Origin of the sequence: Nocardioides cynanchi (assembly GCF_008761635.1) — a bacterium.
In the GTDB taxonomy this organism is placed as follows: domain Bacteria; phylum Actinomycetota; class Actinomycetes; order Propionibacteriales; family Nocardioidaceae; genus Nocardioides; species Nocardioides cynanchi.
The window spans coordinates 2313897-2537462 of sequence record NZ_CP044344.1; the positions used below are offsets into that span (position 1 = coordinate 2313897).

Consider the following 223566-nt stretch of genomic DNA (forward strand, 5'->3'; position numbering starts at 1 on the left):
GCCCGACTCGCTGTCGGCGGCCGCCGTAAGGGCGGCGGGCTTCGACGTGCCTCGCGCCGCCGTGCAGGCGCTGCGCGTCGGGGAGGACATGGCGCTGTTCAACGCCGCGCCCGACGACGTGGCCGGCACCACTCGCCGGGTCGTGCAGGCCGTGGTCGACGCCGTGGGGTCCGGACAGCTGTCGAGGTCTCGGCTCACCACCGCGGTCCGGCACGTGCTCCACGTGAAGCGGCTCGACCTGTGCAGCCTCCAGCAGGTCGGCAGCGGCGCTACTCGGTGACCCGGTTGCCCTCGGCGTCCCAGTGCGCGGCGACCTTCTTGCTCGGCTGCACGCGCGGGGGCTCGCCGGGCATCTTGGGGTAGTCCGGCGGGTAGTTGAGCTCCACCGCCCCCTGCTCCTCGAACAGCGCGAGCAGCGGCTCGATCGAGTAGTGCTCGTCGTCGATGCCGGCCCACGGGTCGCCGTCGGCGATCCGCTCCGGCACCGTGAACAGGTTGAACTCCCCGGGGTCGGTGACGCCGGCCAGCTCCTCCCACGACATCGGGGTCGACACCGGCGCGCCGGGGATCGGGCGCAGGGAGTACGCCGAGGCGATGGTGCGGTCGCGGCAGTTCTGGTTGAAGTCGACGAAGATCCGCTGCCCCCGCTCCTCCTTCCACCAGGCCGTGGTCACCCCGTCGTCGCGCTGCTCCAGCTCGCGGCCGAACCCGATCGCCGCGTGCCGGACGTCGACGAACTCCCAGCGCGGCTCGATCCGGACGAAGACGTGGACGCCGCGGTTGCCGCTGGTCTTGGCGAAGCCACGCAGGCCGAGCTCCTCGAGCAGCTCGCGCGCGACGCCGGCGACGCGGACGGCGTCGGTGAACGTCGTACCGGGCTGGGGGTCGAGGTCGATCCGCAGCTCGTCGGGCCGGTCGACGTCGTCGCGGCGGACCGGCCAGGGGTGGAAGGTCAGGGCACCCATGTGGGCGCACCAGACCGGCACGGCGATCTCGGTCGGGCAGATCTCCTCGGCCTTCCGGCCGCTCGGGAACGTGATCTCGACCGCTTCGAGGTAGTCGGGGGCTCCTTGGGGCACACGCTTCTGGTAGAACGCGTCGGCGTTCTTGTCCTGCGGACCGGTGGCCAGCTTCATGCCCGGCCGGACGCCGGAGGTCCACCGCTCCAGGGCCGTCGGCCGGTCGCGCAGCGCACGCATCAGGCCGTCGCCGACGCTCGCGACGTACTCCGCGACCATCAGCTTGGTCACCTCGGGCGTGCGCTCGGTCGCCTCGTAGATCACCCGGTCCGGGCTGCTCACCCGCACCGCCCGGTCTCCGTCCGGACCGGGGACCACGACCTCCGCGGCGGGTGTCTTGGGCATGACCTCAGGCTAACAACGCCGAGTCGGCGCAAAGGCACACCCGTATGACGCCGAGTCGGCGCAAACAGGCACACCCGTATGACGCTGAGTCGGCGCAAACAGGCACCCGCAGGGCGCCGACTCGGCACAAAGGTGCACGCGACCCGTACTGACACCGGGAAGTGCACTGTCTCTTGCGCCGAGTGAGCGCTGTTGTGCTGTCTCTTTGCGCCGAGTCAGCGTTCTCGTGCTGCCTCTTTGCGCCGAGTCGGCGTCGTTGTGCTGCCTCTTTGCGCCGAGTCAGCGTCGTTGTGCTACCTCTCTGCGCCGAGCCAGCGCTGTTGTGCTGCCTCTTTGCGCCGACTCAGCGTGGTCAGTGGGGGGTGAAGACCGGGCGACGGTCGAGGTCGGCGGCGGTGGGCCGGACGAACTCGAAGCCGGAGGAGGTGACCACCACCGGGTCGGCCACCGACTCCTGCCCGGGCAGGGGTACGCCGTGCTCCCGGACCAGGGCGACCAGCACCTCCGCACAGCCGGTGTGCAGCGGCGGCAGGTGGAAGGCGTTGCGCCCCTGCTCCACCGCCGTGCCGACGAACGCCACCGGCCGGTCGAGCCCGGCACCGCAGACGCCGCAGATCCGGCTCAGGGCGCACTGGGTGACCCGCGCCTTGTTGAGCAGCGAGAGCGAGGCCCGCCCGTCGTCGTACGCACAGACGAAGGGCACCGAGGCCCCGAGCTCGGGGTCGAGCGGAGGTGACGACCACGACGACGCGTTGGCGCCGTCGACCCGCGGCCGACGCGGGGCGAGCAGCTGCCCCAGGCTCGACAGCCTCATGCCGAGGCCCGGGTCCACGCGCCGGTCTCGAGCCGGCGGCTGGGCCGCTGGTCGTCGCGGAGCCGCCCGCGGGACACCGGCGGGGTCGGCGGCTCGGGCTGGTCGCTGGAGGTCATGCCGTTGGGCAGCGAGAGCTTCAGGATCGTGCGCAGCGCCTGTCCGTACTGCTTCCACAGCGGCCCGGTCGTGTACGGGAGGTCGTACTTCTCGCACAGCGCCCGCACCTCGACCGCGATCTCGGGATAGCGGTTGCTCGGCAGGTCCGGGAACAGGTGGTGCTCGATCTGGAAGCCGAGGCTGCCCGAGAGGATGTGCAGCAGTCGGCTGCCGGTGAAGTTGGCCGACCCGAGGAGCTGACGGAGGTACCACTCGGCGCGGGTCTCGTCCTCGAGCTCCTCCTCGGTGAAGTGCAGGGCACCGTCGGGGAAGTGGCCGCAGAAGATGATCGCGTAGGACCACACGTTGCGCATCAGGTTGGCCGTCGCGTTCGCGGTGACCGTCGCCTGCCAGCCGGGCCCGCTCAGGGCCGGGTAGACGACATAGTCCTTGGCCAGCTGGCGCCGCACCTTCTGCCCGATCTGGCGCAGCTGCCGCTTCATCACCTTCGGGTCCTTCTCGCGCTTGCGGATCGCTTCGAGGTCGAGGTCGTGCAGCGCGACGCCCCACTGGAAGAGCAGTGCCAGCGCGGCGTTGTAGACGGGCTGGCCGAGGTTGGCCGGGTGCCACCGCTGCTCGCGCGCCATCCGCAGGATGCCGTAGCCGATGTCGTTGTCGTGGCCCAGGACGTTGGTGAACTGGTGGTGCACGTAGTTGTGGCTGTGCTTCCACTGCTCGGCCGGCTGGGCGGTGTCCCACTCCCAGGTCGAGGAGTGGATCTCCGGGTCGTTCATCCAGTCCCACTGGCCGTGCATGACGTTGTGGCCGATCTCCATGTTCTCCAGGATCTTGGCGACGCCGAGCATCGTCGTACCGGCCACCCATGCCGGCTTCCACCGGCCGGCCATCAGGGTGACCCGGGCCGCGGCGGCCAGCCGCCGCTGCACGGTGATCATCCGGTTGATGTACGCCGCGTCGGCATCGCCGCGGGACTCCTCGATCCCGGCGCGGATCGCGTCGAGCTCGCGCCCGAGCTGCTCCACCTCCTCGGTGGTCAGATGGGTGTACTCCTGGACGTCGCTGATCGCCATGGTTCGTTCCTCCTTCGGCCCGTTGCTCGAGCCTGTCGAGATCAGATGTCGAACGTGCAGTCCCCGACGGGGACGGTGACGCAGGTCTGGACGCGCTCGTTCTTCTGGTCGAACTCGGCCCCGCTGCGCAGGTCGCGGACCGTGCCGTCGACCATGGTCAGCGTGCAGGTGTGGCAGATGCCCATCCGGCAGCCGTAGGGCATGCCGACGCCGGCGGACTCCCCGGCCTCGAGACAGGTCGTGGCCCCGTCGACCTCCACGGTCTTGCCCGAGTTGCGGAACGTGATCGTCCCGCCCTCGCCGCCGTCGCCCCCGAGCTCGACCGAGAAGCGCTCGAGGTGCAGGTCGTCCTCGAGCCCGGCCTGCTCCCAGTGCTCCTCAGCGGCGTCGAGCATCGGGGCCGGCCCGCACGCCCAGGTCTCACGCGCCCGCCAGTCCGGTACGACGCGGTCGAGGTCGCGCAGCGCGAGCATCCCGTCGAGGTCGGTGTGACGCTCGATCAGGGTCAGGCTCTCGTGCCGCTCGGCGAGCTCCCGGAGCTCGGTCCGGAAGATCATCCGCTTCGGTGTCGTCGAGGAGTAGTGGAGGACCACGTCGGGCATGGTGCCGCGCCGGTCGAGGGTGCGCAGCATGGCCATCACCGGGGTGATCCCGCTGCCGCCGACCAGGAACAGGATCCTCGCCGGCGGCGGGTCCGGGAGCACGAAGTCGCCCTCCGGAGCCGCCAGCCGCACGATCGTGCCCGGCTCGCAGCCGTTGACGAGGTGGTCGGACAGAAAGCCCTCGGGCATCGCCCGCACGGTGATCGACAGGGTCCGCCCGGCATGCACCGGCGGCGAGCTGATCGAGTAGCTGCGCCAGTGGAACTTGCCTCCCACCTGGAGCCCGATCCCGACGTACTGACCGGGACGGTGGTCCCAACGCCAGCCCCACCCGGGCCGGATCACCACGGTGGCGGCGTCGTCGGTCTCGCGGTCGACCCGCTCGATCCGGCCCCGCAGCTCGCGGGCGGTCCACAGCGGGTTGATCAGCGACAGGTAGTCGTCGGGGTGCAACGGCGTGGTCAGCCGGGTGCCGGCCTGCCGGATCCGGGTCCACGGGACGCGTGAGGTGACCTGCTCCCCGAGCGGCATGGTGCTCCCCTCCTGCTCCGTCGGCCAGGTGGTCCCGACCGTTCCGACCCAAAATGTAACATTCGTTTACACTTAGGTTGTCAAGTGTGCTCCCGGTCTCACGGGTCCCTCCGAGGAGGACTCGTCACCGCTCCGTAAGCGTCGTACCCACCGCTCGGGTTGTCCCCTCGATTACCGTGGGAGCCATGGGTTACCAGGTGGAGAAGACCGACGAGGAGTGGCGCCAGGAGCTCACTCCCGAGGAGTACGCCGTGCTGCGCAAGGCGGGCACGGAGCGGCCGTTCGTCGGGGAGTACACCGACACCGAGACCAAGGGCGTCTACCGCTGCAAGGCCTGCCAGGCCGAGCTGTTCGAGTCCGGCACGAAGTTCCACTCCGGCTGCGGCTGGCCGAGCTTCTACCAGCCGATCACCGACACCGTGGAGTACATCGAGGACACCACCCTCGGCATGAAGCGGGTCGAGGTGCGCTGTGCGAACTGCGGCTCCCACCTCGGGCACGTGTTCCCCGACGGCTACGGCACGCCGACCGGCGACCGCTTCTGCATCAACTCGATCTCGCTGACGCTCGAGCCCGCCGACAAGCCCGCGACGACCGCCTGACCCTGCCGGACGTCATCCGACACAGTCGCCCGGGCGACCAGGACGCAGGACGTCCCTCGGGATGGCCGACAGGCTCGGGACGGAGGATGGCCGGGGCTACGGGAGGCGGGCGAGGAGGTCGGCGACCGGAGTCCGGGCGCCGGTGTAGAACGGGATCTCCTCGCGCACGTGGCGCCGGGTCTCCGAGCCGCGCAGGTGCCGCATCAGGTCGACGATCCGACCGAGGTCGTCGGCCTCGAACGCCAGGATCCACTCGTAGTCACCCAGCGCGAAGCTGTTGACGGTGTTGGCCCGTACGTCGGGATAGCCGCGGGCGAGCTGGCCGTGCTCGGCGAGGAGCCGGCGACGCTCGGTCTCCTCGAGGAGGTACCACTCGTAGGAGCGCACGAACGGGTAGACGCACAGGTGGGCCTTGGCGTCCTCGTCGGCCAGGAACGCCGGCACGTGGCTCTTGTTGAACTCCGCGGGCCGGTGCAAGGCCATCTGCGACCAGACCGGGGCGAGGCGGCGACCGAACGCCGTCCGGCGGAAGCGGTGGTAGGCGTCCTGGAGCTGCTCGCTGGTCGGAGCGTGCCACCAGACCATGAGGTCGGCGTCGGCGCGTAGGCCGGCCACGTCGTAGGTGCCCCGCACCACCACGTCGTCCGCGGCGAGCTTGCCGAAGAGGTCGTCGACCTCGACCGCCTCGGCGACCCGGTCGGACTCCCCCTCGCCACCCAGGGGCCGGTCGAGGCGGAAGACCGACCACATGGTGTAGCGGGTCATCTCGTTGATCTCGCGGGTCCGGGCCGCGTTGCTCGTGGCCGGAGTCGATCCGTCGGGCGTGCTGGTCATGGCCTCATTCTCCCCCGACACCTCGGCGGCGGCCCGGCGGGCAGAGGCGATCACCGCGGGGATGCCGACACCGTCGTACGCCGCACCGCAGACAGCGAGGCCGGGCACGGTCGCGACCGAGGCGCGGATCCGGGCGACCCGGTCGAGGTGGCCCACGGCGTACTGCGGCAGGGCGCCGCCCCAGCGGTGGACCAGCGCGTCGACCGGCCGGACCGGCCGGCCGATGGCGGTGGAGAGGTCCTCCACGACGTGGGCGACCAGCTCCTCGTCGGAGGCCTGGAGCGAGGCCTCCTCGCGGTGCCGCCCGATCGAGGCACGCAGGATCCTCACGTCGGCCGCGGCGCCGACCCAGCTCCACTTGTTGAAGGAGTACGTCGACGCCTTGATCCGCCGGCCGTCGACCGCGGGGACCAGGAAGCCGGACGAGTCGCCCACCTCGAGCTCGGGCACGGCGATGGTGATCACCGCCATCGACGCGTAGTCGACGGCGCCCAGGTCGGCCGACGCCTCCGGCGCGACGCCGGACAGGAGCCGGGCGCCGGGGGGTCCGGGGACCGCGAGCACCACGGCGGCGGTCTCGATCACCTCCGGCTCCCGCGTGGAGCCGACGAGCAGCCGGAAGCCCGAGGCCGTGCGCTCGAGCAGCCGCACCGGCGCCGACGCACGGATCTCGAACCCGCCTGTGTCGGCGAGGGCACGGGGCAGCAGGCCGAGGCCGCCCTCGAGCCCGGCGAACATCGGCGCCGGCGGGCCGGGCGGCGGTGGCGGCAGGGCCGCGGCGGCGGCCAGCAAGGAGCCGTGCTCGCGCAGCATCGAGACCACCTGAGGTGCGGTCGCCGTGGCCGACAGGTTGGCCGCGTGGCCGGCGTACACGCCCCCGAGCATCGGCTCTGCGAGCCGGTCGACCACCTCCTGGCCGAGCCGCGAGCCGAGCAGCTCCGCGACCGACACGTCGTCCGGGCCGAGCGGCAGGATCGTCTCCTCGCGGGCCCGGGCCAGGCCGTCGTCGGAGAGCACGCCGGTCTCGGCCAGGGCGTCCAGGTCGAGGGGTACGCCGAGCATCGTGCGCGGCAGCGGGCGCAGCGCGCCCCGGGTCCAGAGCTGGGTGGAGCCGGTGGCCGGATGCACCACGCCGAGCCCGAGCTCGGCCGCCAGCCCGACGGCCTCGGGCCGGCGCGCGAGCATCGACTCGGCACCGACGTCGACCTCGACCCCGGCGACGGTGCCGAGGCGCAGCTTGCCTCCGAGCTCGGCAGTGCTCTCCAGCAGCAGCACGGAGCGGCCGGCGCGGCTCAGCTCGCGGGCCGCGGTCAATCCGGCCATGCCCCCACCGACGACGACGACATCGGGTCTGACCTGCGGCACACCGACACTCTGTCACCCGGGCAGTAGCGCCACCGAGGGCCGATGGTCACACCTATGCTGACGGAGTGCCCAGCGCGCCCCTCGTCGTACCTCCGCTCCTGCTGATCGTGATCCTGGTGGTCAGCGCGGTGGCCAAGCTCCGCGACCCGGGCGACACCGGCGCGGTGTTCGTGATGCTCGAGCTGCCGAGGGTGCTGCTGCGGCTCAAGGCGCACCGGCTCCTGCCGTACGGCGAGCTGGTCGCGGCCGGGCTGCTGCTCCTGCTCCCCGGCACCTGGTACCTCGCCGCGGCCACCCTCGTCCTGCTGCTCTTCCTGGCCTACCTCGTCGTCGTGGCCCGCGCCCTGACCTTCCCCTACCCGCTGATCTGTGGCTGCTTCGGCGAGCTCGGGCTGGGCTGGATCACCCGCCGGACGCTGGTCCGCAACTCGCTGCTGGTGGGGATCGCACTCGTCACCTGGGTGGACGCCCTGCAGCACCACGGTCCGGACGACGGGCTGCTCCGACGTCTGGAGCACCTCGGCCAGGGCTGGTGGTGGCTGGGCGGGGTCGCCCTGGCCGTGCTGACGACCGGGATGGTGCTGCTGGAGGGCGACCCGCCGGCCGCGCTCCCGACGGACGACGACGAGTACGTGCCGGTGCCGGTGCCGTACGGCGTCGTCGACGGCCCCGACGGCCCCGGCGCCCTGTGGGGGCTCACCGCCACGGCCGCCCGGCTCCTCGTCTTCTACAACCCCGGCGACGAGCACGCCGACGACCTGATCGCCCGGGTGCCGTCCTGGCAGGAACAGCTGGGGCCGGTGGTCGTCCACCTGGTCGGGGCGACGCAGTGGTCGGTCCTGAGCCGACACCGACCCGACCTGGGCCCGCTGCTGCTCGGTGACCCCGATGGCGAGACCCGCCGCCGGCTGGGCGTCACCGAGCTGCCGGGGGCGGTGCTGCTCGGCACCGACCGCTACCTCGCGGGCGGTCCGGTGTCCGGGCTCGAGGACATCGACGACCTCGTCGCGGCTGCGGCCGAGCAGATCCAGGCCGCGGCCTCCCCCGCCCCCTAGCCCCCTCCTTGGGGGAACCCAGTCGCGTCCGGCGGCGTCGGACCCCCATGAACCCCACTCGTCCCCGCCTCGCCGTCGCCGGCGTGCTCACCCTCGTCGCGCTCACCGGCTGCAGCGGGGGCGGCGGGAGCGGGTCCGCGGCCGGCGGGGACACCGCCGGCGGGGCTGCCGCCGACAGCGTGGCTGCCTCCACGCCCCGCCTCGCCGACGGCAGCGTCACCGGGCAGGCCCTGAAGGCCGTCCAGGCCTACGGAACGACCTCGGACGTGCAGCAGAAGGCGGTGATCGAGAACGGCACCGTCTCGATCAGCACGCCCGACCCGCAGCACGCGCGCGACCGCGTCGACCTGCTGCTGAAGCGGCTGCACGGCACCATCGACGCCGAGCAGACCGTCTACGACAAGGCCGGACACATCCACGACTCGCACCTGGTGCTCCGGGTGCCGGTGGCGCGCTTCCGCGCGGCGATGCGCGACGTCGAGGGTCTCGGCACGGTCGGTCACTCCAGCAGCACCGGTAGGGACGTCACCACCGAGGTGATCGACGTCCAGCAGCGGCTCAAGACGCTGCGGATCAGCCTGCACGACCTCAACGCCTTCCAGCGCCAGGCCACCGGCATCGACCAGCTCCTGCGCTTCGAGAACGCGATCACCGCCCGCCGCGGCCAGTTCCAGTCGCTCAAGGCCCAACGCGACCACCTGCTCAGCGAGACCAGCATGTCCACCATCGACCTCGACATCTCGGTACCGGTGACGCACCCGGTGGCGGTCGCCTCGCACCACCGGCCCGCCGGATTCCTGACCGGCCTGCATCGCGGCTGGTCGGCCCTGACCGGGACGGTCCTGGTCGGGCTGACCGGGCTCGGCACCGTGCTGCCGTTCGCCCTGGTGCTGACCGTGATCGGCCTGCCGCTGTGGCTGTGGACCCGTCGTACGGCGCGCCACCGGCCGGCCACACCTGCACCGGCCGACGGGCCGGCCGCCGACTGAGCGGTCTCAGTAGCCCTGGACGAACTCGGTGAGCCGGGCGAGCTGGTCGGGGTCGGTGGACGGGATGACCCCGTGGCCGAGGTTGAAGATGTGGCCCTTGGCCGCCCGGCCGGCCTCGATGATCTCCGCGGCGCGGGCGGTCATCACCTCGGTGGGGGCGAAGACCAGGGTGGGGTCGAGGTTGCCCTGCACCACGCGGTCTCCCACCAGCGGGATCGCGTCGGCCAGCGGCATCCGCCAGTCGACGCCGACCACGTCGGCGCCCGCCTCGCCCATCAGCCCGAGCAGGCTCCCGGTGCCGACGCCGAAGTGGATCCGCGGCACGCCGAGCTCGCCGGCCGCGGCCAGGACCCGCGCGGAGTGCGGCATCACCGAGGCGCGGTAGTCCTGCGGGGTGAGCGCGCCGGCCCACGAGTCGAAGAGCTGGACCGCAGACGCCCCGGCCCGGACCTGCACCTCGAGGTAGGCCGCCGCGATCCCGGCGATCTTGCGCATCAGCGCGTCCCAGACGTCGGGGGCGCCGAACATCATGGCCTTGGTCTTCGCGTGCTCCTTCGACGGACCGCCCTCGACGAGGTACGACGCGACGGTGAACGGTGCCCCGGCGAAGCCGATCAGGGGCGTCGCACCCAGCTCGCCGACCAGGTTGGTGATCGCGGTGGTGATGAAGGGGACGTGCTCCGGCGTCAGGTCGGGGATCGCCGCGACGTCGGCGAGGGTCCGCACCGGCGCGGCCACCACCGGCCCGACGCCCGGCTTGATGTCCAGGTCGACCCCGACCGCCTTGAGCGGCAGCACGATGTCGGAGAAGAAGATGGCCGCGTCGACGCCGTACCGGCGGACGGGCTGGAGGGTGATCTCGGTGACCAGGTCGGGGTTCATGCAGGACTCGAGCATCCCGACGCCCTTGCGGAGCTCGAGGTACTCCGGCAGCGACCGGCCCGCCTGGCGCATGAACCACACCGGGGTGTGGGGCACGGACTCCCCGCGCGCGGCACGGAGGAAGACACTGTCGGCCGGGGAGGTCATGGGCGAATCGTCGCAGGTGGCCCGGCGTGTTCGCACATCCCGGATTGGGCCCCGACCTACTGTGAGGTCATGGTCGTCGGTCCTGAGACGCGCCCCGGTGAGGGCGCGGCCGCGAGCCCCCTGGAGTTCCAGGAGGCCGTGCGCGAGATGGGCGAGGCCAGGATGCGGCCCGAGGTCCTCTGCGAGCCGATGCCGGCGCCGCAGCGGATCGCGCCGTACGCCGCCGCGCTGAGCGCCGACGTGACCGTCGACGGCGTCGACGTCAGCACCGGCCGGATCATCCTGCTCCACGACCCCGCCGGCAACGACTCGTGGGACGGCACTTTCCGCTGCGTGGCCTACAGCCGCGCCGAGATCGACCTCGACATGATCACCGACCCGGCTCTGGCCGAGGTCGGGTGGTCCTGGCTGACCGAGGCGCTGGCCGCGCACGGCGCGGCGTACGCCTCGGCCTCGGGCACCGTGACCCGGGTCGCGACCGACAGCTTCGGCGCGATGGCCGAGGACTCCGGCACCGCCCAGATCGAGATCCGCGCCTCCTGGACACCCCAGCTGGTCGACGGCGATCTGGACATCGGGCGCCACGTCGAGGCCTGGGGCGAACTACTGTGTACGGCGGCGGGTCTGCCGCCGGTTCCGGAGGGCGTGACCGCCATGCCCAGTCGTCGTGGCCGGCGCGGGTCCAGCCACTGACATGACCTCTGAGACCGACACCGCACCTCCCAACCCCGCCGACGACGGTGAGCAGCCCGCCGTCGACGACGTCGCGCCCCCGGAGCCCCAGGCTCCGCTGCTCGAGCTGCGCGACGGCCTGCCCCCGCTCACCGACACCCCGCCCGCCCTGGCCGATGCCTGCGCCGCACTGCGGGCGGCGACCGGCCCGGTGGCCATCGACGCCGAGCGCGCCTCCGGCTACCGCTACTCCTCCCGGGCCTACCTGATCCAGCTGCGCCGCGAGGGCGCGGGCACGTTCCTGGTCGACCCGATCGGCTTCGACTCCCTGGACCCGCTGCAGGAGGCGCTGGCCGGCACGGAGTGGATCCTGCACGCCGCCACCCAGGACCTCGCCTGCCTGACCGAGGTCGGGCTGGTCCCCTCGGCACTGTTCGACACCGAGCTGGCCGGCCGTCTGCTGGGCTACCCGCGGGTCGGCCTGGCCACCCTCGTCGAGACGCTGCTGGGCTACCGGATGAAGAAGGAGCACTCGGCCGCCGACTGGTCCACCCGCCCGTTCCCGTCGTCGTGGCTGGAGTACGCCGCCCTCGATGTCGAGGTATTGGTCGAGCTGCGCGACGTGCTCGCCGCCGAGCTGGTCGAGGCCGGCAAGGACGAGTGGGCACGGCAGGAGTTCGACGCGCTACGCAGCTTCACCCCCGCGGTCCGGGCCGAGCCCTGGCGCCGGACCTCCGGTCTGCACAAGGTCCGCGGCCGCCGGCTGCTCGGCGCCGTACGCGAGCTGTGGCTGGCCCGGGACGAGCTGGCCCGGCAGCGCGACGTCTCACCCGGCCGGCTGATCGGCGACACCGCCCTGATCGCGGCCGCGATGGCGAGCCCGCAGGACAGGACCGCGTTGCTGGCCACCAAGGGGTTCCACGGTCGGGGCGCCCAGAGGTACGCCGACCGCTGGGTGGAGGCGCTGCGCGTCGCCCGCGAGATGCCCGAGGACGACCTGCCCGCACGGTCGCCGCGCGTCGACGGGCCGCCCACGCCGCGGGCCTGGGCCGAGCGCGACCCCGTGGCCGCGGCCCGCCTGGTGGCCGCCCGGGAGTCGATCGCCCGGCTGTCCGAGGAGCACCACCTGCCCGCCGAGAACCTGATCTCGCCCGACTCGGTGCGCCGTCTGATGTGGACCCCGCCCGAGCCCGCCGACCCCGAGGCCGTGGCGACCCGGCTACGTGAGTACGGCGCGCGGGAGTGGCAGATCGGGCTGACCGCGACGGTGCTCACCGAGGCGATCACGCAGGCAAGCGCGGCGGCGGCGGCGACCCGAGGCGCCGACCCGACGGATCAGCCGGTCGACTGACTCGACGTCGGGCTGGGGCTGCCGGTGACCGGTGGCGCCAGGATCGGCTGGGAGATCCGGTCGATGTGCCGGGACAGCCGCGGGACCCGGGTCGGGTCGGCGGTGAAGAGCCGGGCGATCAGCGGGTCGACCTGCTGGCTGAGCGCGTCCGGCTCGTCGACCACCGGCGGGAAGATCATGCTCTTGATCCCGAAGGTGAACACCGAGGCGTGGGCCGGGAGTCGCCCCGGCTGCTGGAAGGCGTCGCTGAGGGCCACGGTCTGGTTGGCCGGCTGGAGGTAGCCGGCCGCGGCGACCGTGCTCAGCGCTTCCGGGGAGCTGGCGTAGACGACGAACTCCGCCGCGGTGGCGGCGTCGCGGGCGTGCTGCGAGACGCACAGACCGGTCAGCGAGCCCACGGTGGCGGCCGAGCCGAGCGTCGGCATCGGCATCACGTCGAAGTCGAGTCCCGACGTGCCCCGCAGCTCGGGTACGAGGTCACGCGAGCCGGCGAGCATCGCCAGCCGGCCGCTCTCGAACAGCTCCAGGGGCGTCTGCTGCTGGAGCTCGGCCGGCGACGGCGTCAGGGACGGCTTGCCCAGGACGGGCAGCGCCTGCGCCAGGGCGCCCTGGCTGCCGCTGCTCGACAACGCCAGTGACGTCGGCGTGGTGGCGTTGTCGTAGAGCTGGCCCCCACCGGAGTACAGGAACGGGGCGATGCCGATCAGCGACGGCTCGACGTACAGCCCGCTGACGCCGGGGTGGTGGCGGACCGCCCACCGCGCGGTGGCAGCGAACTGGGCCAGCGACCAGCCCTGGCCCGGCGTGGGCGGGTCGACCCGCATCTGGCCGAACCTGACCAGGCGCTTGTTGTAGTAGATGACCGACGGCTCGATGGCGTAGGGCAGGCACTGGAGCCGGTTGTCGCTGGCGAGCGCCGTCAGCGAGTCGCGGGGGTAGTCGTCGCCGAAGTCGACGCCGCGGTCGTCGAGCAGGTGGTCCACCGGCTGGATGTCCTGGTGCGCCGTGAGCCACGGCAGGTCGCGCCGGGCCGCCAGGAACACGTCAGGCGGTTGGGCACCGCCACGGAGGGCGGCCATCATCGCGCCCTCGTCGGGCCACGACTCCACCTGCACCGTCACGTGGCGGCTCAGCGGTGCGAACTGCGACGTCATCTGCCGGTAGGCAGCCACCTCGCCCGGGTCGCCGACCACGCCGAACGTCAGCGTCTGGTCGGGCAGCCGGGTCGGACTGGAGGTCGGGGACGAGGTCGGGGGGCTGGTCGGGCCGCTCGACGCAGCCGATCCGGAGCCGCATGCGGCCAAGAGACCGCTGCCACCGAGCAGGCCGGCGGCCAGGAGCCCGGCCAGTGCGCGCGAGCGTCGCGCAGGTCCCGGAATCACGGCCGAAACCCTAGCCGGTGGCTGTGGAGAAGAGTGCGCCGGACCGGGAGCGCCTCACGGCGCGTGGCCGCTCGAAGCGGCTGATTTTGGGACCCGGGGCTGCCACGGCCCGGCGCACGTCGACAGTCTACAAGCCGACGGGTGTGGACGGGCCAACTCCGCGGTCCTGGCCCCGGTCCCGGTGCGGTTCCGGGCGCGGTCCCGGTCACCGGCCGGCGCTCAGGAGAGATGTCCTGCGAGCTCGAGGCGAGCCGCCCGGTCGAGCTGGTCGGCCACGGCCTGCATCCGCGCCGCCGCCACCGTGTCGGTCTCGGGGAGCTCGGCACGGCCGGTCGCCACCACGCGGGCGAACGCCGCGGCCCGCAGGAGCACGTCGGCGAACTCGCCGCCGGCGATCCCGCGCAGCACCTGGTCGACCATGGCCCGCAGCTCCTCGGGACCCGGCGGGTCGGCCACGCCGGCGACGACATCGGCCACGGCGGCCCGGGCCCGCCCGGCCTCGAACTGGCGGGCCACACCGACCGGGTCGGCGTACACCCACGAGCGGAGCAGGAAGAGCCGCCACAGGCAGCCCGCCACCGAGTCGGCCGGCGAGTGGGCCCAGGCCTCGGCGATCGTCTCGATCCCCTCGGTGTCGGCCAGGTGCAGGATCCGCTCGGCGACCTCACCGTCGTCGGAGGCGCGGGCCCCGCGCACCAGCAGCACCGCCGCCCGGTCGGCGGCCTCGGCGAGCCTCACGGGGTCGCCGGTCGTGTCCGGGAGCGCACCGAAGTACCGGTCGCCCGGGGCGAGCGGTCGGTGGTGCGGTCGCTGGGTCACCGCTCCACAGTACCCAGCAGGGAGGTCGTCAGGTGGCGAGAAGCCGACGGATCCGCTGGTCGCTGACCGGAGCGTCGGTGCCGAGCTGCTGGGCCCACAGCGAGACGCGGTACTCCTCCAGCATCCAGCGCACCTGCCGCAGCCGCTCGCCCGGAGGCCGACCCTCGGGCAGCGCGGCGACGTGGTGCAGCCACGCCTCCTGGAGCCCCAGCACCTGGACCATGAGCTGCCGGTCGCGGGCGACCTGTTCGTCGAGCCGCTCGCGTCGGCGCCGGATCGCTGCGAGGTAGGTCGGGTAGCGCCGCAGCCGGTCGGCTCCGGCGTCGCCGAGGAAGCCGCGCCGGACCAGTCGGCCCAGCTGCGCGCCCATGTCCTGCATCGCGGCGAGGGTGGCCAGCTCGGCGCGTCCGCTGAGCAGCTTGTCGGTCTCCCGCCAGTCGGCAAGCACGCGCAGCAGGTCGGTGAGCAGGGGGCCGGTGCGCTCGGCCAGCGCGTCCGCGCCCGCCGCCACCAGCTCGTCGTACGCACGGCGGCTGCGGACCGGCGGTGCGGCATCCACGACGTCGGCCAGGATCGCGGCACGCAGGTCCTCGAGGAGCTCGGCGACCGTGGGGTACGGCGAGCCCGCGAGGCCGAGCTTGTCGGCAGTGTTCAGCCCGGCGGTGAGGTCGGCCTGCCCCGACGGCACCGTGAGCTGCAGCAGCCGGCGTACGCCGAGCCGGTGCCGCGCGTCGGCCTCGTCGCTCGAGCCGAAGATCCCCAGCCCGGCCGAGTGTCCCTCGTCGGTCACGGCCGGGTGCGCGAGCACCTCGTGGCCGGCGCGGCGCTGCACGATCTCGGGCTCCAAGGTGCCGAAGGTCCAGGTGGTCTGGCCGGTGGCCGAGAAGCCACTGTCGCCGGCGACAGCGGCCAGGGCATCGGCGAACCGGCCCTGGAGCGGCGCCTTCAGGGCGTCGAGGTCCTTGCCCCGCGCCTGCTCCGCGCCGTCCTCGCCCACCACCCGGTAGGTCGGCTGGAGGTGCGCCGGCACCCGGGCCCAGTCCCACGCGTCGCGCGGCACCACCACGCCCGTGGTCGAGCGCGCCCAGCGTTCGAGGGCGTCGAGCAGCGGCTCCTCGCCGGGCGGCGTGGCGGCCAGGAACTCGCGGGCCTTGTCGGGGGCCGGCACGAAGCTGACCCGGAGCTGCTTGGGCAGGCTGCGGATCAGGGCCGTGACCAGCTCGCGCCGCACCCCGGGCACGTTCCAGGAGAAGTCGCCGGCGTCGACCCGGTTGAGGGTGGTCACCGGCACCTCGATGGTGAGGCCGTCGTCGGGGGCGCCGGGCTCGAAGTGGTAGCTGATCGGGAAGGTCAGCCCCGCCCCGCTCTGCCACTGCTCCGGGAAGTCGCTCTCGGTGACCTCCTCGACGGTGTCGTGGGTGAGCATGGCGAGGTCGAAGGTGAGCAGCTCGGGATCGGCCCGCCGCGCCTGCTTCCACCACTGGTCGAAGTGGGCGCCCGACACGACCTCGCGGCCGACACGTGCGTCGTAGAAGTCGAAGAGCGTGTGCTCGTCCACCACGATGTCGCGGCGGCGGGCGCGGTGCTCGAGCTCCTCGGCCTCCCCCAGCAGCTCGAGGTTCTTGGCGTAGAAGGCATGGCGCGTCGACCACTCGCCGTACACCAGGGCGTGCCGGATGAAGAGCTCCCGGCTGAGCTCGGGGTCGATCTTGCCGAAGGAGATCCGCCGGTCGGTGGCCAGCGGCACGCCGTACAACGTGACCCGCTCGTAGGCCAGCACCGCGGCCCGCTTCTTCGACCAGTGCGGCTCGCTGTAGCTGCGCTTGACCAGGTGGGCGCCGAGGCGCTCGGCCCACTCGGGCTTGATCGCGGCGTTCTGCCGGGCCCAGAGCCGGCCGGTCTCCACGAGCTCACCGGCCATGACGTACGACGGGTTGCGGCGGCGCAGGACGCTGCCGGGGAAGATCACGAACCGGGCACCACGCGCACCGAGGTACTCCCGTGGTCCGCGCTGCCTGGGACCCGCCGCCTTGCCACCGGACTGGCTCCTCGGCTCCCGCTCCTCCAGCACCCCCACGTGCGAGAGCAGCCCGGACAGCAGGGCCTGGTGGATGCCGTCCGCGTCGTACGCCGCGCTCGTGGTCTCGGTCACCTCGGTGGTCGACCGGCCTTCCTCGGTGCTCGACCGGGTCCCCTCGGTGGTCGAGCGGGTCCCCTCGGTGGTCGAGCGAAGTCGAGACCACTCCGGCTGCTTGCCGAGGTCGATCTTCAGCTCCTTGCAGACCTGCCGCAGCTGCGACTCGAAGTCCTGCCACTCCCGGACCCGCAGGTAGTTGAGGTACTCGCGCTTGCACATCCGCCGGAACGCGCTGCTCGACAGCTCGCGCTGCTGGGCCCGCAGGTGCCGCCACAGGTTGAGCCAGGTCAGGAAGTCCGAGCCCGGATCGGTGAAGCGGGCATGGAGCTGGTCGGCCCTGGCCTGCTCCTCGAGCGGCCGCTCGCGGGGGTCCTGGAGCGACAGGGCGGCCGCGATCACCAGGATCTCGCGCACGCAGCCGAGCCGCTCGGCCTCGAGGATCATCCGGCCCAGGCGGGGGTCGATCGGCAGCCGGGCCAGTCGCCGGCCCAGCCCGGTCAGCTTCGAACCCGACGCCGAGAGCGCGCCGAGCTCCTCCAGCAGCTGGACGCCGGCCGCGACGTTGCGCCGGTCCGGCGGCTCCACGAAGGGGAAGCGGGCGACGTCGCCCAACCCCAGCGATGCCATCTGGAGGATCACCGAGGCGAGGTTGGTGCGCAGGATCTCCGGGTCGGTGAACTCCGGGCGCGCCAGGAAGTCCTCCTCGGAGTAGAGGCGGATCGCGATGCCTGCCTCCACCCGGCCGCACCGCCCGGAGCGCTGGGCCGCCGAGGCCTGGCTGATCGCCTCGATCGGCAGCCGCTGCACCTTGGTCTTCAGCGAGTAGCGCGAGATCCGCGCCACGCCGGTGTCGACGACGTACCGGATGCCGGGCACGGTCAGCGAGGTCTCCGCGACGTTGGTGGCCAGGACGATCCGGCGCACCGTCGCGGAGTGCGAGGAGAACACCCGGTGCTGCTCGGCCGCCGAGAGCCGCGAGAACAGCGGCACCACCTCGAGCCGCTGACCCAGCGACGCACGGGGTCCGGCCTTCTCGAGGTCGCCCAGCGCGTCGGCGGTGTCGCGGATCTCGCGCTCGCCGGGCAGGAAGACCAGGACGTCGCCGGGGCCCTCGGCGGAGAGCTCGCGGACGGCGTCGACGATCGCCTCGGTCTGGTCGCGCACCACGATCTCGCCGTCGTCGTCGACTCCGCTCCCGTCGGTCGGACTGGTCGGGAGCATCAGCGGGCGGTAGCGGACCTCCACCGGGTAGGTCCGGCCCGAGACCTCGATGATCGGCGCCGGCTTCCCGGCCGCGTCGGAGAAGTGCTCGGCGAAGCGTTGGGGGTCGATCGTCGCGGAGGTGATCACCAGCTTCAGGTCGGGCCGGCGCGGCAGCAGTCGCCGGAGGTAGCCGAGCAGGAAGTCGATGTTGAGGCTCCGCTCGTGGGCCTCGTCGATGATGATCGTGTCGTAGCGGCGCAGGTCACGGTCGCGCTGGAGCTCGGCGAGCAGGATGCCGTCGGTCATCACCTTGATCCGGGTCGCCGGCGAGGTGCGGTCGGTGAACCGGACCTGGTAGCCGACCTCGTCGCCCAGCGTCGTCCCGGTCTCGGCGGCCAGCCGCTCGGCGACCGACCGGGCCGCGATCCGCCGCGGCTGGGTGTGCCCGAGCAGCGCACCCCGGCCGCCTGCTCCGCGCCCGAGCTCGAGGCAGATCTTGGGGAGCTGGGTGGTCTTGCCCGAGCCGGTCTCGCCGGCGACGACGACGACCTGGTGGTCGCGGATGGCCGCCGCGATGTCGTCGTGCCGCTGACTGATCGGCAGCTCGGGCGGGAAGGAGATGTCCACAACGCGGGTGATTCTCCCCCAGCGTGGCCCCCCGACCGCAATCAGATTGCCCGTGCCCACCCGGCAGGCTGGCAGGGAACCGACACGAGACGGCCAGCACCCTCACAGGGAACCCACAGACCGGCGGCCCACAGTGAAGGCATGACCCACATGAAGCGCAGCCGGCGCCTGCAAGTCGGCCTGGCCGGACTCAGCATCGTCAGTGCCCTCGGCGCGGCGGTAGGTCTCGGTCTGAGCACCCAGACCAGCTCCTCCGCGGCGGGCCAGGCCGCCACCGGCCAGGCCAGCACGCAGACCACCACGTCGCACCGGAGCGGCGAGGGCGACGACGGGAACCGTTCGCGCACCACCACCACGACCAGCCGGCAGAACAGCAGCCCGGTCACCCAGCCCACCACCACGACGCCCCAGGCCACCACGAGCGGGTCCTGACCATGACCACCGAGCGGAGCATCGAGCCCGGCCCCCGGATGGTCGAGCCGGGTGCCACGACGTACCGCTTCGACCTGTGGAGCACCACGGGGTCGGTCGTCGTGACCGACCCGGCCGCGCTGCCCGCGGCCGTCGAGGTGGTGCGAGCCGGGCTCGACGAGGTCGAGCTCGCGTGCTCCCGCTTCCGGCCCGACTCGGAGATCTCGGGTCTGAGCACCGGCCGCAACCGGCTTTCGCCGATGCTGGCCGACCTGGTCGGTACGGCGCTCGACGCGGCCGAGGCCAGCGGCGGGCTGGTCGACCCGACGGTCGGCTCGGTGGTCCGCGAGCTCGGCTACGACCGCAGCATCGAGCTGCTCCCGGCCGACGGCGCAGCCGTGAGGGTCGAGCAGCAGGTCCCCGGCTGGCGCCGGGTGCAGCTGTACGGCGACCGGCTGGAGCTGCCCGGCGGGCTCCTGCTCGACCTCGGCGCCACCGCCAAGGCGCGTGCCGCCGACCTCACCGCCCGCCGCGTGGCGGACCTGATCGGCGTCGGCGTGCTGGTCGAGCTGGGCGGCGACATCGCCACGGCCGGACCCGGGCCCGACGCGGGCTGGCAGGTCCTGGTCGCGGACTCACCCGACGACCCCGCCTGCCAGGTGACCCTCCAGCCGGGCTGGGCCCTGGCCACCTCGTCGACGGTACGACGGGCCTGGCGCCGCGGCGGCGTCCGCCTGCACCACATCGTCGACCCCCGAACTGCGGCCCCGGCGGCGCCAGTGTGGCGCAGCGCCTCCGTGGCCGCACCTACGTGTGTCGAGGCCAACACGGCCTCGACCGCCGCGGTCGTGCTCGGCCACGAGGCGACTCGCTGGCTCGGCGACCGCGGCTTCACCGCTCGACTCGTCGACCAGCGGCACCGCGTGTGCCGGGTCGGCGGCTGGCCCCAGGAGGTGGCGGCATGACCTCACCCCACGAGCCTGCTCGCGGCGCTCGCACGCCCGCCGGGACCTCGACATGAGCGCGGCCTTCTGGGCGCTCGGCCGCGGCACCGGTGTGGTCGCCCTCGTGCTCTTCACGGTCTCGCTGGTGCTGGGCATCGTCGCCCGCTCGGGCCGCCCGGTGCCGTGGCTGGGCCGCTTCGGCACCAGCGACCTGCACCGAACCGCTGCCCTGACCGGGACCGGCCTCGTGCTGGCCCACGTCGGCACCCTCTACTTCGACCCCTACGCCCAGCTCCGGCTGGTCGACGTGGTCTTCCCGTTCCTGGGTGCCTACAAGCCGCTGTGGCTCGGCCTGGGCACGCTCGCCCTCGACCTCCTCGGCGTGATCACGGTCGTGTCGCTGCTGCGGCACCGGGTCGGGCCGCGGGTGTTCAAGGCCGTCCACTGGGGCACCTACGCCCTGTGGCCGGTGGCCCTGATGCACGCGCTGGGCAACGGAACCAACGCCGGCTCCGGCTGGTTCCGGGCCCTGGCCGTGGTCTGCATCAGCGCGGTCGTCACCGCCGTCGGCTGGCGGCTCACCCCGTCGTACGGCGATCGCGGCTGGGAGCGCAACCCGAGGAGGACTGCGGTATGACCACCACGTCCACGGGCGTCTCCGCGAGCTCCACACGGCGGCTGCTCGGCGGCGTCCAGAGCGACGCCGCCCGGCACGAGGCCGTGCACGGTCCACTTCCCCATCTCGGCCTCGACGAGCTCCTCCGGCTCGTGGAGGCCAGCGGGCTCACCGGGCGCGGCGGTGCGGGTTTCCCCACCGCGATCAAGGTGCGCGCCGTCGCGTCCGGTGCCCGCCGGCCCGTCGTGGTCGGCAATGCCATGGAGGGCGAGCCCCTCAGCCACAAGGACGCCGTCCTACTGGACCGCAGCCCGCACCTGGTGCTGGACGGCCTCCAGGTGCTGGCCCGCGCCCTGCGTGCCAAGCGCGCCGTCCTCGCCGTCGGCCCCGAGATCGACGCCGGTCCGGTGCAGGCGGCCGCCCGCGGGCGCCGCGGGATCGAGGTGGCGCATCTCGACGGCGGGTTCGTGGCCGGGCAGGAGACGGCCCTGGTCAACCAGCTCAACGGCCGGTCGGCCCTGCCCCGCGACCCCTTCACCCGGGTCACCGAGAGTGGGGTGGACGGACGCCCCACGCTGGTCCTGAACGCCGAGACCCTGGCCCAGGTCGCGCTGATCGCCCGGCACGGAGCCGACTGGTTCCGCTCGGCCGGGACGGCCGACGACTCCGGCACCTCGCTGTTCACCGTCTCCGGCGCGGTCGGCCGCCCCGGTGTGGTCGAGGCCGCACGTGCGTCCCGGCTCCGCGACGTCCTGGAGGCGACCGAGCCGCGCCGGCCGGCCGCGGTGCTGGTCGGTGGCTACCACGGCGCGTGGGTGCCGGCGACCCACCTCGACGTCCGGCTGACCCGGTCGGAGCTCGCACCGTGGAACGCCGCCGTCGGTGCCGGTGTCCTGTACGTGCTCGACGACCGGACCTGCCCGCTGCGGTACGCCGCCGAGGTGGCGGACTACCTCGCCGGCGAGTCCGCCGCCCAGTGCGGCCCCTGCATCAACGGCCTGCCCCAGATGGCCGCCGACCTGCACCGGCTGGCCGCCTGCGTCCGGGACCAACGGCTGCCCGTCGCCGTGGCCCGGATGGCCGGGCTGGTCAAGGGCCGCGGCGCCTGTGCGCACCCCGACGGCACCGCCCGCTTCGTCGGCTCGACCCTCGAGGTCTTCCGCGACCACACGGCGGCCCACCTGCAGGGCTGGTGCCCGAGCACGATGCGGCCGACCACGAGGGGGATGTGATGGCGACGCGCCTGCACATCGACTGGACCCGTTGCGACGGGCACGGCAGCTGCGCCGAGCTCCTGCCCGAGCTGCTCACCGTCGACGACTTCGGCTTCCCCGCGGTACGGACCGGCGATCGCGACCCCCTCGTGCCCGACCGGCTCGAGGAGGCGGCGCTGCACGCCGTACGCAACTGTCCGCTGATGGCCCTGCGTCTGTACGACGCGAGCTGAGGCCGGAGCGCCCGGTCAGGAGCCGGACGGCATCATCAGTCGCGGATCCGCGGCAGCGGCGAGCAGCTGGTCCTGGGTCAGGCCCAGCTCGGCGGTGGACGTGCCGTTGTTGCCGAAACCGGTGCTGGCGATCAGGGTGACCACGGTGCCGTCGTCGTGGCGGACCGAGACCACGAGGTCGTCGCCGGTCGAGCTGACCCGCGCCGGCTGCCCGCGATAGGTCGTCGGCGTCATGCCGGCCGTGTCGAGGTCGTAGAAGCTCCCCGCCGCCGCCCAGTCGTGACCGAGCACGATCTCCAGCATGCCGCCGCCGTTCCAGTCCAGCTTGGTGCCGATCACACCGGTGCCGCCCTGCTGGTTCTCGGCGTACCTCAGCCGGTTGCCGCCGGGGTCGAGGTGCTCGGCCAGGACGTTGCGGTAGCCGACCAGCAGCTCCTGGGTGGAGCGTGAGTCGAGGCGACGCTGGAGCCGGCGCAGCCGATCGGCCGCCGTGACGCGGTGATGCGTGTCCCATCCCGAGAGGGTCCGTGGTGCCGCGGCCCGGTGCGGCCCGGCGGCAGGCCCGGACGCGCCACCGACCGGTCCGGCGAACCCCGGCTGCGCGTGGTCGGCCGTCGACCCCTGGAACGCGGCCACCGCAGACACGATCGCGGCCACGGCGACGGCCGCGCCGGCGACCTGGACGCCGTGCCGGCGGCGCAGGGCCCGCTCACCACGCTCCACGTCGGCGCGGACGTCCGGGGCCGGCACCTCGATCCGCTCCAGCACGTCGTCGATCTCGTTCATCGTCCCTGCTCCTCGCCTCGTTGCGGTGCCAGGAGGGCACGGAGCCGGCGTACGCCGTCCGCGCTCTGGCTCTTCACGGTGCCCGGCGTGACGCCGAGCGTGGCAGCGGTCTCCTCGACGGAGAGCCCCCAGAGGTGGCGCAGCACGATCACCCGCCGCTGACCCGGGGCCAGACCCGCCACGGCTGCCCGGAGGTCCAGGACACCGTCGCTGTCGACCTCGCGCTCCGCCCGGTCGAAGCCCTCCAGCCCGGTGTGCTCACGCCGCCGACGCAGCCGGTCGACGTTGGCGTTGACCAGCATCGCCCGTGCATAGCCGTCCACCGAGTCCATCCGCGAGACCCGTGGCCAGGCGACGTAGAGACGCGTGAGCACGTGCTGCACGAGGTCCTCGGCCTGGTGATGGTCGCCGCACAGCACCCAGGCCGTGCGGTACATCAGCGGCCGTCGGGCGACGACGTACTCGGCGAACCCCGTCCGACTCCCGGACATCGACCCTCCCCGTTCGAGAAACCCTGCCGTCAAGTGGGACGTCGGCGGGGCCCGGGAGGTTGGGCCCGAGGTGCAGATGGTTGCGGAAGCGGGTCAGCCGCCCGGCGGCGGCTGGCCCGGCTGACCCTGCGGGAGCTGCCCCTGGGGGAGCCGGCCCGGCTGCCCCGGCTGGCCCGGCCAGGGACCGCCCGGGAAGGCGCCCGGGCCGCCGTGCCCGCCGAAGCCGTCGTCGCCGCCGTCGGTGGTGGCGCCCAGGACGGTGCCGCCGACTCCGCCCAGCACGACGCAGGCCAGGGCGACCGCGATCACCGCTCGCATCCCCAGCACGCGGTCCCAGGAGCTCAGACGCGGCTCGACGGCAGGCGGCTGGGCGGAGGCGGCGTACGCCGGCACGGGCGGTGGCGCGTGGGGCGGGGCGGTGGGGGCCTCGGGTCCGAGGCTGCTGGTCTGGTCGCGGTCGCTCATGGACCGCAGCGTCGGCGCCGGCGCTGTGCTGGCGCTGTGAGGACGTCGTGAGGAGGTCGTGACCGTCGGACAGCGGGGTCACAGGAAACCCACAGACAAGAGGGTCACACTGCGACCATGGAGCTGACGCGTCCCGACGGGACCCCTTTGCGCGTCCTCGTCGTCGACGACGAGGTCAACATCGCCGAGCTGGTCTCGATGGCTCTGCGCTACGAGGGGTTCGACGTCACCGCCGCGCACACCGGCGCGAAGGCCGTGGCCGCCGCGAAGTCGAGCGCACCCGACGCGGTCGTGCTCGACCTGATGCTCCCGGACTTCGACGGCCTCGAGGTCCTCCGCCGGATGCGGGCCGGCGACCCCGACCTCCCGGTCCTGTTCCTGACCGCCCGCGACTCGGTCGAGGACCGCGTCGCCGGCCTCACCGCCGGGGGCGACGACTACGTCACCAAGCCCTTCTCCCTCGAGGAGCTGGTCGCCCGGCTCCGCGGCCTGATGCGCCGCGCCGGCGCGCGCCGTGCCGACTCGGGGTCCGTGCTCGTCGTCGGCGACCTCGAGCTCGACGAGGACAGCCACGAGGTACGCCGCGCCGGCGAGGAGATCAACCTGACCGCGACCGAGTTCGAGCTGCTGCGCTTCCTGATGCGCAATCCCAAGCGGGTGCTGTCGAAGGCCCAGATCCTCGACCGGGTGTGGAACTACGACTTCGGCGGCCAGGCCAACGTCGTCGAGCTCTACATCTCCTACCTGCGCAAGAAGGTCGATGCCGGCCACGAGCCGATGATCCACACCATGCGCGGCGCGGGGTACGTGCTCAAGCCGGCCTCGTGAGGCCGTTCATGGACCGCTTCGCCTCGCTCACCTCCCGGCTCGTGCTCACCGCCGTACTGCTGGTGGCGGTCGTGGCGTTCCTGATCGCCGGAGCCGCGACCCTCGGCCTGCACTCCTACCTCTCCAGTCGTCTCGACAACGAGCTGATGGCCTCCCTGCACCAGTCGGTGCAGGCCGCGGACCAGCACGCCCAGAACCACGGCAGCTCACCACCCGGCCCGCCCGGTGACGGCGACAGCGACAACCGGCCCTTCGACGGGCCCCGCCTCGAGATCCTCAACGGCGCCGTCTTCCCCGGCCTGTCGTTCGCCACGGTGCACACCGAGGAAGGCACCAACCAGGGCCTCCCCCAGTCGACGGTCACGGCGCTGGGCGCGGTGCCTCCCGACGGGCACGGGCACGACCTCCCCATTCCCGGCTTCGGGGAGTACCGCGTGGCCACCGGCCACTCCTCGCAGGGCCTGATCATCGTCGGCCTGCCCACCTCCGCGGTGGACGGTCCGGTCTCGCAGCTCGTCGTGTGGGAGGCGCTGTTCGGTGCGCTGGGCATCGCCGCGGCCGCGGGCGCCGGCCGGCTCGTCGTACGCCGTCAGCTGCGGCCCCTGCGCGAGGTGGCGGCCACCGCGCACACGGTCGCCGAGCTGCCACTGGCCGAGGGCGACATCGAGCTCGCCGAGCGGGTGCCGGACCGGCTCACCGACGAGCGCACCGAGGTCGGCCAGGTCGGCGCCGCCCTCAACACCCTGCTCGCCCACGTCGAGTCGTCACTGAACGCCCGGCACGAGAGCGAGCAGCAGGTGCGGCAGTTCGTCGCGGACGCCTCGCACGAGCTGCGCACGCCGCTGACCACGATCGCGGGCTACACCGAGCTGGCCCGGCGCCGGCCCGACGACGCCGAGATCGTCAAGACCGCCCTCGGCAAGGTCGAGGAGGAGTCGGCCCGGATGACCTCGATGGTCGAGGACCTGCTGCTCCTGGCCAGGCTCGACTCCGGCCGACCCCTCGAGCGCGAGCCGGTCGACCTGTCGCGCCTGCTGGTCGAGGCGGTCTCCGACGCCCGCGTGATCGCGCCGAACCACCGCTGGCGGCTCGAGGTGCCGGAGGACTCCGTCGAGGTGACCGGCGACGCCGAGCGGCTCCGGCAGGTGGTCACCAACCTGCTCACCAACGCCCGGAAGTACACGCCGGCCGGCACCACCGTGACCGTCAGCGCCCAGCCGAACGGGTTCGCCGTACACGACGACGGGCCGGGCTTCGCGCCGGAGGTCGCCGAGCACGCCTTCGAGCGGTTCGCCCGCGGCGACGCCTCGCGCTACCGCGGCGACGAGGGCGGTGCCGGCCTCGGCCTGGCGCTGGTCCAGGCGATCGTCACGGCCCACGGGGGCAGGGTCACGCTCGCGAGCGTGCCGGGATCGACCCGGGTCTCGGTCTTCCTGCCAACCACCTGACTGCCTTCACAGAGCGGCCACAGGCGGACGACGGGGGTCTGCCAGTCGGAGGGCCGACAGTCGGGTCATGACCTCCTCGGCTCTCTCACGCGACCTGCCCGCCACCGACGTGCACACCGACCGGGCCACCCGGACCACGCCGCTGGTGCGTGCGGATCGGGCGGCGCTCGCCGCCCTGCTCGTCGGCACCGCCCTGCTCTACCTGTGGGGGCTCGGCGCCTCGGGCTGGGCGAACACCTTCTACTCCGCGGCGGCCCAGGCGGGCTCGGAGTCGTGGAAGGCCTTCTTCTTCGGCTCCTCGGACGCCGCGAGCTCGATCACCGTCGACAAGACCCCGCTGGCCCTGTGGCCGATGGGGCTGTCCGTGCGGATCTTCGGGCTCTCCTCGTGGAGCATCCTGGTGCCGCAGGCGCTCGAGGGGGTCGGCGCGGTGGCGCTGCTCCACGCCTCGGTACGCCGTACCACGGGATCGGCGGGCGCCGGTCTGCTCGCCGGTGCGGTGCTGGCGCTGACCCCGGTCGCGGTGCTGATGTTTCGCTTCGACAACCCCGACGCGATGCTCGTGCTCCTGCTGGTCGCGTCGGCGTACGCCACCCTCCGCGCGGTGGAGGCGTCGGTCTCGACCGGTTCGACCGGTTCGACCGGCTCGGCCAGGGGCAGCGGGCGTGCGGTGCGCTGGCTGGTGCTCGCCGGTGCCCTGGTGGGGCTGGCCTTCCTGGCCAAGATGCTCCAGGCCTTCTTGGTGCTGCCCGCCCTGATCGCGGTGTACGCCGTGTGCGCCGCGGTGCCCTGGCGACGCAAGATCCTGCACCTGCTGGCCGCGTTCGGCGGGATGGTGCTGGCGGCCGGCTGGTGGATCGCGATCGTCGAGCTGTGGCCCGCGGCCTCGCGCCCCTACATCGGTGGCTCGCAGGACAACTCGATCCTCGAGCTCGCGCTGGGCTACAACGGCTTCGGCCGGCTCGACGGCTCGGAGACCGGCTCGGTCGGGGGCGGCAGCACGACCGGTGGGCAGTGGGGCGCGACCGGGCTGTGGCGGATGTTCTCCAGCGAGGTCGGGACGCAGGTCGCCTGGCTGGTCCCGGCCGCGCTGATCCTCGGCGTCGCGGGCTGGTGGTTCGCACGCGGTCCGGCCGGCCGGCCGCTCCGCGCCGCGCTGGTGCTCTGGCTGGGCTGGCTCCTGGTCACCGGACTGACGTTCAGCTTCATGGCCGGCATCTTCCACGCCTACTACACGGTCGCACTGGCGCCGGCGATCGGCGCCTGCGTCGGCATCGGGTCGCTCGCGCTCTGGAGGCAGCGGGAGTCGCTGGTCGCGTCGGCGTCGCTCGGCCTGGCCACCGCGTTCACCACCGGCCTGGCCGTGGAGCTCCTGGCCCGGGACTCCTCCTGGCACCCGGAGCTGCGCTACGCGGTCGCGGTCGTCGGGTTCGGCTCGGCTCTGGCAATCGTCGGGGTGCGGCACCTCCCGCGCCGCGTAAGCCTCGCGGTCGCCTCGGCGGCGGTCGTCGCCTCCCTGGCCGGCCCGGCGTCGTACTCCCTCGCGACCGCCGCCACCCCCCACACCGGCTCGATACCGACGGCCGGACCCGCCTCGAGCGGCTTCGGCGGTCCGGGGGGTGGCGGGTTCGGCGGCGGTCCCGGCGGTGCCCCGCCCACCGGACTGGCCGGCGGGCCCCTCGGCGGGGCCGGTGGGGCGACCGGCGGGACCGGCGGAACCGGCGGAACCGGCGGAACCGGCGCGACCGGCGGGACCGGCGGGACCGGCGGGACGGCCGGCGGCACCGGGGGCGCCAGCACGGGTGGGCTGCTCGACGGCAGCACCTCCAGTGCGGCCCTGACCGCCCTGCTCGAGGCCGACTCCACGTCGTACACCTGGGTGGCCGCGGCCGTCGGCTCCAACAGCGCGGCCGGCTACCAGCTGGCGACCCAGGAGCCGGTGATGGCGATCGGCGGCTTCAACGGCAGCGACCCGAGCCCGACGCTGGCTCAGTTCCAGGCCTACGTGGCGGCGGGGAGGATCCACTACTTCATCGGCGGTGGCAGCGGCTTCGGTGCCGGTGGGTTCGGCGGTGGGTTCGGCGGTGGAGGCGGGCTCACCGCGACCGGCTCCACCTCCTCGCAGATCGCCGCCTGGGTCGAGGCGACGTACACCGCGACGACCGTCGACGGGGTGACCGTCTACGACCTCACCACCCCCACCACCTGACCCCTAAGGGGATAGTCCGTGACGAAAAGCATGCGATGTGAGCTGAACGACATGCGTTTCGTCACGGACTATCCCGGCTCGGCGGCTACGGGAGGGTGGTGACCAGGGCGGGGAGGGAGCCGGCGACGAGGCGGAGCAGCTCGTCGCGGGACACCTCACCGGGCTCGGCGATCCAGGTCAGCACCAGCTCCTCAGCCAGGGCGGCCCACCCACGGACGAGGAGCCGGGCGGCCGGGGTGTCCGGCACGACCTCGCCGCGGGCGTCAGTGGTGAAGATCCGGTCGGTCAGCGCGGCCCGCGCGTCGTCGTACACCTGACGGAGCGCCGCGTTGCCGCCCGCGGCGCCGCGGACCAGCGAGACGTAGCCCTGGCGGTTGCCGATCACGTAGTCGAGGTACGCCGCGACCGACGCGAGCAGGCGGTCGGCGGGCTCGCCGTCGGCGGGCGGGGCGGTCCGCGCCACCAGCTCGTCGGCGGCCCGGCGACAGACCGCCTCGCGGAACTCCTGCTTGCCGCCGAAGTAGTGGTAGAGCAGCCCCCGCGAGACCCCCGCCTCCTCGGCCAGGTGGTCGATCGAGAGCTCGTCGAGCGACCGGGTCGCCAGCAGCCGCACACCCATCTCCAGCAGCTGCTCGCGGCGCAGCGCCGGGCTCAGCCTGCTCCGCGTCGTCGACGAGGACCCCGAGGTCGCGCGGGGCGGGTCAATGTGCCGGGTCACCTCGCCCACCTTATTGACACTCGTTCAATAGCGCCAGTACGGTCGACCGCATGTCGCTCCCCGGACACGTCAGCCACCTCGTCGTCGGCGCCGGCTTCGCCGGGGTGTGTACGGCGATCAAGCTCGCCGAGGACGGCGAGACGGACTTCGCCGTGATCGAGCAGGCCTCCGACGTCGGCGGCACCTGGCGCGACAACACCTACCCCGGCGCCTGCTGCGACGTTCCCAGCCAGCTCTACTCGCTCTCGTTCGCGCCCAACCCCGAGTGGTCGTCGTCGTACTCCCCGCAACCGGAGATCCAGGCCTACCTCCAGAAGGTCGCGCGCGAGGCGGGCATCCTCGACCGCTTCCACTTCGACACCCCGATGACCGACGCCCGCTGGGACGACGCCGCACAGGTCTGGCGCGTGAGTACGCCGTCCGGTGAGGTCACGGCGACGACCCTGACCAACTGCAGCGGTGGCCTGTCCGCACCCAGACTGCCCGACATCGAGGGCCTCGACGGGTTCGCCGGCGAGATCTTCCACTCGGCCCGCTGGGACCACGACGCCGACCTGACCGGGAAGCGGGTCGCGGTGATCGGCACCGGCGCCTCCGCGATCCAGATCGTGCCCGAGGTGCAGAAGGTCGCGGGTCACCTCGACGTCTACCAGCGCTCGGCGCCCTGGGTGATCCCGCGCAACGACCGCACCTACTCGCGGCTCGAGCGCGTGGCGCTGCGCCACCTGCCGGCGCTGCGCCGGCTCTACCGCGCCGGCATCTACTGGTCGCACGAGGGCTACGTCCCGGCGTTCACCTGGCAGCCCCGACTGGCCGCGCCCGCCGAGAAGGCCGCGCTCGCGAACCTCCGCAAGGGGATCAAGGACCCCGCGCTGCGCGCGAAGGCGACACCGCACTTCCGGCTGGGGTGCAAGCGGGTGCTGCGGTCGAACACCTACTACCCCGCCCTCGCCGCCGACAACACCGACCTGGTCACCGACCCGATCGCGGGGGTCACCACCGACGCGATCGTGACCGCGGACGGCGTCGAGCACCCGGTCGACGTGATCGTGGTGGCCACCGGCTTCCACACCACCGACCTCCCGATCGCCGAGCACATCGTCGGCCGGGAGGGCCGGTCGCTGGCGCAGGTCTGGGCCGACGGCGGGATGGCGGCGTACAAGGGCACCACCGTGCACGGCTTCCCCAACCTGTTCCTGGTGGTCGGCCCCAACACCGGCCAGGGCCACACCAGCATGGTCTTCATCATCGAGTCGCAGGTCGCCTACCTGAGGGACGCGATCCGGGCGATGCGCGCGCACGGCCTGGCCCAGGTCGAGCCTCGCGCCGACGCGCAGGCCCGGTGGAACGCCGACGTGCAGAAGCGGATGCGGCGCACCGTCTGGAACACCGGCGGCTGCTCGTCGTGGTACCTCGACGAGCACGGACGCAACACCGTCCTCTGGCCGAAGTCCACGGTCACCTTCCGCCGGCAGCTCGCCTCCTTCGACCCCGAGGCGTACGACGTACGCCCGGCGGCGGCCGGCCGCCGCGGCGCCGAGGTGTCGGCATGAGGACCCTGGACGGCAAGGTCGTCGTGATCACGGGTGCGGCCTCGGGCATCGGCCGGGCGCTGGCGCTCGACGTGGCCCGCCGCGGAGCGCTGCTGGCGATCTCCGACGTCGACGAGCCCGGGCTCGCCGAGACCGTCGACCTCGTCGAGGCGGCCGGTGCCCGCGAGGTGCGCGGCGACCGCCTCGACGTCTCCGACCGGGCCGCGTTCGCGGCGTACGCCGTTGCCGTCGCCGAGCAGTTCGGCCGGGTCAACGTGGTCGTCAACAACGCCGGGGTGGCGCTGGCCGGCGACGTCGAGGACCTCGCCTACGACGACATGGAGTGGATCATCGGGATCAACTTCTGGGGCGTCGTCAACGGCACCAAGGAGTTCCTGCCGCACCTGGTCGCCTCCGGCGACGGGCACGTGGTCAACCTGTCGTCGCTGTTCGGGCTCGTGTCGATCCCCGGCCAGTCGATGTACAACGCCTCGAAGTACGCCGTCCGTGGCTTCACCGAGGCGCTGCGCGAGGAGATGCTCGTGCTCGGCCATCCGGTGGGGGTCACGTCGGTGCACCCGGGCGGGATCAAGACCGCGATCGCGCGCAACGGCCGGTTCTCCGACCGCGAGGACGCGGCGCGGTCGGTGGCGATCTTCGACGAGAAGATGGCGAAGATGCCGCCCGAGCGCGCCGCCGAGATCATCGTCACCAAGGGGATCCTGGCCAACCGGGCGCGGGTCCTGGTCGGGCTGGACGCGCACGCCCTGCACCACTTCGCCCGGCTCACCGGCTCGCGCTACCAGGACGTCGTGGCGCGGGTGGCGAAGCGGGCCCGACCCCCGAAGCTCTGACCCGGGCTCGATGGCAGGATCGGGTCATGGCCTTCTCCCCCGGTGAACCGGTCCGGATCGAGATGACCAAGTGGGGCGACCGCCCGCACTGGCACATTCCCGGTCACTGGCTGGGCAGCGACGACCAGGGCGACTGGATCGGCATCCGGGCCGGCAGCCGGATGGTGCGACCCGGTCGCGACGTGCGCTCGGAGTACGACCAGGTCGGGCTGGTGCCCGGTGACGGCGACGAGGTCCAGCGCGGCTTCCTGGCCACCTTCCACCGGGCGCCCTCGCACGTGTGGGTCTACGTCGACATGACCACCCCGCCGGTCTGGGACGGAGCCACCCTCCGCGCGGTCGACCTCGACCTCGACGTGGTCTGTGGTCGCGAGGGCGACGTGGTCGTCGACGACGAGGACGAGTTCGCCGAGCACCAGGTGGCCTACGGCTACCCGGCCGAGATCATCGCCCTGGCCGAGGCGAGCCGGGACCGCGTGCGCGACGCCATCCTCGCCGAGCACGCGCCGTACGACGGTCGCCACGAGGCCTGGTTCGCCCACCTCGCCGACCTCCCCCACCCGGGATAGTCCCTCGGTCGTCCACAGGGTGGGTCAGTAGCCGCCCTCGGGCTCGACCATCTCCAGCCGGACGCCGAGGAGCCGGACCGGGCGCTCCTGCTCGACCCGGTCGAGGAGGGACACGGCGGCGTCGGCGAGCACGGCCGGGTCGTTGGTCGGCGCCGGCAGGGTGAGCGACCGGCTGACGGTGATGAACGGCCGGTAGCGCACCTTGATGCCGACCCGGGCGGCCGGCCGGCCCTCGCGGTCGATGTCCTCGACGACCCGGGCGGTCAGCGTCCGCAGCTCAGCCGGTACGACGTCCCACGTGAGGTCGGCCTGGTAGGTCTCCTCGCGCCCGTGCGCCCGCGGCACCCACGGCGAGGCGTCGACCGGACTGGTGTCGGCGCCACGACCGAGGCGGTGGTACCACGGACCCATGGTCGGACCGATTGCCTCGGCCAGCATCCGCGCGTCGGACTCGGCCAGCTCACGGACGGTGTGGATGCCCAGTGCCGCCAGGCGCCTCCCGATCTTCGAGCCGATGCCCCACAGCGCGGTGGTCGGGCGGTCGCCCATCACGTCGTACCACTCGGCCTCGGTGAGATAGCCGATCCCCGACCCGTCGCCCTCTCCGGTCTTGCCGAAGGCAGTGGCGATCTTGGCGCGCAGCTTGTTGTCGCCGATGCCGACCCCGCAGTGCAGGTCGGTCGCCGCCAGCACCGCGTCGCGGACGTGCTGCGCGAACAGGCGAGGATCGCCCAGCGTGCCGTGCCCCTCGCCCGGCCCCAGGAACGCCTCGTCCCACCCGAGCACCTCGACCACGACCGGCACCCCGCCCCAGGCGAGGGACCGCAGGGTCGCCATCACCCGCCCGGACGCCTCGTCGTACGCCGCCCGGTCGACCGGCAGGAAGACCGCATCGGGGATCTTCCGGGCGGCGGTCCGCAGGGGCATGCCCGAGCCGACGCCGAACTCGCGGGCGGCGTACGACGCCGTCGCGACCACCCCGCGCTCGGTGGGGTCGCCCCGACCCCCGACCACCACCGGCAACCCGACCAGCTCCGGCCGCCGCAGCATCTCCACGGCCGCGATGAACTGGTCGAGGTCGACGTGCAGCACCCACGTCCGCTCCGGGGTGGTCGGCATCAGTCGCGCCTCGCCGGGGGCAGGGCGTCGGTGGCCTCGAGCGGGTCCATCCCGGTCAGCATCAGCAGGTCGACGACCACCGACCGGATCTGGGCCAGGATCACCTCGGCCGACAGGTCGTCGCTGCGCTCCACCTCGCCCGAGGCATGGCCCACGCCGAGCAGCGCCGGCTGGCCCGCGCTCGCGACCCGGTCCGCGTCGAGCTCGGTCGCGACCACCTCCACGGCCGCGGCCAGCTCGGCGGTCAGGACGGCGTAGGAATGCGGCACGGGGTGCCGCAGGTAGGCAGCCACCGCGGTACGACGGACCAGGACGCGGGTGCTGCGCAGGGCCCGGTCCAGGGGCTCGACCAGGTCGGCCATCTTGCGCAGACCGGGCCCGTGCCGGATCCGGAACGGCGACGAGGCCACGACGTCGAGCCCCTCGTCCGCCGCATCCTGGAGCTCGCGGATCAGGTGGTCGGTCGCCCGGGCCTCGGCGAGGAGCTCAAGCGCGGGGTCCACGTCGCCGGTCACCATCACCTCGCTGGCGGCCTGGAGCAGGTCGCGGGTCTTCCGCAGCACCTTGGCCGCCTGCTCCCGCGGCCGCCGGAGCGGCGCCGCGGGGACGACGGTCGCGGCGACGAGGGCCACGCCACCACCGACCAGCGCGTCGGTCCAGCGAGTCCAGCCGGCGTTCGGGTCGGGGAGCAGCGTGGTCACGATGATCGACTGCACAGCGGCCTGGATCGCGAACACCTGACCGCTGTCGAGCAGGATCGCGATCGTCATCGCGAGGCCGACGACCAGCGCGACCTGCCACGCGCCCGTGTGGATCACCCGCACCAGCAGGTCGCCGCCGAAGACACCGAGCGCCACCCCGACGGTGACCTCGGCGACCCGCCGCAGCCGCTGGCCGTACGACGTACCCAGCGACACCACGGCCGCCACCGGCGCGAAGAACGGCGTCGGGTGACCCACGACGTGCTGGGCGAACCCCCAGGCGACCCCCGCGGCGACGGCGCACTGCGCGATCGCCCAGCGCTTGCCGCGCCACCGGTCGAGCCGCGACTCCAGCGACGTGCGGCCCCGGTCCAGAGCGCCCTCGAACGGAGTCGCCACCATGCCGCCGATCCTGCCACCACCGAGGACCCGGTGGTCGAGCGGACGACGCCCGGTGGTCGAGCGGAGTCGAGACCACGTCGTCTCGACTCCGCTCGACGACCGAGGGATATCCGCTCGGCCACCGAGGGTCACCGCCCGGCCCTTGTCGGTGCTTGACGCACCGGCAAGGATCGACGCATGGTGCACCCTCTCGACCCGACCGCGGCCGGATTCCTCCTCGCCGAGAAACGCCGGATGCCGATGCACGTCGGGGGGCTCCAGCTGTTCTCCAAGCCCGAGGGGGCCGGACGCAACTTCGTCCGTGAGCTCTACACGCAGCTGATCGAGAGCGAGGACATCGCCCCGCTCTTCCTCAAGCACCCCTACCGCTCGGTCAGGACCGCCGGCCAGTGGGTGTGGGTCGACGACGACGACTTCGACATCGAGTACCACGTCCGCCACAGCGCCCTGCCCAAGCCGGGTCGGGTCCGCGAGCTGCTCGAGCTGTGCTCCCGGCTCCACTCCACCCGGCTGGCGACCGAACGCCCGCTGTGGGAGTGGCACCTGATCGAGGGCCTGCGCGACGGCCGGGTGGCGATGTACTGCAAGCTCCACCACTCGCTGGTCGACGGCGTCGCCGCGATGCGCCTGCTCCAGAGCATCCTCAGCAGCGACCCCGACCGGATGGGCATGCCGGCCCCGTGGGAGAACCGCCCGAGCAAGGCGCGGGAGAGGTCCGAGACCAACCTGTCCGACATCCCGCAGCAGGCGATGCAGTCCGCCCTGGCGATGGCGTCCGAGGCGGCCGGCCTCCCCGGTGCCCTGGTGAAGACCCTGAACCGCTCGGTCCGCAACGAGACGTCGGCACTGGCGCTCTACGCACCGCGCACCATCCTCAACCAGCCGATCACCGCCGCCCGCCGGTTCGCCGCCCAGGACTGGCCGCTCGAGCGCCTCCAGCGGATCGGCAAGGCCACCGGCACCACCCTGAACGACGTGGTGCTGGCGATGTGCAGCGGCGCGATGCGCACCTACCTGCTCGAGCTCGACGCCCTGCCCGACACCACCCTGGTCTCGATGGTTCCGGTCGGCCTGAAGGCCAAGGAGTCACACGTCGCCTCGTCGTCGGGTGGCAACGCGGTGGGTGCGGTGATGGTGAAGCTGGGCACCGACCTCCCCGACGCCGGCGACCGGCTCCAGGCGGTGCACGTCTCGATGGCCGACGGCAAGCGGGCCCTCGCCCAGATGACGCCCGTGCAGATCCTGGCGATGAGCGCCCTCGGGCAGGCCCCGGCCATCCTCGGGCCGATGCTCAAGATGAGCGGCCTGGTCAAGCCGCCGTACAACCTGATCATCAGCAACGTCCCCGGCCCGCGGACCACGCAGTACTTCAACGGCATGCGGCTCGAGGGCACCTACCCGCTGTCCATCCCGATCGACGGGATGGCCCTCAACATCACCTGCAACTCCTACGCCGACCAGATGGCGTTCGGCCTGACCGGCTGCCGGCGTACCGTCCCCCACCTCCAGCGCCTGCTCACCCACCTCGACTCGGAGCTCGACGCCCTGGAGCTCGCCGCGGGGATCTGACCCGGTCAGCCGACCGGTTCCACCGGGTGGCGCAGGATGGTCCGCAGCTTCTCCGGCGCGCTCCGCCGCGGGTCGCCCAGGTAGATCTCGTGGTGACGTCCGCGCGGCCGGTAGCCGAGGGCGGTGATGCCCTCGTGCAGGGCGACGATGGACGGCGTCTCCTCGGCGTACGAGCCGACGTGCAGCAGCTGCGCGCTCAGGCCTTCGCACCAGCGCGAGACCTCGACGGCCGGCGGCGGCTCGCCGGCCTTGGCAGCGGCGGCGACCACGGCCTCGGCGAGCAGGTCCTCGTCCAGCGGGGCCGGTTGCACGATGAACGCACGCCAGCGCCACAGGGCACGGTCGACGTCGTCGACGGCGGCCTCACCGACGGCCACCCGCGTGAACGTGTCCCACGCGGCATGGTCGTCCACCCACCACAGCCCCTCCAGCGGCAGCACCCGGGGCGCCTCACCGGCCAGTTTCTTCAGCAGGAAGTGGGCGGTGTAGCTGACGCCGTACAGGGCGCGGATCGCGTCGGCGAAGGCCGGCCCGTTCGGATCGCCCGCTCCGTCGACGGAGGCGAGGAGCAGGTCGGGCACGTCGACCAGCGCGACCTGGCCGCGGCGGGCGCGGTAGCGCTCGGGCAGGGCTGCCGTCATGCGACCACGGTCCCGCGGCAGCGCGGAATCCGGCAGAGGCCATGGTCCCGGCGAGGCCGGAGGGCCGGCTCAGAGGTACATCCGCTTGATCACCGCGTCGAAGGTGCGGTCACCGAGGAGCCGGCGGGAGCGCACGACGGTGCCGGCGCCCTTGCCCACGGGGTAGCGCGGCCGGGGACGGGCGGTGGTGGCGGCCCGGACGATCTTCTTGGCGACCGTGTCGGGGCTGCTGGCCACCGCGGGGCCGTCGCCACGCTCCATCGTGGCCCGCACCTTCTCGGCCATCGCCTCGTAGCCACCACCCTGGCTGACCTCGGTCAGGCTCTCGCGGGAGATGGTGTTCCACTCGGTGAGGATCGGGCCCGGCTCGATGATCACGACCTTGATGCCGAACGGCGCGAGCTCCAGTCGCAGGCTGTCGCTGAGACCTTCGACGGCGAACTTGGTGGCGTGGTACCACGCACCGAGCGGCTCGTAGAACTTCCCGCCGATGCTGCTGATGTTGATCACCCGCCCGCTCCCCTGCGCCCGCATGTGCGGTGTCGCCAGCTGGGTCAGCCGGGCCAGGCCGAACACGTTCACCTCGAACTGCCGCCGCGCCTCGTCGATCGGGACGTCCTCGACGGCCCCGTAGGACCCGTAGCCGGCGTTGTTGACCAGCACGTCGATGCCGCCCTGCTCGTCGATCACCCGGGCCATGCCGTAGACCATCGAGGCGTCGTCGGTGACGTCCATCGCGAACGTCGTCACCCCGGCCCGCGCCAGCGGCTCCATCCGCTCCACCCGCCTCGCCACGGCGTACGTCGTGAAGCCGGCCGCCTGGAGGCGCAGCGCCGCCTTCTCCCCGATCCCGCTCGAGCCGCCGGTCACCAGGGCCACCTTGTTCGTCATGGACCCATCATGGCGCGTGGGGCAGGCCGACGACCACGACGGCGGCGCGGGCTACGGGGCCGACTGGAACCAGACCGGGTCCGTGGCCAGCTTCTGCACCTCGGCCATGGTCAGCACGGGCGTATCCCGGGTCGGGTCGCTGGCGTGGACGTAGTTGGCGGCGAGCACGTCCACGATGGTGCCGTCCTCGAAGGTCACGTTCGCGATGTGCTCGACCGCCCGTGCCGAGGCTTGCGTACCGTCGGGGCGCGTCGTGACGGTGAACATCCAGCCGTCGGCGAGGCGCGTGCACGACTCGGCGGATCCCGCCCTTCCGGCGACCAGGCTGCACTTCTGTGAGGAGTGCAGGATGTCCGCCGGCGAGAGAGGCTTCCCTGTGACGAGCTCGACCAGGACCGTGCCGGTCCCCGACCCATCGGGGTCCAGGGAGCGCTGGACCCTCACGAAGGGCTCCGCGGCGCTCCCTCCGGAGGTGGCCGAGAGGGGATCGCCGGGCACAGGCAGCAGCGCCGAGAGCCGTGCATCGGCGACCTCGGGCGACGGCAGGCCGGTTCCCTGGTCGGTCGCTCCCGGGTCAGCCACCGCGCCGCCGTCCGGCTGGTGCGAGCCACCCCCGTGCAGGCCGGCACCCACCGACACCGCCACGACCGCGACGGCGCCGACGCCGACGCCGAGGCGACGGCGCCGCTCGTGCCGCCGCCCGTCGCGCACGGCTCGCGCGATCAGCGCCTCGCTGTCGAGGTCGACCGGACCGAGCACGGCTCCCAGGTCCTCGTAGGTCTCCATCAGCCGGCGTCCTCTCTCGTGGTGGTGGTCGGAACGTGGGCGTCGGTGCCGAGGGCGACGCGGACCCGGGCCAAGGCCCTCGGGGCCCGGCTCCGGACCGCCTGCGGCGTCAGCCGCAGCTCGGCCGCGACCGTGGCGACGTCGCTGTCCAGCAGGTAGCGGTGAACCACGACGGCACGGTCCAGTGGCTCCAGCTCGCGCAGCGCGGTCAGCAGTGCCTGGCGCAGCACCACGTCGTCCTCGGGCGTCCGCGCGGCGGGACGCTCGGGGACCTGGCCGACCGGGACCTCCCGGCTGCTGCGCCGGCGTACGCCGTCCAGGAACAGCCGGGTCTGTATGGTCCGGACATAGGCGACCGGGTTACCGGCTGCCTGGATCGGCCCCACTTCAGGTAGGCCCGGGTCAGCGTCGACTGCACGAGGTCCTCGGCCGCGGTGGCCTCGCCGGTGAGCAGGACCGCGGCCCGCATCAGGTCCTGGCTGCGCGCTCGCGCGAAGTCCTCGAACTCCGCCTCGTCGCGACGCCTCACCTGCTACCCCCTCGAGTGGTCCTTCACCCTCCTAGACGGGACGGGGAGGCACTCCGTGTCACGGTAGCTCCGCGAAACCGCCGCCGACCCTCTCCGCGACCGCCCGCAACCGGATGCGGGTGACGTCGCTGACCCTCGCCAGTCCGGCCAGATCGGCGTTGGAGCCCTCCCGGGTCGGCTCGGGCGAGTTGATCGACAGGCAGGTACGACGGCCACCGTCCGCGGCGTTCTGGAGCGCGACCGCATGACCCGTCGTACCGCTGCCGGCGAAGGGGTCGAGCACCTGCGCGTCGGCGGGCATGGTCTCCAGGATCCGGCGGAGCAGGCCGGTCGGCTTGGGCGACTCGAAGAGGTGCCCCACCAGCGCCTTGAGCTCGGCGACCGCGGTGTCGGTGGAGCCGATCTCGGAGGCCAGCCAGATCGTGCGCAGCTTCTTGCGGCGGCCCTCGTGCAGCCAGTCCAGCTGGAAGACGTCGGGCCGCCGGCCGAGCGCGCCGTTCACCCAGCGGCAGACCAGGTCGTCGGGGCGCTCGGCGATCAGCGCCGCCGACCAGCGCCACACGGCAGGAGCACCGTCGCCGAAGACCGGCTTGATCTCGCTGCCGCCGTCGAACGGGTCGACCGAGACCCGGCCGGTCTCGGGTGAGCCCCAGATCGCGAAGTGCATGGTGGGGGCGGTGACCGGGTTGAACTTCTTGTTGGTGTTGCGCAGGGGCAGCCGTCGGTGCCGGCGGCCGTCGGCTGCGGTCAGCGGGAAGTCGGCGGGGTCGACCGTCGACGGGCTGGACGGATCGAGGGCGCAGGCGGACGGCGTACGCGCGTAGACCAGGAGGTACTCGTGCGAGGTCGCGAAGCCGCCCCCCAGCTGGCGGCCCTTGGCGTTGAGGTTGACCACGATCTGCGCGAGGAAGGCGTCCTCGCCGAAGACGTCGTCCATCAGCAGGCGCAGCCGGGCGACCTCGTGGTCGTCGATGCTGACGAACACCGCGCCGCGCTCGCTGGTCACCTCGCGGACGGCGTGCAGCCGCGGCCGCATCGTCGCGGCCCACACCTCGTGCCGGTCGGCGTGGCGCCCGGCCACCTTGTCGCGGTAGGCGAAGGGGTTGCCGGTGTTGTACGGCGGGTCGAGATAGACCACGTCGAAGCGCCGGCCCTCGGCGGCGAGCCGCGGCAGCACGTCGAGGTTGTCCCCCTCGACGAACGTGTTCCACGGCTCCACGTGTCCACGCTAGGGCCACCCGGGCGGCGTACCGGCTCGACACGGCGCGCAGCCTCCGCCCTGCGGCCGGACCGGACCCTACGGTGGACGCCATGCCCACCGCCTCACGCCGTCGAGCCTCGCGGGTGCTGGCCTCGGCCCTGCTCGTCCTGGTCGTCGGCACGACGCCGGGCAGCGTCGGCCGGACGACCGGCGAGATCACCTGGACGGTGGCGCCGGGCGTCGAGTACCGGGACTGGCGGTTCCACACCGCCGCCGGTCCGCAGCACCTCCACGTGCTCGACATCGACCCGAGCGTGGCCGGCCTGGGCCTGGACTACGTCGCGCACCATCGCCTGCGCACCCGCGGCACGGCCACCAGGCTCCTGGTGCGGGACCCTGCAGCGGTCGCGGGTGTGAACGGGAGCTTCTTCGACATCGGCGACACCGGCGCCCCGCTCGGGACCGGTCAGAGCCGCACCCGGGGTCTGCTGCACGCGGCGGCCGCCGGCTGGAACCAGGCGTTCTACCAGGCCGGAGACGGCACCTACCACGTCGGCCCGCTGACCTCCTCGGCCCACATCACCGGTCATCCGGACTGGCGGGTGAGCGGCTTCAACGTCCCGCACGCCAGACCCGACTCGATCACCGTCTACACCGCGGCCTGGGGCCGGGCAGCCGGCCGGCGCGTGGTCGACGACCCGACCGCGAAGGTGCGCGAGGTCCACGTGCGCAAGGGCATCGTGCGCCGGAACAGCCGTCGGCCGCTCGGCGACCGTCGGTTCCGGGGGTTCCTGCTGCTCGGCGTGGGAGCCGGGGCGCATGCCCTGAGGTCCCTGGCGATCGGGACCCGGCTGCGCGCCCACTGGTCGCTCGACCAGCCCACCGAGATGGCGATCACCGGGAGCCAGGTGCTCGTGCAGGGCGGCGCGGTGGTGGCCACCGACGACCACGTGCGCGCGCCCCGCACCGCGGTCGGCATCGACCAGGACACCGGTCACATCCTCCTGCTGGCGCTGGACGGCCGGCAGACCGGAGCGACCGGCCTGACCACGCGGGCCTGGGGCCGGGTGCTGGCAGGTCTGGGCATCGACGACGCGCTGAACCTCGACGGCGGCGGCTCGACCACGATGGTCGCCCGCAACGCGTCGGGCACCTCGACCGGCGTGGTCAACGTTCCGTCGCTCGGTCACCAGCGTGACCTGCCCGACGTCCTCGCGGTCGAGTCCACGGCGCCGCCCGGCTGACGCCGCTCGGGGTCGGTCGTGCGGTCGGCTCAGTCGGCCCCGGGGACGCTGGCCAGGGCCACCGTGGTCACCGGCGCCAGGCACTCCTGGAGCGGGCTGGCCACCTCTTCCCCGGTGATCTGCACGTCGCCGTTCGCGTCGAGGGAGACCACCGCACCCGGCGGGCGGTCGCAGCCCACCGCCACCACCGCGCCGTACACCGGCTTGCCGGCTCCCGCGGCCTGCTTCACCGCGGCGGTGACCCGGGCCGCCATGGTCGGCTGCCGGAACTGTCCGGTGAAGGCCCGGATGTGCGCCTTGGTGTCGAGCAGGGTCGCGCTGGTCGAGACCGTGCCGCCACCGCCGGTCACCGAGATCAGGGGCAGGACCGTGGCGCCGGTGATCGGCCCGGCGGTCGGCCCGGCCGGCCCGTCGACGGTGGACGACGAGGAGCCGCAGCCGGCCACCGCCAGCAGGGACGCGGTCGCGAGCAGGGTTCCGAGAGTGCGCTTCATGGGGATCAGACGGGCCGGGGTGGCCACGGGTTCCTTCCGTCGACGGATCAGGCTTCGGGGAACGGCTGGCCCTTGCCGAGCACGGTCAGGCCGTCCTCGATCATGAACCCGTTCGCCCGGTCGGCCTCCTGGTCCACGCCGATCTCGGCTCCGGGCGGGACCCGGACCTCTTTGTCGAGGATCGCGTTGCGGACCACCGCACCGGCACCGACGTAGACGCTGTTCATCAGCACGGAGTCCTCGACGACGGCACCCTGCTCGACCCGGACCCGTGGCGAGAGCACCGAGCGTCGTACCTGCCCTCCCGAGATCACGACCCCGGGCGAGAGCAGCGCCTCCTCGGCGACCGGGACGCTGCCGTCCGCGCCCTTCGCCAGCTTGGCCGGCGGCTGCGGGCCGTAGTCGGTGAAGATCGGCCACTCGCTGTTGTAGAGGTTGAAGACCGGCAGCGGCCGGACGACGTCCATGTGCGCGTCGTAGTAGGACCGCATCGTCCCGACGTCGCGCCAGTAGCCGCGGTCGCGCTCGGTGGCGCCCGGCACCTCGTTGTCCTTGAAGTCGTAGACGCCGGCCTCGGCCCGTCGTACGAACGCCGGGACGATGTCGCCGCCCATGTCGTGCTTGGAGCCGACCATGTCCGAGTCGCGGGTCACCGCCTCGAGCAGCGCCTGAGCGTCGAAGACGTAGTTGCCCATGCTCGCCAGCACCTCGTCGGGACTGTCCGGGAGCCCGATCGGGTCGGTCGGCTTCTCCAGGAACTCGCGGATGGCCTGCGGGTTCTTCGGCTGTACGTCGATCACGCCGAACTGGTCGGCCAGCGAGATCGGCTGACGGATCGCCGCCACCGTGCAGGGTGAGCCGCTCTGCACGTGCTGGTCGACCATCTGGGAGAAGTCCATGCGGTAGACGTGGTCGGCACCGACCACGACCACGATGTCCGGCTGGTCGTCGTGGATCAGGTTGAGGGACTGGTAGATCGCGTCGGCGCTCCCGAGGTACCAGTGCTTGCCGACCCGCTGCTGGGCCGGGACGCTGGCAACGTAGTTGCCCAGTAACGTCGACATCCGCCAGGTCGTGGTGACGTGGCGGTCCAGCGAGTGCGACTTGTACTGCGTGAGCACCACGACCCGCAGGTAGCCGCTGTTCACGACGTTGGAGAGCGCGAAGTCGATCAGCCGGTAGATCCCGGCGAACGGAACCGCGGGCTTGGCCCGGTCCGCCGTCAGCGGCATCAGCCGCTTGCCCTCCCCGCCGGCGAGGACGATGGCCAGGACTCTCTTGCGGCTGGCGGGGCTCATGCCGATCACGTTAGTCAGGTGTGCGCCGCGCTGATAGGGGCAGTTCGTCCCCGGTCGTGGTCGAGCGGAGTCGAGACCAGCGGAGTAGCGTCCGGCCATGCGCGTCGACATCCTGACCAAGGAGTACCCCCCGGCCATCTACGGCGGTGCCGGGGTCCACGTCGCCGAGCTGGTCCGCGCCCTGCGCGGCCGGTCCGACCTCGACGTCCGGGTGCAGGCGTTCGGTGCGCCCCGCGACGAGCCCGGCACGGCGTCGTACGCCGACCTGGCGGAGCTGGCCGGAGCCAACGGCGCGCTGACGACGCTGGGGGTGGACCTCGCCATCGCCGAGGGCTGCGCCGGCACCGACCTCGTGCACTCCCACACCTGGTACGCCAACTTCGGGGGCCACGTCGCGTCGTTGCTGTACGGCGTCCCGCACGTGGTCTCGGCCCACTCGCTCGAGCCGTTGCGACCCTGGAAGGCCGAGCAGCTGGGTGGCGGCTACCGCCTGTCGAGCTGGGTCGAGCAGACGTCGTACGAAGCGGCCGCGGCGGTGATCGCGGTGTCGCACGCGATGCGCGCCGACATCCTGCGCTGCTACCCCGCGATCGACCCGGAGCGCGTGCACACCGTCCACAACGGGATCGACACCACGGCCTGGGCCCCGGTGACCGACCCCGACCGGGTGCGCACCCACGGCGTCGACCCCGACCGCCCCTCGGTGGTGTTCGTCGGCCGGATCACCCGTCAGAAGGGCTTGCCACTGTTCCTCCGCGCCTGCCGCGAGCTGCCGCCCGACGTCCAGCTCGTGCTCTGCGCCGGCGCCCCGGACACCCCCGAGATCCTGGCCGAGGTCGAAGCCCTCGTCGACGAGCTGGCGACGACCAGGGAGGGTGTGGTCTGGATCCGCGAGATGCTGCCGCGCGCCGACGTGGTCGCGCTGCTCTCGGCCGCGACCGCCTTCGTGTGCCCGTCGATCTACGAGCCGCTCGGCATCGTCAACCTCGAGGCGATGGCCTGCGAGACCGCCGTGGTCGCGACCGTCACCGGCGGCATCCCCGAGGTCGTCGTGGACGGGGAGACCGGGCTGCTGGTCCCGATCGAGCAGGCCACCGACGGCACCGGGACCCCGCTGGACCCCGACCGCTACGTCGCCGACTTCGCCGAGGCGCTCATCTCCGTCGTCAGCGAACCCGACCGTGCTGCGGCGATGGGCCGGGCCGGCCGGCAGCGCGCGATCGAGTCCTTCTCGTGGGACGCGATCGCGGGGCAGACCGCGGCGCTCTACTCAGATCTGGTGTGAGGGTCCGTCGGAGTAGTAGCTGCCGCCGTTCCCCGGGAACTTCCCGTCGACGCGGGTACCCGACTCACCGGGGTCCTTGCTGTGCCCGAGGTGTGCCCGGAACAGCGGCGTCCGCACGCGGCCCACGTATTGCGCACTCTTGCCCGTCGTAACGAACAGGGCATACCTTGACCGGCATGGAGCTGCTCCCGTCGGCCCACGTCGACTCGTTCTGCCGCGACCATCTCCCGCCGGCCGACCAGTGGCCCGAGCTGGTCTTCGAGCTGCCCGGCCTGCAGTTCCCGGACCGGCTCAACGCCGGCACCGCGCTTCTGGACGACGTCATCGCGAGGTACGGCGGCGACCGTCCGTGCCTGCACCAGCCCGGCCGTCCCACCTGGTCGTACGACGAGCTGGTGGCGGCCGCGAACCGGGTCGCGCACGTGCTCGTCGAGGACCTCGGGATCGTGCCGGGCAACCGGGTGCTGCTTCGCGGTCCCAACAACCAGTGGCTCTCTGCCGCATGGTTCGGCGTGCTCAAGGCCGGCGCCGTGCTGGTCACCACCATGCCGCTGCTGCGCACCGGCGAGCTGCAGACGATCCACGAGATCGCGCACCTCGACGCGGCCCTGGTCGACCACCGGTTCCTCGAGGCGGTCGAGCCTCTCGGCGTTCCCACGCTGGGGTTCGGCGACGACGCCTGGGCCGAGCTGGTTGCCGCCAAGCCGGCGACCTTCGACGACGTCGCGACCTCGTCCGACGACGTCTGCATGCTGGCTTTCACCTCCGGCACCACCGGCCGGCCCAAGGCGACCATGCACTTCCACCGCGACGTGCTCTCGATCTGCGAGACCTTCTCCCGCCACGTGCTGCGGCCGACCCCCGACGACGTCTTCACCGGCACGCCGCCGTACGCCTTCACCTTCGGTCTCGGCGGCGTGCTGCTCTTCCCGCTCCACGCGGGCGCCTCGACCCTGCTCGTCGAGAAGGCGACACCGGTCGAGCTCGCGGATCTGATCGACGAGCACCGAGTGACGATCTGCTTCACCGCGCCGACGGCGTACAAGGCGATGCTCGCGGCGGGAAAGTCGGTGCCGACGCTGGCGAAGGCGGTCTCGGCGGGCGAGCACCTGCCGAAGGCGGTGTGGGAGGCCTTCCGCGCCGCCACCGGCGTCGAGATCATCGACGGCATCGGGGCGACCGAGATGCTGCACATCTTCATCTCCGCCGCGGGCGCCGACATCCGGCCGGGCTCGACCGGTCGGGCCGTGCCGGGTTACACGGCGACCGTGCTGGACGAGGACGGCCGCGAGGTCCCGCCCGGCGAGCCGGGGCTGCTCGCGGTGCGCGGGCCGACCGGCTGCCGCTACCTCGACGACCCGCGGCAGGCGGCCTACGTCCGCTTCGGCTGGAACCTCACCGGCGACACCTTCCTGCGCGACGAGGACGGCTACTTCTGGTACCAGGCGCGCAGCGACGACATGATCGTCAGCTCCGGCTACAACATCGCCGCGCCCGAGGTCGAGGAGGCGCTGCTCAAGCACCCGGCGGTCGCCGAGTGCGCGGTCGTCGGCGTGCCCGACGAGGCGCGCGGCATGCTGGTCAAGGCGTACGTCGTGCCGGTTCCGGGGGCGGGCGCCGACGGCGGCGACGTCACCGCCCGCGAGCTGCAGGACTTCGTCAAGGCCGAGATCGCGCCGTACAAGTACCCCCGCGCCCTCGAGTTCGTCGCCGAGCTGCCGCGCACCGCGACCGGCAAGCTCCAGCGCTTCCGGCTCCGCCAACCCTCATGACCGAGCACTCCCCCCGCCACCTGATCCTCACCGTGTTCGGTCTCTACGCCCGCGAGACGAACTGGCTCTCGGTGCGCGCGCTGATCGCGCTGATGGCCGAGCTCGAGGTCGACGCGGCCGCGACCCGGTCGTCGGTGTCGCGGCTGAAGAAGCGCGGCGTGCTCGAGGCGGCCCGGGTCGGCGGGCAGGCGGGCTACGCCCTCTCGGAGTCGGCCCGCGAGGTGCTGGTCGAGGGCGATGCCCGGATCTGGTCGCGGCCGCGGGCATCGGTCGCGGACGGCTGGCTGGTCGTGGTCTTCTCGGTGCCCGAGTCCGAGCGCGAGAAGCGGCACGAGCTGCGCTCCCTGCTGACCAGGCTGGGCTTCGGCACCGCAGCCCCCGGGGTCTGGGTCGCGCCCGGCACGGCGTACGACGAGACCCTGGCCGCCCTCGACCGGCAGGGCCTGGCGTCGTACACCGAGTTCTTCCGCGGCTCCTACCTCGGTGTCGGCTCGGTCGACGCACGGGTCGGGCAGTGGTGGGACCTGGCCGCGGTAGCCGCGCTGTACGACGAGTTCCTGGCCGAGCACCGGCCGCTGGCACGGCTGCGCGGCACCGACCCGGCGCGGGCCTTCGCGGCGTACCTCCCGATGCTGACCGACTGGCGCCGCTTCCCCTACCTCGACCCGGGCATCCCGCTCGAGCTGCTGCCGGCCGGCTGGCCCGGCGTCGCGGCGGGAGACCTGTTCGAGACCCTCGACCTCCGGCTGCGCGGGCCGGCCGCGCAGCACGCCCACCGACTGATCACCGCCGGCTGACGGGCCGCGATCTGCGACGCTAGAGGACCGCGAGCCCCTGGAGCTCGACGAGGGCCTCGGCGTCCCAGAGGCGGCTGACCCCGATGCCGGCCGAGGCGGGGTAGTCGGTGCCGACCAGGCGCTTCCAGACCTCACCGAGCTCGCGCGCGTGGGCGCGGTAGTCGTCCATGTCGACGATGTAGATCGTCAGCGACGCCAGCCGGTCGGGCGTGCCGCCCGCCTCGGCGAGGGCGGTCAGCAGGTTGGCCAGCGCCTGCTCGAACTGCGCCACCACCCCGCCGCCCACGATCGCGCCGGAGGCGTCCATGCCGGTCTGCCCGGCCAGGAAGACCGAGGTCCCGCGCCCGACGACGGCGTGGGAGAAGCCCGACGGCTTCGCGAGTGACTCGGGGTTGACCCTGTTCAGCTCTGCCATCAGGACTGCACCGCTCCTCCGTCGACGTTGAGACCCTGCCCGCTGATCGCGCCGTTGTCGACGCACAGCATGACCGCGGCCGCCACCTCGTCCACGGTGACGAGCCGCCCGATCGGCTGCATGTTCGCGAGGATCTCGCGGGCCTCGGCCTCCGGCCGGCCGGTGCCGGTCGAGATGTGGGCGACGGACTCGTCGGTCATCGGCGTGTCGACGTAGCCCGGGCAGACGGCGTTCACGGTCACCCCGGAGCGCGCCACCTCGGCGGCGGCCGTGCGCACGAGGCCGATCACGCCGTGCTTGCTGGCGGTGTACGCCGCGATCCGGGCGCCGCCGACCTTGCCGGCCACCGACGCGATCACCACCACCCGGCCGAAGCCGGCCTTCGTCATGGCCGGCAGGGCCCGCCGGAGGCAGCGGAACGGTGCGGTCAGGTTGAGGTCGAGCATCCGCTGCCAGTCCTCGTCGGTGGTCCTCACCAGCGGCGCCGACATCGCGGCGCCGGCGTTGACCACGAGGATCTCGACCGGCCCCCACTCCTGCTCGACCCGCGCGAACGCCGCCTCGAGCGCCGCGGGGTCGAGCACGTCGGTGGGCAGCACGAGCGACTCCCCCGCCAGGCTCGCCGCGACGTCGTTCAACGCGGACTCGTTGCGGGCCACCAGCGCGACCCGGTGACCGGCGGCCGAGAGCGCCTGCGCACAGGCAGCGCCGATCCCCTGGGAGGCGCCGGTGACCAGCGCGATCACCGTCGTACCCCGCGCGTCACCGGAACGCCGGGATGCCGGTCAGGTCGGCACCCACCGAGAGCAGGTGCATCTCCTCGGTGCCCTCGTAGGTCATCACGGTCTCGAGGTTGTTCATGTGCCGCATCACCGTGTGGTCGAGGGTGATCCCGGCCCCACCGAGGGTGGTCCGGGCCTCCCGGGCGACGTCGAGCGCGGCCCGTACGTTGGCGTACTTGCCGTAGGAGACCTGGGTCGGGGTCAGCGTCCCGGCGTCCTTGAGCGCACCGAGCCGCCAGGCGACCAGCGACGCGTTGTTGACCGCGACCGCCATCAGCGCGAGCTTGCGCTGGGTCAGCTGGAACGACGACAGCGGGCGGCCGAACTGCTCTCGCTCGCCGGTGTAGGCCAGGGCCTCCTCCAGGCAGGCGCGGGCCGCGCCGACCACGCCCCAGACGATCCCGAACCGCGCCTCGTTGAGGCACGACAGCGGGCCCTTGAGCCCACGCACCTCGGGGAACGCCGCGTCCGCGGGCAGCCGCAGGTCGTCGAAGGAGAGCTCGGCGGTCACCGAGGCCCGCAGGGAGAGCTTGCGCTTGATCTTGTGGGCCTCGAAGCCCTTCGTGTCGGTGGGGACGACGAACCCGCGGATGCCGTCGTCGGTCTGGGCCCAGACCACCGCGACGTCGGCGAAGGTGCCGTTGGTGATCCACATCTTGGAGCCGTTGAGCACCCAGTCGGTGCCGTCCTGGCGGGCGTGGGTCTTCATCGAGCCGGGGTCGCTGCCGGCGTCGGACTCGGTCAGCCCGAAGCAGCCGATCGCGTCGCCGGCCGCCATCCGGGGCAGCCACTGGTCCTTGTGCGCGTCGCTGCCCCACCGGTGAATGCCGAACATCGCCAGCGAGCCCTGCACGCTGACGAAGCTGCGCAGCCCGGAGTCGACGGCCTCCAGCTCGCGGCAGGCCACGCCGTACGCCGTCGCGCTGGTGCCGGCGCAGTCGTAGCCCTCGAGGTGCATCCCGAGCAGCCCGAGCTTGCCGAACATCGGGCCGAGCCCGTCGGGCAGCGTGCCCTCGTCGTACCACTCGGCGACGTGGGGGGCGAGCTCGGTCTGGGCGAAGTCGCGGACCGTGTCGCGGATCGCGCGGTCCTCGTCGGTGAGCAGGTCGTCCACCTGGAGGTAGTCGTGGGTCATCTAGCGCCCCTTCCATTCGGGCTTGCGCTTGGCGTTGAACGCGGCATGGAACTCCGCGTGGTCCGCGGTGGTCATCAGCAGCGCCTGGGTCATCGCGTCGAGCTCCATCGCCGGCCCGATCGGCATGTCGAGCTCGCGGGTGATCAGGCTCTTGGTCTGCGAGTAGCCGAGAGTCGGGCCGTCCGCGAGCCGCCGGGCGAGCCGGTCGACCGCGTCGTCGAGCTCGTCGGGCTGCACCAGCTGGGTGACCAGGCCGAAGCGGTCGGCGGTCTCAGCGTCGATGGTGTCGCCCAGCATCAGCAGCTCGGTGGCGCGGCCGTAGCCGACCAGCCGGGGCAGGAGGTACGCCGCCCCCATGTCGCCGCCGGAGAGCCCGACCTTGGTGAAGAGGAAGGCGAACCTGGCGTCCGTCGTACAGACCCGGAAGTCGCTGGCGATCGCGACGACCGAGCCCGCGCCGGCCGCGATGCCCTGGATGCCGGCGATGATCGGGACGGGGCACTCGCGCATCGCCCGGATCACGTCGCCGGTCATCTTGGTGAAGCCCATCAGGTCGCGGGCGTCCATCTGGATCAGCTCGCCGATGATCTCGTTGACGTCGCCGCCGCCGCAGAATCCCTTGCCCTGGCCGCGGATCACCAGCACGCGGGTGTCGCCGCGGTGCGGGAGCTCGGCGAGCAGGTCGCGCAGGTCGGCGTAGCTCTCGAAGGTCAGGGGGTTCAGCTTCTCGGGCCGGTTGAGGGTCACCGTGGCGACCCCGTCGGCGACGGAGAAGTCGAAGTGCTGCCAGTCGTCGGTGATCTTGGCGCTGGCCCGGTAACGCGTCGTCATGCGCCGTCCTTCAGCAGTCCTCGAGCGATGATGGTGCGCTGCACCTCGGAGGCGCCCTCGTAGATCCGGGGCGCCCGCACCTCACGATAGAGCCGCTCGAGCAGATGGCCGCGCTGGAGTCCGCGGGCGCCGTGCAGCTGGACCGCCTGGTCGACCACCCACTGCGCCATCTCGGTGGCGAACAGCTTGGCCATCGCCGCGCTCGTGGTGACGTCGCCCATCGGTGGTCGAGCGGAGCCCATCGGTGGTCGAGCGGAGCCCATCGGTGGTCGAGCGGAGCCCATCGGTGGTCGAGCGGAGTCGAGACCACTCGCGCCCATCGGTGGTCGAGCGGAGCCCATCGGTGGTCGAGCGGAGTCGAGACCACGCGCGTCGTACGCCGCCGCGGCCGCGCGCACGAGCAGCCGGCCGGCCTCGATCCTGGTCGCCATCTCGGCCAGCGTGTGCTGGGTGGCCTGGAGGTCGGCGAGCCGGCCACCGAAGAGCTCGCGCTCGCGGGCCCAGGCCAGGCTGGCGTCGAGGGCAGCCTGTGCCATCCCGACCGCGAACGCGCCGACGCTGGGCCGGAACAGGTCGAGGGTCCGCATCGCCACCCCGAACCCCTGGTCGACCTCGCCCAGGACGTCGTCGGGGCCGACGCGCACGCCGTCGAAGGTCAGGGTGCCGAGGGCGTGCGGGCTGAGCATGTCGAGCGGCTCGCCGGTCAGCCCCGGGCTGTCGCCGGCCACCGCGAACGCCGTGACGCCGCGGGCCCGGCTGTCGGGCGTCGTACGCGCGAACACGCTGTAGACGTCGGCGCCGGGGGCGTGCGAGATCCAGGTCTTCTGACCGTGCAGGGTCCAGCCGTCCCCGTCCCGCCGGGCCTCGAGGGAGAGCGCGGCGGCGTCGGACCCGGCATCGGGTTCCGACAGGGCAAAGGCCGCCACCACGTCGCCGGCGACCACCCCGGGCAGCCAGCGTTCGCGGGTGGTGTCGTTGCCGGCCTGGAGGATCGGGTAGGAGCCGAGGCCCTGGAGCGCGAGGGCGGTCTCGGCCTCGGTGTCGATCGTGGCGAGGGCCTCCCGGAGCAGGCAGAGCTGCATCGCCGCCGCGTCGCGCGGTGCCTCGTCGGACTCACCGCCGAAGAGCCCGCGCAGCAGCCCCGCGTCACCGAGCGCCTTGACCAGCGGGCGGTTGATCGCCCCGTGCACCGGCGCGATCCCGGCCAGCGCCTCGACCGCCCGGTCGCGCGCCCACATGGCGTACTCCTGCTGACCGGGCGTGAGCCCGAACGCCGTCCCGCTGCTCACGCGTCCGACCATACCGGGAACGCTATTGCGCCTTGACAACGCCCGTCAAGAAGCCGCTATGTTGAGATAGTCCGTGACGTTCGTGTCCCCTTTCAGGCTCAGATGGGGCGCTTTCGTCACGGACTATCCCGGCGAGGCGGAGGCGGACGAGTGCGGATCGCGGTGGTCGGCGGGGGCCCGGGCGGGCTGTACTTCAGCGCGCTGGCACAGCAGCTGGCGGCCACCACCGGGCAGACACACGAGATCACCGTGTGGGAGCGCAACGCCGCGGACGACACGTTCGGCTTCGGGGTGGTCTTCAGCGACGAGACCCTGGGCGGGATCGAGCACGCCGACCCGGTGGTCTTCGAGCAGATGCAACGCGAGTTCGCGATCTGGGACGACATCGACGTCCACTTCAAGGGCGAGGTGATCACCAGCGGCGGGCACGGCTTCGCCGCCATGAGTCGGCGCCGGCTCCTGGAGATCCTCCAGGCGCGCTGCCGCGAGCTCGACGTGACCATCCACTTCCGGACCGAGGCGCCCGACGTCGACGAGCTCGTCGCCTCCCACGACCTGGTGCTGGCCGCCGACGGCCTCAACTCCGCGATCCGCACGCGGTACGCCGACACCTTCCGCCCGACCCGCGACGTCCGCGACTGCCGTTACATCTGGCTCGGCACCGACAAGGTCTTCGACGCCTTCAAGTTCCACATCGTCCAGACGCCGTACGGCGTGATGCAGATCCACGGCTATCCCTACGACGCCACCGGGTCGACCTTCATCGTCGAGATGACGAGCGAGGTCTGGCGGAACGCCGGCTTCGCCGACCTCGCTGACCGTCCGTGGGCTCTGGGTGAGTCCGACGAGAAGTCGATCGAGCGGATCCGTGAGCTCTTCGACGACATCCTGGGCGGCCACGAGGTGATGGCCAACAACTCGCGCTGGATCAGCTTCACCACGATCCGCAACGAGCACTGGGTCCACGCCGAGCCCGACCGGGCACCGGTGGTGATCCTCGGCGACGCTGCCCACACCGCGCACTTCTCGATCGGGTCGGGCACGAAGCTCGCGATGGAGGACGCCCTGGCGCTCGCGGCCTGCCTGCACGAGTCCCCCGACGTGGCCACCGCGCTCGAGGTCTACGAGGAGGAGCGCAAGGCGGTCGTGCTCTCGACGCAGCGCGCGGCCCAGGCCAGCCTCGAGTGGTTCGAGAACCTCGCCCAGTACGTCCATCAGGAGCCCGTGCAGTTCGGCTTCAACATCATGACCCGGTCCCGCCGGGTCACCTACGACAACCTCCGGCTCCGCGACCCGGAGTACGTCGCGCACTGCCAGGCCTGGTACGCCGAGCACGAGGCCCCGGTGGTCGAGCGGAGTCGAGACCACACGCCGCCGATGTTCCAGCCGGTCACCCTGCGGGCGGCCGAGGGTCGTGGCCTGGCTCTGAACAACCGGGTGATCGTCTCGCCCATGGACCAGTACGTCGCGACCGACGGCGTGCCGTCGGACTTCCATCTCGTGCACCTCGGCGGCAAGGCGCTCGGCGGTGCGAGCCTCGTGATGACCGAGATGATCTGCACCTCACCGGAGGCGCGGATCACCCCGGGATGCGGCGGCCTCTGGACCGACGAGCAGCGCGACGCCTGGGCTCGCGTCGTCGACTTCGTGCACCGCGAGTCGGCCGCCGCGATCGGCTGCCAGCTCGGCCACTCCGGCGCGAAGGGCTCCACCAAGCTGATGTGGGAGGGGATGGACGAGCCGCTCCCCGCGGGCAACTGGGAGGTCGTCGCGGCCTCGCCGGTCGCCTACTCGCAGGCCAACCAGACCCCGCACGAGCTCGACCGGGCCGGGCTAGACGCGATCCGGGACGAGTTCGTCGCCTCCGCGCGACGAGCGGCCGACGCGGGCTTCGACGTGCTCGAGCTGCACTGCGCACACGGCTACCTGCTGTCCGGGTTCCTCTCCCCGGTCACCAATCGTCGTACTGACGATTACGGCGGAGACGTGGCCGGTCGGCTGCGCTTCCCGCTCGAGGTGTGGCACGCGGTCCGTGAGGTCTGGCCGGCCGAGAAGCCGATGACGGTCCGGATCTCCGCCACCGACTGGGTCGAGGACGGCCAGACGCTCGAGGACGCCCTCGCCGTGGCCGCCGCCTTCGCCGAGGCCGGGGCTGCCGCGATCGACGTGTCGACGGGGCAGGTCACCAAGGACGAGCGGCCCGAGTTCGGTCGCAGCTACCAGACGCCGTACGCCGACGCGATCCGCAACCGCCTGGGCGTGCCGACCATCGCGGTCGGCGTGATCTCGTCGTACGACGACGTGAACTCGATCCTGATGGCGGGCCGGGCCGACCTGTGCGCGCTGGGACGGGTGCACCTCTACGACCCGATGTGGACCCTGCACGCGGCGGTCGAGCAGGACTACGACGGACCGGGCGCGGTCTGGCCGGACCCGTGGCGGGCCGGCCGCCGCAAGCCGCAGACGGGTCGCAGCGACGGGCCGAAACCGCGCCTGGAGCTGATCCGCTCCGGCGGCGAGGTCACGTCGCACCGACGTTGGCGGCCGGGCCTCTAGGAGATCGCGCGCGAGACCGCGCGACGCCTCGCTGCCAGGTCGACGACGTTGCTCCGCTCGGCAGCCGCCGGTCTCTTCCTCAGCACCCGAGTGGTCACCCGCCCGCGGACAGCCGTGACCGCGACCATCGCGCCGGTCTCGGTGTCGTAGGCCGCGACCATGCCGCGGAAGCGGCCCGGCCGGTCCATGGTCGCGATCAGGTGGCGCAAGCCGGCGACGCAGGCCGCGACGTCGGCGCCCCTGCGCGGACGCAGGCCGGTGCCGTCGCGGTTCGGGGCCCAGGCCAGCGCCGCTTCTCGCGAGCCCGCGAGTCGTCGTACGTAGGCGATCTCGTCGGCGGTGAGGGCGGGCTCGAGGTCGATGGCTCCGGCGAACTCGGTCGTCACGGGTTGCTCCTTCGTTGCGGTGGTCCTGCCTCCTTCCCGCTCGGTGGCCGGACGGCACCCGACGTCCTCGGGGCTGTGGAGGACCGTTCGCACCGGTGGCCGGATCGGGGCATCGTCGGGGGCATGACCGACGAGCCCTTCCGCCCCGCCCTCCGCACCCAGGCCGACCTCGAACGCATGTGGCGAGCGCTGATGTCGCCACTCGGCTTCCGCGGTCACTCGCTGTGGATGGTGGTGATCCAGGACGACCAGCCCGTGCCCCAGCTGATGGAGATCGTCGAGGCGAGCGCGCCGCCGGATCCCGAGGAGGTCGAGTCGTTCGCGCGGCTGCTGGAGCATCTGGCGATGCCCGGGCTGCGGTTCGCCTTCCTCCGCTCGCGACCGGGTCGCGGTCGGCCCGACGCGACCGACCGGGCCTGGGCGCGGGCCCTCCGTGACGCCGGGCGGCGGGCGGGAGCCGGCGTCGACGTGGTCCACCTCGCGCACGACGACGACGTGCTCCCGATCGCGCTGGATGACGTCCTCGCCGAGCCGGCCTGACATCCACAGGCGGCCGAGATCCTGGGTGCCGGCGAGGCGAAACCGTCGTACGGTGGTCACCACATCGATGCCGGTATTCGTCTCGGGAGGACTGCCGCGATGCGTGTACGTCGTTACCTCGCCGCCCTGCTCGTCGCGCCCGTGGTCTCCTCGTGCGGCGGCGGGAGCTCGTCGGTCGCCGATCCGCCGATCTCGAGCCCGCCCTCGTCCTCCCCGCCCAGCACCCAGCCGCCCGCGCACGAGAGCCCCGAGCACTTCATCCGACGGTGGGCGGCGGAGGAGAAGCGCATGGAAAACACCGGCAAAACCAGCGCTTACTCGAGCATGACTGATCACTGCAAGGCCTGCGACTCGCTCATGGCAGACGTCAGGAAGTTCTACTCCCACGGCGGGTACATCAGATGGGGTGGGCTGACCGTGCTGTCCGTAACAGTGAATGGTCGTGCGCAGCACGGCGGGGTGACCTACGACGTGAAGGTTGACTCGCGACCAACCCACTACCAGGAAACGGCAGATGGCGAGCTCAGACAGATCGAAGGCGGCATCACCAACGAGCTGGTGACTCTTAAGCGCACAGGGCAGACGTTTCAAGTGACCGGGCGCGCAAGGCTTGCCACATGAAGCTTGTAGTTGGACTCCTTCTCTCCATAGCCGGACTCATTCTCTGGGTTCCCGCACCCGCCGTAGCCACACCTGAAGACTGTGTTGCCGGTGGAAACCTCGGCGAGATCGATAGTGCCTGCATCAGGTCCGGCTCCGAGACCAACGCGTACATCACGGCCCACACGGACCACACGTACTCGATCCGCCCGGCCTGCGAGGTGGGCGGCCTGGCGCTGTGCGACCAGCCCGGCACCTGCAACATCGAGGGGCACGACGGCAACCTGTTCAACGTCTACCAGGACGACAGCCCCGAGCCGCTGGACTGGCAGGCCTGCCTGACCGACCAGGAGGCCCAGCACCTCGGCGGGCTGACCCCGGGCGCGGTGCAGCACGCGTTCGAGCGGCTCGCCTGGCCGGCGTCACCCCTGGTCGTCCAGCCGCCCGACGGGAGGACGCTGGTCAACTTCGACACGAACTTCTACACGACCAACACCGCGCCCTCGACCCGGACGGTGACCCTGATCGGGCAGCAGGTCACGATCGAGGCGACACCGACGCAGTACCTCTGGCACTTCGCCTCGGGCAGCGACGGAGCCGACCTGACCACCACCGACCCGGGAGCGGCGTACCCCGACCTGCGGGTGACCTACCGCTACCTCCACGTCGGTGACGTGAGCCCGAGCGTGGACACGACCTACTCCGGCCGCTACCGCGTCGGCAACGGCCCGTGGCGACAGATCCCGGCGACCCTCACCGTGCCCGGCGCACCGGTCGCCCTGCGGGTGGTCAGCGCGACTCCGCACCTCGTCGGCTACTGACCCATCACCTACGGCGCACGTAGCGGACGTCGCCGTCGGGCAGGCGGGACGGGTCCCACGTCGGGTCATGGGCGCGGTGATGGTGGAACGAGCACAACAGGACGCCGTCGGCGACATCGGTCCGGCCGCCCCTGCTCCACGGCCTGGCTGCATGGTGGGCCTCGCACCAGGCAGCCGGGATGTCGCAGCCCTCGGCACGACACCGGCGGTCGCGCAGGGCGAGTGCCTTGCGCTAGCCACGCGAGAACAGACGACGGGAGCGCCCGAGGTCAGCACCTCGCCCGCGCCGCCGAGCACGGCCGGCAGGATCTCGGCGGTGCAGGCCAGGCGACGCGCTTCGGTGGCCGTGATCCGGCCACCCGTCGACAGCTCGGCCGCACCGATCCCGTCGCGCAGCGCGTCCAGGTCGAGCGTCACGACGACCGATGTCGGCGTCCCGCCGTGGACCGGAAGACCGTCGGAGGGCAGGTGCTCGAGCAGCGCACAGAGTGCTTCGCCACGACGTCGCGGCAGCGACAGCGCGTCGAGGTCGCCGGGGACCGGACCGGTCGCGTCGGAGTCGAGGTGCCGTCGTCGCGGAGCGGTGAAGGAGTCGAGGTAGGCCCGGAGCTGGTCGGGAAGCCGCGCACACAGGTCGGTGACACCGTCGCCACGGGGTCGGAACGAGACCCGCAGCTCCGCCCGAGCCCGTCGCTCCTCGGCAGCCAGCAACGCCGCCTCCTGGGCCTCGGCCACCTCGGGCGCCACCGCATCGAGCACCCGCCGGCCGAGCACCCGCAGCTCGCGCGGACCGAAGTGCCCCGCATCGGCGACCAGCTGTGCGCACGCCTTGCCGGTCAGCTCCGCCCCGAGATCGGCGGGCAGCGCGTCCAGGGCTCGTGCGATCACCACCGCCTGCGCCGGATTGAGCACGCCGTCCCGAAGCGAGGTGAGGACGACGGGCCAGCGACCCAACGACTCGGCCGCCCGCTGGTCACGCACCCCGACCGACACCTCCGAGCGTGACTGCGCCGCGAGCCACACCCCCGCCGACCGGGCACCCACATCGGTGGCCAGGTCGGCGGACGACGCGATCAGCTCGAGCCTCAGCCCCTCCAGCCGGGCCAGCGCGCGATCGACCGCGCGCAGCGCCCGAGCCTTGTCACCGGTCGGCAGGAACGCCGGATCGAGGTCGGCCACGTCGTCGAGCGCCTCGTCGACCGACGCCAGACAGCGCAGGAGGGGGTGCTCCTCGAGCGGCTGCCTCATCGTGGTCATGGATCCACTCAAGCACCGACCACCGACAGTCAGACCGCGAGAATCCCCTTGTCTACCAGGGCAAACCTCGTGACCGTGATCGCCCGGAAAGGCGCTTCGGGACGTCAGCCACCCATCGACATCGTCGGCATCTGGCCCGCGCCCGGCACCGTGAGCCCTGGCAGCGAGCCGGGGGCGAACAGCACAGCGAGACCCAGCGCCAGCAGCACGAGCGCCACGCCGTACGTCGCGACCCGCCGCCACGGCAACGTCTTCTCGACGGCGATCAGGGCGGCGACCAGAGCCATCCACGCGACGCTCATGACGCCGAGGGCGAAGAGCGAGGCCATCAGCGCCCAGCAGCAGCCCACGCACCACGCGCCGTTCTTCGCGCCCATCCGGATGGCGCCCGCGGGCCCGCCGCGCCAGGAGCCGAGCAGGGCGCCGAGCGGGCTCCGGCACTTGCCCAGGCACACGTCCTTGAGCGGGGTCAGCTCGTAGCCGGCCGCCACGAGCAGGGTGGCTCCGGCGAGCGCGCGTCCGGCATGTCCCCAGGCCAGAGCGTCACCGGTCAGCCGCGTCGCGACCACACTCAGCGCGAAGGCGGCCACGCCGGCGCCGGCCCAGGTCAGGAGGTAGCCGGCGGTGAACAGCAGCGGCAGCAACCGTGTGCCCTGGCTCATCCGTGCGTACAACGCGACGGTCGGGGAGACCGACGGGAACATCATCGCCGCCATCATCACCACCCAGACACCGATGAACCAGACGAACGACCCCAGCCCTGTCCAGGGCCCGGCGTCCATCCCGTCCATCACCCGCGCGGTCCACCACCAGCCGAGTCCCGCGAGCACGACGAGTACGGCGACCAGGCCCCCTTGGGTCCGTGCCGCCGCGTACAGCGGCCGCAGCCCCGCCTGACCGGGAGCCGTCACCGGCTCGAGGTGGCTCATGGGTTCAGGCGGTCCACGCGAAGCTGGACGTCGACAGTCCGGTCTTTCCTTCGAACTCGATGCCGAAGGCGCTGATCTGCGACCGCTTGGCCTCGGCCATGGTCAGGCCGGACCCGGCCGGGTGGAACATCCCGGAGAACCTCACCGGCTCCCCGGTCTCCACCCCGAACGGAACGATGTCCTGGATCTCGAAGTCGACCGCGTCCCCGATCCGGACCGTGTGCCGCAGGCCGTCGTCCACGACCTCGATCGGCGCACGCTCCACGCCGAGCATCTCGCCGATCAGCGGAGCGAGCCCCGCCATCGGACCGCCGACCTGACCGCTGAAGACCCGGACCAGCTGGTCCAGCTGGGCGTCGCTGGCGGCATCGTCGACGAACACGCCCACCCGCCAGTTGCCCTCGGTCATCACCTTGGGGGTGTCGGCGACGAGAGCCACCGTATGGCCGGAGACGTCCGTGCCGTCGACGGCTCCCTCCAGGATGTCGAAGACGAGCACGACCCGACAGAAGTCATAGGTAGCCCCGTGGTCGAACGACAGGTTGCACGGGCACATGAGCTCGCACGAGCAGGTCTCGACATAGCTACCGGACAAGTTCCAGGACATCGAACCCCCTTGGTCAACGGTGAAAACGAGTGTGCTCTTGCCCTGCCGCGGTGGTCAACGGCCGGGCGCGCGCTCGCGGCAGGCGACGTGGAAGACTCCGCCCCGTGAGCCTGACGAGTCGCCGCAACGCGTGGCCCATCGCTGTCGTGGCCGACCTCCTGGTCGTGATCGTGTTCGCCGCGGTCGGCCGGTCCAACCACCACGAGTCGACCGGCCTGCACGGCATCTGGCACACGGCCTGGCCGTTCGCGCTGGGCACGGTGCTCGCGCTGGCGCTCACGGCGTACACGAAGACCGACCCGCTCACCCTCCGCGCCGGGCTCCGGGTCTGGCTGTGGACCCTCGTGATCGGGATGGTCGTGCGGGCCGCCACCGGAGCGGGTACGGCGTTGTCGTTCATCGTCGTGGCCACCCTCGTGCTCGGTGCGCTCTTCCTGGGCTGGCGTTTCGCGCTCGGCTGGAAGCGCTGGCGCTCACGGACCTCCTGGCTACGCCGCCGCTGACCGCAACCGGTTGCGCGCCCGGGACGCCTTTGCCACCCATGCGGGTGAAGAGCCATGGCCCCCAGACGGCTTACGCTGGATGAGGGGGCGAGGTCGCCATGGGAGCGGCGTCCTCGGTGCCCGACCAGCGATGTCGTGCCAAGGGAGGTCCCGGTCATGCCGTGCGAGATGGTGTCGCTGCGCCGAGGCCAGGTCGGACCTCTGCCACGCCTGGCGGCCGAGCAGGCCGAGGTGGTGACCTCCGACCTCCAGCCCGACCTGGACCACGTCGCCAAGGTCGCCCACGACCTGGGTCAGTGGCTTCCGCTGCCGATGCAGGGCGACACCTTGAGCCTCTGGGAGTCGCTGGCCAGCCTCGGGGCCGTCGACCTGACCGTGGCTCGCGTGGTCGAGCCGCACGTCGACGCCCTCTCCATCCTCCGTGAGGCACGCCGCGAGGGCGCCGTGCCCGACGAGGAGTGGAGCCGGCACTGGCCCGGCTGGAGCGCCGCCCCGCTCTGGGGCGTCTACGCCGCGGAAGGTCGCGAACGGCTCCGGGCCGTGCGCGGCACGGACGGCAGCTGGTGCCTGGAGGGCGTGAAGCCCTGGTGCTCCCTGGCCGACCGGGCGAGCCACGCGCTGATCACCGCCTGGGTGGACGACGAGCAGCGCGGGCTGTTCGCGATCGACCTGTCCCACCCCGGCGTCCGGGTCGCCGTCGGCGACGACGAGGGCGCCGGCCAGTCGTCGAGGTGGGCCGCGCGCGGCCTCACGCAGGTCCGCAGCACCGCGATCCACCTCGACGCCGTCCCCAGCGTCGCGATCGGCCCCCCGCAGTGGTACCTCGCCCGTCCGGGCTTCGCCTGGGGCGGGGTCGGGGTCGCCGCGATCTGGTACGGCGGCGCGGTCGCCCTGGCCTGCCGGCTGCGGGCGGCCTTCGAGCAGCGCCCGCCCGACCAGGTGGCCCTGATGCACCTCGGTGCGGTGGACACCGCGCTGACCCGCGCCCGCGTCGTACTCCAGGAGGCCGCCCAGGTCGCCGACGACCCGGCGACCTCACGTGCCGAGGCGGAGCTGGTCTCCCAACGGGCCCGCCAGGTGGTGGCCGACACCGTGGACGAGGTGCTCAACCGCGTCGGGCACGCCCTCGGTCCGGCACCACTGACCGGCGAGGAGGAGCACGCCCGACGGGTCGCCGACCTCACCGTCTACGTCCGCCAGCACCACGCCGAGCGCGACCTGGCCCGGCTCGGACAGCTCTCCCTCGACGGCCCCGGAGGCTGGCAGTGGTGGTGACCACGCCGGCCCGCCCGTTCACCGCCTCCGGACCCGGCACACCCGCCACGGTCTGGAGCATGCACCTCGCCGAGGCCCACCACCAGCCCGCCGATCTCACCGGTGTACGACGTGTGGTCGTCGTCGGAGCGCATCCCGACGACGAGTCGCTCGGTGCCGGCGGACTGGTCGCGACCGCCCGCGCCCTCGACCTCCCGGTCGACCTCGTCTGCGCCACCGACGGTGAGGGCAGCCACCCCGCGTCGCCGACCCACACCCCCGACGACCTGGCCCGGCGCCGGACCGAGGAGTGGCTCGCCGCCGCCGACGCCCTGGGCGTCGACGGGGCACACACGCATCGGCTGGGGCTGCCCGACGGCGGCCTCGACACCCGCGTCGCCGAGCTGACCACCCGGCTGGTCGAGCTGGTCGGAGACGGACGCGACGCCGTGGTCGTGGCTCCATGGAGCGAGGACGGCCATCCCGACCACGAGGCCGTGGGCCGGGCGGCCGCCGCCACCGCGCGTCGTACCGGCGCCCAGCTCTGGGAGTTCCCGATCTGGCTGTGGCACTGGTCGACACCCTCCGACCCCCGCGCCCGCCGGCTGCGTCCCCTCGCGCTCGACGCACCCGCTGCCGAGCGCAAGCAGCGGGCCATCGCCGCACACGCCAGCCAGGTCTCCGCGCTCTCGTCCCTCGAAGGTGACGAGACACTGCTGACCCCGTCGCTGCTTGCGCACTTCGCCGGTGGGCACGAGTGGTTCGTGATCACGCCGGCCGAGGACTGCGCGGACGACGCCCTCGACCGCCTGCACCGCGACGACCCGGACCCGTGGGGGGTCGACTCGCGGTGGTACGAACGCCGCAAGCGCGCCCTCCTCCTGGCCGCCCTCCCCCGCGAGCGCTTCCGCCACGTCCTCGAGATCGGCTGCTCCACCGGAGCACTGACCGCGGCTCTCGCCGAGCGCGCCGACCGCGTCCTCGGCGTTGACCGCTCGGTCGCAGCGCTGGCCGCGGCGCGGCAACGGCTCGCCGATCTCCCCGGCGTCGCGGTCGCCGACCTCGACGTCCCACACGCCTGGCCCGACGAGGAACCGTTCGACCTCGTGGTGGTCTCCGAGGTCGGCTACTTCCTCAGTCCGCAGGCCCTCGACGCCCTGGTCGACCGGGTGTCGACCGGTCTGAGTCATGACGGCGTCGTCGTCCTCTGCCACTGGCGACACCCGGTCGAGGGCTGGGTCGCGGACGCCGACGACGTGCACCGCCGCTTCCACGAGGGAGCCCTGCCGCCGCTCCAGGCCGACTACCGCGACCGCGACGTCGAGATCCGCGTCCATGCCGAGCACTGGCCGGATCCCACCGGATGAGGCACGAGTTCGACCACGTCCTCGTCGTCGTACCCGCGCACGACGAGGCCGACCGCCTCGGCGCGCAGCTCACCGCGATCGCCTCGGCCGTCCGGTACGCCGCGTGGTCGCGGCCACGGACCGCGATGTCGACCACGGTCGTGCTCGACTCCTGCACCGACGGATCGGCCGACGTGGCCGCGGGGTTCGCCGGCGTCCACGTGGTCGAGGCCGAGCTCGGCTGCGTCGGCCGCGCTCGACGGCTCGGCATCGCCCGGGCACGGGCCCGCCACGACCTCGACCCGGCCCGCACCTGGGTGGCCTGCACCGACGCCGACAGCGTCGTCCCGCACGACTGGCTCAGCGGACAGCTCGACCTCGCCGAGTCCGGGTCGCGGCTCGTGCTCGGCACGGTCTGGCCCGACCCGGCCGACCTCGAGCCGGCCCGACTGCGCCGATGGCTGGCCCGCCATCACCTGCGAGACGGGCATCCCTTCGTGCACGGCGCCAACCTCGGCTTCGCCCTCGACGGCTACGACCGGGTCGGTGGCTTCCGGGCGCTGCCGGTCGGCGAGGACGTCGACCTGGTCACCCGGCTCCGCGCCCTCGGCCTCGCTGAGACCGCCACGTCACGGCTGCCGGTGCTGACCTCCGGCCGGCTCCGCGGCCGTGCGCCGGCCGGCTTCGCGTCGTACCTCATGTCGCTGGTGCCCTGACCGTTCCCGGCCCAGCCGGATCGGGTCGAGCAGGTCCGGGTCAGCGGACGGCAGCCGCCAGGACCCGAGACGAGAGGTTGGCCGGGTAGCGGATCGAGGTCGCGTCGTGGGCCGGCTCCGGGGTGAGCGGGCTGTGCAGCCGCACCCACTTGCGGTAGCCGATGCCGGTCATCGACAGGTAGTGGAACGCGCGCTCGCGCAGGCCACGCTCGACCTCGAGGCTCAGTCCGTCGGCGATCAGCAGGCCGTGCACCTTGCCCTGCCGCGCCTCGGCCCGCAGCCAGTCCACCGAGAGGGCGAGCTGGTCGAGGGCGCCGATGCCGACCGCGGTGGTCTTGTTCTCCACGACCAGCCAGTCACTGGCCGCGGCGATCTCGCAGTCCTGGGTGAAGCGCATCAGCAGGTCGGCCCGGCGGCCGTCGACGAACATGTGCTGCTGCCCGCGTACGCCGTCCATCTCCTCGTTGGCGAGGCGGACCGGGTAGCCGAGCTTGTGCAGGATGTCGAGGCGGGCCAGCAGCCAGCCCTCGAAGGCATCGCGGTTCGGCAGCGACCAGACCGGGTACGGCGACGGCTTGCCCTCGGCGTCGGAGCCGAAGGTGGCGAGCCACGCGTCGAGCATTGCGAGGTACTGCTCGGCGTCCTCGTCACGGATCATCAGGCGGTCCATGCAGCGGGCGAGCAGGCCCCAGCGGCCGATCAGTGGGTAGCGCGCGACGGTCTCGATGGGGAGCTTGAGGTGCTCCGCCAGCTCGGCCTCCGTGACGTCCACACTCTCCGGAAGCTGCCACTGCCCGTCTCCGAGCCGCAGCAGCAACCGGTCGAGCACCGGACAGCCGAGCCGACCGATCACCAGCGGCGGCGCCACGACCGAGATGTCGTCGGTGACGCACTCGTCGACGACCTCGTGAGCGACCGTGCAGAGCTTGGTCGCCTTCTCGTAGGACTCACCCGTCGCCTTCATGACGGCGTTGATGACCTTGTCGGACTCAGCCATTCGTCACACCCCCCCAGATGTTGGGGAAATGGTAGTGAACGAACGCAGGAAACCACCTGACCCAACCGGGCCAGGGGTATTCCTTTACCAGCCGGATCGCCTCACCGAGCGGCGCCCGACCCGGCGAGCTCCGCCCCCTGTTCTACGTGGCCCATCCGGGCCCTGTCCGGCTTTTGGCCAAACTGTGTCGGTCGGCCGCACGCCGGTGACGCCGCCGGTGGCGCCGGCCCGGATCGCTCACCCCACGTAGGTCCGGCAGGGCTGGGAGCGCAGCGAGCGGCAGGGCGGGGCCGTGGCCGGGATCTTGACGCCCGGCACCATCGAGAGCGCGAGCGACGAACGGTGCCGCCGGTCGGTCGCGATGGTGACCCGCTGACCGTGGTCGAGGGTGTCGAAGGCCCACAGCGGCCGCGCTCCCCCCGGCGGGTCGAGGGTGATCCGGAGCCGGTCACCCGGGCGGAACGGCTGGGCGAACGGCATGATCTCGATCCGGAGCAGGCGGTACTTGCCCCGGGGCATCGGCCGGGCGTCGGCCGCGAGGTCGGTGTGCACCGGCTTGAGCGCGGTGGACGGGCCGGGCTTGAGCTTGCGGTGGCTGGCCCGGAGCTCGCCGTTCTGGACGAAGACCTCACGGCCGCTGGGCCTCACGTCGGTGACCGTGGCCTCGAGGTCGACGTCCTTGCTGGCGGTCTTCACCCATACGTTCAGCGAGCCGCTGCCGATCACCACCAGCTTCTTCTTCAGCGGCGGGGTGATCCACCCCAGGCCCTTGCCCTTCGGGATCTGCTTCCAGCTGTACGACGGGTGCGGGCCCCAGATCGCGTTGCTGCTGCCGGTGTAGTCGGTCGCCGGCAGGGCGGTCGGGTCGGCGGAGAAGGAGCGCGCCGTCGCGTGCTTCGCGCCTTGATGCACGTGGTGCCCGGACAGCTTGCCGCCCGGGGTCAGGAACCAGCGCTTCACCTGGGCCCGCGGGATCGGCCAGGACGCGAAGCGGTGCTCGAAGCGCCCGACCGGCGCGCCCGACGGCTGGCCCTGGGCCGCGCCCTCCTCGAAGATCACCCGGATCGGCGGCGTCGAGTTGTAGAGCTTGCGCGACTGCTTGAGGTCCAGGCCCGCGTAGCTGTCGTCGGCCACGGCGTGGAGACCGGTCATGCCGGTCAGCGTCTGGGCGAGGTTCACCCCGACGACGCCCTTCAGGAAGGTGGTCGGTGGCGTTCGGGCGACGTAGAGCAGGAGGAAGTCGGCGTACCGGTTGAACTCGCCGAGGCTCAGCGACTCGGTGTGCGAGCCGTTGCTCATCGTGGCGTAGAGGTGCGGGGCCGACGTGAACTTGTCGAGGAAGTCGGGGAAGTGTCCGCCGGTCTGCTCGTCCTGCCACGCGCCGGCGAGGTAGACCGGCACCTTGATCCTGCCGACGAAGCGGCTCGGGTCGATCTGCTGGTAGTAGGTCTTGTTGTAGAACGGGTTGTCCTCGATCGTGCTGACCGGGTCGGGGTTCTGCAGGCGGACGTTCTGGTTGGTGGCGCACTCGGTCACCTGGTCCGGCGTCGCGCCCTGCGGGGAGTGCTCCCAGCCTTCGCCGAACGGCGCGGCGTCGTGCGCTCGCGCGGTCGCCCACGGGGTCGCGAAGCCGGTGTTGAGGATGCCTCCGGGCCACAGCGTGCCGCGGTAGGTGTCGTCGATCACCGACAGCGGCGAGATCGCGGACAGGTGCGGCGGCTGGGTGCGGCCGACGTACAGCTGCTCGATGCCCGGGTAGGAGATGCCGACCATGCCGACCTTGTGGAACTTCACCCACGGCTGGGCGGCGACCGCCTCGATGGCGTCGTACCCGTCGAGGCTCTGCACCGGCTCGAAGGGCAGGTAGGAGCCGCCCGAGCAGCCGGTGCCGCGGATGTTCACACCGACGTAGGCGAACCCGAGGGTGGTGAAGATCTGGGCGAACCCGGCGTTGGCCGGGTTGCTGGGGTCGTAGCCGCTGTACTCGACGACGGTCGGGTAGGGGCCCTGGTTCGCCGGACCCGGGAGCACCACGTTCGCCGACAGCGTGGTGCCGTCGCGGGTGGTGATGAAGTTGAACCCGTTGGTGAGCGTCTGCCCGTCGAAGAACGACTGCTGCGGCGGTGCCGAGCTCAGGTTGGTGACCTGCTGGGCGGGCGTGGCCGTGCCCGGGAGGCCGGCCTGCTGGACGCGGTAGACGCCCTTGTGCAGCTGGCGCCACTCGAAGCTGCCCATCGTGTCGACCGTGCCGGTGCCGACCACCGCGCCCTGGTGCACCAGCTCGAGCTGGGTGCCCGGGGTCCCGCCCAGCATCTCGAGCTGGTTGGTGCCCGGTCGCGGGGTGCCGATCGACGGCGGCGGTGCGGCCGAGGCGGACTGGACCACGGTCTGGGTGGCCAGCGCCAGCGCCAGGATCGACAGGAGGGCGACGAGGGCGCGCAACAGCGGCGTACGGCGGGGCATGCCCGGAGCGTAGACCCCGGAAGGTAGGTCGATCGTCGGTCCTCCGACGACCGCCTCGCCAGCCGCCCCCGGCCGCCGACAGGTCGGCGGTCGCGCCCGGGTGCAGCCGTTCGAGCCCTCCTTGCTTCCCCCGTGGAGCAAGAAGCGTTCCCAGACTAGGAATCGGCGGTTCCTGCGCGCATGCTCTTTACCGAATTGTTGTGATCCGGACGGGCCGCGGAATGGGTGGCCACCGGTCGGGGTTGGCCTTGGCATGAGCGAGAAGCGCGTCCTGGTCCCCGGTCCCGACCACCCCATCACGATCACTCCGGCCGAGAGCGCGGTGACCGTCCGGTACGCCGACCGCCTCGTCGCCTCGACCGAGCGGGCACTGGTGCTGCAGGAGGCGAACTACCCGCCGGTCTTCTACGTGCCGCTCGAGGACGTCGAGCCCTCCGTCCTCCAGGCCACCGCTCACGAGACCTACTGCCCGTACAAGGGCGACGCCTCCTACTACTCCCTGGCCGACGGCGACGCCCTGGCCGAGAACGCCGTCTGGACCTACCGCACGCCGTACGACGCCGTGTCGGCGATCGCCGGGCACGTGGCGTTCTACCCCCACCACGTGGAGATCACCGCCGCCTGACTCCGCCGGTCGCGGTCTCGGTGGTCGAGCGGAGCCTCTCGGTGGTCGAGCGGAACCTCCCGGTGGTCGAGCGGAACCTCTCGGTGGTCGAGCGGAGCCTCCCGGTGGTCGAGCGGAGCCTCTCGGTGGTCGAGCGGAGCCTCTCGGTGGTCGAGCGGTCTCGGTGGTCGAGCGGTCTCGGTGGTCGAGCGGAGTCGAGACCAGGTCCCCCTAGTCAAGCCCGGCCGCGGCTGACGACACTGTCCCCGTGGCCGATGCCGTCACCGCCGTCGTCCGGGTCATGCAGTCCCGGCTGGACGCGCTGACCCCCGAGCAGGGCCACCTGCGCGAGTTCCTCGGCACCTACCTGCGGACGACGCTCGCGGTCGGGAAGGCCGTCGACGACGGGGTGTTCGAGGACGCCGCGTGGGTCGAGCAGTGGGACGTCGCGTTCGCGGAGCTCTACCTGGCGGCGCTCGACACGCACCTGCGTGGCGGGGCCCCGCCCCGGCCCTGGCGGCTCGCCTTCGACGCCCCCGCCGACCTGCCGGCCCTGCGGCTGGTGCTGCTCGGCATCAACGCCCACGTCAACTACGACCTCCCGCAGGCGCTGCTGGCGGTGATCAGCGACGCCGACTTCGCCGACGCTGCCCTGATGGCACGGCGGCGCCGTGACCACGAGCGCATCGACGGGGTGCTCGCCGGGAGGGTGGCCGCCGAGGACGACGAGCTGGCCTCCCGCTCGACGAGGTCGCTGCTCGACCGCGCACTGCAGCCGCTGAACCGGGTCGCCTCGAAGCGCTTCCTGCGCGAGTCCCGGACGAAGGTCTGGCACAACACCGTCGAGCTCCAGGCCGCGCGGCTCACCGGCCCGACGGCGTACGACGTGCGGCTGGCCGAGCTGGAGGTGCTCAGCGCCGCCCGGATCGCCGACCTGCTGGCGCCCGGTCAGGTGCTGCTCCGGCTGGCGGTGGCGGGCTTCGGCGTGGTGCTGCCACCGCCCGGCTGACTCACCCCGCCGGGGAGTGGCGCTCGTAGCGGATCCACAGGTAGGCCGAGCCGACCAGCATCCCGAGCGCACCGAGCAGCAGCGGCCAGGTCAGGGCGCGGCCGTCGTCCATCTCGCCGCGGGCCCGGACCGCACCCAGCAGGATCAGCACGAGCATCACCACCTCCACCTGGAGCATCAGCCTCAGCGACGACCATCGCGGGTCGACCCAGGCGTTCACGCCGGCGCCGCCGAGGCAGAAGACAGCCGCGACGACCCGGCAGGTCAGCGGCGTCAGCGGCCACGGCCACAGGTCGATCACGGCGCTCGGCGCCACGAACATCACGACCCCCTGGACCAGCGCGGCCACCCCGACCACCGCGATCACGGCCCGCTCCCCGGGCCGCAGCACGAGGTCGCCCGCGGCCGGCGCGACGCCGTACCTCCGGTTGGCCAGCCACGCGCCGACCACCAGGAACGGCGTCGTGAAGTAGAGCCCCGCCCAGAGCCAGAAGGCGACGTGGTGGTGCAGGAACTTGTCCCAGTGCATCAGCGTCGCGACGCCGAGCAGGCTCGCGAACGTGGCCACCGCCGGGAAGCCGGCGCCGGTGTGGTGCCAGTGCCGCTCGCGGGCCACGCGGACGAAGAAGTAGGCGCCACCGAGGTAGGCCGACGCCAGCACCATCGAGGTCATCTGCACGGGGATCACCCAGGACCACAGCTGGGCCGTGCGGTCCGGGAACAGATACAGGATCGCCCACGCGACCACCAGGAACGGGACGATGAAGAGCGACAGCCCGCGGGTGAAGCGCAGCACCCGGTCGTCGCGGACCACTTCCCCCACGGCCATGCGTCGCCTCGCTGACTCGACGTGTCCCGAGGATCGCGAGACCGAGTCTCCACCCGGCAGGGCTCTGCCGACAACGGTGAGCAAGAACGCCGTGGGTGGGAGCCGCCTCAGCGGCGGCGGACGGTACGACGCGCGAGCTCGACCAGGCCGTCACCGGTCTGGTCGCGCCAGCCGTGGAGCATGGTGCGCCACGCGTCGGGTACGGCGCTCGCGCCCCAGCGCGCGCCGAGCAGGGCGCCGGCGATCGCAGCGACGGTGTCGGTGTCGTGACCGATCCCGATCGCGGTGCCGAGGGCGTCCTGCAGGTGGCGCGACGGGTCGTCGTCGGGGACCGGGGTGTGGGTGATCGCCGACCACGCGGCCTGCTGGGCGCCGATCACCCAGGCGTTCCGGCCGAACGCGTCGGGCTGCTGCTGCTCGGCCTCACGCAGCACCGACCGCCAGGAGGAGTAACCCTCCGGTGGTCGAGCGGAGTCGAGACCACGCACCTGCTGGAGCCGGTCCCCACCGTCCAGCTCCGGCCACTGCCCGTGCAGCACGGCGTGCCGGATGATCAGGCACCAGACGGCGCAGGCGCCGCCGGCCACCGGGTCGTGGTGGGTCAGCGCACTGACCTTCATGGCCGCCTCGACCAGCGCCTCCGGGTCGTCGAGATGGGCCAGCGCGACCGGTGCGGTGCGCATCAGGGAGCCGTTGCCGGCGCTCCTCCCGTTCCGCTCGTGCACCTCGCGAGCCGCCTCGGTCATCACGGCCGCGGTCGCGTCCCGGCCCGCCAGCGAGAGCACCGCCGACGTCTGGATCCCCACGTCCGGCGGCCTCCCGGCGTACCACTCGGCGAGGTTCGCTGCGATCGCGTCGAGCGCCGCCTCGGACCGCAGGTCGGCCCCGGTCGCGGCCACCTCGAGGATCGCGAAGCCCTGGGCGGTGTCGTCGGTCCACTCCCCCGGCGCGAACCCACCGAGCCCGCCGCCGATCATCTCCGGGCTTCCGTGGTACGCCGCCGTGCCGAACTCGTAGCCCGCGCCGAGCGCGTCCCCGGCGGCCGCTGCGAGCATCGCCCCCGCGGCGCGGTCCAGCTGTTCCGGGGTCAGGTCCACCTCGCCACGCTAACCGGAGCGGCCACGGCATGATGGGCCGCATGCCCCTTCCCACCTCCGAGCTCAACGTTCTCGGCGGCCCGCTCGAGCCGTGTGGCACCGAGCCGTTGACCGGCTTCTACCGCGACGGATCCTGCTCGTGCGGCGACGACGACCTCGGGCTGCACGCCGTCTGCGCGGTGGTGACCGAGGAGTTCCTGGCCCACCAGCGCGGCGTGGGCAACGACCTGACCGCACCGATGCCGGAGTACGGCTTCCCGGGACTCCACCCGGGTGACCGCTGGTGCGTGGTCGCGGCCCGGTGGCGCCAGGCCTACGACGACGGCGTCGGCACTCCGGTCGTCCTCGCCTCGACCAACCGGCGAGCCCTCGAGGTGGTGCCGCTCGACATGCTGCGTGAACATGCCGTCGACGTCCCGCCCGACCTGAGCAGCCTGGGCTGAGCACACGGGGCTGGGCGCCGGGTTCACCCCAGCAGTCGGCCGTAGACCTCCTGCGTCTCCGCCGCCGGGGAGATGCCCAGCTGGTCCCGCAACGCGACCCGCAGGTCCTCGTAGACCTGGAACGCCTCGGCGGGATTGCCACGCGCGGCCAGTGCGTCCATCAGCAACCGGTGCGCGCTCTCGCGCAGTGGTGCGATCCTGACCAGCTCGCGGGCGGCGTTCTCCGCGGTGGCGAGCTCGGCGTTGCCGAGACCCAGGGCGGCGCGGGCGTAGGTCTCGAGCGAGCGCTGATGGAGCAGCTCGAGCTCGCGCCGGGTGAGGGCCGCCCAGGCCCCCTCACCGCCGAGCACGAAGCCGCGCCGGGCCACGAACAGGGCGGTCTGGGCCGCGGACCACCCGCGCTCCCACTGGCGCTGGGCGACCGCCGACTCGGCGCGGTGGATCGCGTCCCGCGCCGCCTCGAGATCGACCCAGCTCTCGGCCGGGAGCTCGAGCTGGAGGCTCCCGCCGCTCGACCGGCACGGCGCCACGCGACGTACCCGCGAGACCAGCGCGTGCAGGGCCGCCTCATGGCCGCTCTCGTCCTGCGGCCACAGCTCCGCGCAGACCGCGTCCCGGGTCGTCGGCCGGCCACGGTGCGCCACCAGGAAGGCGAACACCAGGGCGCCCTGGGGCCCGGGCAGGGCCTGCTCGCGTCGTACGCCGTCCACCTCGACGGTCAGCCGCCCGCACATCTGGATCCGTGCTGCCGATGGGGTCATGATGCGCTCATGGTCCCGCACCGCTCGGGCGGTCGGACAGGTCGAGGGTCCACCGTGCCCAGCCCTTGCCAAGGATCCGCCAAGGTGCGCGGGCCATGGTTCGTCCCGACAACGAGAGAGGCCGGAGATGGACAGGTTGATCAGGTGCGAGTGCGGGTTCATCGCCCGCGGCGAGTCCGACGACGCCGTCGTCGCCGCGATCGAGACCCACATGAGCAGCGACCACCCCGACGTGCTGGCCCGCCTCGACCGGAGCGAGATCTACCACTGGATCGAGCAGACCTGAGGAGGACCGTGATGCCCGGAGAGTCCACGGCATTCGACGCCGCGGCGTACAAGACCACCACCCGCGCCCAGTGGCAGGCCGCCGCCGAGGCCTGGGACCGGTGGGAGCCGACCATCGAGGAGTGGCTCGGCCCGGCGACCGAGGCGATGCTCGACTGTGCCCGGATCACCACCGGCAGCCGGGTCCTCGACGTCGCCGCCGGTGCCGGCGGGCAGACCCTGGCCGCCGTACGACGCGTCGGGCCGACCGGACGGGTGCTCGCCACGGATCTCTCGCCGGCAATCCTGGAGTACGCCGAGGCGCGGGCCCGCACCGCCGGCTTCGACAACGTCGAGATCGCCGAGATGGACGGCGAGCACCTCGACGTCCCGCCCGGGTCGTTCGACGCGGTGTTGTCACGGGTCGGGCTGATCTACTTCCCCGACCGCCAGGCCGCGCTGACCTCGATGCTGCGGGCGCTGGCGCCGGGCGGACGGGTGGCGGCGGTGACCTACTCCACGCCCGAACGCAACGGCTTCTTCTCGGTGCCGATCTCGGTGATCCGCACCCACGCCCAGCTGCCGCCGCCGGTGCCGGGCCAGCCCGGCCCGTTCAGCCTCGGCACACAGGAGGTCGCCGAGCAGGCCCTGCGCGACGCCGGGTTCGTCGACGTCGAGTCCGCGCTGCTCCCGTCCCCGCTGCGACTGCCCTCGGCCGCCGACTGCCTGCTCTTCGAGCAGGACTCCTTCGGTGCCCTGCACGGGATGCTCGCAGGTCTCGACGAGGCCGGCCGGGCCGCGGCCTGGGCCGAGATCGCCGTACGGCTGCGGGAGTTCGAAGGACCCGACGGCTTCGTCGGGCCGTGCGAGATGCTGGTGGTCGCCGGCTCGAAGCCGGAGGACGCATGACCCGCGCGACGGTGGCAGCGGTCCAGGCCACGCCGGTCTTCCTCGACCGGGAGGCGACCGTCGAGAAGGCCTGCAGGCTGGTGAAGGAGGCCGCGGCGGCCGGCGCCGCGCTGGTCGTCTTCCCCGAGGCCTTCGTCCCGGCGTACCCCGACTGGGTCTGGCGGCTGCCCGCCTGGCAGGACGGGCGCTTCACGCACCGGCTGCTCGACCAGGCCGTCACCGTGCCCGGACCGACCGCCGATCGTCTCGCTGAGGCGGCTCGCGACGCCGGGGTCTACCTGGCGATCGGGGTCAACGAGCTCGACGGCGGCACGCTCTACAACACGCTGCTCTACTTCACACCGGCCGGCGAGCTGGCCGGTCGCCATCGCAAGCTGATGCCGACCGGCGGCGAGCGCACCGTCTGGGGGTACGGCGACGGGTCGACGCTGACGGTCGTCGCGACGCCGTTCGGGGAGGTCGGCGGCCTGATCTGCTGGGAGAACTACATGCCCCTGGCGCGCACCGCGATGTACGCGCTCGGGGTGGAGATCTACCTCGCGCCGACGTGGGACAACAGCCCGCAGTGGGTGGCGACGCTCCAGCACATCGCCAAGGAGGGCCGGGTCTACGTCGTGGGCGTCGCGCCGTTGCTGCGGGGCAGCGACGTGCCTGAGGAGCTGCGCGGCGACAGCTATCCGGCCGGCGACGCCGACTGGATGAGCCGGGGCCACACCACGATCGTGGAGCCGGGTGGGGAGATCCTGGCCGGCCCGGTCACCGAGCGCGAGGAGATCCTCTACGCCGAGATCGACACCGACCGGGTGCTCCGCGAGCGGCAGCTCTTCGACCCGGTCGGCCACTACGCCCGGCCCGACGTGTTCACCCTGCACGTCGACACCCGGCCGCACAACGCGGTGACCTTCGACTGAGCCGCCCGGCTCGTGATCTGGCACGATCGGCGCCGTGCCCGACGTCGACACCTACCGATCCCTGGCCGAGCGGTCCTGGTCCTGGGCGATGGCCCAGGTGCGCCGGGACGACGCGGGGCTCTGGATCCCCGAGCACACCGACCAGACCGGGCCGGGTGACTATCCCTACGGGATGCACTCCGGCGTCGGCGGGCTCGCGCACGTGCTCTCGGAGATCCGGCTGACCCGGCCGTGGACCGATGCCGAGTCGGAGCTCGCGTCCGGGATCACCGAGACGCTGGTCGGGCTGGTCCCCGAGGCGACGGAGTACGACTACTTCGACGGCCTGACCTCCACGATCGGCGTCCTCACCGCTCTCGAGGCACCAGGCCCCGACCAGGCGGTCGCCCGGCTGCTCGAGCTCGCGACTCCAGACGGCTGGCAGCCGTCGTTCCTCGAGCCACCGGTCGCGGTGCCGGAGGGGAGGTGCAACGACGTCACCCTCGGCACGGCCTCGGTGCTGGTCGGCGCGCTCTGGGCGCTGCGGTACGACGTGCCCGGCGCGGACACGTTGGCGTCGCGGGCCGTCGAGATCCTGGTCGCCGAGGGCATCGAGCAGGAGACCGGCGTCTACTGGCCGCACGTGCCCCTGCGCTTCCTTCTGCGCGAGGACGTGCAGATGCCGAACTGGTCGCACGGCCAGGCCGGCATCGCCGGCGCCGTGGCCGCCGCCGGGATCGCCCTCGACCGACCCGATCTGGTCGCCCTGGCCGTGCGCGGCGCCGAGCAGCTGGTGGCGACCGGCGACACCAGCGACGGCGGGTTCAGGCTGGGCCACCGGATCCCCAGCAGGGACGACCTCGACACCTACACCTACACCTGGTGCCACGGGCCGGCCGGCACCTCCCTGCTCTTCTCCGCCCTCGACCGCGCCGGCGTACCCGCTGTCAGCGACCGCACGCCGTACGACTGGGAGCGAGCCTGCCTGCACTCCCTCCTCGTCTCCGGGATCCCGGAGCGCCTGCACCCCGGCTTCTGGGACAACGACGGGCGCTGCTGCGGTACGGCGGGGGTCGGCGACGTGGTGCTCTCGATGTGGCAGCGGCACGGGCACGACGACGAGCTCGCCTTCGCGGTCACCCTGGCCGACGCGTTGGTCGAACGTTCGATCAACGAGGGTGACCACACCTACTGGCGCTTCCTCGAGCACCGCATCCCCGATCCGCTGCTGCCACCGCGGATCGGCTGGATGCAAGGCGCCGCCGGCATCGCGGCGTACCTCTTCCGGATCTCGCGGGTCCTCGAGCAGGGCCGCACCGCCCCCGCCGTGCCCCGCATGGACACCTGGTGGACCCTGCCGGCTGGCGATTGAGCCCGGGTCGACCGGGTACAGGACCGTCATGGCCGTGACCAGCTTCCAGGACCTGCCCCTCGCCGACCGCGACCGCGCCTGGGACGGCGACGCCGCCGAGAAGCGGGTGCGCGAGTGGGCGGACGCCCAGGACGAGCCGAACCAGAAGTACCGCGACGCCCACGTCTGGTACGACGCGGACAAGAAGGAGAACTTCACGGCGTACAAGCTGCTGATCGCCGATGTCATCGACGGCCGGCTGCGAGCGGTGCCCCGGGGTGTGATGGCAGCGGCCAACGTGATGGAGGGCGGCCGCGGCGGCGCCGACCTGCCCGAACGCGACGTCGACCGCGTCAAGAGCCACCTCGCGAAGTACTACGCCAAGATGGGCGACGATGCGCCCTGGGACCGCGACTGACAGCTCACCGGCCGGAGCGGAACGAGAGCACCACAGTCGGTGGTCGAGCCACCACACCCGGTGGTCGAGCCGAGTCGAGCCACCCACACCCGGTGGTCGAGCGGAGTCGAGACCACTCTTTTCGGGAATCATGGACGCCCTCGGACTGTTGAGCAGGTAGTTGAATCCGCAACGACCAAGGGGACACGACAGACATGCAGTTCGGCATCTTCACCGTGGGCGACGTGACGCCCGACCCGACGACGGGTCGGACGCCGACCGAGCACGAGCGGATCAAGGCGACCATCGAGATCGCCAAGAAGGCCGAGGAGGTCGGGCTCGACGTGGTCGCCCTCGGCGAGCACCACAACCCGCCGTTCATCGCCTCGGCGCCGACCACGACGCTGGCCTACATCGGCGCCCAGACCGAGCGGATCATCCTCTCGACGTCGACCACGCTGATCACCACCACGGACCCCGTCCTGATCGCGGAGAACTACGCCAAGCTCCAGCACCTCACCGACGGCCGCGTCGACCTGATGATGGGCCGCGGCAACACCGGCCCGGTCTACCCGTGGTTCGGCAAGGACATCCGCGACGGCATCAACCTCGCGATCGAGAACTACCACCTCCTGCACCGCCTCTGGCGCGAGGACGTCGTGGACTGGGAGGGCAAGTTCCGTACGCCGCTCCAGGGCTTCACCTCCACGCCGCGGCCGCTGGACGGCGTACCCCCGTTCGTCTGGCACGGCTCGATCCGCTCCCCCGAGATCGCCGAGCAGGCGGCGTACTACGGCGACGGGTTCTTCGCCAACCACATCTTCTGGCCCGCCTCGCACACCCAGCGGATGGTCGACCTCTACCGCCGCCGCTTCGAGCACTACGGCCACGGCACCGCCGACCAGGCGATCGTCGGTCTCGGCGGACAGGCCTTCATGCGCAAGAACAGCCAGGACGCCGTCAACGAGTTCCGCCCGTACTTCGACAACGCCCCGGTCTACGGCCACGGCCCGTCGCTGGAGGACTTCACCCGCGAGACGCCGCTGACCGTCGGCTCGCCGCAGCAGGTCATCGAGCGGACCCTCGGCTTCCGTGAGTACGCCGGCGACTACCAGCGGCAGCTGTTCCTGATGGACCACGCCGGTCTGCCGCTGAAGACCGTGCTCGAGCAGCTCGACCTGCTCGGCGAGGAGGTCGTTCCGGTGCTGCGCCGCGAGTTCGCCGCCCTCAAGCCGGACCACGTGCCCGACGCCCCGACCCACGCCTCGCTGCTCGCCGCCCGCGACGCTGCGCTGGCGGACTCGGTGGTCGATCAGTCCGCCTCGGTGGTCGAGCGGCCCAACTCGGTGGTCGAGCGGCCCACCTCGGTGGTCGAGCGAAGTCGAGACCACGCCTCCGAGGTGACCGCATGACCAAGATCGTCGTGATCTCGGCGGGCCTCAGCGTGCCGTCGAGCACCCGGATCCTGGCCGACTCGCTCGGTACGGCGACCCAGCGGGCCATCGCGGATCGCTGGTCGGGCGGATCCCCTCGGTGGTCGAACGAGTCCCCTCGGTGGTCGAGCGACGTCGAGACCACCACCCTCGACGTGATCGAGCTCCGCGACCTGGCGCACCTGATCACCGACAACCAGCTGACCGGCTTCCCGACCGGCGCCCTCGCCGACGCCGTACGACGCGTGGCGGAGGCCGACGCGGTGATCGCGGTGACGCCGGTCTTCAGCGCGAGCTACTCGGGACTCTTCAAGTCGTTCTTCGACGTGCTCGAGGACGGCACCCTCGAGGGCAAGCCGATGCTGATCGCGGCGACCGCCGGCACCGCACGCCACTCGCTGGTGCTCGACTTCGCGATGCGTCCGCTGTTCGCCTACCTGCGCGCGGACGTCGTACCCACCGGCGTCTTCGCCGCGAGCTCCGACTTCGGCTCGGGATCGACTGTGGCCGGAGGCTCGCTCTCGGCCCGGATCGACCGCGCCGCCGGCGAGCTCGCCGACAAGATCCTGCGCCGCGGGACGACCCTGCCGGCCGACCCGTTCGCCGACCCGACGCCGTTCGAGGACCTGCTCCGCGACGTCTGATGCTCAGCGCACCTCGCGGCACTTCTCCTCGGTGAGGTTGTCGCTGGCCCACTGCGCCAGCGCCTGCATGGCCGGCATCACGGCGAGGCCGGCCTGGGTGAGCTCGTAGCTGACCGCGATCGGTGGACCCTCGTCGACCGTGCGCTTGACCAGGCCGGCCCGGGTGAGCTCCGAGAGCCGGTCCGAGAGGGTCGAGTCGCCGACGCCGAGGACCCGCTTGAGCTCCGAGAAGGTGCTGGCGCCCTGACCGAGCATGCCGAGGATCAGGCCGTTCCAGCGCTTGCCGAGGAACTCGAAGGCGCGCGAGAGCGAGGCATCACAGGTACGCGTCTCGGCCTCCGCCACGTCTCTCGGCGTCATGTGACGAAGCATACCTTGCTTCGCCGTTTAGGGTTACTTCTATAATCGAAGTAACATCGCTCTTGCTAGTCACTCCCTCTCTGGAAGGCGCCACCGTGACCACCTACGCTCCCGAGGCTCTCGACGACACCGCCCGCTCCCTGCTCTTCACCGAGGCCCGCACCGCCAACTCGTTCTCCGACGAGCCGGTCAGCGACGAGACCCTGCGCAGCATCTGGGAGCTCACCAGCTTCGCGCCCACGATGGCCAACAGCCAGCCCCTGCGCGCACTCTTCGTCCGTACCCCCGACGCCAAGCAGCGCCTGGTCTCCCACCTGGCCGACGGCAACAAGGCCAAGACCCTGTCCGCCCCGGCCGTCGCTGTGCTCGCCTACGACAGCGACTTCCACGAGCACTTCGAGACCGTGTTCCCGGCCCGCGGCGCGGGGATGCGCGAGTCGTTCGCCGGCATGCCCGCCGAGGCCCGCGCCGACGTCGCGAAGTACAACGCCGCCCTCGCCACCGGCTCCTTCTTCCTCGCCGTCCGGGCCCACGGCCTCGCCGCCGGCCCGATGGGTGGCTTCGACGGCCCCGGCATCGACGCCGAGTTCTTCGCCGGTACGACGTGGCGCACCCACCTGGTCGTCAACATCGGCCGCCCAGGCGTCGACCCGTGGTTCCCCCGCAACCCGCGGGTCCCGGTCGAGCACGCCCTCGCCTGGGCCTGAGCTCGTCACCGTGCGGTCGTGACGTCGGGGGGCGTTCACGGCCGCGCGGGCGGCGTAATCCTGGTGGTCGAGCTCCCTCGGTGGTCGAGCGAAGTCGAGACCACGCTCACCTCTCGTCGGACGCTTCGAGCTCCCTCGGTGGTCGAGCGAAGTCGAGACCACGCTCACCTCTCGTCGGACGCTTCGAGCTCCCTCGGTGGTCGAGCGAAGTCGAGACCACGCTCACCTCTCGTCGGACGCTTCGAGCTCTCTCGGTGGTCGGCTCCCCTCGGTGGTCGGCTCCCCTCGGTGGTCGAGCGAAGTCGAGACCACGCTCAGCTCTCGTCGGACGCGTCGACCTGGCCGGTGGCACGGCCGGGCCCGTCAGACGGCGAACAGCCCGGCGACGCCCACGACGTACAGAAGGAGTACGACGAGCGAGTCGACGCCCATCCCGGCCACCCTGCGCCGTGGCCGGAACAGCAGCCCGGTGACGAACACCAGGGTGAGCAGGGCGGCAAGGGCGGTGAGGTAGATGTCGGTGGACTGGGCCTGCGGCAGCACCGCTTCGCCGGTCAGGAGGGTCGCGGGCAGGAACAGCACCGGTAGGAAGGCATTGCCGCCGAAGATGTCGCTGACGGCGAGCTTGTAGTCACCGTTGCGCACCGACGTCAGACCGGTCGACACCTCCGGCAGTGAGGTGGCCGCTGCGAGCACGGTCGCGCCGAAGAGCACCCCGGACAAACCGATCTGGCCGGCGATCGCGTCCCCGCTGCGCTCGAGCACGACGCCCGCCACCAGCGTGACGAGGGCGGCGGTGCCGAAGATCGTCGTTGACTTCGCGGTGCTGATCCCCCTGGTTGTGGCGTCCTGCTCCTTCCTCTTCCGGGAGTGGCCGCGCGGATGCTTCTGGCTGTCCGGCGCCTCCCCCGACTCGTGCCACGGCAGGGAGCGTCCGGCGCGCTGCAGAAGGAACAAGCCGGCCAACCAGATCACCGGGATCAGCGCGGCGACCGGCGTGAGCCGGAAGGCGATGAGGTCGCCAGAAAGCTGGGTGCCGGCGATCACGACTGCCAGGATCGCGACCACCAGGACGCCCTCCAGCAGCAGCACCAGCGACGCCGCCTGGTAGGTGAGCGGCCGGTCGCCCGTCGTACCGAACGCGTCGAGCACGCACAGCACGACGGTCTGAATGGCGATGCCGCCCAGGATGTTGCCCACCGCGACCTCGACGTGACCGGACACCGAGGCGCTGACGACGATCGCGATCTCGGGGAGGTTGGTCGCGAGAGCCAGGAGGATCAGCCCCCCGAGCGCGGAGCCGAGGTGTAGGCGCGTCGACAAGACGTCGGTCTGGTCGGAGAGGTGCACGCCGGCGACCCAGATCGCAGCAGCGGCCGCCGCGAAGATGGCAAGCAGTGCGACGACGGGCAGACTCGACAACTGACCTCCTCGAGGCGGAGTCCTGGGGTGCCCTCCCGCCGTACCCGGCGACACGCCCGTGAAACAGCCGCAGCCCGAGACCTTTGCCTAGCCGAGTGCGCGCAGCTTGGCGAGGAGCACGTCGCGTTCGCGCTCGCTGGCGCAGAGCCGGACGGCGGCCTCCAGCTCGGTCCGGGCCTCGTCGGTGCGGCCCAGGCGAGTGAGCAGCTCACCGCGGACACCGGGCAGCAGGTGCGAGTCCGACAGGCTGCCGGCCGCGATCAGGGCGTCGACGATCGGCAGCGCGGCAGCGGGGCCGCTGGCCATCGAGACGGCGACCGCGCGGTTGAGCTCGACGATCGGCGACGGCGCGAGCGAGCCGAGGGCGTCGTACAGCAGGACGATCCGGTCCCAGTCCGTGTCGGCGACCGAGGGCGCGATCGCGTGGCACTCGGCGATCGCGGCCTGGAGTCCGTAGGCGCCGAGGCCGCGCCCGACCCGGCCGGCCGCAGCCAGCGCCGCCCGGCCACGGCGGATGGCGGCACGGTCCCAGCGGCGGCGGTCCTGGTCCTCCAGAAGCACCGGGCTCCCGTCGTCGCGCACCCGCGCGGGGAAGCGGGCGGCGGTGAGCTCGAGGAGCGCGAGCAGGCCCAGCGTCTCGGGCTCCCCCGGCACCAGTCGGGCCAGGACGCGTGCCAGCCGGATCGCCTCCCGGGCCAGGTCGGTGCGGATCCACTCGCTGCCGGAGGTGGCGCTCGATCCTTCCGTGAAGATCAGGTAGACGACGCTGAGGACGGCGCTCAGCCGCTCCCGGCGCTCGTCGAGCGGCGGCACCTCGAACGGCACCTGCGCCGCGGCCAGGGTCCTCTTGGCCCGGGTGATCCGGGCCTGCACCGTCGCGGTCGGCGTCACGAACGCCCGCGCGATCTCGTCGCTGGTCAGGCCGCCGAGCACGCGCAGCGTCAGCGCCACGCTCGCCTCCCGCGACAGCACCGGGTGGCAGGAGATGAAGATCAGGGCGAGGACGTCGTCGTCGATCCGCTCAGGGTCGTACAGCACCTCGTCCTCCTCTCTCGCCGGCGCCGATCCCGAGGCGGCCTGGCCCTCGTCCAGGTCCGCCGCCAGCGCGGCGTACCTCTCGTCGAGCGCCGACCGCCGCCGGAACGCGTCGATCGCCCGCCGCCGCCCGACTGTGAGCAGCCATCCCGCGGGCTGACGGGGTACGCCGTCGCGCGGCCACGAGACCAGCGCCTCGGCCAGCGCCTCCTGAGCGAGGTCCTCCGCCATCGCGAAGTCGCCGGTGTAGCGGGCGAGCGCGCCGACGATGCGGGGCGACTCGATCCGCCACACGGCCTCGACCGCCTGGCGACTCGTCAGCGAGTCACCAGGCGGTCGGTCCGGCGTCGTCGGGTCGGGCCTCACAGCTGGCCGGTCGGCTCCCGCCACGCGCGCTCCTTCTTGACCCACTCGTTGTCCTGCGGGAACTCGGTGAGGCTCGGGACCCGCCGGATCTCGAGCTTGGTGCCGCCGCCGAGCGGGGCCCGCTTGGCCCACTCCACGGCCTCCTCCTTGGAGGCGACGTCGAGGATCCAGAAGCCGTTGAACAGCTCCTTGGTCTCGCCGTACGGCCCGTCGGTCGCCACCGGCGGCTGCGACGAGTAGTCGACGACGATGGACTCCTTCGCGTCGTCCAGGCCCTCGGCCGCGACCAGCACGCCGGCCTTGATCAGGTCGTCGTTGTAGCGGCCCATCGAGTCCAGGATCTCGTTGAAGTCGATCTCCTGGCCCGCCGCCATCGCCTCGTCGGTGGCCCGCATGATCAGCATGTACTTCATCTGTGTGGCTCCTCTGGTTGCCCGGGTCCTTCTGGACCCTCTCATCCGTAGGTCGAACGGCGGCACGCCGGATCGACAGGCCTGCTTTCTCGTTGGTCGAGCGGCGCTTCGGTGGTCGAGCGGTCCGACGGTGGTCGAGCGTTCCTTCGGTGGTCGAGCGAAGTCGAGACCACGCCATGCCGGCCTACAGGCGGTCGAGCGCTCCGACGGTGGTCGAGCGAAGTCGAGACCACGCGACGCCGGCCTACAGGCGGTCGAGCAGCTCCTTCGGCGGTCGAGCAGCTCCTTCGGTGGTCGAGCGAAGTCGAGACCACGCCATGCCGGCCTACAGGCGGTCGAGCAGCTCCTGCTTCTTGGCCGCGAACTCAGCCTCGGTGAGCACCCCGGTGTCGCGCAGGTGGGCAAGCTTCTCCATCGCCTCGAACGGATCGGTGCCCGACGCCCCCTCCGCCGCCTCCGGCTCGCCCGGCGCGGCCAGCACGGCCCGCCGGATCGCGTGCGCGAGCGGCTCGAGGTCGACCCGGGTGATCCGGGTGACCGCGACGACGTCCTTGCCGACGTCCATCGCCACCTCGCCGGTCGAGAAGCCCGACGACGTCGTCACCGACGAGATCGCGCCAAGGCGCAGGTCCAGCGTCGGCGTCATCACGCGGCGCAGGAAGAACAGCAGGCGGCGGTCGGTCAGCACCAGCACCCCGCCGCCTCGCTCGTGCGTGCCGAGCACGACATACCGCACGGTCTCGTCGTCGCTGAGGTACGCCGCCACCGGCGCCAGCTCGCCCGGGTCGCGCAGCCGCGTCCCCAGGCGCCCCGCCGCGGCAGCGAGGTCCGGGCGCAACCCGCTGAGGTCCGAGTCGTCCCGCTTCCGAGCCATGCCACGATCCTCCCAGCCCGGCCGCTGGATGAGGAGGTCGCGCCGTGACCGTCTCGAAACCGGATCGACGTACTTGTCGCCCGCCTGCCGTCTCCTGAGCCGTAGAATCCGGCACGCCCACACCGACACGGGCCGACACCACGGGGAGAACAGCATGCGTCTGAACGTCTTGATCGGGTCCGCGACCCTCGCCCTCACCGCCAGCGTGCTCACGGCGTGCGGTGGGGGTGGCAGCTCCAACTCGGCGAGCGGCTACTGCGACGAGCTGAAGAGCGACAAGGCGTACTTCGACGCCATCGGGGGCAGCAGCGCCGACGTCAGCAAGCTCGGTGACGCGTTCGCCCGCGTGCACACCCTGGCGTCGAAGGCGCCGGCCAACGTCGCCGGCGACTGGAAGACCCTCGACGGCGCGATCACCACGATCGAAAGCGCGCTCAGCGACGCGGGCCTCAAGCCCAGCGACCTGGCCGGCCTGCAGAGCGGCAAGGTCCCGCAGGGTGTCGACGTCGCGAAGCTCCAGGCCCTGATCCCCAAGCTCCAGTCCCTGGGCAGCAGCAATGTCAGCGACGCCGCCGACGCGATCGCAGCCGACGCCAAGAAGACCTGCGGCGTCGACCTGGGCTCCACCAACTAGGCCCTGCTGGCGGGCAAGCCTTCAGCCGGTGCGCGCCGAGACCGTCGCGCTGAAGGGCCCGACGTTGCCGGAGGCGTCGACGGCGCGAACCTGGAAGTAGTACGTCGTACGCCGCGCCAGCGAGCCGATGGTGTACGTCGTACCGGTGGGTGAGCCGACCTGCGTGAAGCCGGTCGTCGCGCTCTTGCTACGCCAGACCTGGTAGCCGCTGACGCCGGTGTCGTCGGTCGCGGCCGTCCAGGCGAGCGCCACCGAGGTCCTGGCCGGCGTCGCCTTCAGCCCGGTCGGCGCGGTGGGAGGAGTGGTGTCGGGCGGCGGCGTGGTGCCGGCGATGAGGGCAGCGACGTCGCTCCGGATCGCCGGCAGAGTCGGGTAGAAGGCGTCGCCCGGGCAGGCGGTGGCGTTGTAGTCGCGGTGGCCGGCGATGTTGGGCGTGGTGATGGTCGCTCCGCTGACCGGGTTGACGAACGTCTGCGTGGCCTGCGGGTCGATGCCGTTGCGGCTCGCCTCCCACGCCAGCAGCCGCTCGAGGGCGTCGCGCGCCGCGCGGGTGGCGTCGTGGGTGGTGAGTGTCCCGAGCAGAGCGACGCCGACGGTGCCGGAGTTCCAGCCCGAGGTGTGGGCGCCGGTGACGCCCTGGCCGAGTGCGTTGTCGCCGGAGGGGTCGGCGCCGGCGTAGTCGCGGGAGTAGCGACCCTCGTAGATGGTGCCGAACTTGTCGATCAGGAAGTTGTAGCCGATGTCGCCCCAGCCCTGCGTGACCGAGTGGTAGTAGTAGATCGACCTGATCTGGGCCTCGGCGCCGGCCGTGTCGGTGTAGCTGTCGCTGGTGTCGGTGTGGTGCACGATCAGCTTCTTGGTCGGGTAGAACTGCGGCGCCCAGGTCATCAACGCCGGGTCCGCTCCCCAGCCCGCGCGGGAGACGACCGGCGGCTCGGCGGTGGCCGTCGTCGTGGCGGTGGTCGCGCTCGTCGTGCTGGCCCGCCGTGCGGCGGGGGCGCTAGCGGCGGCGCCGTCGGTGAGGCCGAGGACGGTCAGATGCGCGATGGGCTGACTGGTCGTGACCCGCACCGCGACCGCGCCGCGCACGGTCTGCAGAGCGCCGTACGTCGTACCGTCCCGGCGCTCGAGCCCCATCTCGTCGCGCCCCGCGGCACGCGGCGCCCCGAAGTGCACGCCGTCCCGAGAGAACGCGAGGGTCACCCGCGCGGACGGGTTGCCCTTCCAGTACGCCGCGACGGTGGTCGCCGGGCGGGTGAGTGCGACCGTGGTGGTCCCTGACACCGACCTCACCACGTGCTCGGCGCGCATCGGCACCTGCCGAGCGGTGGCCGTGGCCTCCGCCGAGTGCGCCGCGATGCCGGACCCACTGAGGGCCACGGCGAGCGAGAGGACGCACATCAGACGACGCGGCACGGGGACTCCAGGAGCAGTGGGGTGGACCAGCCCATTAGCGCACGGATCGCGAGGGGATCTCCACATCCGAACGGGCGAGGGTGGCCCCACATCTCGGCCGTTATTGGCGGGGGTCGGCGGAGCGACCTGCCCGTGCACCGAGGTCCTCGAAAATCTTCTAGGTCGCCGTAAGGGGTGACCCAGGTCAAGTCGAGGCTCAGGTGCGGGAGCCCATCAGGTTGCTGCGGGCAGCAGGTCGTCGAGGAACGTGACGGTGGAGGCCGCGAGCTCGAGTCGTCGACTCAAAGATCGCTGGTAGGAGATCACGTGCAGCCGGGCCGATCCGGCCAGGTCGGAGAACATGTGGTCACCACTGGCCACGACCAGATCCGTGATGGAGTGGGCGACGTACTCCTCGGCGGCCTCGTGGAGCAGCACGTCCGCGGCGTCGGCCGCCATCGACGCGAACCGCACACCCCAACCGAGATCCGAGTATGCGGTCATGTAGCGAACGGCCAGCCTTCGCTGCATCGCAAATGTCACTGGGCAGGCCGTGACCGTGTCGGCGATCCTCGACAGGACCCGACAGACCTCCGACACGTGCAGCTCACCGCCCTTGGTGAGGTTGTCGCCGTCGATCACTGCCATGCTGATAGATCTTCCGTTGAGCTGTCACGACGCACAGCTTGCGCGCCTCGCGGTGGCACGGCATTGAAATGCAGAACCCAGCCGCGGTTGCCGGGTCGAGAGGTGTCCTTGTGGCAGTCGGTTGTGCATCAGCTTGCGTGGACGTCCAAAGATCTAATCGGAAGCGTGGTTGTTGGCTTCGCGATGCCCCATCACTACGAATGCGACATAATCATCTCGTCGTCTGTCAGAGCTTCATGAGGCTCTCAATGGGCGAGACCACGCTGAGTCGTGCCTGATGAGCCGGACCACGCGGCCTGTCTAGGCCCTTTCAAGGCTGGATCTGGGTCCGCACACTCGGGGGCGGCCAACCCTCGCAACAGCCGAAGGCCCCCACACAAGAGCCGAGTTGGTCCTCAATCCACGGAGATCACCTGCGCAACTAGTGTAGTCACGAGCACCCGTGTATCTGCGCCTTCGACCACCACGGCGTTAGAGTCCCCAGGGAGGGCGATCAGTGGAGAGGCTGAACCGATTCACGGCGATTGCTGCCGGGGTCCTCATTCTGGTTTCGCTTCTCTTTGGATACGTCGGCTTCCTCACCTTGGGCCCGGCTCCACATCCCAAGAGCGATGCGGCCTTCGCTGCCCTTCAGTTGTTCGCCCTGGACGCCCCGCCCCATATTGCGTCGAGATCGTCGATGCTGAATGTCGCGCGCTTCTCCGCGCCCTTGAGCTTGGTCCTGGCCACAGTGGCTACGATCGTCGCCTTACTCGGCCAGCGGTTCAGGCGATTCAGCCTGCGATGGCGCGGTCATCACCACGTGATTCTTATTGGCATCGACGCCACGTCATTCGAACTCGGGCAATGCCTCCTACGCCGACGAGGGACTGTGGTGGCAGTGGACACTGAGGAGCACCCTCAGCTCATCGCCCTCCAAAGCGGAGGGGCCACGACCCTGGTCGGGGACGCGCGCGAATCGCGCCTGCTCGGGCGCTGCCGAGTCAAGACAGCACGGCACGTCGTGGTCATCGGGAAGAGCGACACTCATACCCTGCAGCTATGCGAGGCATTGGCGGGCGTCTTGGGGCCTAGGAGCGCAGCAACTGTCCACGCGGCGATACATGACGAGTCGCTGTGGCGACAACTGGGAAGGGTCGAGATCAGACAATCCCGACCGGCGCCCCGTATGGAATTCTTCAACCCGGCTGACCGCAGGGCCAAGGCCTACTTGCAGTTGGTGACTCACGAACTGGACGGCGAACTCCCAGAGCAGTTCTGGGTCGCGGCCGACGGCCTTCTTGGCCGTCGCATGCTGGTGAACCTTTGTCAACAGCTCGCCTTGGGTGGCCGGCTGGTCCAGGTGCAGGTCGAGTCCGATACCCATGAGAAGTTGATCGAACCTCTGCTGCGGGACGAGCGATGGATCGGCTCCATGATGAGAGTTCGCGTCGCGGAAGCGGGTGAGGCCACGGGAATCGCATTGGTGTGCAGCGAACGCTCGGACGGGCGGCCGTTGGGCAGGGCACTCGAGCTCGCTCAAGACTCCACCACGGAACGAGTCTTTCTCTGCGCAGCCGGACACGAGGGGGACACGGTCCTGGACCTGAAGCGGCTCAGCCCTCGCGTGTCCCTCCTGCCAGCCGACAGTGAGTGGCTGCGCCCAAGTCATTTCTTCGGTCGTTCTTGGATCGAGATCATGGCGGAGGCCCGGCACGAGGACTACTACGCCAACGAGGTGGCCCGAGGGAGCACCCGAGCTTCCAACCGCTCGCTAGTCCCATGGCGGGACCTTCCCGAGAGTCTGCGCGAGTCCAATCGTGCCTTCGCCCGCGCGGTCGGCGCCGTGCTTGAGCAACTAGGCGGGACGTTGGCCCCTCTACGGGGACCAGTGCTCGAGGTGTCACTCCCCGACGACGAACTCGAACTGCTCGCGCGAAACGAGCACGATCGTTGGATGTGCGCCTTGACCGATGACAACTGGACCTATGCGCCAGCCCCGAAGGACCCGCACCTCAAGACGCACCCTCTGCTCGTCGATTGGGAGAAACTCGATGAACCAGAGCGCGAGAAGGACCGAGACGCCATTCGCGCTATCCCGCGCATGCTTGCACGAGTCGGCTACTCCCTGGAGATTCCGGCCCGTTCAGACACACACTGAGGATTCCTGCAGACGCGCGATCGCAGCCTCCGACAGAGAGATATAGGCGGTCACCTCGTTGATGTCCACGAAACGGCCCAACTGGCTTCGCAACTCGACCAGCCGATTTGCCTCGTCCATCGATAGGCGTCCGTAATTATGCAACGCCTCCGCAGACAGACTGTTGAGATCCAACAATCCGCCATCGTCGTAATCACGTCGCACGTCAGGTCGGCCCACCATCATGGAGGCAGCCAACGAACGGTCGCGGCTAACGAGTTGCCGATAGCTCTCTCGTAACTCCCGCTTGGCCAACTGCTCGTGCGCGCCCGGCAAGTCGCCTTCGCGGTCGCGGAACACGAATCCGACGACCGCGCCGGCGGTCATGGCCAGGAGCATGAGGGTCACGCCGACGTTTGACAACGGTCCTGTTGGAGTGCCCGTAGCGTCTTCGGGCGCCGACCCAATTAATGCGAATCCGGCAACCACGACCAAGACAATCCCACCCGATACGGCGTACATCTTCCGACGGAACGAGGGATCCGATTTGCGCTTCGATGCAACCCACAAAGGTGGAACCCACGCGGCCAGCCCACAGGTCACAAGCGGCAGAGTCGTCATGAACCATCGAGAACGTCGATACCGCGCCCATCTGGACAGTGGAGCCGGTGCAACCGCAGCCCGGGAGGCGCTTCCGCTCGACCCAACAGTCGCCCGGAACTGAGCAGGCGGGGACCAATTGCCTGGCTTCGAACTAGGGGTCGCCAGTGACTTGCTCCAGACAGAACCTCGGTCATCGACGGGTGCCGCGGGCTCCCCCAGGCCCAAGCGATGGCGGTGCTTCATCAAGTAGCGGCCGATCATTGTGTGGTAGTTACGTCGTCCTGAGACCTCGGCGTGCGTGGCAAGCACGGCCGAATGCTCGGAAACGTCCTTCGTCTTGAAAGTTGAAGGAAGGAGGGCGACTGCGTACCCAATTGCGTCAGGGTCGATGTCGTCAAAGGACACTGTCGGACCGGTTTCCCTCACGGTTGCCGACGCCCCCAACCGGCGCAACTGCTCCGCAAGCCTCTCCAGATCGCTGGTCCACCGGGAGTCGCCCAACTCGATCGCATTGAGTCGCGCCAGCCTGCGGATGCTCTCGGGAAGGTCTTCAGGGCCGGGCATCTGCGCACCCTCGACGAGAACCGGGATGACCCGGACGTTCTGCGCCGCAAGAGCCGACTCGACCTCGAGACGGACGAAGTCGTTCGTCTCGTCGAGACGCCGGACCGCTCCGCCGGGCCTGGGGTCCAGCCAGTTGTCTCCGATGAGCACAAGTACGACATGGCACTGCTCGATCTCGTTGCGGATGTGCTCTTCGAAATCGGCGCCAGGCGGGATCGAATCGATGTCCATGAAAATGCGGGCATCTGCGAGGCGATTTCGCAGGCCGTCATGGAGTCCGTTCGCCTGTGCCTGGCAATCGGTTCGACGGTAGGAGATGAAGACCCGCTGCTGCGTCGTCTCGGTCAAGGATCCCCCTCGAGTCAGGATGTGTTGCGAGACCTGACCCTAACTCCATGTACTGGCGACAGCAGGGCGGCCGGTCGAGCAGACGCCTTGAAGGGATTGCTCGACCGGCCGCCACGCCTCGATTCAGCTAGCTGCAGCCGCTCGTGCTCCCGCAGCCTTCGCAGACGTAGCAGGAGCCGGCGGGGCGCATCTTGGTGCCGCAGGTCATGCAGAGGGGGGAGTCGACGGCGGTGCCGGTGATCTTCTCCAGGAGCTCGGCGGAGGTGTGGGCCTCCTTGGGCGCCGGCTTCGGGGCGAGGTCGTCGATGGCGGCGTGCTCGGCTGCGGTCTCGTGGTCTCGACTCCGCTCGACCACCGGAGAGTCGCCGACCACCGAAGCGTCGTCGATGAGCTCGGCCTCGACCGGGGCGGAGAGGTCGCCGATGACCTCGGCGGCGTTGCCGACCTCGGTGGGCAGCTCGTAGGAGCCGGTCTCGAGGTAGCGCTGGCGCTCGTCGGCGGAGTAGATGCCCAGGGCCTGGCGGGACTCGAAGTCGAGGTAGTCCAGGGCGAGGCGACGGAAGATGTAGTCCATGATCGACTTCGCCATCCGCACGTCCGCGTCGTCGGTCAGGCCGTTGGGCTCGAACGACAGGTTGGAGAACTTCGAGACGTAGGTCTCCAGCGGCACGCCGTACTGCAGGCCGATGGAAACGGCGATCGAGAAGGCGTCCATCACGCCGGCCAGGGTCGAGCCCTGCTTGCCGAGCTTGAGGAACACCTCGCCGAGCTCGCCGTCGTCGTGGGCACCGGAGGTCATGTAGCCCTCGGCGCCGCCGACGGTGAACGACGTGGTGCGCGAGGTGCGCGACTTCGGCAGGCGCTTGCGGGTCGGGCGGTAGACGATGACTTCCTTGACGTCCGTCGTCTCCGAGTCGTGGTCTCGACTTCGCTCGACCACCGAGGAACGCGCTTGGTCCTTCTTAGAGGACTCGCTCTTGCCGTCGGACAGCGGCTGGCCGACCTTGCAGTTGTCGCGGTAGACCGCGGTCGCCTTGAGGCCGAGCTTCCACGACTGGAGGTAGATGTCCTCGATCTCCTCGACCGTGGCGCTCTCCGGCAGGTTGACCGTCTTGGAGATCGCGCCGGACAGGAACGGCTGCGCGGCCGCCATCATCCGCACGTGACCCATCGGCTTGAGCGCCCGGGCGCCCATCGCGGTGTCGAAGACCTCGTAGTGCTCGGTCTTCAGCCCTGGAGCGTCGATCACGTGGCCGTGCTCGGCGATGAAGGCGACGATCGCCTCGATCTTCTCCTCGTCGTACCCGAGGTTCTTCAGCGCGCGCGGGATGGTCTGGTTGACGATCTGCATCGAGCCGCCACCGACCAGCTTCTTGAACTTCACCAGCGAGAAGTCGGGCTCGATGCCGGTGGTGTCGCAGTCCATCATGAAGCCGATGGTGCCGGTCGGTGCGAGCACCGAGGCCTGCGCGTTGCGGAAGCCGTTGGCCTCGCCCAGCTTGATCACGTCGGCCCAGGCCTGGGTGGCGAACTTGGCGACCTGCGCGTCGGCGACGTGGTGGGTGCGGACGGTGTCGTTGGCGGCCTGGTGCTTGCGCATCACCCGCTTGTGGGCGTCGGCGTTGCGGGCGTAGCCGGCGTACGGGCCGACGATCGCGGCCAGCTCCGCGCTCCTCTTGTACGATGCGCCGGTCATCAGCGACGTGATCGTCGCGGCCATGGACCGACCGCCGTCGGAGTCGTAGCCCAGCCCCATCGCCATCAGCAGGGCGCCGAGGTTGGCGTAGCCGATGCCCAGCTGGCGGTAGTCGCGGGTGGTGTCGCCGATCGCCTCGGTCGGGAAGTCGGCGAAGCAGATCGAGATGTCCATCGCGGTGATGATCAGCTCGACGGCCTTCTGGAACAGCGCGGAGTCGAAGGTGTCGTCGTCCTTGAGGAACTTCAGCAGGTTGAGGCTGGCCAGGTTGCACGAGGAGTTGTCGAGCGACATGTACTCCGAGCACGGGTTGGACGCGGTGATCCGACCGGTCTCGGGGTTGGTGTGCCAGTCGTTGATGGTGTCGTCGTACTGCAGGCCGGGGTCGGCGCAGGCCCACGCGGCCTGGCTGATCTTGGTGAACAGCTCGCGGGCGTCGACGGTCTCGATCACCTCGTGGGTGCCGCGGGAGCGGAGCCCGAACTCGGTGCCGTCCTCGACGGCGCGCATGAACTCGTCGCTGACGCGGACCGAGTTGTTGGCGTTCTGGTACTGCACGGAGGTGATGTCGGCGCCGCCGAGGTCCATGTCGAAGCCGGCGTCGCGCAGCGCGCGGATCTTGTCCTCCTCCTTGGCCTTGGTCTCGACGAACTCCACGATGTCGGGGTGGTCGACGTCGAGGACGACCATCTTGGCCGCACGACGCGTGGCGCCGCCGGACTTGATGGTGCCGGCCGACGCGTCGGCGCCGCGCATGAAGGAGACCGGGCCACTCGCCGTACCGCCGGAGCTCAGCAGCTCCTTGGACGAGCGAATCCGGGAGAGGTTGAGCCCGGCGCCGGAGCCGCCCTTGAAGATGAAGCCCTCCTCCTTGTACCAGTTGAGGATGGAGTCCATCGAGTCGTCGACACTGAGGATGAAGCAGGCGCTGACCTGCTGCGGGGACGGCGTACCGACGTTGAACCAGACCGGGGAGTTGAACGAGAAGTACTGGTGGACCAGCAGCCAGGTCATCTCGTGTTCGAAGACCTCGGCGTCGGCTGCCGTGGCGAAGTAGCCGTGCTCGAGGCCAGCCTTCGTGTAGGTCTTCACGACCCGGTCGATCAGCTGCCTGAGGCTCCACTCACGGACGTCGGTGCCGACCGCGCCGCGGAAGTACTTGGTCGTGACGATCGTGGACGCGTTGACGCTCCAGAAGTCGGGGAACTCCACGCCGCGCTGCTCGAAGACGGTCTCGCCGGTCTTCCAGTTCTGCTGGACGACGTCGCGGCGCTCCCAGGTGAGCTCGTCGTAGGGGTGCACGCCGGGCGTGCTGAAGACACGCTCAATCGTGAGCTTGGTGCCCTCGCCCTTGGTCGAGCCCTTCGTGGGGTTCACCGTCTCGGTCATGGAATCTCCTCGTGTCCTTCGCGCTGGCGTTGCTGGTCTGGTTCGGGCTGTGCTGGTGATCTCGACTTCGCTCGATCACCGAGGTGGTCCTCTCGATCACCGAGGTGGTCCTCTCGATCACCGATGACGGCGTCTCGCCGTCGAGGTGGTGCACCCGGCGCGCAGCTTCCCCACTACGCGCCGGGTGGTCTGTGGGTTATCCGGTGGGTACGGCGTCGGGCTGGGTCGCGTGGTCTCGACTCCGCTCGACCACCGAAGAGGACTGCTCGACCACCGAGGCGGACCGCTCGACCGGCGAGGCGGACCGCTCGACCACCGAGGCCGCGGCCTGCTCCATGCGGAGCAGCGCGATCTCGTCCTCGAAGTCGTCGGCGGAGCTGAACGCCTTGTAGACGGAGGCGAACCGCAGGTAGGCGACCGGGTCGAGGGCCCGCAGCGGGCCGAGGATGGCCAGGCCGACCTCGTGGGCCGGGATCTCGGCGGCACCCTCGGTGCGCAGGGTGTCCTCGACGGTCTGGCCCAGGCAGGCCAGGTCGTCCTCGGAGACCGGGCGGCCCTTGCAGGCCTTCCGGACCCCGGAGATCGCCTTCTCGCGGTTGAACGGCTCGGTGGCACCGGAGCGCTTGAGCACGGTCAGCTGCATCAGCTCGACGGTGGTGAAGCGCTTCTCGCACGCCTCGCAGCGGCGCCGGCGGCGGATCGCGGAGCCGTCGTCGGAAACCCGGGAGTCGAGGACCTTGGTGTCGGTGTGGCGGCAGTACGGGCAGTGCATCGGTCCTCCTCTCCTCGGGCTCGGAAACGTGGTGCGGTGGCTCTGGTACAACGTCGTGCGGGCGCGCCGCATGCCCTCACGTCGGGGGTGTTGCGGGCGGGTCTGGCTGTGTAGGAACCGCACCGGATCTGTGGAGAACCGAGCGACTTCTGTGGGTCTGACCCCCGGCCGATGTGGACTACATGTGGAAAACCACAACGGTGTAACTACTAGATGTAGTGGTAACCGTACGTCGGCGTGGTCGGGGTTGGCAAGCAAATCGACCAGAGAATTCGCCGGGGTCGAGGTGCCGGCACAAACGCACAGGTCAGCGGCCTGAGACCCCCCGGAAAGCGGCTTCGGGGATCGGCGTGTCGGGTGCCGCCACGATCGGTCACAATGGGTGGCGTGGAGCGTTCGGGGAAGCATGCGGCGCCCCGTCACGCTGCCCCACCGACCGCACCACCTCCGCAGCCCGCCCGGATCGACGCCAGCCGGCTCGACCCGCTCGCCACGCCGGCTCCCGATGCTCCTCCCACGGGAGGTCGCGGCAGTACGTCGGTGCTGCTGCTGGCGCTCGGGATCACCGCCGCGGTGGTCGCCTGGGGCTACCTGGTCTATCTGGCCATCGACTTCGGCACCGCTGCGCGCGACGGCGACGCCACCGGCTGGTGGATGCTCGCCCTGGCCACGGTCGGCGCGATCGCCTGCCTGTTCGTCGGGATGCTGCTCGGCACCCGGTTCGTCCAGCGCCTCAAGGGCGGCCCGTCCCAGCCACCCGCCCCGCCGAGAGTCCCGGGCGGCCGCCGAGCGGCGCGCTGAGTCGTGGTCTCGACAGGCTCGACCAGCGGAGGCGGCCCGAACGACGGAGGCGGAGCCGGCTACTCGGGGACGCCGCTCCCCCGCAAGCTCGGCGTCACGGACGCTCACGTGGTGCTGCTGGACCGGCTCCCCGACGGTCTCGACCTCGGCCTGCCGCCGACCGCGCACGTCGTACGTCGTCTGCGCGAGGGGCTCGACGTGACCCTGACCTTCCACACTCGGCTGGCCACCCTCGAGGCCCGGCTGCCGGCGCTGTTCGCGCACACGGTGACCGCGGGGTCGGTATGGGTGTGCTGGCCCAAGCAGGCTGCCGTGAAGCGGCTCGGCATCGACACCGACCTGAACGACAACGTAGTCCGTGCGGCCGGGCTGTTCCTCGGGTGGGTGGACGTCAAGGTCGCCGCGATCGACGAGACCTGGTCGGGGCAGAAGTTCGTCCGGCGACTGGTCGACCGCTGAGGGCGGGTGCTGGATCACCCCGTCGCACCTCCCGACCGGCCCGGGCAACGGATCTGGATCACCCTGATCCAGATCCGATCTCAGGGACGACCGGGAACCGCGCCGGCCTGATCCACCACCCCTCCAGCCGGGCGTGGTGTGGTCTCGACTCCGCTCGACCACCGAGATCTTCCGCTCGACCACCGAGATCTTCCGTTCGACCACCGAGGTCTTCCGCTCGACCACCGAGGTCTTCCGCTCGACCACCGAGGTCTTCCGCTCGACCACCGATGCGCTCGCCCCACCACCGATGAGCTCGTCCGACCACGGGGCCGTCGCAGCGGGGAACCGCGGGAGGCAGCGCGCATGGGGTCGCGCTGCCCCCCGTCTTCCCCGGCTCTCCGCCGGCCGGGGTCGAGTCGGCCGGCGGAAGTTCATGGGTGGGGGTGTGGTCTCGACTCCGCTCGACCACCGAGGCCGAGCGCTCGACCACCGAGGCGGACCGCTCGACCACCGAGGCGGAGCACTTGACCACTCGCTACTGCGGGATGCGGAGATGCTGGCCGGCCTGGAGAGAGGCCGAGTCGAGGTGGTTGAGCGCCTCGATGTGGCTCATCATCGAGCGCACGTCACCACCGGCGGCCGCGGCGGACGAGATGTCCCACAGCGTCTGGCCGGGAGTCACCGTGACCACCGTGGTCTGCTCGGGGTGGTCGTTGGCGATCGAGGCCGATGCTGCCGCGAAGCCCAGGCCGAGCACCGCCACCACGGAGACGGTCAGCACGGCCAGGCGACCACGGCGGGTCAGCCGGAGCCCGCTGCGGCGCGGCTCGACGAGCTGGAGACGCTGGTCGTCACCGTCGTACTCCGCGGCGAAGAAGTCGTCGAGCCGGACCTGCCGGGTCTCGACTGGAGGCTCGACGAGCTCGAGCACGGGGCGGGTAGGCAGCACCCGGGTGACGACCGGCGCGCGCTCGCCGTCCGCGACGATCCGCAGCACCGGCCGGTCGGCCGGACCACCCACGGAGCAACCCGGCCCGCTCAGGGTGCGACGCGCGGTGGGACGCGGCGCAGAGGCGGGCGCCGGCTGCGTGAGCCGGCTGGTGCGGGTGGCGGTGCTGCTGCTCATCGGACCCTCCTGGGGAAGTGGACTGATCCCTGTCTAGTGGTGACCACCGACAGTCGCTCCCGCTGACGCTGGGGCCGGCGACCGGTGGTGGTCCGAACAGAGGTTCGTTCGAACACATGTACGACGTTAGATCAGGTGTTCGAACGATTTCAAGCGCGACACGAACAGACGTTCGACTGATTAGACACGTTGCCACGCCGCCGAGCGGTGAGCCAGGACCGGTTCGCGGTCCGAGAATCAGTCCTGCGTCACCGCTGGTCGGCGCGACGGGCGAGGGCGCGCCGACCGCGGGCGGCGAAGAGCCGGGCCGGCGGGCCGCCCAGCGACGGGGCCAGGGTGCTGGTACGGATCACCGCACCGCGCCAGCCCGGCAGGCTGCGGACGACCCGGCGCGACCCGAGCAGCGCCACCGCTGCGTCGGCGGTCTCGTCGGCGGTGAGGATCCTGCTGCCGGAGTGCACCAGCTGCGCGCCGAGGCCGCCCGCGTCCTGCCCGTCGAGCAGGGCGGTCTGGACGCCGTCGGGGCACAGCGCGTGCACCCGCACGCCGCGCGGCGTCTCGACCGCGACCGACATCGTGGCGGACACGATCGCAGCCTTGGTGGCGGCGTACACGGTGTAGCCCGGCACCGGCCCGAGCCCGGAGATCGAGGCGGTGTTGACGATGTCGCCCCGGCTCGCCTCCCCGGCGAACCCGGTGAACTCAGCCAGCGCGGCCCGCATCCCCCACAGGGTGCCGAGCAGGTTGACCTCGACCAGGCGACGTACCTGCTCGTCGTCGAGGCCCGCCAGCGTCCCGTCGTCGCCGACCCCCGCGTTGTTGAACCACGCGGTCAGCCGGCCGTGGTCGCGCGCCGTCGTGGCCACGAATCGGTGTGCGGCCGGGTCGCGGACGTCGTGCTCGAGGCCGACCGCCGCCCCGATCTCGTCGGCGGTACGACGTGCGCCGTCGCCGTCCACGTCGGTCACGAGCACGGCGTACCCCCGGCCCACCATCCGCTCGGCGATCGCCCGCCCGATGCCCCTGGCCGCTCCGGTCACCACACAGCTGTCCATGACCCGATCCAATCAGGGGGGCCTGGTCTCGACTTCGCTCGACCGCCGAGGGCGCTCGACCACCGAGTGCGCTCGACCACCGAGGTAATGCTCGGCCAACGGACTGCGCCGGGCGACACGCCCGTTCGAACAGGTGTTTGATTCCGGGGCGGTCGCCGCCGTACGGTTCGGTCCATGACGAAGAGCAGATCCCGACCGGTCGCCGCCAGCAAGGTCAGCGAGCTGCCCGACGGCCCGCCCGACGCGACCGGGCTCACGCCGCGGCAGACGCGGGTGCTGGTCGCGATCAAGGACTCCATCGAGCAGCGCGGCTACCCGCCCAGCATGCGCGAGATCGGGGAGAAGGTCGGGCTGACCAGCAGCTCGAGCGTCGCCCACCAGCTGCGGGTGCTGGAGGAGAAGGGGTTCCTCAAGCGCGATCCCAACCGCCCCCGTGCCCTCGAGGTCTTCCTTCCCGAGGTGCTCGCGGCGCGGCGCTCGATGGGCTCGGCTGCTGCCGAGGAGACGTCGTACGACGAGACCGGGGTCGGCGACGCGATGCCGGCCGCCACCTACGTGCCGATGATCGGCAGGATCGCGGCCGGTGGCCCGATCCTGGCCGAGCAGACCCTCGACGACGTCTTCCCGCTGCCCAAGCAGCTGGTCGGCGAGGGCACGCTGTTCATGCTGGAGGTCTCCGGCGACTCCATGGTCGAGGCCGCCATCTGCAGCGGCGACTACGTCGTGGTGCGCCAGGAGCAGACCGCCGAGAACGGCGACATCGTGGCCGCGCTGATCGACGGTGAGGCCACCGTGAAGACCTTCCAGCGCAAGGACGGCCACGTCTGGCTGCTCCCGCACAACCCGGCGTACGACCCGATCGACGGCACCCACGCCACGATCCTGGGCAAGGTCACCGCGGTCCTGCGACGTATCTGAGGGAATACGCCACGCTCTTGAAGCGTCGTAAGAGGGATGCACGTACGGTGCGCGACCTGAGAGAATGACGACGATGAGCGTGAGATCCAGCCTGCCTGCGATCGCCCGGGGGACCCTCCTCGGGCGTCGGGGCGTGCGCGAGATCGCGCTGATCGGCGGGCTCTACATCTTCTACTGCGTCACCCGGACCTTCGCCGAGGACAGCCTCGGCCCGGCCCAGGACCGCGCCGGCGACCTCTTCCACCTCGAGCGGGTGCTCCATCTGGACTGGGAGCACTCGATCAACAACTGGTTCGTCCAGCACCCGTGGGCGGCGGTGCCGGCCTGCTACTGGTACGCCGCCGCGCACTACGTGGTCACCCTGACCGTGCTGGTCTGGCTGTTCCGCAAGGGTGCCGCGCACTACTCCCCCGCCCGCTGGGTGCTGGTGGTCTCGTGCGTGATCGCCCTGGCCTGCTACCTCCTCCTGCCGACGGCCCCGCCACGGCTGGTCAGCGGGGGGTACGTCGACGTGCTCAGCCTGCACTCCGACGTCGGCTGGTGGAGCACCGACGCCTCGGCGCCCAAGGGGATGGGGCAGCTGACCAACGAGCTGGCCGCGTTCCCGAGCCTGCACGCCGGCTGGGCGCTCTGGGTGGCCCTGGTGATCCGCCGCAACTCCCAGAACCCGTGGCTCCGCGGCCTGGGCTGGCTGCACGCGTTCGTCACCGCGGCCGTGGTCGTCGGGACCGGCAACCACTGGATCCTCGACGTCTTCGTCGGCTGGGCGCTGGTGATCGTGGCGATGTGGCTGGTGGACCCGTGGTTCGCCGACCAGCGCGAGCGGGTGGCCGTGCGAGTGGCCTTCAACCCACGCCTGGCGACCGGGCCGACCGACCCCGTGGTGGGGCCGGTGATCGGGCCGGTCGCGGCCCGCGACCCCGAGCAGGCCCGTCGGCCCCGCGAGTCCACCTAGCCGGTCGCCCGCCCTCGGGCGTCGATATGGAACACCCTGTCGCGCTTCCCGACCCGACGAGACAGCGGATGTGGAACACCCTGTCGCGCTTCCCGGCCCGCCGTGGAACCGGATGTGCAACACCCTGATCCACTTTCACCTTCAGGGCCTGCGGTGAAGCAGAACACCCTGATCCACTTCCGCTCTCACCGCCACGGCTGAAACAGAACACCCCGATCCGGATCGGCGACGACGGCCGGCCCGTCACTCTCCCGCGGCCGCGCCGGAGTCGGCCGCCGCCAACCGGGCCAGCGCGGAGCGGACCAGGTCGCCGTCGTAGGTCGGCCACATCGGCGGCAGGCTGGCCCGCAGGAAGCTGCCGTAGCGGGCCGTTGCGAGCCGCGGGTCGAGCACCGCCACGACTCCACGGTCCGCGGTGGTCCGGATCAGCCGCCCGGTGCCCTGCGCCAGCAGCAGCGCGGCGTGGGTGGCGGCGACCTGCATGAACCCGTTGCGCCCCTCCCGGTCGGCGGCGCGCTGGCGGGCGCTCATCAGGGGGTCGTCGGGCCGGGGGAACGGGATCCGGTCGATGATCACCAGCTGACAGGTCTCACCGGGTACGTCGAGCCCCTGCCAGAGGCTCAGGGTGCCGAACAAGCTGGTGAACGGGTCCGAGACGAACTGGCGGGCCAGCTCCGGGAGCTGGGCGTCGCCCTGGGCCAGCGTGGTCAGGTGGGGCAGGCGTTCGCGGACCGCCTCGGCCGCGGTCTCGGCCGCGCGCCGGGAGCTGAAGAGCCCCAGGGTCCGGCCGTCCGCGGCGTCGACCAGCGAGACGATCTCGTCGAGCTGGGCCGGGCCGAGGCCGTCGCGCCCGGGCGGCGGCAGGTGCCGGGCGATGTAGAGGACGCCCTGCCGGGCGTAGTCGAACGGCGAGCCGACGTCGAGCCCGACCCACGGCAGCGCGGCCCCGCCGCCCCCCACGCTGGTCGAGGCGGTCGAGGCCACGCCGGCCACCCTGCCTCCGGTGGACGAGCCGCCCCCGCCGGTCGAGCCGCTCCCGCCGGTCGAGCCGCCCCCGCCGGTCGAGCCGCTCCCGCCGGTCGAGCCGCCCCCGCCGGTCGAGCCGGTCGAGACCACGGCCACCCCCGCGTCGACCCGCTCGGTCGGCTTCAGCCCCACCGAGGTGGCCAGCGCGTTGAAGTCGCCACCGAGCATCAGGGTCGCGGAGGTGAGCACGACGGTCTTCTCCGACAGCAGCTTCTCGCGCATCGGCCCCCAGACCTCCAGCGGCGCGACGCAGAGCCGCGGCGGCAGCCGGTCGGTGCCCTCGGTCAGCCACAGCACGTCGGACTCCGAGCCGGCGGCCATCCGCTCGGCGGTCACGAAGACGTCCTGCACCGAGCCCCGGGCCTGGGTGCGGCCGGCGTCGGCATCGGAGCCGCCGGCTCCCGGCCCGGCGTCACCCTCCTTGGGATAGGCCGACAGGCACGCCCGGGCCGCGTCGCGGACCAAGGCGAGGGCGTCGGCCAGCTGCTCGGGTACGACGTCGAAGCGACCCGGCGAGCAGTCACCGATCGCGGCCGCCAACGCGTCGCCGGCGTCGGCGAGGTCGTCGGCGGCCGACGAGTCGCGGTCCGCGTCGGCGACCCAGCGCCGCGAGCGGCGGGCCGCCCGGTCCACCTCGGCGGCGAACATCTCGTCGGTCGCGGCCTGGGTCACCCGGCTGACCACCTCGTGTGCCTCGTCGACGACCACCACGTCGTAGTCGGGGATCATCGGCACGCCCTCGATCGCGTCGATGGCGAGCAGCGAGTGGTTGGTGATGATCAGGTGGGACCGGTGGGCGGTCTCGCGGGCCCGCTCGACGAAGCACTCCTCGCCGAACGGGCAGCGCGACGCCCCCAGGCAGTCGCGGTGGCTGACCGACACCTGCCGCCACTCCCGGTCGGTGTGGCGCGGGGCGTGGTCGCGCTCACCGCTGCCCTGCGCGGTGGCCTCCTCCTCGGCCCAGGCCCGCAGCTCGAGCACCTTGGTCGCCATCGAGCCGGTCGGCAACTCGATCAGGGCGCCCTGGTCGTCGGGCACGCCTTCACGGATGCGGTGCAGGCACGCGTAGTTGGAGCGGCCCTTCAGCACGGCGTACGACGTGTCGATGCTCGGGTAGGTGGCGCCCACCGCCTCCACCAACCGCGGCAGGTCACGCTCGACGAGCTGGTGCTGGAGCGCCAGCGTCGCCGTGGCGACCACCACCCGCTCGTCGTGCAGCAGCGCCGGGACGAGGTAGGCCAGCGACTTGCCGGTGCCCGTGCCGGCCTGGACGACGAGGTGGCGGTGGTCGGCGAAAGCCGCCCCCACCGCCTCGGCCATCTCGATCTGGCCGGGCCGCTCCTGGCCGCCGAGGGCCTCGACCGCCGTCCCGAGCACCTCCCGGACCACGAGCGGCGACCCGTCCGAGGGGCCTGAGGGGGATGGCACCGCTGCACCCTATCCGCGACCGCGGACACCGCCCCTAGTTGTCACCGGGCTGGTGCGCGGCCAGCGTGAAGTCGGGTACGCCGGCGACGCAGGTCGCCTGCACGGTCACCGGACGTGCGTCCTCACCGACCCGGACGAACCGCACCTGCACCAGCCCCGGGCCGCGCGAGCCGATCAGGTAGCGCCAGCCCGCGTTGGGATACGCCGCCACCAGGTGCGCCGCCGGCCCGCGGCACTCGGCGACCACGTGGCCGGCCGTCCCGCTCCACGACCTCCGCTGCGCGACCGGGGCCGTAGGCGTGGACGAAGGGGGTGAGGACGACGAGGGCGGCAGGGCCGGCGAGCTGCTCGGCGCACCGGGAGTCGTCGCGACCGACGACGGCGTGTCCGAGGGGCGCGGGGTGAGGGTGAGCCCGGGACTCGGTCGGCCGTCCGGGCCCTGGCCGGGCACCGGCAGCGAGCCGGTGACGTCGGCCTGAGGCTGGGTCGTGGGCAGGACGCCGGCACCGGCCCGGGAGATCACCACCCAGACCAGGGAGGAGACCGCGACCACGACGGCGCACCACAGCACGGCCCCGAGCACGGCTGCTCGCACGCGCGTCACGAGACCATCATCCCTCGCACCCCGGCGAGGCCGCCGAGCATGTCACCCCTAGGGGCGGTTAGGTTCGTGCCATGAGCAGCATCCTCGTCATCGAGGACGATCCCGCGATCCGGTCGGCGGTCCAGCGCACCATGGCGGACCGGGGGCATGCGGTCGCGATCGCCGCGTCGGGCATGGCCGGCCTCGAGCACGTGCTGACCGAGCGGCCCGACGTCGTACTCCTCGACCTCGGTCTGCCCGACGTCGACGGGCTCACCATGATCGCGATGATCCGCGCGGCCAGCACCGTGCCGATCATCGTGATCACCGCTCGCGACGACGACGTGACCATCGTCAAGGCGCTCGACGCGGGAGCAGACGACTACGTGGTCAAGCCCTTCGGCGCTGACCAGGTCTCCGCCCGGATCCGCGCCCTGCTGCGCCGTGGCGCCGCCCCGTCTGCCAGCGAGCCGATCCGGGTCGGCGATCTCGTGATCGACGAGCGCTCGCGCACCGTCCACCTCGCGGGCGAGCCCCTCGAGCTGGCCCGCAAGGAGTTCGACCTCCTGCTCGCGCTGGCCCAGCGACCCGGCGAGGTCGTCACCAAGCGCGAGCTGCTCGCCGACGTCTGGCGGCAGGCCTACGGCGGGTCCGACCGCACCGTGGACGTGCACCTGTCGTGGCTGCGGCGCAAGCTCGGAGAGACCGCGGCCGAGCCGCGTTACCTGATCAGCGTGCGCGGTGTCGGGGTGCGTCTGGTGGACCCGGGCCGGACCTGATGCGCAGCCGGATCTCATGGCTCGTCCTGGCGACGACGTCGGCGATCGTGATGGCGTTCGTGATCCCGCTGTGCCTGCTGGTGCGGACGCTGGCCGCCGACCGCGCGATGAGCGCCGCGGACCAGGCGGCCCGCAACGTCGCGCTGGTCGTCACCGGTCTGCACGGCGGGCAGCAGCTCGACGGCTACCTCTCCGACCTCAACCGCAGCATCGTGCCCCAGGTCGCGGTGCTCACCACGAACGGCCGCAGCCTCGGCACCACCGAGGACCTCCGGCAGGATCCCGACGTACGACGTGCGCTCACCGGCGAGGGCTTCCGGGTCACCGACAGCGACGGCGGCGCGGTGCTGCTGCCGGTTGCGGTCCGGCACGGGACCGTCGTGGTCCGGGCCAGCGTCAGCGAGTCCGACCTGCGGCGCGGGGTCGCGGCCGCCTGGTCCGGCATCATCGGGCTCGGCCTGGTGCTGCTGGCCCTGGGCTGGCTGATGGCCCGCCAGCTCGGCCGCCGGATCAGCGAGCCGCTGCGCGGCGTCGCCGTGACCGCGCACCAGCTGCGCGAGGGCGACCTCTCCGCACGCGCCGAGGTGCGCGGCACCCCCGAGACCGTCGAGCTGGCCCGGGCCCTGAACGGACTGGCCGAGCGCACCGGCGAGCTCCTCGCCGCCGAACGGGTCGTCGTCGCCGACCTCTCCCACCGCTTGCGCACGCCGGTCACCGCGTTGCGCCTGGACGCCGAGGCCGTCGACGACCCGGCGCTGTCCCAGCGGCTCCAGGAGCACATCACCGTCCTCCAGCTGACCGTCGACCAGATCGTCAAGGAGGCGCGGCGGCCGGTGCAGTCCACGCTGACCGCGCGGTGCGACGCCGCCGCCACGATCGCCGACCGGGTGGCGTTCTGGGCAGCGCTGGCCGAGGACGACGGCCGGCCGCTCGACGTGCAGGTGGCGACCGGCCCGCTGCCGGTGCCGCTCTCGACGACCGACCTCGCCGACCTGCTCGACGTGCTGATCGACAACGTGTTCGCCCACACCGCCGACAACACCGGCTTCGCGGTCGCGCTGACGGCGGGCCAGGGCAGCTGCCGGCTGACTGTGTCCGACGACGGTGCCGGCTGGTCCGACGCGCCCCGGGTGGGCCCGGGTCACACCGGGCTCGGCCTGGACTTCGCTCGTCGTACCGCCCAGAACTGCGGCGGGCACCTCACCACCGGCACCACCGCCTCCGGCGGAGCGCAGATCGAGGTCCGGCTCCCGCTGGTGGAGTGACCACCGGTCCGGTGACGGGTCAGTCGTCGTGGCCACCACCACCGCCGCCCTCGTGCTCACCGCCGTCGTCGTGGTACGTCGGCTGGCTGGTCGGGTGGCTCACCGGCGCGGCGTGCTGCCGGACCGGCGCCGAACGGACCGGAGCGGCGACCTGCGCCGGCACCGGCGGGGCGGTGACGACCGGCGGCGCGATGGTCACGGTGCGGGTCACGGTGGTCACGCAGGCGCGGCCGTGGCGGACGGCCGGCTTCTGGCACGGCGCCCACCGGAAGGTCGGGCCGGGCTTGACCGGCATCGCCTTCGGATAGTGGGGCGCGGACACCGGCACGTTCGGGGCAGCCGCGGGGGCGGCGGCGGAGTAGGCACGCAGGCCACCGGCGAAACCGGCGAGCAGGGCCAGGGCGGCAAGGAGGACGGCGAAGGCTTTCATGCCGCCACGGTGCGGCCTGACTGCCTATGCGCGCCTCGCGGCTGCCTCAAGACCCCGTCAAGCCGCCCGCGGCTCCATGACCCGGACTTGAAGGAGCGATGAGACCTCCTTGCCGCGGGCTCTCGCACTCTGGTCGGCATGACCCCTACCCCACGCAGCCGGGACCGCTTCCGTCTCGGCGTCACGTCCGTGACCGCCATCGTCAGCGCCACCAGCCTGACCGCCGTCGGCTGGTTCGCCGGCGCGGCAGCTCGCGAGCAGCAGACCAAGCAGGCCCGCGACGACGCAGCCAACACGGCAGCCACGGCGAAGGCGGCCCGGGCCCAGGCCAAGTACGAAGCCGCCGTGGCCCGGCAGAAGTCCGCGTCGTACCCCCACAAGGTGCTGCTGCGGTCCCGGCCGCAGCGCACCGTCGTCCACACCCGCTATGTCCACTCGGCTGCGGCCCCGGTGGTCGTCGGCGGCGGCACGTTCGTCCCGCCGCCGTCGTCACCGGCCGGTCCCGCACCGGTGGTGCACAACCCACCTCCCGTCGTGCACGCCCCGCCCCCGCCTCCCCCGCCGCCGCCGGCGCCGTCCTCGGGCTCGCACCATGGGTGAGCACCCCGGCTCCTCGGCGACCTTCGGGGCACTGGGCACCTATGTGTACGTCGCGACCCGCGACCCCGGTGAGCTCGCCGCCGCGCGCGGTCTGACCGAGGCCGTGCTGGCCGAGGTGGACCGCACCTGCAGCCGCTTCCGCGAGGACTCCGACCTGGTCCGCGCCAACGCCGCGGCCGGCCACTGGGTCGAGGTCGACCCGCTGCTGGTCTCCGCGGTCGGCGTCGCGGTCGACGTGGCCCGGGCCACCGACGGGATCGTGCACCCGCTGCTCGGCCGCCAGCTGGTGTCGTGGGGCTACGACCGCGACTTCGGCCGGCTGGTCGACAGCGGTCCGGCCACGCCTCCCCCGGCTCCCGGCCCGCGGTCGTGGTCCGGCCTGGGCCTGGCCGAGGACGCGATCCGGGTCCCGGAGGGGACCGCGCTCGACCTGGGCTCCACCGGCAAGGCTTTCGCCGCAGACCTGGTGGCCACGACCCTGGCCGGAGAGCTGACCACGTCGGCGATCGTCAGCGTCGGCGGCGACCTCGCCGTCTCCCGGCCCGACGGCGTCGCCTGGCCGGTCGCCGTCTCCGGGCAGCTCGACGAGCCCGCCGTGGTCGTCTGGCTCGAGCGGGGCGGCCTGGCCACCTCCAACACCGAGGTCCGCCGCTGGACCCGATCCGGTACGGCGTACCACCACCTGATCGACCCGCGCACCGGCGCCCCGGCCACCACCCCCTGGGTGACCGCGAGCTGCCTGGGCACGACCTCGGTCGCGGCCAACACCGCGAGCACCGCCGCGATCGTGCTCGGCAACGAGGCCACCGCCTGGCTCGCCGCCCACGACGTCACCGCCCGGCTGGTCACCGCCGAGGGCTCGGTACGACGTACCGGCGGCTGGCCCGCCGACGAGGAGGCCGCCGCATGAACGCCTTCCTGCACGGCCCGTCGCTGTGGTATCTCAACCGGAGCACCGGCCTGGTCGTGCTGGCCCTGCTGACGGTCACCACGGTGCTCGGCGTGCTGTCGACCGGGCAGGGCCGGCGGCTCCTGCCGCGCTTCGTCGGCCAGGCGCTGCACCGCAACCTCGCGCTCTGGTCGGTGGTGCTGCTCGGGCTGCACATCACCACGGCGGTGGTCGACAGCTACGTCGACATCCGCTGGTGGCAGGCCGTCGTGCCCTGGGCCGGCGCGTCGTACATGCCGCTCTGGCTCGGCCTGGGCACCCTCTCCTTCGACCTGATCGTGCTGGTCGCGGTGACCTCGCTGGTGCGAGCCCGGATGAAGCACCGCACCTGGCGGTTCGTGCACCTGCTGGCGTACGGCGCCTGGGGCGTGGCGGTCGCGCACGGCCTCGGCATCGGCACCGACCTGCGACAGGCCGGCTGGGAGCGGGACGCGGTCTACGCCGCGGTCGCCCTGGTCGCCGGGGTCGCCCTGATCCGCCTGGTGGGCGCCACCGCCCGCCTCGCCCTCCGAGAGGCCACCCGATGAACAGCTCCCCGATCGCGGTCTGCGAGGACCCCGACGTCCACGCGGGACCCGCCCTCTTCTCCGGGCTCGACAGCGGACCGTCGCTCGCCGCCCACCGCGAGCAGTACGGCGACGTGCCGCGGATCTCGCTCGCGGACCTGACCGCGGCCATCGACCGGACCGGCCTGCGCGGCCGCGGAGGGGCGGCCTTCCCCTTCGCGATCAAGCTCCGTGCTGCCGCCGACGGCTCGCGCCGGCCGGTGGTCGTCATCAACCTCAGCGAGGGTGAGCCGGCCAGCAGCAAGGACAGCGCCTTGGCGCGGACCCGACCCCACCTGGTGCTGGACGGTGCGGTGGCCACGGCGCGAGCCCTCGGCGCCCACGCGGTGCACGTCGTCCTCCCCGGCGACCGGCCGCTCACCGTCGCCGCCATGGACGCCGCCATCGCCGAACGGCACGACCGCCGGATGCGGCTGGTCCGGCACGTGGCCTCGCCGCGGTTCGTCGCCGGCCAGGCGCGGGCGGTCCTCGAGCTGATGGCCGGGCGCCCCAACCTCCCGGTGACCGCCTGGACCCCCGAGGCGGTCGCCGGGCACCGGTCGCGGCCGACCCTGCTCTCCAACGCCGAGACCTGGGCCCACGTCGGACGACTGCTCCACACCGGTCCGCCGGCGGGCCTGGGCACCGACGACGAGCCCGGCACCACGCTGCTCACGCTGCGGCTGCCCGGCGCCCGGGTCGCCGTCCGCGAGGTGCAGTACGGCGCGTCACTGCGGTCGGTGCTGCCCGCCAAGGACGACGCGGCCGTGCTGCTGGGCGGCTTCCACGGCACCTGGACCACCGCTCGGGCCGCCCGCCGGCTGAAGGTCTCGGTGCCGGGCTTCCGGGAGTCAGGCCTGGCGCTCGGCGCGGGACTGGTGCTCGCCGTGGACGACTGCCCGGTGGCCTGGACCCAGCGGATCGTCGCCTACCTGGCCGGCCAGAGCGCGCGCCGCTGCGGGCCCTGCCTGAACGGGCTGCCCGCGCTGGCCGCGGCGGTCTCGGCGATCGACGACGGCACCGGCACCGCTCGCGTCGAGCAGCTGGCCGGGCTGGTCGAGCGCCGGGGCGCCTGCGCCCACCCCGACGGGACCGTGCGGCTGGTGCGGTCGCTGCTGACGGCGTACCCCGACGAGATCGACCGGCACGGCGCGGGGCACTGCTCCTGGACCCGCCAGGCGACCGTCGTACGACGGCTGCGGAGCGTGGCGTCGTGAAGCGCGCGCTACGCGTCGACTGGCCCGCCTGCCATGCCCGCGGCGTGTGCCACGAGCTGCTGCCGGAGGTGGTGGACCTCGACGAGTGGGGCTACCCGATCGTGGGTGGCGAGGTCACGCCGGAGCTGCTGGGCCTGGCCCGGGAGGCGGTGCGGATGTGCCCCCGGCTGGCGCTGCGGATCGTGGAGACCTGAGGAGGTACTAGGACCATCGGGCAGCGCCGGTCGCCCATCGATCCGAAGCGCAAGCCGGAGGGTGGCTCCTACAGTCGGCTCACCGTGCAGACGGCACGGCCGCACCCCCTGGGAGAATCATCATGGACCTCACCCTCACCGCCCGCCGCGGCAGTGCCGTCGTCGCCTCGCTCGCGGCCGGCGCCCTGCTCACCCTCGCCTCGCCCTCGATGTCGCACGCCTCCGGGGCCCGCGACTCCGACCACGACGGCATGCCCAACCGCTGGGAGGTCCGGCACCACCTCAACCCGCACCACGCCAACGCCGCGGGCGACCCCGACCAGGACGGCCTCCGCAACCTCGCCGAGTTCCGCCACGGCACCGCTCCGCACCAGTCCGACTCCGACGACGACGGTGTCGAGGACGGCACGGAGGTGCACGACGGCTGCACCGCGACCGACCCGACCGACAGCGACACCGACGACGACGGTGTCGAGGACGGCCAGGAGGACACCGACGGCGACGGCATCGACGACGCCGAGGACACCACCGAGGACAACTGCCAGGGTGACGAGGACGTGCCCGGCGGCTCCGGTGGCGGCACGGACGGCCTCGTCGTCCACTACGTCGTGCGCTGACTCGGCGCAAAGAAGCACCCGTACGACGCCGACTCGGCGCAAGAGAGCACCCGTACGACGCCGACTCGGCGCAAAGAAGCACGAACGCCCGGCCACCACCACGGTGGCCGGGCGTTCGTCTGCTCAGACGGGGTACGCCGCCAGCTCACCGGCCAGGTCGGCATGGGCGCGACCCCGGACCACCGTGCCGTCGCCGGTGTGCTCGAGGGACTCGATCTCACCGTGCTGGTGCAGCCGGTCGAGCAGGTCGCCACGCGCGTAGGGCAGCAGCGCGCTGAACTCCACACCGGGCCGCGGCAGGTCGCCCTCGAGCAGGGCCAGGGCGTCCTCGATGCCCTCGCCCGTACGAGCGCTGACGACCACCGAGTGCGGCTCGCGCTGGCGCAGCCGGGCCAGCACCATCGGGTCGGCCGCGTCGGCCTTGTTGATCACGATGATCTCGGGCACCTTGTCGGCGCCGATCTCGGCGAACACCTCGCGCACCGCGGCGATCTGGCCCTCGGGGTCGGGGTGGGAGCCGTCGACGACGTGCAGGATCAGGTCGGAGTCGGCCACCTCCTCCAACGTGGATCGGAAGGCCTCGACCAGCTGGTGGGGCAGGTGCCGGACGAAGCCGACGGTGTCGCTCATCGTGTACACACGGCCGTCACCGGTCGCCGTACGACGGGTGGTCGGGTCGAGGGTCGCGAACAGCGCGTCCTCGACCAGCACCCCCGCGCCGGTCAGCTTGTTGAGCAGGCTGGACTTGCCGGCGTTGGTGTAACCCGCGATCGCGACGCTCGGGATGTGGTGGCGCCGGCGCTCCTGGCGCTTGGTGTCGCGGGTGCCCTTCATGTGGGTCAGCTCGCGGCGCAGCTTGGCGATCTTGGTGTTGATCCGGCGGCGGTCGGTCTCGAGCTTGGTCTCACCGGGGCCGCGGCCACCGATGCCCTCGCCGCCCGCGGCGCGGCCACCGGCCTGGCGCGAGAGGTTGCCGCCCCAGCCGCGCAGGCGCTGCTTCATGTAGCTGAGCTGGGCCAGCTCGACCTGCGCCTGGCCCTCGGCGCTCTTGGCGTGCTGGGCGAAGATGTCGAGGATCAGCGCGGTCCGGTCGACGACCTTGACCTTGACCTTGTCCTCGAGGTTGCGCAGCTGGCTGGGGGCCAGGTCGCCGTCCATGATCACGGTGTCGGCGCCGCTGGCGCGCACGATCTCGCGGAGCCCGTCGACCTTGCCGCGGCCGATGAAGGTCGCCGGGTCGGGCTTGTTGCGGCGCTGGTAGATCGCGTCGAGCACCTCGGAGCCGGCCGTCTCGGCCAGCGCGGCGAGCTCGGCCATGGAGTTCTCGGCGGTCTCCACGGTGCCGTCGGTCCAGACGCCGACCAGGATCACCTTCTCCAGCCGGAGCTGGCGGTACTCGACCTCGGAGATGTCCTCGAGCTCGGTCGAGAGCCCCTGCACGCGCCGCAGGGCGTAGCGCTCGGCGAGGTCCTGCTCCCCGCTGGTGAGCTCGGGGTCGCTGTCGTCGTACGCCGCGTCGGACTCGTCGTCGGCGTACCCCGACTCCCACTCGTCGTCCTCGTCGGCTGCCTCGTCGTCGAGCTGGTCGGTCTCGGCCGGCGTGGCCGGGTCGAGGTTGGCGTCCTCGTCCCAGCCGGTCGTCTGGTCGAGCTCGGAGTCGAGACTGAAGTGGTCGTGTGCGTTCGTCATATGCCGTCCAGCGTAGGTCGCCCCGGGTGGCAGCGCACACCCTTAACCCCGCGGCGTACCCCGGGGAGCGGTGAGCCAGGACCAGTTCCCTGCCCCGTATCCGGTCCTGAGCCACCGCCGACCGGCCGCCCGGGTCGGGAGCGGTGAGCCAGGACCGGTTTCGCGTCCCGAATCCGGTCCTGAGCCACCGCCGGTGAGCCGGTCACCGTGCACAGGCCCGATCTGCGACCAGGTCGTCCACAGGCGGGCGACTCATGCGGGCCACGTGGCCCCGTTCGCGGCAGCGTCATCGGCATGCGCGACATCCCGACCCCGCTGCTGCACGGCCCGTTCACCCGGGCCGGCGCGTTGGAGCTGGGCGTGTCCAAGACCATGCTCGCCGGACATCGCTTCGTCCGCGTCCATCCACGGGTGTGGCGACACCGCGACCACGTGATGACGTGGGCGGACGACCTCGAGGCAGCCCGGCTGGCGCTGCCCTTGGCAGCCAGGCCCACGGGGATCACCCGGATCCAGATGCTGGGGCTCGACCAGGGCCCTCGACGACCCCTGCACTTCGTCATCCAGGGCGACCTCCACCTCGCACTGGACGGGATCTTCCTCCATCGCACCCTGGCGCTCGCGCCCTGCGACGAGTACGGCGTCACGCCGACCGGGGCCTACCTCGCCTGGTGCGCCACGGCTCGGACGATCGACGCCATCGCCGTCGGAGACTGGTTGCTCCATCACCGGCACATGACCGTGCGCGGGCTCGCCGACCTGGCCCTGGCTGCGCCGTGGCGAGACGGCGCAGACGAGGCGTTGTGGGTCCTGGACCTGCTCGACGGCCGCTCGCGTTCACTCAAGGAGTCCGAGACGCGCGCGCTGATCGTCGCCAGTGGTCTGCCCTCGCCGGAGTCCAACCATCCGGTCGCGTTGGGAGGTGACGCTGTCGCGCTCGGTGATCTGGTGTTCAGGCCGTGGGGACTCGTCGTCGAGTACGAAGGAGCCCACCACCAAGTCGATCGCGGTCAGTACAACGCGGACATCGAACGCTTCGCACTCTTCCGCGACCACGACGTGCCCTATCTCCAGGTCACCCAGGAGTCGTTGGCTCGACCCAAGACCATGGTCGGCACCGTCTACCGACGACTCCTCCGCCTCGGGTACCTCGGCCCTCCGCCACAGTTCGGTGAGGCGTGGGATGCGCTCTTCCGACCGATCCGTCGGTCACTGCCACCACGTCGTACGCGACTTCGCGAGCTCGTTGCCGGGCAGCGGTGAGCCAGGACCGCTTGGCCCGACTGCTTCCGGTCCCACGTCACCGCCGCCTGCACCTCATCGCCGGGCGCGCCCCCGCTAGGTTGTGCCGGTGAGTGCTCCCGACCTCCCCGGCCGCGCCCGGGTCGTGATCATCGGCGGCGGAGTCATCGGGTGCTCCGTGGCCTACCACCTCGCCCACGAGGGCTGGACCGACGTCGTCGTGCTCGAGCGCGACCGCCTGACCAGCGGTACGACGTGGCACGCCGCCGGGCTGATGACCTGCTTCGGCTCGACGTCCGAGACCAGCACCGGCATCCGGCTCTACTCGCGCGACCTCTACGCCCGGCTCGAGGCCGAGACCGGGGTGTCCACGGGCTTCAAGCCGGTCGGGCTGATCGAGGCGGCGGCCGACGCCGACCGGCAGCACGAGTACCGCCGCGTGGCCGCCTTCCAGCGCCACTTCGGGCTCGAGGTCGAGGAGATCGGCCCGCAGGAGATGTCCGACCTCTTCCCGTGGGCGAAGACCGACGACCTGCTCTCCGGCTTCTACGTGCCCGGCGACGGCCGGGTCAACCCGGTCGACCTGACCCAGTCGCTGGCCCGCGGCGCCAAGGACCTCGGTGTCCGGATCGTCGAGGGCGTGCGCGTCGAGGACGTGTTGGTCTCGACCGGCCCGACCGGCGGCATCGGGCGGGTCACCGGCGTCCGGGTCGCGACCGACTCGACCGGCGACACAGCCGAGATCGAGGCCGAGTACGTCGTCAACTGCACGGGCATGTGGGCCCGCGAGCTGGCCGAGAAGAGCGGGGTCGTCGTCCCCAACCAGGCGGCCGAGCACTACTACCTGATCACCGACACCATCGAGGGTCTCGACCCGAACGCCCCGGTCTTCGAGGACCCCGCCGCACACGGGTACTACCGCGAGGAGGGCGGCGGGATGATGGTCGGCCTGTTCGAGCCGCGGGCCGCGGCCTGGGCGGTCGACGGGATCCCGGCCGGCACGTCGTTCACCACGCTGAAGCCGGACTGGGACCGGATGTCGCCGTTCCTCGAGACCGCGATGGCGCGGGTGCCGGTCACCCTCGACGCCGGGGTGCGCACCTTCTTCTGCGGCCCCGAGTCGTTCACCCCCGACCTGATGCCGGCCGTCGGCGAGGCGCCGAGCCTGCGCAACTACTTCGTGGCCGCGGGCATGAACTCCGTCGGCATCCTCTCCGCCGGCGGCCTCGGCCGGGTGCTGGCGCACTGGATCATCTCCGGGCTCCCCGACGTCGACGTGACCGCGTGGGACGTCGCCCGCTTCCGCGCCGACCAGCTCGAGCCGTCGTACCGCCGCGACCGCACCACCGAGATCCTGGGCACCGTGTACGCCGCGCACACGCCGGGCAAGCAGCTGCGCACCGCCCGCGACCGGCTGCTCTCCCCAGTCCACCAGCGGCTGGTCGAGCACGGTGGGCTGCTCCGCGAGGTCTCCGGCTGGGAGGGGGCCGACTGGTTCGCCGGGCGCGGCGTCGAGCCGGTCGCCGAGCCGACCTGGGGCCGGGCGCCGTGGTTCGAGCAGTGGGCCGAGGAGCACCGGACCGTCCGCGAGGGCGTCGGGCTGATGGACATGTCGTTCATGGCGAAGTTCGCCGTCCTCGGCAAGGCCGCCGGGCCGATGCTCGACCACCTCTCGGCCGGCGAGGTGAACGGCGAGCCCGGCTGGCTCACCTACACCCAGTGGCTCAACGACGACGGCCGGATCGAGGCCGACCTGACCGTCGGGAAGATCACCGACGAGCGGATGTTCGTGATCGCCTCCGACACCGGGCACGGCCACGTGCGGGCGCTGCTCGACCGCGCCGCGGACGGCCGTGACGTCACGATCCGCGACCTGACCGCCGAGGTGGGCCAGCTCAACCTCCAGGGGCCGCTGTCACGCGACGTCCTGGCCGGCCTCACCGATGCCGACCTGTCGACCGAGGCCTGGCCCTTCCGTGGCGTCCGCGAGATCGAGGTCGCCGGTGTCCCGGTGATCTGCGCCCGGATCACCTACCTCGGCGAGCTCGGCTACGAGCTGTACGCCGACGCGGCCCGGTGTCTCGAGCTGTACGACGCCCTGCTCGCCGACGAGCGGGTGCGGCCGGTCGGGCTCAAGGCGCTGGCCTCGCTGAGGATGGAGAAGGCCTACCGCGACTACGGCCACGACATCGACAACACCGACTGCCCGCTGGACGTGGGCCTCGGCTTCGCGGTCGCGTGGGACACCGACTTCCGCGGCAAGCAGGCGCTGCTGGCCCGCAAGGCGTCCTTCCCGTCGACGCACCGGCTGGTGCAGGTCCGGCTGACCGACCCCGAGCCGCTGCTCCACCACGCGGAGCCGGTGCTCCGTGACGGCGTCGTGGTCGGCTACGTCCGCGCCGCGTCGTACGGCTGGACGCTCGGCGCCGCGGTCGGCCTGGCCTTCGTGACCTCGGACGCGCCGGTGACCAAGGACTGGCTCGACGCCGGCTCGTGGCAGGTCGACATCGCCGGCGAGCGGCACGCGGCCGAGGTCTCGCTGCGACCGATGTACGACCCGACCAGCGCTCGCGTGCGCGCCTGACCGCGGGACGTCCTACGAGGTGGTTGTCCAAGCGACCGGAACGGATGACGTCCCGTTCGGTCAGGGGGTGATCACCAGCTTGCCGCCGACCCCGCCGGCCTCCAGACGGCGGTGGGCCTCGGCGGTCTGCTCGAGCGGGTACGTCGCCACGACGGTCGGGCGCAGGCCCGCGGCGACCTCGGACGCGAGCGCGTCGAGGCGGTCGCGGCCGGCGCGCACCAGCACGCCGTGCAGATCGAGGTTGCGGTCGATCGCGCGGTCGAGGTCGCCGGAGAGGTCGACGATGGTCGCGGCGTGGCCGTCGACCCTGACGTGCGGGAGCGAGCTCTCCAGCTGACCGCCGACCAGGTCGACGACCGCGTCCAGCTCGTGGCCGAGGGCCCGGCTGGCGGCGCGCGCGGGGTCGGGGTCGGCGCGGTCGAGCCAGAGGTCGACGCCGAGGGCCTCGAGACGGGCCCGGTCGTCTGGGCGCGAGGCGGCGGCGACGCGGAGGCCGCGGCGCCGGGCCAGCTGCACGAGCAGGTGGCCCACTCCTCCCGTAGCACCGTGCACGAGCAGCCAGGCGCCCTCGGTCAGCGCCATCCGGTCGAGCGTCTGGAGCGCCGTGCACCCGGCCAGCGGCAGGGCAGCGGCCGTCACCGCGTCCAGCCCAGGTGGGCGCGGCGCGACCAGGCCGGCGGGTACGACGACCCGCTCGGCCAGCGCAGCCCACCTCGTGCCCTGCACCGGGAGCAGCCCCCAGACCTCCTCGCCCGTCCCGACCGTCCGGCCGGCGAACTCGTATCCCACGGCGTACGGCGCCTCGACGCCCGCCCAGGACGGGTCGGCACGGTTGCCGCAGTCGACCGGGTTGACGCCGACGGCCTCGACGGCGACCACGACCTCGCCGGGTCCGGCTTCCGGGACCGCACGTCGTACCACGATCAGGGCGTCCGGACCGCCCGGCTGCTCGACGACGACCGCACGCATCGACTCACTCATACGACCCCCAACGGGCCGCCGGCCACCGAGATTCCGGTGGTGCTCGGCGGTGACGCGGGTGTGCCTACTTCGGGGGCATCCGGATGCCGCCGTCGACGCGGACCACGGCACCGTTCATGTAGGAGTTGGTGAGGCACTCGAGGACCATCGACGCCAGCTCCTCGGGCGAGCCGAGCCGCTTGGGGAAGAGCACCGACTCCCCCAGTCGGGCCTTGAACTCCTCGGCCTTCTCGCCCTCGCCGTAGATCGGGGTGTCGATCAGGCCGGGCGCCACGGTGTTCACCCGGACGCCGATCGCGGCCAGGTCACGGGCCACCGGCAGGGTCATGCCGACGATGCCGCCCTTGGAGGAGGAGTACGCCGCCTGCCCGATCTGGCCGTCGAAGGCCGCCACGCTCGCCAGGTTCACGATCGCCCCCCGCTCACCCGAGGCGAGCGGCTCGAGCCGGCTCATCGCCGTACCCGCGATCCGGACCGCGTCGAAGGTGCCGATCAGGTTGATCGCGATCACCCGCTTGTAGAGGTCGAGGTCGTGGGCCGACTCGTAGGTGCCGTCCCGCCCGACCGTGCGCGCGGCCGGGCCGATGCCGGCGGAGTTGACCAGCACCCGCAGCGGGGCCTGCTCGGAGGCCACCTCGACGGCGTTCGTGATCTGGGCGGTGTCGGTGACGTCGACGTGCACGAACACCCCGCCGAGCTCCTCGGCCAGCGCGGCGCCCTTGTCGGCCTGCACGTCGGCGACCACGACGGTCGCGCCGGCGGCGGCCAGCTGACGGGCGACGGCGGCGCCGATGCCCGACGCGGCCCCGGTGACGACGGCGGATGATCCGGAGATGTCCATGGCGGCGAGCCTAGGACAGGGGCTCGCGCCTCAGAGCACGAGGGCGAAGACCTTCGCGAAGGTACGCCGGGCCGCGCGCGAGCCGCTCACCTGCAGCCGATCGCCGAGGTCGGCGAGCCGCGCCGTGCCTCGGCACAGCTCCATCAGCGCTGCCGCACTGCCGGCGACGAGCAGGTCCGGCGGCGCCCCGGTGTCGGGACGCACCAGGCGACCCGCCTCCAGCTCCAGCCACTGCTCGGACCCGCCGAGCGCGAAGCGCACCCGCAGCGACGTGTCGGGCCAGGCCCGGGAGTCCAGGCGCGGCGCCAGCGTTCCGTGGACCACCATCTCCGGCCGCACCGCCCCCTCGACCGGGTCGGGGAGGAACGCCTGACCGAAACCGGACAGCGCGCGGAGCACGGGCGTGACCCGGCGACCCTCCGGGGTGAGCGCGTAGACCGACCGCGCGGCGGGCGCCGGGAGCTCGCGCTGCTCGACCAGGCCGTCCTCCTCCAGCGAGCGGAGCCGGTCGGCCAGCAGGTTGGTGGCGATCCCGGGGAGCCGGGAGCGCAGGTCGGTGAAGCGGCACTCCCCGAAGGACAGCTCGCGGAGCACCAGCAGGGTCCAGCGGTCGCCCACGCGGTCGAGTGCCGCGGCGATCCCGCAGTACTGGTCGTAGGTCTTCGTGGCCATGCACTCCATTCTAGATTGGTTTCGATTATGTATCAATCACTTGAGTTTTTAAACCATACGCTTTACCGTCGGTCCATGCCCGCCTCACCCCGCGCCATCGATCCGCGCGCCACTCTCGCCGTCGCCAGCCTCGCGTCGTTCATGGTCTTCCTCGACGCCCAGGTGCTCTTCGTGGCCTTCGACGACATCCGGTCGAGCTTCCCCACCGTCTCCTTCGCGACCATGTCGTGGACCCTGTCGGCCTACACCATCGCCCTCGCGGCCGCCTTGGTGCCGGCCGGCCGGATGGCCGACCGCTTCGGGCGACGTCGCACCTTCGTGATCGGTCTGGTCGCGTTCACCCTGGCGTCCGTCCTGTGCGCGCTGGCGCCCACGGCCGGGACGCTGGTCGTCTTCCGCGTCGTCCAGGCGCTCGGTGCGGCCGCGCTGGTGCCGTCGGCGCTGGCCATGGTGCTGACCGCCTTCCCGCCCGCGAAGGTGCCGGTCGCGGTCGCGATCTACGGCTCGATCTCTGCGCTCTCGGCCGCCGCCGGGCCGACCGTCGGCGCCCTGCTGGTCCAGCAGTGGGACTGGCGGGCAGTGTTCCTGGTCAACCTGCCGGTCGGAGTCCTGGCCCTCTCCCTGACCCGGCGCTACCTGCCCGAGTCACGCGAGACCGTGCGTCGAGCCTTCCCCGACCCCTGGGGCGTCCTGCTGCTCGCCGGGTCCCTGACCCTGCTGGCGCTCGGCATCGTGCAAGGGAACCAGTGGGACTGGCTGTCGACGCGGACCGTCGGCTCGGTCCTGCTCGGGCTGTTGCTCCTGGCCGCGTTCGTCCGGCGTACCCTCCGCGTCGCGGCACCGGCTCTGGACCTCACACTGTTCGCCGACCGGTCGTTCCGATGGGCCAACATCGCCACCGCGGTCTTCACCATCGGCTTCACCGCGATGTTCTTCGCCTCGATCCAGTTCACCACGCAGGTCTGGCATTACGGCATCGTCCGGGCCGGTCTGGCGATGATCCCGGGGCCGCTCGTCGTGGTGGCCCTGGCACCCCGGATGGGGCGGCTCGCGGCGGCGTACGGGCAGCGCGCCCTGCTCGTCCCCGGCGGCCTGGTCTGGGCCGGCACCGGGGTCTGGCAGCTGAGCCTGATGACCACCACTCCCGACTGGGCGGCGCACATGCTGCCCGCCTCGCTGCTCGGCGGGCTGGGGGTCTCGCTGGTGCTGCCCACCCTGATGAGTGCCGCCACCCAGCACCTGCCGCCCGACGAGCGCGCCGTCGGGTCCGCGGTGAACCAGGCGACGCGGCAGTTCGGGGCGACGTTCGGGGTGGCCCTCACCGTGGCCCTGCTCGGCGCCTACGGACCGGCCGACGCCCTCGGCCACTTCCAGCGGGTGTGGTGGATGCTGCTGCTCTCCGGAGTGCTCACCTCGGTCGCGGCCCTCTCCCTCCCGCGGCGCAGCGCTCCTCCCCAGCTCGCTCCGGAGCCCGCCGCCGCGCTGGTGGTGGAGCCGTGAACGCGCTCACCGACCTCACTGGCCTCGAGGTGATGACCCTGGTCGCGGCGGGTGCACTCCCGCCTCCCGGGATCGCCACCCTGCTCGGCATGCGGCTGCTCGAGGTCGAGGAGGGACGGGCGTCGTTCGCACTCGAGCCCGACGACCGGATGCTCAACCCGATCGGCTCGGTGCACGGCGGCATCGCGGCGACCCTGCTCGACTCCTGCATGGGCTGTGCCGTGCACACCACGCTGCCGGCCCGGTCGTCGTACACCACCGCCCAGCTCAGCCTCCACTACGTCCGCGGCATGCAGCCCGGCATGGGCGAGGTGACGGCGACCGGCACCGTCCTCCACGCCGGACGACGGCAGGTCACGGCCGAGGGTCGGCTCGTGGACCGGGACGGGCGGCTCCTCGCGCACGGCACCACCACCTGCCTGGTGCTCGCCTGACGGGTTGAGTACGACGGCTCAGGCGCGGCCGCGCGGGCCGGGCGATGGTGGGGACATGCCTACCGACGGTCGCCGCTTCGTCCTCCTCTCCCTGTTCGTCCTCGCCGTGGTGGGTGTGCTCGCCAGCACGCTGTGGGCGTGGTTCTGGGCCGGCTTCGACCTGGACACCCGGCCGCTGGCCCGCCAGGAGCACCTCGACCAGGCGCTCGCGGCGGCGCTGGGCGCCGGTCTGCTCGCCCTGTCGGCGATCCCCATGCGTCTGCTCCGCGTCCCGCACGAGATCGTCGTCCTGGTCTCTCTCGTCGTCGCCCTGCTCGGTGTCGTCGCCACCCTCCAGGTGATCGGCGCGGCCGATGCGCCGCGCCGGTCCGTCGACGACTCGGGGTGGGCGCTGACCGCCCAGCAGTTCTGGATCGCCCCCACGGGCTGGCCGATGGCGCTGTTCGTGGTGCTCACGCCGCTGGTCAGGACCCGAGCCTTCCGCGCGCGGCGCCCCGCCCGGGGCGAGTCGGCCTGACCTGTGCCAGGGCCTCAGAGGTCGGTGGTGCCGCGGGCGACGATCAGCGCCGGTCCGGTGAGGTGGACCCGGCCGTCGCCGTCGCGGGAGACCTCGAGCCGGCCACCGGGAACGTCGACCCGCCAGCGCCCGGGCGCGTCGCCGGCGTCCGGAGCCGCAGCGGCGACCGCCGCCGCGACCGCGCCGGTGCCGCACGACCGGGTCTCCCCGGAGCCGCGCTCGTGGACCCGCATCGCCACGTGCTCGGGCCCGCGGCGGACCACGAACTCGACGTTCACGCCCTCCGGGTAGACGCTCTCGTCGTAGGCCGGCTCGTCCCAGAGCCGCCCGGCCTCGGCGAGGTCGTCGACCATCACCACCGCGTGCGGGTTCCCGACGTCGACGTGCAGTGCCGGCCACGAGCGGTCGCCCACCGACACCTTGGTCTCGCCCAGGATCGTGGCCACCCCGAGGTCCACCCGGAACAGGTCGCCGTCACGGGACACCAGCTTCACGCCGTCGCGGGTCGCGATCCGGACCGGCTCGTCCGCCGGCACCAGCCCCTCGTCGTAGAGGTGCAGGGCGAAGACCCGGATCCCGTTGCCGCACATCTCGGCGAGCGAGCCGTCGGAGTTGCGATAGTCCATGAACCACTCGGCGCCGTGGTCTCGACTCCGCTCGACCACCGAGGGCCGCTCGACCACCGAGGACGGGACGTGGTCTCGACTCCGCTCGACCACCGAGGACCGCTCGACCACCGAGGACCGCTCGACCAACGACGCAGAGCGGATCACGCGGAGCACGCCGTCGCCGCCGATGCCGGCCCGCCGGTCGCACAGGGCCCGCACCCGCTCGGCGGACAGGTCGCCGTGGACCGATCCGTCGTGGTCGGGCAGCAGCACGAAGTCGTTCTCCGTGCCGTGGCCCTTGAGGAACGGGTAGCTCACCCCTCCAGTGTGACAGGAGGGATGGGCCTCAGCGGCGCGCTCGGACCACCAGCGCCGAGCCACCGCCGCGTCGGGTCGGCTCCGAGACGGCGGTGAGCAGCCGATGGGGTCCGAACTCGATCGCGGTCGCGGCACCGATCTCGGCGGCCGTCGTGCCCGGCGCACCGGCCGGGCTGAACGTGTGACCGTAGGCGCCCAGCGCCGCGCCGTACTGGTCGATGAACGCCTGCTCCGCGGTCACGCTGGGGGTGTTGCGCTGGGAGCCGCGCGGGGCCGCGATCGCCTGCTCGATGCTCATCCCCCGGTCGATCCGGTCGAAGAGCATCTGCAGCACCGTGGTGATGATGGTCGAGCCACCGGGCGAGCCCAGCGCGAGGTACGGCGTGCCGTGGCGGAGCACGATCGTCGGGGAGATCGAGGAGCGCGGGCGCTTGCCCCCCTCGATCCGGTTCGGGTCGCCGGCCGTCCACACGGGCGAGAAGTCGGTGAGCTCGTTGTTCAGCAGGAAGCCGCGACCGGGCAGCACGATCCCGGAGCCGCCGGTCTGCTCGATGGTCAGCGTGTACTCGACGATGTTGCCCCACCGGTCGGCCACGGTCAGGTTCGTGGTGTTGAGGTTCTCGGTGTCGGGGGCCTTCACCGTCGGGGTGGTCGACGCGGTGGCGCACTGGCCGTCGTACGACGTCACGTCGCCCGGTGCGACCGGCTTGGTCAGCGCCGTGGTCGGCTGGATCTGGCAGGCCCGCTCGGCGGCGTACCGGTCGGAGAGCAGGTCGTGCAGCGGCACGTTCACGTACGCCGGGTCCCCGACGTAGGCGCCGCGGTCGGCGAAGGCGAGGGCACTGGCCTCGAGGTAGTGGTGCAACGCGTCGACCGCCGACATCGACGACAGGTCGTAGCGCTCCATGATGTCGAGCGCCTCACCGACGGTCGACCCCCCGAGGACGACGGCGCCATGCCGTAGACGTCGTACCCCCGGTAGCCGACGTGCGTCGGCGCGCGGTCGACGGTGCGGTAGGCCACGAGGTCGGAGGGCTTCATGAAGCCGGGCGGCACGGGGAGCGTGGTGCTCGACGTCTTGGGCGGGTGCTGGGCGGTCCGGGCGATCTCGTGGGCGAGCCGGCCGCGGTAGAACACCCGGAGCCCGCGACGCGCGATCAGCCGGTACGTCGCGGCGAGGTCGGGGTTGCGGAAGACGGAGCCGACCTGCGGGGCGTCCCCGCCGGGCAGGAAGAGCCGCCGGGTGGAGCGGAAGGCCTCGAAGCGGGTCTTGTTCTCCAGCGTCTGCTGGCGGAACGTCGGGTCGACCACGAAGCCGCGCCGCGCGACCCGGATGCCCGGCCGCAGCACCTGGCCGAGCGACCTGCTCCCCCACCGGTCCAGGGCCCGCTGCCAGGTGGCGAGCGAGCCGGGCACCCCGACGGACACGCCGCTGGTGACCAGCTCGGGGGTGAAGTTGTAGGGCTGGCCGGTCGCCGGGTCGATGAACGCGTCGTGCGGCATCGAGGCCGGTGCGGTCTCGCGCCCGTCGATCGTCCGCACCCGCCCGGTGGCGGCGTCGTAGTGGACGAAGTAGCCACCGCCTCCGATGCCGGAGCTGTAGGGCTCGGTCACGCCGAGCACCGAGGCGGCGGCGACGGCCGCGTCGGTGGCGTTCCCCCCGTTCCTGAGCACCCGGAGGGCCGCGGCGGACGCTTCGGGGTCGACGGTGCTGACCGCACCGCCGTAGCCGATGCTGGTCGGCACCTTGGCGGTGTGCCGGACGACGCCGGCTCTCCCAGCGGACCCGGCCAGGGCCGGGGTGGTGGCGGCGGCGAGCACGCTTGCGGTGAGCAGGGCGGTCGCACCGACGGCACGACGGGACAGGTGGGTCACGGTTCCTCCCGAGAACGGATTCCCTGCCCCGTGCCCTCCCCGGGCCTCGGCATGCGCCCTCGGCGGGGTCGCTCCGTGTCGGCCCGATCAGGGCGGTGGCTCAGCCGGCGCGAGCGACCGAGGCCAGGGCCCGCTCCACCCGGTCGGGCGCGTCCCACGGAACCCAGACCACCCGTGGGTCCTTGCGGAACCAGCCGTCCTGGCGACGCGAGAAGCGGCGGGTCGCCGCCGCCGTCGCCTCGATCGCCTGGTCGAGGGTCAGCTGTCCGTCGAGGTACGCCGTCACCTCGCGGTAGCCGATCGCGGTCCGCGCGGTGCGGCCCTCGGCCAGGCCGACGGCGAGCAGCCGGCGTACCTCCTCGACCAGACCGTCGTCGAACATCTGCCGGACCCGCGCCGCGATCCGGGCGTCGAGGGTCGGCCGGTCGATGTCGACCCCGATCTGCACGGTGGCGGGGTCGACGTACACCGGCTCGGGCAGGACGGCGCGGAAGCCCCCGCCGGTCAGGGTCACGACCTCGAGGGCGCGCACGATGCGACGACCGTTCTCAGGCAGGATCCGGGCAGCTGACTCCGGGTCCTGCTCGGCGAGCCGACGGTGGAGCTCGGCCGGGCCCAGGTCGGCGAGCTCGGTCTCGAGCCCGGCGCGCACCTCCGGGTCGGTGCCGGGGAACTCGAAGCGGTCGACCACCGCCCGGGTGTAGAGGGCGGAGCCCCCGACCAGGATCGGCGTCCGGCGTCGTGCCCGCACCTCGCTGATCACCTGCCGGGCCCAGCCCTGGAACTCCGCGACGGTCAGCGGCTCGGTGACGTCGAGCAGGTCGAGCAGGTGGTGCGCGATGCCGCGGCGCTCGCCGGGCGGCGGGGACGCCGTACCGATGTCCATGCCGCGGTAGACCGCCATCGCGTCGGTGTTGACGATCTCGCCTTCGAGCCGTTCGGCGAGGTCGAGGGCCAGCGCGGTCTTCCCGGCGGCGGTGGCGCCCACGACGGCGACGATCGGCGGCCTCGACGACGGGTTGGCCATGCGGTCAGTCTGGCAGCCCGTTCCCCGGCCGGGCCTACTGTGGGCACATGGCCGGTGGCGTCCGCGAGGACGAGTTCGACGAGGACTGGGGTCACGACGACGTGCCCGGTGACGTCGCGCCGCCGTACTGGTTCGCGGGCAACCGGATGCCCGAGGACGCGCGCCGGATGGGCCTGACCCACCACGTGCCCGACGGTGCGCTGCTCGACTTCGCGGGCAAGCTCGACTCCTCGCGGCTCAAGCACCGGATCGCGGCGTGGGTGATGCTCGTGGTGTTCTGCCTGCCGGTCTTCTTCTACATCCTGCGGCTGGTGCTCGACGTCGTCGGGTAGGTCTCGACTCCGCTGACCACCGAGGGGACCCACGACATCCGAGGGCTAGGTTGGGCGCCAGGGCCCGCCACGGGACGGGCCGCGACCGAGGAGCACCTCATGGGATTTCTGGACGACGCCAAGAAGTTCGTGGACGAGCACGACAACCAGGTCGACGAGGCCATCGAGAAGGCCGGCGACCTGGCCGACAAGCAGACCGGCGGCAAGTACGCCGGGCAGATCGACAAGGCGCAGGACTTCGCCGAGGAGAAGACCGGCGACGGAGACACGGCCCGCTGAGGCCCGCCGGAGTGAGCGATCGGTTCCGCGTCGTCCCCGCGTCGTACGTCTTCCTCTTGCGGTCGGGTGGGTCCGGCGACGAGGTGCTGCTCCAGCTGCGGCAGCACACCGGCTACATGGACGACCACTGGGCGGCGGCCGCCGCGGGCCACGTCGAGCGCGGCGAGACGGCGTACGACGCGGCGCACCGTGAGGCGCGGGAGGAGATCGGCGTCGACGGGCTCGAGCTTGAGTTCCTGACCTCGATGCAGCGCACGCAGCACGCCGAGCCGATCGACGAGCGGATCGACTTCTTCTTCTCGGCGCGCACCTGGAACGGCGAGCCGCGGATCGTCGAGCCGGCCAAGTGCGCGGCCCTGGAGTGGTGGCCCCTCAGCGCGCTGCCGGACCCCGTCGTTCCGCACGAACGTGTCGTCCTCGACGGGTTGGGTACGGGACTGCCCAGCTACACGACGTTCGGTTTCTGACGCGCCGGGGAGGGCGCGGGGGGAGAGAAGGGAATGATCGACTTGGGAGAGCAGCCGACGCCTACGACCGAGCCCGCCGAGCCGCCTCCGGGCGGGGTCGACGCGGTCGAGGACACGCAGTTCGACACCACCCCGGTGGTGCCGGACCTGACTCGGGTGGGCAACACCGCGTCGAAGGACGAGGTGCCCGACGAGCTCACCGAGCCCGAGCCGACCGAGGACGGCGCCAGCACGGACGGTGCCAGCGAGCCCGAGCGGGAGGCACCGGCATGAGCGACCGACCCGAGGACGGCGCCGACGGCGGCCACGCCCAGGAGACCGAGCTGAAGGACTCCAACCCGAACGCAGCCGGCCCCGAACGCGCGGCCGGAGGCATGGGGGTCAGCAGCGAGCGCGTCGGCCCCACCGGTCCCGGCCAGGAGTCGACCGACGGCGAGCGCGACACCCGCGTTCCCGGTACCTCGGGCGCGCCCGAGATCGACGACGAGGACAACCCTCCCGAGCAGGCGCCCGGCAACCCGGAGCCCAACTCGGAGACCGGCCCGCCGGTCTCGGGCTACTCGTCGACGGACCCCCGCAGCGCCTGACCCGGCGGTGAGTCGGGACCGGTTCGGAGAGCAGTAACCGGTCGCAGGTCACCGCTCGGCGAGGCAGGGAGCTCCCGGCGGTGAGTCAGGACCGGTTCGGAGAGCCGAAACCGGTCCCAGGTCACCGCTGGGTCAGGCGCGGGCGCCGACCGTGGGCATGCCGAGGCCGACCGCGCTGCTGGTGACGGTGGGCGCCGCCGTGCGGGCCTCCCAGGCGTCGCCGGAGCGGGTACGACGTACGGCGAGCACCGGCCCGTCGGCGACCAGGTGGTGCGGTGCGGCGTAGGTGACCTCGACCTCGACCATGTCGCCGGGGCGGATCTGCCTCGTGGTCTCGAGGTCGCTCGACCACCGGGCGTCGGCGAAGTGGACCAGGCGGTTGTCGCGGGCCCGACCGCTGAGCCGGTGGGTGGCGGCGTCCTTGCGTCCCTCGCCCTCGGCGACCATCAGCTCGAGCCGCCGGCCGACCTGGGTGAGGTTCTCCGCCCAGGCCACGTCGTTGACCACCTCCACCAGCCGCTCGTAGCGCTCCCGCACCACGTCCGGCGGGACCTGGTCGGGCATGGTCGCGGCCGGGGTCCCGGGCCGGATGGAGTACTGGAAGGTGAACGCCGCGGCGAAGCGCGCCTCGCGGACCACCTCGAGGGTCTGCACGAAGTCGGCCTCGGTCTCGCCCGGGAAGCCGACGATGATGTCGGTGGTGATCGCGGCGTCGGGCATCGCGGCCCGGACCCGGTCGATGATCCCGAGGTACTTCTCGCGGCGGTAGGAGCGCCGCATCGCGCGCAGCACCTGGTCGGAGCCGCTCTGCAGCGGCATGTGCAGCTGCGGCATCACGTTGGGGGTCTCGGCCATCGCGGCGATCACGTCGTCGCGGAACTCCGCGGGGTGCGGCGAGGTGAACCGCACCCGCTCCAGCCCCTCGACCTCGCCACAGGCCCGGAGCAGCTTCGAGAACGCCTGCCGGTCGCCGAACTCCACGCCGTACGCATTGACGTTCTGCCCGAGCAGGGTGACCTCGCTGACGCCCTCGCCCACCAGGGCCCGGATCTCGGCGAGGATGTCGCCGGGCCGGCGGTCCTTCTCCGAGCCGCGCAGGCTCGGGACGATGCAGAACGTGCAGGTGTTGTTGCAGCCCACGCTCACGCTGACCCACGCGGCGTACGCCGACTCGCGCCGGGTCGGGAGCGTGGACGGGAACACCTCGAGCGACTCGAGGATCTCGACCTGGGCCTCCTCCTGCACCCGCGCCCGCTCGAGCAGCGCCGGCAGCGAGCCGATGTTGTGGGTGCCGAAGACGACGTCGACCCACGGTGCCTTCTGCGTGATCGTGGCGCGGTCCTTCTGGGCCAGGCAGCCGCCGACGGCGATCTGCATGCCCGGGGTCCTGGCCTTGACCGGTGCGAGGTGGCCGAGGTTGCCGTAGAGCTTGTTGTCGGCGTTCTCGCGCACCGCGCAGGTGTTGAAGACGACCACGTCGGCCTGGAACCCGTCGGGAGCCGCGACGTAGCCCGCCTCCTCGAGCAGCCCGGTCAGGCGCTCGGAGTCGTGGACGTTCATCTGGCACCCGTAGGTGCGGACCTCGTAGGTCCGGGGGGAGGGGTGCGTTGCAGAGCTCATGACCGGCCCACAGTACGGCAGGCTGTAGTCACCATGACCGATGACCAGACACCCCGCGCCCTGCACCGCCGGTCCCTGCTGCTCGGAGGGGCCGGGCTGGGCGCGGGCCTGGTGACCAGCGACGCGCTGCTCGACTTCCCGGCCGCCGCGGCGGGCACCACCACGACCCAGTACTTCCACGGCAGGTTCGACCGCGCCGACACCCGCGACTGGCACTACTTGCCGTTCACGATGCCCCGGGGCGTGCGCGAGCTGCGGGTGCACTACGACTTCACCCCGCACGACACCGGACTCGGCTACAGCACCAACGTCGTGGACATCGGGCTCTTCGACCCCTCGGGCCGAGGTCTCGGCAACGCCGCCGGCTTTCGTGGCTGGTCGGGTGGCGCCCGGCGCCGGATCCGGGTCAACCACCACTGGGCCACGCCGGGCTACCTGGCCGGACCCCTCACCCACGGTCGCTGGCACGTGATCCTCGGCCCGTTCCTGATCGTCCCGCCCGGTACGCCGTGGAAGGTGCGGGTCACCCTGCTGCACGGCGACCCCGTGCAGCCGGCCTTCGTGGCCGACCATGCGCCCAGCACCGTGGCGGGCACCGGCCCCGGGTGGTACCGCGGCGACCTCCACCTGCACTCGGTCCACTCCGACGGGCAGTGGACGCCCTCGGAGCTGGTCGCCCAGGCGCAGGCCAACGGGCTCGACTTCATGGGCACCTCGGACCACAACACCAACGCTGCGACACGGGTCTTCGGCCGCCACGTCCCCGACGACTTCCTGGTGATCAGCGGCGAGGAGGTCACCACGCGCAACGGGCACTGGCTGGCCACGGGGACGACGCCCGGCACCTGGGTGGACTGGCGCTACCGCAAGCAGGACCACGAGCTGGGTCGCTTCACCGACCTGACCCACAGCCGCGGTGGGGTGGCCGTCGCGGCCCACCCGTTCGTCCCGGTCGCCGGTACCCGCTGGGACTTCGACCCGTCGTACCGCCAGATGGACGCGGTCGAGGTCTGGAACGGCCCCTGGGGGGTGTTCAACCAGCGCGCCGTGGACGCCTGGCACGCGGCCCTCGTCGGCGGCCGCTTCACTCCCGCCGTCGGCAACTCCGACTCGCACCACAGCGGTCAGGTGGTCGGTCTGCCGCAGACGGTCTACCGGGCCGAGTCGTTGTCCACGGCCGCCATCCTCGACGCCCTGCGCGGCGGCCACTGCTGGGTCGCGGAGTCGTCCGAGATCGGGCTGTCCTTCGAGGGCCACGGCAGCGTCACGCTGACCAACACCGGCGAGTCGGGCGACACGGTCACTCTGGTCGGCGGGGAGCAGCTCGCCTGCCGGCTCGACGTGAGCGGCGTACCGGGCTGTGTCGGCCAGCTGATCGGGCCCACCGGCGTGATCGCCGGAGCCGTGGCCGACGGCAGCGGGCAGCTGACGGTGACCGCCGACGCCGCCGGCGGGTTCGTCCGGGCCGAGGTACGCCGCCCCGCCACGCTCCCGGTCGACCCGACGACCTCGCAGACGGCCGCGCCCATGGTGGCGCTGACCAACCCGATCTTCACCGCCTGACGCCTGATCGGTGGTCGAGCGGAGTCGAGACCGGTCAGCCGGCGGCCGCCGCCTGATCGGTGGTCGAGCGGAGTCGAGACCGGTCAGCCGGCGGCCGGAGGCCGCTCGGTCACCCAGAGCGAGATCACGCCCTCGACGACCACGGTCCCGTCGTCGCGCACCCCGCGCACCCGGACCGGCACGTCGGGGTCGCCCCCGGCCCACACCAGCGGGTCGGTCTCGGCGATGCAGGTGATGTCGGAGCTCGCCTTGGCGGTGTAGGTGACCTCCATCCCCTTGGGGATCCACCGCTTGCCGGGCGGGATGCTGGCCTCCGCCAGCGCCCCCATCGCCGCCTCGAGCCCGTTGCAGAGCGCGATCGCGTGCACCGTGCCGATGTGGTTGTGGACGCGCTTGCGATCGCGCACCACCAGCTCCACGTGGTCGGGCCGGACCACGGTGAACCGCGGTCGGACCGTCGCGAAGTACGGCGCTCTTCGGGCGAACATCGTCGAGAAGACCCGACGCCCGGCTGGAAGTCGTCCGGACCACTTCCAGAGGCTCAGCACGTCAGACATGCCCGAGGTTACCGTCCGGTAACCGGATCCGGAGGAAAACCCCTCCGGTCAGGCCTGCTGCTGCTCGGCCTCCGCGACCTGACGGCGTACGTCGTCCATGTCGAGACCGCGCACGGCGTCGACCAGCTGGGCCAGGGCGGGCTCGGGCAGCGCACCGGCCTGCCGGAAGACCATGATGCCGTCGCGGAAGGCCATCAGGGTGGGGATCGAGGAGATCTGGAGCGCGCCGGCCAGGCCCTGCTCCTCCTCGGTGTTCACGCTGGCGAAGGTGATGTCGTCGTTGGTCTCCGACGCCTTCTCGTAGATCGGCGCGAACATCCGGCACGGGCCGCACCACGACGCCCAGAAGTCGACCAGGACGATGCCGTCCTGGGTCACGACCTTCTCGAAGTCCTGCTCGGTCAGGGTGGTGGTGGCCATGCTGTGCTCTCTCCTCGGGTTACCCGTCGTGTGCTGTGCCGTCCCAGGTGGAAGGCGCCCGAGCAGCTCGATATTCCGCCGGCCCGGCGGTGCTCAGGCGGTGCCGAGCTGGTGCCGGAGGAAGTCGATCGCGGCCGGGTAGGCGTCGAGCCGGTTGGCCCGCTTGGCGAGCCCGTGTCCCTCGTCGTCGTACACCCGGAGCTCGCAGTGGATGCCCTTGCCGTCGAGGGCCGCCTTGATCTGCTGCGCCTCGGAGAGCGGCACCCGGGGGTCGTTGCCACCGTGGATGACGAACAGCGGCGCGATGATGTCGTCGAGGTAGGTGATCGGCGAGGCCTTCTCGAGGAACGCGCGGTCGTCGGCGAGGGTGCCGTACTCCCGCTCGCGGATCGCGCGGCGGTAGTCGGAGGTGTTCTCCAGGAAGGTCACCAGGGACGACATCCCGACGATGTCGACCCCCGCGGCCCAGCGGTCCGGCTGCATCGAGACGCCGGCGAGCACCATGTAGCCGCCGTACGAGCCGCCCCACAACGACGAGCGCGCCGGGTCCAGGCCGACGGTGGGCAGCCAGTCGTGGATCGCGCCGAGGTCGGCGACGGAGTCGAGCCGGAGCTCCACGTCGTCGAGGGAGACCCACCGCTTGCCGTAGCCCGACGAGCCGCGCACGTTGGGCACCAGGACGTCGAACCCGGACAGCGCGAGCGCCTGCAGGACCGGCGAGAACAGCCGGGTCGCCTCGCCCTCGGGCCCGCCGTGGACGTGCACCACGGACGCGCCGGTCGTGGACGCGTAGCGGAAGCAGGGGATCTGCTCGCCGTCGGGCGCGGGGATGCGGTGCACGGTCGGGGTGACCAGTCGGTCGCGCAGCTCGGGGGGTACGGCGTCCCGCCCGTCGACCACGATGGTGACCAGGCCGGTGCGGGCGTCGACGCGGAGGATCGAGCCGGGGTCGGTGGGTGTCTTCGCGGTGATCGCGAAGGCCGACGAGTCAGGGGCCCAGACCACCGACTCCGGGGCGGACGGTGGCGCGACCACGTCGACGCGGTGCCGGCCGTCCGCCTCGTGCACGGCGAACGTGTCGAGCCCGTCGACGTGGTGTCCGACCACGAACGCCGTACCGTCCGGCGAGAGCCAGACGCGCAGGTCGTGGTCGTCGGCCGCGACCAGGGTCGACCAGGTGCCTCCGTCGCGGGCCAGCGACACCACGGCGTGGTGGTCGCGCTCGTGGTCGGAGGACATCACGAGGGCCGCGTCGTCGGCGGTCCAGCCGGCGACGTCGTGCTCGGCGAGCTCGTCCGGGTCGGTCACCACCTGCGCCGTGCCGCCGGATGCGACCGCGACCGTCGTCGAGCTCGGCCGGAGGCTGAGCGTGGTCACCGCCACCGACGTGGTGTCGTGGGAGACCGACGTCTGGACGACGTACCCCCCGCCGTCGTAGGCCACCCGCTCCTCGCCGGAGTCGAGGCTGCGGAGCACGACGTCCATGTCGACGCCGTTGCGACGGTTGGTGCAGTACACGACGTCGTCACCGGTGACGTCGAGCAGCACGTGCAGGCGATCGGGGTCGCGGACGAGCGGGACCAGCCGGTCGGGGCCGACCGGGCGCGCGGGCGGGTCGGTGAGGTCGAGCAGCGACAGTTGGTAGTTCTCGTCGCCCCCCTCGTCGTGCTCGACCACGACCTGGCGCCGGCCGGGCACATAGCGGCCGCGACAGGGCGACGGGAGGTCGGTGAGCGGCGTGGGCGTCCCGTCGGCCCCGATCTCGACCAGCTGCATGCTGCCCAGGTCGTCGTGGCCGGCCAGCACGCGGCCGTCCGCGTCCAGGTCGAGAGCCACCCACGAGCGGAGGTCGAGCAGGGCGCGGATCGTCTCCGAGGCTGAGGTCACGTCGAGCAACGCTAGCCGGTGACCGCGTGCCGCGGGTCAGGCGAGGGAGAGGAAGAGCCGCTCCATCCGCTGGAGGTCCAGCGCCTCGCCACCGTCGCTCTCGGCGGTCACGCACTGCCGCAGGCCCGAGGCGATCACCGCGAAGCCGGCCCGGTCGAGCGCCTTGCTGACCGCAGCCAGCTGGGTCACGACGTCCTCGCAGGAGCGACCGTCCTCGAGCATCCGAAGGATGCCGTCCAGCTGTCCACGGGCGCGCTTGATCCGGTTGATCACCGGGACCATCTCGTCGGCTGGCAGTTCCATGGTCGCCCCTCTCGAAGGTCGAGCCGGCAGCGACGCCGACCCTGCGCGCCAGCATACCCCCTGGGGTGTTATCTTGAGTGCATCAGGGATACCCGACGCCGTATCCAGACGAAGGAGCCCGCCATGTGTCGCCCCGTTCGCTGCCGCGTCTGCGGCCACACCACCTGGTCCGGCTGCGGCCGGCACGTCGCGCAGGTCAAGGCGACCGTGCCCGCCGCCGAGTGGTGCGGCGGACGGCACACCCCCGAGGAACGAGCGGCCGCGGGAGGCGGCGGCTGGTTCGCCCGCGTCCTCGGGCGCTAGCCGAGCGGCTGCAGCACCTCGACCCGGTTGCCGTGCGGGTCGAGGACATGGAAGCGGCGGTAGCCCTCGAAGCTCGGCGACTCGCTGAGGTCGAGATCGAAGCCGGCCTCCACCAGGGCATCCGCCACGGCGCCGAGGTCGCCCACCACGAAGGCCGGGTGCGCCTTGCGCGCCTTCAGGAACGGGTCCTCGACGCCGACATGGAGCTCCGCGCTCACCGCGCCGTGCCCGTCGTACCCCCGGAACCAGGCGCCGCCACGACCTCGGAGGCCGGCCGGCTTGGCGACCTCGGTCAGACCGAGAGCGTCGCCGTAGAAGCGGCGCGCGGCGTCCTCGCCACCTCTCGGGCAGGCGACCTGGACGTGGTGGAGGGCGATCACGCGACCCGCCCCACCACGAAGATCCGGCGGAAGGGCAGCACCACCCGGCCGCCCCGCTCGGGGTAGGCGGTCCGCAGGCGACGCTTGAACTCCGCCTCGAAGGCCGGCCTCAGATCGTGGGGCAGGGCCTGCAGGGTGGGCCGCGCGCCGGTGCCCGAGACCCAGGTGAAGACGGGATCGGGGCCGGTCAGCACGTGGAGGTACGTCGTCTCCCAGGCGTCGACCTCCACGCCCAGCGCGGTCAGGGCCTCGAGATAGACCACCGGGTCGCTGCTGCTCGGCACGTCGACGTCGCGGGTGTGGGCGTCGTACGGCGCCTCGGCGGCGAGCTCGGTCCGGATCGTGTGACTGGGCTCGTCGAAGTTGCCCGGCACCTGGAACGCGAGCCAGCCGCCCGGCCGCACCCGGCCGGCCAGCGCGGGCAGGAGCTCGAGGTGGCCCGGGACCCACTGCAGCGTCGCGTTGGACACCACCACGTCGGCGGTCTCGTCGCCGGCCGCCCAGGTGCGCAGGTCGGCGACCTCGACGTCGATGCCGGGGACGGACGCCCGGGCGGTGTCGATCATCTCCGGGCTCGAGTCGAGGCCGCGCACGTGCGCGTTGGGCCAGCGGGCCCGGAGGAGGGCCGTCAGGTTCCCGGGCCCGCAGCCCAGGTCGACGACCTCGGTCGGCCGGTCGGTCGCGATCCGCGAGACCAGCTCGAGGAAGGGGCGGCCGCGCTCGTCGGCGTAGGTGAGGTAACGCTCGGGATCCCAGGTGTGCGGCACGATGCTCCTCGAGAATGTCTTGATGTCGAGATACTTAGTCTGCTCTGTCACTCCTCTTGATGTCAAGATTCTCGAGGGGCTTAGCATGGGGGCATGCGCGACGACGTGGACACCCTGCTCGAGGCCTGGGGCCGGGAGCGCGGTGACCTCGACCTGGCCCCCGTGGCGGTGTTCAGCCGGGTCACCCGGCTCGCCCGGCACCTCGAGCTGGCCCGTCGCGACGCGTTCGCCGCGCACGGGATCGAGCAGTGGGAGTTCGACGTGCTCGCCGCGCTGCGCCGCGCGGGTCCGCCGTACGAGCTGTCGCCGGGGCGCCTCCTCCGGGAGACCCTGGTGACCAGCGGGACGATGACCAACCGGGTCGACCGCCTCAGCGCGCGGGGGCTGGTCGAGCGCTATCCCGACCCCGACGACCGGCGCGGGGTGATCGTGCGGCTGACCGTCGAGGGGAAGACCGCCGTCGACGGCGCCTTCACCGCGCTCGTGGACGCCGAGCGCGAGCTCCTCGACGTCCTGCCCGAACGTGAGCGCAAGAAGCTGGCCTCTCTCCTCCGCGCGCTGCTCGCGCCGTACGCCGACCCGAACCCCGACTCCCCCACCCGCTGACTCGGCGCAAACAGGCAGCACACACACGCTGAGTCGGCGCAAACAGGCAGCGCAAACACGCTGAGTCGGCGCAAAGAGACACTCAGGATGCGCCGACCCGGCGCACACTGGAAGGGGTACGACGCCGACCCGGCGCTACTCGACGAGCTCGGCGGCCTCGAGCCACTCCAGCTCCAGTGCCTCACGCTCGGCCGCCGCCTCGCTCAGCGCCCGGGAGAGCGCGGCCAGCCGCTCGTGGTCGCTGGCGTGCACGAGCACCTCGTCGTTCAGCGAGGCCTCGCGACGCGCCACCTGTGCCAGCTGCCGCTCGACCCGGACCAGGACCTTGCGCGCCTCGCGCTCCTCGGCGCTGCCCGGCCGCGCCTTCGCCCGACCCTCGTCCCGTGCCATTTCGTGACGACTCGGCGCATCCTGAGTGTCTCTTTGCGCCGACTCGGCGGGGTTTGACTGCCTGTGTGCGCCGGCTCGGCGGGTGAGGTACTCGTCGACGCCGCGGGGGAGCATCGAGATCTTCCCGTCGTCGAGCAGCGCGTGGACGGTGTCGGTGACCCGCTCGAGGAAGTAGCGGTCGTGGGAGACCACGACCAACGTGCCCGGCCAGTCGTCGAGGAAGTCCTCGAGCACGTTGAGGGTGTCGATGTCGAGATCGTTGGTCGGCTCGTCGAGGAGCAGCACATTGGGCTCGGTGAGCAGCAGCCGCAGCAGCTGGAAGCGCCGCCGCTCGCCGCCCGAGAGGTCACCGAGCCGGGCGGTCAGCCGGTCGCCGGTGAAGCCGAACCGCTCCAGCAGCGACGACGCGCTCACCTCGCCTGTCGTCGTCTGCGCCACCCGCCTGATCGACTCCACGCTCTCGAGCACGCGGGCGGCGGGGTCGAGGTCGTCGAGGGCCTGCGTCAGGTGCTGGAGTACGACGGTCCGGCCGCGCTTCACCCGACCCGCCGTCGGCGCGAGCGAGCCGTCCAGCAGCGCCAGCACCGACGACTTCCCCGCGCCGTTGACGCCGACGATCCCGACCCGGTCGCCCGGGCCGAGCCGCCACGTCGCGTGCGAGAGCAGGGTCCGGTCACCGCGGGTCAGGTCGACGTCCTCGACGTCGAGCACGTCCTTGCCCAGCCGCGCCGTGGCGAACCGCTGGAGCTCGAGCCGGTCGCGGGCCGGCGGCTCGTCGTCGATCAGCGCCGACGCGGCCTCGATGCGGAACTTGGGCTTGGCGGTCCGGGCCGGGGGTCCGCGCCGCAGCCACGCGAGCTCCTTGCGGACCAGGTTGCGCCGTCGGGTCTCGCTGGCCGACGCCTGCCGCTGCCGCTCGGCCTTGGCCAGCACGAACGCCGCGTAGCCGCCCTCGTAGGCGTCCACGACCCCGTCGTGGACCTCCCAGGTCTGCTCGCACACCGCGTCCAGGAACCACCGGTCGTGGGTCACCACGGCCAGCGCCGAGGGCAGCGACGCCACGTGGCTGGCGAGCCACGCCACGGCCTCCACGTCGAGGTGGTTGGTCGGCTCGTCCAGGACGACGAGGTCGTGCTCGTGCAGCAGCAGCTCGGCCAGCGCGCAGCGCCGGCGCTCGCCCCCGGACAGGCCGACCACCGCCCGGTCGAGCTCGATGCCGGCGAGCAGCTCGGTGACGATCTCCCGGGTCCGCGGATCGGCGGCCCAGGCGTGGTCTGGCCGCCCGGCGAGTACGGCGTCGCGCACCGAGTGGGTGTCGTCCAGCGTGTCGCCCTGGTGCAGGTAGCCGATCGCCAGCCCGCGGCTCGCCGAGACCCGGCCGCTGTCGGGCGGCTCCTGCCCGGTCATGATCTGCAGGAGCGTGGTCTTGCCGTCGCCGTTGCGGCCGACGATCCCGACCCGCTCCCCCACCGAGATGCCCAGCGAGACGTCGGTGAGCAGCGGCCGCACGCCGTACGCCTTGGAGACCCGCTCCAGGTTGACCAGGTTGCTCATGCGTCGACCACGTGGGCACCGGCGACGGGTCCGTGCGCGACGAGTACGACGCGCTCGTCGCGGGCCGTTCGCAGCGTGCCGGCCACGCTCCGGGCGTGCTCGGCCGACTCGCAGAGGAACACACAGGTCGGCCCCGACCCCGACACCAGCCCGCGCAGCGCGCCGGCGGCCACTCCCTCGGTCACCAGGGCGGCCAGGTCGGGCCTCAGGTCGAACGCCGCCTGCTCGAGGTCGTTGTGCAGCGCCGCCGCGAGCTGCCGGGGGTCCCCGGAGCCCAGCGCGGCCAGGAGCGGGTCGGGCGGGTCCGGCACGGCCGGGGCGTCGGGGCACAGCTCGTCGTAGTGCCGGTAGACCGCCGGCGTCGACATCCCGTCGGCGGCCGGCACCACGACCCACCACCACGTGCCCGTGTCCGGCACCGGGGTGACCAGCTCGCCGTGCCCCTCGCCGAGCGCGGTGCCGCCGACCAGCGCGAACGGTACGTCGCTGCCGAGCCCCGCAGCGAGGGCGAGCAGATCGTCGTCGGAGGTGCCGAAGCCGTGCAGCCGGTCGAGCGCCACCAGCGCGGCCGCGCCGTCGGCCGACCCGCCGGCCAGGCCACCCGCGATCGGGATGGACTTGTCGATGCGGACCTGGGCGCCTGCCGGCCGTCCGTGGTGGGCGGCCAGGGCTGCGGCCGCCCGGTCGACGATGTTGTCCCCGGCGGCGGGCAGGTGCGAGGCGTCGATGTAGTGCGCCACCTCCGTCTCGACGCTGAGGTCGGCCGGCGCCTCGACGACGAGGTCGTCGTAGAGGCTCACGGCCTGGTAGACGGTGACCAGGGTGTGGAAGCCGTCCGGCCGGGGCGCCCCGACGCCCAGCAGCAGGTTGATCTTCGCGGCGGCCCGCACCGTGAGCGGCCCGGTCACGCGGTGTCCCCGCGGCGTTGTCCGTCGGAGGAGCGGAGCGGGGCAGGCGAGGAGGGTCGTGGTGTCGAGAGGGCTTCCGCGATCCGCGCGAACTGCCCGACCGTCAGCGACTCGCCGCGTGCCAGCGGGTCGACGCCTACCGACTCGAGGGCTGTGCTCGCGGCCTCGATCGACCCGGCGAGGTGGCGCAGGGCGCCGCGCAGGCCCTTGCGGCGCTGGGCGAACGCCGCGTCGACGACCGCGAACACCTGTTCGCGGGTCGCCGTGGTCGCGGGCGGCTCGCGGCGGGTCCAGGCCACGAGACCGGAGTCGACGTTGGGCGCCGGCCAGAAGACGTTGCGTCCGACCGCACCGGCCCGGCGGACGTCGGCGTACCACGCGGCCTTGACGCTGGGTACGCCGTACACCTTGCTGCCGGGTCCGGCCGCGAGTCGGTCGGCGACCTCGGCCTGCACCATCACCAGCCCGCGTTCGAGGCTGGGCAGCAGCGCCAGGAGGTGCAGCAGCACCGGCACGGAGACGTTGTAGGGCAGGTTGGCGACCAGCGCGGTCGGCGGCGGCCCCGGCACCGCGTCGATCCGCAGCGCATCGGCCTGGACCACCTGGCAGCGCTCCGCGCGGGTGGGGGCGTACGTCGCGAGCGTCTCGGGCAGCGCGGCGGCCAGGACCGGGTCGATCTCGATCGCGACGACCCGGTCGACCTCGTCGAGCAGGGCCAGGGTCAACGATCCGAGCCCCGGTCCGACCTCGACGACCACGTCGTGGGGGCCCAGCCCCGCCTCGCGGACGATCCGGCGCACCGTGTTGGGGTCGATCACGAAGTTCTGCCCGCGCTGCTTGGTGGGGCGGACGTCGAGGCGCGCGGCCAGCTGACGTACCTCTGCCGGCCCGAGCATCCTCGAGCCGGCAGAGGTCATGGCGGTCAGCCTAATGAGGCGTCACAGGGTCACTCATTGGGGCAGGCCGAGCGCCTGCGAGCAGGCCGGCCAGGCGCCGTACCCGCCACTGGCGTTGCGCACCTTCGTGGCGATCGCGATCTGGGTCGTCCGGGAGGCGCTGCTCGGCAGGCCTGAGCCGCCGTACGCCTGCCAGGTCCCGACCGAGAACTGGAGGCCGCCGTAGTAGCCGTTGCCGGTGTTCTCAGCCCAGTTCCCACCCGACTCGCACTGCGCGATCTTGTCCCAGACCGTGCTGCCCGAGCTGAAGGTCGGCGTCGGGGTCGGTGCGGTCTTGGTGCCGACGCGCTCGATCTGCGGGACCGGCGAGCGCAGCACCTGCGCGGAGACCACGCGCCGGGCGACCAGGCGGCCGTTGCGATAGGTGATCTTGTAGGTCACGTCCCGCAGGCCGTCGCGGCCGGCGCGGGTCACGGTGGTGCGCCCCTGGAGCATCGAGGAGTCGTTGTGGGTGACCGTGCTGTACGCGACCGACTCGGAGGACACGTGCCGCCGCACCACGCGGATCCGGGTCAGCACCAGCTTGTCGCCGTCGGAGATCACGTGGTGCCGCCCCGGATGCACGATGTCGTGCTTGCCGAGCCGGACGTGCATCGCCCTGAGCGCCTGCCCGACGGTGACCGCGGAGACCGTGCGGTGCGTTGCGCGCTTGCCGCCGATCACGACGGTGAGCTTCTTGGGGGTGGCGACGGTGATCCGCAGGCCGTCGCGGGTGAGGCCGGCGCCGCGGCTGACCGAGAGCTGCGCGCGGTCGAAGCTTCGGTTGATCTCGTCGAGCGCGGAGCGCACATCGGTCGCGGTGACCCAGTACGTCGAGGTCTTGCCGTCGACGTCGAGCTCGAGCGGCTTGCCGTAGCGGACCGCGATCGTGGTGCCGTCGGTGACCTGCTGGTCGGTGGCTGGGGCCACCTCGTCGTGCGGGCCCAGGGAGATGCCCTCGGCCGACAGCACCTGGCCGACGGTGCTGCCGTTGGCGGTCACGTGCTCCACGTGACCGTCGATGTTCAGGGTGATCGACCGGCCCATCGAGGCGTACCCGACCGTGGTGCCGAGGACGGCGACCGCGGCGACGGTGACAGCACCGATCAGGACGGACTTGCTTGCAGTGATTCGTGCGAGCTTCTGGCGCACAGCTCTCCAGACGTCGTACTTTCCGGGCCTCGGGCCGCGCCTGAACGTCGTACGCGCTCCGAGTGTGCGCTGACCGGGCGCGGTCAGGAACGACGTTCGCAGGACGCCTTCTCGACGCACGACCTGCAGCGCTGGTGGTGATCAAAACCCGATCCCGGCCAACAGTCTCGAGACCCTACGCGACCTCGGTGGGCCTTCTCCAACTCGCGGTGGCCCTTCTGCGCCCCACGTGACCAGCGTCTCCCTGTCCGAAAACCGCTAGTGAGACGGTCCCCAGGTGCCGCCGAAGGCCGCCTCCGTGTTGCTGTCGATGGCGTCGCAGAGGGTCGTCAGATCGGTCTGGCGGACCTCGGCCATCGCCCGCACGGTGACCGGCACGAGGTACGACGCGTTGGGGCGGCCGCGGTACGGCGCAGGCGTCAGGAACGGCGCGTCGGTCTCGACCAGCAACCGGTCCTGCGGCGTGATCGCGAGCGCGTCGCGCAACGGCTGGGCGTTCTTGAAGGTGACCGTGCCGGCGAAGGACAGGTAGGCACCACGGTCGAGGCAGGCCTGGGCGAAGCGCGGGTTGCCCGAGAAGCAGTGCATCACCCAGCGTTCGGGAGCGCCCTCGGCGTCGATCACCTCCAGCACCTCGTCGTGGGCGTCGCGGTCGTGGATCACCAGCGTCTTGTCCAGTCGCCTGGCGAGGTCGATGTGGCGGGCGAACGACTCCACCTGGGCGGCCCGTCCGTCAGGCCCGGTGCGGAAGTGGTCGAGCCCGGTCTCGCCGACGGCCCGGACCTTGTCGTGGGCTCCCGCGAGCCGCTCGATCTCGGCCAGGGCCTCGTCGAGCCGGCCCTCGGCGGCGAGCCGCGGCGCCTCGTTGGGATGCAGCGCCACCCCGGCCACGAGGGCAGGGTGCTCCCGGGCAGCCTCGACCGCCCACCGCGCCCCCGGCAGGTCGCACCCGATCTGCACGATCCGGGCCACCCCGACCTCCGTCGCCCGCGCAATCGCCTCCGCGGTCTCGAGCCAGTCGCCGTCGGCGATGTCGAGGTGGCAGTGGTTGTCGACCACGGGAGACGGCAGCGGCTCGGGCGCCGGCGGGCGCTCCCGGTCGCGGCGCCGGCCCTGCTCGTCCTCGGGGCCGCGGGTCCGCAGCGGCTCGCTCACGGGGTCTCCTCCTGCCGGAGCTCGTGCCCGATCTCATGGACCGCGTCGTACACCTCTCGCTTCGGGAGGCCGGCTCGCGCAGCGACCGTCTTGATCGCGTCCTTGCGGGACTCCCCCGAACGCTCGAGATCGGCCACCGCGTCGCGCAGCGAACCGGTGTCGGTGGCGACCGGCACCGGGCCGGCACCGGCGACCACGATCGTCACCTCGCCGCGGACGCCGTCGGCCGCCCAGGTGACCAGCTCGCCGAGCGGCCCACGGCGTACCTCCTCGTGGGTCTTGGTCAGCTCCCGGCACACGGCAGCCGACCGGCCCGGCCCGAACGCGGCCGCCAGCGCCTCGAGCGCCGCCGCGGTGCGGTGCGGCGCCTCGAAGAACACCAGGGTCCGCTCCTCGCCGGCGAGCGCCTCCAGCCGGCGGGCGCGCTCACCGGCCTTGCGCGGCAGGAAGCCCTCGAAGCAGAAGCGGTCCACCGGGAGCCCACTCAGCGCCAGCGCCGTGAGCACGGCCGACGGACCGGGCACCGCGGTCACGCTCACCCCGGCCTCGACCGCCGCGGCGACCAGCCGGTATCCCGGGTCCGACACGCTCGGCATCCCGGCATCGGTGACCAGCACCACGCGGTCACCGGCGAGCAGCCGCTGCACCAGGCCGGGCGTCCGGGCCGCCTCGTTGCCGTCGAAGTACGACGTCACCCGACCCTTGACCTCGACGCCGAGCTCCGCTGCGAGGCGGCCGAGCCGGCGGGTGTCCTCGGCCGCGATGACGTCGGCGCCGGCCAGCTCGCTGACCAGCCGCGGCGGCGCGTCGGCCGCCTGCCCGATCGGGGTGGCCGCGAGCACGAGGACCCCCGTTCGCTCGGCAGTCGGATCGGCGCGCTCGGTCATCTCCCGATCATCGCAGGCACTTATAGTCTCGATCCGTGACGACCCCCGCCGCCGCGGACCGCGAGATGGTCGGCCTGGCCCACGACGCGGACGGAGCCCGGATCCCCCTGGCCCCCGAGCGGGCCCGGCGGTGGCGCCACCTCGAGGACCCGTTCGTTGGCTGGACCGCGACGCTGTCGATCACCCTGCTCTCGCTGTTCCTGCGACTGTGGAAGCTGGGCACCCCCCACAGCTTCGAGTTCGACGAGACCTACTACGCCAAAGACGCCTGGTCCCTCTGGCACTTCGGCTACGCCCGCGACTACATCGACAACGACGGCGGCATCGCCAACAAGCACATCCTGGCCGGGCAGACCACTCACCTGTGGAAGCCCAACGCCTCGATGGTGGTCCACCCCGAGGTCGGCAAGTGGCTGATCGGGCTCGGTGAGAAGACCTTCGGCATGACGCCGCTCGGCTGGCGGGTCGTGCCGGCGATCGTCGGGACCCTGCTGATCCTGGTGATGATCCGGTTCGTACGACGTCTCACCGGCTCCACCCTGCTCGGCTGCGTGGCCGGTCTGCTGCTCAGCCTCGACGGCATGGAGTTCGTGCTCTCGCGGCTGGCCCTGCTCGACATCTTCGTGGCGTTCTTCCTGCTGTGCGCGGTGCACTGCCTGGTCCTCGACCGCGACTGGTACCGCGCGAAGATGGCGAACCTGGTGCCCGGCCAGCTCACCTCCGGCTGGGGACCGGTGCGCGCGCTGCTGTTCCGGCCGTGGCTGCTGGTCTCCGGCATCTGCTGGGGCCTGGCCTGCGGCAGCAAGTGGGAGGCGGTCTACCCGCTGGCCGCGTTCGGGCTGCTGGTGGTCGCCTGGTGCGCCGGAGCCCGCCGCTCGTTCGGGGTCTCCTGGCCCGGCCTGCGGGCGCTGCTCGTCGACGGCGTACCGGCCTTCTTCCACCTCGTCCTGGTCGCCCTGGTCGTCTACATCGCGACCTGGACCGGCTGGCTGATGCACTCCCACCAGTACGTGCAGTACCTCTCCTCCACGCAGTACACCCAGTACGTCTCGGGCGGCTCGGACTGCGGCAAGAACATCAAGGAGGACCCGAAGAAGCACTGGCCGACCGCCGACCAGCCGGTCAAGCACGGCCTGCCCGGGCTCGTGCAGGGGCTCGAGTCACTGGCGTACTACCACCGCGACGTCTACGTCTTCCACACCCACTTCCTGACCGGCTGCACGCACACCTACGCCTCCCAGCCGCGCGGCTGGCTGCTGCTGAACCGGCCGGTGGGCGTCGACGCCCAGACCGGGATCAAGCCGGGGACCGACGGCTGCAACGCGCCCCAGGACAGCGACTGCCTGCGCCAGGTGCTGCTGCTCGGCACCCCCGCCATCTGGTGGGGCGGGATCCTGGCCGCCCTGTACGCCGTGGCCATGTGGCTGGGGGCCCGGGACTGGCGCTTCGGGGTGGCGGTGGTCGGCATCGCGTCGACCTGGCTGCCGTGGTTCCTCTACGCGGGCCGGCCGATCTTCAGCTTCTACTCGGTGATCACGCTGCCGTTCCTGGTGCTGGCCCTGACCCTGGCGATCGGCAAGCTGCTCGGCCGGTCCACGGCGCCCACCCCGCGTCGTACGGTCGGCGTGGTGATCGCCGGGTCGTACGTCGTGCTGGTGCTGGTCAACTTCGCGTGGTTCTGGCCGATCTACACCGACGGGCTGCTGACCCACTCCGAGTGGCTCCAGCGGATCTGGTTCGCGCACTGGATCTAGCGCGTCCGGACGGGTGGGCGAGGGCCCACCCGTCCGGACAGGTCAGCGCCTCACCGAGACCGTCGTCCGGTGACTGCTCGCGAGGTCCGGGTGACCGGCGTACACGGCCCGGTAGGTCGTCCGCTTCCGCGGCTTGACGCGCTCGGAGAAGGTGCCCTTCGAGGTCGTGCGGACCGTGCCGACCTTGGCCCACCGGCCACCGAGGTGCTTGCCCCAGATGACGATCTTGCGCTTCCCGAGACGGGCGTGGGGATCTCCGCTCGAGAGCTTGCCGCTCAGCATCGAGGTGGCGCCCCGATGGATCAGACGGGGCTTGGCGGTGAAGGCGATCTTGGTCGCAGACAGCCGGGTGGTGCCGGTGGCCGCCCCGCCGTTGCTCTCCGCGGTCACGGTGACGACGTAGGAGACCTTGTTCTTCAGGCCCGCGAGCGTCGCCGACGTGGCGTTCGGGCCGGTCGTCACCGAGACGTCGGGCTGGCCGGGCGCCTGCGCCTTGACGACGTAGTCGGTCAGCGGTGCCCACTCGGGCGCCGCCGCCGCCTGCCACGTCACCTTGCTCCGGCCGTCACCACCGAGGGCCGCCACGTTGAGCGGCCCCGACGGCGGGCAGTGGCCGTCGTGGACGTTGGGAACCCCTGCCGTGACCGTGGTGCCGTTGACGACCCCGGTGGTCGCGTTCCAGTTCCCCTGGAACGTGGCGTTGGTGACCTGGACGTTGGTCTTCGAGCCGGTGGTCCACTGGGCCACGGCCACTCCGTAGGGGTCACTGGCCGAGGAGTCGTTGCGTGCGAAGACGTTGCAGTCGACTGCGGCGGTGGTCTTCTGCGTGGCAGCGGCATTGTCGACGCTGATGCCGAAGTCGGCGTCGGTGCCGCTGAAGATGTTGCGCTTCACCTCGACCCGAAGCGTCCCCTCCAGCTCCACCCCGGCGCGGAACGAGCTCGGCGAGGCAGGCTCGCTGTCCGTGAGGTGGATGTGGTTCTCGGTGATGGCTCCGTGCGCCAGCCCGTCGACGAGGATCCCGGCCGCGCCGGTCCCACCGCCGAGGTTGGGGTCGGCGATCGTGGACGAGAGGACGGTGAAGCGCATGCCGTCCGTCGCGTGGACTGCGGCCGCTTGGTACCCGCTGATCGCCGAGCCGTTGTCGACCTTGACCTGGTCGAGTGAGCCGAACGTCGCCCCCACCGTGTTGGTGATCTCGACTCCGTAACCGCTGTCGGGCGCCGTACCGAGGTTGCCCCCCACGACCGTCACCTGGTTGAGGCGTCCCTTCGCCCCGTCGAACGTGATCCCGTTGACGCCGGCCGCCTGCGTGACACCGGTCGCGTCGACCGTCAGGTGCGCGACGGTCATGGTGGCCGGCGTCGAGCCGACGCCTGGTGCGTTCTTGATGAGCGCCCCGCCGTCGAACGTCCCTGCCGGGTCAGCGGTGATCGTGTGACCGTTCCCGTCGATGCTCCAGCCGTCCTCGACCACCCAGGTAGCGCTCAACTGGCAGTCGGCGGAGAGCGCGTGGGTGCTGGTGGCCGGGTTGTCGGTCCCGGGACACGGCCCCGCCTCGGCGAACGCGGGCTGCGCGACGAGCGACAGCCCGGCCACCGTCGCGGTGGCCAGAGCGGCGCCCAAGGCGCGCCTGATGTGCTTCATGATCGAGTCCCCCAGAGCATTGTGGGCCGACCTTCGCGACGAGCAGCGAACGACGGCCGAGTGAGGTCCCAGCCTGCGGTCGGGCTCCCGCGTATTGAATAGCCAAGATTGGGGATCCCACCTCGGAGGCCCACGTCGTTCGCCGGTCGGACCGGACCCGGCCTACTGGTGCCCGGCGATCCCGCGCGGCTCGTAGTCGGCCCCCAGCTCGTCGAGCTCGTCGGCGGTCAGCTCGAGATCGACCGAGGCGACCGCGTCGCTCAGGTGCTCGGGCTTGGTGATCCCGACGATCGGTGAGGTGACCCCGGGCTGCGCCAGCAGCCAGGCCAGGGCGACCTGCGCCCGGGAGACACCGTGCCGCTCGGCCACGGCGTGCACCTTGTCCACCACCGCCGCGTCCTGGTCGCGGTAGAGCGAGGACCCCCACTCGTCGGTCTCGCTCCGGGCGGTGCTGGTGTCCCAGGGTCGGGTCAGGCGGCCGCGCGCCAGCGGGCTCCACGGGATGATCCCGACGCCCTGGTCCCGGCAGAGCGGGATCATCTCCCGCTCCTCCTCGCGATAGATCAGGTTGTAGTGGTTCTGCATGGACACGAAGGGCGTCCAGCCGTGCCTCTCGGCGACGTGCTGGGCCTTGGCGAACTGCCAGGCGTACATCGACGACGCCCCGAGGTAGCGCGCCTTGCCCGCCCGGACCACGTCGTGCAGCGCCTCCATGGTCTCCTCGATCGGGACGTGCGGGTCCCACCGGTGGATCTGGTAGAGGTCGACGTAGTCGGTCTCCAGCCGCGAGAGGCTGGCGTCGATCTCCTGGAGGATCGCCTTGCGCGACAGGCCGGCGCCGTTCGGCCCGGGTCGCATCCGGCCGTTGACCTTGGTCGCGAGCACGACGTCCTCGCGATCGGCGTGCTTCCACAGCGAGCGGCCGGTGTACTCCTCGCTGGTGCCGGCGGAGTAGACGTTCGCGGTGTCGAAGAAGTTGATGCCCGCGTCGAGCGCGGCCGCGATGGTCTCCTCCGCGAACGCCTCGTCGCGGGTCCAGGGCCGCGTCGTCCCGCCGTCACCCCAGCTCATGCAGCCCACGGTGATCCGCGAGACCTCGAGTCCGGTGTTGCCGAGCCGGGTGTACTCCATGGGGTCCTCCTCAGGGTCGCCTTCCGACCACCCTGTCACGAGGCGGGTGAGCCTCCCACGGGGCCCGCGAGGGCCCCTAGAGTGCCCTCAGACCCGCGTGAGAGGTGCCAGCGCCATGACCAGGCAGTCCGTGTCCACCGAGGCCGCTCCAGCCGCCCTGGGGCCCTACAGCCAGGCGATCGTCGCCCAGGGCCTCGTCTTCTGCTCGGGGATGCCCGGGATCGACCCGGAGACCGGCACGGCGCCCGAGGGCATCGCGGCCCAGACCGAGCAGGCGCTGCGCAACCTCGGTGCGGTCCTGGAGGCCGCCGGTTCCTCGCTGGCGAACCTCGTGAAGACCACGATCTTCTACGCCGACGTCGAGGACTTCGCCGCCCTGAACGAGGTGTACGCGCGGTTCATGCCCGATCCGCCACCGGCTCGCTCGGCACCCGCCCACATCCGCCTGCCCCGCGGTCTGCTGGTCTCGATCGACGCCATCGCGACGCTGGCTGTCGAGTGACCGAAGCTCCCCCAGAAACGCGTCACGCGTGGGTCTTGGAGACCCACGCGTGACGACCAGCCCCCCCGGCTGACATCAGTCATTCTATACGGGCTGGACGCCCGCTGACGCCCCCTGGCAAGGCCCCAAGAGGGCCCTGAAATGCAAAAATCTGGCAACGAAGACGGGCAGATGACACATTCTTGACCGGATTTGCCGCCGGTCAGTCACAATCGGCCCATGGACTCCCGCAACGCGGACCTCTTGAAGGACATCGACCCCCTCGAGCTGGGGCAGCGCATCCGTGCGCTCCGGGTCGCGAAGGCGTGGACCCAGACCGACCTCGCCGGTGGTGACATCTCGGTCGGCTACGTCTCCCGGATCGAGTCCGGCCAGCGTCGTCCCAACGCCGCCGTACTCGAGGACCTCGCCTCGCGCCTCGGCGTTCCCGCCGACCACCTGCTGCGCGGCGTCTCGGCCCGCGAGTTCGACGAGATCAAGCTGACCCTCGACTTCGCCGAGCTGTCCCTGGAGTCGGGTGAGTCGATCGAGGCCGAGGTCCAGGCCCGTGAGGCGCTCGAGCGGGCACGCCGTACCTCCCAGGACGAGCTCGCGTTCCGCGCCCGCTTCCTGGTGGCCCGCGCGCTGGAGGGCCAGGGCAACCTCGACGACGCGATCATCGAGCTCGAGCCGCTCGTCGCCGGCAAGACCGGTGGCGTCCTCCGGATCAAGTCCGCGATCGCCCTGTGCCGCTGCTTCCGCGAGTCCGGCGACCTGAACAAGGCGATCGAGGTCGGCGAGCGGGTCCTCGACCAGCTCGCCGGCACCCTGCTGGACGCCTCCGACGAAGCCGTGCAGATGGCGGTGACCCTGGCCGCGGCCTACTACGAGCGCGGCGACGCCGGCCAGGCCGTGCGCACCTGCCGCAAGGCGGTGACCAAGGCCGAGACCCTGACGTCGCCGACCGCCCGCGCCTCGGCATACTGGAACGCCAGCATCATGGAGGCCGAGCAGGGCTCGGTCAGCGACGCGGTCCCCCTCGCCGAGCGCGCCCTCGCCCTGCTTTCCGAGGGCCAGGACTCACGCAACCTGGCGCGGCTCCGCACCCAGCTCGGCATGATGCAGCTGCGCCTCGACCCGCCGGACGTGAGCGAAGCACAGCACAACCTCGAGCAGGCCGCCCAGGAGCTGGAGTGGTCGAGCGCGGGGTCGGTCGACAAGGCGCGCAACGAGCTGGCTCTGGCTCGGGCGCACTTCTTCGAGGGCAACATCGAGAAGGCGTGCGAGATGAGTGCTTTCGTGCACCTCACCGTGCGCGAGCAGGCCCCGATCATCGCCGCGGACGCGAAGACCCTCGAGGGTCAAGCTGCGGCACAGGACGGTCGTGCCGATGAAGCGGGCGCGGCTTACCGTGAAGCGGTGCTGATCCTCACCGGGATCGGTGCGGACCGTGGTGCGGCTCAGCTCTGGTTCGAGCTGGCTGGTCTGCTGGAAGACATCGGTGACTTCGACGCATCCCGTGACGCCTACCGCAGTGCTGCGGCGTCGGCCGGATTGCGTACCCGCCCATCCATCAGGGTTCGGTCTGACGCTCGGTAGACCCACACGCCTACCGAAGGCCACGAAGCCTGAGGTCAGCAGCACCAGCTGTTGTCGCGAGCGGAGTTCGTGATCGTGGTCTTGCCCGAGTGCGAGCCGGCCGCGGGCGAGACGCCGGCGATCCCGATCGTTGCCACCAGCGTGGCGGCCAGGGCGGCGATCTTCATCTTGGTGTGACGGGCCATGACGGGTCTCCCTCGAAAGCGGTGTCGAACTGCTGGGGCTAAGCATGGGACATACCGTGGCAAATTTGGAAGCCCAACTTTCACACGAACCTCAGGAGTCGGCCCTCCGCGGGCTGCCGAAATCGCCGCGAAGCGGCTGATTTCACGCTGAAAACGCCCTGATCAGGCCGTAAACGGAGGTGTCCGGAAGACCTTGGTAAAATGTCAGCCAATCTGCCGAAACGGCCTGACGGAGGCCCCGTCGGTGTAAACTTGAGTCAACATCAAGAGGCAAGCCCCCCCGTTAGCCTCGAGATGTGACCTCGCGGGCGCCACCCCCCCGGCTACCAGCGAGATCGCGCTCCGGATCCCACCGGGCGCCTGACCCCCCGCACGACGGTGCGGGGGGTCCTCACATTTCCGGGCGACCCGGACCCGGCGCCGAACGGCGCCCGGGCCCGGGTCGTTCGCCTCTCCCCTGCTTGCGGTTGATCGGCTCTCATGGGGACATGGCAATGTTTCGGCACCGTCGGCGAATGACGAGCTTTCCCCTTGTTTTGCTGGGAATTCTCCTCGCACTGTCGGCCTGCACCGGCACCGTCGGACGAGCGATGGGACCCTCCGGCATGATGCAGCACGATGGCCTCGCCAGGTCGCGCTGCACTGCTCCCCGCGACCTCCCCGGCACCGTCGTCCGGGTCTCCCTGATGGACATGGGACACCACTCGATGATGGGCAACCGCACCCGGATGATGCTGCGGGCGGCGCCGGCAACGGTCTCGGCGGGCGCCGTGAGCTTCGTCGCCACGGACCTGGGCAGCCGACGTCACGAGCTCGTGGTCCTCCCGCTCGAAAGTTGGCAAAATTTCGGCCAACGTGCCACGAGCCCGGGCGGGAAGGTGTTAGAACGGGGCGCCCTCGGAGAGGCGTCGCGAGCCTGCGGAGCCGGCATCGGAGCCGGCCTGCGCCCCGGGACGACCGGCTGGGTCACGCTCGACCTGGCCCCCGGACGGTATGAGCTGGTCTGCAACAAGCCCCACCACTACGCGCGCGGAATGTACGCCGAGCTCGTGGTGTCGTGAGCCACGCCACCGCCGTTCGTCGCCCTGACGGGCGGGAGTCGACCTGGTGGAGCTGAGGGGACTCGAACCCCTGACCCCCTCATTGCGAACGAGGTGCGCTACCAGCTGCGCCACAGCCCCTTGCCTGAAACAGCGTCCGACGACGCGAAGCGAAAGGCTAGCACCGGGGTCAGGCGCGCTCCGAATCGACTCAGACCAGGACCTTCTCGACCTCTTCGAGCGCCTGACGGGCATAACCGCGCCACAGCCTCGCGAAGACCGGGAGGGCGTAGCTCGCCGTCGACGAAGCGGGTCGGAGGGTCCACGACCAGGTGATCCGGGTGCCGGTGCCGGCGGGCTCGAAGGTCCAGGCTCCGTCCAGCGACGAGATCAGCGCCTTGAACGGGCCCTTCAGCTCCGAGATCACGTAGCCGAACGACGACGGCCGGTCGACGACGGTCAACCGCTCGGTCATCGCCCCGCCGTCGGTGAGCACGATCCGGCGGGACTGCCCGACGGTTCCCCACACGTCACCGGTCTGGTCCCGGACCTCGCGGATCGGTGCGATCGGGCCGTACCTCCGCGAGAAGAGCCGCGGCAGCGGCTCGGTGAGGACGACGTCGAAGGCGCGCTCGACCTCGACAGGGACGGTGCGGGAGGCCGAGACGCGATAGCCGGTCATGCCGCGAGCCTACGACGCGCCCCGGAGCCGGCGCCCGGCTCGGGCCTCAGGAGTTGACGGCGCGCTCGCCGGGGCCGTCCTTGCGGGCGGCCTTGCGCTGCACCCGCTCGGCGGCCTCGGCCTCACGGGCCAAGGCGCTGTCGCTCTCGCTGCGCCCCGAGGTCCAGACCCCGGTTGAGTCCAGGTCGATGGTCCGGACGCTGCGTCGCGCCGGTGGCTTCGAGACGTAGGTCGGGAGCGTGGTCGGGACGGGGTCCCACAGGGCCGGGTCGCGGGGCAGGTCGACGACCGGCACCGACGACGTCTCGGTCACGGTGGGCTCGACGGTCACGGGCGACGGGTCGGGTGTCTCGACCAGCACGACCGGGGACTGCTCGTGGCTCCAGGCCCGCTCCCGCCTGACCATCAGGCGGCAGGCGACCAGCCAGGCGACCAGCAGCCCCGCCGGGATTGCGACGTACGGCCAGGCCAGGCGACCGGAGGCGGCGGTGGCGACCACGCCCACCAGGGCGACGAGCAGGAGCGACAGCACCCGACGGCGTCGGCGGGTGGCGCGGGCCGTCGCAGCGCGTCGGGCGGCGAGCTCCTGGTCGGGGTCGGGGGCCGCTGCGGTCGGCTTCGTGCTGACGACCGCGGAGGACGTCGCCCGGGCGGGAGCCACCACGAGACGGGCCATCCGCGCGCTGACCGGCTCGCGGCGGGCGAGCACCCGCATGCTCTGGGAGAACCGGTCGATCGAGCGTCCGCGGACGACGTCGTCGTGGTGGCGGAGCGCTTTGGGGATCAGGTAGGCGGCCCAGGCGATGGCGAGGGCCACGAAGATCAGTCCGCTCAGGTCCACGGCCTGACAGTAGGTTCGCGACCACGACCCGCCGGGGATGTCAACTGGTGTGTCGCGAAATCACTCGTGGGACGGAAGGGAAAGTCGAGCCAACATCCCCTCGGGGCACTCCTCCACGGTGATCGCGAAGATCCTGTGGTCGCGCCAGGCGCCGTCGATGTGCAGGAACTTCGGGGCGTAGCCGATCTCCCGGATCCCGAGCTTCTCCATGACCCGCAGGGAGTTGGAGTTCTCCGGCCGGATGCAGACCTCGATCCGGTGCAGGCCGGCGGACCGGAAGCAGTGGTCGATCACCAGGGCGACCGCGGTCGGCATCACGCCACGACCAGCCACGTCGCGGTCCAGCCAGTAGCCGATCGAGGCGAACTGGGCGGAGCCGCGCTGGATGTTATTGACCGTCACCTGCCCGGCGAACTGCCCGTCCACGTCGATCGCGAAGGGCATGCCGTGGCCTTGACGGGCATGGCGGTTGAGCCGCGAGACGAGGGTCCGGAAGGTGGCGGGCCGTTCGTTGCCCCCCGGTGGGACGGTGGCGTCCCAGGGCATCAGCCACGCCGCGTTGCGACGGCGTACGGCGCGCCAGGCGCGGGCGTCGCGGTAGGCCAGCGGCCGCAGCGCGACCGAGCCGTACTGCAGCGTCGCCGGCCAGCCGCTGGTCACGGGGTGCCGCTCAATGGTCGCTCCCCACGATCTGCTCGACAGCGTGGACGAGGAGCGGTTCCAGCACTGCCATCGCGTCCTTCACCCCGCCCCGGGAGCCCGGCAGGTTGACCACCAGGCACGAACCGCGGACCCCGGCCAGGCCGCGCGACAGGGACGCGGTCGGCACGCCCTGGCTCACGCCGTACCCCCGGATCGCCTCGGCGATGCCGGGGATCTCACGGTCCAGCAGCGGTCGGGTGACCTCGGGCGTCAGGTCGGTCGGGGTCAGACCGGTGCCGCCGGTGGTCAGCACGACCCGCGCGCCACCGTCGGCAGCCGCCGCCACGGCGGCCCCCACAGGGTCGCCGTCGGGCACCACGGCCGGCGCGTCGCAGGAGAAGCCGAGCGTGGTCAGGAAGTCGACCAGCAGGGGGCCGGTGGCGTCGTCGTAGACCCCTGCAGCCGCCCGGTTGGACGCCACGACGACGGCGGCGGTCAGGCCCGTCGAGCGAGTCATCGGGTGAAGTCCCCGGACTTCCCGCCGGTCTTGGAGAGCACCCGGACGTCGGTGATCGAGGCTCGCTTGTCCACCGCCTTGACCATGTCGATCACGGTCAGCCCGGCCACGGCGACGGCGGTGAGCGCCTCCATCTCGACGCCGGTGCGGTCGGTGGTGCGGACGGTCGCGACCACGTCGACGGAGTCGTCGGTGACCTGGAGGTCGACGGTCACGCTGGACAGCGCGAGGGGGTGGCACAGGGGGATCAACGACGGCGTCTGCTTGGCACCCATGATCCCGGCGAGCCGGGCCACGGCCAGGGTGTCGCCCTTGGGTACGCCGGCCCCCCGCAGCAGCGCGACCACGTCGGCCGAGACCAGCACCCGCCCGGCCGCGACCGCTTCACGGACGGTGCGCTCCTTGCCCGAGACGTCGACCATCCGGGCCGCGCCGGACTCGTCCACGTGGGTGAGGTGGTCCACGGTCTAGAACTCCTCGTCTAGGGGCAGCACGGTCACTGTCTCACCGGCGTCGACCGACGTCACGGACTCCGGCACCACGATCAGCGCGTCGGAGTCGGCGAGGTCGCCGATCAGGTGCGAGCCCTGCGGGCCGACCGGCGTGACCGCGAGCCGGCCGCCGATCACCGACAGCGTCCCCCGCGCGAACTGCCGGCGGCCCTCGGGTGAGCGCAGGGCGTGGGTGAGCTGGGCGTCCGCGGTCGGCCGGGTGTACGGCGTCCGCCCCATCAGCCGGCGGATGGCCGGGAGGACGAACTGCTCGAAGGAGATGTACGACGACACCGGGTTGCCCGGCAGGGTGATGATCGGCGTCTGGTCCTCGCCCACCAGCCCGAACCCCTGGGGCTTGCCCGGCTGCATCGCGACCCCGCCGAACCACACCGTTCCGAGGGGCGCCAGCGCGGCCTTCACCACGTCGTAGTCGCCCATCGAGACGCCACCACTGGTGACGACCAGGTCGGCCCGGACCAGCTGGTCGCCGAGCGCGTCGGTGAACGCGCGCGGCTCGTCGGGGACGATTCCGACCCGGTAGGCGATGCCTCCGGCCTGCCGCACGGCCGCCGCGAGCAGGAAGGAGTTGCCGTCGTAGATGGAGTCGTGGCCCAGCGCGGTGCCGGGCTCGCGGAGCTCGGAGCCGGTGGACAGGACCACCACGCGCGGCCGTGGGCGCGACCGCACCGACGGGCGGCCGACGGCTGCCAGCAGCCCGAGCTGACGGGGGCCGAGCACGGTCCCCTGGGCCACGATCAGGTCGCCGACAGCGACGTCCTCCCCGGCCGGGCGCACGTGCTGGCCGAGTTCGGGAGCCTGCGAGATCACGACCTGGGCGACGCCGCGGTCGGTCCACTCGTAGGGCACGATCGAGTCCGCACCGGCCGGCACCGGGGCACCGGTCATGATCTTGACGGCCGTGCCCGGTGACATCGCCAGCAGCCCCGCCTGTCCGGCCCCGATCTCACCCACCACGGGCAGGTGCACGGGTGACTCGGCGGTCGCGCCGGCCACGTCGGCGTGGCAGACGGCGTACCCGTCCATCGCGGAGTTGTCGAAACCGGGCAGCGCGACCTCGGCGTGCACGTCCTCGGCCGCGGACAACCCGAAGGCCTCCATCAACGGCTGGTCGAAGGCCGGCAGCGGCGTGATCGCGGCCAGGATGCGCTCGCGATGCTCCTCGACGGTGACGAGCGGGGGAACGAGCGGGTCAGTCATGCTCCAAGACGCTACCCGGCGGGATCCGGTCGGCCGCGGCGGTCTCGAGCGAGACGTCTCCGACGACCTTGACCTTGGTGCCGAACGTCCAGTCGCCCGAGACCTTCAGCGAGGTCGCCTCCCGCAGCGAGGGTGCGCCCTCGGGGAAGCGGCGCTCGAAGTCGGGCACCAGCTTGTAGTAGTCGGGGTCGAGATCGACGAACGGGACCTCGTCGACAGCGGGCGTCATCACGAAGTCGGACCCCACGTCGTACACGTCGGAGCGGAGCACGAGCAGGTCGTTGGTGGTCTTGACGGGGACGAAGCGGTCGCGACTGACCTCGATCGTGCGGGCGCCCTCGAAGACCTCGATCGCCGAGCCCATCGCGGTCTCGATCTGGATCACCTCCGGGGTGCTCGGGTCTGCGGGGTCGACGTGCTTGACGTTGCGGATCATCGGCAGGCCGAGCACGCCCCTGCGGGAGTCGAGAGTCTCGGCCATCGCGCGCAGGTCGAACCACAGGTTGTTGGTCGAGCAGTAGCGGTGCCGCTCGAGGTCGGCCAGCGCGGCGGCGTCCTCGGGACTGGTCTGCGCCGACTCGCGCAGCACGATCCGGCCGTCGACCTTGCGCCGCGCGAAGTGGCCGCCCTTGCGGTCCGAGGGGGTACGGCGTACGGCCTCGATCGCGAACGGCGCACCCGTGCCGGCGAACCAGCCGGCGACGCGGGGGTCCACCACCGCACCCAGGTTGTCGGAGTTGGAGACGAAGACCCGCTCGTAGCCCTGGTCGATCAGGTCCTGGAGCAGCCCGGTGCCGCGCAGCGCGGTGTAGAGGTCACCGTGGCCGGGCGGGCACCACTCGAGGTCGGGGTTGCGGGAGAAGCTGACCGGGGTGAGGTCGTCGACCAGGAGCTTGGGCTCGCGGTTCTGCAGGAACTCCAGCGGGAGGCCATCGACCGGCAGGTCGGCGTAGCGGGCCAGGGCGGCCATGGTGTCCGACGAGGTGTGGAAGCTGTTCATGAAGATCAGCGGGAGCGGGGCGTCGTGCTCGCGGCGCAGGTGGAGCACCTGGCGGGCGATGATGTCGAGGAACGACCAGCCCTTGCGCACGCACAGCAGGCTCTTGGCGCGCTCCATACCCATCGACGTGCCGAGGCCGCCGTTCAGCTTGATCACCGCCGTCGTCCGGAGCGCGGCCGACCCGGCCTCGGGGTCGATGTCGACGTCGTCGATCGACTCCATCTCGAACGGTTCGATCGAGGACTCGGGGATCATCCCGGTCTCGCCGCGCTCCAGCAGCCGGTAGTAGTGCGCGAAGGTGTCCACGGCGACAGGGTCCAGGCCCGCGTCGGTCATCTTGGCGCGGGCACGGTCGAGTCCGGCACTGCTCATGCGATCGATCGTAGGCTTGCCTCGTGCCCTCCCTACAATCGCGATCCGACGACGGGGCCCTGCCGTCCGCAGCTGTGGCGAAGATCGCCCTCAGGGATCGCATCAGCACCACCCGTCGCCGTCGTTCCCTGCTCGAGATCGGCGACGCGGCGCGCGGTCTGGCCGAGGTGGTGCTGGCGCAGCCGGAGGTACGACGTGCCGCGACGGTGACGGCGTACGTCTCGATCGGGGCGGAGCCGGGCACCGGCCCACTGCTCGACGCGCTGACCGCCGCCGGCAAGCGGGTGATCCTGCCGGTGGTGCAGCCCGACCTCGACCTGGACTGGGGCACCTGGCGCGGCTCGACCGCGCTGGTCCCCGCCCGCCGCGGGTTGCTCGAGCCCGCCGACCGCCTCGGTCTGGACGCCATCGCCACCGCGGACGTGGTCCTCGTGCCGGGGACGGCCGTCTCCCCCACGGGTGCCCGGCTCGGTCAGGGCGGCGGCTGCTACGACCGCGCCTTGGCGCGGGTCCCGGTCGGCACCCCCGTCGTGGTGCTGCTCTACGACGACGAAGTGGGGCTCGACGTACCCGTCGACCCGCACGACCGCCCGGTCACCACCGCGGCCACCCCCACCCGCTGGCTCCCCCTCCGCTGACCCCTCGGTGGTCGAGCGAAGTCGAGACCACCACCACCTCGGTGGCCGAGCGTCCTCGGTGGTCGAGCGAAGTCGAGACCACGAGCCCCTCGGTGGTCGAGCCCAGCCTCGGTGGTCGAGCGAAGTCGAGACCACGAGCCCCTCGGTGGTCGAGCGTCCTCGGTGGTCGAGCGAAGTCGAGACCACGAGCCCCTCGGTGGTCGAGCCCAGCCTCGGTGGTCGAGCGAAGTCGAGACCACGAGCCTCTCGGCGGTCGAGCCCAGCCTCGGTGGTCGAGCCCAGCCTCGGTGGTCGAGCCCAGCCTCGGTGGTCGAGAGCAGCCTGGGTGGCCGAGCCCAGCCTCGGTGGTCGAGCGAAGTCGAGACCACGATCCACAGCCGGAGGATCGAGCCGCCCGTCGAATGCCCCAGTTCTTGCACGATGTCCGGATGGCGTGGACCTACATCCTCGAGTGTGCTGACGGCTCCCTGTACGTCGGCAGCACCCGCACCATCGACGCGCGGGTTGCCCAGCACCAGGCCGGTGCCGGGTCGGCGTACACCCGATGCCGGCTGCCCGTGCGGCTGGTCTGGGCAACGGAGTTCGAGCACGTAGGCGAGGCGTTCGCCTTCGAGAAGCAGGTGCAGAACTGGAGTCGCGCCACGCGACTGGCCTTGATCGAGGGCCGACTCGAGGACCTGGTGGAGCTGGCTCGCGGCACCGACCGTGATGCCTGGGACGCCGTACACCGCGGGCCCGGTGCCTGAGTCGTTCGTGGTCTCGATCGCTCGACCACCGAAGCCCACCGTGGTCTCGACTTCGCTCGACCACCGAAATCAGCGAAGGGTGAGGGTGTGCTGGGTCGTGGCCCGGACCGCGGCCGGCGAGAAGGCCCAGGGCAGGGTCTGTCCGTGCACCCAGAGCCCGGTCTGGTCGGTGTAGTGGGCGTCGTAGGCGTGGCCGGACTCGCCGGTCAGGTTGACCCAGCGCGAGGCGTCGAAGTCCGCCAGTGAGACCACCATCCGCATCGACGGGGCGGAGGTGACGTGGAAGCGGTTGCGGAAGTCCCCGGACGCGGCGTCCCAGGCGGCGGCGTCGACCATCGCGTCGCCGCCGCCGACCTCGAAGCCGTTGCGGTTGAGCAGCCGCTCGGCCACCGCGTTGCCGGACTCGCCGAGGGTCTGGTTGTGCAGGTCCAGCTCGTGGATCGCCCCCCACGACCAGCCCGACGTCGACCGCGAGAGCAGCTCGGTCAGGTCGTTGCGGGCCTGCACCATCGCCGTGTGCAGGATGTCGTCGCGGGTCTCCCGCTGCGGCGTCGTCACGTCGTCCCACCAGCGGTCGCGCGGGTGCAGCAGCAGCCGGGTGACCACGGCCATCCAGCGGTCGCCTCCGTCGGGCCACTGGGCGCGCGGCAGCTCGTCGTGGAAGGTGTCGGCCAGCAGGTCGCTCCAGACCACGTTGTAGTACGCCGCCGCGGCACTGTCGGCGGGCTGCGTGAAGTCCCACCCACGCAGCAGGACCTGGCCAGCCGCGTAGTAGCCGCGGGGCAGGCCGACCCTCAGCAGGTAGGGCACGAGCACCGGCGCCATCGGGTTGCTGGTGTCGAGCTGCATCGCCGTCAGGTCCGCGACCGACACGGTGCCGTGGTCGGCGAAGGCCGAGGTGAGCATTGCCCGGATCCGGGTCGAGCGGTACCCCTGGTCCCAGTCGCGGGTCAGGTAGTAGGGGTAACCCTGCCCCACCGCGGCCTGGTTCGCGGTCACCACGAAGCCGTCCTTCGGGTCCAGCACGTCGGGCAGGGCCGAGAACGGCACGTAGGAGCCGGTCCAGTCGTTCTCCGGCCGCCAACCGGCCGACGGCCACAGCCCGTCGTTGCCCGACTGCCGGATCGGGATCCGCCCCGGCGCCTGGTAGCCGATGTGGCCGGCCCGGTCGGCGTACACGAGGTTCTGCGCCGGTACGGCGAAGCGCGAGGCCGCACGCCGGAAGCTGCGCCAGTCGTGGGCGGTGTCGAAGCCGAGGATCGCGTCGGCGGTACGCGAGGGACGGTCCCCGGTCCACTCCAGCGACACGGCGTACGACGTTCCGTCCGGACGACCTCCGCCGACCGGTGCCTGGGTGCCGACCTCGCGGAGCTGGTCGGACACGTCGGACAGGATCGGGCCGTGCGCGGTCGAGCGGACGTCGATGGTGACGTCGGGCCGGCCGTGCACGTGGATCCGCTCGCGCCGCTGCTTCAGGGGCAGCCACCGGCCGCCGTGCCGCCACCGGTCGCCGCGCACCTTCTCCAGGAACAGGTCCGAGACATCGGGGTCGAGGTTGGTGAACCCCCAGGCGATGTCGGCGTTGTGGCCGATCACGACCCCCGGGACGCCGGAGAACGTGAACCCCGAGACGTCGAGCGGGCACTGCCGGTCGACCACGCGACAGTGCAGCCCGATCTGCATCCAGATTCCGGGCAGGCTGACGCCGAGGTGCGGGTCGTTGGCGAGCAGCGGCGCACCGGTCGCGGAGTGCGCACCGTCGACCACCCAGCTGTTGCTGCCGATGCCGCTCCCCTTCCCCATCAGCTGCGGAATGTCGGCCAACCCCCGGCCCAGGCGCCGGAGCTCGCCGCGCGCGCGGGCGTCGTACGCCGGCCGCTCGGGGTTGCGGGTGCCGGGCTGGGTCGCGTCCTGCTGGTAGACGCCGTCGACGACCGCGCCCTGGTCGACGATCGGCGGGTGCAGGTCGTAGTCGTAGGCGGGGTAGAGCTGGTCGACCTGCGCCCGGGTGTGGCCGGCCAGGTCCAGCACCCGGTCGATCTCGTCGCCCATGTTGCCGCGCAGGTCCCACGCCATCGCCTCGAGCCAGCTCAGGGAGTCGACCGGAGTCCACGGCTCCGGCTCGTAGCTCACGCCACTGGCGGCGAGCAGGGTGTACTCGACCGAGATGTGGCTCGGCGAGTGGGTGGACAGGTAGGCGTTGACCCCGTCGGCGTAGGACTGGAGGGCCTCGCGGGTGCGCGGCTGGAGCAGCGCCATCTCGCGGGCCGCGGTCCGTCGCCAGCCCAGGGTGCGCACGAACTCGTCGGTCTTCAGCGTGGTCGAGCCGAACAGCTCGCTGAGCCGGCCACTGGTGATGTGGCGCCGCACGTCCATCTCGAAGAAGCGGTCCTGGGCGGCGACGTACCCCTGCGCCTGCATCAGGTCGCCCATCGTGTCGCCGTACAGCTGCGGGATGCCGTTGCCGTCGCGCACCACCGTCACGGGCGCGCTCAGCCCGGGCAGGTCGACCGTCCCGTCGACCTGCGGAAAGGGCCGGCGGACCAGCACCACCACGGTCACCAGGCCGGCCACGAGGAGGAGCGCGACCAGCACGCAGAGGTACGACGTGAGCCGGACCGGCCGGGGCAGGGAGCGGAAGGTGTCGCGCCAGGACCCCGCTCCGGGAGCCTCGGGCGGGTCCCCGTCAGGCCTGTCGGTGCTCGAGCTCATCGTCTGGTCATTGTGCCGTATCATTGGCAGTCGCCGACGGTGAGTGCCAGCCATCACCCCGACGTGAGTGGCGCCCCGCGCCCACCGACGCAGCCCCACCGGCTCCGACCCGAGGATCCCTTCGTTGCCCACCTACCAGTACCGCTGCACCGAGTGCGACCACTCGTTCGAGCAGTTCCAGAGCTTCACCGACGACGCGCTCACCGTCTGCCCCGCGTGCGGCGGTCGGCTGCGCAAGGTCTACAACGCGGTCGGCGTGGTCTTCAAGGGGTCCGGCTTCTACCGCAACGACAGCCGCGACACGAAGACGTCGACCGACGCCCCGGCGGCCAAGTCGAGCGACTCGACGAGCACCTCCGCGGCCGCCTCGACCAGCAAGCCGGACTCCTCGTCGTCGACGTCGACCGGCTCCGGGACCACCTCGACGCCGGCCGCCAGCGGCAGCGGATCGGGCTCCGCCGGCAGCTGACGACCGGGTCGCCGACAGCACCGACGCCGGCGCCTGTGGAGAGCGCCCGCGCGGGCGGTCCGAGCCACCTACGGTCGGACCATGGCCGCCATCCCGTCGCCGGACGCTCCCCCGCCGCGGGGACGTCGTGAACGCACCCGCCGGGCCGTGCGCCGACTGGTGCTCGCTCGACGGCGACCACTGGCCGCGCTCTGCGCCGCGGGCGCCGTGCTCGCCGGGCTGCACGCCGTACGCCCACCGCCGGGGCCGACGGTCACCGTCGAGGTGGCCGCGCACGACCTGGCGTCGGGAGCGGTGCTGACCGACGCGGACCTCGTGCCACGCAGGTACCCCGCCGACCTCGCTCCGGTCGGCTCCGCCCCCGACGCGGCCGGGCGCACGCTGGCCGGCCCGGTCCGCGCCGGCGAGCCGGTCACCGACAGCCGGCTGGTGGCGGCGTCGCTGCTCGACGGCTACCCCGGTCGGGTGGCCCTGCCGGTCCGGATCGCCGACGCTGCGGCCGTCGGGCTGCTGCGCTCGGGCGACCGGGTCGACCTGGTCGCCGCGGACCCACGCCGGGGTACGGCGTCGTACGTCGCGGTCGGCGTGCCGGTCCTGGCGATCCCGCGACCCGACCCCGGCCAGGCCACCGGGAGCCCGGGCCTGACCGGCCGGCTCGTGGTCGTCGGGGCCGCGCCCTCCGAGGTCGACCGGATCGCGGCCGCGGCGGCGACCGACCTCCTCAGCGTCGTCATTTCCCGCTAGCGTGGTCCGGTCCGAGCAGCCAGGGCCGTCTTCGGGACGGTGACGAGGGAGCAGTCATGACCGGGTTCAAGAACTTCATCCTCCGCGGCAACCTGATCGAGATCGCCGTCGCGTTCATCATCGCCACATCCTTCGCGGCCGTCGTCACTGCCTTCACGGCCTGGCTGACCAGCGTGATCCCGGGCATCAAGACGGCGTTCGACGACACCACCCTCGGCGGCCACTTCGGCAACACCGTGATCGCCTTCGTGGTGATCGCCGCGATCGTCTACTACGCGATCGTCGTGCCCTACACCAAGGCGAAGGAGCGCTTCTTCCCGAGCCCCGAGCCCGGCACCCCGGAGGACGTCAAGCTGCTCCAGGAGATCCGCGACCTGCTCGCCCAGCAGAACGGTGGCGGCACCGCCACGATCACGCCGCCGACTCCCTGAGCCGGGTCCCGGCCCGACGGCACCGCCCGTCGCTCACCCGTGGTGCGGGGGCACCTGCTCGCGCAGCCAGCGGTCCGAGGCCTCGTCGCCCGGGTCGCGGTCGTCACGCTCGTCGTTGGTGGTCTCGGGCAGCACGTCGCCGAACACCTCGTCGAGACGGCGCTTGCGCGCCACCGCGTCGGGGTCGGGCTGGACCATCAGGCGCAGAGGCCGTTGGCCAGGTTGGCCGCGGCCTGGCTGGACCCCGGCTTGTGGTTGTGGGTCACACCCGGGATGTGCTTGGCGTTGATCGAGCCGCTCAGGATCGACTTCGGCAGGAGCCGGTCGTGGGCGATGTCGTTCCACATGGCGGCGGCCGGCTGGGTCTGCCACACCACGCGGTTGGCGTTGGTGGGGTCGGCCATCCACGGCGTGGTGACGAACTGGATCTTGTTCAGGCCGATGTGCCGGAACTGGTAGGCCAGACCGACCAGCTTGGCGATGCTCTTCAGACCGGTGTCGACCGTCAGCGACTTGGTCGTCGCGTCCAGGAACCTGGTCAGGTGCAGCGGGTTGGCCAGCGTGTTGGCGCTGATCGCGGTGTGCGCCATCGAGGCGATGAAGGCCTGCTGGCGCTTGATCCGACCGATGTCCGAGCCGTTCCCGAGCGCCTCGCGCTCACGCACGTAGTCGAGCGCCTGCATCCCGGAGAGCTTGTGGGTGCCGGCGGGCAGCGTGATGTGGCCGATGGTGTCGTTGACCGCGTGCGGGATGCAGACGTCGACGCCGCCGATCGCGTCGACCATCGCCTGGAAGCCGGCGAAGTCGACGACGACGAAGTGGTCGACCGGCACGTGGGTGAGCTGCTCGAACTGCTCGATCGTGCACGCCGGGCCCCCGATGTTGAACGCGTCGTTCCACATCGCGCCGTCGGTGGGAGCCGAGATCTGCTTGCCGGTGGTGTCGTAGCACGCGGCCCGGTGCACCACCGAGTCGCGCGGGATGCTGATCCCGTAGGCGTGCTGCCGGTCCGCCGACAGGTGCAGCAGGATCGTGGTGTCCGAGCGCTTGCCGATGCCGGTCAGGTTGTCGATGTGGTCCCCGGGGGCGTCCCGGTTGTCCGAGCCCATCACCAGGATGTTGATCGGCCCCGAGGGACCGGTGGGGGCCACGTGCTTCGGCCGGTTCTTGAGGGCGGCGCCGGTGTCGAGCACGGTGAGGTTGGAGTTGTAGTGCCGGTAGAGGTAGACCACGCTCACGCCCGTCGCCAGGGCGATCACGGTCATGGTGGCCAGCACGACGCGGCCGACGGTGTGCCGGGCCTTCACCTTCCCCTTGCGCTTCCCGGCGACCGAGTCGTCGGCAGACGTGCTCGGTTCGGGCGGGGAAGCAGACATGGGACAGACCTCGGAGACACGGGAAGGTCCGGCCAGGCGCAGCCGGAACGCCTCGAACATACGGGGCGTGACCAAATTGTGACCGGCGGACGACGGGGAGACAATTCGCCGGCGTCCGACGGTGCCGCGTCGCGGTCGGAGCCGCCGTGCCCGGGTTCGGCTGCGTGACGCGGGTACGTCGTACCGGCACACTGGACGCATGCGTCGCCTGATCTCGGTCCTGGCCCCCCTCGCGCTGATCCTGGTCGCCGCCTGCTCCTCCGCGCCCGCCGCTCCGGCCGGCCTGGTGCACCACACCGGCTCGAACCGGGCGGCCACGACGTTCTCCGACTGGCCGATGTGGCACCACGACGCCCGGCACACCGGTCACGTCGCGCACCCCGCAGCCTCGCCGCTGCACCGGGCCTGGTCCGCGGACCTCGGCAACGCCGTGTACGGCGAGCCGCTGGTCGTCGGCACCACCCTGATCGCGGCCACCGAGGGCAACGACGTGGTCGGCCTGAACGCGGCCACCGGGCACCGTCGCTGGTCGACGTCGCTGGGCACACCCCAGCCGCGCAGCGGCCTGCCGTGCGGTGACATCGACCCGCTCGGCATCACCGGCACCCCGGCCTACGACAGGGCGACCGGCTCGGTCTTCGTCGTCGCGGAGACCGACGGCGGCCACCACACGCTCTGGGCGCTCGACGCGGCCACCGGGCAGAAGCGCTGGCACCGCAACCTCGACGTGCTGCCCGAGCGCAACCGCAGCGCGGAGCAGCAGCGGTCCGCCCTCCTCGTCGAGAACGGCCGCGTGGTCGTCACCTTCGGCGGCCTCGCCGGCGACTGCGACAACTACGTCGGCTACGTGACCTCGACGTCGACGTCGGGTGCCGGCCGCACGTTCCACTACGAGGTCCCCACCGCCCGCGAGGCCGGGATGTGGGCGACCGGTGGCCCGATCCTCGGCCCCAACGGCCACGTGTACGCCGCCAGCGGCAACGGCGCCGAGCTCAACGGGCGGTGGGACAAGAGCGACTCGGTCACCGAGCTGAGCCCCACACGGCTGCACCGCCTCTCGGTGTTCGCCCCGGCGACGTGGCGCGACGACAACCAGCAGGACCTCGACCTCGGCTCGTCGTCACCGGCCTCGGTCCCCGGGGTGCACCGGATCGTGATCGCGGGCAAGCGCGGCACCGTCTACCTCCTGCGCCAGCACTTCCACGGGGTCGGGTCGGACGTCGCCGAGCTCGACGGCTGTACGGCGTTCGGCGGGCCGGCCGTGGCCGGCCGCACCGTGCTGATGCCGTGCCTGGGCGAGCACCAGATCCGGGCGCTGCACGTCGGCGCGCACGGCATGCACTGGGTCTGGTCCGCAGGCGGCCTCTACAGCTCGCCCGTGGTCGCCGGCTCGCGGGTCTACGTCGCCGACCGCGACAGCGGCGACCTGGTGGTGCTCCGGCTGCGCAACGGGTCCGTCGTACAACGGATCAACGCCGGCAGCCTCACCCACTTCCCCTCGTCGGTCGTCGACGGCGGCTTCGTCTTCGTCCCGACCCTGACCGGAGTGACCGCGTTCCGGGGCTAGGGCCCGTGACACAATCGGGCGGCGCCGCGCAGGCGCTCCGGCCCCAGTAGCTCAGTGGATAGAGCAGCCGCCTCCTAAGCGAAAGGTCGCAGGTTCGACTCCTGCCTGGGGCACCCCGGTTTCCCGCCCATCGCCCGGACCCTGCGGCAACCGGCCGGCGGGAAGCGCATCGGATATGGTGCGGCCCGTGCGGCCGAACCTCATGATTGCTGGCGCTCAGAAGAGCGGCACGACGTGGCTGCACCGCATGCTGCGGCACCATCCGGACATCTTCATGACCCGGCAGAAGGAGCTCGACTTCTTCAGCAACCCGGACAACTACGGCGATGCCGCCGCCCTCGCGGCGTACGAGCAGCACTTCGCCGACGCCGGTGACGCGCGCTGGCGGGGCGAGTCGACGCCCCACTACTTCTGGCACCGCGGTGACCGGCCGTCGTCTCCGCCGGTCCGCGCCTGGGAGCCGGCGGACTTCGTGGCCGCGGTCCTCGGCGACGAGCTCGAGCGGGTGCTGCTGGTGTTCCGCGACCCCGTGTCGCGCGCGGTCTCGGCGTACCACCACAACAACGCACGCGGCCGTGTCCGGGAGGGTGAGGGGATCTTCGACTGCCCGCCCTCGATGGGCCTGGTCGACCTGGGTCTCTACTCGGTGCACTGGAAGCACTGGGCCGGCGCCCTGGGCGAGGAGCGGCTGACGGTCTACCTCTTCGACGACCTGGCGGCCCAGCCACGGGAGTTCCTGGCGACGGTGATGGGCGATCTCGGGCTGGACGTCACCGAGGAGATCCTGGACGCCGCCCGGCCCAACCGCACGATCCACAAGCGCAAGGCTCCCCACGTGAAGCCCCACCTGCCGGTGGCCGACCTGGACCGGTTGTTCGAGCTCAGCGAGCCGGAGATCGCGTGGGTCGAGAGCCACACCGGCCGGTCGCTGCCGGCCTGGCGTGACCGCGACGCGCTGGTGGCCAAGCTGGCCGATCCGGCCTGACCGAATCGCCCGCGGGGCGGCCGATCCTGCGAGAGCATGGACCTCGTCGGACCCCTCAGGCGGAGGCTCGCGAATCACAGGTTTGTAGTTCAGCCGACCCCCTGACCAAACCGCTGTCACACGGTTAACGTCTGTCACATGCGTATCAGACGACGCACGCAACGGCGTGTCCCCTTGACACGACTTTGCGCGCTCGCCCTGGTCGCTGGTGTGCTCGCGGTGACCGCTCCACTGCTCCATCCGGAGCGGGTCAGCGCTGCGTCCGGAGTCGACGACTACCCCTCCCGTCTGAAGAACGCCGCCCAGGACTCCCTGGTGGACCCGTGGCTGTTCTACAACCGCGAGTGCACCTCCTTCGTGGCCTGGCGCCTGAACTCCGAGAACAACGTGGCCTTCACCGACTACTTCGAGGGTGCGCACTGGGGCAACGCCTCGAACTGGAAGAACGCGGCCAAGTCCCTCGGCATCCCGGTCGACAACAACCCCACCCGTGGGGCCGTCGCGTGGTGGGCCGCCGGCTCGGCGGGGTCGTCACGCGGCCACGTCGCCTGGGTGCAGGTCGTCGGCGACTCCTCGATCACGATCGAGGAGTACAACTACCTGCACGAGGGCTTCTACGACACCCGCACCATCTCCACGAGCAGCTCCCTGTGGCCCTCGGGGTTCATCCACGTCAAGGACACGGTGGTGCGCAACACCGCCTCGCCGACGATCACCGGCACCGCCCAGGTGGGTGCGAAGCTGACGACGTCGAACGGCTCGTGGAGCGCCAAGAACCTGACCTTCCACTACCAGTGGCTGGCCAACGGCTCCCCGATCTCGGGCGCCACCACCAAGTCGTTCAAGCCGACCGCCGCGCAGCTGGCCAAGCACCTGCGGGCCAAGGTGACCGCGACCAAGTCCGGCTCGCACAGCGGGACCGCCAGCACCGACCCCACCCCGTCGGTCGCACCCGGTGTCTTCGTCGCCGGCGCCGCACCCGCGGTCTCCGGGACCCCCCAGGTGGGCGTGCAGCTCAGCGCCACCTCCGGCGCCTGGAGCCCGGCCGGCGCCTACTCCTACAAGTGGTTCGCCGACGGCAAGGTGATCGACGGTGCCACCGCGTCCACCTTCGTCCCGACCGCCGCGCAGCTCGGCGACGCCATCAACGTGAAGGTGATCGCCACCGCGCCCGGCTACACCACGATGAAGGTCGCCTCGGCGCCCACCGCAGCCGTCGCCCCCGGCACCTTCGTGACCAAGGTCCAGCCGTCGATCACCGGCACCCCGCAGGTCGACCAGGTGCTGACCGCCGACCCGGGCACGTGGACGCCGGCCGGCTCGGCGACCTACCAGTGGCTCGCCGACGGCGTCGCGATCGACGGCGCCACGGGTACGACGTACACCCCGACCGCCGACGACCTCCGCAAGCAGATCTCGGTCCAGGTCACGATGAACCAGGCCGGCTACGCCACCGCGACCACGACCTCCGCGGCCACCGGCCCGGTCGCGCCGGGCACCTTCCTCAACACCCGAGCCCCGGCGGTCAAGGGTGTCGCACAGGTCGGTGTGGAGCTCCGCGCCAACCCCGGCGCCTGGACCCCGCGCGCCGAGGTGCACTACCAGTGGAGCGTCAACGCCCTCCCGGTCCCCGGCGCCACCGCCCGCACCTACACGCCGACCGCCCTCGACCTCGGCAAGGCGGTCACGGTGGAGGTGATCGCGCTCCGGCCCGGCTACCTCACCGCGATGGTGACCAGCCAGCCGACCGCCGCCACCCTGCCCGGCGTGATCCGCTCGACCACGGCCCCGCAGGTCTCGGGCCGGCCGATGCTCGGCCGGACCCTGCACGCCACCAGCGGCGAGTGGTCGATCACGCCCGACGCGATCTCCTACCAGTGGTACGCCGGGACGCACCCGATCACCGGAGCGACCGACAGCACCTACGCCCCCACGGCGGCCGACGCGGGCTCCCGCCTCCATGTACGGGTCACCGCCCAGGCGGCCGGCTACACGACCCTCGACGTCGACTCCGCGAGCACCGACCGGGTCGTCCTCGGCATCACCGCGTTCGCCAAGCCGACCATCACCGGCCGGGCGGTCCTCGGCCGGACGCTGCACGCCCGGGTGCCGTCCTTCTCGCCGACGGCCGCGACCCCGCACTACCGGTGGTACCGCGGCGCCACCCCGATCCGCGGCGCCCGCGCGGCCACGTACGTCGTGCGTCCCGCCGACGTGCGCCACCACCTGCACGTCGTGGTCACCCTGAAAGCGCAGCACTGGACCTCGACCCAGCGTCGCTCGCTGGTCACCGACACGGTGCTGACCGTGCCGAGCCTGGTCGTGCACACGACCTACGCGGCCGGCCGGGTGCACCTGACCCTCGACGTGCACACGCCGGGCCTCACCTCACCGTCCGGGGACGCGCGGGTGCTGCTCCGGGGCCGCGGGCTTGGCAGGCTCCAGGTCAGCGGCGGTCACGGCAGTGTCCGCCTGGCCCTGCTCGCGCCGGGCCGGCACCGGCTGACCGTGGTGTACCACGGCGGCGACCACCAGACCTCGGCCGGCACCCACGTGACCGTCACGGTCCCCTGACCGGAGCGGCTACAGCACCTCGAAGGACAGGCCCGCCGCCTGGAGCCGCTCGAGCAGGTGGTCGCCCATCGCCTGGGCGGTGGTGACCTGGCCCGCGGTCGGCGGGTTGTCGTCGAAGGCCAGGCTCAGCGCCGACTCGGCCAGCATCTTGGCGGTCTCGTCGTAGCCCGGGTCGCCACCGGAGACGCGGGTGCGGACGGTCCGCCCGCCACCCTCACCCACGAAGTCGACGCTGAACCACGACTTGGCGCGGCGGGCCGCGTCGGGCCCGTCCCCCTGCTTGATGTGCTTGAGCATCGAGCTGCGCACCGGCTTCACCTGGGCCGCCAGCCCCAGCGCACCCACGCCGACCGCGCCGCCGACGGCGTACCGCAGCGTCTTCGTGCCGGCGTAGTGGGAGTAGCGGAAGTCCGGCCCGTACGACGCCAGCGCCGCGCCGCTGCGGGCCACCACGAGCGGGTCGATCGTCGGCAGCGGCAGCAGCCACCGACCGAGCACCGAGTCGCGGTGCGGCTTGCCGGACACCGCGCGGGACGACCGACCCTCGGGGCGACCCTCGGCCTTGCGCCGGGCCGCTGACGCCTGCTTCATCTGCCGACTGCGCGACATCTGCGTCATCGCCGAGTGGAAGGTGCCACCGGAGAACGTGCCGCGCGAGCGGACCACCCCGCGCAGGGTGATCGGGACGTCGTCGGGCAGCTGCTGGACGGCGTGGTAGGCACCGAGGTCGTGCGGGATCGAGTCGAACCCGCAGGCGTGGACCAGACGGGCGCCGCTCGCCACGGCGGTCGCGTGGTGCGCGACGTACATCCGGTCGACGAACTCCGGCTCCCCGGTGAGGTCGACGTAGTCGGTGCCGGCAGCGGCACAGGCGGCCACCAGCGGCTCGCCGTAGCTGAGGTAGGGGCCCACCGTGGTGATCACCACCCGGGCCTGCCCGGCGACCGCCGCCAGCGACGTAGGGTCGGTGGCGTCGGCGGTGAGCAACGGCAGGTCGGCCAGCGCCGGGTCGATGCCGGCCAGGTGCTCCCGCACCCCGGCGAGCTTGTCCGGGTTGCGTCCGGCCAGCGCCCAGCGCAGCCCCGAGGGCGCTTGCCGGGCGAGGTACTCCGCGGTCAGCCGCCCGGTGAAGCCGGTGGCGCCGAACAGGACGATGTCGAAGGCCCGGTCCGCGCGGGGGGAGTCGGTCATGCGGCCCATCGTGGCACCCGGTGGAACCGGGCGGCCAGCGCGGTCGTCAGATGGCCATGAGCCTGCCCAGCACCGTGTTCCGCCGTACCGCGAGCGTCGTCGGAGTCGTCCTCGGTGTGCTGGCAGCGTTCGTGGCGGGCTTCGCGGTCGCCTCCCGGAACGCCGACACCTCCACCTCGCCGGTCCGGCTGGCCGGCCAGGACCTCGGCACCGGACGGTCGTGCCCCGACCTGCTCCGGTGGTACGTCGACCACGCCGTCGACCGGGTGACCGCGTGGGGCTGGAACGGCCCCGTGGTCTACGACGGCGGGGCCGTGCCGGGGTCCGCCGTCGGGCTGGGCACGGCGGGCGGCGACGCGAGTGCCGGTGCGCCGCTGGACACGGCCACCGGCAGTGCGACCGGCACCAACGTCCAGGAGGCCGGGGTCGACGAGCCCGACATCGCCAAGGTCTCGGGCACGGTCCTGGCCCGGGTCGTCGACGACACGGTGACGACGTACGACGTGTCCGGCCGGCGCCCACGCGAGCTCGGATCCGTGCCGCTGCTGGGGATGTCGGGCACGCAGCTGCTGCTCGACGGCAACCGCCTCGTCGCCGTCGGCGCGACCCCCGGGTCACCGACCGCCGGTGCGTCGTACGGCTCCCCGCCGCCGTCGACGATGGTGCGGACGTTCGACCTCTCCGACCCGTCCCGGCCCACCGAGGTCGGCGCCACCAGGTACGACGGCTCGCTGGTCACCGCCCGGCAGGCCGGCGGCGTGGTCCGGCTGGTGCTGTCGAGCGGCCTGCCCGCCCTGCCGTTCGTCACGCCCGACGGCACCCGGTCCACCGATGAGGCCCTGAAGGCCAACCAGGCCGTGGTCCGGGAGTCGACGATCGACCAGTGGCTGCCGACGATGACCGACGGCCGCAGCGCGCCGCGGGTGGTCGTGCCCTGCACGAACGTCGCCGTGCCCGACACCTTCGGCGGCCTCGGCACGCTGACCGTGGTCGGCCTGGACCCGTCGGACCCGACCACCGCCGACGCGACCGCGGTGGCGACCGGCTCCACGCTCGCCTACGTCTCCCCCACCCACCTGTACGTCGCCACCTCCCCCGAGCCGGCGCCGTGGGGCTGCTGCCGCGAGCTCGCACCCCAGCCGGGTTCGGGGACCAGCACGCAGACCGGCCCCGACGCCCTGCCCCAGGCCCCCGACAGCTCCACCGAGCTCTACGCCTTCGACCTCTCCGGCACCTCCGCCACGTATGTCGGCGCCGGCTCGGTGGACGGGCAGGTCGCGAGCTCGTGGTCGATGGACGAGTCCGGCGGAGTGCTGCGCGTGGCGGTCGGCTCGGTGGGCGGTGCGCCGACCAACTCCGTGGTGCTGCTGCGGCCGACGACGGGACGCCTCGTGGAGGTCGGCCGGCTCGACGGGCTCGGGGTGGACCAGCAGATCCGTTCGATGCGGTGGTTCGACGGGCTGGCCGTGATGGTCACCTTCCAGCAGGTCGACCCGCTCTACGTGCTCGACCTCTCCGACCCGACCGACCCCCGCGTGCGGGGCGCCCTGCACCTGCCGGGCTGGTCGTCGTACCTCCACCCGGTGGGCGGCCACCTGCTGCTCGGTCTCGGCCAGACCGCGCCCTCCCCCACCCCCGTCGACGTACCACCGATGCCGACGATGCCGCCGGCCAGCACGTCTCCGATCCCGCCCGAGGGCAGCGGCTCGGCGCCGGACGCCGGCACCGTCTCCGGCGGGCCGGTCAGCCAGCCCCCCGTCCGGGCCGAGCGGGCCAAGGCCACGCTCGTCGGCATCGCCGACCTGGCCCACCCCCGCGCCGTCGGCACCGTCCGCTACCCGGCGGGCAGCATCGCCCAGGCCGGCCTCGACCCGCACCAGGTCACCTGGCTGCCGGACAGCCGGACCCTGCTCACCGTGGTCTCCCAGGGCTACGGCGGCCCGCAGGCGTGGATCTCCGTGCTGCGGATCCAGCACGGCACGCTGCACGGCCACCTGGTCCCGGTCACCTCGGCGACCGGCCCGGCCGGGATCCGGACGCTGCCCCTCCCCGACGGTCGGGTGCTGCTGGTGACGCCGTCCGCCGTACGGTTCCTGCATCCGTGAGCCCGACGTAGGCTGGGAGCCATGTGCCGCAACATCCGACCGCTGAACAACTTCGAGCCCCCGGCCACGTCCTCCGAGGTCTCCGCGGCCGCGCTGCAGTTCGTCCGCAAGGTGAGCGGCTCGGCGAAGCCGTCGGCGGCCAATCAGGAGGCGTTCGACCGCGCCGTCCACGAGATCGCCCACATCACCCAGCACCTGCTGGACGACTGGGTCACCGCGGCGCCGCCGAAGAACCGCGAGGTCGAGGCCGAGAAGGCGCGGGCCCGATCCCGCGCCCGCTACGCGAGCTGACCCGTGGCCCTGCAGGCACCCGACGCGCTCGTGCCCGCGGTGCTGCTCGGGCCGCGCCTCGTGGTGCTCACCGGCGCGGGTCTGTCCACCGACTCCGGCATCCCCGACTACCGCGGCCCGGGCTCGGTGTCCCGGCAGCCGATGACCTACCAGGAGTTCGTCGGCGGACCGGTCGCCCGGCAGCGCTACTGGGCGCGCAGCCACCTCGGCTGGGGCCGGATGCGCCACGCGGAGCCCAACGACGGCCACCGCGCCCTGGCCCGGCTCGATCCCGACCTCCTGATCACCCAGAACGTCGACGGCCTGCACGAGGCCGCCGGGAGCCGGCGGCTGGTTGCCCTGCACGGGCGGATCTCGGACGTCGTCTGCCTCTCGTGCCGACGTACGACGAGCCGGTCGCTGCTCGAGCAGCGCCTGGCGGCGGCCAACCCCGGCTTCGCCGAGGCGCACGGCGACGTGCTGAGCCGGCCGGACGGCGACGTGGAGCTCGACGACACCGCGGGGTTCGTCGTACCCGACTGTGAGGCGTGCGGTGGCGTGCTCAAGCCGGACGTCGTGTTCTTCGGTGAGAACGTGCCGGCCGCCCGGGTCCAGCAGTGCTACGACGCCGTCGACGCGCTCACTCCCGACGACGCGCTGCTCGTCGTGGGCTCGTCCCTGACCGTGATGAGCGGCTTCCGCTTCGTACGCCGCGCCGCGAAGGCCGGGGTTCCGGTGGTGATCGTCAACCGGGGGGCCACCCGCGGCGACGACCTGGCCACCGTGAAGCTCGAGTCCGGCTGCTCGGAGTTCCTGGTCACCCTCTCCCACGCCCGCCCCCGCTGACTCGGCGCAAACAGGCACCCCACAGCCGCTGAGTCGGCGCGAAGAGGCACACCACGGCCGCTGAGTCGGCGCGAAGAGGCACCCCACAGCCGGTGAGTCGGCGCGAACAGGCAGTCAGGACTGCCCGAGTCGGCGCGAAGAGGCAGTCAGGTCTGCGCGAGTCGGCGCGACGTGGACAGGACAACCCGCGCCGACCCGTCGTACTAAAGTCGCCTCTTTGCGCCGACTCAGCGTGATCGAACGCCTCTTTGCGCCGACTCGGCCTGTCGCCCATGCCTGTTTGCGCCGACTCGGCGTGATCTGAACGCCTGTTTGTGCCGACTCAGCGTCGTCTGGACGCCTGTGTGCGCCGACTCGGCGGGGTCAGACGCGGGACACGAAGATGTGGCTCGCGGCCTCGAGGTCGAGCTCGGCCGACTCACCGCCGGAGCCGACCAGCACCCCGGCCGGCGTGATGCTGACCCCGATCACCTTGTCGGGCACCGCACCGATCCGGCGCAGGGTGCCCATCAGTGGCTCGTCCTTCTGCAGCTCCTCGGAGATCCGCCGGACCCGGACGCTCGAGAGCTCCGCGCCGGCCAGGTCCGCGAGCAGCCACAGCCCTTCGACCAGCTCGTCGGGGGCGGTCTCGCCGAGCTCGTCGAGGCCCGGGATCGGGTTGCCGTACGGCGACTCCGTGGGGTGGTCGAGCAGCTCGACCAGGCGTCGTTCGACGGTCTCGGACATCACGTGCTCCCAGCGACAGGCCTCGGCGTGGACCAGCTCCCAGTCGAGCCCGATCACGTCGGTCAGCAGCCGCTCGGCCAGCCGGTGCTTGCGCATCACCCGGGTCGCCAGCCGCATCCCTTCGCCGGTCAGCTCGAGGTGGCGGTCGCCCTCGACGGTGACCAGGCCGTCGCGCTCCATGCGCGAGACCGTCTGCGACACCGTGGGGCCGGACTGGTGGAGCCGCTCGGCGATCCGGGCGCGCAGCGGAACGATGCCCTCCTCGACCAGCTCGTAGATGGTCCGGAGGTACATCTCGGTGGTGTCGATCAGATCGCTCACGGGAACCTCACTGCCTCATCACTGGGTCATTGTGGCCCATCCGGCAACGGCTGGCAGAGTGGTGCCGGTCCGCCCAGGCCTCCGGAGCCCGAGGAGCCCCATGAACGACCTGCTGGTGCCGTCCCGCTACTGCGGCCCCCCGTCGTCCGGTAACGGCGGCTGGTCCGCCGGCGCGCTGTCGGTCCACGCCGGGGGCGAGTGCCCCGACGACCACGCCCGGCCGTGGCCCACGATCGAGGTCTCGCTGCGCCGGCCGCCGCCGCTGGAGACCCCCATGTCGATCGCCGCCGCCGACGGAGGCGTCGCCGCGCTGCACGAGGACGACGTCGTCGCCACCGCGCGCTGCACCCACGAGGACCTCGTGGACGTCGAGCCGGTGCCACCGGACGAGGCGCGCGCGGCCACGGCGGCGTACGCCGGTCTGGTCAGCCACCCGTTCCCGACCTGCTTCGCCTGCGGCACCGGGCGCGCCGAAGGTGACGGGCTGCGGATCTTCCCCGGCCGGGTCGCCGACCACGACGGCGCCGTCCGGGTGGCGGCCACCTGGACGCCCGACGCCAGCGTGGCCGAGGACTACCACTCCTACGCCGACGAGCATCCGCGCGCGAGCGTGCCGGTGACGTGGGCGGCGCTGGACTGTGTCGGCGGCTGGGCCGGAGACCTCGAGGAGCGCCTGATGGTGCTGGCCCGGATGACCACGCGCCTCGACTCCCTGCCGGTGATCGGCGAGGAGCACGTGATCGTCGGCAGCGGCGGTCGCAGCAAAGGGCGCAAGACCTGGACCTCCTCCTCGTTGTACGACGCCGACGGGCGGGTCGTGGGCACCGCCGAGCACCTGTGGGTCGCGGTCGACCCGGCGGCCTTCGCATGAGCACCCCCACGGATCCCTGGTGGAAGGAGGCCGTCTTCTACCAGGTCTACATCCGCAGCTTCGCCGACTCCGACGGCGACGGCCTCGGTGACCTGCCCGGGCTGACCTCGCGGCTGCCCTACCTGCGCGACCTCGGTGTCGACGCGGTGTGGATCACGCCGTTCTACCCCTCGCCCCAGCACGACGCCGGGTACGACGTGTCCGACTACGTCGACGTCGACCCGCGGTTCGGCTCGCTGGCCGACGCGGACACCCTGCTCGCGACGGCACACGACCTCGGCCTCAAGGTGGTCGTCGACCTCGTGCCCAACCACACCTCCTCGGAGCACGCGTGGTTCCAAGCGGCCCTCGCCGCCCCGCCCGGCAGCCCGGAACGGGCCCGCTACCTGTTCCGGACCGGCAAGGGTCGCGGCGGAGCCACGCCACCCAACAACTGGCAGTCGGTCTTCGGCGGCCCGGCCTGGACCCGCCTGACGGACGGCGAGTGGTACCTCCACCTCTTCGACACCACCCAGCCCGACCTCGACTGGCGCAACCCCGAGGTGCCGGCGATGTTCGAGGACGTCCTGCGCTTCTGGCTCGACCGTGGCGTCGACGGCTTCCGGGTCGATGTCGCGCACGGCCTGTTCAAGGTCAAGACGCTGCGCGACCAGCGCGACCTCGACAAGCCCCCGCCCGCAGACGAGCAGCGGGCGAAGCAGCAGCACGAGGCGGCCGGAAGCCTGGTCCCGCAGCATCTGGGCGACGAGCCGATGTGGGACCAGCCCGAGGTCCACGACGTCTACCGCTCCTGGCACCGGATCCTGGCGGAGTACGACGGCGACCGGATGGGCGTGGCCGAGGCCTGGACCCAGACCCCGGAGTCGATGGCCCGCTACGTCCGCCCCGACGAGCTCCAGCAGGCGTTCAACTTCACCTGGCTCCAGGCCCCGTGGTCGGCGTCGGCCTTCGCCGAGGTGATCACCAGCTCGCTGGCGGCGGTCGCCCCGGTCGGGGCGGTGCCGACCTGGGTGCTGTCCAACCACGACGTGATCCGCCATCCGACGCGGTACGGCGGTGGGCAGGTCGGCGTGGCCCGCGGCCGCGCGGCCACGCTGGCGATGCTGGCGCTGCCCGGGTCGTCGTACCTCTACCAGGGTGAGGAGCTCGGGCTGGAGGAGGTCGACGTACCCCCGGAGTTCCGGCAGGACCCTGCCTGGTTCCGCACCGGCAAGCCCGGGCGCGACGGCTGCCGGGTGCCGCTGCCCTGGCGCGGCAGCCGGGCGCCGTACGGCTTCGGCCCGGCCGGCACCACGCCCTGGCTCCCGCAGCCCGACGACTGGGCACCGCTGACCGTGGCTGCGCAGAAGAAGGATCCCGGCTCGACCCTGGAGTTCTACCGGACCGCCCTGCGGGCGCGCCGGCGCCTCGTCGGCCTGGCCGAGCCGGTCGAGCTGGTCACCGACCGGGTCACGGTGCTGGAGTTCCGGCGCGGCCCGCTGACCGTCGTGTGCAACTGCGGGCCCCGGCCGGTGCGGCTGCCCGCGGGCGAGGTGGTGGTGGCCAGCGGCCCGCTCGACGACCGCGGCCTGCTGCCACCCGACACTGCGGTCTGGCTGACCTGACGCGCGGGTCGCGCACCGTCAGTCGCGGTCCAGGGCGGCGTTGTAGCGGGCCAGGCCGGCAACGAAGCCACGCAGGTCGTCCTCCGACCACGCGCCGAGCCGTTCGTCGAGCCACTGGCGGCGCTCCACGCTGATCGACCGCATCCGGCGCACGGCGTCGGCGCTGGGCGAGACCAGCGTGGCGCGGCCGTCCGCCGGGTCCGGCTCGCGGTCGAGCAGCCCCAGCTCGACCAGGTGCTGCACCTGGCGGCTGATCGCACCCTTGTCGACCCCGAAGTGCTCCGAGAGCACCGAGGAGCGCTGCGGACCTGAGGAGACCAGGTGGCTCAGCATCAGGTACGACGCGGGCTGGAGGTCCGGGTGCACCGCCCGGGCGCGCTCGCCGATGACCCGGCGGATCCGCCGGATCAGGACCGCGACCTCCTGCTCGAGCCGGCCGAGCTCGTCAGCCCGCGACACCGACCGGCTCCTGCACATCGTCCATGACCGCCTCGTCCACGCGCTGGATCGTCGTCCGGAGCGGGACCTCGCGGATGAACAGCACGCACACCAGAGCCAGCATGGCGAACGGAGCGGCGATCAGGAAGAGATGGCCGGTGGCCTCACCGAACGCGGACTCGTAGAGCGCCCGCACCGGGGCCGGCAGCGCCGACAGGACCGGGATGTCACTGGTCTGGTGCGCGCCGCCCTGGACGCCGGTCGCCGCCAGGCCGGAGCGGACCGAGGTGGCCACCTGCGAGCTGAGCACGGCACCGAGCACCGAGACGCCGATCGAGCCGCCGAGGCTGCGGAAGAACGAGACCACGGAGCTGGCCGCGCCGAGGTCGGACTGGGCGCTGTTGTTCTGGACGGCGAGCACGAGGTTCTGCATCGCCGCACCGAGGCCGAGCCCGAGCACCGCCATCGAGGCCCCCACCTGCCACAGCGACGTGGTGGCGTCGATCAGGCTGAGCAGCAGCAGCCCGGCCACCACGAGCGCCATGCCGCCGACCAGGTAGCGCTTCCACAGCCCGGTGCGGGTGATGATCCGCCCGGTCACCATGCTCGAGAGCATCAGGCCGCCGACCATCGCGACCGTCATCAGCCCGGCGCGGGTGGGGCTCATCCCGCGGGCGAGCTGGAAGTACTGGCTGAGGTAGACCGTCGCTCCGAACATCGCGATGCCCACCATCACCGACGCCGCGGTGGCCAGGGCCGTGGTCCGGTCCCGGAAGAGCCGGAGCGGGATGATCGGCTCCACGGCGACCCGGGCCTCCACGAAGACGGCGGCGGCCAGCACGACGAGACCGAGGCCGACCAGTCCGACGCTGGTGGCCGAGCCCCAGGCGAACGACGAGCCGGCCAGGCTGACCCAGACCAGGAGCAGGCTGACGCCCGACATGATCAGGACCGCACCGAGGTAGTCGATGTGGACCTCACGTCGTACGACGGGCAGGTGCAGGGTCTTCTGCAGCACCACGAACGCCGCGGCGGCCACCGGGATGCCCACGAAGAAGCACCAGCGCCAGCCCAGGCCCGGGGTGTCGACGATCAGGCCGCCGATGAGCGGGCCGCTCACGGTCGCGGTGGCGAAGACGGCTCCGATGTAGCCGGAGTAGCGGCCGCGCTCGCGGGGCGTGACCATGCTGGCGATCACGACCTGGACCAGCGCGGTCAGGCCCCCGACGCCGATCCCCTGCACGGCGCGGGCTCCGATCAGGAAACCCATGCTCGGAGCCATCCCGGCGGCCAGCGAGCCGGCCACGTAGATGACCAGGGCGGTCTGGACCAGCAGCTTCTTGCTGAACAGGTCGGCCAGCTTGCCCCAGATCGGGGTCGAGGCCGTCATGGTGAGCAGCGTGGCGACCACCACCCACGTGTAGCCGGTCTGGCTGCCGTGCAGCGACTCGACGATCCGGGGCAGGGCGTTGGAGACCACGGTGCTGGACAGCATGGCCACGAACATGGCCAACAGCAGACCTGACAGCGCCTCGAGCACTTCGCGATGGGTCATCGGGGCCGACGGCGCGGCGGGGGACGTGGGGATCGACTGGCTCACGCAGGATCAAAGGTTGTCAGAGACAACTTTATTCCGGACTGTGACGGGACCCACCCCGCTCCTCACCGGAAATGCAGACAACCCGCAGGTGTGGCCCCGGACGGGAGCCCCTCGCGGCCGGACGTTTGGCCTCGATCACCTGCGGGCTGGGTGTCTGCGTTGGAATTGCCAGCAACACTTCGGGCTGGCCGGTTGCTGCTAGACCGCAGCCACCTCACGCGTCCTTGAAGTATTCAACTCTGGACCACCTCCTTTCCCGTGTACGACGAAACGGTAACCCCTCGCGCCAAGCGGCTCAACCGGAATTGCCGACGGGTCCGGTGGTGTTGACCCTCCATGGAGCTCGCACCCCGTCTCGTTGCCGTCCGGACGCCGCGGCAGCCCCGCGGCGTGGTGCTGGTGCTGCACGGGGGCGCCGCCCGGCGGGAGGCCGTCGCGGTGAGCCCGACCCAGCTGTCGGTGCTCCGGATGGTGCCGATCGCCCGCCGGGTGGCGCGGAGGCGGGGCCTGGCCGTCTTCCGTCTCCTCAACTCCCAGCGCGGCTGGGGCTCCGAGGACACGCCCCTGGCCGACGTCCGCTGGGCGCTGGCCGAGGTCCGGGAGCGGTACGGCGACGTGCCGGTCGTCCTGGCCGGGCACTCGCTCGGCGGACGGGCCGCGCTCCGGGCTTCCACGGAGCCCGGCGTGGTCGGCGCGGTGATGCTGAACGCCTACCTCCTGCCCGGCGACGACCGGGTCGACCCCCCGGGGCGGTTGCTCTTCGTGCACGGCACCGACGACCGGATCGCGTCGTACGCCCGCGCGCGGGCCGTCGCCGAGCAGCTGTCCCGCCGCACCGACGTCGAGTTCCGCACCGTCGAGGGCGGCAAGCACGCGATGTTGCGGCACAGCGGCACCTTCGACCGTGCCGCCGCGGACTTCTCCGCGCAGGTGCTGACCGACGACTCGCCAGCGCTCTCGCCCGCGCCGCCGGACCAGCGTGGAGCACGTGGGACCACGCCCTAGTCACCCGTCCGCGGGCTCGATCTGGATCAGGGTGTCGCGCGTCCCGGGCCGTGCTGAGGACGAAAGCGGATCACCCCGCACCAGATCGGCTGCCGCGGCGGGCTTGGAGACGCGACACCTTGATCCAGTTCGAGCTCCGCAAGCATCCGGGAACCGCGACACCCTGATCCATGTTCCGGCTCACGCGACCGCGGACTCCTCCGGCGCCACGAACTGGGCGTTGTAGAGGCGCGCGTAGGCGCCGTCGGCGGCGAGCAGCGAGTCGTGGTTGCCCTGCTCGACGATCGCGCCGTCCTCCATCACCAGGATCAGGTCGGCGTCCCGGATCGTGGAGAGCCGGTGCGCGATCACGAACGACGTGCGGTCGGTGCGCAGGGCCGCCATCGCGTGCTGGAGCAGCAGCTCGGTCCGGGTGTCCACCGAGGAGGTGGCCTCGTCGAGGATCAGCAGCTCGGGATCAGACAGGAACGCCCGGGCGATGGTGACCAGCTGCCGCTCGCCGGCCGAGAGGTTGCTGCCCTCCTCGTCGATGTGGGTGTCGTAGCCGTCGGGCAGGGAGTGCACGAAGCGGTCGACGTAGGTGGCGCGGGCGGCCTCGAGGATGTCCGCCTCGGTGGCCCCCGGCCGGCCGTAGGCGATGTTGTCGCGGATCGAGCCCTCGAACAGCCAGGTGTCCTGCAGCACCATCCCGATCTGCTCGCGCAGCGCCGAGCGGGGCATCGAAGCGATGTCGACGCCGTCCAGCGTGATCCGCCCGCGGTCCACGTCGTAGAAGCGCATCACCAGGTTGACCAGCGTGGTCTTGCCCGCACCCGTCGGCCCGACGATGGCGACGGTCTGCCCGGGGGCCGCGACCAGCGAGAGGTCCTCGATCAGCGGCCGGGTCGGGTCGTAGGAGAACGACACGTCCTCGAAGCGCACCTCGCCGTGCCGCTCACCCGCGGCGGCCGCCGACCCGGTCAGGTCCGCGTCCTGCTCGGGAGCGTCGAGCAGCTCGAAGACCCGCTCGGCGCTGGCCACGCCCGACTGGAGGAGGTTGGTCATCGACGCGAGCTGGGTCAGCGGCTGGGTGAACTGGCGGGAGTACTGGATGAACGCCTGCACGTCGCCCAGCGAGATCGAGCCGTTGGCGACCTTGAGGCCGCCCAGGACCGCGATCACCACGTAGTTGAGGTTCCCGATGAACATCATCGTCGGCATGATCAGGCCGCTCACGAACTGCGCACCGAAGGAAGCCTCGAACAGCTTGTCGTTCTCCTCAGCGAAGGTCCGCTCCACCTCCTCCTGCCGGCCGAACACCTTGACCAGCGCATGGCCGGAGAAGGTCTCCTCGATGTGCGCGTTGAGACGTCCGGTACGACGCCACTGGTCGATGAACATCCCCTGGCTGCGCTTCATCACCGCACCGGTGACCAGGATCGTGATCGGCACGGTCACCAGGGCGACCAGCGCCAGCTCCCAGGAGATCGAGAACATGAAGCCGACCACGAAGACCACGGTCAGCAGCGAGCTGAGCAGCTGGCTCATCGTCTGCTGGAGGGTCTGGCTGATGTTGTCGATGTCGTTGGTCACCCGGCTCAGCAGCTCGCCGCGCGGCTGCTGGTCGAAGTAGCTCAGCGGCAGCGCGTTCACCTTGTCCTCGACCTCGGAGCGCATCCGGAAGATCGTGCCCTGGACGACGTCGTTGAGCAGGTAGCCCTGCAGCCACGCCAGCAGCGACGCGACGACGTACACCCCGAGCACGAGCAGCAGGACGTGGCCGACCGCGGTGAAGTCGACGCCCTGCCCGACCACGAAGTGCTTCAGCGAGGCGATCATCGACGCCTGCTTGTCCTGCCCGGCCTGCTGGAGCCCCCGCACGACCTGCTGCTGGCTGGTGCCGTCGGGCACCCGGCCGCTGTCGGAAAGCTGCTTGCCGAGCACGCCGGCGAATATCAGGTCGGTGGCCCGGCCCAGGATCCGCGGACCCAGCGCCATCAGGCCGACGCTGAGCACGGCGAGGCCGAGCACGCCGTACACCTTGTGCCGCTCGGGACCGAGCCGGCGCACGAGGCGCTTGGCCGACGGCTTGAACGTGTTCGCCTTCTGTCCGACCATGCCGCCGCCGAAGGGACCACGGCCGGGCCCGCCCGGGCCGGCCTCGACCCGCTCGGTCTCCTTCAGCTTCCCCGACGTCGTGCTGCCGGTCGAGCTCGTGTCGTCGCTCATGCCGCCTCCTCCGCGCTGAGCTGGGAGGCGACGATCTCCTGGTAGGTCGCACAGTCGGCCAGCAGCTCGTGGTGGGTGCCACGGCCCACCACCGCGCCGTCCTCCATCACCAGGATCTGGTCGGCGTCGCGGATCGTGGAGACCCGCTGCGCCACGATCAGGACGGTGGAGTCACGCGTGACCGGTCGCAGCGCGGCGCGCAGCCGCGCGTCCGTGGCCAGGTCGAGCGCCGAGAAGGAGTCGTCGAACAGGTAGATCTCCGGTCGCCGGATCACGGCCCGGGCGATCGCGAGCCGCTGCCGCTGACCCCCGCTGACGTTGGTGCCGCCCTGGGTGATCGGCGCGTCGAGGCCCTCGGGCATCTCCCGGACGAACCCGTCGGCCTGCGCGATCTCGAGCGCCTCCCACAGCTCCTCGTCGGTCGCCTCCGGCTTGCCGTGCAGGAGGTTGGAGCGGACCGTCCCGGAGAACAGGTAGGCCTTCTGGGGCACCAGCCCGATCAGCGACCAGAGCAGGTCGGGCGCGAGACGTCGTACGTCGACCCCGTCGATCCGCAGGCTCCCCTGGGTGACGTCGAAGAGGCGGGGCACCAGGTTGACCAGGGTGCTCTTGCCGGCACCGGTCGAGCCGATCACCGCCACCGTCTGCCCCGGCTCGACCGACAGGGTCAGGTCGCGCAGGACGGGCGCGTCGGCGCCGGGGTAGCTGAACTCGACGCCCTCCAGCTCGAGGGTCCCGCGGCGCGGGAGGTCGGTGACCGGCTCGGTCGGCGGTGCCACCGAGGTGTCGGTCTGGAGCACCTCCATGATCCGGTCGGCGCAGACCGACGACCTCGGGATCATCATCATCATGAAGGTGCCCATCATCACCGACATCACGATCTGCATCAGGTAGGCGAGGTATGCCGTCAGCGCACCCACCTGCATCTCCCCGGACCCGACCCGATGGCCGCCGAACCACAGCACCGCCACCGAGGCGACGTTGGCCACCACCATCACGGTCGGGAACATCGCGGCCTGCCAGCGGCCCGCGCGGGTGGCGACCGCGGTGAGGTCGGCGTTGGCACCGGCGAAGCGCTGGGTCTCCAGCGGCTCGCGGACGAAGGCCCGGACCACGCGCACGCCGGTGATCTGCTCACGCAGCAGACGGTTGACCTCGTCGATGCGGGTCTGCATCAGCCGGAAGCTCGGCACCATCTTCGAGATGATGAAGGCCAGCGCGAGGGCCAGGACCGGCACGGTGACCGCGATCAGCCAGGACAGACCGAGGTCCTCGCGCATCGCCATGATCACGCCGCCCACCATCATGATCGGCGCCATCACCATCAGGGTGCAGGAGAGCAGCACCAGCATCTGCACCTGCTGGACGTCGTTGGTCTCACGGGTGATCAGGCTGGGGGCGCCGAAGTCCTGTACCTCCCGCTGGGAGAAGGTGCCGACCCGGGCGAAGATCGCGGCCCGTACGTCGCGGCCGAAACCCATCGCCGTACGCGCTCCGAACCAGACCGCGCCGATGGAGCAGGCGATCTGGAGGAAGGCGACGCCGAGCATCAGGGCACCGGTCCGGAGGATGTAGCCGGTGTCGCCGGTGACGACGCCCTTGTCGATGATGTCGGCGTTCAGGCTGGGCAGGTAGAGCGCACCCAGGGTGCCCACGAACTGCAGCGCGACGACGATCGCGAGGGGTCGGCGGTAGGTCGACAGGAACTGTCGGACGAGGCGGAGCAGCATCTAGAGGTCCTTCCGAGCGAGTACGCCGCCGAGCAGCAGGTCGGCGATCTGGTCAGCAGTGAGGGCGGGCGACATCCCCAGCTCGGGGCGGTGGGCGCCGAAGATCAGGCTGCGCAGGGCCACCGCCGCCGTACCGGGGTCGACGCTGAGCCGGTCCGCGTGCGGCTCGAAGAGTCGGGTGAGGCGGGCGTGCAGGTCGCTCTGGGCCTTGAGCACGAACGCGGGCGGGCCGTGGTCCGGTTTGCCGCCGGCGGCCTTCTCCTCGTGGAAGGCCGCGATCAGCTGCGGGCGGACCGCCATCATCACCGACATCGTCAGCCGCATCCGGTCGAGCACCCGGTCGGTGACCACGACCACCCCCTCGCGCAGGTCGGTGACGTCGGCGAGGGCGGCGTCGAAGGCCTGCTCACCGCCGGCCGGGTTCATCGCCTCCTCCGCGGCCGCGAGGAACAGGCTCCGCTTGTCGGGGAAGACCCGGAAGATCGTGCCCTCCGCGATGCCGGCCGCCTGGGCGATCTCCCGGGTCGTGAGCTCGCTCCCCCGCTCCACCAGCAGCGGGATCACCGCCTCGACGATCGCCTGCCGGCGGTCGTCGGGAGCCATCGGTCGGGCACGCGGGGTCACCCCGCGACGATAACTGAGTGACCACTCACTCACAAGCGGATTTCCGGATAGTCCGTGACGTTTGCGCCTTGTTTCGGATCGGGATGGGGCGCTTTCGTCACGGACTATCCCCGGATGCCGCTGCCCTGGCCCCGGGCCACTCAGCGGATGATCGAGTGCCGTACGTCGATCGGGCCGCGGCCGAGGTAGAAGATGCCCGGCCGGGTCTCGAACCGCTCGCTCACGTTGTCCTCGAGCGTGGACCGGTGGATGTGCAGGGTGCCGGTCCGGTCGTTGCTGACGTAGAAGATCGCCCCGCCGCCTTCTCGCGCGTGGTTGGCGCGGATCAGGGTGCCGGCCACCGTCAGCCGATAGGTGTTGCCGTCGGTGTAGATCGCTCCGCCGGAGCCTCCCCCGGGGGTGCCGGGGCTCGCCGGGTTCGCCCCGTGCCCGACCGCCCGGTTGTGCACGAACCTGCTGTTGAGCACCTGCCACGAGACGCCGATGCTGCTCAGCGCGGAGCCGTTGCTGCAGACCCCGCCGCGGAAGGTGCTGCCGACCACCCACACCGGCCGCCCGGCGTACTGGCTGAGCGCGCGCACCGCGGCACCGCCCAGGTCGGGGCCGGTGCGGTCGCAGCGGTTGTCGACGAAGCGGGTGTCGACGACCTTGAGCTGCCCGCCGCGGTCGAAGATCGCTCCGCCACCGCCACCCTCGAAGGTCTGACCAGATGAGTTGCCGGCCAGGAGCGTGAGGTGCTGGACGACGAGCCTCGGGTGCGCCTGGTCGTCGCAATGGTCGGTGGTCCAGACCTGCCGCTGGTCGCAGGTGTCCTGGTAGAGGATCCGGCGGTGGCCGCCTCCGCTCAGGGTGACCAGGCCCCCGCCGTCGATCACCACCCGTCGGCTGGTGTTGACGACCTTGGCGGTGCGCCGCATCCCGATCACGACCGGGTCCGGGCCGCAGTCGAAGGTGATCACACCACCCAGCGCCACCGCCCGGACCACCTTGCGGCTGGTGCAGCTCGCGCTGGTGCCGCTGCCGACCACGTGGTCGGGATGGCTCGTGTCGACGGCGCGTCCGGCCTTGGGCACCGGCACGTGCGCCACGCCGCGGCCACCCGAGCCGGCCCCCGCACCGCTCGGCGCCCCGCTCGACACGGCGTACGACGTGGCGACGCCAGGAAGCAAGGCCCCCAGCCCGGTCAGCACCGCCACGACCAGGGTCAGCACCGCGCGCCTCATCCCCCGACGATAGGTCCCCCATCCGGGATAGTCCGTGACGATACGCAGGTCTCCAGGCCGGAATTGCCTGCGTTTCGTCACGGACTATCCCCGGTCGGCGGGTCAGCCGGGGTCAGGGGGCGAGGCGGCGGGCGGCCCAGCCGGAGGGGTGGGCGTCGGTGTCGGCCTCGGGTCGGTAGACCAGGCGGTCGTGCATCCGGCCCGGCCGGCCCTGCCAGAACTCCACGGCGTCGGGAGCGACCCGGAAGCCGCCCCACTCGTCGGGCACCGGCACCTCGTCGGGGTACGACGCGTCCGCGGCCGCCCAGGCCGCGTCCAGCTCGGCGCGGGAGGACACCTCCCGCGACTGGTGCGAGGCGTGCGCCCCGAGCCGGGAGTTCCGCGGCCGCTGGGCGAAGTAGGCGTCGACGTCGGCGCGCGGGAGCTCGGTGGCGACGCCGTCGACGCGGACCTGCCGCTCCAGCGGGTGCCAGGGGAACAGCAGGGAGCAGTGCGGGTTCCCGCGCAGCTCGACGCCCTTGCGCGAGCCGAGGTTGGTGAAGAACACCCAGCCCTCGGGCGAGAAGCCCTTGAGCAGCACCATCCTGGCCGACGGCCGGCCGTCGCCGGAGACCGAGGCGACCACCATCGCGTTCGGCTCGTAGACCGCGGCGGCCACCGCGTCGTCGTACCACCGCTGGAACATCGCGAACGGGTCGTCCGCCAGATCGGACTCCACCAGCCCCTCGTCGGAGTACTCGCGACGCAGGTCGGCGTACTGGTCCTTCGCACCATCTCTCACACGGGCATCCAACCACCGCCCCGGGCGTGCGCGCCGTGGAGGCGGCAGGCAGAATCGACAGACGGGACGAAACGACGAAGGAGTCGCATGAGCCAGCAGCAGCCCGAGGTGCACGAGGGCCTCGAGGGCGTGGTCGCCTTCCGGACCGAGATCGCCGAGCCGGACAAGGAGGGTTCGGCGCTGCGCTACCGCGGCGTCGACATCGAGGAGATCGTCGGACGGGTCCCCTTCGAGAAGGTCTGGGGCCTCTTGGTGGACGGCACCTACGACCCCGGCCTGCCGCCCGCCGAGCCGTACAACATCGCGATCCACACCGGCGACGTCCGCGCCGACGTCCAGGCGTCGGTGGCGATGCTGGCCCCGATGCTGGGCATGGGGCAGACCTACGACATCTCCGACGAGCAGGCCCGCCTCGACCTCTCCCGGGTCGCGGTGATGGTGCTGTCGTACGCCGCCCAGTCGGCGCGCGGGCTCGGCCAGCCGATCGTCCCGCAGAGCGAGGTCGACCAGGGCCACACCCTGGCCGAGCGCTTCCTGATCCGCTGGAAGGGTGAGCCGGATCCCCGGCACGTCAAGGCGATCGACGCCTACTGGAGCTCCGCGGCCGAGCACGGCATGAACGCGTCGACGTTCACCGCCCGGGTGATCACCTCGACCGGCGCCGACGTCGCCGCGGCCTTCTCGGGCGCGATCGGCGCGATGAGCGGACCGCTGCACGGCGGCGCGCCGTCGCGGGTGCTCGGGATGATCGAGGAGGTCGAGCGCCGCGACGGCGACGCCTCCGGCTACGTCAAGGAGCTCCTCGACAACGGCGAGCGGCTGATGGGCTTCGGGCACCGCGTCTACCGCGCCGAGGACCCCCGCGCCCGGGTGCTGCGTCGTACGGCGCGCGAGCTCGACGCCCCGCGCTACGAGGTGGCCGAGGCGCTGGAGAAGGCCGCCCTGGCCGAGCTGCGCGAGCGGCGGCCCGACCGTGTGCTCGAGACCAACGTCGAGTTCTGGGCGGCCATCGTGCTCGACTTCGCCGAGGTGCCGGCCAACATGTTCACCGCGATGTTCACCTGTGCCCGCACCGGCGGCTGGTCGGCCCACATCCTGGAGCAGAAGCGCACCGGCCGGCTGATCCGGCCCAGCGCGATCTACGCCGGGCCGTCGGCGCGGCCGGCCGACTCGGTCGAGGGCTGGGACTCGGCCTGGTCTCGATGAGGGACCGGCACGCATGAACGACGACATCGCCCTGTGGGACTCCGAGGCGGCCGACTTCGACGAGCCCGCCGACCACGGCCTGCCCGACCCCGCGGTCCGCGAGCGCTGGCGCGGCCTCCTGCGGGAGCTGCTCCCGGAGGCCCCGGCCCGCGTGGCCGACCTCGGCTGCGGCACCGGCACGCTCTCCCTGCTGCTCAGCGAGGAGGGGTACGACGTCACCGGGGTCGACTTCTCCCCGGAGATGGTCCGCCGCGCCCGCGCCAAGGCGCCGGCGTTGCGGTTCGTCGAGGCCGACGCGTCTGCTCCGCCGCTGGACCCCGCGTCGTACGACGTGGTGCTGAGCCGGCACGTGCTCTGGGCGATGCCCGACCCCGCCGCGGCCCTGGGCCGCTGGCAGGACCTGCTGGCGCCCGGCGGCAGGCTCGTGCTGATCGAGGGCAGCTGGTCGACCGGGGCGGGACTGACCGGCGCGGAGACCGTCGCCCTGGTCAAGGGCCTGGGCCGCGCCGCGCAGCTGCGCCCGCTGCCCGACCCGGGCTACTGGGGGCGCGCGATCGACGACGATCGCTACGTCGTCACCGGGTAGCCGGGCTCACCAGCTCTCGACGAGGTCCTTGGCGGCCTTCAGGCTGATCCCGCTCTGCTCGCGGACGACCTTGATCGCGTCGATCTTCCGTCCGGCCGTGGCCAACGCCCTGGCCTCGGCGTAGGCGTCCGGCGCCGCGACAGCAGGTGCGGGAGCCGTGGTGGCGCCGGCCCCGCCGAGGACCGGAGCCGAGGCGCTCAGCGCAGCACTCAGCCGGGCGACCTGCTCCTCGAGCCGGCCCACCCGCGCCTGCAGGTCGAGCAGCTCGCCACGGTCCGGCGTACCTCCGAAGAGCCCCACGGCCCGAGCCTAGACCTCGCCGGACCCCAGGACGCGTCCGTAGCACCGGTTGCTGGGGTGGGCGCGGTAGTAGCCGAACGGCTCGATCCGCTCGTAGCCCGACGACTCGTAGAGCGCCATCGCCTCGGGCTGCGCGGTGCCGGTCTCGAGCAGGACGACGTCGGCCCCGGCGGTACGGGCGGTCGCCTCGAGGTGGGCCAGCATCAGGCGGGCGAGGCCGGAGCGCCTGGCTGCGGGCGCCACGTACATCCGCTTGACCTCGACCGGCCGCTGCGAGCCGAGCCGGCTGACGTCGGGACGGAAGCGCCAGCCGCCCATGGTCACCGGGGTCCCGTCGCGGTAGCCGACGTAGAACGCCCCGACCGGCGCCTCGAACTGGCCTCCGTCCATGTGGGTCAGGTCGGGGGTGCCGTAGCGCACGACGTACTCCGCCTGCACCTCGTCGTTGAGCCGCTGGGCGTCGGCCGAGGTGAACGCGACGCGCTCGAGCCGGAGCTCGGCGGCAGGGGTCACTGCGGAGCCGGCCGGTCCCGGTTGCTCGGTGCTCATCTGGTGTCCTCCCGTGGGGCCGCTGGTGCGGCCCTGTCAGACTAGTTCTCGCCGACAGCGTCGTCGGGTGGTCCCTCTTGCTCCCACGGAAGGTTGCCCATGACCGACGCCATCTCGATCCCCGAGGACCTCAAGCCGGCCGACGGTCGCTTCGGTGCCGGGCCGTCCAAGATCCAGACCGGGCACCTCGACGCCCTGGCCGCGACCGGCTCCTCCCTGATGGGCACCTCGCACCGGCAGGCCCCCGTCCGCGGCCTCGTACGCCGCATGCAGGAGGGCCTGGCGACGTTCTTCGACGCGCCCGACGGCTACGAGGTCGTGCTCGGCAACGGAGGCGCCACGGCCTTCTGGGACATCGCCACCTACGGCCTGATCCGGCAGCGCAGCCAGCACCTCTCGTTCGGTGAGTTCAGCGCCAAGTTCGCCTCCGCCGCCGCCGCGGCGCCCTGGCTGGCCGAGCCCTCGATCGTGAAGAGCGACCCGGGCACCCGGCCCGCCCCGGTCGCCGAGGAGGGCATCGACGTCTATGCCTGGGCGCACAACGAGACGTCGACCGCGGTGATGGCACCGGTACGCCGACCCGCGGGCGCCGACGACGACGCGCTGGTGCTGGTCGACGCCACCTCCGGCGCCGGCGGGCTGCCGGTCGACCTGACCGAGGCCGACGTCTACTACTTCGCGCCGCAGAAGTGCTTCGCCAGCGACGGCGGCCTCTACCTCGCCCTGATGTCGCCGGCCGCGCTGGCCCGGGCCACCGAGATCAAGGAGAGCGGCCGCCACATCCCGGCGTTCCTCGACCTGGTCACCGCCATCGACAACTCGCGGCTCAACCAGACCTACAACACCCCCTCGATCGCCACGGTCTTCCTGATGGTCGAGCAGCTGGACTGGATGAACGCCCAGGGCGGCCTGACCGGCATGGTCGAGCGGACCACCGCGTCCTCGGACGCGCTCTACGGCTGGGCCGAGAAGACGTCGTACACCACGCCGTACGTCGTCGACCCCGACGCCCGCTCGCTGGTGATCGGGACCATCGACTTCGACGAGGCCGTCGACGCCTCCGCGATCGCCGCCGCCCTGCGGGCGAACGGGATCGTGGACACCGAGCCGTACCGCAAGCTCGGCCGCAACCAGCTGCGGATCGCGATGTACCCCGCCATCGACCCGGCCGACGTCGAGGCCCTCACCGCCTGCATCGAGTACGTCGTCGACCGGCTCTGAGGGGGCGTCGGCTTCGGACGTTCACCGGGGAACACTGACGTTCTCGCGCGAAATTTCGGACGAGAACCTCAGGTTTCCCCGGTGAACCGGTGAATCCGCCTGTCGCCGCGGTCACTCGCCGGGGAGGCACCCTCCGCCCGTGGCGGCGAAGTCGCGGTTGCTGAACTCCTCCTGGGTCAGGTAGTGCCCGCCGTTGATCACCTGGTTGTAGAGCGAGCCGGCGGTGCCCTGGGTCGCGCCGAACACGTAGGCGCACTCGTCGCCGTTCTCGAAGCCGCTCGAGTCGTACCACCCGGTCGAGGTGTCCGGGTCGGTGATCGCCTCCATGATCTCGTGGCTGGTCGGGCTCACCTCGGTGTCCGCGTCGGCGTCACCGTTGGGCGTCTGCACGGCCGGGTACACGGCGTCGCTGCTGCAGGTGAAGCCGGTGTTGGAGTGGTAGACCGGGAACGGCATGTTGCCGTAGACGGCACCCGTCGGCGACTGGCTGTGATAGGCGCAGTACGCCCCGCTCTTGTGGTGGTTGATCGTGCAGAAGTTGCCCCCGCTGACGGTCGATCCCGCGAAGAAGCAGGACTCCACGTGCTTGGGCAGGAAGAGCACGTACATGTGGCCGAGGTCGCGCGGCAGCCCCCGCGCGGTGATCACCCGATCGGTCTCCGCGATCACCTGGTTGTCGTCGATGCACGAGTCGTAGCCGGTGCCGTCCGCGTAGATCCTGGAGGTGTCGTCGCCGGCCACCGTGCAGCCGTTCGCGGGCAGCGGTGCGGTGTCGTTCACCGGGGTCCCCAGCGCCATCCGGTACCGGATGGCGCCGTTGGAGCCGGAGTACTCGGTCAGCGTCGAGAACACGTTGGTGTGGGTGCCACTGGCGGCCGCCACGTTGCGCAGGTAGCCGGTCAGGATGTTGCTGTACGTCGAGGACATCGGGTGCCCCGCGGGGTGCCAGTAGATCGGGGTCACGACCACCGGACCGGTCCGTGCCGTGCCCATCATCGGGCCGCCGTGGAACAGCAGCGGCGGCGTGCCGTTCGCCGGGTCGCTGAGGTTGTGGGCCGAGCAGCCGGTCTTCGCCGACACCGCGTGGGCGATGCCCGAGAAGTGTCCGATCTTCGCCTGGCCGTGACCGGCCGATGTGCAGGCGAGCTCCGGCGAGGCCTGCCGAGTGGTGCGCGCCGAGGCGCCGGCCGCCAGCGCCGCGACCACGAGGAGACCGGACATGCCAGCCAGGATCACTGCATGGCGTCCGTGCCTCCGGAATCGTGCTGTGTTCACGATGTCCTCCGATTCATGCCGGCGCGCCCGGGTCGTCCTGCTCGGAACCTCCCGACACGACCCTGGGAAAAGGCGTGCGGCTGAGGTCACCCTCCGCCCGGCCTGCCCGGGTGTCAATGGCCCGGCGGCTGGGCCTTGGTCAGGTGGAGCAGCCAGTCGCTGCCGGTTTCGATCAGGGCGTAGCGCCGTGAGGCCGAGCGCCCGTGCAGCACGAACACGAAGCGCCGGTCGGTGCGGTCCTCGAGCTCCCACCAGCCGGTGTCGGCGATCGCCTTCGTCGCATCGGTGTACGTCGCGTGGTCCAGGTCGTGGTCGGAGACGGCCACCGCCAGCCGGTCGGTCCCGGGGTCGGTGGGCAGGCCCTTCGGCACCGCCCACGAGCGCAGCACGCCCTGCTCCTCCAGTCGGAGGTCGAAGTGCGGCTGCGGCTTGCGGTGGTCGTGCAGCACGAAGACCGGCCGGTCCTGCGCGTCAGGCACGGCTCGCCGCCACCAGCACGTCGTACATCTCGCGGCCGAAGGCCACCAGCCGCGCTTCGGCCACCCGGGTCGGCGTCGACCTCAGCGTGTCGACGGCCACCGCGACCGCGTCGTCCAGCGGCCACGCGTAGACGCCGGCACTGACCAGCGGGAAGGCGACCGACCGCGCCCCGAGCTCGTCGGCGACCGCCAGCGCCCGGGCGTAGCAGGAGACCAGCAGCGAACGGTCGCGCTCGCCGCGTCCGTAGTTCGGCCCGACCACGTGGATCACCCAGCGCGCCGGCAGTGCACCCGCGGTGGTCCAGCCCGCCTCCCCGGTCGCGAGCCCGTGCGGAAAGCGCGCGATGCAGTCCTCGAGGACCGCCCGACCACCCGCCCGATGGATCGCCCCGTCGACGCCGCCGCCACCGCGCATCCCCCGGTTCGCCGCGTTCACCACGGCATCGACGTCCTGCGTGGTGATGTCACCCTCGACCACGGTGAGCTCCATGGACCCCATCGTTCCCCAGGAGGATGACGGCCATGCCCCGGCTGCGGGAAGGTGCCGACATGGAAGCGAGCCCCGAGTGGTCCGACCTGGCCGAGTGCACCGAGGCGGTGGCGCTGCGCCGGATGATGACCGACCAGCCGGCCGAGGTCGGCGCCCTGCTGGGGATCAGCGCCGCGCCACTGGCCGACGGCGTCCACACGGTCGTGGTCCGGGACCCGATGTGGGGCTACTGGAACAAGGCCCTCGGCTTCTGCGAGACCCTCACCGACGAGACGGTCGCGGAAGCCGTCGGCCGGGCACGTACCGAGGGTGTGGCGGTGTTCGCCCTCCAGGTCCAGCCGCGGGCCCTCCCGGACGACTGGGACGCCCTCGTCGCCGGCCACGGCCTGACCGAGGGCACGATGTTCGTCAAGTGCTTCGGCCCGGCCGGGCCGCGCGCCGTCGAGACCGACCTCAGGATCGAGCGGCTCGGGCCCGAGCACGCCGAGGAGTTCACCGACGTGATGGCGACCGGCTTCGGCTTCGAGGCCGGCCCGGAGGCGCACGCGCTCTTCGACGGGCCGCACTTCTTCGACGGCGACTGGGCGTCGTACGGCGCCTACGACGGTGACCGGCTCGTCGGGGTGGCCCGGATGCTCGCCGTCGAGGAGACCGGCTCGGTCGCGCTGTTCGGCGCGGCGACCCTGCCCGCTGCTCGCGGGCGCGGGGCCCAGGCGGCATTGCTCGACGTCCGGATCCGGGAGGCGCGGGACCGCGGGCTGCGCTTCGCCTCCGCCGAGACCTGGCTGGAGAGCCCGGGGAACCCCAACCCGTCCCAGCACAACATGCGCCGGGCCGGCCTGACCGAGGTGCACACCCGGCCCAACTGGGTGTGGCGCGCCGAGGACTGAGGCTCAGGCCTCGCGGAGCAGCTTCAGCACGGCCCGCTCGAGGATCGTCTGCCGCTCGTCGGGCGACGCCGCCTTGCGCCGGGTCGCGGCCCGGATCGTGCGCCCCTCCTGGTAGGCGTCCACGACGCGCGGGTCGACGTACGACGCCCGGGCCAGCGCCGGGGTGTTGCCGAGATACTCCGCGACCTCCTTCATCGCGGTGACCTCGGCGCGCTTGCGTGAGGCGGCGGTGTCGCCGGGCTCGCTGCTCTCGGCCAGCGAGGCGGCAGCGATCACCGTCGCGTGCCAGGTCCGGAAGTCCTTCGCGGTGGCCTCGATCCCCGTCGTACGCCGGATGTAGTCGTTGACGTGACCCGAGTCGAGGTCCTGCCAGGCGCGGCCCTGCTTCCAGGCGAGCAGCTCCTCGTCGATCGGTCCGCGGCGCTTGCGCATCACCTCCAGGGCCTGCACGGTCGGCGGGTCCTCGATGGTGATGCAGTGCTCGATGCCCGACTTGCCGACGAAGCAGAAGACCATCGACGAGCCACGCTTGCGGACGTGTTCCCTCCGCAGCGTGGTCAGCCCGAAGCTGCCGTTCTCCTCGGCGTACACGTCGTTGCCGATCCGGAAGTAGCCGAGGTCGAGCAGGCGGACGGCGACCGCGCACGCGCGGTCCTGGCTCATCCCCTCCGTGCCGAGGTCGATCACCACCTGCTCGCGCGCCTTGGACAGCACCCGGCCGAAGCCGAGCACCCGCGCGTGCTTGGCCGCGTCACGCTGGACGCGCCACGCGGGGTGGTAGAGGTACTGCCGCCGACCGGCCACGTCGGTGCCGACGGCCTGGAGGTGGCCGTTGGGCCAGGGACAGATCCAGACGTCGGTCCAGGCGGGCGGGATCACCAGGCCACGGGCGCGCTCGGCGTCCTCGTCGGGGAGCCGGGCTCCGTGCTCGTCGAGGTAGACGAAACCCCGGCCCGCGCGACGGCGGGTCCAGCCGCGGTCGTCGGGCGAGCTCCTCCGCAACCGCGCCATGAGGTCAGGCTAGCCAGCGTTCGCCGGCCCGCCCTCACCCCGAAGGGGCCGTTCGGTCAGCGCGGTCGCAGGGCCCGCACCAGCACGAGCAGGGCTCCCAGGGTTACCAGCCCACCGACCGCCCAGGGCCAGGCGCTGCGGGTCGCGTCCGAGCTCTCCGAGCCCGGCGTGGATGTGGCGCTGCTGCCGGGAGACGGCGAGGGTGACGGGCCGGCCGGCGCCACGGCACGTCGTACGTCGTGGGGCAGGGACACCCGGAGCACCGGCGCACGCGCCCCTTCCGACGACACGTAGACGCTGCCGTCCGCTGCCACCGCGATGCCCTCGCCCTGGCGCTGCGCCGGCAGGGGGAACGACGCGACCTCGCGCAGCGACGGCCAGTCGTAGACCGTGGCCGAGGTGTAGTCGCGCACCACGAGGTGCCGCCCGTCGGGGAAGAACGACCCGTCGGTGGCGACCGGCAGCACCTGGCCGACCTTGTGCAGATGGTTCACCGCGGTGGCCGACAGCTGCGCCGGTACGGCGTACACCTCGCCGCCGAAGAGGCCCTTCGTGGCCAGGTAGAGGCGGCCGCTGACCGGGTTGCGGAGCAACGTCTCGGCGTCGTGGGCGCCGTCGGGGTAGGCCAGCCGGTAGGTCGTCGGCTGCACGGTGCGCTCACCCCGACCGACCGGCACCCGGGTGATCGAGACGGTGGACCGCTCGGCCAGGTTGTCGCCGATGTCGCCGACCCAGACCTCACCCGGACCGGCCGGGGCCAGTGCCTCGCAGTCGGTGGGGTCGGTGGACCAGTGGGTGACGCCGACGGTGCGGCCGTCCGGGGCCACGGCGAAGACCCGCCCGCTGTCGCCGGAGTCGTTGGTGGTCAGGAACAGCCCGTCCTCGACGACCAGGGCACTGGCCTCGACGATCGCGGGGTCACGGAAGGTGAAGACCCGGTCGGCGGGGGTCCCCGAGGCGCTGGCGATCCCGAGCACGAAGGGTGCCGCGAGGAGCAGGCCGACCCAGGCCGGGCGCGGCCGGCTACCCATCGCTCCGCGGGCCACCCAGCAGCTCACCCAGACGAGGGCTGACCCCCCAGGTCGTCACCAGCTCGTCGTACGCCTCACGCGCGGCGCCGCCATCGGCGGGCCGCCCGGTGCGGACCGCCCGCAGCAGGGTGTTGCGCGGCGTGTGCTGGCTGCCGACGAACTGCATGACGTCCACGCGGTAGCCCGCCAGCCGCAGCAGCGAGGCCCGCAGGCCGTCGGTCAGGGTGTCGGCGAACCGCTCCCGGAGGATGCCGTGCCGAGTCAGTGCGGCGTACGGCGCGGGCGTCGGGGTGCGCCGCAGCTGGGCCGCGATGTCGTGGTGGCAGCACGGGGCGGCCAGCACCAGCGGGGTCTCCCACTCGACCGCCCGGGCCAGGGCGTCGTCCGTGGCGGTGTCGCAGGCGTGCAGCGCCAGCACGACGTCGGGACGACGGTCGAGGGTCACCTCGCCGATCGGGGCCGCCACGAACGTCGCGTCGACGCCGAGCTCGGCCGCGATCACACTGTTGTGGTCGCGCGACTGTTCGCGCTGGTCGACCCCGGTGAGGTGCACGGGCAGTCCGCGCTCGTGGCTCAGGAACCGCTCGGTGACAAAGGTCAGGTAGGCGTTGCCGCAGCCCAGGTCGACCACCCGCAGCGGGTCGTCGGCCGTCGGCCGGCGCAGGTGGCCCTTGTCCATCGCGTCGGAGATCGAGGCGTCGAGGATCCGGAGGAACTCCTCGACCTGGCGGTACTTCCCCTGCCGGCTCGGCTTCATCCGGCCCTCGTGGTCGCTGAGGCCCAGCGCCCGGAACACCGGGTCGCTCTCCGGCAGCAGCCGCGCCTTGTCGCGGTCGTGGGTCGCGTCCTGCTCGGCGACCTGCGCCCGCGTGTGCACGATCGCGTCGAGCTTCTTGGTCACCCGGAGCTGGTGGGTCTCGGTGGTGGTCTCGACGTGCCAGTTGCCGAACGACTCCCCCAGCAGACCGTCGACCGCGGCTGCGGCCGCCTCGCCCACCGCGTGGTTGGCGGTGTGGGCCTGCGCCTCGTCGTACGTGGTGACCTGGAGGTGCCGGCCGGCCGACAGGTCGACGTAGCGCAGCTCGGCGCGGCGCCAGGGCGGCCGGGTGCCCTTCTGCCGGCCGGACGCGACCGCGCGGACCAGGGTCTGCTCCCCGAGGATCGCGGCCCGCATCCGGGCCAGGGCGCCGGAGAGGGGCTCGGTCATCCGCGGACCACCGACGCGACCACGACGATCAGCAGCAGGCCGACCAGCGCCACGGGGATGACGAGTCGACGGTGGCGGGGGTTCACCCGGCCGAGTCTAGAGAGCGGACCGTCGGGCGTCGGCGGCGAGCGCCGCGCGGACGACGTCGAGCACCGGTCGCCGGCCCGCGTCGAGGTCGGCGAGGGGGACCCACTCCACGGCGTCGGTGGTGCCGTCGACCTCGGCCACCCGTGGCTCGGCGTGGGGCGAGACGCTCGCCCGGAACAGCAGGTGCACCCCGTGGAAGTCCTCGAAACGGCCCGACGGTGCGACGCCGCCGAAGTGCAGGTCGTGCACGTCGAGCACCTCGCCGACCTCGCAGTCGACGCCGCACTCCTCTCGCACCTCACGGGCCAGCCCCGCACGCGGCGACTCCCCGTGGTCGAGGCCGCCGCCGGGCAGCGTCCAGGAGCCGGAGTGGTAGCCGCGCTCGGAGATCCGGGTCAGCAGCACCGAGTCGTCGCGCCGGATCAGCGCGTAGACACCGATCCGCTGGAGCTGGAACGACGCATGGTCGGCGAGCGCCTCGAGCACCACGTCGGTGACCGGCAGCTCCGAGGAGAGCACGTCGGCGACCGGGTGCCACTCGGCGGCGACCGTGGAGCCACCGACCTCCACCACCCGCGGCGACGGGGCGTCGGACGGCACCCACGCGTCGTACACGATCCGGAGCGCCTGGTAGTTCCAGCGTCGGCCCTGGCGCCACATCGACGGCAGATGGGCGGAGTAGACGCGGGCCGTGCTCCCGATCTCCACCTCGAGGCCGGTCTCCTCGCGGACCTCCCGGACCAGGGCGTCGCGTGGGTCCTCGCCGTGGTCGAGGCCGCCGCCGGGCAGGTGCCACTTCTCCTCGGCCGAGATCCGCTTCGCCAGACGGGTCAGCAGGATCCGGTCGTCGCGGAGGATCAGTGCGTACGCCGCGACCCGCTGCAGCTTCGGCAGGTGCTTGGGCATCGGTCGCTTTCGGGGACGAGGGACGGGCCCATCCTTGCAAACGACCCGGTCAGCTGAACGGCGGGCGCGCGTCCCGGGCGTGGGAGTGTCGGCCAGCCCAGCGCCAGACCCGGGCGGCGCGGTCACGGTCCTCGTCGGTGACCAGGTTGCCCATCCAGCGCAGCGCCAGGGTCATCATCCAGTCCGAGCGCATCCCGGCCGGGCCGAGCGTGGCCAGGACCCGGGGCACGGTGACCAGCCCCGCCAGCCGGCGCGCGATCGAGAACGACTCGCCGTAGTGGTGAGTAAGCGTCGCCGGCCACGCCGTCTCGAGGTCGGCGCCGTCGGCGATCAGCTCGGCGACCAGCCGGCCGCCCTCGAGGCCGTAGTCGATCCCCTCGCCGTTGAGGGGGTTCACGCAGGCGGCCGCGTCGCCGACCAGCGCCCAGTTGGGCCCGGCGATGCCGGTGACCGCGCCGCCCATCGGGAGCAGGGCGCTGGTGGGCGCCCGGAGCTCGTCGCCGAGGCCGAACGGCGCGCGCTGCTGGTCGGCGTACGACGTCATCAGGTCGCGGACCTTGAGGTTGGCGGGTCGCTTGGCGGTGGCCAGGGTGCCGACGCCGAGGTTCATCTCGCCGTTGCCGAGGGGGAACAGCCAGCCGTAGCCGGAGAGCACCTCGCCCTGGTCGCCGCGCAGCTCGAGGTGGGAGGAGATCCACGGGTCGTCGGACATCGTCGAGGTGACGTAGCTGCGCCCGGCCACGCCGTACACCGTGTCGCGGTGCCACTCGCGGCCGAGCACCTTGCCGAGCGGGGAGCGGACCCCGTCGGCCACGATCAGTCGGCGGCAGTCCACCTCGACGGTCTCGTCGCCGCGCCGGAAGACCACCGTGGTGACCCGGCCCGCCTCGCGTCGGACGTCGACCGCGCGGACGCCGTCCAGGGCGCGTGCGCCGGCCTTGATCGCCGTCGTCCGCAGGTGGTCGTCGAGCTCGGTGCGGGCCACCGCCGAGCCCCAGTTGGGCAGCGTGCCGCCCGGCCAGGGCAGCAGGATGGTCTGGCCGAAGCCGTGCGCGCGCAGACCCTGGCTGACCACGTGGGCCCGAAGCCAGTCACCGAGGCCGAGCCGCTCCAGCTCGCCGATCGCGCGCGGGGTCAGGCCGTCGCCGCAGGTCTTGTCGCGCGGGAAGACGGCCGCGTCGGTGAGCAGCACGTCGATCCCGTGCCGGGCCAGCCAGGCCGCCGTACCCGACCCGGACGGGCCCGCCCCGACCACCAGCACGTCGGTCTGCTCGCGCGCGGTCATGGCCCGATTCTCTCAGGGCCCCGGCTGCCCTCCCCAATCGAGGCCGGTCGCGATGGTCGGCGGAGGATCTCAGACCCAGATCGCCGCGGGGATGCCGTCGGCGAGGGTCTCGGGCGGGTCGGGGAGGGAGTCGGCGAGGTTGGTCGCCACGCGGCGGGCACTCCAGGCGACGGCGCAGGCGTCGGCCAGGTCGTCGGCGCCGTAGCCCTGCTTGGCGACGTACGGCGGGCATGTCACGCCGGCGCCGCGCAGTGCGTCCAACCGGGCCTGGTGGCCCGCGGACGTCCGCTTGGACAGCACGACGCAGGCGGGGTCCATCGCGGCGAAGCTCACCTCGGGGTGCACCTCGACGATCCGCCACGACTTCGGGGAGCGGACGTAGGCGTCGACCTCGAGGATCTTCGGGACCAGGTGGAACGCCTGGACGCTGAGCCCGACGCCCACGGCCTCGCGGTTGGCGGCGCTGGCCTCCGGGTGGCTCGTCGCAGCCACGGCGGCTCGCGACGGGGCCGGGAACACCGACGACTTCCGGCCACGGGGCAGCCTGGTCCGCGCCATCACGTCGGCCTGCCGGGGCGCCGCGTCCGGCAGCCCGATCGGGATGTCGATGCCGACCACGGCCAGCTCCGGGCAGGCCAGGTGGGCGGCGGTCACGAGGTCGCCGATCGTGGCGCCCACCATCGCGGTGGCCGTCTCGCCCTCGAGGAGCACGCCGACCCACCCCGCCCGGCAGCCGTCGACGCCGAGCACCACGCCGCCGTACGGCGCCGGGCCGGGGCCGGAGGCAGCGATCGCCTGGGCCCGCTCCAGCAGGTCACCGACGGCCGTGTCGACGGCCAGCACCGCCTTGCCGATCGCGCCGGCCACCCAGCCGAGCGCGGCGGAGACATCGTCGACGGCGCTCTTGTCCCCGGTCATCCCGACATTGGACCACGGCGACGCGTCCGGATGCCCCGCTCAGCTCGATCGATCTCGACACGACAACGCCCGCCCCACACGTGGGACGGGCGTTGTCTGGCTCGGTCTGGCCGGTCGGACCAACCTGGGCTTCGCCTAGTTCTGGTACGAACCGAAGTCGAAGTCGTCCAGGGCGACAGCCTGGCCGGCTCCGGCGTTGCCGAACTCGTAGTCGTAGGTGTCGTAGCCCGTGACGGCGTACGCCGCGGCGCGCGCCTCCTCGGTCGGCTCCACCCGGATGTTGCGGTACCGCTCCAGGCCGGTGCCGGCCGGGATCAGCTTGCCGATGATCACGTTCTCCTTCAGCCCACGCAGGCTGTCGGAGCGCGCGTGGATCGCCGCGTCGGTGAGCACCCGGGTCGTCTCCTGGAAGGAGGCGGCCGAGAGCCACGACTCCGTGGCCAGCGATGCCTTGGTGATGCCCATCAGCACCGGGCGACCCGAGGCCGGCTTGCCGCCCTCGGAGACCACCCTGCGGTTCTCCTCCTCGAACCGGGCCCGGTCGACCAGGTCGGAGGGGAGCAGGTTGGTGTCACCGGACTCGATCACCGTGACCCGGCGCAGCATCTGCCGCACGATGATCTCGATGTGCTTGTCGTGGATCGACACACCCTGGCTGCGGTAGACCGCCTGGACCTCGTCGACCAGGTGCTCCTGGGCCTTGCGGACACCCAGGATGCGCAGCACCTCGTGGGGCTCGGGCGTCCCGACCGTGAGCATGTCGCCGACCTCGATGTGGTCGCCGTCGGCGACCAGCAGGCGGGACCGCTTGGAGACGGGGTACTCGAGCACCTCGGAGCCGTCGTCGGGGGTGACCAGGACCTTGCGGGTCTTGTCGGTCTCCTCGATCTCGACCCGGCCGGCGGCCTCGGAGATCGGCGAGCGCCCCTTGGGGATGCGCGCCTCGAAGATCTCCTGGACCCGCGGCAGACCCTGCGTGATGTCGTCGGCCGAGGCCACACCACCGGTGTGGAACGTCCGCATCGTCAGCTGGGTGCCGGGCTCACCGATCGACTGCGCCGCGATGATGCCGACGGCCTCGCCGATGTCGACCATCTTGCCGGTGGCCAGCGAGCGGCCGTAGCACTTGGCACACGTGCCGGTCTTGGCCTCACAGGTCAACACCGACCGGACCCGGACCATCTCGATCCCGGCCGCGACCAGCTCGCCGATCTTGACGTCGCCGAGGTCGTCGCCGGCCGCAGCCAGCACCTCGCCGGACTCCGGGTGGACGATGTCCACCGCGGTGGTCCGGGCGTACGCCGAGGTCTCGACGTTGTCGTCCTTGCGGACGTTGCCGTCCTCGCCGCGCACGCCGATCCGCTTGTCCATGCCACGCTCGGTGCCGCAGTCGTCCTCACGGATGATGACGTCCTGCGAGACGTCCACCAGACGACGGGTCAGGTAACCCGAGTCGGCGGTCCGCAGCGCGGTGTCGGCCAGCCCCTTGCGGGCACCGTGGGTGGAGATGAAGTACTCCAGCACGGACAGGCCTTCACGGAAGTTGGCCTTGATCGGCCGCGGGATGATGTCACCCCGCGGGTTGGCCACCAGTCCACGCATGGCCGCGACCTGACGGATCTGCATCATGTTTCCGGAGGCACCGGAGTCGACCATCATGAAGATCGGGTTGGTCCGCGAGAACGACCGCTCCATGGACTTGGCCACGTCGTTCGAGGCCTGGGTCCAGATCTCCACGAGCTCCTGACGGCGCTCCTCGTCGGTGACCAGACCGCGCTCGAACTGCTTCTGGACCTTGACGGCCTGCGCCTCGTAGCCGGAGAGGATCTCGGCCTTGTCGTCGGGCGTGGTGACGTCGTCGATCGAGACCGTCACCCCCGAGCGGGTGGCCCAGTGGAAGCCGGTGTCCTTCAGCGCGTCCAGGGACGCCGCGACCTCGACCTTGGTGTAGCGCTCGGCCAGGTCGTTGATGATCGCGCCCATGGCCTTCTTGCCCACCTCGTAGTTCACGAAGGGGTAGTCGGCCGGCAGGGTGTCGTTGAAGATCGAGCGACCCAGGGTGGTCTCCAGCGTGATCGACTGGCCGTCCTCCCAGTCCGGGCCGAGCTCGAGCTCGAGCGGCGGCACGATGTCGTCGAACCGGATCTTCACCTTGCTCTGCAGGGCGATCTCACCACGGTCGAAGGCCATGATCGCCTCGGCCTGCGAGGAGAAGGCACGGCCCTCGCCGACCTCCCCGTCGCGGTCGGTGGTCAGGAAGAAGAGCCCGATGATCATGTCCAGCGTCGGCATCGTCACCGGCCGGCCGTCGGACGGCTTGAGGATGTTGTTGGTCGACAGCATCAGGATCCGCGCCTCGGCCTGGGCCTCGGCGGACAGCGGCAGGTGCACCGCCATCTGGTCACCGTCGAAGTCGGCGTTGAACGCCGAGCAGACAAGGGGGTGGATCTGGATCGCCTTGCCCTCGATCAGCTGGGGCTCGAAGGCCTGGATGCCGAGGCGGTGCAGCGTGGGTGCCCGGTTGAGCAGCACCGGGTGCTCGGTGATGACCTCTTCGAGGACGTCCCACACCACGGCGTACCGGGAGAGCCCGGACGTCGCGCGCTCGACCATCCGCTTGGCCGACTTGATGTTCTGGCTGTGCGAGAGGTCGACCAGACGCTTCATCACGAACGGCTTGAACAGCTCCAGCGCCATCTGCTTGGGCAGACCGCACTGGTGCAGCTTCAGCTGCGGGCCGGAGACGATGACCGAACGGCCGGAGTAGTCGACGCGCTTGCCGAGGAGGTTCTGGCGGAAGCGGCCCTGCTTGCCCTTGAGCATGTCGGACAGCGACTTCAGCGGCCGGTTGCCCGGGCCGGTGACCGGACGGCCACGACGGCCGTTGTCGAACAGCGAGTCGACGGCCTCCTGGAGCATCCGCTTCTCGTTGTTGACGATGATCTCGGGCGCACCGAGGTCGAGCAGACGCTTCAACCGGTTGTTCCGGTTGATCACCCGGCGGTAGAGGTCGTTGAGGTCGGAGGTCGCGAACCGGCCACCGTCGAGCTGCACCATCGGGCGCAGGTCCGGCGGGATGACGGGTACGGCGTCCAGGACCATGCCCTGCGGCTTGTTGTCGGTCTTGCGGAACGCGTCGACGACCTTGAGCCGCTTGAGCGCGCGCACCTTGCGCTGACCCTTGCCGTTGGCGATCGTGTCGCGCAGCGACGCCACCTCGGCTTCGATGTCGAAGTCCTCGAGGCGCTTCTGGATCGCCATCGCGCCCATGTGGCCCTCGAAGTACTTGCCGAACCAGTTCTTCATCTCGCGGTAGAGCATCTCGTCGCCCATGAGGTCCTGGACGGCGAGCGACTTGAAGGTGCTCCAGACCTCCTCGAGGCGGTCGAGCTCGCGCTGCGACCGGTCGCGGAGCTGCTTCATCTCGCGCTCGGCACCGTCGCGCACCTTGCGGCGGGCGTCGGCCTTGGCGCCCTCGGCCTCCAGGGACGCGAGGTCCTCCTCGAGCTTCTTGGAGCGGTCGTCGATGGCGCCGTCGCGACGCTTCTCCAGACGCTCGCGCTCGAGCTGGACCTTGTTCTCCAGCGAGGACAGGTCGCGGTGGCGGGCGTCCTCGTCGACGGAGGTGATCATGTAGGCGGCGAAGTAGATGACCTTCTCGAGGTCCTTCGGGGCCAGGTCGAGCAGGTAGCCGAGCCGGCTCGGCACACCCTTGAAGTACCAGATGTGGGTGACCGGGGCGGCGAGCTCGATGTGGCCCATCCGCTCGCGGCGGACCTTGCTCCGGGTCACCTCGACGCCGCAGCGCTCACAGATGATGCCCTTGAAGCGCACCCGCTTGTACTTGCCGCAGTAGCACTCCCAGTCCCGGGTGGGACCGAAGATCTTCTCGCAGAAGAGGCCGTCACGCTCGGGCTTGAGCGTGCGGTAGTTGATGGTCTCCGGCTTCTTGACCTCGCCGTGGCTCCACGTGCGGATGTCGTCCGCGGTGGCCAGGCCGATCCGAAGCTGGTCGAAGAAGTTCACATCGAGCACGGTGGCTGTCGTCCTTCGTTAGTTCGTGGTGTGCAAGCAGTTGACCGAGGGGGCGGCGGCGAGCCCGTGGGCTCGCCGCCGGTCACCTCAGACTTCTTCGACGGAGCTGGGCTCGCGGCGGGAGAGGTCGATGCCGAGCTCCTCGGCGGCCCGGAAGACGTCTTCCTCGGCATCCTTGAGCTCGATCTGGGAGCCGTCCTGGGACAGCACCTCGACGTTGAGGCAGAGCGACTGCATCTCCTTGACGAGCACCTTGAACGACTCCGGGATGCCGGAGTCGGGGATGTTCTCGCCCTTGACGATGGCCTCGTACACCTTGACCCGGCCCGGCACGTCGTCGGACTTGATGGTCAGCAGCTCCTGGAGGGCGTACGCCGCTCCGTAGGCCTCCATCGCCCACACCTCCATCTCGCCGAACCGCTGGCCGCCGAACTGGGCCTTACCGCCCAGGGGCTGCTGCGTGATCATCGAGTAGGGGCCGGTCGACCGTGCGTGGATCTTGTCGTCGACCAGGTGGTGGAGCTTGAGGATGTACATGTAGCCGACCGACACCGGGTCCGGGAACGGCTCGCCGGAGCGGCCGTCGAACAGCGGCGCCTTGCCGTCGGCCCCGACCACCCGCACACCATCGCGGTTGGGGAGCGTCGAGCCGAGCAGACCGGTGATCTCGTCCTCCTTGGCACCGTCGAAGACCGGAGTGGCCACGTTGGTGTCGGGATCCGCCTTGTCGGCGTGGATCTTGATCAGCCGGTCCTTCCAGTCGGCCTTGCCCTTGTCGGCGTTCAGCTCGAGGTCCCAGCCCTGCTTGGCCAACCAGCCGAGGTGCAGCTCGAGGACCTGGCCGATGTTCATCCGGCGCGGCACACCGAGCGGGTTGAGCACGACGTCGACCGGGGTGCCGTCCTCCATGAACGGCATGTCCTCGATCGGCAGGATCTTGGCGATGACGCCCTTGTTGCCGTGGCGTCCGGCGAGCTTGTCACCCACCGAGATCTTGCGCTTCTGCGCGACGTAGACGCGGACCAGCTGGTTGACGCCCGGCGGGAGCTCGTCGCCCTCTTCGCGGTCGAAGACGCGGACGCCGATGACCGTGCCGGACTCACCGTGCGGGACCTTCATCGAGGTGTCGCGCACCTCGCGCGCCTTCTCGCCGAAGATCGCCCGCAGGAGGCGCTCCTCCGGGGTCAGCTCGGTCTCGCCCTTGGGCGTGACCTTGCCGACCAGGATGTCACCCGTGGTGACCTCGGCGCCGATGCGGATGATGCCGCGCTCGTCGAGGTCGGCCAGCATCTCGTCGGAGACGTTGGGGATGTCGCGGGTGATCTCCTCGGGCCCGAGCTTGGTGTCGCGGGCGTCGACCTCGTGCTCCTCGATGTGGATCGAGGTGAGGACGTCCTCCTGCACCAGGCGCTGGCTGAGGATGATCGCGTCCTCGTAGTTGTTGCCCTGCCAGGGCATGAAGGCGACGAGCAGGTTGGTGCCCAGCGCCATCTCGGCCTCGTCGGTGCAGGGCCCGTCGGCGATCGGCGTGCCCTCGGCCAGCTTGTCGCCCTCGCTCACCAGCGGACGCTGGTTGATGCAGGTGCCCTGGTTGGAGCGACGGAACTTCGCCAGCTTGTACGTCGAGTAGGTGCCGTCGTCGTTCATCACCTCGACGACGTCGGCGGACACCTCCTTGACCACGCCGGCCTTCTCCGCCACGACCACGTCGCCGGCGTCGACGGCGGCACGGAACTCCATGCCGGTGCCGACGAGGGGCGCGTCGCTCTTGATCAGGGGAACGGCCTGACGCTGCATGTTCGCGCCCATCAGGGCGCGGTTGGCGTCGTCGTGCTCCAGGAACGGGATCAGCGCGGTCGCCACCGACACCATCTGGCGCGGCGAGACGTCCATGTAGTCGACCTCGTCGGCCAGGATCTCGCTGACCTCACCGTGACGCTGGCGGACCAGCACCCGCTCCTCGGTGAACTTGAACTTGTCGTCGAGGGGCGCGTTCGCCTGGGCGATGACGTACTTGTCCTCGTCGTCGGCGGTGAGGTAGTCGATCTGGTCGGTGACCTTGCCCTTGACCACCTTGCGGTAGGGCGTCTCCACGAAGCCGAACGGGTTGATCCGTCCGTAGGAGGCCAGCGAGCCGATCAGGCCGATGTTGGGACCCTCGGGGGTCTCGATCGGGCACATCCGGCCGTAGTGGCTGTGGTGGACGTCGCGGACCTCCATGCCGGCCCGGTCACGGGACAGACCGCCGGGACCCAGAGCCGACAGGCGGCGCTTGTGGGTCAGGCCCGAGATCGGGTTGGTCTGGTCCATGAACTGGCTGAGCTGCGAGGTGCCGAAGAACTCCTTCAGCGCCGCGACCACGGGACGGATGTTGATCAGGGACTGCGGCGTGATCGCCTCGACGTCCTGGGTCGTCATCCGCTCGCGGACCACCCGCTCCATCCGGGCCAGGCCGGTGCGGAGCTGGTTCTGGATCAGCTCGCCGACCGTGCGCATGCGCCGGTTGCCGAAGTGGTCGATGTCGTCGGCCTGGACCTCGATCGGCTTCCCGTCGGGGTCGAGGTACGTCGTACCGGAGGCATCCTCGAGCGTGGTGTCGCCGTTGTGCAGCCGGACGATGTAGCGGATCGTCGCCACGATGTCGTCGATGGTCAGCGTCTGCTGGTCGAAGGCCTCGCTGGTCGCGAGCTTCTTGTTGATCTTGTAGCGACCCACCTTGGCGAGGTCGTAACGCTTGGGGTTGAAGTAGTAGTTGTTCAGCAGCGTCTGCGCGGCCTCGCGCGTCGGCGGCTCGCCGGGGCGCAGCTTGCGGTAGATGTCGAGCAGCGCGTCGTCCTGGCTCTCGGTGTGGTCCTTCTCGAGGGTCAGCCGGATCGACTCGTACTCGCCGAACTCGGCGAGGATCTGCTCGGTGGTCCAGCCGAGGGCCTTGAGCAGCACGGTGACGTTCTGCTTGCGCTTGCGGTCGAGCCGGACGCCGACCATGTCGCGCTTGTCGATCTCGAACTCGAGCCACGCGCCACGGCTCGGGATCACCTTGGCGGTGTAGATGTCCTTGTCGGACGTCTTGTCGGCGGTCTTCTCGAAGTAGACACCCGGCGAGCGGACCAGCTGGCTGACCACGACACGCTCGGTGCCGTTGATGATGAAGGTGCCGCGGGGGCTCATCAGGGGGAAGTCACCCATGAAGACCGTCTGGCCCTTGATCTCGCCGGTCTCGTTGTTGGTGAACTCGGCGGAGACGTAGAGCGGTGCGGAGTAGGTGAAGTCCTTCTCCTTGCACTCCTCGACGGTGTACTTGGGGTCGTAGAAGACGGGGTTCTCGAAGGAGAGGCTCATCGTCTCGGAGAAGTCCTCGATCGGAGAGATCTCCTCGAAGATCTCCTGGAGACCGGACTTGTGGGAGACGTCCTCACCGGCAGCCTCACGCACGGCGACCTGGGCGAGCCAGTCGTCGTTGCCGATCAGCCAGTTGAAGCTGTCGGTCTGGAGAGAGAGGAGCTTGGGAACTTCGAGAACTTCGTTGATCTTCGCGAACGAGATGCGCTGCGGCGTAGTAGAGGAATTTTCGGCGGTGGTACGCGCGGCCAAGAGAGGTCCTTCGACGAGACGCTTCGGAGACGCGCCGACCCACCACTTCGATCAGCCACCGGGCAGGCGATCAGCATTTGAGAGCGGGCGCAAAGGTGAATCGTACACCGAGAGGCCAGCGCACCACAAATAGCACCTGACCCGCGGGTCGGATGTCCCCACGATGATGAACCCGAGCGGGGCTCAGGTCAAGCACATCGGCCCAACCTGGGGACAAACCCGGTGACCGCCGGGACGGCTCAGGACCCCTGCTGGCTGGTCACCATGTTGTCGACGAGCCAGTCGTTGCCGACCTTCTCCATCGTCACCGTGGCCTGGTTCTTGTAGATGACCGGCGTGGTCGGGTGCTGCTTGTTGTAGGTGACCTGGTTGACGAAGACCAGCACGTCGACCCGGCCCGCCCCGGAGCGGACGATCCCCGAGGCAAGGTACTTGGCCCGCACCACGGTCCCGGTCCTGGGTGCGTTGTCGCGGATCACCGAGAACAGCTTGTCGTACTGGGTGCGGTAGTCCTGGGTGAGGTAGGGCGTCGCCGCGGCCTGGCTCTGGTCGAGGTGGTGGGCGTCGTAGGACAGGATCGGCACCACGGCCCGCTCGGCGGCCGCCTGCGCCGCGGTCGTGTCGGTGGTCACCGAGGCCTCGGAGGGCTGGCTCAGGGCGACGCCCACCACCGCGAGGGCGATCGCGGTGAGTGCGGCCAGCGCGACCAGCAGCCACCCGGGCACCTCGCGCTGCGGGCGGGCCGACTCCCGGTCGGCCGCGCCGGCCGGAGCCGGTACGACGTACGGCAGGGGCTCCGCGGCCGGGTCCAGGTCGGCGGCGCGGGTCGCCCGGGCCTCGACCTCCGCCAGGGCCGCGGCGTCGTACTCCGCGCGCCGTACCGGGTCCAGCAGGACCTCGGCCGCCTGGTTGTAGAGCCGGAAGCGCCGGTCGGTCGGGTCGAGGTCGGCCACCGACGCCCGCCACGCGGCGCGGATCTCGTCGGGCGAGGCGGTGGGCTCGACGTCGAGGACGTCGTACAGGTCGGTCGTCATGAGGTCACCGTCTGGTAGTCGTCGACGAGCCACCGGCCGTCGATCTTGTCCAGGGACACCCGGAGCCGGAACGGCGCGGGCTCTCCGGCCGAGACCCGCTTGCCGGCCTTGTTCTTGAGGGTCTCGCTGAACGAGCCGGCCACCAGCACCTGCGCGGAGTCGGCGTCGATCTGCTCCACCCCGGTGGCGTAGACGGCGCAGGTGCGGTCGACGCCGTAGCTCTTCACGCTCTCCTCGGCCACGGTCACGCCCTGGTCGAACGAGACCGCGAACTTCGGCGTGATCACCGCCTTGACCCGCGAGCGGTACACCGGCATCTGGCCGTTCGCGTCGAGCAGCGAGGGACCGTAGGTGTTCACCCGCAGCACGAACTGCTGGGTCGCGGCCATCGCGGCCTCGCGGTCGGCCTGGACCGTCGACGACCCGGACCCGCCTCCGAAGGGCAGGACGTGACGACTGGTGCCGAGGACCGCCGCCGAGATCGAGGCTCCGATCAGGGCGACCACGAGCACCACGAGGAGCACGAGCCGGAACCTCGGGGACCGGGGGCTCTCGGGACCGGGCTCGGGCGTCACCTCGCCTGCTGTGTCAGTGGCTGTAGCAGTAGCCATTTCCACGACTCCTTCCCTAACGACGCCGGGGCGGGGCTCCCGGTGTCGGCGTACGCCGGCGAGATCTGGTGCCCCCAGGTGAGGCGACCCGTCGTCGGGTCGAAGGAGGCGATCGGGGTGCGGTACTTGGCCGCGGGCCGGTTGGACGGGGCGTTCTGGGCACCCCGCGCGTTGGACTGGGTGGCCGGCTCGGCGCAGTGCGCCTGGAAGTTCATCGGCCGGTTGGAGCCGTCCTGCGGCGGCCGGGTGTCGGTGCTCTGGTAGCCGTTGTGGCACACCACCGGGTCGTTGGTCAGGACCATCCCGAAGTGGGCGTCGTACAGGCCGGTCTCCGGGGACTTCGAGACGACGGTGAACCCACCCTCCACGACGTAGGGGTAGATGATCAGCACCTGCCGGATGCCGGCGAGGTGCTTGACCACGATGTTGCCGGTCGTGACCAGGTTGTTGATCAGGTCGGCGAGGTCGACCCGGTTGTCGGCCAGGAACGTGCGGAGCTGGGTGGCGGTCACCGCGCCGTTGTCGATGACCCGGCGCAGGTCCTTGTCGTGGCCGGCGAGCGTGCCGGAGAAGAGCTTGAGGTCGCGGGCGAACGAGCGAATCGCGCCGGCCGACGCGACCTGCCCCTTCAGCACCTTGTTGCCGTCCTTGATCAGGGACGTGGTCACGTCGAAGTTGGCGTTGGCGGAGTGGATGAACGCCGAGCCGCTGTCGATGATCCGCTGGAGGTCCGGGCCGGTCCCGGCGAAGGCCTGCCCGAGCTCGTGCACGGTGGTCGCCAGGGAGCGCTGGTTGACCGACGAGACGGTGGTCGAGAGGTCGCCCAGCAGCTTCTGGGTGGGCAGCGGGGTGCGGGTGTCTCCGACCGGGATCTGGCTGCCGTCGCCGAGGAACGGACCGGAGTCGGTCTGCGGCTGGAGGTCGACGTACTGCTCGCCGACCGCCGAGCGGTTGCCGACCACGGCCAGGCTGTGGCTGGGGATCTTGCCGTCCCAGCCCTTGTCGATGTCGAGGTAGGCATCGACGCCGTCGCGGGTCAGCACCAGCTTGCCGACCTCGCCGACCCGGACACCGCGGTAGGCGACCATGCCGCCGGCGTACATCCCGCCGGAGTCCTGGAAGTGCGCGACCACGGTGTAGGAGGTGCTGTAGAAGAGCCGGTTGAGCTGGGCGTACTTCGCCCCCACGAAGCTCACGCCGAGCAGGGTGATCAGGACGAAGATCATCAGCTGGATCTTGGTACGACGTGTGATCACGGTGTCACCACCAGCCCGGGCACCAGCAGGCTGACCAGCCCGGGGTCGTACATGTTCGACAGCTGTCTCATGGTGGGTCCCCGTGGACCGAAGGCCACCCGCCGGGCGCCTGGCATCGCCAGGATCGTCGGGATGATCGACGTCGGCAGGGTCAGGGTCGGCAGGCCGGTGCCCCCGGTGGGCAGGCTCGGGATCGTGTTGATCACCTGGCAGACGGGGTTCCCACGGTTCTTGTGCTTCTGGCACTGGGTGATCAGGCGAGCGAGCTTCTGCGGGTCGCTGAGCACCTTCTGGCAGGCCTTGCTGGTGATGTCACCGCTCTGGAGGCACTTTAGCACGTCGCCGACGATCTTGGTGATCTCCGAGGTCGGCAGCGAGGTCGGCAGGGACGTGGGCAGGGTCGGCAGCGACGTCGGCAGGCCGGTGGGCAGCGAGGGCAGGCTGCCGAGACCGTCCAGCGACAGGTCGAGCTTGATGTCGAGGTTGGTGTAGTCGCCCATCTGGAGGTTGCGGGCGACCTGGGGGTCGCGCCCGACGACCTCGTCGACGAACGGGTAGGTCAGGGCCACGTTGAAGGCGTTGACGAAGTCGCTGCCGGACGCCTGGAGCTGGCCGAGCACCGGGCTGAGCGAGCGCAGGGTGTCGATGGTGGACTGCTTCGACAGCTGGATCACGTGCACCCCGACCCCACTGAGGTGGGCCAGCGCCGACAGCATCTTGACCAGGTCGTGGCGTTGACTGTTGATCGAGCGCAAGGCACCGGGCAGCTCGGTGAGGGTGGCGTCGATGGTCGAGCGCTGCTTGTTCAGCGACGTCGAGAGCCTGTTGAGCGCCTGGAGCGCGTGCACGATCTGACCCTTGTGCCGGTCGAGCTGGCCGCTGAAGAGCTTGATCTGGTGCAGCACCGAGCGCGCCTCGCCCTCGCGCCCGTGCAGGGTGGTGTTGAGCTCCCGCGTGATCGTCTGGAGCTGGGCCACCCCACCGCCGTTCAGGAGCAGGCTGAGCGCGCCGAGGACCTGCTCCACCTCGGGGTTCTGGCCGGTGCGAGACAGCGGGATCACGTCGCCGGACGCCAGCTGCGTGGCACTGGCGCCGGTGGTCGGGGCGCTGAGGTCGATGAACTTCTCCCCCAACAGGCTGGTCTGCTGGATCTGGGCGACGGCGTTCTGCGGCAGCCGGGTGTCGCTGCGCAGCTGCATGGTGACCTCGGCGTTGTAGCCCGACAAGGAGATGTCGGTGATCTTGCCGACCGTCACGTCGTTGACCTTGACCGTGGAGTCGGGCACCAGGTCGAGCACGTCGTGGAACTCCGCCTTGACCGTGATCGGGTTGCTCCCGACGTCCACACCACCGGGCAGCGGCAGCTTGTAGACGTCGAACGAGCAGCCGCTCAGCATCAGCGCCGCGCCGAGCAGCGCGATCAGGGCCTTGAGTCGCAGGGTCATCGCGGGCTCCCCACCAGACCGCCGAGGGTCGGGTCGCTCTGGTCCGCCGAGGGCTGCGGCTGCTGCCCGCGTCCCGAGGTCAGCGCACCCGTGCGACCGGCGCCGAGCAGCTGCTTGATCGCGTCACAGGCCTGGCCGCCCTGGTCGGTCTGGTCCACGATGCCGCACAGGAAGGTGGTCGGGTCGGACTGGATCTGGTTGATGACCTCGCCGAGGTTGGCCCGGGTGTCGAGGGTGCCCGCCTGGGGGTTGTAGGTCAGCAGCAGGTTGTTCAGCGCCAAGGGTGCGTCGCGCAGCGTCTCGGTCAGTGCCGCGCGCTGCTTGACCAGGATCTGGGTCACCTGGTCGAGACCGGTGATGTTCTTGCCGAGGATCGCGCGGTTGTCCTTGACGAAGCCCGACACCTGGCGCATCGCGATCGACAGGTTGTGCAGGGACGCCGCGAGGTCGCCGCGCTCCCCCTTGAGCATGTGGGAGACGTTGGCGAGCTGGCTGTTGAAGCCGCGGACCGTGCGGTCGTTGCGGGCCAGGGTGTGGACGAAGCCCTCGAGCTCGCGCACCGAGCCGAACAGCTGGTCCTTGTTGTCGGCCAGGGTCTGACTCAGCTGGCTGAAGCTCTGGATGGTGCGGTGGAACTTGGCTCCCTGCCCACCGAAGTTGCGCGCCGTGGTGTCGAGCAGGTCGGTCAGGGCGCCCTTCTTGTTCGCGCCGTTGGGCCCCAGGGCGACGGTGAGGTCGTCGAGGCTGGAGTAGATCTGGTCGAGCTCGAGCGGCACCGCGGTCTGCTGCTCGGTCAGCGTCGCGCCGGTGGCGAGCACCTGGCCGCCGGTGTAGGCCGGGGTGAGCTGCACGAACCGGTCACCGACGATCGAGGGAGAGACGATCACGGCCTTGGCGTTCGCCGGGATCTTGACGTTGGCGTCGTAGTGCATCGTCACGATCACGTCGGTGCCGGACGGGGTGACCGAGTCGATCTTCCCCACGGGCACGCCGAGCACCCGCACGTCGCTGCCCGAGTAGATCGAGACCGCCCGCGGGAACTCCGCGGTCAGCGTCTTCTGGTCACCGCCGTTGAAGAGGAAGGTGACCAGCGCCGCCACCACCAGTGCGAACAGCACCAGCGGCAGCACCACCTTGGTCAGGACGCGCATCTCAACCACCCACCTGCGGGACCGGCGGGACGTTCTGGATGTAGGTGTCGAACCACGGACCGTTCCCGAGGGTGTTGGCGAAGACCCGGTAGAAGGGAGCCAGCAGCCGGATGCTCTGGTCGATGTTGTCGGAGTCCTTGTTGAGCACGTCGACGACGTTGCCCAGATGGGTCAGGGCGGGCTTCAGGTCGGCCCGGCTCTGCTTGACCAGGTGGGTCAGCTGGACCGACAGCTCCGAGGTGGACCGGAGCAGGTCGTGGATCGCCTGCCGTCTCCTGTCGAGGGCCGCGAAGAGCACCGAGGCGTCGTGCATCAGGCCGACGATGTCCTGGTCGCGCGCGTTCAGGGTGGTCGAGACGCTGCGCAGGTTGGTCAGCAGCGTCCCGATCTGGGCGTCGCGGGCGGCGAGGTTGCCGGACAGCGCGGAGACGCCGGTCAGTGCGTGCCGGAAGTTCTTCGGGGTGTTGCGGGTCAGGTCGGCCAGGGTGGTCAGGCTCTTGGCCAGTCGGTGGGTGTTGATCCGCTCCGAGGTGCTCGCCAGGCCCGAGAACGCCTGCACCACGTCGTACGGCGACTGGGTGCGCGAGGTGGGGATCTCGCTGCCCTTCGGCAGCTGGCCCGGACCGGCCGGCTCCAGCGAGAGGTACATCGCACCCAGCAGCGTCTTGACCTTGATCGCGGCCCGGGTGTCGGTCCCGAAGTCCGCGCCGTTCTGGATCCGGAAGGCGACCTTGACGTGGTCGCCGTCGAGGCTCACCGAGTCGACCTTGCCGACCCGGACGCCGGCGATCCGGACCTCGTCGTTGGCCACCAGACCGCCGGCCTCGGAGAAGTCGGCGTAGTAGGTGTCGCCACCGCCGATGATCGGCAGCTTCTCGGCGTTGAAGGCGATCAGGATCAGGCCCAGGATCACGGCGAGGCTGACTGCGCCGACGACGACCGGGTTCTTCTCGCGGAACGGAGTACTCATTGAAGGTTGCACCTGCTCGAGCCGGTCGCGTAGTTCACCGGGATGGCGGTCTTGCCGATCCGCACCTGCCCGGAGAAGTCGCAGAGGTAGAAGTTGAACCACGAGCCGTAGGTCGCGGTGCGGCCGATCTTGGTCAGCTTGATCGGCATCACCTGGAGCACCCGGTCGATCTCGGACTTGCCCCGGTCGAGGTTGGCGGCGAAGCCCCGCAGGTGGTGGATGTCGGACACGAACGGCGCGCGGATCCCCGAGACCAGGTCGGCGGTCTGCACGGTGAGGTTGGAGATCTGGTCGAGCGAGCCGAGGATCGCTCCCCGGTCGTGCTTGAGGCCGCCCACGAAGTCGCGGAAGGTCGTGATCAGCTGGTTGAGCTGGCGGTTGCGGTCGCCGACGTGGGCGAGCACGGAGTTCAGGTTGGTGATGAGGTGCCCGATCACCTGGTCGCGGTCGGCCAGGGTCTGGGTGATCGACGCGGTGTGCGCGAGCATCCCGTTCAGGGTGCCGCCCTGACCCTGGAAGACCTGGATCAGCTCGTAGGAGAGCTGGTTCACGTCGGCCGGTGACAGCGCCTGGAACAGCGGCTTGAACCCGTTGAACAGCACCGTCAGGTCGAGGGCCGGCGAGGTGTGAGAGGTCGGGATCGTCGAGCCGGGCTTCAGCACCCCGGTGCTGCCGATCTCGTTGGTCAGGGCGATGTAGCGCTGGCCGACCAGATTGCGGTAGCGGATGTCGGCGTGGGTCGACTGCATCAGCGCGGTGTCGGTCTGGACCGAGAAGGTGACCAGCGCGCGGGTGCGGTCGACGATGGAGATGCCCTGCACCGACCCGACCTTGACCCCCGCGATGCGCACGTCGTCGCCCTTGACCACGCCGGTGGCGTCGACGAACTCGGCCTTGTAGGTGTTCGAGGAGCCGAAGGTGATGTTGCCGATGATGATCACCAGCACACCGGTCGCGAGCGTGGTCACGACCATGAAGACGACCAGCTTGATCAGGGCCGAGAGGGTCTTGGTGTCCATGCGGCTCATCGCAGCGACACCTTCGCTCCCCGGGCCATCGGGCCGACCAGCAGCACGCCGAGGTCCGGGACGTCGGCGGCGGGCTCGCCCAGGGAGGGTCCGAGCAGGCTCTTGAGCACGCCGGCCTCGGCCGCACTCCCGGCGTACCCGGTGCCGGCGGTGTAGTGCTGGGCGTACGGCGGCGCCACCCGGTCGGTGCCCTTGCCGGTGGGTGTGTTCACCCCGTCGTTGAAGTCGGGCTGGTGCCGTACGGGGTTGGACTGGGACCAGGGCGCGTTGGGCAGGTGCAGGCAGTTGGGGCCGCGGGTGTCGCCGTACACCGGCCGGTCGCCGGCGTTGTAGCCCCGCGGTTGGTGGGGCAGCGTCTCGAGCACGATGTGGAGGGTGAAGCCACGGAACGCCTCGGCCTCGCGCTTGCCGCTCTGGACGATCCCGCCGAGCAGACAGGGGTACTCCGGTGCGTAGCGGGCCAGCAGCGCGGCCTGCGGCCGGCTGACCTGGCCCAGCCGGATGATGTTGTCGCCGTTCTGACGCAGGAAGTCGTGCGCGGTGTTGGAGAAGCCGGTCACGTCGGTGAACAGGGTCTGGAGCTGGTCGTGGCGCTGCTGGAGGGTGCCGGTGGTCTTGATGGTGTTGCGCAGGATCTGGGAGATCGCCGGCACGACGTCGGCGTAGGTGTTGGAGACCTGGGTCGTCAGCCGGAGGTCGGCGACGATCTGCGGGATCTGCGGGTTGACCCGCTTGAGGTAGTGGTCGACGGTCACGAGGTCCTGGCCGAGCTCGTTGCCACGGCCCTCCAGTGCGGTGGAGATGGCGTTCAGCGTCATGTTGATGTCGGCGGGCTGCACGGTGCGCAGCAGCGGGTAGAGGTCGGCCAGCACCTTCTGGACCTCCACCGGCACCTGCGTCCGGGTGATCGTGGCACCCGGCTTCAGCGCGGTCGGCGACGCCGACGCGGGGATGACGAGCGAGACGTACTTCTCCCCGAACAGCGTCTTGGGCACGATCGCGCCGGTGACGTTGGAGGGGATGCTGTGCATCTGGCTCGGGAAGATCCCCAGCTTCACCTTCGCGCCCTGGTCGGTCGCGGTGAAGCCGAGCACCTCACCGACGATCACGCCGCGGATCTTGACGTCGGCGCGCTCGGGCATCTGCAGGCCGATGGTCGACGCGTCGAGCGTGACCGTGTCGAACGACGTGAACTTCTGGGTGAAGACACCGTAGGTGAGCCAGACACCCGCCAGCAGCAGCGCCATGAAGATCAGGCCGAGGGCCTTGAAACGGAGGTAGGACATCGCTAGCCGGCCAACCTCACCGTCGTCGACGCGCCCCAGATCGCCATCGAGAGGAACAGGTCGATCACGTTGATCGCCACGATGCTCGTGCGCACGGCGCGGCCGACCGCAACGCCCACACCGGCCGGGCCACCGGTCGCGTTGTAGCCGTGGTAGCAGTGGATCAGGATCACCGTCACCGCGAAGACCAGCACCTTGCCGAACGACCACAGCACGTCGCCGGGTGGCAGGAACGTCTTGAAGTAGTAGTCGTAGGTGCCGGTGCTCTGCCCGAAGAACTGGGTGACCGTCAGCCGCGTCGCGAAGTACGACGACAGCAGCCCGACGACGTACAGGGGGACGATCGCGATCAGGCCGCCGACGATGCGGGTGCTGACCAGGAACGGCAGCGACGGCACCGCCATCACCTCGAGGGCGTCCACCTCCTCGGAGATCCGCATCGCGCCCAGCTGGGCGGTGAAGCCGCAGCCGACGGTGGCGGCCAGGGCGATGCCGGCCACCAGGGGGGCGATCTCGCGGGTGTTGAAGTAGGCCGAGACGAACCCGGAGAACGCTGCGGTGCCGATCTGGTTGAGGGCCGCGTAGCCCTGGAGCCCGACCTCGGTGCCGGTGAAGAAACACATTGCTGTGATCACGCCGACGGTGCCGCCGATCACGGCCAGCGCGCCGGAGCCGAGGGTGACCTCGGCCAGGATCCGCAGGATCTCCTTCTTGTACCGGACCACCGTCTTGGGCGTCCAGGCCAGGGCGCGCAGGAAGAAGGCGAGCTCCGCGCCGAGGTCGTCGAGGGTCTTCAGCGGCTTCTCGTAGACCGCCTTGATGTTGGCCATCGCGTCAACCCGTCTTCGGAGGCACGAGCTGGAAGTAGATCGCGCTCATCACGAAGTTGATGATGAACAGCAACATGAACGACACGACCACGGACTCGTTCACGGCATCACCCACGCCCTTCGGGCCACCACCTGCGTTCATGCCCTTGTACGACGCCACGATCGCCGCGACCAGACCGAACACGAGGGCCTTCGCCATGCCTTGCCACACGTCGGGCAGCTGGGCGAGCGCGGTGAAGCTCGCTATGTAGGCGCCGGGTGTGCCGCCCTGGAGGACGACGTTGAAGAAGTAGCCGCCGGCGACGCCGACCACGCTGACCAGGCCGTTGAGGAAGACCGAGACCAGCATGCAGGCGAGCACCCGGGGCACCACCAGGCGCTGGATCGGGTCGATGCCCAGCACCATCATCGCGTCGAGCTCCTCGCGGATCTTGCGGGCACCGAGGTCGGCGGCGATGGCCGAGCCGCCGGCACCGGCGATCAGCAGTGAGGTCGCGATCGGACCCGCCTCGCGCACCACCGCCAGCACCGAGGCCGAGCCGGTGAACGACTGCGCGCCGAACTGCTTGATGAGGCCGCCCACCTGCAGCGCGATCACCGCGCCGAAGGGGATCGCGACCAAGGCGGTCGGGATGATCGTGACCGAGGCGATGAACCACGCCTGCTGGATGAACTCCTTCCACTGGAAGGGTCGCCGGAAGAGCCCGCGGCCGACATCGAGGCCGAAGGCGAACAGGTTGCCGGCGGTCCCGATCGGGGCAAGGAGCCGGGACGAGGTCAGCGAGGCCATCGGTCAGCCGCCCGTGCTCATCGACATGTTCTCCTCGAAGGAGCCGGGCGGAGGCGTGACGCCGTTCTCGCGGCACCACTCGCCGGGCGGCCGCTGGCTGCGACGCGGGATGCCGTTGGAGGGCTCCTGCTGGAGCGGGATCGGCGGTAGCGGCGGCAGCTCCTGCCCCTCCTCCGAGGCGAGCTCGTCGGCGTCCTTCTCCTCCGACATGCCGATCGGACCGATGGTCTGGGCGTTGAGGAACTGGCGCACCACCGGCTCCTCCGACGACAGGAGCATCTCGCGCGGGCCGAACATCGCCAGGTGCTTGTGGTAGAGCAGGCCGATGTTGTCGGGCACCGTCCGGGCGGTGTTGATGTCGTGGGTGACGATCAGGAAGGTCGCGTCGATCTGCGCGTTCAGGTCGATGATCAGCTGGTTGAGGAACGACGTGCGGACCGGGTCGAGGCCGGAGTCGGGCTCGTCGAAGAGCACGATCTCGGGGTCAAGGACCAGCGCCCGGGCCAGACCGGCCCGCTTGCGCATCCCGCCGGAGATCTCGCCGGGGAGCTTGTCCTCGGCACCCACGAGCCCGACGAGGTCCATCTTCTCCATGACGATGTCGCGGACCTCGGACTCGGACTTCCGGGTGTGCTCGCGCAGCGGGAAGGCGACGTTGTCGTAGAGGTTCATCGAGCCGAACATGGCGCCGTCCTGGAACAGCACACCGAACAGCTTGCGGATCTCGTAGAGCTGCTTCTCCGGGCACGAGGTGATGTCCACGCCCTCGATCACGACGCTGCCACGGTCGGGTTTCAACAGCCCGATCAGGGTCTTGAGCAGCACGGACTTGCCGGTCCCCGAGGGGCCGAGCATCACGCAGATCTCGCCCGCGGGCACCGTCAACGTGACGTCGCCCCAGATCAGCTGACTTCCGAAGGACTTGGTCAGACCATCGATCTGGATCTCTACACCCATGGGTCTGCTGCCCTCCCAGAATCAGCCGGCCGCGCGGGACGTTGTCACACGTCATACGTCGTTCGCCTGCTCAACGGTCCCGGCCCCGAGAAGTTACGGGCGCGTCTCGCTGAGGTTGCCGCACGGTCGCCCGAGGAGCGCCACCCCTTGGGGTGAGGCGCTGCCCAGCGCGACGAAGGGCGGACACCCCGTGGGGTGCCCGCCCTTCGAGCGGTCGGTCCGGCTGCTCGCCGGCCCGGTGTCAGGCAGCAGTCACTTGAGGGTGACGCTGGCACCGGCGCCCTCGAGCGCCTCCTTGGCCTTCTCCGCGACGTCCTTGGCAACGTGCTCGAGGACCGGCTTCGGAGCCGCCTCGACGAGGTCCTTGGCCTCCTTCAGGCCGAGGGAGGTCAGGGCACGCACCTCCTTGATCACGTTGATCTTCTTGTCGCCGGCCGACTCGAGGATGACGTCGAACTCGTCCTGCTCGGCCTCGGCCTCGGCGGGCGCGGCTGCGCCGGCGCCGCCGGCGGCGGCCACGGCGACCGGAGCGGCCGCGGTGACGCCGAAGGTGTCCTCGAACTGCTTCACGAACTCGCTCAGCTCGATCAAGGTCATCTCCTTGAACGCGTCGAGCAGCTCGTCGGTGGTGAGCTTCGCCATGATGGCTGAACCTTTCGTTCGTCGGCCCTGTCGGATGGGACGGGGCCGGGTTTCAGGTGGGTACCGCGGCCGGTCAGGCCTCGGTGGTGTCGCTCTCGTCAGAGGCGGCGGTGGCCTCGACCTCGGAGGACTCCTCGGCCTCGGCGGCAGCCGGGGCGTCGGTGGTCTCGTCGGCGGGGGCCTCGGTCACCTCGTCGGAGGAGGCGTCGGCCGACTCGGCAGCCGCAGCCTCCTCGGCGGCAGCCGGCGCGCCGGCTCCACCTGCGAGGTCAGTGGAGTCCTGTCCTTCCTCTGCCCGCTTCGCCTCGAGCGCGCCGGCGAGCCGGGCGACCTGGGCGAGGGGAGCGTTGAACAGGTAGACGGCCTGGCTGAGCGACGCGAGCATCGCGCCGGCCAGCTTGCCCAGCAGCACCTCACGCGACTCGAGGTCGGCCAGCTTGGCGACCTCGGCAGCGCCCAGGGGCTTGCCGTCCAGAACGCCACCCTTGATCACCAGGGTGGGGTTCGCCTTGGCAAAGTCACGCAGACCCTTGGCGGCCTCGACCACGTCGCCCTGGATGAAGGCGATGGCGGTCGGCCCGGTCAACAGGTCGTCGAAGCCGTCGATCCCCGCGTCCTTCGCGGCGAGCTTGGCCAGCGTGTTCTTGACCACGGCGTAGTGAGCGTTCTCACCGAGCGAGCGCCGCAGTTCCTGCAGCTGCTTCACGGTGAGCCCGCGGTACTCGGTCAGCACCGCGCCCGCGGCACCGTTGAACGAGTCAACGATCTCCGCGACGGCGGCCTGCTTCTCTGCCCGCGCCATGGGTCTCCTTCCGATGGACGAGACCGTGGCCGACAGGCCCGACATGACGAACGCCCCGGGCGCAGGCCCAGGGCGTGGATGCATCGACACTGCGATGCCGCTCTGTCTCCTGCGCGGGCCGTCCGCTTGCGCGGAACCTTCGACCGGACTGCGGTGCAGTCCGACGACCAGCGGTCTCTGGTTACGCAGGGGACAGTACGGCGTACCCGGCGGCGGCGCCAAATCCCGGAGGCGGGACGCCCGGGAGGGCGGCACGAGAAGATTTGACCAAAGTCAGCCTGACCGCCACCGATCGGACTGGTACGGTCATTCGAAGCAAGACGGGCCACCAGGCAACCCATGACGCGACATCATCAAATTGGGTCAGGTGGTCCAAGCCAGCCTTGACTTCTTTTGGAAGACCTTTACCAAGGTGCTGCGATCCGTGGTCCAATCGTGGCATGGACTTCAAGTTGACGTCGATGGCTGCGGTGCTCGAGCGCGCCGACGGCCGCCTGCGCAGCCCCGAGGGCGGCGTACGACTCTGGCCGACCGGCTTCCCCCTGCTCGACGACGCCATCGGGGGCGGTCTCAGGTCCGGGACGCTCAACCTCCTCGGCGGGCCGCAGGGTCAGGGCAAGACGATGTTCGCCCTGCAGGCGGCCCGCGCCGCCGTCAAGACCGGTCGCTCCGCGGTGTTCTTCTCCTACGAGCTCGAGGCCGACTCGCTGGTCCAGCGGCTCGTGGCCATGGAAGCCGGCGAGATGGACCCCTACGAGGCGCCGAGCCTGACCAAGGTCCGCAGCATCTTCGAGGGCACCGACGGCGGAGCCGGCGGGCTGATCGAGCGGATGGCCACGACCACGTGTGGCACCGAGGCGCTGCTCCGTGTCAGTGAGTACGCCGACCGCCTGATCGTGCACCGCTCCACGGCGACCCACACCGACATCACCGAGATCAACGACACGGTGAAGAAGGTCATGGGCAACACCGGCGAGTCGCCGTTGATCGTCGTCGACTACCTCCAGAAGGTCGCGATGCCGCTGGCGGACCTCGACGAGGAGGACCGGATCACCCGGATCACCGAGCAGCTCAAGGACGTCGCGATCGAGTTCGACTGCCCGGTCTTCGCCGTCGCGGCGATGGACCACGAGGGACTCGAGCCCGGAGCCCGGATGCGCACCCGGCACATGCGCGGCTCGACCGCCCTGTCCTACGAGCCCGACGTCGTGCTGATCCTGGCCACGAAGTCCGACATCGTCGCCCGCCACCACCTGATGTACGGCGGTGCCAACGCCGAGCACTTCAAGGAGTGGTCGGTCCTCACCGTCGAGAAGAACCGCTCCGGCAGCGGCGGCGCCGAGCTGGAGTTCATGAAGCGCTTCGACCAGGGCCGGTTCGACGTCAACGGCAAGGTCGTCACCGAGAAGCTGGTCGACGAGCGCGTGTACGTCGAATGACCCCTGGTCCACAGGGACTACAGACAGCAGAAGGCCCGGCCACCTGAGGTGGCCGGGTCTTCTCGCGTCGGTGCGGGTGGTGTCAGCTCTCGTCCGCGGCCGCGACGTTGCGGGTGCGGTTGGGGTCGACCGGGACACCGGGGCCCATGGTCGTGGAGACGGTCACCTTGCGCAGGTAGCGGCCCTTGGAGCTGCTCGGCTTGAGCCGCAGCACCTCCTCCAGCGCCGCCGCGTAGTTCTCCGCGAGCTGGGTCTCGGAGAACGACGCCTTGCCGATGATGAAGTGCAGGTTGGCGTGCCGGTCGACGCGGAACTCGATCTTCCCGCCCTTGATGTCCGAGACCGCCTTGGCGACGTCGGCCGTCACGGTGCCGGTCTTCGGGTTGGGCATCAGGCCGCGGGGGCCGAGCACCCGGCCGAGCCGGCCGACCTTGCCCATCATGTCCGGGGTCGCGACGACGGCGTCGAAGTCGAGCCAGCCGCCGTTCACCTTCTCGATCAGCTCGTCGCCGCCGACGACGTCCGCTCCGGCCTCACGCGCCGCGTCCGCCTTCTCGGCGTTGGCGAAGACCAGGACGCGGGCGGTCTTGCCGGTGCCGTGCGGCAGGTTGACGGTGCCGCGGACCATCTGGTCGGCCTTGCGGGGGTCGACCCCGAGGCGCATCACGACGTCGACGGTCTCGTCGAACTTCTTCTTGCTGGCGTCCTTGGCGATCTTGATCGCGGTGAGCGGGCTGTAGAGCTCGTCGCGGTCGAAGGTCTCTTCGGCGGCCCGGTAGGTCTTGCTGCGCTGCATGGATTTTCACCTTCTGTGAATGTGGTCGTCGGGCCAGCGCGGCCCTGCCACGGATTTCTTGGTACGGCGTACGTGGTCTCGACGTCGCTCGACCACCGCCGGTGGGTGGTCGCGACCTGGCGCGACCACCGAGGTGGCGTCAGTCGGTGCGGACGCCCATCGAGCGGGCGGTGCCCTCCACGATCTTCATCGCGGCCTCGATGTCGTTGGCGTTGAGGTCGGGCAGCTTGGTCGTGGCGATCTCACGGACCTGGTCCTTGGTGAGCCGACCGACCTTCTCCTTGTGCGGGACGCCCGAACCCTTCTGCAGGCCCGCGGCCTTCTTGATCAGCTCGGCCGCCGGCGGCGTCTTGGTGATGAACGTGAAGGAGCGGTCCTCGTAGATCGTGATCTCGACGGGGATCACGTTGCCGCGCATGGACTCGGTCTGCGCGTTGTAGGCCTTGCAGAAGTCCATGATGTTCACGCCGTGCGGACCGAGGGCGGTACCGACCGGAGGTGCCGGCGTCGCGGCACCCGCCTGGAGCTGCACCTTGACCAGTGCGGCGATCTTCTTCTTGGGAGGCATTGCTTGTCTTCTCTCTGTCTTGTGGTCTTCGCGGGGCCGGAGCCCCTGCCACTGTTGCTGTTTCTCTACTCAGCCTTCTCGACCGGAGCGGGCTCCGGCCGAAGGGCTCAGACCTTCTGGATCTGGCTGAAGCTCAGCTCGACGGGGGTCTCCCGGCCGAAGATCTCCACCAGTGCCTTGACCCGCTGGGCCTCGGCGTTGATCTCGGTGATCGTCGCGTGCAGCGTGGCGAACGGCCCGTCGACCACCATCACCGAGTCGGACTCGGCGAAGTCGATGACCTCGACGGTCTTCTTGGTGGTGGTCGCACTGCCGGGCGCGCCGCCGCCGGCCGGCGTCTCGGCCCGGGCGGCCACAGCGGCCGGGGCCAGCATGTTCTCGACCTCGGCCATGCTCAGCGGCACCGGCTGGTGGGCCTGACCGACGAAGCCGGTCACCGACGGCGTGTGGCGTACGGCGGCCCACGACTCGTCGGTGAGGTCCATCCGGACCAGGACGTAGCCCGGGAGCACGGTGCGCTTGACCATCTTGCGCTGGCCGTTCTTGATCTCGGCGACCTCTTCGGTGGGGACCACGATCTCGTGGATGTAGTCCTCCATGTTCAACGAGACGATGCGGTTCTCGAGGTTGGAGCGGACGCGGTTCTCCATGCCGTAGTAGGTGTGGACGACGTACCACTCGCCGGGCTTGGCCCACAGCTCGCGGCGGAACTCCTCCAGCGGGTCGTCCTCGGCCGGCTCGGCCTCGTCGACGTCCTCGTCGGCGGGCTCCTCGGCCGGCTCGGCGACCGCGTCGTCGGCGATCTCGTCGGAGGCGTCCACCGTGGCAGCCTCGACGGGAGCGTCCTCGTCGGTCTCGAGAGCGTCCTCGGGCTCACCCGGGTCGGTGCTCTCGACCGGGTCCTCGAGGGTGTCCTCGACCGGCGCCGGAGACTCCTCCGCAGGGGTCTCCTGCTCGGGGTCCTGCGCGATGTCCTGCTCGATGTCGGGGTGCGACACGTCTACTCCATACCTCAGCTCTGGGACTTGCCGTTGAACAGCCAGAAGATCAGCTTGCCGATGCCCAGGTCGAGCCCGGCCACCAACGCCATCATGAAGATCACGAAGGCCATCACCACGAAGAAGTAGGTGACCAGCTGCTGCTGGGTCGGCCACACCACCTTGCGGAGCTCGGCGACGACCTGGCGGTAGAACAGGACCGGGCCCGTGCGCTCGGCACGCCGGTCGTCTCGCGACCGAACTGCATTGCCTCCCGACACGTGGACCCCTTCTTCCGGTTCTCGGCTGCCGACCCGGATGGCCGGCCATGCGTTGCTGACTGTTGTTGATGCTGTCGTGCTTTGCAGGGCACGAGGGACTTGAACCCCCAACCTTCGGTTTTGGAGACCGATGCTCTGCCAGTTGAGCTAGTGCCCTCCGATCCTCCCGAGCAGGACCACACCCACGCGTGGGCATGGCAAAGCATGTGGGAAGACCACCGGTGGTCGAGTCTACGGGCAGGACCGAGGGTGCGTCCAAACGCCCGCTCGCCGACGTCGCCACCGCTTCGGGCGGAGCCCGGCGACGGCCCTACGATGGGCTGCATGAGCGAGGCCACCACCGACCGCACCACCACCAGCCCGCGCAGCCGCAGGATCTCCCGGCGGGTCGCGGCGATCGCGGAGTCGGCGACGCTCAAGGTCGACGCCCGGGCCAAGGCCCTCAAGGCCGAGGGCCGGCCGGTGATCGGCTTCGGCGCCGGCGAGCCCGACTTCCCGACGCCGGACTACGTCGTCGAGGCGGCCGTCGAGGCCTGCCGCGACCCGAAGAACCACCGCTACACCCCCGCCGGCGGCCTGCCCGAGCTGCGGCAGGCGATCGCCGACAAGACCCTGCGTGACAGCGGCTACCGCGTGGAGGCCGCGCAGGTGGTGGTCACCAACGGTGGCAAGCAGGCGATCTACGAGGCCTTCGCCACGATGCTCGACCCGGGCGACGAGGTGATCGTCCCCGCGCCGTACTGGACGACGTACCCCGAGGCGATCCAGCTCGCCGGCGGCGTCGCCGTGCCGGTGCTGGCCGACGAGACCCAGGAGTACAAGGTCACCGTCGCGCAGCTCGAGGCCGCGCGGACCGACCGCACCAAGATGCTGCTGTTCGTCTCCCCGTCCAACCCGACCGGGGCCGTCTACACCGCAGACGAGGTCCGGGCGATCGGCGCCTGGGTCGCCGAGCACGAGCTGTGGGTGCTCACCGACGAGATCTACGAGCACCTGGTCTACGACGACCTGGAGACCGGATCGCTCCCGGTGCTGTGCCCCGAGCTGGCCGACAGCTGCGTGGTGGTGAACGGCGTCGCCAAGACCTACGCCATGACCGGCTGGCGCGTGGGCTGGCTGATCGCCCCGCGCGACCTCGCCGCCGCCGCCACCAACCTCCAGTCCCACGCGACCTCCAACGTCTCCAACGTCGCCCAGCGGGCCGCCCTGGCAGCCGTGACGGGTGACCTGTCCGCGGTCCACGAGATGAAGCGCGCCTTCGACCGCCGCCGCCGCACGATCGTGTCGATGCTCAACGAGATCGACGGCGTGGTCTGCCCGATGCCCGAGGGCGCGTTCTACGCCTACCCGTCGGTGAAGGGCCTGCTCGGGAGGGCTTACGACGGCCGCGTCGTCGAGAGCTCGGCGGACCTCGCCGAGCTGATCCTCGAGCAGGCCGAGGTCGCGGTGGTCCCAGGTGAGGCGTTCGGCTCGCCGGGCTACCTGCGGCTCTCCTACGCCCTCGGTGACGACGACCTGGTCGAGGGCATCACGCGACTCCAGAAGCTCTTCGCCTGAGGTGGGTGGTCTCGACTCCGCTCGACCACCGAACCGGGGCCGGCCACCGAGCGGGGAGCCGCGCGACGTCCGGACCCTGCCCAAGGCCCACCTCCACCTGCACTTCACCGGGTCGATGCGGCACGCGACCCTGCTCGAGCTGGCCGAGCGCGACGGCATCGTGCTGCCCGACTCGTTGGTGACCGAGTGGCCGCCGGAGCTGTCGGCTGCCGACGAGAAGGGCTGGTTCCGCTTCCAGCGGCTCTACGACGTCGCCCGGTCGGTGCTGCGTACCGAGGACGACGTACGCCGGCTCGTGGTCGAGGCCGCCGAGGACGACGTCCGTGACGGGGGACGCTGGCTCGAGATCCAGGTCGACCCCTCGGGGTACGCCGCGCGGTTCGGGGGGATCACCGCCTTCACCGACCTGGTCCTCGACGCCGTCCGCGAGGCGTCGGCCGTCACCGGGATCGGCATGGCCGTGGTGATCGCGGCCAACCGGACGAGGCACCCGCTGGACGCGCGCACCCTGGCCCGGCTCGCCGCGCAGTACGTCGGCCGCGGGGTCGTCGGCTTCGGCCTGTCCAACGACGAACGGCGCGGGTCCACCACCGACTTCGCACCGGCCTTCCGGATCGCCGAGCGCGCGGGGCTGATGCTCGTGCCGCACGGCGGCGAGCTGGTCGGGCCGTCGTCCGTGCGCACCTGCCTCGACGACCTCCATGCCGACCGTCTCGGTCACGGGGTCCGTTCGGTCGAGGACCCCGACCTGCTGGCCCGGCTCGTGGACGCCGACGTCGCCCTGGAGATCTGCCCGGTGTCCAACGTCGCCCTGGGCGTCTACTCCGACCTCACCTCGGTCCCCCTCCCCGCACTGCTGGCTGCGGGCGCCACCGTCGCGCTGGGCGCCGACGACCCGTTGCTCTTCGGGTCCCGGCTGGCCGCGCAGTACGCCACGATGCGCGCCGCCCACGACCTGAGCGACGCCACCCTGGCCGACCTGGCCCGGATGTCGATCCGGGCGTCGCAGGCCCCGGAGCCGCTGCGGGACGACTGGTTGGCCGAGGTCGACGACTGGCTGTCGGCCGCTCCGACATCTGCCACGATGTCGCCATGAGCGACGAGGACCTGCCGCCCACGCACCGACCGTGGGGCGACGGCAGCGACCCCGCGAACGACGCGTCGCACCAGCCGCCGACGCCGCCCCCACCACCTCCACCCCCGCCCACCTCGCAGCAGGGGGCCCCCTTCGCACCACCGCCCAACCCCTACCCGCAGCCGGGCTCGTTCGACCAGTACGCCGCTCCCAACCCCTACGGCGCCTCGCCGTACGGCGGGTATCCCGGGGGGCCGGGATACCGGAGCACCCGTCGGCGAACACCGGCCTGGTCCTCGGCATCATCGGGCTGGTCGGGGTGCTGCTCTGCGGCGGGCTGACCCTGGTGCTCTCACCGTTCGCATGGGTGATCAGCGGCCGCGCGCTGCGCGAGATCGACGCCTCGCCGGATCGCTACAGCGGCCGCGAGAAGGCCAGTGCTGCCCGGATCATGGGCATCATCGGCACCGCCCTGCTGGTCCTGGGGGTGATCGCGCTCGTGGCGATCCTGGCGCTGGTGGTGGCAGTCGCGCCCACCGGCAGCGACAACGGGCCCACGCCGGTGCACGTGCGGGTGCACCACCGGGGCGTCAGCTCATAGCTCACAGCCGACCAGCACCGGCTCGTTGACCAGCCGGATCGCGAACCGGGCCTCGACACCGTCGCGGATCTCGCGGGCCAGGGCCAGCAGGTCCGCCGAGGTGGCGTCGCCGCGGTTGGTGAGTGCCAGCGTGTGCTTCGTCGACACGCGGGCCGGGCCTCGTCCGTATCCCTTGGCGAAGCCGGCGTGCTCGATCAGCCAGGCCGCACTGGTCTTCACCGAGCCGTCGGGCTGCGGCCAGGCGGGCGCGCCGTCGGGCACCCGGTCGGCGGCGACCACCGGGTTGGTGAAGAACGAGCCGGCGCTCCAGGTGTCGTGGTCGGCCGGGTCGAGCACCATGCCCTTGCCGGCACGCAGCCCCAGCACCGTACGACGTACGTCGTGCAGCGGCGCGCGCGTGCCCGGCTCGACGCCGAGGCTGGCGGCGAGCTCGGCGTAGGTCACGGGGGTACCCAGCGTGCCCTGCCGGAGCTGGAAGGTGACCTCGACGACGACGTGCCGGCCGGGGTCGGCCTTGAAGCGGCTGGTGCGGTAGCCGAAGCCGCAGTCGGCCGCCGCGAACGTCCGGAAGCCCCGGAGCCTGCGGTCCCAGACCCGGACCGACGCGATGGTCTGGGCGACCTCCTGGCCGTAGGCGCCGACGTTCTGGATCGGGGTTGCGCCGACCGAGCCGGGGATCCCCGAGAGCGCCTCGAGACCGAGCCAGCCGCGCTCGACCGCCGTGGCGACGAAG

General features: G+C 71.6%; 221 protein-coding genes, 3 tRNA genes and 2 pseudogenes (2 of these 226 running past the window's edge). 96 read left to right on the plus strand and 130 right to left on the minus strand.

The features are described 5' to 3' along the window. Positions 1-280, plus strand: partial view of a glycoside hydrolase family 3 N-terminal domain-containing protein gene (locus tag E3N83_RS11135; protein ID WP_151083325.1) — the 3' portion only. Its footprint begins 899 nt before the window's first position; the window shows 280 of its 1179 coding nt (coding positions 900-1179); its start codon lies beyond the left edge, outside the window; the stop codon is at positions 278-280. Here E3N83_RS11135 and E3N83_RS11140 read toward each other — a convergent pair. From E3N83_RS11140 to E3N83_RS11155, 4 genes are all read right to left on the minus strand, one after another. Beyond that, a complete protein-coding gene (locus E3N83_RS11140) occupies positions 270-1364 on the minus strand; it encodes a DNA polymerase domain-containing protein (protein WP_151083326.1) in 1095 nt (364 codons plus the stop codon). The two genes, E3N83_RS11135 and E3N83_RS11140, sit on opposite strands and share 11 nt — an antisense overlap. A gap of 352 nt (positions 1365-1716) precedes the next feature. Next, on the minus strand, positions 1717-2178 hold the full coding sequence (locus tag E3N83_RS11145) for a hypothetical protein (RefSeq protein ID WP_151083327.1): 462 nt from the start codon (positions 2176-2178) through the stop codon (positions 1717-1719). Continuing rightward, on the minus strand, positions 2175-3365 hold the full coding sequence (locus E3N83_RS11150; protein ID WP_151083328.1) for a fatty acid desaturase family protein: 1191 nt from the start codon (positions 3363-3365) through the stop codon (positions 2175-2177). Before E3N83_RS11150 ends, E3N83_RS11145 begins: the two co-directional genes overlap by 4 nt. A gap of 41 nt (positions 3366-3406) precedes the next feature. Further along, positions 3407-4498, minus strand: a complete 1092-nt coding sequence (locus tag E3N83_RS11155; protein WP_151083329.1) for a ferredoxin reductase — start codon at positions 4496-4498, stop codon at positions 3407-3409. A gap of 185 nt (positions 4499-4683) precedes the next feature. Here E3N83_RS11155 and msrB point away from each other — a divergent pair, with 185 nt between their 5' ends. Then, positions 4684-5100, plus strand: a complete 417-nt coding sequence (gene msrB, locus E3N83_RS11160; protein WP_151083330.1) for a peptide-methionine (R)-S-oxide reductase MsrB — start codon at positions 4684-4686, stop codon at positions 5098-5100. Positions 5101-5196: 96 nt separating this feature from the next. On the opposite strand, the gene hemQ is transcribed toward msrB, so the two are convergent. Both hemQ and E3N83_RS19810 read right to left on the minus strand, forming a co-directional pair. Further along, positions 5197-5934 (minus strand): hydrogen peroxide-dependent heme synthase, encoded by a 738-nt coding sequence (gene hemQ, locus E3N83_RS19805; RefSeq protein WP_202879417.1) that lies wholly within the window; start codon positions 5932-5934, stop codon positions 5197-5199. 27 nt (positions 5935-5961) lie between these two features. After that, a pseudogene (locus tag E3N83_RS19810) lies at positions 5962-7299 on the minus strand (protoporphyrinogen/coproporphyrinogen oxidase); the annotation flags it as partial. Positions 7300-7364: 65 nt separating this feature from the next. On the opposite strand from E3N83_RS19810, the gene E3N83_RS11170 reads away from it, so the two are divergent. Continuing rightward, positions 7365-8354, plus strand: a complete 990-nt coding sequence (locus tag E3N83_RS11170; protein ID WP_151083332.1) for a MauE/DoxX family redox-associated membrane protein — start codon at positions 7365-7367, stop codon at positions 8352-8354. A gap of 47 nt (positions 8355-8401) precedes the next feature. After that, complete coding sequence (locus E3N83_RS11175) at positions 8402-9343, plus strand: DUF4349 domain-containing protein (RefSeq protein WP_151083333.1); 942 nt, start codon at positions 8402-8404, stop codon at positions 9341-9343. A gap of 6 nt (positions 9344-9349) precedes the next feature. Here E3N83_RS11175 and hemE read toward each other — a convergent pair whose 3' ends face one another. Then, positions 9350-10372, minus strand: coding sequence for a uroporphyrinogen decarboxylase (gene hemE / locus E3N83_RS11180; RefSeq protein ID WP_151083334.1), 1023 nt, complete (start codon positions 10370-10372; stop codon positions 9350-9352). Positions 10373-10441: 69 nt separating this feature from the next. On the opposite strand from hemE, the gene E3N83_RS11185 reads away from it, so the two are divergent. Both E3N83_RS11185 and E3N83_RS11190 read left to right on the plus strand, forming a co-directional pair. Beyond that, positions 10442-11065: a DUF3000 domain-containing protein gene (locus E3N83_RS11185; RefSeq protein WP_151083335.1), complete on the plus strand. Its 624-nt coding sequence runs from the start codon at positions 10442-10444 to the stop codon at positions 11063-11065. A gap of 1 nt (position 11066) precedes the next feature. Further along, on the plus strand, positions 11067-12395 hold the full coding sequence (locus tag E3N83_RS11190) for an HRDC domain-containing protein (RefSeq protein ID WP_151083336.1): 1329 nt from the start codon (positions 11067-11069) through the stop codon (positions 12393-12395). Here the strand turns inward: E3N83_RS11190 and E3N83_RS11195 are convergent. From E3N83_RS11195 to hrpA, 3 genes are all read right to left on the minus strand, one after another. Beyond that, positions 12380-13777 (minus strand): extracellular solute-binding protein, encoded by a 1398-nt coding sequence (locus E3N83_RS11195; protein WP_151083337.1) that lies wholly within the window; start codon positions 13775-13777, stop codon positions 12380-12382. The two genes, E3N83_RS11190 and E3N83_RS11195, sit on opposite strands and share 16 nt — an antisense overlap. 219 nt (positions 13778-13996) lie before the next feature. Further along, positions 13997-14596 (minus strand): hypothetical protein, encoded by a 600-nt coding sequence (locus tag E3N83_RS11200; RefSeq protein WP_151083338.1) that lies wholly within the window; start codon positions 14594-14596, stop codon positions 13997-13999. Between the two features lie 28 nt (positions 14597-14624). After that, positions 14625-18563: an ATP-dependent RNA helicase HrpA gene (gene hrpA / locus E3N83_RS11205; protein ID WP_238342865.1), complete on the minus strand. Its 3939-nt coding sequence runs from the start codon at positions 18561-18563 to the stop codon at positions 14625-14627. 141 nt (positions 18564-18704) lie between these two features. Here hrpA and E3N83_RS11210 point away from each other — a divergent pair, with 141 nt between their 5' ends. The 5 genes from E3N83_RS11210 to E3N83_RS11230 are packed head-to-tail and all read left to right on the plus strand — an operon-like array spanning position 18705 to position 21981. Continuing rightward, the gene (locus E3N83_RS11210; protein ID WP_151083339.1) at positions 18705-18995 is read left to right on the plus strand and encodes a hypothetical protein; all 291 of its coding nucleotides are present in this window, start codon (positions 18705-18707) and stop codon (positions 18993-18995) included. Between the two features lie 2 nt (positions 18996-18997). Further along, the gene (locus tag E3N83_RS11215) at positions 18998-19939 is read left to right on the plus strand and encodes an FAD:protein FMN transferase (RefSeq protein WP_202879204.1); all 942 of its coding nucleotides are present in this window, start codon (positions 18998-19000) and stop codon (positions 19937-19939) included. Positions 19940-19991: 52 nt separating this feature from the next. Further along, entirely contained in the window at positions 19992-20555 is a 564-nt protein-coding gene (locus tag E3N83_RS11220) for a ferric reductase-like transmembrane domain-containing protein (RefSeq protein WP_151083340.1), read from the plus strand. Further along, entirely contained in the window at positions 20552-21766 is a 1215-nt protein-coding gene (locus tag E3N83_RS11225; RefSeq protein WP_151083341.1) for an NADH-ubiquinone oxidoreductase-F iron-sulfur binding region domain-containing protein, read from the plus strand. The genes E3N83_RS11220 and E3N83_RS11225 overlap by 4 nt, the downstream gene beginning before the upstream one ends. Beyond that, positions 21766-21981, plus strand: a complete 216-nt coding sequence (locus E3N83_RS11230) for a ferredoxin (RefSeq protein WP_151083342.1) — start codon at positions 21766-21768, stop codon at positions 21979-21981. Before E3N83_RS11225 ends, E3N83_RS11230 begins: the two co-directional genes overlap by 1 nt. A gap of 15 nt (positions 21982-21996) precedes the next feature. Here E3N83_RS11230 and E3N83_RS11235 read toward each other — a convergent pair whose 3' ends face one another. The 3 genes from E3N83_RS11235 to E3N83_RS11245 all read right to left on the minus strand — a co-directional run bounded on the left by E3N83_RS11235 (position 21997) and on the right by E3N83_RS11245 (position 23723). Then, positions 21997-22767, minus strand: coding sequence for a hypothetical protein (locus E3N83_RS11235; RefSeq protein WP_151083343.1), 771 nt, complete (start codon positions 22765-22767; stop codon positions 21997-21999). Beyond that, positions 22764-23258: a SigE family RNA polymerase sigma factor gene (locus tag E3N83_RS11240; RefSeq protein ID WP_151083344.1), complete on the minus strand. Its 495-nt coding sequence runs from the start codon at positions 23256-23258 to the stop codon at positions 22764-22766. The genes E3N83_RS11235 and E3N83_RS11240 overlap by 4 nt, the downstream gene beginning before the upstream one ends. Before the next feature lie 93 nt (positions 23259-23351). After that, positions 23352-23723 carry a hypothetical protein gene (locus tag E3N83_RS11245; RefSeq protein WP_151083345.1) on the minus strand — a complete coding sequence of 124 codons (372 nt, stop codon included), beginning with the start codon at positions 23721-23723 and terminating at the stop codon, positions 23352-23354. 117 nt (positions 23724-23840) lie between these two features. On the opposite strand from E3N83_RS11245, the gene E3N83_RS11250 reads away from it, so the two are divergent. The 3 genes from E3N83_RS11250 (at position 23841) to E3N83_RS20230 (ending at position 28208) form a co-directional block, all read left to right on the plus strand. Further along, positions 23841-24551 (plus strand): response regulator transcription factor, encoded by a 711-nt coding sequence (locus E3N83_RS11250; protein WP_151083346.1) that lies wholly within the window; start codon positions 23841-23843, stop codon positions 24549-24551. 8 nt (positions 24552-24559) lie between these two features. Next, positions 24560-25999: a sensor histidine kinase gene (locus E3N83_RS11255; RefSeq protein WP_151083347.1), complete on the plus strand. Its 1440-nt coding sequence runs from the start codon at positions 24560-24562 to the stop codon at positions 25997-25999. A 67-nt stretch (positions 26000-26066) separates the two neighbouring features. Beyond that, positions 26067-28208 (plus strand): glycosyltransferase family 39 protein, encoded by a 2142-nt coding sequence (locus E3N83_RS20230; protein WP_151083348.1) that lies wholly within the window; start codon positions 26067-26069, stop codon positions 28206-28208. An 85-nt stretch (positions 28209-28293) separates the two neighbouring features. Here the strand turns inward: E3N83_RS20230 and E3N83_RS11265 are convergent, their stop codons facing one another. Further along, complete coding sequence (locus tag E3N83_RS11265) at positions 28294-28926, minus strand: TetR/AcrR family transcriptional regulator (RefSeq protein ID WP_238342866.1); 633 nt, start codon at positions 28924-28926, stop codon at positions 28294-28296. Between the two features lie 50 nt (positions 28927-28976). On the opposite strand from E3N83_RS11265, the gene E3N83_RS11270 reads away from it, so the two are divergent. From E3N83_RS11270 to E3N83_RS11280, 3 genes are read left to right on the plus strand one after another with little or no spacing between them, the layout of a single operon-like run. Next, positions 28977-30479 carry a flavin-containing monooxygenase gene (locus E3N83_RS11270; protein ID WP_151083349.1) on the plus strand — a complete coding sequence of 501 codons (1503 nt, stop codon included), beginning with the start codon at positions 28977-28979 and terminating at the stop codon, positions 30477-30479. Then, positions 30476-31312, plus strand: a complete 837-nt coding sequence (locus E3N83_RS11275) for an SDR family NAD(P)-dependent oxidoreductase (RefSeq protein ID WP_151083350.1) — start codon at positions 30476-30478, stop codon at positions 31310-31312. The genes E3N83_RS11270 and E3N83_RS11275 overlap by 4 nt, the downstream gene beginning before the upstream one ends. 26 nt (positions 31313-31338) lie before the next feature. Further along, positions 31339-31881, plus strand: coding sequence for a DUF402 domain-containing protein (locus E3N83_RS11280; protein WP_151083351.1), 543 nt, complete (start codon positions 31339-31341; stop codon positions 31879-31881). A gap of 24 nt (positions 31882-31905) precedes the next feature. Here the strand turns inward: E3N83_RS11280 and E3N83_RS11285 are convergent, their stop codons facing one another. After that, entirely contained in the window at positions 31906-33000 is a 1095-nt protein-coding gene (locus E3N83_RS11285) for a DNA polymerase IV (protein WP_151083352.1), read from the minus strand. Further along, positions 33000-34103 (minus strand): FUSC family protein, encoded by a 1104-nt coding sequence (locus tag E3N83_RS11290; RefSeq protein ID WP_151083353.1) that lies wholly within the window; start codon positions 34101-34103, stop codon positions 33000-33002. The genes E3N83_RS11285 and E3N83_RS11290 overlap by 1 nt, the downstream gene beginning before the upstream one ends. A 177-nt stretch (positions 34104-34280) precedes the next feature. Between E3N83_RS11290 and E3N83_RS11295 the strand changes: the two genes are divergently transcribed. Then, complete coding sequence (locus E3N83_RS11295) at positions 34281-35672, plus strand: WS/DGAT/MGAT family O-acyltransferase (protein WP_151083354.1); 1392 nt, start codon at positions 34281-34283, stop codon at positions 35670-35672. Between the two features lie 5 nt (positions 35673-35677). On the opposite strand, the gene E3N83_RS11300 is transcribed toward E3N83_RS11295, so the two are convergent. The 5 genes from E3N83_RS11300 to E3N83_RS11320 all read right to left on the minus strand — a co-directional run bounded on the left by E3N83_RS11300 (position 35678) and on the right by E3N83_RS11320 (position 39738). Then, a complete protein-coding gene (locus E3N83_RS11300; RefSeq protein ID WP_151083355.1) occupies positions 35678-36313 on the minus strand; it encodes a GyrI-like domain-containing protein in 636 nt (211 codons plus the stop codon). A gap of 69 nt (positions 36314-36382) precedes the next feature. Next, positions 36383-37204: an oxidoreductase gene (locus tag E3N83_RS11305; protein WP_151083356.1), complete on the minus strand. Its 822-nt coding sequence runs from the start codon at positions 37202-37204 to the stop codon at positions 36383-36385. 51 nt (positions 37205-37255) lie between these two features. Next, the gene (locus tag E3N83_RS11310) at positions 37256-37990 is read right to left on the minus strand and encodes a hypothetical protein (RefSeq protein ID WP_151083357.1); all 735 of its coding nucleotides are present in this window, start codon (positions 37988-37990) and stop codon (positions 37256-37258) included. Further along, on the minus strand, positions 37990-38376 hold the full coding sequence (locus E3N83_RS11315; protein ID WP_202879205.1) for a sigma factor-like helix-turn-helix DNA-binding protein: 387 nt from the start codon (positions 38374-38376) through the stop codon (positions 37990-37992). The genes E3N83_RS11310 and E3N83_RS11315 overlap by 1 nt, the downstream gene beginning before the upstream one ends. Before the next feature lie 201 nt (positions 38377-38577). Further along, positions 38578-39738, minus strand: coding sequence for a site-specific DNA-methyltransferase (locus E3N83_RS11320; RefSeq protein ID WP_151083358.1), 1161 nt, complete (start codon positions 39736-39738; stop codon positions 38578-38580). Between the two features lie 92 nt (positions 39739-39830). On the opposite strand from E3N83_RS11320, the gene E3N83_RS11325 reads away from it, so the two are divergent. After that, complete coding sequence (locus E3N83_RS11325; RefSeq protein WP_151083359.1) at positions 39831-40964, plus strand: phosphodiester glycosidase family protein; 1134 nt, start codon at positions 39831-39833, stop codon at positions 40962-40964. A gap of 29 nt (positions 40965-40993) precedes the next feature. Here E3N83_RS11325 and E3N83_RS11330 read toward each other — a convergent pair whose 3' ends face one another. Both E3N83_RS11330 and glgC read right to left on the minus strand, forming a co-directional pair. Continuing rightward, a complete protein-coding gene (locus tag E3N83_RS11330) occupies positions 40994-41458 on the minus strand; it encodes a hypothetical protein (protein ID WP_151083360.1) in 465 nt (154 codons plus the stop codon). A 47-nt stretch (positions 41459-41505) separates the two neighbouring features. Beyond that, positions 41506-42756: a glucose-1-phosphate adenylyltransferase gene (gene glgC, locus E3N83_RS11335; protein ID WP_151083361.1), complete on the minus strand. Its 1251-nt coding sequence runs from the start codon at positions 42754-42756 to the stop codon at positions 41506-41508. Positions 42757-42853: 97 nt separating this feature from the next. Between glgC and glgA the strand changes: the two genes are divergently transcribed. Next, entirely contained in the window at positions 42854-44041 is a 1188-nt protein-coding gene (gene glgA / locus E3N83_RS11340) for a glycogen synthase (RefSeq protein WP_151083362.1), read from the plus strand. Here the strand turns inward: glgA and E3N83_RS20235 are convergent. Continuing rightward, on the minus strand, positions 44027-44158 hold the full coding sequence (locus tag E3N83_RS20235; RefSeq protein ID WP_272950253.1) for a hypothetical protein: 132 nt from the start codon (positions 44156-44158) through the stop codon (positions 44027-44029). The genes glgA and E3N83_RS20235 overlap by 15 nt on opposite strands. 59 nt (positions 44159-44217) lie before the next feature. Between E3N83_RS20235 and E3N83_RS11345 the strand changes: the two genes are divergently transcribed. Together E3N83_RS11345 and E3N83_RS11350 are read left to right on the plus strand one after the other, a co-directional pair. Further along, the gene (locus tag E3N83_RS11345; protein ID WP_151083363.1) at positions 44218-45813 is read left to right on the plus strand and encodes an AMP-binding protein; all 1596 of its coding nucleotides are present in this window, start codon (positions 44218-44220) and stop codon (positions 45811-45813) included. Beyond that, positions 45810-46610 (plus strand): PaaX family transcriptional regulator, encoded by an 801-nt coding sequence (locus tag E3N83_RS11350; RefSeq protein ID WP_151083364.1) that lies wholly within the window; start codon positions 45810-45812, stop codon positions 46608-46610. The genes E3N83_RS11345 and E3N83_RS11350 overlap by 4 nt, the downstream gene beginning before the upstream one ends. 19 nt (positions 46611-46629) lie before the next feature. Here the strand turns inward: E3N83_RS11350 and E3N83_RS11355 are convergent, their stop codons facing one another. The 5 genes from E3N83_RS11355 to E3N83_RS11380 are packed head-to-tail and all read right to left on the minus strand — an operon-like array spanning position 46630 to position 51062. Beyond that, positions 46630-47025 carry a RidA family protein gene (locus tag E3N83_RS11355; RefSeq protein ID WP_191907770.1) on the minus strand — a complete coding sequence of 132 codons (396 nt, stop codon included), beginning with the start codon at positions 47023-47025 and terminating at the stop codon, positions 46630-46632. Further along, positions 47025-47771 carry an SDR family NAD(P)-dependent oxidoreductase gene (locus tag E3N83_RS11360; protein WP_151083365.1) on the minus strand — a complete coding sequence of 249 codons (747 nt, stop codon included), beginning with the start codon at positions 47769-47771 and terminating at the stop codon, positions 47025-47027. The genes E3N83_RS11355 and E3N83_RS11360 overlap by 1 nt, the downstream gene beginning before the upstream one ends. 16 nt (positions 47772-47787) lie before the next feature. Further along, entirely contained in the window at positions 47788-48942 is a 1155-nt protein-coding gene (locus E3N83_RS11365) for an acyl-CoA dehydrogenase family protein (RefSeq protein WP_151083366.1), read from the minus strand. Then, the gene (locus tag E3N83_RS11370) at positions 48943-49773 is read right to left on the minus strand and encodes an enoyl-CoA hydratase family protein (RefSeq protein ID WP_151083367.1); all 831 of its coding nucleotides are present in this window, start codon (positions 49771-49773) and stop codon (positions 48943-48945) included. Then, positions 49770-51062: an acyl-CoA dehydrogenase family protein gene (locus E3N83_RS11380; protein ID WP_238342867.1), complete on the minus strand. Its 1293-nt coding sequence runs from the start codon at positions 51060-51062 to the stop codon at positions 49770-49772. Before E3N83_RS11380 ends, E3N83_RS11370 begins: the two co-directional genes overlap by 4 nt. Positions 51063-51212: 150 nt before the next feature. Between E3N83_RS11380 and E3N83_RS11385 the strand changes: the two genes are divergently transcribed. Next, complete coding sequence (locus E3N83_RS11385) at positions 51213-53618, plus strand: bifunctional salicylyl-CoA 5-hydroxylase/oxidoreductase (protein WP_151083368.1); 2406 nt, start codon at positions 51213-51215, stop codon at positions 53616-53618. Here E3N83_RS11385 and E3N83_RS11390 read toward each other — a convergent pair. Continuing rightward, positions 53615-54004 carry a hypothetical protein gene (locus E3N83_RS11390; RefSeq protein WP_151083369.1) on the minus strand — a complete coding sequence of 130 codons (390 nt, stop codon included), beginning with the start codon at positions 54002-54004 and terminating at the stop codon, positions 53615-53617. The two genes, E3N83_RS11385 and E3N83_RS11390, sit on opposite strands and share 4 nt — an antisense overlap. Before the next feature lie 123 nt (positions 54005-54127). On the opposite strand from E3N83_RS11390, the gene E3N83_RS11395 reads away from it, so the two are divergent. Then, on the plus strand, positions 54128-54544 hold the full coding sequence (locus E3N83_RS11395) for a hypothetical protein (protein WP_151083370.1): 417 nt from the start codon (positions 54128-54130) through the stop codon (positions 54542-54544). Between the two features lie 113 nt (positions 54545-54657). On the opposite strand, the gene E3N83_RS19550 is transcribed toward E3N83_RS11395, so the two are convergent. After that, entirely contained in the window at positions 54658-54834 is a 177-nt protein-coding gene (locus tag E3N83_RS19550) for a hypothetical protein (RefSeq protein WP_191907771.1), read from the minus strand. On the opposite strand from E3N83_RS19550, the gene E3N83_RS19555 reads away from it, so the two are divergent. Both E3N83_RS19555 and E3N83_RS20010 read left to right on the plus strand, forming a co-directional pair. After that, positions 54833-55165, plus strand: coding sequence for a hypothetical protein (locus E3N83_RS19555; protein ID WP_191907772.1), 333 nt, complete (start codon positions 54833-54835; stop codon positions 55163-55165). The genes E3N83_RS19550 and E3N83_RS19555 overlap by 2 nt on opposite strands. A gap of 200 nt (positions 55166-55365) precedes the next feature. Continuing rightward, complete coding sequence (locus E3N83_RS20010; RefSeq protein WP_238342868.1) at positions 55366-55965, plus strand: hypothetical protein; 600 nt, start codon at positions 55366-55368, stop codon at positions 55963-55965. Between the two features lie 327 nt (positions 55966-56292). Here the strand turns inward: E3N83_RS20010 and E3N83_RS20345 are convergent. From E3N83_RS20345 to E3N83_RS11415, 3 genes and pseudogenes are all read right to left on the minus strand, one after another. Further along, positions 56293-57222 (minus strand): annotated as a pseudogene (locus E3N83_RS20345) (DUF222 domain-containing protein); the annotation flags it as partial. Between the two features lie 104 nt (positions 57223-57326). After that, the gene (locus tag E3N83_RS11410) at positions 57327-58151 is read right to left on the minus strand and encodes a DUF2182 domain-containing protein (RefSeq protein WP_151083373.1); all 825 of its coding nucleotides are present in this window, start codon (positions 58149-58151) and stop codon (positions 57327-57329) included. Positions 58152-58155: 4 nt separating this feature from the next. Further along, positions 58156-58758, minus strand: coding sequence for a DUF1326 domain-containing protein (locus E3N83_RS11415; protein ID WP_151083374.1), 603 nt, complete (start codon positions 58756-58758; stop codon positions 58156-58158). A 104-nt stretch (positions 58759-58862) separates the two neighbouring features. Here E3N83_RS11415 and E3N83_RS11420 point away from each other — a divergent pair, with 104 nt between their 5' ends. The 4 genes from E3N83_RS11420 to E3N83_RS11435 all read left to right on the plus strand — a co-directional run bounded on the left by E3N83_RS11420 (position 58863) and on the right by E3N83_RS11435 (position 62577). Next, complete coding sequence (locus E3N83_RS11420) at positions 58863-59261, plus strand: DUF3054 domain-containing protein (RefSeq protein WP_151083375.1); 399 nt, start codon at positions 58863-58865, stop codon at positions 59259-59261. A 156-nt stretch (positions 59262-59417) separates the two neighbouring features. Next, positions 59418-60536 carry an acyl-CoA dehydrogenase gene (locus tag E3N83_RS11425; protein ID WP_202879206.1) on the plus strand — a complete coding sequence of 373 codons (1119 nt, stop codon included), beginning with the start codon at positions 59418-59420 and terminating at the stop codon, positions 60534-60536. Next, a complete protein-coding gene (locus E3N83_RS11430; protein ID WP_151083376.1) occupies positions 60530-61882 on the plus strand; it encodes a PIG-L family deacetylase in 1353 nt (450 codons plus the stop codon). Before E3N83_RS11425 ends, E3N83_RS11430 begins: the two co-directional genes overlap by 7 nt. Then, positions 61879-62577, plus strand: coding sequence for a glycosyltransferase family 2 protein (locus E3N83_RS11435; RefSeq protein WP_151083377.1), 699 nt, complete (start codon positions 61879-61881; stop codon positions 62575-62577). Before E3N83_RS11430 ends, E3N83_RS11435 begins: the two co-directional genes overlap by 4 nt. Positions 62578-62617: 40 nt before the next feature. On the opposite strand, the gene E3N83_RS11440 is transcribed toward E3N83_RS11435, so the two are convergent. Beyond that, the gene (locus E3N83_RS11440) at positions 62618-63574 is read right to left on the minus strand and encodes a hypothetical protein (protein ID WP_151083378.1); all 957 of its coding nucleotides are present in this window, start codon (positions 63572-63574) and stop codon (positions 62618-62620) included. Positions 63575-63811: 237 nt separating this feature from the next. Continuing rightward, entirely contained in the window at positions 63812-66037 is a 2226-nt protein-coding gene (locus E3N83_RS11445) for a CocE/NonD family hydrolase (protein WP_191907773.1), read from the minus strand. 253 nt (positions 66038-66290) lie between these two features. Between E3N83_RS11445 and E3N83_RS11450 the strand changes: the two genes are divergently transcribed. Then, positions 66291-66662, plus strand: coding sequence for a DUF427 domain-containing protein (locus E3N83_RS11450; RefSeq protein ID WP_151083380.1), 372 nt, complete (start codon positions 66291-66293; stop codon positions 66660-66662). A 247-nt stretch (positions 66663-66909) separates the two neighbouring features. Further along, a complete protein-coding gene (locus E3N83_RS11455) occupies positions 66910-67650 on the plus strand; it encodes a DUF5995 family protein (RefSeq protein ID WP_151083381.1) in 741 nt (246 codons plus the stop codon). A gap of 1 nt (position 67651) precedes the next feature. Here the strand turns inward: E3N83_RS11455 and E3N83_RS11460 are convergent, their stop codons facing one another. Then, positions 67652-68479 carry a hypothetical protein gene (locus E3N83_RS11460; protein ID WP_151083382.1) on the minus strand — a complete coding sequence of 276 codons (828 nt, stop codon included), beginning with the start codon at positions 68477-68479 and terminating at the stop codon, positions 67652-67654. Between the two features lie 107 nt (positions 68480-68586). Beyond that, positions 68587-69576: an ADP-ribosylglycohydrolase family protein gene (locus E3N83_RS11465; RefSeq protein ID WP_151083383.1), complete on the minus strand. Its 990-nt coding sequence runs from the start codon at positions 69574-69576 to the stop codon at positions 68587-68589. Between the two features lie 41 nt (positions 69577-69617). Between E3N83_RS11465 and E3N83_RS11470 the strand changes: the two genes are divergently transcribed. Further along, complete coding sequence (locus E3N83_RS11470) at positions 69618-70019, plus strand: DUF2237 family protein (RefSeq protein WP_151083384.1); 402 nt, start codon at positions 69618-69620, stop codon at positions 70017-70019. 23 nt (positions 70020-70042) lie between these two features. Here the strand turns inward: E3N83_RS11470 and E3N83_RS11475 are convergent, their stop codons facing one another. Further along, entirely contained in the window at positions 70043-70780 is a 738-nt protein-coding gene (locus E3N83_RS11475; RefSeq protein WP_151083385.1) for an AfsR/SARP family transcriptional regulator, read from the minus strand. A gap of 127 nt (positions 70781-70907) precedes the next feature. On the opposite strand from E3N83_RS11475, the gene E3N83_RS11480 reads away from it, so the two are divergent. The 7 genes from E3N83_RS11480 (at position 70908) to E3N83_RS11510 (ending at position 76668) form a co-directional block, all read left to right on the plus strand. After that, the gene (locus tag E3N83_RS11480) at positions 70908-71066 is read left to right on the plus strand and encodes a DUF1059 domain-containing protein (protein ID WP_151083386.1); all 159 of its coding nucleotides are present in this window, start codon (positions 70908-70910) and stop codon (positions 71064-71066) included. Positions 71067-71077: 11 nt separating this feature from the next. Further along, positions 71078-71953, plus strand: a complete 876-nt coding sequence (locus E3N83_RS11485) for a class I SAM-dependent methyltransferase (RefSeq protein WP_151083387.1) — start codon at positions 71078-71080, stop codon at positions 71951-71953. Continuing rightward, positions 71950-72864, plus strand: a complete 915-nt coding sequence (locus E3N83_RS11490; protein WP_151083388.1) for a carbon-nitrogen hydrolase family protein — start codon at positions 71950-71952, stop codon at positions 72862-72864. Before E3N83_RS11485 ends, E3N83_RS11490 begins: the two co-directional genes overlap by 4 nt. A 34-nt stretch (positions 72865-72898) precedes the next feature. Further along, complete coding sequence (locus tag E3N83_RS11495) at positions 72899-74215, plus strand: lanthionine synthetase LanC family protein (protein ID WP_151083389.1); 1317 nt, start codon at positions 72899-72901, stop codon at positions 74213-74215. Between the two features lie 28 nt (positions 74216-74243). Next, positions 74244-74612 carry a hypothetical protein gene (locus E3N83_RS11500; RefSeq protein ID WP_151083390.1) on the plus strand — a complete coding sequence of 123 codons (369 nt, stop codon included), beginning with the start codon at positions 74244-74246 and terminating at the stop codon, positions 74610-74612. A 194-nt stretch (positions 74613-74806) separates the two neighbouring features. Beyond that, positions 74807-76003 (plus strand): LLM class flavin-dependent oxidoreductase, encoded by a 1197-nt coding sequence (locus E3N83_RS11505; RefSeq protein ID WP_151083391.1) that lies wholly within the window; start codon positions 74807-74809, stop codon positions 76001-76003. Next, positions 76000-76668 carry an FMN reductase gene (locus E3N83_RS11510; protein WP_151083392.1) on the plus strand — a complete coding sequence of 223 codons (669 nt, stop codon included), beginning with the start codon at positions 76000-76002 and terminating at the stop codon, positions 76666-76668. Before E3N83_RS11505 ends, E3N83_RS11510 begins: the two co-directional genes overlap by 4 nt. Before the next feature lie 3 nt (positions 76669-76671). On the opposite strand, the gene E3N83_RS11515 is transcribed toward E3N83_RS11510, so the two are convergent. Next, the gene (locus tag E3N83_RS11515) at positions 76672-77028 is read right to left on the minus strand and encodes a winged helix-turn-helix transcriptional regulator (protein WP_151083393.1); all 357 of its coding nucleotides are present in this window, start codon (positions 77026-77028) and stop codon (positions 76672-76674) included. 95 nt (positions 77029-77123) lie between these two features. Between E3N83_RS11515 and E3N83_RS11520 the strand changes: the two genes are divergently transcribed. Then, positions 77124-77735, plus strand: coding sequence for a malonic semialdehyde reductase (locus E3N83_RS11520; RefSeq protein WP_151083394.1), 612 nt, complete (start codon positions 77124-77126; stop codon positions 77733-77735). Positions 77736-78098: 363 nt separating this feature from the next. Here the strand turns inward: E3N83_RS11520 and E3N83_RS11525 are convergent, their stop codons facing one another. The 4 genes from E3N83_RS11525 to E3N83_RS19815 form a co-directional block, all read right to left on the minus strand. After that, positions 78099-79157 (minus strand): sodium:calcium antiporter, encoded by a 1059-nt coding sequence (locus tag E3N83_RS11525; protein WP_151083395.1) that lies wholly within the window; start codon positions 79155-79157, stop codon positions 78099-78101. 87 nt (positions 79158-79244) lie between these two features. Then, positions 79245-80486 carry an RNA polymerase sigma factor gene (locus E3N83_RS11530; protein ID WP_238342870.1) on the minus strand — a complete coding sequence of 414 codons (1242 nt, stop codon included), beginning with the start codon at positions 80484-80486 and terminating at the stop codon, positions 79245-79247. Between the two features lie 68 nt (positions 80487-80554). Beyond that, on the minus strand, positions 80555-80971 hold the full coding sequence (locus tag E3N83_RS11535) for a YciI family protein (protein ID WP_151083397.1): 417 nt from the start codon (positions 80969-80971) through the stop codon (positions 80555-80557). A 325-nt stretch (positions 80972-81296) separates the two neighbouring features. Then, positions 81297-81845, minus strand: a complete 549-nt coding sequence (locus E3N83_RS19815; RefSeq protein WP_202879207.1) for an SHOCT domain-containing protein — start codon at positions 81843-81845, stop codon at positions 81297-81299. Positions 81846-81999: 154 nt separating this feature from the next. On the opposite strand from E3N83_RS19815, the gene E3N83_RS11545 reads away from it, so the two are divergent. Continuing rightward, positions 82000-82479 carry a hypothetical protein gene (locus tag E3N83_RS11545; RefSeq protein ID WP_151083398.1) on the plus strand — a complete coding sequence of 160 codons (480 nt, stop codon included), beginning with the start codon at positions 82000-82002 and terminating at the stop codon, positions 82477-82479. A 21-nt stretch (positions 82480-82500) separates the two neighbouring features. Here the strand turns inward: E3N83_RS11545 and E3N83_RS11550 are convergent, their stop codons facing one another. Beyond that, positions 82501-83895, minus strand: a complete 1395-nt coding sequence (locus tag E3N83_RS11550; RefSeq protein ID WP_191907775.1) for an N-acetylmuramoyl-L-alanine amidase — start codon at positions 83893-83895, stop codon at positions 82501-82503. 213 nt (positions 83896-84108) lie between these two features. Next, entirely contained in the window at positions 84109-84522 is a 414-nt protein-coding gene (locus tag E3N83_RS11555; RefSeq protein WP_151083400.1) for a hypothetical protein, read from the minus strand. Positions 84523-85018: 496 nt separating this feature from the next. Here E3N83_RS11555 and E3N83_RS11560 point away from each other — a divergent pair, with 496 nt between their 5' ends. Beyond that, positions 85019-86662 carry a RyR domain-containing protein gene (locus E3N83_RS11560; protein ID WP_151083401.1) on the plus strand — a complete coding sequence of 548 codons (1644 nt, stop codon included), beginning with the start codon at positions 85019-85021 and terminating at the stop codon, positions 86660-86662. Here the strand turns inward: E3N83_RS11560 and E3N83_RS11565 are convergent. From E3N83_RS11565 to nrdR, 3 genes are all read right to left on the minus strand, one after another. Next, positions 86648-88156, minus strand: coding sequence for a toll/interleukin-1 receptor domain-containing protein (locus E3N83_RS11565; protein WP_191907776.1), 1509 nt, complete (start codon positions 88154-88156; stop codon positions 86648-86650). The two genes, E3N83_RS11560 and E3N83_RS11565, sit on opposite strands and share 15 nt — an antisense overlap. A 127-nt stretch (positions 88157-88283) precedes the next feature. After that, complete coding sequence (locus tag E3N83_RS11570) at positions 88284-91241, minus strand: vitamin B12-dependent ribonucleotide reductase (RefSeq protein ID WP_151083403.1); 2958 nt, start codon at positions 91239-91241, stop codon at positions 88284-88286. 196 nt (positions 91242-91437) lie between these two features. After that, entirely contained in the window at positions 91438-92013 is a 576-nt protein-coding gene (gene nrdR / locus E3N83_RS11575) for a transcriptional regulator NrdR (RefSeq protein ID WP_151083404.1), read from the minus strand. A gap of 387 nt (positions 92014-92400) precedes the next feature. On the opposite strand from nrdR, the gene E3N83_RS11580 reads away from it, so the two are divergent. Together E3N83_RS11580 and E3N83_RS11585 are read left to right on the plus strand one after the other, a co-directional pair. Continuing rightward, positions 92401-92814 (plus strand): 6TM ABC transporter family protein, encoded by a 414-nt coding sequence (locus tag E3N83_RS11580; protein ID WP_151083405.1) that lies wholly within the window; start codon positions 92401-92403, stop codon positions 92812-92814. 3 nt (positions 92815-92817) lie between these two features. Continuing rightward, positions 92818-93273, plus strand: a complete 456-nt coding sequence (locus tag E3N83_RS11585) for a DUF3052 domain-containing protein (RefSeq protein ID WP_151083406.1) — start codon at positions 92818-92820, stop codon at positions 93271-93273. A gap of 517 nt (positions 93274-93790) precedes the next feature. On the opposite strand, the gene E3N83_RS11590 is transcribed toward E3N83_RS11585, so the two are convergent. Continuing rightward, positions 93791-94381 carry a LysM peptidoglycan-binding domain-containing protein gene (locus E3N83_RS11590; protein ID WP_151083407.1) on the minus strand — a complete coding sequence of 197 codons (591 nt, stop codon included), beginning with the start codon at positions 94379-94381 and terminating at the stop codon, positions 93791-93793. 248 nt (positions 94382-94629) lie between these two features. After that, on the minus strand, positions 94630-95436 hold the full coding sequence (locus tag E3N83_RS11595; protein WP_202879208.1) for an SDR family oxidoreductase: 807 nt from the start codon (positions 95434-95436) through the stop codon (positions 94630-94632). Positions 95437-95610: 174 nt separating this feature from the next. Between E3N83_RS11595 and lexA the strand changes: the two genes are divergently transcribed. Next, entirely contained in the window at positions 95611-96354 is a 744-nt protein-coding gene (gene lexA, locus E3N83_RS11600; RefSeq protein WP_151083408.1) for a transcriptional repressor LexA, read from the plus strand. A 73-nt stretch (positions 96355-96427) separates the two neighbouring features. Continuing rightward, on the plus strand, positions 96428-97309 hold the full coding sequence (locus E3N83_RS11605; RefSeq protein WP_151083409.1) for a phosphatase PAP2 family protein: 882 nt from the start codon (positions 96428-96430) through the stop codon (positions 97307-97309). 243 nt (positions 97310-97552) lie between these two features. On the opposite strand, the gene E3N83_RS11610 is transcribed toward E3N83_RS11605, so the two are convergent. Together E3N83_RS11610 and E3N83_RS11615 are read right to left on the minus strand one after the other, a co-directional pair. After that, positions 97553-99763, minus strand: a complete 2211-nt coding sequence (locus E3N83_RS11610; RefSeq protein ID WP_151083410.1) for an ATP-dependent DNA helicase — start codon at positions 99761-99763, stop codon at positions 97553-97555. A 34-nt stretch (positions 99764-99797) separates the two neighbouring features. Next, positions 99798-100367, minus strand: a complete 570-nt coding sequence (locus E3N83_RS11615; protein ID WP_151083411.1) for a hypothetical protein — start codon at positions 100365-100367, stop codon at positions 99798-99800. Between the two features lie 71 nt (positions 100368-100438). On the opposite strand from E3N83_RS11615, the gene E3N83_RS11620 reads away from it, so the two are divergent. Further along, positions 100439-101125 (plus strand): response regulator transcription factor, encoded by a 687-nt coding sequence (locus E3N83_RS11620; protein WP_151083412.1) that lies wholly within the window; start codon positions 100439-100441, stop codon positions 101123-101125. Beyond that, a complete protein-coding gene (locus E3N83_RS11625) occupies positions 101125-102390 on the plus strand; it encodes a sensor histidine kinase (protein ID WP_151083413.1) in 1266 nt (421 codons plus the stop codon). Before E3N83_RS11620 ends, E3N83_RS11625 begins: the two co-directional genes overlap by 1 nt. 19 nt (positions 102391-102409) lie before the next feature. Here the strand turns inward: E3N83_RS11625 and E3N83_RS11630 are convergent, their stop codons facing one another. Continuing rightward, positions 102410-102820, minus strand: coding sequence for a hypothetical protein (locus tag E3N83_RS11630; RefSeq protein ID WP_151083414.1), 411 nt, complete (start codon positions 102818-102820; stop codon positions 102410-102412). 138 nt (positions 102821-102958) lie between these two features. On the opposite strand from E3N83_RS11630, the gene E3N83_RS11635 reads away from it, so the two are divergent. The 6 genes from E3N83_RS11635 (at position 102959) to E3N83_RS11660 (ending at position 106942) form a co-directional block, all read left to right on the plus strand. Further along, a complete protein-coding gene (locus E3N83_RS11635) occupies positions 102959-103420 on the plus strand; it encodes a hypothetical protein (RefSeq protein WP_151083415.1) in 462 nt (153 codons plus the stop codon). Beyond that, positions 103413-104330, plus strand: a complete 918-nt coding sequence (locus tag E3N83_RS11640) for an FAD:protein FMN transferase (RefSeq protein WP_151083416.1) — start codon at positions 103413-103415, stop codon at positions 104328-104330. Before E3N83_RS11635 ends, E3N83_RS11640 begins: the two co-directional genes overlap by 8 nt. Continuing rightward, the gene (locus E3N83_RS11645) at positions 104327-104896 is read left to right on the plus strand and encodes a ferric reductase-like transmembrane domain-containing protein (protein WP_151083417.1); all 570 of its coding nucleotides are present in this window, start codon (positions 104327-104329) and stop codon (positions 104894-104896) included. Before E3N83_RS11640 ends, E3N83_RS11645 begins: the two co-directional genes overlap by 4 nt. Continuing rightward, complete coding sequence (locus E3N83_RS11650; RefSeq protein WP_151083418.1) at positions 104893-106131, plus strand: NADH-ubiquinone oxidoreductase-F iron-sulfur binding region domain-containing protein; 1239 nt, start codon at positions 104893-104895, stop codon at positions 106129-106131. The genes E3N83_RS11645 and E3N83_RS11650 overlap by 4 nt, the downstream gene beginning before the upstream one ends. After that, positions 106128-106325: a ferredoxin gene (locus E3N83_RS11655; protein ID WP_151083419.1), complete on the plus strand. Its 198-nt coding sequence runs from the start codon at positions 106128-106130 to the stop codon at positions 106323-106325. The genes E3N83_RS11650 and E3N83_RS11655 overlap by 4 nt, the downstream gene beginning before the upstream one ends. A 122-nt stretch (positions 106326-106447) precedes the next feature. After that, entirely contained in the window at positions 106448-106942 is a 495-nt protein-coding gene (locus tag E3N83_RS11660) for a hypothetical protein (protein ID WP_151083420.1), read from the plus strand. Positions 106943-107065: 123 nt separating this feature from the next. Here E3N83_RS11660 and hflX read toward each other — a convergent pair whose 3' ends face one another. After that, the gene (gene hflX, locus E3N83_RS11665) at positions 107066-108631 is read right to left on the minus strand and encodes a GTPase HflX (RefSeq protein WP_191907777.1); all 1566 of its coding nucleotides are present in this window, start codon (positions 108629-108631) and stop codon (positions 107066-107068) included. 294 nt (positions 108632-108925) lie between these two features. Here hflX and E3N83_RS11670 point away from each other — a divergent pair, with 294 nt between their 5' ends. Both E3N83_RS11670 and E3N83_RS11675 read left to right on the plus strand, forming a co-directional pair. Further along, positions 108926-109894: a hypothetical protein gene (locus E3N83_RS11670; RefSeq protein ID WP_151083421.1), complete on the plus strand. Its 969-nt coding sequence runs from the start codon at positions 108926-108928 to the stop codon at positions 109892-109894. A gap of 88 nt (positions 109895-109982) precedes the next feature. Next, complete coding sequence (locus E3N83_RS11675) at positions 109983-112457, plus strand: GcvT family protein (protein ID WP_151083422.1); 2475 nt, start codon at positions 109983-109985, stop codon at positions 112455-112457. 60 nt (positions 112458-112517) lie between these two features. On the opposite strand, the gene E3N83_RS11680 is transcribed toward E3N83_RS11675, so the two are convergent. The 3 genes from E3N83_RS11680 to E3N83_RS11690 form a co-directional block, all read right to left on the minus strand. Next, positions 112518-113426 (minus strand): quinone oxidoreductase family protein, encoded by a 909-nt coding sequence (locus E3N83_RS11680; RefSeq protein ID WP_191907778.1) that lies wholly within the window; start codon positions 113424-113426, stop codon positions 112518-112520. A gap of 76 nt (positions 113427-113502) precedes the next feature. Further along, entirely contained in the window at positions 113503-114279 is a 777-nt protein-coding gene (locus E3N83_RS11685; RefSeq protein ID WP_151083424.1) for an SDR family NAD(P)-dependent oxidoreductase, read from the minus strand. A 30-nt stretch (positions 114280-114309) separates the two neighbouring features. Beyond that, positions 114310-114951, minus strand: a complete 642-nt coding sequence (locus E3N83_RS11690) for a winged helix-turn-helix transcriptional regulator (RefSeq protein WP_191907779.1) — start codon at positions 114949-114951, stop codon at positions 114310-114312. A 75-nt stretch (positions 114952-115026) separates the two neighbouring features. On the opposite strand from E3N83_RS11690, the gene E3N83_RS11695 reads away from it, so the two are divergent. From E3N83_RS11695 to E3N83_RS11705, 3 genes are read left to right on the plus strand one after another with little or no spacing between them, the layout of a single operon-like run. Then, on the plus strand, positions 115027-116451 hold the full coding sequence (locus E3N83_RS11695) for a DHA2 family efflux MFS transporter permease subunit (protein WP_191907780.1): 1425 nt from the start codon (positions 115027-115029) through the stop codon (positions 116449-116451). Continuing rightward, entirely contained in the window at positions 116448-116885 is a 438-nt protein-coding gene (locus E3N83_RS11700) for a PaaI family thioesterase (protein WP_202879209.1), read from the plus strand. Before E3N83_RS11695 ends, E3N83_RS11700 begins: the two co-directional genes overlap by 4 nt. A gap of 55 nt (positions 116886-116940) precedes the next feature. After that, positions 116941-117402, plus strand: coding sequence for a hypothetical protein (locus E3N83_RS11705; RefSeq protein ID WP_151083427.1), 462 nt, complete (start codon positions 116941-116943; stop codon positions 117400-117402). Positions 117403-117416: 14 nt separating this feature from the next. On the opposite strand, the gene dapF is transcribed toward E3N83_RS11705, so the two are convergent. From dapF to miaA, 4 genes are all read right to left on the minus strand, one after another. Further along, entirely contained in the window at positions 117417-118328 is a 912-nt protein-coding gene (gene dapF / locus E3N83_RS11710; protein ID WP_151083428.1) for a diaminopimelate epimerase, read from the minus strand. Positions 118329-118356: 28 nt separating this feature from the next. Continuing rightward, positions 118357-119235 (minus strand): gamma-glutamyltransferase, encoded by an 879-nt coding sequence (locus E3N83_RS20020; protein ID WP_238342871.1) that lies wholly within the window; start codon positions 119233-119235, stop codon positions 118357-118359. Beyond that, positions 119118-120203, minus strand: a complete 1086-nt coding sequence (locus tag E3N83_RS20025; protein WP_238342872.1) for a gamma-glutamyltransferase — start codon at positions 120201-120203, stop codon at positions 119118-119120. Before E3N83_RS20025 ends, E3N83_RS20020 begins: the two co-directional genes overlap by 118 nt. Positions 120204-120303: 100 nt before the next feature. Then, complete coding sequence (gene miaA / locus E3N83_RS11720; RefSeq protein WP_151083429.1) at positions 120304-121230, minus strand: tRNA (adenosine(37)-N6)-dimethylallyltransferase MiaA; 927 nt, start codon at positions 121228-121230, stop codon at positions 120304-120306. A 47-nt stretch (positions 121231-121277) separates the two neighbouring features. Here miaA and E3N83_RS11725 point away from each other — a divergent pair, with 47 nt between their 5' ends. From E3N83_RS11725 to E3N83_RS11745, 5 genes are all read left to right on the plus strand, one after another. Then, complete coding sequence (locus E3N83_RS11725) at positions 121278-121562, plus strand: hypothetical protein (protein ID WP_151083430.1); 285 nt, start codon at positions 121278-121280, stop codon at positions 121560-121562. A gap of 99 nt (positions 121563-121661) precedes the next feature. Further along, positions 121662-121841: an antitoxin gene (locus E3N83_RS11730; RefSeq protein ID WP_151083431.1), complete on the plus strand. Its 180-nt coding sequence runs from the start codon at positions 121662-121664 to the stop codon at positions 121839-121841. 11 nt (positions 121842-121852) lie between these two features. Further along, the gene (locus E3N83_RS11735) at positions 121853-122308 is read left to right on the plus strand and encodes an NUDIX hydrolase (RefSeq protein WP_151083432.1); all 456 of its coding nucleotides are present in this window, start codon (positions 121853-121855) and stop codon (positions 122306-122308) included. Positions 122309-122341: 33 nt separating this feature from the next. Further along, a complete protein-coding gene (locus E3N83_RS11740; RefSeq protein WP_151083433.1) occupies positions 122342-122581 on the plus strand; it encodes a hypothetical protein in 240 nt (79 codons plus the stop codon). Beyond that, on the plus strand, positions 122578-122895 hold the full coding sequence (locus tag E3N83_RS11745; protein ID WP_151083434.1) for a hypothetical protein: 318 nt from the start codon (positions 122578-122580) through the stop codon (positions 122893-122895). The genes E3N83_RS11740 and E3N83_RS11745 overlap by 4 nt, the downstream gene beginning before the upstream one ends. Before the next feature lie 132 nt (positions 122896-123027). Here E3N83_RS11745 and miaB read toward each other — a convergent pair whose 3' ends face one another. Further along, on the minus strand, positions 123028-124515 hold the full coding sequence (gene miaB / locus E3N83_RS11750; RefSeq protein ID WP_151083435.1) for a tRNA (N6-isopentenyl adenosine(37)-C2)-methylthiotransferase MiaB: 1488 nt from the start codon (positions 124513-124515) through the stop codon (positions 123028-123030). Positions 124516-124548: 33 nt separating this feature from the next. Here miaB and E3N83_RS11755 point away from each other — a divergent pair, with 33 nt between their 5' ends. Further along, positions 124549-126078 carry a CehA/McbA family metallohydrolase gene (locus E3N83_RS11755; RefSeq protein ID WP_151083436.1) on the plus strand — a complete coding sequence of 510 codons (1530 nt, stop codon included), beginning with the start codon at positions 124549-124551 and terminating at the stop codon, positions 126076-126078. An 83-nt stretch (positions 126079-126161) separates the two neighbouring features. On the opposite strand, the gene E3N83_RS11760 is transcribed toward E3N83_RS11755, so the two are convergent. Genes E3N83_RS11760 through E3N83_RS11775 form a run of 4 tightly spaced genes read right to left on the minus strand, consistent with a single transcriptional unit; the run spans position 126162 to position 129245 of the window. After that, a complete protein-coding gene (locus E3N83_RS11760) occupies positions 126162-126635 on the minus strand; it encodes a hotdog fold domain-containing protein (RefSeq protein ID WP_151083437.1) in 474 nt (157 codons plus the stop codon). Between the two features lie 48 nt (positions 126636-126683). Continuing rightward, positions 126684-127127, minus strand: coding sequence for a thioredoxin (gene trxA, locus E3N83_RS11765; RefSeq protein WP_475442193.1), 444 nt, complete (start codon positions 127125-127127; stop codon positions 126684-126686). Positions 127128-127148: 21 nt separating this feature from the next. Continuing rightward, the gene (locus E3N83_RS11770; RefSeq protein WP_238342873.1) at positions 127149-128942 is read right to left on the minus strand and encodes a S9 family peptidase; all 1794 of its coding nucleotides are present in this window, start codon (positions 128940-128942) and stop codon (positions 127149-127151) included. Between the two features lie 36 nt (positions 128943-128978). Further along, entirely contained in the window at positions 128979-129245 is a 267-nt protein-coding gene (locus tag E3N83_RS11775) for a metal-sensitive transcriptional regulator (protein ID WP_151083439.1), read from the minus strand. A 123-nt stretch (positions 129246-129368) separates the two neighbouring features. Here E3N83_RS11775 and E3N83_RS11780 point away from each other — a divergent pair, with 123 nt between their 5' ends. Then, a complete protein-coding gene (locus E3N83_RS11780; RefSeq protein ID WP_151083440.1) occupies positions 129369-129548 on the plus strand; it encodes a hypothetical protein in 180 nt (59 codons plus the stop codon). Here the strand turns inward: E3N83_RS11780 and E3N83_RS11785 are convergent. Both E3N83_RS11785 and E3N83_RS11790 read right to left on the minus strand, forming a co-directional pair. After that, positions 129545-129928, minus strand: coding sequence for a VOC family protein (locus tag E3N83_RS11785; RefSeq protein ID WP_238342874.1), 384 nt, complete (start codon positions 129926-129928; stop codon positions 129545-129547). The two genes, E3N83_RS11780 and E3N83_RS11785, sit on opposite strands and share 4 nt — an antisense overlap. After that, the gene (locus tag E3N83_RS11790; RefSeq protein WP_151083441.1) at positions 129925-130695 is read right to left on the minus strand and encodes a methyltransferase domain-containing protein; all 771 of its coding nucleotides are present in this window, start codon (positions 130693-130695) and stop codon (positions 129925-129927) included. The genes E3N83_RS11785 and E3N83_RS11790 overlap by 4 nt, the downstream gene beginning before the upstream one ends. Before the next feature lie 93 nt (positions 130696-130788). On the opposite strand from E3N83_RS11790, the gene E3N83_RS11795 reads away from it, so the two are divergent. Next, the gene (locus E3N83_RS11795) at positions 130789-131301 is read left to right on the plus strand and encodes a MarR family winged helix-turn-helix transcriptional regulator (RefSeq protein WP_151083442.1); all 513 of its coding nucleotides are present in this window, start codon (positions 130789-130791) and stop codon (positions 131299-131301) included. 135 nt (positions 131302-131436) lie between these two features. Here the strand turns inward: E3N83_RS11795 and E3N83_RS11800 are convergent, their stop codons facing one another. The 6 genes from E3N83_RS11800 to rsmI all read right to left on the minus strand — a co-directional run bounded on the left by E3N83_RS11800 (position 131437) and on the right by rsmI (position 138282). Next, the gene (locus E3N83_RS11800; protein ID WP_151083443.1) at positions 131437-133245 is read right to left on the minus strand and encodes an ABC-F family ATP-binding cassette domain-containing protein; all 1809 of its coding nucleotides are present in this window, start codon (positions 133243-133245) and stop codon (positions 131437-131439) included. Then, complete coding sequence (locus E3N83_RS11805) at positions 133242-134153, minus strand: 4-(cytidine 5'-diphospho)-2-C-methyl-D-erythritol kinase (RefSeq protein ID WP_151083444.1); 912 nt, start codon at positions 134151-134153, stop codon at positions 133242-133244. Before E3N83_RS11805 ends, E3N83_RS11800 begins: the two co-directional genes overlap by 4 nt. Then, positions 134150-135070 (minus strand): 16S rRNA (adenine(1518)-N(6)/adenine(1519)-N(6))-dimethyltransferase RsmA, encoded by a 921-nt coding sequence (gene rsmA, locus E3N83_RS11810; RefSeq protein WP_151083445.1) that lies wholly within the window; start codon positions 135068-135070, stop codon positions 134150-134152. The genes E3N83_RS11805 and rsmA overlap by 4 nt, the downstream gene beginning before the upstream one ends. A gap of 33 nt (positions 135071-135103) precedes the next feature. Then, positions 135104-136240, minus strand: a complete 1137-nt coding sequence (locus E3N83_RS20240; protein WP_272950254.1) for a resuscitation-promoting factor — start codon at positions 136238-136240, stop codon at positions 135104-135106. 258 nt (positions 136241-136498) lie between these two features. Beyond that, on the minus strand, positions 136499-137383 hold the full coding sequence (locus E3N83_RS11820; protein ID WP_202879421.1) for a TatD family hydrolase: 885 nt from the start codon (positions 137381-137383) through the stop codon (positions 136499-136501). A gap of 8 nt (positions 137384-137391) precedes the next feature. Then, positions 137392-138282 (minus strand): 16S rRNA (cytidine(1402)-2'-O)-methyltransferase, encoded by an 891-nt coding sequence (rsmI, locus tag E3N83_RS11825; protein ID WP_151083447.1) that lies wholly within the window; start codon positions 138280-138282, stop codon positions 137392-137394. Between the two features lie 35 nt (positions 138283-138317). Between rsmI and E3N83_RS11830 the strand changes: the two genes are divergently transcribed. Next, complete coding sequence (locus E3N83_RS11830; protein ID WP_238342875.1) at positions 138318-140036, plus strand: dolichyl-phosphate-mannose--protein mannosyltransferase; 1719 nt, start codon at positions 138318-138320, stop codon at positions 140034-140036. Positions 140037-140078: 42 nt separating this feature from the next. On the opposite strand, the gene E3N83_RS11835 is transcribed toward E3N83_RS11830, so the two are convergent. Then, on the minus strand, positions 140079-141683 hold the full coding sequence (locus E3N83_RS11835; protein ID WP_151083448.1) for a right-handed parallel beta-helix repeat-containing protein: 1605 nt from the start codon (positions 141681-141683) through the stop codon (positions 140079-140081). Positions 141684-141845: 162 nt separating this feature from the next. Then, on the minus strand, positions 141846-142814 hold the full coding sequence (locus tag E3N83_RS11840) for an aldo/keto reductase (protein WP_151083449.1): 969 nt from the start codon (positions 142812-142814) through the stop codon (positions 141846-141848). Positions 142815-142929: 115 nt separating this feature from the next. Here E3N83_RS11840 and E3N83_RS11845 point away from each other — a divergent pair, with 115 nt between their 5' ends. Both E3N83_RS11845 and E3N83_RS11850 read left to right on the plus strand, forming a co-directional pair. Beyond that, on the plus strand, positions 142930-143316 hold the full coding sequence (locus E3N83_RS11845) for a Rid family detoxifying hydrolase (protein WP_151083450.1): 387 nt from the start codon (positions 142930-142932) through the stop codon (positions 143314-143316). Positions 143317-143535: 219 nt separating this feature from the next. Next, complete coding sequence (locus E3N83_RS11850) at positions 143536-144894, plus strand: helix-turn-helix domain-containing protein (RefSeq protein WP_151083451.1); 1359 nt, start codon at positions 143536-143538, stop codon at positions 144892-144894. Positions 144895-144929: 35 nt separating this feature from the next. On the opposite strand, the gene E3N83_RS19560 is transcribed toward E3N83_RS11850, so the two are convergent. Next, on the minus strand, positions 144930-145079 hold the full coding sequence (locus E3N83_RS19560) for a hypothetical protein (RefSeq protein WP_191907781.1): 150 nt from the start codon (positions 145077-145079) through the stop codon (positions 144930-144932). Positions 145080-145684: 605 nt separating this feature from the next. Between E3N83_RS19560 and E3N83_RS11855 the strand changes: the two genes are divergently transcribed. Continuing rightward, on the plus strand, positions 145685-146140 hold the full coding sequence (locus E3N83_RS11855; protein ID WP_202879211.1) for a cupredoxin domain-containing protein: 456 nt from the start codon (positions 145685-145687) through the stop codon (positions 146138-146140). A 44-nt stretch (positions 146141-146184) separates the two neighbouring features. Here E3N83_RS11855 and E3N83_RS11860 read toward each other — a convergent pair. From E3N83_RS11860 to E3N83_RS11895, 8 genes are all read right to left on the minus strand, one after another. Beyond that, positions 146185-146260: transfer RNA gene (locus E3N83_RS11860), tRNA-Ala, on the minus strand. 70 nt (positions 146261-146330) lie between these two features. Continuing rightward, positions 146331-146801, minus strand: a complete 471-nt coding sequence (locus E3N83_RS11865) for an SRPBCC family protein (protein ID WP_151083453.1) — start codon at positions 146799-146801, stop codon at positions 146331-146333. A gap of 46 nt (positions 146802-146847) precedes the next feature. Next, positions 146848-147642 carry a divisome protein SepX/GlpR gene (gene sepX, locus E3N83_RS11870; protein WP_151083454.1) on the minus strand — a complete coding sequence of 265 codons (795 nt, stop codon included), beginning with the start codon at positions 147640-147642 and terminating at the stop codon, positions 146848-146850. A gap of 60 nt (positions 147643-147702) precedes the next feature. Next, positions 147703-148302 carry a GNAT family N-acetyltransferase gene (locus E3N83_RS11875; protein ID WP_151083455.1) on the minus strand — a complete coding sequence of 200 codons (600 nt, stop codon included), beginning with the start codon at positions 148300-148302 and terminating at the stop codon, positions 147703-147705. A 10-nt stretch (positions 148303-148312) separates the two neighbouring features. Continuing rightward, positions 148313-148801, minus strand: coding sequence for a MogA/MoaB family molybdenum cofactor biosynthesis protein (locus E3N83_RS11880; protein ID WP_151083456.1), 489 nt, complete (start codon positions 148799-148801; stop codon positions 148313-148315). After that, positions 148798-149223, minus strand: a complete 426-nt coding sequence (gene moaC, locus E3N83_RS11885) for a cyclic pyranopterin monophosphate synthase MoaC (protein WP_202879422.1) — start codon at positions 149221-149223, stop codon at positions 148798-148800. Before moaC ends, E3N83_RS11880 begins: the two co-directional genes overlap by 4 nt. 45 nt (positions 149224-149268) lie before the next feature. Further along, positions 149269-150513, minus strand: coding sequence for a molybdotransferase-like divisome protein Glp (glp, locus tag E3N83_RS11890; RefSeq protein WP_151083458.1), 1245 nt, complete (start codon positions 150511-150513; stop codon positions 149269-149271). Beyond that, positions 150506-151885: a UTP--glucose-1-phosphate uridylyltransferase gene (locus tag E3N83_RS11895; protein ID WP_151083459.1), complete on the minus strand. Its 1380-nt coding sequence runs from the start codon at positions 151883-151885 to the stop codon at positions 150506-150508. Before E3N83_RS11895 ends, glp begins: the two co-directional genes overlap by 8 nt. Before the next feature lie 23 nt (positions 151886-151908). Here E3N83_RS11895 and E3N83_RS11900 point away from each other — a divergent pair, with 23 nt between their 5' ends. Both E3N83_RS11900 and E3N83_RS11905 read left to right on the plus strand, forming a co-directional pair. Then, the gene (locus E3N83_RS11900) at positions 151909-152523 is read left to right on the plus strand and encodes a 5-formyltetrahydrofolate cyclo-ligase (RefSeq protein ID WP_238342876.1); all 615 of its coding nucleotides are present in this window, start codon (positions 151909-151911) and stop codon (positions 152521-152523) included. 428 nt (positions 152524-152951) lie between these two features. Beyond that, a complete protein-coding gene (locus E3N83_RS11905) occupies positions 152952-153269 on the plus strand; it encodes a GIY-YIG nuclease family protein (protein WP_151083460.1) in 318 nt (105 codons plus the stop codon). A 69-nt stretch (positions 153270-153338) separates the two neighbouring features. On the opposite strand, the gene E3N83_RS11910 is transcribed toward E3N83_RS11905, so the two are convergent. Beyond that, positions 153339-155981: a penicillin acylase family protein gene (locus E3N83_RS11910; protein WP_151083461.1), complete on the minus strand. Its 2643-nt coding sequence runs from the start codon at positions 155979-155981 to the stop codon at positions 153339-153341. Positions 155982-156105: 124 nt separating this feature from the next. Here E3N83_RS11910 and E3N83_RS11915 point away from each other — a divergent pair, with 124 nt between their 5' ends. From E3N83_RS11915 to E3N83_RS11925, 3 genes are all read left to right on the plus strand, one after another. After that, positions 156106-156450 (plus strand): FmdB family zinc ribbon protein, encoded by a 345-nt coding sequence (locus E3N83_RS11915; protein WP_151083462.1) that lies wholly within the window; start codon positions 156106-156108, stop codon positions 156448-156450. An 81-nt stretch (positions 156451-156531) separates the two neighbouring features. Then, entirely contained in the window at positions 156532-157194 is a 663-nt protein-coding gene (locus E3N83_RS11920; protein WP_151083463.1) for an SAF domain-containing protein, read from the plus strand. A 56-nt stretch (positions 157195-157250) separates the two neighbouring features. Then, positions 157251-157625: an MscL family protein gene (locus E3N83_RS11925; protein ID WP_151083464.1), complete on the plus strand. Its 375-nt coding sequence runs from the start codon at positions 157251-157253 to the stop codon at positions 157623-157625. A gap of 33 nt (positions 157626-157658) precedes the next feature. Here the strand turns inward: E3N83_RS11925 and E3N83_RS19565 are convergent, their stop codons facing one another. Both E3N83_RS19565 and E3N83_RS11930 read right to left on the minus strand, forming a co-directional pair. Further along, complete coding sequence (locus tag E3N83_RS19565; RefSeq protein WP_191907782.1) at positions 157659-157823, minus strand: hypothetical protein; 165 nt, start codon at positions 157821-157823, stop codon at positions 157659-157661. Beyond that, a complete protein-coding gene (locus E3N83_RS11930; protein ID WP_191907783.1) occupies positions 157823-159001 on the minus strand; it encodes an LCP family protein in 1179 nt (392 codons plus the stop codon). Before E3N83_RS11930 ends, E3N83_RS19565 begins: the two co-directional genes overlap by 1 nt. 199 nt (positions 159002-159200) lie before the next feature. Here E3N83_RS11930 and E3N83_RS11935 point away from each other — a divergent pair, with 199 nt between their 5' ends. The 4 genes from E3N83_RS11935 to E3N83_RS11950 all read left to right on the plus strand — a co-directional run bounded on the left by E3N83_RS11935 (position 159201) and on the right by E3N83_RS11950 (position 164127). Continuing rightward, entirely contained in the window at positions 159201-160568 is a 1368-nt protein-coding gene (locus E3N83_RS11935; protein WP_151083466.1) for an outer membrane protein assembly factor BamB family protein, read from the plus strand. 40 nt (positions 160569-160608) lie between these two features. Next, positions 160609-160681, plus strand: a tRNA-Arg gene (locus E3N83_RS11940). A gap of 74 nt (positions 160682-160755) precedes the next feature. Next, positions 160756-161553, plus strand: a complete 798-nt coding sequence (locus E3N83_RS11945) for a sulfotransferase family protein (protein ID WP_191907784.1) — start codon at positions 160756-160758, stop codon at positions 161551-161553. 219 nt (positions 161554-161772) lie between these two features. Further along, positions 161773-164127, plus strand: a complete 2355-nt coding sequence (locus E3N83_RS11950; RefSeq protein WP_191907785.1) for a CHAP domain-containing protein — start codon at positions 161773-161775, stop codon at positions 164125-164127. Between the two features lie 9 nt (positions 164128-164136). Here the strand turns inward: E3N83_RS11950 and E3N83_RS11955 are convergent, their stop codons facing one another. Then, on the minus strand, positions 164137-165318 hold the full coding sequence (locus E3N83_RS11955; RefSeq protein WP_151083469.1) for a saccharopine dehydrogenase family protein: 1182 nt from the start codon (positions 165316-165318) through the stop codon (positions 164137-164139). Between the two features lie 56 nt (positions 165319-165374). On the opposite strand from E3N83_RS11955, the gene E3N83_RS11960 reads away from it, so the two are divergent. Genes E3N83_RS11960 through E3N83_RS11970 form a run of 3 tightly spaced genes read left to right on the plus strand, consistent with a single transcriptional unit; the run spans position 165375 to position 168539 of the window. Beyond that, positions 165375-167423 carry a beta-propeller domain-containing protein gene (locus E3N83_RS11960; protein ID WP_151083470.1) on the plus strand — a complete coding sequence of 683 codons (2049 nt, stop codon included), beginning with the start codon at positions 165375-165377 and terminating at the stop codon, positions 167421-167423. A 21-nt stretch (positions 167424-167444) separates the two neighbouring features. Continuing rightward, the gene (locus E3N83_RS11965) at positions 167445-167714 is read left to right on the plus strand and encodes a DUF2277 domain-containing protein (protein ID WP_151083471.1); all 270 of its coding nucleotides are present in this window, start codon (positions 167445-167447) and stop codon (positions 167712-167714) included. Between the two features lie 3 nt (positions 167715-167717). Next, on the plus strand, positions 167718-168539 hold the full coding sequence (locus E3N83_RS11970) for an NAD-dependent protein deacetylase (RefSeq protein ID WP_151083472.1): 822 nt from the start codon (positions 167718-167720) through the stop codon (positions 168537-168539). A gap of 363 nt (positions 168540-168902) precedes the next feature. Here E3N83_RS11970 and E3N83_RS11975 read toward each other — a convergent pair whose 3' ends face one another. Continuing rightward, the gene (locus E3N83_RS11975) at positions 168903-169586 is read right to left on the minus strand and encodes an iron-dependent transcriptional repressor DtxR (RefSeq protein WP_151083473.1); all 684 of its coding nucleotides are present in this window, start codon (positions 169584-169586) and stop codon (positions 168903-168905) included. A gap of 100 nt (positions 169587-169686) precedes the next feature. Here E3N83_RS11975 and E3N83_RS11980 point away from each other — a divergent pair, with 100 nt between their 5' ends. Both E3N83_RS11980 and E3N83_RS11985 read left to right on the plus strand, forming a co-directional pair. Further along, positions 169687-170457 (plus strand): hypothetical protein, encoded by a 771-nt coding sequence (locus E3N83_RS11980; RefSeq protein ID WP_151083474.1) that lies wholly within the window; start codon positions 169687-169689, stop codon positions 170455-170457. Continuing rightward, a complete protein-coding gene (locus E3N83_RS11985) occupies positions 170454-172061 on the plus strand; it encodes a glycoside hydrolase family 13 protein (RefSeq protein ID WP_151083475.1) in 1608 nt (535 codons plus the stop codon). Before E3N83_RS11980 ends, E3N83_RS11985 begins: the two co-directional genes overlap by 4 nt. A gap of 18 nt (positions 172062-172079) precedes the next feature. On the opposite strand, the gene E3N83_RS11990 is transcribed toward E3N83_RS11985, so the two are convergent. Continuing rightward, a complete protein-coding gene (locus E3N83_RS11990) occupies positions 172080-172520 on the minus strand; it encodes a MarR family winged helix-turn-helix transcriptional regulator (protein ID WP_238342877.1) in 441 nt (146 codons plus the stop codon). Continuing rightward, the gene (locus E3N83_RS11995) at positions 172507-174099 is read right to left on the minus strand and encodes an MDR family MFS transporter (protein ID WP_238342878.1); all 1593 of its coding nucleotides are present in this window, start codon (positions 174097-174099) and stop codon (positions 172507-172509) included. The genes E3N83_RS11990 and E3N83_RS11995 overlap by 14 nt, the downstream gene beginning before the upstream one ends. A gap of 336 nt (positions 174100-174435) precedes the next feature. Between E3N83_RS11995 and E3N83_RS12000 the strand changes: the two genes are divergently transcribed. Then, entirely contained in the window at positions 174436-175104 is a 669-nt protein-coding gene (locus E3N83_RS12000; RefSeq protein WP_151083477.1) for an alpha/beta hydrolase, read from the plus strand. A gap of 180 nt (positions 175105-175284) precedes the next feature. On the opposite strand, the gene E3N83_RS12005 is transcribed toward E3N83_RS12000, so the two are convergent. The 5 genes from E3N83_RS12005 to pdxH all read right to left on the minus strand — a co-directional run bounded on the left by E3N83_RS12005 (position 175285) and on the right by pdxH (position 181670). Then, a complete protein-coding gene (locus E3N83_RS12005) occupies positions 175285-177312 on the minus strand; it encodes an ABC transporter ATP-binding protein (protein ID WP_151083478.1) in 2028 nt (675 codons plus the stop codon). Then, positions 177309-179042, minus strand: a complete 1734-nt coding sequence (locus E3N83_RS12010) for an ABC transporter ATP-binding protein (RefSeq protein WP_151083479.1) — start codon at positions 179040-179042, stop codon at positions 177309-177311. The genes E3N83_RS12005 and E3N83_RS12010 overlap by 4 nt, the downstream gene beginning before the upstream one ends. Next, on the minus strand, positions 179043-179666 hold the full coding sequence (locus E3N83_RS12015; RefSeq protein ID WP_151083480.1) for a TetR/AcrR family transcriptional regulator: 624 nt from the start codon (positions 179664-179666) through the stop codon (positions 179043-179045). 140 nt (positions 179667-179806) lie between these two features. After that, positions 179807-180889 (minus strand): hypothetical protein, encoded by a 1083-nt coding sequence (locus E3N83_RS12020; protein ID WP_191907786.1) that lies wholly within the window; start codon positions 180887-180889, stop codon positions 179807-179809. 112 nt (positions 180890-181001) lie between these two features. After that, positions 181002-181670: a pyridoxamine 5'-phosphate oxidase gene (gene pdxH, locus E3N83_RS12025; RefSeq protein WP_202879212.1), complete on the minus strand. Its 669-nt coding sequence runs from the start codon at positions 181668-181670 to the stop codon at positions 181002-181004. Positions 181671-181757: 87 nt separating this feature from the next. Between pdxH and E3N83_RS12030 the strand changes: the two genes are divergently transcribed. Together E3N83_RS12030 and E3N83_RS12035 are read left to right on the plus strand one after the other, a co-directional pair. Then, complete coding sequence (locus E3N83_RS12030) at positions 181758-182876, plus strand: citrate synthase 2 (RefSeq protein ID WP_151083481.1); 1119 nt, start codon at positions 181758-181760, stop codon at positions 182874-182876. Between the two features lie 13 nt (positions 182877-182889). Next, a complete protein-coding gene (locus E3N83_RS12035) occupies positions 182890-183462 on the plus strand; it encodes a class I SAM-dependent methyltransferase (protein ID WP_151083482.1) in 573 nt (190 codons plus the stop codon). A gap of 6 nt (positions 183463-183468) precedes the next feature. Here the strand turns inward: E3N83_RS12035 and E3N83_RS12040 are convergent, their stop codons facing one another. Together E3N83_RS12040 and E3N83_RS12045 are read right to left on the minus strand one after the other, a co-directional pair. Then, positions 183469-183762, minus strand: a complete 294-nt coding sequence (locus E3N83_RS12040) for a ribosomal protein L7/L12 (protein WP_151083483.1) — start codon at positions 183760-183762, stop codon at positions 183469-183471. 9 nt (positions 183763-183771) lie between these two features. Beyond that, positions 183772-184311, minus strand: coding sequence for a GNAT family N-acetyltransferase (locus E3N83_RS12045; RefSeq protein ID WP_151083484.1), 540 nt, complete (start codon positions 184309-184311; stop codon positions 183772-183774). A gap of 99 nt (positions 184312-184410) precedes the next feature. Between E3N83_RS12045 and serC the strand changes: the two genes are divergently transcribed. Next, complete coding sequence (gene serC, locus E3N83_RS12050) at positions 184411-185532, plus strand: phosphoserine transaminase (protein ID WP_151083485.1); 1122 nt, start codon at positions 184411-184413, stop codon at positions 185530-185532. 111 nt (positions 185533-185643) lie between these two features. Here serC and E3N83_RS12055 read toward each other — a convergent pair whose 3' ends face one another. The 3 genes from E3N83_RS12055 to E3N83_RS12065 form a co-directional block, all read right to left on the minus strand. Next, the gene (locus E3N83_RS12055) at positions 185644-186753 is read right to left on the minus strand and encodes a hypothetical protein (protein ID WP_151083486.1); all 1110 of its coding nucleotides are present in this window, start codon (positions 186751-186753) and stop codon (positions 185644-185646) included. 167 nt (positions 186754-186920) lie between these two features. Further along, the gene (locus E3N83_RS12060) at positions 186921-187286 is read right to left on the minus strand and encodes a DNA polymerase ligase N-terminal domain-containing protein (RefSeq protein WP_202879213.1); all 366 of its coding nucleotides are present in this window, start codon (positions 187284-187286) and stop codon (positions 186921-186923) included. After that, positions 187279-187776: an O-acetyl-ADP-ribose deacetylase gene (locus E3N83_RS12065; RefSeq protein WP_202879214.1), complete on the minus strand. Its 498-nt coding sequence runs from the start codon at positions 187774-187776 to the stop codon at positions 187279-187281. Before E3N83_RS12065 ends, E3N83_RS12060 begins: the two co-directional genes overlap by 8 nt. A gap of 32 nt (positions 187777-187808) precedes the next feature. On the opposite strand from E3N83_RS12065, the gene E3N83_RS12070 reads away from it, so the two are divergent. Further along, on the plus strand, positions 187809-188666 hold the full coding sequence (locus E3N83_RS12070) for a GNAT family N-acetyltransferase (protein ID WP_191907787.1): 858 nt from the start codon (positions 187809-187811) through the stop codon (positions 188664-188666). A gap of 3 nt (positions 188667-188669) precedes the next feature. Here the strand turns inward: E3N83_RS12070 and E3N83_RS12075 are convergent, their stop codons facing one another. The 21 genes from E3N83_RS12075 to rplJ all read right to left on the minus strand — a co-directional run bounded on the left by E3N83_RS12075 (position 188670) and on the right by rplJ (position 215539). Then, positions 188670-189677 (minus strand): DNA topoisomerase IB, encoded by a 1008-nt coding sequence (locus E3N83_RS12075; RefSeq protein WP_151083489.1) that lies wholly within the window; start codon positions 189675-189677, stop codon positions 188670-188672. Positions 189678-189733: 56 nt separating this feature from the next. Further along, complete coding sequence (locus E3N83_RS12080) at positions 189734-190708, minus strand: hypothetical protein (protein WP_151083490.1); 975 nt, start codon at positions 190706-190708, stop codon at positions 189734-189736. Continuing rightward, on the minus strand, positions 190701-191915 hold the full coding sequence (locus tag E3N83_RS12085) for a class I SAM-dependent methyltransferase (RefSeq protein ID WP_151083491.1): 1215 nt from the start codon (positions 191913-191915) through the stop codon (positions 190701-190703). Before E3N83_RS12085 ends, E3N83_RS12080 begins: the two co-directional genes overlap by 8 nt. 96 nt (positions 191916-192011) lie before the next feature. Then, entirely contained in the window at positions 192012-192908 is an 897-nt protein-coding gene (locus E3N83_RS12090; RefSeq protein ID WP_151083492.1) for an NUDIX hydrolase, read from the minus strand. Between the two features lie 49 nt (positions 192909-192957). After that, positions 192958-194193, minus strand: coding sequence for a geranylgeranyl reductase family protein (locus E3N83_RS12095; RefSeq protein WP_151083493.1), 1236 nt, complete (start codon positions 194191-194193; stop codon positions 192958-192960). Positions 194194-194262: 69 nt separating this feature from the next. Continuing rightward, positions 194263-195111 carry a DUF429 domain-containing protein gene (locus E3N83_RS12100; RefSeq protein WP_151083494.1) on the minus strand — a complete coding sequence of 283 codons (849 nt, stop codon included), beginning with the start codon at positions 195109-195111 and terminating at the stop codon, positions 194263-194265. A 135-nt stretch (positions 195112-195246) separates the two neighbouring features. Beyond that, positions 195247-199146: a DNA-directed RNA polymerase subunit beta' gene (locus E3N83_RS12105; RefSeq protein ID WP_151083495.1), complete on the minus strand. Its 3900-nt coding sequence runs from the start codon at positions 199144-199146 to the stop codon at positions 195247-195249. A gap of 87 nt (positions 199147-199233) precedes the next feature. Beyond that, positions 199234-202737, minus strand: a complete 3504-nt coding sequence (gene rpoB, locus E3N83_RS12110) for a DNA-directed RNA polymerase subunit beta (protein ID WP_151083496.1) — start codon at positions 202735-202737, stop codon at positions 199234-199236. A gap of 239 nt (positions 202738-202976) precedes the next feature. Further along, complete coding sequence (locus tag E3N83_RS12115) at positions 202977-203771, minus strand: J domain-containing protein (RefSeq protein WP_151083497.1); 795 nt, start codon at positions 203769-203771, stop codon at positions 202977-202979. Further along, a complete protein-coding gene (locus E3N83_RS12120) occupies positions 203768-204295 on the minus strand; it encodes a hypothetical protein (protein WP_151083498.1) in 528 nt (175 codons plus the stop codon). Before E3N83_RS12120 ends, E3N83_RS12115 begins: the two co-directional genes overlap by 4 nt. Before the next feature lie 47 nt (positions 204296-204342). Continuing rightward, a complete protein-coding gene (locus tag E3N83_RS12125; protein ID WP_151083499.1) occupies positions 204343-205638 on the minus strand; it encodes an MCE family protein in 1296 nt (431 codons plus the stop codon). Further along, positions 205635-207083 (minus strand): MCE family protein, encoded by a 1449-nt coding sequence (locus tag E3N83_RS12130; protein ID WP_151083500.1) that lies wholly within the window; start codon positions 207081-207083, stop codon positions 205635-205637. Before E3N83_RS12130 ends, E3N83_RS12125 begins: the two co-directional genes overlap by 4 nt. Beyond that, the gene (locus tag E3N83_RS12135) at positions 207080-208234 is read right to left on the minus strand and encodes an MCE family protein (RefSeq protein ID WP_151083501.1); all 1155 of its coding nucleotides are present in this window, start codon (positions 208232-208234) and stop codon (positions 207080-207082) included. The genes E3N83_RS12130 and E3N83_RS12135 overlap by 4 nt, the downstream gene beginning before the upstream one ends. A gap of 1 nt (position 208235) precedes the next feature. Further along, a complete protein-coding gene (locus E3N83_RS12140; protein ID WP_151083502.1) occupies positions 208236-209204 on the minus strand; it encodes an MCE family protein in 969 nt (322 codons plus the stop codon). Beyond that, entirely contained in the window at positions 209201-210223 is a 1023-nt protein-coding gene (locus tag E3N83_RS12145) for an MCE family protein (RefSeq protein ID WP_238342879.1), read from the minus strand. The genes E3N83_RS12140 and E3N83_RS12145 overlap by 4 nt, the downstream gene beginning before the upstream one ends. A 5-nt stretch (positions 210224-210228) precedes the next feature. Then, complete coding sequence (locus E3N83_RS12150) at positions 210229-211518, minus strand: MCE family protein (protein WP_151083504.1); 1290 nt, start codon at positions 211516-211518, stop codon at positions 210229-210231. A gap of 2 nt (positions 211519-211520) precedes the next feature. Beyond that, positions 211521-212348, minus strand: coding sequence for an MlaE family ABC transporter permease (locus E3N83_RS12155; RefSeq protein ID WP_151083505.1), 828 nt, complete (start codon positions 212346-212348; stop codon positions 211521-211523). A gap of 4 nt (positions 212349-212352) precedes the next feature. Further along, complete coding sequence (locus E3N83_RS12160) at positions 212353-213138, minus strand: MlaE family ABC transporter permease (RefSeq protein ID WP_151083506.1); 786 nt, start codon at positions 213136-213138, stop codon at positions 212353-212355. A gap of 3 nt (positions 213139-213141) precedes the next feature. Continuing rightward, positions 213142-214095, minus strand: coding sequence for an ABC transporter ATP-binding protein (locus E3N83_RS12165; protein WP_151083507.1), 954 nt, complete (start codon positions 214093-214095; stop codon positions 213142-213144). A 252-nt stretch (positions 214096-214347) separates the two neighbouring features. Beyond that, positions 214348-214737, minus strand: a complete 390-nt coding sequence (gene rplL, locus E3N83_RS12170; RefSeq protein ID WP_151083508.1) for a 50S ribosomal protein L7/L12 — start codon at positions 214735-214737, stop codon at positions 214348-214350. Between the two features lie 73 nt (positions 214738-214810). Continuing rightward, positions 214811-215539 carry a 50S ribosomal protein L10 gene (gene rplJ / locus E3N83_RS12175; protein ID WP_151083509.1) on the minus strand — a complete coding sequence of 243 codons (729 nt, stop codon included), beginning with the start codon at positions 215537-215539 and terminating at the stop codon, positions 214811-214813. Between the two features lie 440 nt (positions 215540-215979). Here rplJ and E3N83_RS12180 point away from each other — a divergent pair, with 440 nt between their 5' ends. Beyond that, entirely contained in the window at positions 215980-216978 is a 999-nt protein-coding gene (locus E3N83_RS12180) for a DnaB-like helicase C-terminal domain-containing protein (protein ID WP_151083510.1), read from the plus strand. Positions 216979-217060: 82 nt separating this feature from the next. Here E3N83_RS12180 and rplA read toward each other — a convergent pair whose 3' ends face one another. The 5 genes from rplA to E3N83_RS12205 form a co-directional block, all read right to left on the minus strand. Continuing rightward, positions 217061-217774, minus strand: coding sequence for a 50S ribosomal protein L1 (gene rplA, locus E3N83_RS12185; RefSeq protein WP_151083511.1), 714 nt, complete (start codon positions 217772-217774; stop codon positions 217061-217063). Between the two features lie 139 nt (positions 217775-217913). Next, on the minus strand, positions 217914-218342 hold the full coding sequence (rplK, locus tag E3N83_RS12190; RefSeq protein WP_151083512.1) for a 50S ribosomal protein L11: 429 nt from the start codon (positions 218340-218342) through the stop codon (positions 217914-217916). Between the two features lie 107 nt (positions 218343-218449). Beyond that, complete coding sequence (nusG, locus tag E3N83_RS12195; RefSeq protein ID WP_191907788.1) at positions 218450-219340, minus strand: transcription termination/antitermination protein NusG; 891 nt, start codon at positions 219338-219340, stop codon at positions 218450-218452. 14 nt (positions 219341-219354) lie between these two features. After that, positions 219355-219600, minus strand: a complete 246-nt coding sequence (gene secE / locus E3N83_RS12200) for a preprotein translocase subunit SecE (protein ID WP_151083514.1) — start codon at positions 219598-219600, stop codon at positions 219355-219357. Between the two features lie 84 nt (positions 219601-219684). Beyond that, a tRNA-Trp gene (locus tag E3N83_RS12205) sits at positions 219685-219757 on the minus strand. Between the two features lie 167 nt (positions 219758-219924). On the opposite strand from E3N83_RS12205, the gene E3N83_RS12210 reads away from it, so the two are divergent. From E3N83_RS12210 to E3N83_RS19575, 4 genes are read left to right on the plus strand one after another with little or no spacing between them, the layout of a single operon-like run. Continuing rightward, positions 219925-221157 (plus strand): pyridoxal phosphate-dependent aminotransferase, encoded by a 1233-nt coding sequence (locus E3N83_RS12210; RefSeq protein WP_151083515.1) that lies wholly within the window; start codon positions 219925-219927, stop codon positions 221155-221157. A gap of 1 nt (position 221158) precedes the next feature. Further along, complete coding sequence (locus E3N83_RS12215) at positions 221159-222253, plus strand: adenosine deaminase (RefSeq protein WP_151083516.1); 1095 nt, start codon at positions 221159-221161, stop codon at positions 222251-222253. Then, positions 222250-222573: a hypothetical protein gene (locus tag E3N83_RS19570; RefSeq protein ID WP_191907789.1), complete on the plus strand. Its 324-nt coding sequence runs from the start codon at positions 222250-222252 to the stop codon at positions 222571-222573. Before E3N83_RS12215 ends, E3N83_RS19570 begins: the two co-directional genes overlap by 4 nt. Before the next feature lie 5 nt (positions 222574-222578). Then, the gene (locus tag E3N83_RS19575; protein WP_191907790.1) at positions 222579-222833 is read left to right on the plus strand and encodes a hypothetical protein; all 255 of its coding nucleotides are present in this window, start codon (positions 222579-222581) and stop codon (positions 222831-222833) included. Here E3N83_RS19575 and E3N83_RS12225 read toward each other — a convergent pair. After that, positions 222828-223566 carry the 3' portion of a UDP-N-acetylmuramate dehydrogenase gene (locus E3N83_RS12225; RefSeq protein ID WP_151083517.1) on the minus strand. Its footprint extends 290 nt past the window's final position, so 739 of the gene's 1029 nt are visible here — the last part of the coding sequence; its start codon lies beyond the right edge, outside the window; its stop codon occupies positions 222828-222830. The two genes, E3N83_RS19575 and E3N83_RS12225, sit on opposite strands and share 6 nt — an antisense overlap.

Bases quoted from the DNA above. Each gene is read 5' to 3' on its own strand.
- E3N83_RS11140 (WP_151083326.1), bottom strand. From the start codon at position 1,364: ATGCCCAAGACACCCGCCGCGGAGGTCGTGGTCCCCGGTCCGGACGGA.
- E3N83_RS11145 (WP_151083327.1), bottom strand. From the start codon at position 2,178: ATGAGGCTGTCGAGCCTGGGGCAGCTGCTCGCCCCGCGTCGGCCGCGG.
- E3N83_RS11150 (WP_151083328.1), bottom strand. From the start codon at position 3,365: ATGGCGATCAGCGACGTCCAGGAGTACACCCATCTGACCACCGAGGAG.
- E3N83_RS11155 (WP_151083329.1), bottom strand. From the start codon at position 4,498: ATGCCGCTCGGGGAGCAGGTCACCTCACGCGTCCCGTGGACCCGGATC.
- msrB (WP_151083330.1), top strand. From the start codon at position 4,684: ATGGGTTACCAGGTGGAGAAGACCGACGAGGAGTGGCGCCAGGAGCTC.
- hemQ (WP_202879417.1), bottom strand. From the start codon at position 5,934: ATGACCAGCACGCCCGACGGATCGACTCCGGCCACGAGCAACGCGGCC.
- E3N83_RS11175 (WP_151083333.1), top strand. From the start codon at position 8,402: ATGAACCCCACTCGTCCCCGCCTCGCCGTCGCCGGCGTGCTCACCCTC.
- hemE (WP_151083334.1), bottom strand. From the start codon at position 10,372: ATGACCTCCCCGGCCGACAGTGTCTTCCTCCGTGCCGCGCGCGGGGAG.
- E3N83_RS11185 (WP_151083335.1), top strand. From the start codon at position 10,442: ATGGTCGTCGGTCCTGAGACGCGCCCCGGTGAGGGCGCGGCCGCGAGC.
- E3N83_RS11190 (WP_151083336.1), top strand. From the start codon at position 11,067: ATGACCTCTGAGACCGACACCGCACCTCCCAACCCCGCCGACGACGGT.
- E3N83_RS11210 (WP_151083339.1), top strand. From the start codon at position 18,705: ATGACCCACATGAAGCGCAGCCGGCGCCTGCAAGTCGGCCTGGCCGGA.
- E3N83_RS11215 (WP_202879204.1), top strand. From the start codon at position 18,998: ATGACCACCGAGCGGAGCATCGAGCCCGGCCCCCGGATGGTCGAGCCG.
- E3N83_RS11220 (WP_151083340.1), top strand. From the start codon at position 19,992: ATGAGCGCGGCCTTCTGGGCGCTCGGCCGCGGCACCGGTGTGGTCGCC.
- E3N83_RS11225 (WP_151083341.1), top strand. From the start codon at position 20,552: ATGACCACCACGTCCACGGGCGTCTCCGCGAGCTCCACACGGCGGCTG.
- E3N83_RS11230 (WP_151083342.1), top strand. From the start codon at position 21,766: ATGGCGACGCGCCTGCACATCGACTGGACCCGTTGCGACGGGCACGGC.
- E3N83_RS11235 (WP_151083343.1), bottom strand. From the start codon at position 22,767: ATGAACGAGATCGACGACGTGCTGGAGCGGATCGAGGTGCCGGCCCCG.
- E3N83_RS11240 (WP_151083344.1), bottom strand. From the start codon at position 23,258: ATGTCCGGGAGTCGGACGGGGTTCGCCGAGTACGTCGTCGCCCGACGG.
- E3N83_RS11245 (WP_151083345.1), bottom strand. From the start codon at position 23,723: ATGAGCGACCGCGACCAGACCAGCAGCCTCGGACCCGAGGCCCCCACC.
- E3N83_RS11250 (WP_151083346.1), top strand. From the start codon at position 23,841: ATGGAGCTGACGCGTCCCGACGGGACCCCTTTGCGCGTCCTCGTCGTC.
- E3N83_RS11255 (WP_151083347.1), top strand. From the start codon at position 24,560: ATGGACCGCTTCGCCTCGCTCACCTCCCGGCTCGTGCTCACCGCCGTA.
- E3N83_RS20230 (WP_151083348.1), top strand. From the start codon at position 26,067: ATGACCTCCTCGGCTCTCTCACGCGACCTGCCCGCCACCGACGTGCAC.
- E3N83_RS11270 (WP_151083349.1), top strand. From the start codon at position 28,977: ATGTCGCTCCCCGGACACGTCAGCCACCTCGTCGTCGGCGCCGGCTTC.
- E3N83_RS11275 (WP_151083350.1), top strand. From the start codon at position 30,476: ATGAGGACCCTGGACGGCAAGGTCGTCGTGATCACGGGTGCGGCCTCG.
- E3N83_RS11280 (WP_151083351.1), top strand. From the start codon at position 31,339: ATGGCCTTCTCCCCCGGTGAACCGGTCCGGATCGAGATGACCAAGTGG.
- E3N83_RS11285 (WP_151083352.1), bottom strand. From the start codon at position 33,000: ATGCCGACCACCCCGGAGCGGACGTGGGTGCTGCACGTCGACCTCGAC.
- E3N83_RS11290 (WP_151083353.1), bottom strand. From the start codon at position 34,103: ATGGTGGCGACTCCGTTCGAGGGCGCTCTGGACCGGGGCCGCACGTCG.
- E3N83_RS11295 (WP_151083354.1), top strand. From the start codon at position 34,281: ATGGTGCACCCTCTCGACCCGACCGCGGCCGGATTCCTCCTCGCCGAG.
- E3N83_RS11300 (WP_151083355.1), bottom strand. From the start codon at position 36,313: ATGACGGCAGCCCTGCCCGAGCGCTACCGCGCCCGCCGCGGCCAGGTC.
- E3N83_RS11305 (WP_151083356.1), bottom strand. From the start codon at position 37,204: ATGACGAACAAGGTGGCCCTGGTGACCGGCGGCTCGAGCGGGATCGGG.
- E3N83_RS11310 (WP_151083357.1), bottom strand. From the start codon at position 37,990: ATGGAGACCTACGAGGACCTGGGAGCCGTGCTCGGTCCGGTCGACCTC.
- E3N83_RS11325 (WP_151083359.1), top strand. From the start codon at position 39,831: ATGCCCACCGCCTCACGCCGTCGAGCCTCGCGGGTGCTGGCCTCGGCC.
- E3N83_RS11330 (WP_151083360.1), bottom strand. From the start codon at position 41,458: ATGAAGCGCACTCTCGGAACCCTGCTCGCGACCGCGTCCCTGCTGGCG.
- glgC (WP_151083361.1), bottom strand. From the start codon at position 42,756: ATGAGCCCCGCCAGCCGCAAGAGAGTCCTGGCCATCGTCCTCGCCGGC.
- glgA (WP_151083362.1), top strand. From the start codon at position 42,854: ATGCGCGTCGACATCCTGACCAAGGAGTACCCCCCGGCCATCTACGGC.
- E3N83_RS11345 (WP_151083363.1), top strand. From the start codon at position 44,218: ATGGAGCTGCTCCCGTCGGCCCACGTCGACTCGTTCTGCCGCGACCAT.
- E3N83_RS11350 (WP_151083364.1), top strand. From the start codon at position 45,810: ATGACCGAGCACTCCCCCCGCCACCTGATCCTCACCGTGTTCGGTCTC.
- E3N83_RS11355 (WP_191907770.1), bottom strand. From the start codon at position 47,025: ATGGCAGAGCTGAACAGGGTCAACCCCGAGTCACTCGCGAAGCCGTCG.
- E3N83_RS11365 (WP_151083366.1), bottom strand. From the start codon at position 48,942: ATGACCCACGACTACCTCCAGGTGGACGACCTGCTCACCGACGAGGAC.
- E3N83_RS11370 (WP_151083367.1), bottom strand. From the start codon at position 49,773: ATGACGACGCGTTACCGGGCCAGCGCCAAGATCACCGACGACTGGCAG.
- E3N83_RS11395 (WP_151083370.1), top strand. From the start codon at position 54,128: ATGACCGACGAGCCCTTCCGCCCCGCCCTCCGCACCCAGGCCGACCTC.
- E3N83_RS19555 (WP_191907772.1), top strand. From the start codon at position 54,833: ATGGAAAACACCGGCAAAACCAGCGCTTACTCGAGCATGACTGATCAC.
- E3N83_RS19550 (WP_191907771.1), bottom strand. From the start codon at position 54,834: ATGCGCTTCTCCTCCGCCGCCCACCGTCGGATGAAGTGCTCGGGGCTC.
- E3N83_RS11410 (WP_151083373.1), bottom strand. From the start codon at position 58,151: ATGAGCCACCTCGAGCCGGTGACGGCTCCCGGTCAGGCGGGGCTGCGG.
- E3N83_RS11415 (WP_151083374.1), bottom strand. From the start codon at position 58,758: ATGTCCTGGAACTTGTCCGGTAGCTATGTCGAGACCTGCTCGTGCGAG.
- E3N83_RS11425 (WP_202879206.1), top strand. From the start codon at position 59,418: ATGCCGTGCGAGATGGTGTCGCTGCGCCGAGGCCAGGTCGGACCTCTG.
- E3N83_RS11435 (WP_151083377.1), top strand. From the start codon at position 61,879: ATGAGGCACGAGTTCGACCACGTCCTCGTCGTCGTACCCGCGCACGAC.
- E3N83_RS11440 (WP_151083378.1), bottom strand. From the start codon at position 63,574: ATGGCTGAGTCCGACAAGGTCATCAACGCCGTCATGAAGGCGACGGGT.
- E3N83_RS11445 (WP_191907773.1), bottom strand. From the start codon at position 66,037: ATGCCCCGCCGTACGCCGCTGTTGCGCGCCCTCGTCGCCCTCCTGTCG.
- E3N83_RS11450 (WP_151083380.1), top strand. From the start codon at position 66,291: ATGAGCGAGAAGCGCGTCCTGGTCCCCGGTCCCGACCACCCCATCACG.
- E3N83_RS11460 (WP_151083382.1), bottom strand. From the start codon at position 68,479: ATGGCCGTGGGGGAAGTGGTCCGCGACGACCGGGTGCTGCGCTTCACC.
- E3N83_RS11470 (WP_151083384.1), top strand. From the start codon at position 69,618: ATGCCCCTTCCCACCTCCGAGCTCAACGTTCTCGGCGGCCCGCTCGAG.
- E3N83_RS11475 (WP_151083385.1), bottom strand. From the start codon at position 70,780: ATGACCCCATCGGCAGCACGGATCCAGATGTGCGGGCGGCTGACCGTC.
- E3N83_RS11480 (WP_151083386.1), top strand. From the start codon at position 70,908: ATGGACAGGTTGATCAGGTGCGAGTGCGGGTTCATCGCCCGCGGCGAG.
- E3N83_RS11485 (WP_151083387.1), top strand. From the start codon at position 71,078: ATGCCCGGAGAGTCCACGGCATTCGACGCCGCGGCGTACAAGACCACC.
- E3N83_RS11490 (WP_151083388.1), top strand. From the start codon at position 71,950: ATGACCCGCGCGACGGTGGCAGCGGTCCAGGCCACGCCGGTCTTCCTC.
- E3N83_RS11500 (WP_151083390.1), top strand. From the start codon at position 74,244: ATGGCCGTGACCAGCTTCCAGGACCTGCCCCTCGCCGACCGCGACCGC.
- E3N83_RS11505 (WP_151083391.1), top strand. From the start codon at position 74,807: ATGCAGTTCGGCATCTTCACCGTGGGCGACGTGACGCCCGACCCGACG.
- E3N83_RS11510 (WP_151083392.1), top strand. From the start codon at position 76,000: ATGACCAAGATCGTCGTGATCTCGGCGGGCCTCAGCGTGCCGTCGAGC.
- E3N83_RS11515 (WP_151083393.1), bottom strand. From the start codon at position 77,028: ATGACGCCGAGAGACGTGGCGGAGGCCGAGACGCGTACCTGTGATGCC.
- E3N83_RS11535 (WP_151083397.1), bottom strand. From the start codon at position 80,971: ATGAAGTACATGCTGATCATGCGGGCCACCGACGAGGCGATGGCGGCG.
- E3N83_RS19815 (WP_202879207.1), bottom strand. From the start codon at position 81,845: ATGGCTCGGAAGCGGGACGACTCGGACCTCAGCGGGTTGCGCCCGGAC.
- E3N83_RS11545 (WP_151083398.1), top strand. From the start codon at position 82,000: ATGCGTCTGAACGTCTTGATCGGGTCCGCGACCCTCGCCCTCACCGCC.
- E3N83_RS11555 (WP_151083400.1), bottom strand. From the start codon at position 84,522: ATGGCAGTGATCGACGGCGACAACCTCACCAAGGGCGGTGAGCTGCAC.
- E3N83_RS11570 (WP_151083403.1), bottom strand. From the start codon at position 91,241: ATGACCGAGACGGTGAACCCCACGAAGGGCTCGACCAAGGGCGAGGGC.
- nrdR (WP_151083404.1), bottom strand. From the start codon at position 92,013: ATGCACTGCCCGTACTGCCGCCACACCGACACCAAGGTCCTCGACTCC.
- E3N83_RS11590 (WP_151083407.1), bottom strand. From the start codon at position 94,381: ATGAGCAGCAGCACCGCCACCCGCACCAGCCGGCTCACGCAGCCGGCG.
- E3N83_RS11595 (WP_202879208.1), bottom strand. From the start codon at position 95,436: ATGGACAGCTGTGTGGTGACCGGAGCGGCCAGGGGCATCGGGCGGGCG.
- lexA (WP_151083408.1), top strand. From the start codon at position 95,611: ATGACGAAGAGCAGATCCCGACCGGTCGCCGCCAGCAAGGTCAGCGAG.
- E3N83_RS11605 (WP_151083409.1), top strand. From the start codon at position 96,428: ATGAGCGTGAGATCCAGCCTGCCTGCGATCGCCCGGGGGACCCTCCTC.
- E3N83_RS11620 (WP_151083412.1), top strand. From the start codon at position 100,439: ATGAGCAGCATCCTCGTCATCGAGGACGATCCCGCGATCCGGTCGGCG.
- E3N83_RS11625 (WP_151083413.1), top strand. From the start codon at position 101,125: ATGCGCAGCCGGATCTCATGGCTCGTCCTGGCGACGACGTCGGCGATC.
- E3N83_RS11630 (WP_151083414.1), bottom strand. From the start codon at position 102,820: ATGAAAGCCTTCGCCGTCCTCCTTGCCGCCCTGGCCCTGCTCGCCGGT.
- E3N83_RS11635 (WP_151083415.1), top strand. From the start codon at position 102,959: ATGACCCCTACCCCACGCAGCCGGGACCGCTTCCGTCTCGGCGTCACG.
- E3N83_RS11640 (WP_151083416.1), top strand. From the start codon at position 103,413: ATGGGTGAGCACCCCGGCTCCTCGGCGACCTTCGGGGCACTGGGCACC.
- E3N83_RS11645 (WP_151083417.1), top strand. From the start codon at position 104,327: ATGAACGCCTTCCTGCACGGCCCGTCGCTGTGGTATCTCAACCGGAGC.
- E3N83_RS11650 (WP_151083418.1), top strand. From the start codon at position 104,893: ATGAACAGCTCCCCGATCGCGGTCTGCGAGGACCCCGACGTCCACGCG.
- E3N83_RS11660 (WP_151083420.1), top strand. From the start codon at position 106,448: ATGGACCTCACCCTCACCGCCCGCCGCGGCAGTGCCGTCGTCGCCTCG.
- hflX (WP_191907777.1), bottom strand. From the start codon at position 108,631: ATGACGAACGCACACGACCACTTCAGTCTCGACTCCGAGCTCGACCAG.
- E3N83_RS11670 (WP_151083421.1), top strand. From the start codon at position 108,926: ATGCGCGACATCCCGACCCCGCTGCTGCACGGCCCGTTCACCCGGGCC.
- E3N83_RS11680 (WP_191907778.1), bottom strand. From the start codon at position 113,426: ATGCGTGCGGTCGTCGTCGAGCAGCCGGGCGGTCCGGACGCCCTGATC.
- E3N83_RS11685 (WP_151083424.1), bottom strand. From the start codon at position 114,279: ATGGACATCTCCGGATCATCCGCCGTCGTCACCGGGGCCGCGTCGGGC.
- E3N83_RS11690 (WP_191907779.1), bottom strand. From the start codon at position 114,951: ATGGCCACGAAGACCTACGACCAGTACTGCGGGATCGCCGCGGCACTC.
- E3N83_RS11695 (WP_191907780.1), top strand. From the start codon at position 115,027: ATGCCCGCCTCACCCCGCGCCATCGATCCGCGCGCCACTCTCGCCGTC.
- E3N83_RS11705 (WP_151083427.1), top strand. From the start codon at position 116,941: ATGCCTACCGACGGTCGCCGCTTCGTCCTCCTCTCCCTGTTCGTCCTC.
- E3N83_RS20020 (WP_238342871.1), bottom strand. From the start codon at position 119,235: ATGGAGCGCTACGACCTGTCGTCGATGTCGGCGGTCGACGCGTTGCAC.
- miaA (WP_151083429.1), bottom strand. From the start codon at position 121,230: ATGGCCAACCCGTCGTCGAGGCCGCCGATCGTCGCCGTCGTGGGCGCC.
- E3N83_RS11725 (WP_151083430.1), top strand. From the start codon at position 121,278: ATGGCCGGTGGCGTCCGCGAGGACGAGTTCGACGAGGACTGGGGTCAC.
- E3N83_RS11730 (WP_151083431.1), top strand. From the start codon at position 121,662: ATGGGATTTCTGGACGACGCCAAGAAGTTCGTGGACGAGCACGACAAC.
- E3N83_RS11740 (WP_151083433.1), top strand. From the start codon at position 122,342: ATGATCGACTTGGGAGAGCAGCCGACGCCTACGACCGAGCCCGCCGAG.
- E3N83_RS11745 (WP_151083434.1), top strand. From the start codon at position 122,578: ATGAGCGACCGACCCGAGGACGGCGCCGACGGCGGCCACGCCCAGGAG.
- miaB (WP_151083435.1), bottom strand. From the start codon at position 124,515: ATGAGCTCTGCAACGCACCCCTCCCCCCGGACCTACGAGGTCCGCACC.
- E3N83_RS11755 (WP_151083436.1), top strand. From the start codon at position 124,549: ATGACCGATGACCAGACACCCCGCGCCCTGCACCGCCGGTCCCTGCTG.
- E3N83_RS11760 (WP_151083437.1), bottom strand. From the start codon at position 126,635: ATGTCTGACGTGCTGAGCCTCTGGAAGTGGTCCGGACGACTTCCAGCC.
- E3N83_RS11775 (WP_151083439.1), bottom strand. From the start codon at position 129,245: ATGGAACTGCCAGCCGACGAGATGGTCCCGGTGATCAACCGGATCAAG.
- E3N83_RS11780 (WP_151083440.1), top strand. From the start codon at position 129,369: ATGTGTCGCCCCGTTCGCTGCCGCGTCTGCGGCCACACCACCTGGTCC.
- E3N83_RS11795 (WP_151083442.1), top strand. From the start codon at position 130,789: ATGCGCGACGACGTGGACACCCTGCTCGAGGCCTGGGGCCGGGAGCGC.
- E3N83_RS11800 (WP_151083443.1), bottom strand. From the start codon at position 133,245: ATGAGCAACCTGGTCAACCTGGAGCGGGTCTCCAAGGCGTACGGCGTG.
- rsmA (WP_151083445.1), bottom strand. From the start codon at position 135,070: ATGACCTCTGCCGGCTCGAGGATGCTCGGGCCGGCAGAGGTACGTCAG.
- rsmI (WP_151083447.1), bottom strand. From the start codon at position 138,282: ATGACCGAGCGCGCCGATCCGACTGCCGAGCGAACGGGGGTCCTCGTG.
- E3N83_RS11835 (WP_151083448.1), bottom strand. From the start codon at position 141,683: ATGAAGCACATCAGGCGCGCCTTGGGCGCCGCTCTGGCCACCGCGACG.
- E3N83_RS11840 (WP_151083449.1), bottom strand. From the start codon at position 142,814: ATGGAGTACACCCGGCTCGGCAACACCGGACTCGAGGTCTCGCGGATC.
- E3N83_RS11845 (WP_151083450.1), top strand. From the start codon at position 142,930: ATGACCAGGCAGTCCGTGTCCACCGAGGCCGCTCCAGCCGCCCTGGGG.
- E3N83_RS11850 (WP_151083451.1), top strand. From the start codon at position 143,536: ATGGACTCCCGCAACGCGGACCTCTTGAAGGACATCGACCCCCTCGAG.
- E3N83_RS19560 (WP_191907781.1), bottom strand. From the start codon at position 145,079: ATGGCCCGTCACACCAAGATGAAGATCGCCGCCCTGGCCGCCACGCTG.
- E3N83_RS11855 (WP_202879211.1), top strand. From the start codon at position 145,685: ATGATGCAGCACGATGGCCTCGCCAGGTCGCGCTGCACTGCTCCCCGC.
- E3N83_RS11865 (WP_151083453.1), bottom strand. From the start codon at position 146,801: ATGACCGGCTATCGCGTCTCGGCCTCCCGCACCGTCCCTGTCGAGGTC.
- E3N83_RS11880 (WP_151083456.1), bottom strand. From the start codon at position 148,801: ATGACTCGCTCGACGGGCCTGACCGCCGCCGTCGTCGTGGCGTCCAAC.
- moaC (WP_202879422.1), bottom strand. From the start codon at position 149,223: ATGGTCGACGTCTCGGGCAAGGAGCGCACCGTCCGTGAAGCGGTCGCG.
- glp (WP_151083458.1), bottom strand. From the start codon at position 150,513: ATGACTGACCCGCTCGTTCCCCCGCTCGTCACCGTCGAGGAGCATCGC.
- E3N83_RS11895 (WP_151083459.1), bottom strand. From the start codon at position 151,885: ATGAGCAGTGCCGGACTCGACCGTGCCCGCGCCAAGATGACCGACGCG.
- E3N83_RS11905 (WP_151083460.1), top strand. From the start codon at position 152,952: ATGGCGTGGACCTACATCCTCGAGTGTGCTGACGGCTCCCTGTACGTC.
- E3N83_RS11910 (WP_151083461.1), bottom strand. From the start codon at position 155,981: ATGAGCTCGAGCACCGACAGGCCTGACGGGGACCCGCCCGAGGCTCCC.
- E3N83_RS11920 (WP_151083463.1), top strand. From the start codon at position 156,532: ATGGCCGCCATCCCGTCGCCGGACGCTCCCCCGCCGCGGGGACGTCGT.
- E3N83_RS11925 (WP_151083464.1), top strand. From the start codon at position 157,251: ATGACCGGGTTCAAGAACTTCATCCTCCGCGGCAACCTGATCGAGATC.
- E3N83_RS19565 (WP_191907782.1), bottom strand. From the start codon at position 157,823: ATGGTCCAGCCCGACCCCGACGCGGTGGCGCGCAAGCGCCGTCTCGAC.
- E3N83_RS11930 (WP_191907783.1), bottom strand. From the start codon at position 159,001: ATGTCTGCTTCCCCGCCCGAACCGAGCACGTCTGCCGACGACTCGGTC.
- E3N83_RS11935 (WP_151083466.1), top strand. From the start codon at position 159,201: ATGCGTCGCCTGATCTCGGTCCTGGCCCCCCTCGCGCTGATCCTGGTC.
- E3N83_RS11955 (WP_151083469.1), bottom strand. From the start codon at position 165,318: ATGACCGACTCCCCCCGCGCGGACCGGGCCTTCGACATCGTCCTGTTC.
- E3N83_RS11960 (WP_151083470.1), top strand. From the start codon at position 165,375: ATGAGCCTGCCCAGCACCGTGTTCCGCCGTACCGCGAGCGTCGTCGGA.
- E3N83_RS11965 (WP_151083471.1), top strand. From the start codon at position 167,445: ATGTGCCGCAACATCCGACCGCTGAACAACTTCGAGCCCCCGGCCACG.
- E3N83_RS11980 (WP_151083474.1), top strand. From the start codon at position 169,687: ATGAACGACCTGCTGGTGCCGTCCCGCTACTGCGGCCCCCCGTCGTCC.
- E3N83_RS11985 (WP_151083475.1), top strand. From the start codon at position 170,454: ATGAGCACCCCCACGGATCCCTGGTGGAAGGAGGCCGTCTTCTACCAG.
- E3N83_RS12000 (WP_151083477.1), top strand. From the start codon at position 174,436: ATGGAGCTCGCACCCCGTCTCGTTGCCGTCCGGACGCCGCGGCAGCCC.
- E3N83_RS12005 (WP_151083478.1), bottom strand. From the start codon at position 177,312: ATGAGCGACGACACGAGCTCGACCGGCAGCACGACGTCGGGGAAGCTG.
- E3N83_RS12010 (WP_151083479.1), bottom strand. From the start codon at position 179,042: ATGCTGCTCCGCCTCGTCCGACAGTTCCTGTCGACCTACCGCCGACCC.
- E3N83_RS12020 (WP_191907786.1), bottom strand. From the start codon at position 180,889: ATGAGGCGCGCGGTGCTGACCCTGGTCGTGGCGGTGCTGACCGGGCTG.
- E3N83_RS12030 (WP_151083481.1), top strand. From the start codon at position 181,758: ATGAGCCAGCAGCAGCCCGAGGTGCACGAGGGCCTCGAGGGCGTGGTC.
- E3N83_RS12035 (WP_151083482.1), top strand. From the start codon at position 182,890: ATGAACGACGACATCGCCCTGTGGGACTCCGAGGCGGCCGACTTCGAC.
- E3N83_RS12045 (WP_151083484.1), bottom strand. From the start codon at position 184,311: ATGAGCACCGAGCAACCGGGACCGGCCGGCTCCGCAGTGACCCCTGCC.
- serC (WP_151083485.1), top strand. From the start codon at position 184,411: ATGACCGACGCCATCTCGATCCCCGAGGACCTCAAGCCGGCCGACGGT.
- E3N83_RS12055 (WP_151083486.1), bottom strand. From the start codon at position 186,753: ATGTCCGGTCTCCTCGTGGTCGCGGCGCTGGCGGCCGGCGCCTCGGCG.
- E3N83_RS12065 (WP_202879214.1), bottom strand. From the start codon at position 187,776: ATGGAGCTCACCGTGGTCGAGGGTGACATCACCACGCAGGACGTCGAT.
- E3N83_RS12070 (WP_191907787.1), top strand. From the start codon at position 187,809: ATGCCCCGGCTGCGGGAAGGTGCCGACATGGAAGCGAGCCCCGAGTGG.
- E3N83_RS12075 (WP_151083489.1), bottom strand. From the start codon at position 189,677: ATGGCGCGGTTGCGGAGGAGCTCGCCCGACGACCGCGGCTGGACCCGC.
- E3N83_RS12080 (WP_151083490.1), bottom strand. From the start codon at position 190,708: ATGGGTAGCCGGCCGCGCCCGGCCTGGGTCGGCCTGCTCCTCGCGGCA.
- E3N83_RS12085 (WP_151083491.1), bottom strand. From the start codon at position 191,915: ATGACCGAGCCCCTCTCCGGCGCCCTGGCCCGGATGCGGGCCGCGATC.
- E3N83_RS12090 (WP_151083492.1), bottom strand. From the start codon at position 192,908: ATGCCCAAGCACCTGCCGAAGCTGCAGCGGGTCGCGGCGTACGCACTG.
- E3N83_RS12095 (WP_151083493.1), bottom strand. From the start codon at position 194,193: ATGACCGCGCGCGAGCAGACCGACGTGCTGGTGGTCGGGGCGGGCCCG.
- E3N83_RS12100 (WP_151083494.1), bottom strand. From the start codon at position 195,111: ATGACCGGGGACAAGAGCGCCGTCGACGATGTCTCCGCCGCGCTCGGC.
- E3N83_RS12115 (WP_151083497.1), bottom strand. From the start codon at position 203,771: ATGACGACCGACCTGTACGACGTCCTCGACGTCGAGCCCACCGCCTCG.
- E3N83_RS12130 (WP_151083500.1), bottom strand. From the start codon at position 207,083: ATGACCCTGCGACTCAAGGCCCTGATCGCGCTGCTCGGCGCGGCGCTG.
- E3N83_RS12135 (WP_151083501.1), bottom strand. From the start codon at position 208,234: ATGCGCGTCCTGACCAAGGTGGTGCTGCCGCTGGTGCTGTTCGCACTG.
- E3N83_RS12140 (WP_151083502.1), bottom strand. From the start codon at position 209,204: ATGAGTACTCCGTTCCGCGAGAAGAACCCGGTCGTCGTCGGCGCAGTC.
- E3N83_RS12145 (WP_238342879.1), bottom strand. From the start codon at position 210,223: ATGGACACCAAGACCCTCTCGGCCCTGATCAAGCTGGTCGTCTTCATG.
- E3N83_RS12150 (WP_151083504.1), bottom strand. From the start codon at position 211,518: ATGTCCTACCTCCGTTTCAAGGCCCTCGGCCTGATCTTCATGGCGCTG.
- E3N83_RS12155 (WP_151083505.1), bottom strand. From the start codon at position 212,348: ATGGCCAACATCAAGGCGGTCTACGAGAAGCCGCTGAAGACCCTCGAC.
- E3N83_RS12160 (WP_151083506.1), bottom strand. From the start codon at position 213,138: ATGGCCTCGCTGACCTCGTCCCGGCTCCTTGCCCCGATCGGGACCGCC.
- E3N83_RS12165 (WP_151083507.1), bottom strand. From the start codon at position 214,095: ATGGGTGTAGAGATCCAGATCGATGGTCTGACCAAGTCCTTCGGAAGT.
- rplL (WP_151083508.1), bottom strand. From the start codon at position 214,737: ATGGCGAAGCTCACCACCGACGAGCTGCTCGACGCGTTCAAGGAGATG.
- rplJ (WP_151083509.1), bottom strand. From the start codon at position 215,539: ATGGCGCGGGCAGAGAAGCAGGCCGCCGTCGCGGAGATCGTTGACTCG.
- E3N83_RS12180 (WP_151083510.1), top strand. From the start codon at position 215,980: ATGGACTTCAAGTTGACGTCGATGGCTGCGGTGCTCGAGCGCGCCGAC.
- rplA (WP_151083511.1), bottom strand. From the start codon at position 217,774: ATGCAGCGCAGCAAGACCTACCGGGCCGCCGAAGAGACCTTCGACCGC.
- rplK (WP_151083512.1), bottom strand. From the start codon at position 218,342: ATGCCTCCCAAGAAGAAGATCGCCGCACTGGTCAAGGTGCAGCTCCAG.
- E3N83_RS12210 (WP_151083515.1), top strand. From the start codon at position 219,925: ATGAGCGAGGCCACCACCGACCGCACCACCACCAGCCCGCGCAGCCGC.
- E3N83_RS19570 (WP_191907789.1), top strand. From the start codon at position 222,250: ATGAGCGACGAGGACCTGCCGCCCACGCACCGACCGTGGGGCGACGGC.